Annotated in this window: 212 protein-coding genes, 1 tRNA gene and 4 pseudogenes (1 of these 217 running past the window's edge); 125 read left to right on the top strand and 92 right to left on the bottom strand. The window is 67.2% G+C overall.

The genetic code is table 11. From position 1 onward, the window contains the following. The 5 genes from N4S67_RS17430 to N4S67_RS17410 all read left to right on the top strand — a co-directional run. On the top strand, positions 1–198 hold the 3' portion of the coding sequence (locus N4S67_RS17430; RefSeq protein ID WP_260994262.1) for an SRPBCC family protein. The gene continues 192 nt to the left of window position 1, outside the view; 198 of the gene's 390 nt are visible here — the last part of the coding sequence; its start codon lies off the left edge, out of view; the stop codon is at positions 196–198. A gap of 41 nt (positions 199–239) precedes the next feature. Next, positions 240–680, top strand: coding sequence for an SRPBCC family protein (locus N4S67_RS17425; RefSeq protein ID WP_260994261.1), 441 nt, complete (start codon positions 240–242; stop codon positions 678–680). Further along, positions 673–1,926, top strand: coding sequence for an ArsA family ATPase (locus tag N4S67_RS17420; protein ID WP_260994707.1), 1,254 nt, complete (start codon positions 673–675; stop codon positions 1,924–1,926). The genes N4S67_RS17425 and N4S67_RS17420 overlap by 8 nt, the downstream gene beginning before the upstream one ends. Then, positions 1,923–2,303: a hypothetical protein gene (locus tag N4S67_RS17415; RefSeq protein ID WP_260994260.1), complete on the top strand. Its 381-nt coding sequence runs from the start codon at positions 1,923–1,925 to the stop codon at positions 2,301–2,303. The genes N4S67_RS17420 and N4S67_RS17415 overlap by 4 nt, the downstream gene beginning before the upstream one ends. Before the next feature lie 83 nt (positions 2,304–2,386). Next, positions 2,387–3,112, top strand: a complete 726-nt coding sequence (locus N4S67_RS17410; protein ID WP_260994259.1) for a lysophospholipid acyltransferase family protein — start codon at positions 2,387–2,389, stop codon at positions 3,110–3,112. On the opposite strand, the gene N4S67_RS17405 is transcribed toward N4S67_RS17410, so the two are convergent. Next, positions 3,109–4,401 carry a glycosyltransferase 87 family protein gene (locus tag N4S67_RS17405; RefSeq protein ID WP_260994258.1) on the bottom strand — a complete coding sequence of 431 codons (1,293 nt, stop codon included), beginning with the start codon at positions 4,399–4,401 and terminating at the stop codon, positions 3,109–3,111. The genes N4S67_RS17410 and N4S67_RS17405 overlap by 4 nt on opposite strands. Before the next feature lie 84 nt (positions 4,402–4,485). On the opposite strand from N4S67_RS17405, the gene N4S67_RS17400 reads away from it, so the two are divergent. From N4S67_RS17400 to N4S67_RS17390, 3 genes are read left to right on the top strand one after another with little or no spacing between them, the layout of a single operon-like run. After that, positions 4,486–5,370, top strand: a complete 885-nt coding sequence (locus N4S67_RS17400) for a hypothetical protein (protein WP_260994257.1) — start codon at positions 4,486–4,488, stop codon at positions 5,368–5,370. Next, on the top strand, positions 5,370–5,849 hold the full coding sequence (locus N4S67_RS17395; protein ID WP_260994256.1) for a polyadenylate-specific 3'-exoribonuclease AS: 480 nt from the start codon (positions 5,370–5,372) through the stop codon (positions 5,847–5,849). The genes N4S67_RS17400 and N4S67_RS17395 overlap by 1 nt, the downstream gene beginning before the upstream one ends. 51 nt (positions 5,850–5,900) lie before the next feature. After that, positions 5,901–7,286, top strand: coding sequence for a class II 3-deoxy-7-phosphoheptulonate synthase (locus N4S67_RS17390; RefSeq protein WP_260994255.1), 1,386 nt, complete (start codon positions 5,901–5,903; stop codon positions 7,284–7,286). Positions 7,287–7,306: 20 nt separating this feature from the next. On the opposite strand, the gene N4S67_RS17385 is transcribed toward N4S67_RS17390, so the two are convergent. Beyond that, the gene (locus N4S67_RS17385; protein ID WP_260994254.1) at positions 7,307–8,518 is read right to left on the bottom strand and encodes a protein kinase domain-containing protein; all 1,212 of its coding nucleotides are present in this window, start codon (positions 8,516–8,518) and stop codon (positions 7,307–7,309) included. A 64-nt stretch (positions 8,519–8,582) separates the two neighbouring features. Between N4S67_RS17385 and N4S67_RS17380 the strand changes: the two genes are divergently transcribed. Further along, positions 8,583–8,987, top strand: coding sequence for an Rv2175c family DNA-binding protein (locus N4S67_RS17380; protein ID WP_260994253.1), 405 nt, complete (start codon positions 8,583–8,585; stop codon positions 8,985–8,987). On the opposite strand, the gene N4S67_RS17375 is transcribed toward N4S67_RS17380, so the two are convergent. From N4S67_RS17375 to N4S67_RS17360, 4 genes are all read right to left on the bottom strand, one after another. Beyond that, entirely contained in the window at positions 8,908–10,479 is a 1,572-nt protein-coding gene (locus N4S67_RS17375; RefSeq protein ID WP_260994252.1) for an alpha-(1->6)-mannopyranosyltransferase A, read from the bottom strand. The two genes, N4S67_RS17380 and N4S67_RS17375, sit on opposite strands and share 80 nt — an antisense overlap. 4 nt (positions 10,480–10,483) lie before the next feature. Further along, positions 10,484–11,563, bottom strand: coding sequence for a bifunctional (2E,6E)-farnesyl/geranyl diphosphate synthase (gene idsA2 / locus N4S67_RS17370; protein WP_260994706.1), 1,080 nt, complete (start codon positions 11,561–11,563; stop codon positions 10,484–10,486). A gap of 60 nt (positions 11,564–11,623) precedes the next feature. Further along, on the bottom strand, positions 11,624–12,235 hold the full coding sequence (locus N4S67_RS17365; protein WP_260994705.1) for an LppM family (lipo)protein: 612 nt from the start codon (positions 12,233–12,235) through the stop codon (positions 11,624–11,626). A gap of 101 nt (positions 12,236–12,336) precedes the next feature. Then, positions 12,337–12,930: a GNAT family N-acetyltransferase gene (locus tag N4S67_RS17360; protein ID WP_260994251.1), complete on the bottom strand. Its 594-nt coding sequence runs from the start codon at positions 12,928–12,930 to the stop codon at positions 12,337–12,339. A 239-nt stretch (positions 12,931–13,169) separates the two neighbouring features. On the opposite strand from N4S67_RS17360, the gene N4S67_RS17355 reads away from it, so the two are divergent. The 20 genes and pseudogenes from N4S67_RS17355 to N4S67_RS17260 all read left to right on the top strand — a co-directional run bounded on the left by N4S67_RS17355 (position 13,170) and on the right by N4S67_RS17260 (position 34,380). Continuing rightward, positions 13,170–13,574: a DUF3040 domain-containing protein gene (locus tag N4S67_RS17355; protein ID WP_260994250.1), complete on the top strand. Its 405-nt coding sequence runs from the start codon at positions 13,170–13,172 to the stop codon at positions 13,572–13,574. 411 nt (positions 13,575–13,985) lie between these two features. Then, positions 13,986–14,414, top strand: a complete 429-nt coding sequence (gene mraZ / locus N4S67_RS17350; protein WP_260994249.1) for a division/cell wall cluster transcriptional repressor MraZ — start codon at positions 13,986–13,988, stop codon at positions 14,412–14,414. Beyond that, complete coding sequence (gene rsmH / locus N4S67_RS17345; RefSeq protein ID WP_260994248.1) at positions 14,392–15,513, top strand: 16S rRNA (cytosine(1402)-N(4))-methyltransferase RsmH; 1,122 nt, start codon at positions 14,392–14,394, stop codon at positions 15,511–15,513. Before mraZ ends, rsmH begins: the two co-directional genes overlap by 23 nt. Further along, positions 15,510–16,475 carry a hypothetical protein gene (locus tag N4S67_RS17340; protein WP_260994247.1) on the top strand — a complete coding sequence of 322 codons (966 nt, stop codon included), beginning with the start codon at positions 15,510–15,512 and terminating at the stop codon, positions 16,473–16,475. Before rsmH ends, N4S67_RS17340 begins: the two co-directional genes overlap by 4 nt. Next, positions 16,472–18,400, top strand: coding sequence for a peptidoglycan D,D-transpeptidase FtsI family protein (locus tag N4S67_RS17335; RefSeq protein ID WP_260994246.1), 1,929 nt, complete (start codon positions 16,472–16,474; stop codon positions 18,398–18,400). Before N4S67_RS17340 ends, N4S67_RS17335 begins: the two co-directional genes overlap by 4 nt. Before the next feature lie 45 nt (positions 18,401–18,445). After that, positions 18,446–19,990, top strand: coding sequence for a UDP-N-acetylmuramoyl-L-alanyl-D-glutamate--2,6-diaminopimelate ligase (locus N4S67_RS17330; RefSeq protein ID WP_260994245.1), 1,545 nt, complete (start codon positions 18,446–18,448; stop codon positions 19,988–19,990). Next, entirely contained in the window at positions 19,987–21,489 is a 1,503-nt protein-coding gene (locus tag N4S67_RS17325; RefSeq protein WP_260994244.1) for a UDP-N-acetylmuramoyl-tripeptide--D-alanyl-D-alanine ligase, read from the top strand. Before N4S67_RS17330 ends, N4S67_RS17325 begins: the two co-directional genes overlap by 4 nt. Next, the gene (mraY, locus tag N4S67_RS17320) at positions 21,486–22,565 is read left to right on the top strand and encodes a phospho-N-acetylmuramoyl-pentapeptide-transferase (RefSeq protein ID WP_260994243.1); all 1,080 of its coding nucleotides are present in this window, start codon (positions 21,486–21,488) and stop codon (positions 22,563–22,565) included. The genes N4S67_RS17325 and mraY overlap by 4 nt, the downstream gene beginning before the upstream one ends. Continuing rightward, a complete protein-coding gene (gene murD / locus N4S67_RS17315; RefSeq protein ID WP_260994242.1) occupies positions 22,558–24,006 on the top strand; it encodes a UDP-N-acetylmuramoyl-L-alanine--D-glutamate ligase in 1,449 nt (482 codons plus the stop codon). The genes mraY and murD overlap by 8 nt, the downstream gene beginning before the upstream one ends. Positions 24,007–24,012: 6 nt before the next feature. After that, the gene (ftsW, locus tag N4S67_RS17310) at positions 24,013–25,506 is read left to right on the top strand and encodes a putative lipid II flippase FtsW (protein WP_260994241.1); all 1,494 of its coding nucleotides are present in this window, start codon (positions 24,013–24,015) and stop codon (positions 25,504–25,506) included. Next, positions 25,482–26,636 (top strand): undecaprenyldiphospho-muramoylpentapeptide beta-N-acetylglucosaminyltransferase, encoded by a 1,155-nt coding sequence (murG, locus tag N4S67_RS17305; protein ID WP_390893440.1) that lies wholly within the window; start codon positions 25,482–25,484, stop codon positions 26,634–26,636. The genes ftsW and murG overlap by 25 nt, the downstream gene beginning before the upstream one ends. Further along, positions 26,633–28,099: a UDP-N-acetylmuramate--L-alanine ligase gene (gene murC / locus N4S67_RS17300; RefSeq protein ID WP_260994239.1), complete on the top strand. Its 1,467-nt coding sequence runs from the start codon at positions 26,633–26,635 to the stop codon at positions 28,097–28,099. The genes murG and murC overlap by 4 nt, the downstream gene beginning before the upstream one ends. Further along, positions 28,096–29,007, top strand: coding sequence for a cell division protein FtsQ/DivIB (locus N4S67_RS17295; protein WP_260994238.1), 912 nt, complete (start codon positions 28,096–28,098; stop codon positions 29,005–29,007). Before murC ends, N4S67_RS17295 begins: the two co-directional genes overlap by 4 nt. Positions 29,008–29,206: 199 nt before the next feature. Continuing rightward, positions 29,207–30,346 (top strand): cell division protein FtsZ, encoded by a 1,140-nt coding sequence (gene ftsZ / locus N4S67_RS17290; protein WP_260994237.1) that lies wholly within the window; start codon positions 29,207–29,209, stop codon positions 30,344–30,346. Positions 30,347–30,400: 54 nt separating this feature from the next. Next, a complete protein-coding gene (pgeF, locus tag N4S67_RS17285) occupies positions 30,401–31,114 on the top strand; it encodes a peptidoglycan editing factor PgeF (RefSeq protein ID WP_260994236.1) in 714 nt (237 codons plus the stop codon). Beyond that, positions 31,111–31,860 (top strand): annotated as a pseudogene (locus N4S67_RS17280) (YggS family pyridoxal phosphate-dependent enzyme); the annotation flags it as partial. The gene pgeF and the pseudogene N4S67_RS17280, both read left to right, overlap by 4 nt. Positions 31,861–31,927: 67 nt before the next feature. Beyond that, entirely contained in the window at positions 31,928–32,560 is a 633-nt protein-coding gene (locus N4S67_RS17275; protein WP_260994235.1) for a cell division protein SepF, read from the top strand. A 140-nt stretch (positions 32,561–32,700) separates the two neighbouring features. Further along, entirely contained in the window at positions 32,701–32,991 is a 291-nt protein-coding gene (locus N4S67_RS17270) for a YggT family protein (RefSeq protein ID WP_260994234.1), read from the top strand. Positions 32,992–33,197: 206 nt separating this feature from the next. Continuing rightward, on the top strand, positions 33,198–34,019 hold the full coding sequence (wag31, locus tag N4S67_RS17265) for a DivIVA-like cell division protein Wag31 (RefSeq protein ID WP_260994233.1): 822 nt from the start codon (positions 33,198–33,200) through the stop codon (positions 34,017–34,019). Between the two features lie 43 nt (positions 34,020–34,062). Further along, the gene (locus N4S67_RS17260) at positions 34,063–34,380 is read left to right on the top strand and encodes a DUF308 domain-containing protein (protein ID WP_260994232.1); all 318 of its coding nucleotides are present in this window, start codon (positions 34,063–34,065) and stop codon (positions 34,378–34,380) included. Here the strand turns inward: N4S67_RS17260 and N4S67_RS17255 are convergent. Further along, positions 34,377–35,048 (bottom strand): annotated as a pseudogene (locus N4S67_RS17255) (phosphoribosyltransferase); the annotation flags it as partial. The gene N4S67_RS17260 and the pseudogene N4S67_RS17255 overlap by 4 nt on opposite strands. Positions 35,049–35,155: 107 nt before the next feature. On the opposite strand from N4S67_RS17255, the gene N4S67_RS17250 reads away from it, so the two are divergent. Beyond that, positions 35,156–36,505, top strand: a complete 1,350-nt coding sequence (locus N4S67_RS17250) for a TIGR01777 family oxidoreductase (protein WP_260994231.1) — start codon at positions 35,156–35,158, stop codon at positions 36,503–36,505. Here the strand turns inward: N4S67_RS17250 and N4S67_RS17245 are convergent. The 3 genes from N4S67_RS17245 to N4S67_RS17235 are packed head-to-tail and all read right to left on the bottom strand — an operon-like array spanning position 36,484 to position 38,843. Then, a complete protein-coding gene (locus N4S67_RS17245) occupies positions 36,484–37,209 on the bottom strand; it encodes a type 1 glutamine amidotransferase (RefSeq protein WP_260994230.1) in 726 nt (241 codons plus the stop codon). The genes N4S67_RS17250 and N4S67_RS17245 overlap by 22 nt on opposite strands. An 8-nt stretch (positions 37,210–37,217) precedes the next feature. After that, a complete protein-coding gene (locus N4S67_RS17240) occupies positions 37,218–38,441 on the bottom strand; it encodes a serine hydrolase domain-containing protein (RefSeq protein ID WP_260994229.1) in 1,224 nt (407 codons plus the stop codon). 9 nt (positions 38,442–38,450) lie between these two features. Further along, entirely contained in the window at positions 38,451–38,843 is a 393-nt protein-coding gene (locus N4S67_RS17235; protein ID WP_260994228.1) for a hypothetical protein, read from the bottom strand. Positions 38,844–39,254: 411 nt separating this feature from the next. Between N4S67_RS17235 and N4S67_RS17230 the strand changes: the two genes are divergently transcribed. Together N4S67_RS17230 and N4S67_RS17225 are read left to right on the top strand one after the other, a co-directional pair. Then, positions 39,255–40,691, top strand: coding sequence for a polysaccharide biosynthesis tyrosine autokinase (locus tag N4S67_RS17230; protein WP_260994227.1), 1,437 nt, complete (start codon positions 39,255–39,257; stop codon positions 40,689–40,691). Then, entirely contained in the window at positions 40,688–42,136 is a 1,449-nt protein-coding gene (locus N4S67_RS17225; RefSeq protein WP_260994226.1) for an O-antigen ligase family protein, read from the top strand. The genes N4S67_RS17230 and N4S67_RS17225 overlap by 4 nt, the downstream gene beginning before the upstream one ends. On the opposite strand, the gene N4S67_RS17220 is transcribed toward N4S67_RS17225, so the two are convergent. Genes N4S67_RS17220 through N4S67_RS17175 form a run of 10 tightly spaced genes read right to left on the bottom strand, consistent with a single transcriptional unit; the run spans position 42,021 to position 52,907 of the window. Further along, positions 42,021–43,163, bottom strand: coding sequence for a glycosyltransferase family 4 protein (locus N4S67_RS17220; protein WP_260994225.1), 1,143 nt, complete (start codon positions 43,161–43,163; stop codon positions 42,021–42,023). The two genes, N4S67_RS17225 and N4S67_RS17220, sit on opposite strands and share 116 nt — an antisense overlap. Beyond that, positions 43,160–44,203: a glycosyltransferase family 4 protein gene (locus N4S67_RS17215; RefSeq protein ID WP_260994704.1), complete on the bottom strand. Its 1,044-nt coding sequence runs from the start codon at positions 44,201–44,203 to the stop codon at positions 43,160–43,162. The genes N4S67_RS17220 and N4S67_RS17215 overlap by 4 nt, the downstream gene beginning before the upstream one ends. Before the next feature lie 11 nt (positions 44,204–44,214). Continuing rightward, positions 44,215–46,206 (bottom strand): glycosyltransferase, encoded by a 1,992-nt coding sequence (locus N4S67_RS17210; RefSeq protein ID WP_260994224.1) that lies wholly within the window; start codon positions 46,204–46,206, stop codon positions 44,215–44,217. Then, positions 46,193–47,653: an oligosaccharide flippase family protein gene (locus N4S67_RS17205; RefSeq protein ID WP_260994223.1), complete on the bottom strand. Its 1,461-nt coding sequence runs from the start codon at positions 47,651–47,653 to the stop codon at positions 46,193–46,195. The genes N4S67_RS17210 and N4S67_RS17205 overlap by 14 nt, the downstream gene beginning before the upstream one ends. Beyond that, positions 47,650–48,537 (bottom strand): WecB/TagA/CpsF family glycosyltransferase, encoded by an 888-nt coding sequence (locus N4S67_RS17200; RefSeq protein WP_260994222.1) that lies wholly within the window; start codon positions 48,535–48,537, stop codon positions 47,650–47,652. The genes N4S67_RS17205 and N4S67_RS17200 overlap by 4 nt, the downstream gene beginning before the upstream one ends. A 7-nt stretch (positions 48,538–48,544) precedes the next feature. Continuing rightward, positions 48,545–49,864, bottom strand: coding sequence for an NAD(P)H-dependent oxidoreductase (locus tag N4S67_RS17195; RefSeq protein ID WP_260994221.1), 1,320 nt, complete (start codon positions 49,862–49,864; stop codon positions 48,545–48,547). Beyond that, positions 49,861–50,409, bottom strand: a complete 549-nt coding sequence (gene rfbC, locus N4S67_RS17190) for a dTDP-4-dehydrorhamnose 3,5-epimerase (RefSeq protein ID WP_260994220.1) — start codon at positions 50,407–50,409, stop codon at positions 49,861–49,863. The genes N4S67_RS17195 and rfbC overlap by 4 nt, the downstream gene beginning before the upstream one ends. Positions 50,410–50,411: 2 nt before the next feature. Beyond that, on the bottom strand, positions 50,412–51,434 hold the full coding sequence (locus N4S67_RS17185) for an NAD-dependent epimerase/dehydratase family protein (RefSeq protein ID WP_260994219.1): 1,023 nt from the start codon (positions 51,432–51,434) through the stop codon (positions 50,412–50,414). Between the two features lies 1 nt (position 51,435). After that, the gene (locus tag N4S67_RS17180) at positions 51,436–52,104 is read right to left on the bottom strand and encodes a PIG-L deacetylase family protein (RefSeq protein WP_260994218.1); all 669 of its coding nucleotides are present in this window, start codon (positions 52,102–52,104) and stop codon (positions 51,436–51,438) included. Continuing rightward, the gene (locus N4S67_RS17175) at positions 52,101–52,907 is read right to left on the bottom strand and encodes a glucose-1-phosphate cytidylyltransferase (protein ID WP_260994217.1); all 807 of its coding nucleotides are present in this window, start codon (positions 52,905–52,907) and stop codon (positions 52,101–52,103) included. Before N4S67_RS17175 ends, N4S67_RS17180 begins: the two co-directional genes overlap by 4 nt. Positions 52,908–53,404: 497 nt before the next feature. Between N4S67_RS17175 and N4S67_RS17170 the strand changes: the two genes are divergently transcribed. Beyond that, on the top strand, positions 53,405–54,058 hold the full coding sequence (locus tag N4S67_RS17170) for a ScbR family autoregulator-binding transcription factor (RefSeq protein WP_260994216.1): 654 nt from the start codon (positions 53,405–53,407) through the stop codon (positions 54,056–54,058). Here N4S67_RS17170 and N4S67_RS17165 read toward each other — a convergent pair. Next, positions 54,055–54,402, bottom strand: coding sequence for a PAS domain-containing protein (locus N4S67_RS17165; protein ID WP_260994703.1), 348 nt, complete (start codon positions 54,400–54,402; stop codon positions 54,055–54,057). The genes N4S67_RS17170 and N4S67_RS17165 overlap by 4 nt on opposite strands. Before the next feature lie 382 nt (positions 54,403–54,784). Here N4S67_RS17165 and N4S67_RS17160 point away from each other — a divergent pair, with 382 nt between their 5' ends. Together N4S67_RS17160 and N4S67_RS17155 are read left to right on the top strand one after the other, a co-directional pair. Then, on the top strand, positions 54,785–56,329 hold the full coding sequence (locus tag N4S67_RS17160) for a phospholipase D family protein (RefSeq protein ID WP_260994215.1): 1,545 nt from the start codon (positions 54,785–54,787) through the stop codon (positions 56,327–56,329). Positions 56,330–56,386: 57 nt separating this feature from the next. After that, positions 56,387–57,613, top strand: a complete 1,227-nt coding sequence (locus N4S67_RS17155) for an MFS transporter (RefSeq protein ID WP_260994214.1) — start codon at positions 56,387–56,389, stop codon at positions 57,611–57,613. Here the strand turns inward: N4S67_RS17155 and N4S67_RS17150 are convergent. After that, a complete protein-coding gene (locus tag N4S67_RS17150) occupies positions 57,549–58,379 on the bottom strand; it encodes an alpha/beta fold hydrolase (RefSeq protein WP_260994213.1) in 831 nt (276 codons plus the stop codon). The two genes, N4S67_RS17155 and N4S67_RS17150, sit on opposite strands and share 65 nt — an antisense overlap. Before the next feature lie 75 nt (positions 58,380–58,454). Between N4S67_RS17150 and N4S67_RS17145 the strand changes: the two genes are divergently transcribed. Then, complete coding sequence (locus N4S67_RS17145) at positions 58,455–59,045, top strand: TetR/AcrR family transcriptional regulator (RefSeq protein WP_260994212.1); 591 nt, start codon at positions 58,455–58,457, stop codon at positions 59,043–59,045. A 68-nt stretch (positions 59,046–59,113) separates the two neighbouring features. On the opposite strand, the gene N4S67_RS17140 is transcribed toward N4S67_RS17145, so the two are convergent. Together N4S67_RS17140 and N4S67_RS17135 are read right to left on the bottom strand one after the other, a co-directional pair. Next, a complete protein-coding gene (locus N4S67_RS17140; protein ID WP_260994211.1) occupies positions 59,114–59,782 on the bottom strand; it encodes a response regulator in 669 nt (222 codons plus the stop codon). Further along, positions 59,775–61,436, bottom strand: a complete 1,662-nt coding sequence (locus tag N4S67_RS17135) for a sensor histidine kinase (protein WP_260994210.1) — start codon at positions 61,434–61,436, stop codon at positions 59,775–59,777. Before N4S67_RS17135 ends, N4S67_RS17140 begins: the two co-directional genes overlap by 8 nt. A gap of 77 nt (positions 61,437–61,513) precedes the next feature. On the opposite strand from N4S67_RS17135, the gene N4S67_RS17130 reads away from it, so the two are divergent. Genes N4S67_RS17130 through N4S67_RS17115 form a run of 4 tightly spaced genes read left to right on the top strand, consistent with a single transcriptional unit; the run spans position 61,514 to position 64,931 of the window. After that, a complete protein-coding gene (locus N4S67_RS17130; protein WP_260994702.1) occupies positions 61,514–62,470 on the top strand; it encodes a Bug family tripartite tricarboxylate transporter substrate binding protein in 957 nt (318 codons plus the stop codon). After that, entirely contained in the window at positions 62,467–62,991 is a 525-nt protein-coding gene (locus N4S67_RS17125; protein WP_260994209.1) for a tripartite tricarboxylate transporter TctB family protein, read from the top strand. Before N4S67_RS17130 ends, N4S67_RS17125 begins: the two co-directional genes overlap by 4 nt. Further along, positions 62,992–64,542 carry a tripartite tricarboxylate transporter permease gene (locus N4S67_RS17120; RefSeq protein WP_260994208.1) on the top strand — a complete coding sequence of 517 codons (1,551 nt, stop codon included), beginning with the start codon at positions 62,992–62,994 and terminating at the stop codon, positions 64,540–64,542. It abuts the gene before it with no gap. Beyond that, on the top strand, positions 64,539–64,931 hold the full coding sequence (locus N4S67_RS17115; RefSeq protein ID WP_260994207.1) for a universal stress protein: 393 nt from the start codon (positions 64,539–64,541) through the stop codon (positions 64,929–64,931). The genes N4S67_RS17120 and N4S67_RS17115 overlap by 4 nt, the downstream gene beginning before the upstream one ends. On the opposite strand, the gene nirD is transcribed toward N4S67_RS17115, so the two are convergent. The 3 genes from nirD to N4S67_RS17100 are packed head-to-tail and all read right to left on the bottom strand — an operon-like array spanning position 64,928 to position 68,053. Then, positions 64,928–65,233, bottom strand: a complete 306-nt coding sequence (gene nirD / locus N4S67_RS17110; RefSeq protein ID WP_260994206.1) for a nitrite reductase small subunit NirD — start codon at positions 65,231–65,233, stop codon at positions 64,928–64,930. The genes N4S67_RS17115 and nirD overlap by 4 nt on opposite strands. After that, positions 65,230–67,698: a nitrite reductase large subunit NirB gene (gene nirB / locus N4S67_RS17105; protein ID WP_260994205.1), complete on the bottom strand. Its 2,469-nt coding sequence runs from the start codon at positions 67,696–67,698 to the stop codon at positions 65,230–65,232. The genes nirD and nirB overlap by 4 nt, the downstream gene beginning before the upstream one ends. A gap of 1 nt (position 67,699) precedes the next feature. Then, the gene (locus N4S67_RS17100) at positions 67,700–68,053 is read right to left on the bottom strand and encodes a molybdopterin oxidoreductase (protein WP_260994204.1); all 354 of its coding nucleotides are present in this window, start codon (positions 68,051–68,053) and stop codon (positions 67,700–67,702) included. Positions 68,054–68,215: 162 nt separating this feature from the next. Here N4S67_RS17100 and N4S67_RS17095 point away from each other — a divergent pair, with 162 nt between their 5' ends. Next, the gene (locus N4S67_RS17095; protein ID WP_390893407.1) at positions 68,216–69,646 is read left to right on the top strand and encodes a nitrate/nitrite transporter; all 1,431 of its coding nucleotides are present in this window, start codon (positions 68,216–68,218) and stop codon (positions 69,644–69,646) included. Positions 69,647–69,755: 109 nt separating this feature from the next. Then, a complete protein-coding gene (locus N4S67_RS17090; protein ID WP_260994202.1) occupies positions 69,756–73,775 on the top strand; it encodes a bifunctional nitrate reductase/sulfite reductase flavoprotein subunit alpha in 4,020 nt (1,339 codons plus the stop codon). A 2-nt stretch (positions 73,776–73,777) separates the two neighbouring features. On the opposite strand, the gene N4S67_RS17085 is transcribed toward N4S67_RS17090, so the two are convergent. Together N4S67_RS17085 and N4S67_RS17080 are read right to left on the bottom strand one after the other, a co-directional pair. Then, positions 73,778–74,584, bottom strand: coding sequence for a DUF899 domain-containing protein (locus N4S67_RS17085; RefSeq protein ID WP_260994201.1), 807 nt, complete (start codon positions 74,582–74,584; stop codon positions 73,778–73,780). A gap of 23 nt (positions 74,585–74,607) precedes the next feature. Further along, positions 74,608–74,696 (bottom strand) — tRNA-Leu (locus tag N4S67_RS17080). Between the two features lie 80 nt (positions 74,697–74,776). On the opposite strand from N4S67_RS17080, the gene N4S67_RS17075 reads away from it, so the two are divergent. Together N4S67_RS17075 and N4S67_RS17070 are read left to right on the top strand one after the other, a co-directional pair. Continuing rightward, entirely contained in the window at positions 74,777–76,111 is a 1,335-nt protein-coding gene (locus N4S67_RS17075) for a M20/M25/M40 family metallo-hydrolase (RefSeq protein WP_260994200.1), read from the top strand. A gap of 22 nt (positions 76,112–76,133) precedes the next feature. After that, complete coding sequence (locus tag N4S67_RS17070; protein ID WP_260994199.1) at positions 76,134–76,664, top strand: YbhB/YbcL family Raf kinase inhibitor-like protein; 531 nt, start codon at positions 76,134–76,136, stop codon at positions 76,662–76,664. Here N4S67_RS17070 and N4S67_RS17065 read toward each other — a convergent pair. Genes N4S67_RS17065 through N4S67_RS17055 form a run of 3 tightly spaced genes read right to left on the bottom strand, consistent with a single transcriptional unit; the run spans position 76,661 to position 79,058 of the window. Then, positions 76,661–77,725: a quinone-dependent dihydroorotate dehydrogenase gene (locus N4S67_RS17065; RefSeq protein ID WP_260994198.1), complete on the bottom strand. Its 1,065-nt coding sequence runs from the start codon at positions 77,723–77,725 to the stop codon at positions 76,661–76,663. The two genes, N4S67_RS17070 and N4S67_RS17065, sit on opposite strands and share 4 nt — an antisense overlap. Continuing rightward, complete coding sequence (locus tag N4S67_RS17060) at positions 77,725–78,021, bottom strand: DUF5703 family protein (RefSeq protein ID WP_260994197.1); 297 nt, start codon at positions 78,019–78,021, stop codon at positions 77,725–77,727. Before N4S67_RS17060 ends, N4S67_RS17065 begins: the two co-directional genes overlap by 1 nt. Further along, positions 78,021–79,058 (bottom strand): YncE family protein, encoded by a 1,038-nt coding sequence (locus N4S67_RS17055; RefSeq protein ID WP_260994196.1) that lies wholly within the window; start codon positions 79,056–79,058, stop codon positions 78,021–78,023. Before N4S67_RS17055 ends, N4S67_RS17060 begins: the two co-directional genes overlap by 1 nt. Before the next feature lie 130 nt (positions 79,059–79,188). Here N4S67_RS17055 and N4S67_RS17050 point away from each other — a divergent pair, with 130 nt between their 5' ends. From N4S67_RS17050 to N4S67_RS17030, 5 genes are read left to right on the top strand one after another with little or no spacing between them, the layout of a single operon-like run. Beyond that, positions 79,189–79,500 carry a hypothetical protein gene (locus tag N4S67_RS17050; RefSeq protein ID WP_260994195.1) on the top strand — a complete coding sequence of 104 codons (312 nt, stop codon included), beginning with the start codon at positions 79,189–79,191 and terminating at the stop codon, positions 79,498–79,500. Positions 79,501–79,545: 45 nt separating this feature from the next. After that, on the top strand, positions 79,546–80,376 hold the full coding sequence (locus tag N4S67_RS17045) for an undecaprenyl-diphosphate phosphatase (protein WP_260994701.1): 831 nt from the start codon (positions 79,546–79,548) through the stop codon (positions 80,374–80,376). Then, positions 80,373–81,077, top strand: coding sequence for a histidine phosphatase family protein (locus tag N4S67_RS17040; RefSeq protein ID WP_260994194.1), 705 nt, complete (start codon positions 80,373–80,375; stop codon positions 81,075–81,077). Before N4S67_RS17045 ends, N4S67_RS17040 begins: the two co-directional genes overlap by 4 nt. Positions 81,078–81,123: 46 nt before the next feature. Continuing rightward, positions 81,124–81,708: a DUF3090 domain-containing protein gene (locus N4S67_RS17035; RefSeq protein WP_260994193.1), complete on the top strand. Its 585-nt coding sequence runs from the start codon at positions 81,124–81,126 to the stop codon at positions 81,706–81,708. Next, positions 81,695–82,504: an SCO1664 family protein gene (locus N4S67_RS17030; protein ID WP_260994192.1), complete on the top strand. Its 810-nt coding sequence runs from the start codon at positions 81,695–81,697 to the stop codon at positions 82,502–82,504. Before N4S67_RS17035 ends, N4S67_RS17030 begins: the two co-directional genes overlap by 14 nt. Here the strand turns inward: N4S67_RS17030 and N4S67_RS17025 are convergent. Continuing rightward, positions 82,501–83,187, bottom strand: coding sequence for a Crp/Fnr family transcriptional regulator (locus N4S67_RS17025; protein ID WP_260994191.1), 687 nt, complete (start codon positions 83,185–83,187; stop codon positions 82,501–82,503). The genes N4S67_RS17030 and N4S67_RS17025 overlap by 4 nt on opposite strands. A 77-nt stretch (positions 83,188–83,264) precedes the next feature. Between N4S67_RS17025 and N4S67_RS17020 the strand changes: the two genes are divergently transcribed. Genes N4S67_RS17020 through N4S67_RS17005 form a run of 4 tightly spaced genes read left to right on the top strand, consistent with a single transcriptional unit; the run spans position 83,265 to position 87,661 of the window. After that, entirely contained in the window at positions 83,265–84,035 is a 771-nt protein-coding gene (locus tag N4S67_RS17020; RefSeq protein ID WP_260994190.1) for a 3'(2'),5'-bisphosphate nucleotidase CysQ, read from the top strand. A gap of 38 nt (positions 84,036–84,073) precedes the next feature. After that, on the top strand, positions 84,074–85,312 hold the full coding sequence (gene mshC / locus N4S67_RS17015; protein ID WP_260994189.1) for a cysteine--1-D-myo-inosityl 2-amino-2-deoxy-alpha-D-glucopyranoside ligase: 1,239 nt from the start codon (positions 84,074–84,076) through the stop codon (positions 85,310–85,312). 40 nt (positions 85,313–85,352) lie between these two features. Next, on the top strand, positions 85,353–86,231 hold the full coding sequence (locus tag N4S67_RS17010) for an SDR family oxidoreductase (RefSeq protein ID WP_260994188.1): 879 nt from the start codon (positions 85,353–85,355) through the stop codon (positions 86,229–86,231). Continuing rightward, on the top strand, positions 86,231–87,661 hold the full coding sequence (locus N4S67_RS17005) for a DUF1254 domain-containing protein (RefSeq protein WP_390893405.1): 1,431 nt from the start codon (positions 86,231–86,233) through the stop codon (positions 87,659–87,661). Before N4S67_RS17010 ends, N4S67_RS17005 begins: the two co-directional genes overlap by 1 nt. On the opposite strand, the gene N4S67_RS17000 is transcribed toward N4S67_RS17005, so the two are convergent. Beyond that, positions 87,658–88,551, bottom strand: a complete 894-nt coding sequence (locus N4S67_RS17000; protein WP_390893404.1) for a PAC2 family protein — start codon at positions 88,549–88,551, stop codon at positions 87,658–87,660. The two genes, N4S67_RS17005 and N4S67_RS17000, sit on opposite strands and share 4 nt — an antisense overlap. Before the next feature lie 160 nt (positions 88,552–88,711). Between N4S67_RS17000 and N4S67_RS28055 the strand changes: the two are divergent. Further along, a pseudogene (locus tag N4S67_RS28055) lies at positions 88,712–88,915 on the top strand (hypothetical protein); the annotation flags it as partial. Positions 88,916–89,170: 255 nt separating this feature from the next. After that, positions 89,171–92,833: a methionine synthase gene (metH, locus tag N4S67_RS16990; RefSeq protein ID WP_260994699.1), complete on the top strand. Its 3,663-nt coding sequence runs from the start codon at positions 89,171–89,173 to the stop codon at positions 92,831–92,833. 21 nt (positions 92,834–92,854) lie between these two features. On the opposite strand, the gene N4S67_RS16985 is transcribed toward metH, so the two are convergent. Continuing rightward, positions 92,855–92,998 (bottom strand): hypothetical protein, encoded by a 144-nt coding sequence (locus tag N4S67_RS16985; RefSeq protein WP_260994185.1) that lies wholly within the window; start codon positions 92,996–92,998, stop codon positions 92,855–92,857. Between the two features lie 37 nt (positions 92,999–93,035). On the opposite strand from N4S67_RS16985, the gene N4S67_RS16980 reads away from it, so the two are divergent. The 5 genes from N4S67_RS16980 (at position 93,036) to N4S67_RS16960 (ending at position 96,792) form a co-directional block, all read left to right on the top strand. Further along, entirely contained in the window at positions 93,036–93,728 is a 693-nt protein-coding gene (locus tag N4S67_RS16980; protein WP_260994184.1) for an HAD family hydrolase, read from the top strand. Beyond that, on the top strand, positions 93,725–94,006 hold the full coding sequence (locus N4S67_RS16975; RefSeq protein ID WP_260994183.1) for a phosphoribosyl-ATP diphosphatase: 282 nt from the start codon (positions 93,725–93,727) through the stop codon (positions 94,004–94,006). Before N4S67_RS16980 ends, N4S67_RS16975 begins: the two co-directional genes overlap by 4 nt. A 2-nt stretch (positions 94,007–94,008) precedes the next feature. Further along, on the top strand, positions 94,009–94,860 hold the full coding sequence (gene hisG, locus N4S67_RS16970) for an ATP phosphoribosyltransferase (protein ID WP_260994698.1): 852 nt from the start codon (positions 94,009–94,011) through the stop codon (positions 94,858–94,860). 68 nt (positions 94,861–94,928) lie between these two features. After that, positions 94,929–95,411, top strand: a complete 483-nt coding sequence (locus N4S67_RS16965) for a DUF4126 family protein (protein ID WP_260994182.1) — start codon at positions 94,929–94,931, stop codon at positions 95,409–95,411. A gap of 10 nt (positions 95,412–95,421) precedes the next feature. After that, on the top strand, positions 95,422–96,792 hold the full coding sequence (locus N4S67_RS16960; RefSeq protein ID WP_260994181.1) for an FAD-containing oxidoreductase: 1,371 nt from the start codon (positions 95,422–95,424) through the stop codon (positions 96,790–96,792). Here N4S67_RS16960 and N4S67_RS16955 read toward each other — a convergent pair. The 5 genes from N4S67_RS16955 to N4S67_RS16935 are packed head-to-tail and all read right to left on the bottom strand — an operon-like array spanning position 96,768 to position 99,776. Then, positions 96,768–97,280, bottom strand: coding sequence for an SRPBCC family protein (locus N4S67_RS16955; protein WP_260994180.1), 513 nt, complete (start codon positions 97,278–97,280; stop codon positions 96,768–96,770). The two genes, N4S67_RS16960 and N4S67_RS16955, sit on opposite strands and share 25 nt — an antisense overlap. Continuing rightward, complete coding sequence (locus tag N4S67_RS16950; protein WP_260994179.1) at positions 97,277–97,594, bottom strand: ArsR/SmtB family transcription factor; 318 nt, start codon at positions 97,592–97,594, stop codon at positions 97,277–97,279. The genes N4S67_RS16955 and N4S67_RS16950 overlap by 4 nt, the downstream gene beginning before the upstream one ends. Before the next feature lie 45 nt (positions 97,595–97,639). Beyond that, positions 97,640–98,101, bottom strand: a complete 462-nt coding sequence (locus tag N4S67_RS16945; RefSeq protein WP_260994178.1) for a DinB family protein — start codon at positions 98,099–98,101, stop codon at positions 97,640–97,642. Continuing rightward, positions 98,098–98,895 (bottom strand): thioesterase family protein, encoded by a 798-nt coding sequence (locus N4S67_RS16940; RefSeq protein ID WP_260994177.1) that lies wholly within the window; start codon positions 98,893–98,895, stop codon positions 98,098–98,100. Before N4S67_RS16940 ends, N4S67_RS16945 begins: the two co-directional genes overlap by 4 nt. Further along, complete coding sequence (locus tag N4S67_RS16935) at positions 98,892–99,776, bottom strand: RecB family exonuclease (protein WP_260994176.1); 885 nt, start codon at positions 99,774–99,776, stop codon at positions 98,892–98,894. The genes N4S67_RS16940 and N4S67_RS16935 overlap by 4 nt, the downstream gene beginning before the upstream one ends. A gap of 74 nt (positions 99,777–99,850) precedes the next feature. Here N4S67_RS16935 and N4S67_RS16930 point away from each other — a divergent pair, with 74 nt between their 5' ends. Then, positions 99,851–100,699, top strand: a complete 849-nt coding sequence (locus N4S67_RS16930; RefSeq protein ID WP_260994175.1) for a tRNA (adenine-N1)-methyltransferase — start codon at positions 99,851–99,853, stop codon at positions 100,697–100,699. On the opposite strand, the gene N4S67_RS16925 is transcribed toward N4S67_RS16930, so the two are convergent. From N4S67_RS16925 to N4S67_RS16915, 3 genes are read right to left on the bottom strand one after another with little or no spacing between them, the layout of a single operon-like run. After that, positions 100,696–100,992: a DUF503 domain-containing protein gene (locus tag N4S67_RS16925; RefSeq protein WP_260994174.1), complete on the bottom strand. Its 297-nt coding sequence runs from the start codon at positions 100,990–100,992 to the stop codon at positions 100,696–100,698. The genes N4S67_RS16930 and N4S67_RS16925 overlap by 4 nt on opposite strands. Before the next feature lie 10 nt (positions 100,993–101,002). Then, positions 101,003–101,572 (bottom strand): hypothetical protein, encoded by a 570-nt coding sequence (locus tag N4S67_RS16920; protein WP_260994173.1) that lies wholly within the window; start codon positions 101,570–101,572, stop codon positions 101,003–101,005. Between the two features lie 10 nt (positions 101,573–101,582). Further along, positions 101,583–102,068 carry a hypothetical protein gene (locus N4S67_RS16915; protein WP_260994172.1) on the bottom strand — a complete coding sequence of 162 codons (486 nt, stop codon included), beginning with the start codon at positions 102,066–102,068 and terminating at the stop codon, positions 101,583–101,585. Between the two features lie 145 nt (positions 102,069–102,213). Between N4S67_RS16915 and arc the strand changes: the two genes are divergently transcribed. Continuing rightward, on the top strand, positions 102,214–104,058 hold the full coding sequence (gene arc, locus N4S67_RS16910) for a proteasome ATPase (RefSeq protein WP_260994171.1): 1,845 nt from the start codon (positions 102,214–102,216) through the stop codon (positions 104,056–104,058). Positions 104,059–104,118: 60 nt separating this feature from the next. Here arc and N4S67_RS16905 read toward each other — a convergent pair whose 3' ends face one another. After that, positions 104,119–105,363 carry a threonine/serine exporter family protein gene (locus N4S67_RS16905; protein ID WP_260994170.1) on the bottom strand — a complete coding sequence of 415 codons (1,245 nt, stop codon included), beginning with the start codon at positions 105,361–105,363 and terminating at the stop codon, positions 104,119–104,121. A 40-nt stretch (positions 105,364–105,403) separates the two neighbouring features. Here N4S67_RS16905 and dop point away from each other — a divergent pair, with 40 nt between their 5' ends. The 12 genes from dop (at position 105,404) to N4S67_RS16845 (ending at position 120,895) form a co-directional block, all read left to right on the top strand. Continuing rightward, a complete protein-coding gene (dop, locus tag N4S67_RS16900) occupies positions 105,404–106,900 on the top strand; it encodes a pup deamidase/depupylase (protein ID WP_260994169.1) in 1,497 nt (498 codons plus the stop codon). 116 nt (positions 106,901–107,016) lie between these two features. Further along, positions 107,017–107,211 carry a ubiquitin-like protein Pup gene (locus tag N4S67_RS16895; RefSeq protein WP_011893953.1) on the top strand — a complete coding sequence of 65 codons (195 nt, stop codon included), beginning with the start codon at positions 107,017–107,019 and terminating at the stop codon, positions 107,209–107,211. A 20-nt stretch (positions 107,212–107,231) separates the two neighbouring features. Further along, positions 107,232–108,104, top strand: a complete 873-nt coding sequence (gene prcB, locus N4S67_RS16890) for a proteasome subunit beta (RefSeq protein WP_390893439.1) — start codon at positions 107,232–107,234, stop codon at positions 108,102–108,104. Next, the gene (prcA, locus tag N4S67_RS16885) at positions 108,101–108,841 is read left to right on the top strand and encodes a proteasome subunit alpha (protein ID WP_260994167.1); all 741 of its coding nucleotides are present in this window, start codon (positions 108,101–108,103) and stop codon (positions 108,839–108,841) included. The genes prcB and prcA overlap by 4 nt, the downstream gene beginning before the upstream one ends. Positions 108,842–109,041: 200 nt before the next feature. Next, on the top strand, positions 109,042–111,483 hold the full coding sequence (locus tag N4S67_RS16880; protein ID WP_260994166.1) for a GcvT family protein: 2,442 nt from the start codon (positions 109,042–109,044) through the stop codon (positions 111,481–111,483). A gap of 38 nt (positions 111,484–111,521) precedes the next feature. Beyond that, entirely contained in the window at positions 111,522–112,619 is a 1,098-nt protein-coding gene (gene solA, locus N4S67_RS16875) for an N-methyl-L-tryptophan oxidase (RefSeq protein ID WP_260994697.1), read from the top strand. Beyond that, the gene (locus N4S67_RS16870) at positions 112,616–113,734 is read left to right on the top strand and encodes an aromatic ring-hydroxylating oxygenase subunit alpha (RefSeq protein ID WP_260994165.1); all 1,119 of its coding nucleotides are present in this window, start codon (positions 112,616–112,618) and stop codon (positions 113,732–113,734) included. The genes solA and N4S67_RS16870 overlap by 4 nt, the downstream gene beginning before the upstream one ends. Then, the gene (locus N4S67_RS16865) at positions 113,724–115,202 is read left to right on the top strand and encodes an aldehyde dehydrogenase family protein (protein WP_260994164.1); all 1,479 of its coding nucleotides are present in this window, start codon (positions 113,724–113,726) and stop codon (positions 115,200–115,202) included. The genes N4S67_RS16870 and N4S67_RS16865 overlap by 11 nt, the downstream gene beginning before the upstream one ends. 5 nt (positions 115,203–115,207) lie before the next feature. Then, a complete protein-coding gene (locus tag N4S67_RS16860; protein WP_260994163.1) occupies positions 115,208–116,743 on the top strand; it encodes an APC family permease in 1,536 nt (511 codons plus the stop codon). Next, positions 116,743–118,284: a GMC family oxidoreductase gene (locus N4S67_RS16855; protein ID WP_260994162.1), complete on the top strand. Its 1,542-nt coding sequence runs from the start codon at positions 116,743–116,745 to the stop codon at positions 118,282–118,284. Before N4S67_RS16860 ends, N4S67_RS16855 begins: the two co-directional genes overlap by 1 nt. After that, positions 118,259–120,097, top strand: coding sequence for a putative nucleotidyltransferase substrate binding domain-containing protein (locus tag N4S67_RS16850; protein ID WP_260994161.1), 1,839 nt, complete (start codon positions 118,259–118,261; stop codon positions 120,095–120,097). Before N4S67_RS16855 ends, N4S67_RS16850 begins: the two co-directional genes overlap by 26 nt. Positions 120,098–120,109: 12 nt before the next feature. Then, positions 120,110–120,895 (top strand): IclR family transcriptional regulator, encoded by a 786-nt coding sequence (locus N4S67_RS16845; RefSeq protein WP_260994160.1) that lies wholly within the window; start codon positions 120,110–120,112, stop codon positions 120,893–120,895. Between the two features lie 9 nt (positions 120,896–120,904). Here the strand turns inward: N4S67_RS16845 and N4S67_RS16840 are convergent, their stop codons facing one another. After that, complete coding sequence (locus N4S67_RS16840; RefSeq protein ID WP_260994159.1) at positions 120,905–122,485, bottom strand: alpha/beta hydrolase family protein; 1,581 nt, start codon at positions 122,483–122,485, stop codon at positions 120,905–120,907. Positions 122,486–122,598: 113 nt separating this feature from the next. Between N4S67_RS16840 and pafA the strand changes: the two genes are divergently transcribed. Beyond that, positions 122,599–123,957 (top strand): Pup--protein ligase, encoded by a 1,359-nt coding sequence (gene pafA / locus N4S67_RS16835; RefSeq protein WP_260994158.1) that lies wholly within the window; start codon positions 122,599–122,601, stop codon positions 123,955–123,957. A 15-nt stretch (positions 123,958–123,972) separates the two neighbouring features. Here the strand turns inward: pafA and N4S67_RS16830 are convergent, their stop codons facing one another. Next, entirely contained in the window at positions 123,973–124,563 is a 591-nt protein-coding gene (locus N4S67_RS16830) for a class I SAM-dependent DNA methyltransferase (protein WP_260994157.1), read from the bottom strand. A gap of 22 nt (positions 124,564–124,585) precedes the next feature. On the opposite strand from N4S67_RS16830, the gene N4S67_RS16825 reads away from it, so the two are divergent. The 6 genes from N4S67_RS16825 to N4S67_RS16800 are packed head-to-tail and all read left to right on the top strand — an operon-like array spanning position 124,586 to position 131,394. Continuing rightward, positions 124,586–125,590, top strand: coding sequence for a helix-turn-helix transcriptional regulator (locus N4S67_RS16825; protein ID WP_260994156.1), 1,005 nt, complete (start codon positions 124,586–124,588; stop codon positions 125,588–125,590). Continuing rightward, on the top strand, positions 125,587–126,546 hold the full coding sequence (locus N4S67_RS16820; RefSeq protein ID WP_260994155.1) for a helix-turn-helix transcriptional regulator: 960 nt from the start codon (positions 125,587–125,589) through the stop codon (positions 126,544–126,546). The genes N4S67_RS16825 and N4S67_RS16820 overlap by 4 nt, the downstream gene beginning before the upstream one ends. Before the next feature lie 29 nt (positions 126,547–126,575). After that, positions 126,576–126,824 (top strand): Sec-independent protein translocase subunit TatA, encoded by a 249-nt coding sequence (gene tatA, locus N4S67_RS16815; RefSeq protein ID WP_260994696.1) that lies wholly within the window; start codon positions 126,576–126,578, stop codon positions 126,822–126,824. A 46-nt stretch (positions 126,825–126,870) separates the two neighbouring features. Then, positions 126,871–127,821 (top strand): twin-arginine translocase subunit TatC, encoded by a 951-nt coding sequence (tatC, locus tag N4S67_RS16810; protein WP_260994154.1) that lies wholly within the window; start codon positions 126,871–126,873, stop codon positions 127,819–127,821. Continuing rightward, on the top strand, positions 127,805–130,591 hold the full coding sequence (locus N4S67_RS16805) for a DEAD/DEAH box helicase (protein ID WP_260994153.1): 2,787 nt from the start codon (positions 127,805–127,807) through the stop codon (positions 130,589–130,591). The genes tatC and N4S67_RS16805 overlap by 17 nt, the downstream gene beginning before the upstream one ends. A gap of 32 nt (positions 130,592–130,623) precedes the next feature. Further along, entirely contained in the window at positions 130,624–131,394 is a 771-nt protein-coding gene (locus N4S67_RS16800) for a DUF4333 domain-containing protein (protein ID WP_260994152.1), read from the top strand. A 7-nt stretch (positions 131,395–131,401) separates the two neighbouring features. Here the strand turns inward: N4S67_RS16800 and N4S67_RS16795 are convergent, their stop codons facing one another. After that, positions 131,402–132,352: a 5'-3' exonuclease gene (locus N4S67_RS16795; RefSeq protein ID WP_260994151.1), complete on the bottom strand. Its 951-nt coding sequence runs from the start codon at positions 132,350–132,352 to the stop codon at positions 131,402–131,404. A 126-nt stretch (positions 132,353–132,478) separates the two neighbouring features. Here N4S67_RS16795 and N4S67_RS16790 point away from each other — a divergent pair, with 126 nt between their 5' ends. Further along, positions 132,479–133,630, top strand: a complete 1,152-nt coding sequence (locus N4S67_RS16790) for a M24 family metallopeptidase (RefSeq protein WP_260994150.1) — start codon at positions 132,479–132,481, stop codon at positions 133,628–133,630. 6 nt (positions 133,631–133,636) lie between these two features. Here N4S67_RS16790 and N4S67_RS16785 read toward each other — a convergent pair whose 3' ends face one another. Then, positions 133,637–134,050, bottom strand: coding sequence for a F420-dependent biliverdin reductase (locus N4S67_RS16785; RefSeq protein WP_260994149.1), 414 nt, complete (start codon positions 134,048–134,050; stop codon positions 133,637–133,639). A 35-nt stretch (positions 134,051–134,085) separates the two neighbouring features. Here N4S67_RS16785 and N4S67_RS16780 point away from each other — a divergent pair, with 35 nt between their 5' ends. Genes N4S67_RS16780 through N4S67_RS16765 form a run of 4 tightly spaced genes read left to right on the top strand, consistent with a single transcriptional unit; the run spans position 134,086 to position 137,499 of the window. Next, positions 134,086–134,829: an SDR family NAD(P)-dependent oxidoreductase gene (locus N4S67_RS16780; protein WP_260994148.1), complete on the top strand. Its 744-nt coding sequence runs from the start codon at positions 134,086–134,088 to the stop codon at positions 134,827–134,829. Continuing rightward, complete coding sequence (gene cbiE / locus N4S67_RS16775) at positions 134,826–136,004, top strand: precorrin-6y C5,15-methyltransferase (decarboxylating) subunit CbiE (protein ID WP_260994147.1); 1,179 nt, start codon at positions 134,826–134,828, stop codon at positions 136,002–136,004. Before N4S67_RS16780 ends, cbiE begins: the two co-directional genes overlap by 4 nt. After that, a complete protein-coding gene (gene cobM / locus N4S67_RS16770; protein ID WP_260994146.1) occupies positions 136,001–136,756 on the top strand; it encodes a precorrin-4 C(11)-methyltransferase in 756 nt (251 codons plus the stop codon). Before cbiE ends, cobM begins: the two co-directional genes overlap by 4 nt. Beyond that, positions 136,756–137,499, top strand: a complete 744-nt coding sequence (locus tag N4S67_RS16765; RefSeq protein WP_260994145.1) for a cobalt-precorrin-6A reductase — start codon at positions 136,756–136,758, stop codon at positions 137,497–137,499. The genes cobM and N4S67_RS16765 overlap by 1 nt, the downstream gene beginning before the upstream one ends. On the opposite strand, the gene N4S67_RS16760 is transcribed toward N4S67_RS16765, so the two are convergent. From N4S67_RS16760 to cobG, 5 genes are read right to left on the bottom strand one after another with little or no spacing between them, the layout of a single operon-like run. Further along, entirely contained in the window at positions 137,465–138,532 is a 1,068-nt protein-coding gene (locus tag N4S67_RS16760; RefSeq protein WP_260994144.1) for an FAD-dependent monooxygenase, read from the bottom strand. The two genes, N4S67_RS16765 and N4S67_RS16760, sit on opposite strands and share 35 nt — an antisense overlap. Positions 138,533–138,541: 9 nt before the next feature. After that, positions 138,542–139,603 (bottom strand): phosphotransferase family protein, encoded by a 1,062-nt coding sequence (locus N4S67_RS16755; RefSeq protein ID WP_260994695.1) that lies wholly within the window; start codon positions 139,601–139,603, stop codon positions 138,542–138,544. Between the two features lie 28 nt (positions 139,604–139,631). Then, the gene (locus N4S67_RS16750) at positions 139,632–141,095 is read right to left on the bottom strand and encodes a precorrin-2 C(20)-methyltransferase (protein WP_260994143.1); all 1,464 of its coding nucleotides are present in this window, start codon (positions 141,093–141,095) and stop codon (positions 139,632–139,634) included. Further along, positions 141,092–141,718, bottom strand: coding sequence for a precorrin-8X methylmutase (locus tag N4S67_RS16745; protein WP_260994142.1), 627 nt, complete (start codon positions 141,716–141,718; stop codon positions 141,092–141,094). The genes N4S67_RS16750 and N4S67_RS16745 overlap by 4 nt, the downstream gene beginning before the upstream one ends. Positions 141,719–141,722: 4 nt before the next feature. Next, positions 141,723–142,847, bottom strand: a complete 1,125-nt coding sequence (gene cobG, locus N4S67_RS16740; RefSeq protein WP_260994141.1) for a precorrin-3B synthase — start codon at positions 142,845–142,847, stop codon at positions 141,723–141,725. A 160-nt stretch (positions 142,848–143,007) separates the two neighbouring features. Here cobG and N4S67_RS16735 point away from each other — a divergent pair, with 160 nt between their 5' ends. Continuing rightward, entirely contained in the window at positions 143,008–143,241 is a 234-nt protein-coding gene (locus tag N4S67_RS16735) for a hypothetical protein (RefSeq protein WP_260994140.1), read from the top strand. Positions 143,242–143,250: 9 nt separating this feature from the next. On the opposite strand, the gene N4S67_RS16730 is transcribed toward N4S67_RS16735, so the two are convergent. Beyond that, entirely contained in the window at positions 143,251–144,162 is a 912-nt protein-coding gene (locus N4S67_RS16730) for a TauD/TfdA dioxygenase family protein (RefSeq protein ID WP_313959956.1), read from the bottom strand. 105 nt (positions 144,163–144,267) lie between these two features. On the opposite strand from N4S67_RS16730, the gene N4S67_RS16725 reads away from it, so the two are divergent. The 4 genes from N4S67_RS16725 to N4S67_RS16710 are packed head-to-tail and all read left to right on the top strand — an operon-like array spanning position 144,268 to position 147,831. After that, positions 144,268–144,915, top strand: coding sequence for an ABC transporter permease (locus N4S67_RS16725; RefSeq protein ID WP_260994139.1), 648 nt, complete (start codon positions 144,268–144,270; stop codon positions 144,913–144,915). After that, positions 144,912–146,102: an ABC transporter ATP-binding protein gene (locus N4S67_RS16720; RefSeq protein ID WP_260994138.1), complete on the top strand. Its 1,191-nt coding sequence runs from the start codon at positions 144,912–144,914 to the stop codon at positions 146,100–146,102. Before N4S67_RS16725 ends, N4S67_RS16720 begins: the two co-directional genes overlap by 4 nt. After that, positions 146,099–146,860: an ABC transporter permease gene (locus N4S67_RS16715; protein WP_260994137.1), complete on the top strand. Its 762-nt coding sequence runs from the start codon at positions 146,099–146,101 to the stop codon at positions 146,858–146,860. Before N4S67_RS16720 ends, N4S67_RS16715 begins: the two co-directional genes overlap by 4 nt. After that, positions 146,857–147,831 carry a glycine betaine ABC transporter substrate-binding protein gene (locus tag N4S67_RS16710; protein ID WP_260994136.1) on the top strand — a complete coding sequence of 325 codons (975 nt, stop codon included), beginning with the start codon at positions 146,857–146,859 and terminating at the stop codon, positions 147,829–147,831. The genes N4S67_RS16715 and N4S67_RS16710 overlap by 4 nt, the downstream gene beginning before the upstream one ends. Positions 147,832–148,064: 233 nt before the next feature. On the opposite strand, the gene N4S67_RS16705 is transcribed toward N4S67_RS16710, so the two are convergent. After that, positions 148,065–148,466 (bottom strand): VOC family protein, encoded by a 402-nt coding sequence (locus N4S67_RS16705; protein ID WP_260994135.1) that lies wholly within the window; start codon positions 148,464–148,466, stop codon positions 148,065–148,067. 10 nt (positions 148,467–148,476) lie between these two features. After that, positions 148,477–149,298 carry a helix-turn-helix domain-containing protein gene (locus N4S67_RS16700; protein WP_260994134.1) on the bottom strand — a complete coding sequence of 274 codons (822 nt, stop codon included), beginning with the start codon at positions 149,296–149,298 and terminating at the stop codon, positions 148,477–148,479. Between the two features lie 51 nt (positions 149,299–149,349). Between N4S67_RS16700 and cobN the strand changes: the two genes are divergently transcribed. The 3 genes from cobN to N4S67_RS16685 are packed head-to-tail and all read left to right on the top strand — an operon-like array spanning position 149,350 to position 153,727. Continuing rightward, on the top strand, positions 149,350–152,949 hold the full coding sequence (gene cobN / locus N4S67_RS16695; RefSeq protein WP_260994133.1) for a cobaltochelatase subunit CobN: 3,600 nt from the start codon (positions 149,350–149,352) through the stop codon (positions 152,947–152,949). Between the two features lie 9 nt (positions 152,950–152,958). Further along, positions 152,959–153,339, top strand: coding sequence for a PPOX class F420-dependent oxidoreductase (locus N4S67_RS16690; protein ID WP_260994132.1), 381 nt, complete (start codon positions 152,959–152,961; stop codon positions 153,337–153,339). 1 nt (position 153,340) lies between these two features. Then, on the top strand, positions 153,341–153,727 hold the full coding sequence (locus tag N4S67_RS16685) for a PPOX class F420-dependent oxidoreductase (RefSeq protein WP_260994131.1): 387 nt from the start codon (positions 153,341–153,343) through the stop codon (positions 153,725–153,727). Here N4S67_RS16685 and N4S67_RS16680 read toward each other — a convergent pair. Next, positions 153,724–154,419, bottom strand: a complete 696-nt coding sequence (locus N4S67_RS16680; RefSeq protein ID WP_260994130.1) for a dienelactone hydrolase family protein — start codon at positions 154,417–154,419, stop codon at positions 153,724–153,726. The two genes, N4S67_RS16685 and N4S67_RS16680, sit on opposite strands and share 4 nt — an antisense overlap. A 49-nt stretch (positions 154,420–154,468) precedes the next feature. Here N4S67_RS16680 and N4S67_RS16675 point away from each other — a divergent pair, with 49 nt between their 5' ends. The 4 genes from N4S67_RS16675 to N4S67_RS16660 are packed head-to-tail and all read left to right on the top strand — an operon-like array spanning position 154,469 to position 158,997. After that, positions 154,469–154,963, top strand: coding sequence for an FxsA family protein (locus N4S67_RS16675; protein WP_260994129.1), 495 nt, complete (start codon positions 154,469–154,471; stop codon positions 154,961–154,963). Then, positions 154,960–156,546 carry an amidohydrolase gene (locus N4S67_RS16670; RefSeq protein WP_260994128.1) on the top strand — a complete coding sequence of 529 codons (1,587 nt, stop codon included), beginning with the start codon at positions 154,960–154,962 and terminating at the stop codon, positions 156,544–156,546. Before N4S67_RS16675 ends, N4S67_RS16670 begins: the two co-directional genes overlap by 4 nt. Beyond that, the gene (lnt, locus tag N4S67_RS16665) at positions 156,539–158,230 is read left to right on the top strand and encodes an apolipoprotein N-acyltransferase (protein ID WP_390893400.1); all 1,692 of its coding nucleotides are present in this window, start codon (positions 156,539–156,541) and stop codon (positions 158,228–158,230) included. The genes N4S67_RS16670 and lnt overlap by 8 nt, the downstream gene beginning before the upstream one ends. Next, complete coding sequence (locus tag N4S67_RS16660) at positions 158,227–158,997, top strand: polyprenol monophosphomannose synthase (protein WP_260994127.1); 771 nt, start codon at positions 158,227–158,229, stop codon at positions 158,995–158,997. The genes lnt and N4S67_RS16660 overlap by 4 nt, the downstream gene beginning before the upstream one ends. 27 nt (positions 158,998–159,024) lie before the next feature. Here N4S67_RS16660 and N4S67_RS16655 read toward each other — a convergent pair whose 3' ends face one another. Further along, positions 159,025–159,360 carry an RNA polymerase-binding protein RbpA gene (locus tag N4S67_RS16655; protein ID WP_260994126.1) on the bottom strand — a complete coding sequence of 112 codons (336 nt, stop codon included), beginning with the start codon at positions 159,358–159,360 and terminating at the stop codon, positions 159,025–159,027. Between the two features lie 123 nt (positions 159,361–159,483). Between N4S67_RS16655 and N4S67_RS16650 the strand changes: the two genes are divergently transcribed. Together N4S67_RS16650 and N4S67_RS16645 are read left to right on the top strand one after the other, a co-directional pair. Next, positions 159,484–159,825, top strand: coding sequence for a hypothetical protein (locus N4S67_RS16650; protein ID WP_390893399.1), 342 nt, complete (start codon positions 159,484–159,486; stop codon positions 159,823–159,825). A 67-nt stretch (positions 159,826–159,892) separates the two neighbouring features. After that, positions 159,893–161,131 carry an alpha/beta fold hydrolase gene (locus N4S67_RS16645; RefSeq protein ID WP_260994124.1) on the top strand — a complete coding sequence of 413 codons (1,239 nt, stop codon included), beginning with the start codon at positions 159,893–159,895 and terminating at the stop codon, positions 161,129–161,131. 9 nt (positions 161,132–161,140) lie between these two features. On the opposite strand, the gene N4S67_RS16640 is transcribed toward N4S67_RS16645, so the two are convergent. Further along, entirely contained in the window at positions 161,141–162,244 is a 1,104-nt protein-coding gene (locus N4S67_RS16640) for a methyltransferase (RefSeq protein WP_449288836.1), read from the bottom strand. An 88-nt stretch (positions 162,245–162,332) separates the two neighbouring features. Here N4S67_RS16640 and N4S67_RS16635 point away from each other — a divergent pair, with 88 nt between their 5' ends. Continuing rightward, positions 162,333–163,037, top strand: a complete 705-nt coding sequence (locus tag N4S67_RS16635; RefSeq protein WP_260994123.1) for a hypothetical protein — start codon at positions 162,333–162,335, stop codon at positions 163,035–163,037. A gap of 217 nt (positions 163,038–163,254) precedes the next feature. On the opposite strand, the gene N4S67_RS16630 is transcribed toward N4S67_RS16635, so the two are convergent. Then, complete coding sequence (locus N4S67_RS16630) at positions 163,255–163,935, bottom strand: hypothetical protein (protein ID WP_260994122.1); 681 nt, start codon at positions 163,933–163,935, stop codon at positions 163,255–163,257. A gap of 76 nt (positions 163,936–164,011) precedes the next feature. Between N4S67_RS16630 and N4S67_RS16625 the strand changes: the two genes are divergently transcribed. From N4S67_RS16625 to N4S67_RS16615, 3 genes and pseudogenes are all read left to right on the top strand, one after another. Next, positions 164,012–165,520, top strand: coding sequence for a carboxylesterase/lipase family protein (locus N4S67_RS16625; protein WP_260994121.1), 1,509 nt, complete (start codon positions 164,012–164,014; stop codon positions 165,518–165,520). Between the two features lie 91 nt (positions 165,521–165,611). Beyond that, positions 165,612–165,764, top strand: a pseudogene (locus N4S67_RS16620) (copper amine oxidase); the annotation flags it as partial. Further along, on the top strand, positions 165,751–167,706 hold the full coding sequence (locus N4S67_RS16615) for an ecdysteroid 22-kinase family protein (RefSeq protein ID WP_260994120.1): 1,956 nt from the start codon (positions 165,751–165,753) through the stop codon (positions 167,704–167,706). The pseudogene N4S67_RS16620 and the gene N4S67_RS16615, both read left to right, overlap by 14 nt. On the opposite strand, the gene N4S67_RS16610 is transcribed toward N4S67_RS16615, so the two are convergent. Together N4S67_RS16610 and N4S67_RS16605 are read right to left on the bottom strand one after the other, a co-directional pair. Next, positions 167,707–168,033 (bottom strand): YnfA family protein, encoded by a 327-nt coding sequence (locus tag N4S67_RS16610; RefSeq protein WP_260994691.1) that lies wholly within the window; start codon positions 168,031–168,033, stop codon positions 167,707–167,709. Positions 168,034–168,053: 20 nt separating this feature from the next. Beyond that, the gene (locus N4S67_RS16605; RefSeq protein WP_260994119.1) at positions 168,054–168,941 is read right to left on the bottom strand and encodes an SCO6745 family protein; all 888 of its coding nucleotides are present in this window, start codon (positions 168,939–168,941) and stop codon (positions 168,054–168,056) included. Between the two features lie 93 nt (positions 168,942–169,034). Between N4S67_RS16605 and N4S67_RS16600 the strand changes: the two genes are divergently transcribed. Beyond that, complete coding sequence (locus N4S67_RS16600) at positions 169,035–169,556, top strand: DUF4333 domain-containing protein (RefSeq protein WP_260994118.1); 522 nt, start codon at positions 169,035–169,037, stop codon at positions 169,554–169,556. Here the strand turns inward: N4S67_RS16600 and N4S67_RS16595 are convergent. Beyond that, positions 169,545–170,270 carry a FadR/GntR family transcriptional regulator gene (locus N4S67_RS16595; RefSeq protein ID WP_260994117.1) on the bottom strand — a complete coding sequence of 242 codons (726 nt, stop codon included), beginning with the start codon at positions 170,268–170,270 and terminating at the stop codon, positions 169,545–169,547. The genes N4S67_RS16600 and N4S67_RS16595 overlap by 12 nt on opposite strands. 123 nt (positions 170,271–170,393) lie before the next feature. On the opposite strand from N4S67_RS16595, the gene N4S67_RS16590 reads away from it, so the two are divergent. Both N4S67_RS16590 and N4S67_RS16585 read left to right on the top strand, forming a co-directional pair. After that, positions 170,394–170,909 (top strand): gluconokinase, encoded by a 516-nt coding sequence (locus tag N4S67_RS16590; protein WP_260994116.1) that lies wholly within the window; start codon positions 170,394–170,396, stop codon positions 170,907–170,909. A gap of 12 nt (positions 170,910–170,921) precedes the next feature. After that, positions 170,922–172,373 (top strand): GntP family permease, encoded by a 1,452-nt coding sequence (locus N4S67_RS16585; protein ID WP_260994115.1) that lies wholly within the window; start codon positions 170,922–170,924, stop codon positions 172,371–172,373. A 15-nt stretch (positions 172,374–172,388) separates the two neighbouring features. On the opposite strand, the gene N4S67_RS16580 is transcribed toward N4S67_RS16585, so the two are convergent. The 3 genes from N4S67_RS16580 to N4S67_RS16570 form a co-directional block, all read right to left on the bottom strand. Beyond that, entirely contained in the window at positions 172,389–172,895 is a 507-nt protein-coding gene (locus tag N4S67_RS16580; RefSeq protein ID WP_260994114.1) for an RDD family protein, read from the bottom strand. A 90-nt stretch (positions 172,896–172,985) separates the two neighbouring features. Continuing rightward, positions 172,986–173,936: a DoxX family protein gene (locus N4S67_RS16575; protein WP_260994113.1), complete on the bottom strand. Its 951-nt coding sequence runs from the start codon at positions 173,934–173,936 to the stop codon at positions 172,986–172,988. A gap of 36 nt (positions 173,937–173,972) precedes the next feature. Next, positions 173,973–174,479, bottom strand: a complete 507-nt coding sequence (locus N4S67_RS16570; protein ID WP_260994112.1) for a DUF6328 family protein — start codon at positions 174,477–174,479, stop codon at positions 173,973–173,975. A gap of 202 nt (positions 174,480–174,681) precedes the next feature. On the opposite strand from N4S67_RS16570, the gene N4S67_RS16565 reads away from it, so the two are divergent. Further along, positions 174,682–176,079: a xylulokinase gene (locus N4S67_RS16565; RefSeq protein WP_260994111.1), complete on the top strand. Its 1,398-nt coding sequence runs from the start codon at positions 174,682–174,684 to the stop codon at positions 176,077–176,079. A gap of 4 nt (positions 176,080–176,083) precedes the next feature. Here the strand turns inward: N4S67_RS16565 and N4S67_RS16560 are convergent, their stop codons facing one another. Further along, positions 176,084–177,001, bottom strand: coding sequence for a LysR family transcriptional regulator (locus tag N4S67_RS16560; RefSeq protein WP_260994110.1), 918 nt, complete (start codon positions 176,999–177,001; stop codon positions 176,084–176,086). 84 nt (positions 177,002–177,085) lie between these two features. Between N4S67_RS16560 and N4S67_RS16555 the strand changes: the two genes are divergently transcribed. Further along, entirely contained in the window at positions 177,086–177,958 is an 873-nt protein-coding gene (locus tag N4S67_RS16555) for an EamA family transporter (RefSeq protein ID WP_260994109.1), read from the top strand. Between the two features lie 43 nt (positions 177,959–178,001). Then, positions 178,002–178,355, top strand: a complete 354-nt coding sequence (locus N4S67_RS16550; protein ID WP_260994108.1) for a hypothetical protein — start codon at positions 178,002–178,004, stop codon at positions 178,353–178,355. Here the strand turns inward: N4S67_RS16550 and N4S67_RS16545 are convergent. The 4 genes from N4S67_RS16545 to N4S67_RS16530 form a co-directional block, all read right to left on the bottom strand. Next, positions 178,348–179,193 (bottom strand): ABC transporter permease, encoded by an 846-nt coding sequence (locus tag N4S67_RS16545; RefSeq protein ID WP_260994107.1) that lies wholly within the window; start codon positions 179,191–179,193, stop codon positions 178,348–178,350. The genes N4S67_RS16550 and N4S67_RS16545 overlap by 8 nt on opposite strands. Continuing rightward, entirely contained in the window at positions 179,190–180,065 is an 876-nt protein-coding gene (locus N4S67_RS16540) for an ABC transporter permease (protein WP_260994106.1), read from the bottom strand. The genes N4S67_RS16545 and N4S67_RS16540 overlap by 4 nt, the downstream gene beginning before the upstream one ends. A gap of 29 nt (positions 180,066–180,094) precedes the next feature. Beyond that, positions 180,095–181,282, bottom strand: coding sequence for a polyamine ABC transporter substrate-binding protein (locus N4S67_RS16535; protein ID WP_260994105.1), 1,188 nt, complete (start codon positions 181,280–181,282; stop codon positions 180,095–180,097). Between the two features lie 72 nt (positions 181,283–181,354). Beyond that, entirely contained in the window at positions 181,355–182,551 is a 1,197-nt protein-coding gene (locus N4S67_RS16530) for an ABC transporter ATP-binding protein (RefSeq protein WP_260994690.1), read from the bottom strand. A 290-nt stretch (positions 182,552–182,841) separates the two neighbouring features. On the opposite strand from N4S67_RS16530, the gene N4S67_RS16525 reads away from it, so the two are divergent. Beyond that, complete coding sequence (locus N4S67_RS16525; RefSeq protein ID WP_260994104.1) at positions 182,842–183,270, top strand: type II toxin-antitoxin system Rv0910 family toxin; 429 nt, start codon at positions 182,842–182,844, stop codon at positions 183,268–183,270. On the opposite strand, the gene N4S67_RS16520 is transcribed toward N4S67_RS16525, so the two are convergent. From N4S67_RS16520 to N4S67_RS16500, 5 genes are all read right to left on the bottom strand, one after another. Then, complete coding sequence (locus N4S67_RS16520) at positions 183,267–184,745, bottom strand: MFS transporter (protein WP_260994103.1); 1,479 nt, start codon at positions 184,743–184,745, stop codon at positions 183,267–183,269. The genes N4S67_RS16525 and N4S67_RS16520 overlap by 4 nt on opposite strands. Positions 184,746–184,857: 112 nt before the next feature. Further along, positions 184,858–185,730, bottom strand: a complete 873-nt coding sequence (locus N4S67_RS16515; protein WP_260994102.1) for an alpha/beta fold hydrolase — start codon at positions 185,728–185,730, stop codon at positions 184,858–184,860. Between the two features lie 28 nt (positions 185,731–185,758). After that, positions 185,759–186,271 (bottom strand): GNAT family N-acetyltransferase, encoded by a 513-nt coding sequence (locus N4S67_RS16510; RefSeq protein ID WP_260994101.1) that lies wholly within the window; start codon positions 186,269–186,271, stop codon positions 185,759–185,761. Between the two features lie 35 nt (positions 186,272–186,306). Further along, on the bottom strand, positions 186,307–187,200 hold the full coding sequence (locus tag N4S67_RS16505; protein WP_260994100.1) for an RNA polymerase sigma-70 factor: 894 nt from the start codon (positions 187,198–187,200) through the stop codon (positions 186,307–186,309). Continuing rightward, on the bottom strand, positions 187,197–188,357 hold the full coding sequence (locus tag N4S67_RS16500) for an NAD(P)/FAD-dependent oxidoreductase (protein ID WP_260994099.1): 1,161 nt from the start codon (positions 188,355–188,357) through the stop codon (positions 187,197–187,199). Before N4S67_RS16500 ends, N4S67_RS16505 begins: the two co-directional genes overlap by 4 nt. A 66-nt stretch (positions 188,358–188,423) precedes the next feature. Between N4S67_RS16500 and N4S67_RS16495 the strand changes: the two genes are divergently transcribed. Beyond that, positions 188,424–189,161, top strand: coding sequence for a YwaF family protein (locus N4S67_RS16495; protein ID WP_260994689.1), 738 nt, complete (start codon positions 188,424–188,426; stop codon positions 189,159–189,161). Here N4S67_RS16495 and N4S67_RS16490 read toward each other — a convergent pair. Continuing rightward, positions 189,104–189,559 (bottom strand): MerR family transcriptional regulator, encoded by a 456-nt coding sequence (locus N4S67_RS16490; RefSeq protein WP_260994098.1) that lies wholly within the window; start codon positions 189,557–189,559, stop codon positions 189,104–189,106. The genes N4S67_RS16495 and N4S67_RS16490 overlap by 58 nt on opposite strands. 45 nt (positions 189,560–189,604) lie before the next feature. Here N4S67_RS16490 and N4S67_RS16485 point away from each other — a divergent pair, with 45 nt between their 5' ends. Genes N4S67_RS16485 through N4S67_RS16475 form a run of 3 tightly spaced genes read left to right on the top strand, consistent with a single transcriptional unit; the run spans position 189,605 to position 191,692 of the window. Then, positions 189,605–190,222: a class I SAM-dependent methyltransferase gene (locus N4S67_RS16485; RefSeq protein WP_260994097.1), complete on the top strand. Its 618-nt coding sequence runs from the start codon at positions 189,605–189,607 to the stop codon at positions 190,220–190,222. 55 nt (positions 190,223–190,277) lie between these two features. Then, on the top strand, positions 190,278–190,811 hold the full coding sequence (locus tag N4S67_RS16480; RefSeq protein WP_260994096.1) for a phosphate-starvation-inducible PsiE family protein: 534 nt from the start codon (positions 190,278–190,280) through the stop codon (positions 190,809–190,811). A gap of 59 nt (positions 190,812–190,870) precedes the next feature. Then, positions 190,871–191,692, top strand: coding sequence for a thioesterase family protein (locus N4S67_RS16475; RefSeq protein WP_260994095.1), 822 nt, complete (start codon positions 190,871–190,873; stop codon positions 191,690–191,692). Positions 191,693–191,702: 10 nt separating this feature from the next. On the opposite strand, the gene N4S67_RS16470 is transcribed toward N4S67_RS16475, so the two are convergent. The 3 genes from N4S67_RS16470 to N4S67_RS16460 all read right to left on the bottom strand — a co-directional run bounded on the left by N4S67_RS16470 (position 191,703) and on the right by N4S67_RS16460 (position 194,640). Beyond that, a complete protein-coding gene (locus N4S67_RS16470) occupies positions 191,703–192,923 on the bottom strand; it encodes a hypothetical protein (protein WP_260994094.1) in 1,221 nt (406 codons plus the stop codon). Positions 192,924–192,995: 72 nt separating this feature from the next. Further along, on the bottom strand, positions 192,996–193,538 hold the full coding sequence (locus tag N4S67_RS16465) for a DUF5872 domain-containing protein (protein ID WP_260994093.1): 543 nt from the start codon (positions 193,536–193,538) through the stop codon (positions 192,996–192,998). A 319-nt stretch (positions 193,539–193,857) separates the two neighbouring features. Continuing rightward, positions 193,858–194,640 carry a DUF899 domain-containing protein gene (locus N4S67_RS16460; RefSeq protein ID WP_260994092.1) on the bottom strand — a complete coding sequence of 261 codons (783 nt, stop codon included), beginning with the start codon at positions 194,638–194,640 and terminating at the stop codon, positions 193,858–193,860. Positions 194,641–196,094: 1,454 nt separating this feature from the next. Between N4S67_RS16460 and N4S67_RS16455 the strand changes: the two genes are divergently transcribed. Further along, a complete protein-coding gene (locus tag N4S67_RS16455; protein ID WP_260994091.1) occupies positions 196,095–196,988 on the top strand; it encodes an alpha/beta fold hydrolase in 894 nt (297 codons plus the stop codon). Here the strand turns inward: N4S67_RS16455 and N4S67_RS16450 are convergent. Next, positions 196,985–197,515, bottom strand: a complete 531-nt coding sequence (locus N4S67_RS16450; RefSeq protein ID WP_260994688.1) for a DinB family protein — start codon at positions 197,513–197,515, stop codon at positions 196,985–196,987. The two genes, N4S67_RS16455 and N4S67_RS16450, sit on opposite strands and share 4 nt — an antisense overlap. A gap of 1,187 nt (positions 197,516–198,702) precedes the next feature. Between N4S67_RS16450 and N4S67_RS16445 the strand changes: the two genes are divergently transcribed. From N4S67_RS16445 to N4S67_RS16435, 3 genes are all read left to right on the top strand, one after another. Next, the gene (locus N4S67_RS16445) at positions 198,703–199,095 is read left to right on the top strand and encodes a hypothetical protein (protein ID WP_260994090.1); all 393 of its coding nucleotides are present in this window, start codon (positions 198,703–198,705) and stop codon (positions 199,093–199,095) included. A 31-nt stretch (positions 199,096–199,126) separates the two neighbouring features. Next, positions 199,127–199,957 carry an SHOCT domain-containing protein gene (locus N4S67_RS16440; RefSeq protein ID WP_260994089.1) on the top strand — a complete coding sequence of 277 codons (831 nt, stop codon included), beginning with the start codon at positions 199,127–199,129 and terminating at the stop codon, positions 199,955–199,957. 161 nt (positions 199,958–200,118) lie between these two features. After that, complete coding sequence (locus N4S67_RS16435) at positions 200,119–201,033, top strand: MBL fold metallo-hydrolase (RefSeq protein ID WP_260994088.1); 915 nt, start codon at positions 200,119–200,121, stop codon at positions 201,031–201,033. A 453-nt stretch (positions 201,034–201,486) separates the two neighbouring features. Here N4S67_RS16435 and N4S67_RS16430 read toward each other — a convergent pair whose 3' ends face one another. Then, entirely contained in the window at positions 201,487–202,977 is a 1,491-nt protein-coding gene (locus tag N4S67_RS16430; RefSeq protein WP_260994087.1) for an FAD-dependent monooxygenase, read from the bottom strand. Positions 202,978–203,140: 163 nt separating this feature from the next. Then, positions 203,141–203,830, bottom strand: coding sequence for a DUF899 domain-containing protein (locus N4S67_RS16425; protein WP_260994086.1), 690 nt, complete (start codon positions 203,828–203,830; stop codon positions 203,141–203,143). Between the two features lie 128 nt (positions 203,831–203,958). On the opposite strand from N4S67_RS16425, the gene N4S67_RS16420 reads away from it, so the two are divergent. Both N4S67_RS16420 and N4S67_RS16415 read left to right on the top strand, forming a co-directional pair. Further along, positions 203,959–204,291 carry an ArsR/SmtB family transcription factor gene (locus tag N4S67_RS16420; RefSeq protein ID WP_260994085.1) on the top strand — a complete coding sequence of 111 codons (333 nt, stop codon included), beginning with the start codon at positions 203,959–203,961 and terminating at the stop codon, positions 204,289–204,291. Continuing rightward, a complete protein-coding gene (locus N4S67_RS16415; protein WP_260994084.1) occupies positions 204,288–204,734 on the top strand; it encodes an SRPBCC family protein in 447 nt (148 codons plus the stop codon). Before N4S67_RS16420 ends, N4S67_RS16415 begins: the two co-directional genes overlap by 4 nt. 23 nt (positions 204,735–204,757) lie before the next feature. Here N4S67_RS16415 and N4S67_RS16410 read toward each other — a convergent pair whose 3' ends face one another. Beyond that, positions 204,758–205,273: a putative immunity protein gene (locus tag N4S67_RS16410; protein ID WP_260994083.1), complete on the bottom strand. Its 516-nt coding sequence runs from the start codon at positions 205,271–205,273 to the stop codon at positions 204,758–204,760. Positions 205,274–205,314: 41 nt separating this feature from the next. After that, a complete protein-coding gene (locus N4S67_RS16405) occupies positions 205,315–205,596 on the bottom strand; it encodes a hypothetical protein (protein WP_260994082.1) in 282 nt (93 codons plus the stop codon). 130 nt (positions 205,597–205,726) lie between these two features. Between N4S67_RS16405 and N4S67_RS16400 the strand changes: the two genes are divergently transcribed. After that, the gene (locus N4S67_RS16400) at positions 205,727–207,343 is read left to right on the top strand and encodes a PGRS repeat-containing protein (RefSeq protein WP_449288835.1); all 1,617 of its coding nucleotides are present in this window, start codon (positions 205,727–205,729) and stop codon (positions 207,341–207,343) included. A gap of 15 nt (positions 207,344–207,358) precedes the next feature. On the opposite strand, the gene N4S67_RS16395 is transcribed toward N4S67_RS16400, so the two are convergent. Further along, the gene (locus N4S67_RS16395; protein WP_260994080.1) at positions 207,359–207,892 is read right to left on the bottom strand and encodes a DoxX family protein; all 534 of its coding nucleotides are present in this window, start codon (positions 207,890–207,892) and stop codon (positions 207,359–207,361) included. Between the two features lie 147 nt (positions 207,893–208,039). On the opposite strand from N4S67_RS16395, the gene N4S67_RS16390 reads away from it, so the two are divergent. Next, positions 208,040–208,993 (top strand): alpha/beta fold hydrolase, encoded by a 954-nt coding sequence (locus N4S67_RS16390; protein ID WP_260994687.1) that lies wholly within the window; start codon positions 208,040–208,042, stop codon positions 208,991–208,993. 22 nt (positions 208,994–209,015) lie between these two features. Here N4S67_RS16390 and N4S67_RS16385 read toward each other — a convergent pair whose 3' ends face one another. Then, positions 209,016–209,339, bottom strand: coding sequence for a DUF1330 domain-containing protein (locus tag N4S67_RS16385; protein ID WP_390893436.1), 324 nt, complete (start codon positions 209,337–209,339; stop codon positions 209,016–209,018). A 68-nt stretch (positions 209,340–209,407) separates the two neighbouring features. Between N4S67_RS16385 and N4S67_RS16380 the strand changes: the two genes are divergently transcribed. Next, positions 209,408–211,366, top strand: coding sequence for a serine/threonine-protein kinase (locus tag N4S67_RS16380; RefSeq protein ID WP_260994078.1), 1,959 nt, complete (start codon positions 209,408–209,410; stop codon positions 211,364–211,366). 9 nt (positions 211,367–211,375) lie between these two features. Here the strand turns inward: N4S67_RS16380 and N4S67_RS16375 are convergent, their stop codons facing one another. After that, positions 211,376–211,684: a hypothetical protein gene (locus tag N4S67_RS16375; protein WP_260994077.1), complete on the bottom strand. Its 309-nt coding sequence runs from the start codon at positions 211,682–211,684 to the stop codon at positions 211,376–211,378. A gap of 16 nt (positions 211,685–211,700) precedes the next feature. Further along, the gene (locus tag N4S67_RS16370; RefSeq protein WP_260994076.1) at positions 211,701–212,693 is read right to left on the bottom strand and encodes an alpha/beta hydrolase; all 993 of its coding nucleotides are present in this window, start codon (positions 212,691–212,693) and stop codon (positions 211,701–211,703) included. 456 nt (positions 212,694–213,149) lie between these two features. Between N4S67_RS16370 and N4S67_RS27990 the strand changes: the two genes are divergently transcribed. Next, a complete protein-coding gene (locus tag N4S67_RS27990) occupies positions 213,150–215,774 on the top strand; it encodes an ATP-binding protein (protein WP_313959955.1) in 2,625 nt (874 codons plus the stop codon). Positions 215,775–215,777: 3 nt separating this feature from the next. Here the strand turns inward: N4S67_RS27990 and N4S67_RS16355 are convergent, their stop codons facing one another. The 3 genes from N4S67_RS16355 to N4S67_RS16345 form a co-directional block, all read right to left on the bottom strand. Beyond that, positions 215,778–218,000, bottom strand: a complete 2,223-nt coding sequence (locus N4S67_RS16355; protein ID WP_260994075.1) for an MMPL family transporter — start codon at positions 217,998–218,000, stop codon at positions 215,778–215,780. A 19-nt stretch (positions 218,001–218,019) separates the two neighbouring features. Continuing rightward, a complete protein-coding gene (locus N4S67_RS16350) occupies positions 218,020–219,699 on the bottom strand; it encodes an ABC transporter ATP-binding protein (RefSeq protein ID WP_260994074.1) in 1,680 nt (559 codons plus the stop codon). Between the two features lie 41 nt (positions 219,700–219,740). Then, the coding region (locus N4S67_RS16345) for a non-ribosomal peptide synthetase (RefSeq protein ID WP_260994073.1) at positions 219,741–228,899 on the bottom strand (9,159 nt) is incomplete at its 5' end.

Below are 228,899 nucleotides of genomic sequence, written 5' to 3'. Positions count from 1 at the left end.
CTGGAGCCGGTTCTCGACGGGGTGGTGCTGCACTACTTCCTGCACGCCGAACCGGCGGGCGCGGCGGCGTGGCAGTTGGCGAAGATGAACCTGCCGAAGATGAACCACCGACGGCGGGTGGCGGGTAAGAACATGGCCTTCGAGGTGAAACGCGCGCTCGAAGCGTCGCGCCCGGTCGGGGTTTCCCCGCGCGCGTGAACCATCGGCTTAAGCGGTGCAAAGAAGGGTAGATTTCTGACGTGGCGGACAAGACGGCGCAGACGATCTATATCGATGCCGATCCTTCGACGGTGATGGACGTCATCGCCGACATCGAGTCTTATCCGGAATGGGTCAACGAGTACAAGGACTGCGAGGTGCTTGAAGCGGACCCGTCCGGTTTTCCGAAAAAGGCCCGGTTGGTGCTCGACGCGGCCGTACTCAAGGACACCATGGTATTGGCATACGACTGGAACAAGGTCGACAGCGGCTCGGTGACGTGGTCGCTGGTGTCCAGTTCGCTGTTGAAGGCGCTGGACGGGGCATACCGGCTGTCTCCCAAGGGATCCGGCACCGACGTCACCTATGAGCTGGCGGTCGACCTGGTCATCCCGATGATCGGTCTGCTCAAGCGAAAGGCCGAACGCAGACTGACCGACACCGCATTGAAGGACCTCAAGAAACGAGTCGAGGCTGACTGAGTCCCCGGGCGGCGCCCGGATCAGTCTGTTCGTCGGCAAGGGCGGCGTAGGTAAGTCGACGTTGGCAACCGCCACCGCGGTGCGCGATGCGCGTGCGGGTCTGCGGGTGCTCATCGTCTCCACCGACCAGGCGCACTCGATCGGTGACGTGCTGGGTGCCGACGTCGCGCCGACAGGACACCGCGAGCCGACCCGAGTGCTCGCCGATGACGCGGATGCCGGCGGCGGATCCTTGGACGCGCTGGCACTCGACACGCTGGCGCTGTTGGCGCAGCGGTGGCGCGACACCGCCGGGGTGTTGTCGGATAGGTTCCCAGAATCTGATGTGGGAAGCGTTGCACCCGAGGAACTCTCGGCATTTCCCGGTATTCAAGAGGTGCTCGGGCTGCACGAGGTCGGCGAGTTGGCGGCTTCGGGCCGGTGGGATCGCGTGGTGGTCGACTGCGCATCGACAGCTGATGCGCTGCGCATGCTCACGTTGCCCGCGACATTCGGGCTGTACCTGGAGCGGGCCTGGCCGCGGCACCGGCGGCTGTCGGCCACTGACGACGCCCGCACGGCAGCGGTCGTCGAGCTCGTCGAACGCATCGGCGGGGGAGTCGAGCAGCTCAGTTCGCTGCTGACGGACGGGTCGCGGGTCGGCGCGCACCTGGTGATGACCGCCGAGCGCGTGGTGGCCGCCGAGGCGGTGCGCACGCTGGGCTCACTGGCGTTGATGGGCGTGGCTGTGCAGGAGCTCATCGTCAATCAAATTCTGGTGCAGGATGATTCGTTCGAGTATCGCAACTTGCCCGAACACCCGGCGTTTGACTGGTACTCCGAGCGGATCGCCGAGCAGGCCGCGGTGCTGGCCGATCTCGACGAGAGGATCGGCGATGTACGGCTGGTGCTGGTGCCGCATCTGGCGGGCGAGCCGATCGGCCCCAAAGCGCTGGGCGAACTACTCGACAGCGCCCGTCGACGCGACGGTTCACCGCCGCCCGGGCCGCTGCGTCCGGTCGTGGATCGGGAATCGGGCACGGGCCTCGAAGCCGTCTACCGGCTGCGGCTAGAGTTGCCGCAGGTCGACTCCGGCGCACTGACGTTGGGCCGAGTCGACGATGACTTGATCATCGGCGCAGGCGGCATGCGGCGCCGCGTGCGGCTGGCGTCGGTCCTGCGTCGGTGCATCGTGGTGGACGCCGCGCTGCGGGGCAGTGAGCTGACAGTGCGGTTTCGACCGAATCCGGAGGTGTGGCCAGCGTGAGCAGTGCGCATCCCGATCTGGGTCCCGAACTGCGGAGGCTGGCGCAGATGATCCTCGACAGGCTCGATCCCGCCGTGCGGTCGGCCGCGGCGCTGGCGGGCAGTGGTGACGGGCCGGGCAAATGCCAGCAGGTGTGGTGCCCGGTGTGCGCGATAGCCGCACTGGCGTCCGGGGAACAACATCCGTTGTTGACCGTCGTCGCCGAGCACAGCGTCGCGCTGCTGGCGGTGGTTCGGGCGATCCTGGACGCGGACACACAGCAGCCCGACGGCACGCCGCCGCAAGGTCCGCCGCCTCCGCCGGAGGGTCCACCGCAGGGCCCGGCCCCGTCGGGAGCGAGTCGGTACCAGCACATCCCGGTAACCGTGGAGGAGTAGGCGCGTCTGTGGTCGCATTCACAGCGCGTGGGTACAGTTGTCGCAGAACACCGTCTTGTCGTGTTCGATCATCGGGAGGGTCCATGTGGTATTGGCTGTTCAAATACATCTTCATGGGGCCTCTGCTGTCGTTGCTGGGCCGGCCGAAAGTCGAAGGGCTGGATTATGTTCCACGGTCTGGTCCTGCCATTCTGGCGAGTAATCACCTCGCGGTTGCGGACAGCTTTTATTTGCCGCTGGTGGAGAGCCGCAGGATCACCTTCCTGGCCAAGGCCGAATACTTCACCGGGACCGGGATCAAAGGCTGGTTCCAGCGCTGGTTCTTCACCTCGGCCGGACAGGTGCCGATCGACCGCGCCGATGCCGACAGTGCGCAGAGCGCCTTGAACACCGCCGCGCGCATCCTCAGTCAGGGCAAGCTGCTCGGTATGTATCCGGAGGGCACCCGGTCGCCCGACGGGCGACTCTACAAGGGCAAGACCGGGCTGGCCCGGCTGGCGCTGGAGACCGGTGTGCCGGTCATTCCGGTCGCGATGATCGGAACTGACAGCGTCAACCCGCCAGGCAGCAAGATGTGGCGGTTCGGCCGGGTGAAGGTGAAGTTCGGCAAGCCGATGGACTTCACCCGCTTCGAGGGCCTTGCGGGAAACCGGTTCATCGAGCGCGCGGTCATCGACGAGGTGATGTACGAGCTCATGCAGCTGTCCGGGCAGGAGTACGTCGACCTCTACGCCGCCGACATCAAGGACGGCAAGGCCGACGACACGGCGAAGCCGTCCGCGCGCATGCCCGCTGTGGCCGCCGGCTAGTTCACCGCGGGCACCGGCGCGGCGTTCACGCCCGCGGTGGTGCGCCGGCCGACGTGCGCCCGAACCGTGCCCGACACCAGAATCACCGCGAGGGCCCACCAGATGTAAGACGCCCCGATCAGCTGGCGCCACAGCGAGGCCGCGGTCTCCTCGTGCTCGGGCATGAGCGGTATCGGCGTCCACACCATCAGCACGACACCTGCCAGCGCCACCAAGGCCAGCGCGACATGGCGTTGCCGGTAACCCATGATCGCGGTGACCACGACGGCGGGCAGCGCCCAGACCCAGTGGTGCGACCACGACACCGGCGAGACCACGAGACCGAACATCGCCACACAGATCAACGCCAGCACGTGTTCCTCCGCGTTGAGCACCCGTCGCACCGCCCAGACCGTGAGGCCCAGCACCGCGAAGCACGCCACGAGCCAGAGTCCGTACCGCACGCCTTCGTCGAGGCCGAGGCGCGCCAGCGCACCTGCGATGTTCTGGTTGGTGTTCAACGTCGCGGCGCCGATGCGATCGGTGTTGCGCACCGTCTCGGTCCAGTACTCGAGCGAGTCGCGCCACGCGAACGCCGCCCCTGTCAGCGTGGCCAGCCCCGCGGAGAAGGCGGTGACGAGCAGCGCGCGGGTGTCCCGGCGCAGCAGGAAGTACAACAGGAACACTGCCGGGGTGAGTTTGAGCGCGATCGCCAGACCCAGCAGCATGCCCCGCGGCCAGGGGGTTCTGCGCGGCACGCAGTCGGCGATGACGAGCGTCATCAACACGACGTTGATCTGCCCGAAGTCGAAGTTCGACCGGATCGGTTCGAGGAAGAGCACTGCGGGCGCGACGATTGCCGCGGCCAGCCATGCCCGTCGAAGCCAGGCGGGTTCCCCGGTCACCGTGCTCTTGCCGCCGGACGGGTCCGGCCACACGTCGAGGCGGGTCAGCACGATGGTCGTCGCGACGACCAGCAGTACCAGGGTGGTCAGCGTGATCGCGATGCTGGCCACGTCGAGCGACAGCAGCGCGAACGGGGAGAACACGACTGCGGCCAGCGGTGGGTAGGTGAACGGCAGGTCCAGCCCGCCGCGGGTCTGGAACATGACCCCGTCGGCGTACAGCGGGCGGCCGTCGAGCCAGGCCCGTCCGCCCATCCGGTAGACGTCGATGTCGATGCGGTACGGAAGGTGCCCCAGCAGGCGCCAACCCGCCCACGCGACCGCGGCGGCGGTGAGCAATTGGAAGAGTCGCCAGCCGAGCGTCGGCCCCCAACCACGCCCGTCGGGCGACCGCCAAATCCTCATGTCGCCGACCACACTATCGGGGCGTCTCGGCGCGTCGGAGGGTATCCCGGCCACGACACGCGCAGGTCGGCGTAAGTTCTTCGCGTGCGCGCGGACCTCGATTTCGACTTCGCCATTCCACCGGGACGCCTGCCGCTCGCCTTCTGCCTGGTGGCCTTCATCGCGACGTTCTTCGTGACCCGCACGATCGTGCGGTACATCCGTGCCCACGCCGACAGCGATGCGCCGCGCAAATGGTGGCAGCCCCGCAACATCTCGGTTTCGGGGACACCGGGGGCTGGGCTGCACCTCCACCACGTCGTGATCGGTGTGATTCTGGTCATGGTCTCCGGCGTGACGATGGTCACGCTGGCGGTCGACGGCGGAGTACCCGAATTCACCGTCGCCGCAATCTTTTTCGGCGTCGGCTCAGCGCTGGTACTCGACGAGTTCGCACTGATCCTGCATCTTCAGGACGTGTATTGGGCCGAGGACGGCCGCACGTCGGTCGACGCGGTGTTCGCGGCGGTGGCCGTCGCGGGCCTGCTGATACTCGGCTTCAACCCGCTGTCCTTTTTCGACATCAACATCTGGCGCAGCGACCACACCCTGCTGGCCCGCGCCGGCGTCGTCGTCATCGCAGTGCTGACCCTGCTGCTGGCCGTCGTCGTGCTGCTCAAGGGCAAGGTGTGGACCGGACTCGTCGGCATGTTCATCACCCCGCTGCTGCTGGTCGGGGCCATCCGGTTGTCGCGTCCGCATGCCCCGTGGGCGCGCTGGCGGTACACGAAACGCCCCCGCAAGATGCATCGTGCGCTGGAACGGGAGCGCTGGCTGCGCAGGCCGGTGGTCCAGGCCAAACTGTGGCTGCAGGACGCGATTGCCGGCATGCCCAGGTTCCCCGACGACGCCAAGGTCGACGCACAGCTCGACCGCGAGATCCACGCCGCACCTGCACCGTCGGAACGGGCGCCGGAGCAGGTGGCCTAGTGCGCTACTTCTACGACACCGAGTTCATCGACAACGGCCGCACGATCGAGTTGATCTCCATCGGTGTCGCCGCTGAGGACGGACGCGAATATTACGCCGTATCAACCGAATTCGATCCCGAACGGGCGGGCAGCTGGGTTCGAAAGCACGTCCTGCCAAAGCTGCCGTCGCCCGCGTCGCCGTTGTGGCGCTCGCGCAGGCAGATCCGCTCGGACCTGGAGGACTTCCTGGGCATCGACGGCGACGAGCCGATCGAGATGTGGGCGTGGGTCGGGGCGTACGACCACGTCGTGCTGTGCCAGCTGTGGGGGCCGATGGCCGACCTGCCGCCTGCGATACCGCGGTTCACCAGAGAACTGCGGCAATTCTGGGAAGACCGCGGATCGCCGCGGATGCCACCGCGGCCGCGCGACGCGCACGACGCCCTGGTCGACGCGCGGCACAATCTGCTGCGGTTCCAGGTGATGACGACGGGCTGACCAGCCGCCCGGCGGTGAAAACCACACCTCGGCGGCCGTTACCATGGATGGGTGAACTGGACCGTCGATGTGCCTATCGACCAGCTGCCGCCTTTGCCGCCGTTGCCCGATGAGTTGCGGTTGCGCCTTGATGCTGCCTTGGCCCGGCCTGCGGTGCAGCAGCCCAGCTGGGATGCCGATGCGGCCAAGAACATGCGCACGGTGTTGGAGAGTGTGCCGCCGGTGACGGTGCCCGCCGAGATCGAGCGGCTCAAGGGTCAGCTGGCTGATGTGGCCCGGGGCAAGGCGTTCTTGTTGCAGGGCGGCGATTGCGCGGAGACCTTCGTCGACAACACCGAACCGCACATCCGGGCCAACATCCGCACGCTGTTGCAGATGGCGGTGGTGCTCACCTACGGGGCCAGTGTGCCGGTGGTCAAGGTCGCGCGCATTGCCGGGCAGTACGCCAAGCCGCGCTCGGCCGACATCGACGCACTGGGTTTGCGGTCCTACCGCGGCGACATGATCAACGGGTTCGCCCCCGATGCTGCCGCGCGCGAACACGACGCGTCGCGGTTGGTCCGTGCCTATGCCAACGCCAGCGCGGCGATGAACCTGGTGCGCGCGTTGACCGCATCGGGACTTGCCTCGCTGCATCTGGTGCACGACTGGAACCGCGAGTTCGTGCGGACCTCGCCCGCGGGCGCCCGCTATGAGGCGCTGGCCGGTGAGATCGACCGGGCGCTGACGTTCATGAGTGCCTGCGGTGTCGATGACCGTAATCTGCAGACCGCCGAAATCTATGCCAGCCACGAGGCATTGGTGCTCGACTACGAGCGCGCGATGCTGCGGCTTTCCGAAACCGAGTCCGGGCCCAAGCTCTATGACTTGTCGGCCCATTACGTCTGGATCGGTGAGCGGACCCGTCAGCTCGACGGGGCCCATGTCGGGTTCGCCGAGGTGATCGCCAACCCGATCGGGGTCAAGCTCGGCCCGACCATGACCCCGGAACTGGCTGTGGAGTACGTCGAGCGCCTGGATCCGAACAATGAGGCGGGCCGGCTGACGTTGGTGACCCGGATGGGCAACAACAAGGTGCGCGACCTGTTGCCGCCGATCATCGAGAAGGTCCAAGCCACCGGGCATCAGGTGATCTGGCAGTGCGATCCGATGCACGGCAACACCCACGAGTCGTCGACCGGGTACAAGACCCGCCACTTCGACCGCATCGTCGACGAGGTGCAGGGCTACTTCGAGGTGCACCGCGCGTTGGGCACCCATCCGGGCGGCATCCATGTCGAGATCACCGGCGAGAACGTCACCGAATGCCTCGGCGGCGCCCAGGACATCTCCGACACCGACCTGGCCGGCCGTTACGAAACCGCGTGCGACCCACGCCTGAACACCCAACAAAGCCTCGAGCTGGCCTTCCTCGTCGCCGAGATGCTGCGGGACTAGGTCCGTCTTCGGGGCGCGCGTCAGATCAACGCGCCGATGTTGGTGCCGAGTGTCCACGCCCCGGCTGCGATGAGTCCGGTCAGCGTAAGCACGGCGACGACCCAGAAGAGCAGCACCCGCTTCGCGCGCTGGCGTGCCCAGTGAAATTCGTCGACGTCGATGCCGGCGAATTGTCCTGCCACGCCTGAGTATTCGGGCTCGACCGGTTGCCGGTCGTCGCGCGGGAGCTCGCGCGTCGGTTGACGCGGAACCTGCCCGACCGGCGGAGGCGCCAGGTGCTCGGTCGTCGCCTGCTGACGACCTTGGCTGTCGTACAGCGCGGCTGAGGCGTGGGTAGCCGAATTGCGCGGCGCGGGAACGCGGAACGCGGGCAGGCGGAGTTCCTCGACGATGGCCTCGAGCTCGTCGCCCATGTCCTGGGCGTCGGCGTAGCGATCGGCCGGGTCGCGCGCGGTGGCGGTGAGCACGAGTTCGTCGAACTGTGCGGGCACGCCGCCGATCAGGGTGCTCGGTGCTGGCACGTCGTTGTCCATCCGTTGGTACGCCACCGCAAGAGTGGTGTCACCGGTGAACGGCGTTGCACCGGTGAGCAATTCGAAGGCGAGCACACCCACCGCGTAGACGTCGCTGCGTGGTCCCGCGTCGCCCGTGCTGACTTGCTCGGGCGACAGGTAGGCCGCCGTTCCCAGGATCACGCTGGTCGAGGTGATCTTGGCGTCGGCCACCGCGCGGACCAGTCCGAAGTCGGCGATCTTGACGTCGCCGTCGTCGGAGATCAGCACGTTTTCCGGTTTGACGTCGCGATGCACCAAACCGGCGCGGTGCGCCACCGCGAGGCCGCCCAGCAGCGGCGACAGCACTGCGGCGACTGCGTGCGGGGGCATCGGGCCGCGCTCGCGCAGCAGTTCGCGTAGCGTGCCGCCCTCCACTAGTTCCATCACCAGGAACGGATGCTGGCCGTCGATGCCCTGGTCGTACACCGCGACGACGCCGGGGTTTTTGAGCCGGGCGACGGCGCGCGCCTCGCGCTGGAACCGAGTGAGGAACTGTGTGTCGCCGGCGTACCGCGACTCCATCACCTTCAACGCGACCGGCCGGTCGAGGCGGAGGTCCAGTCCGCGGTACACCGCGGACATGCCGCCGGTGGCGATCAACGTGTCGACGCGGTACCGCCCATCCAGTACCGACCCGGCCAACGGGTCGAATTGCCGGTAGGCGTCCACCGAAGACATGTTACGGAGTTCGAGTCGACGGCCATGCGCGTCGGGACGCCGCGTGAGTCCTAGACTCGATGCGGTGAGCAGCATTCCGGCCGCCGACGACATCCTCGACCCCGAGGAAGCCGTCTACGATCTGCCGACCGTCGCCGAGCTGATCGGTGTACCGGTGACCAAAGTGCACCAGCAATTGCGCGACGGCCATCTCCTCGCCGTCCGACGCGGCGGCACGCCTGTGGTGCCGACAGCCTTCTTCGACAACACCGGCAATGTGGTGAAGAGCCTGCCGGGATTGCTCGTCGTGTTGCACGACGGGGGATACGACGACACCGAGATCGTGCGCTGGCTGTTCACCCCTGACCCGTCACTGACCATCAGCCGGGACGGGGCGTCCGATCAGCAGGCTAATGCCCGGCCGGTTGATGCGTTGCACTCTCATCAGGCCCGTGAGGTGGTACGTCGGGCCCAGGCGATGGCTTACTAGTCTTGGCCACGCGGTAGAGCGAGTACCAGGCGACCGCGGCGCACGCCGTCGCCAACAGCACGTGGCCCCACGAGTACATGCCGTGTGCGCCGTCGGGCTTCCAGATCACAGTGATCCAGGTCGACAGCCCGGCGATCACCGCGATGGCCGCCGGGCTCTGCGCCAGCGCCGCCACCACCGCCAGCGGCCAGGTGTAGTACCAGGGCAGTGCGGCGGGCACGAACAACACCACGACACCCATCACCAGCGCGATGCCCATCAGTGCGTCCCGGTCCGTGTGGCGAAACCGCCACCACAACAACGGGAGTGCGACCGCAATGACCGCGATGCCGACGATGCGCGTGATGTCCAGCACGGCGTAGAAGCTGACCGGTAGGAAGAGCCCGCCGACGACGTTGACCAGATTGGCCACCGCCGTCGGCAGGGTCAGCCAGTTGATGATCTTCACCGAACCGGCCAGCGCCGTGAGCCAGCCGAGACCGACACCGGCCAGCAGCGACAACACCGCGAAGACCACGACGAAGATCAGCGCCGATGCCGCCGTGGCAACCGCGAACGCCTTGACCGGAGCATATCCGCGGCGATGTCGCAGATCACGCGTCCACACCCAGACCATGAACGGAAGGGCCAGTCCGGCAGTGGCTTTCACCGCAACAGCGGCTGCGACAAGTCCGACTCCGGCGACATGGCGGCCGCCGAACGTCAGCGCGATCGCGGCCATCATCAGGCCGACCATCAGCATCTCGTTGTGCACGCCGCCCATCAGATGGATGATCACCAGCGGATTCAGCGCACAGATCCACAGGGCTGCGACCCCGCTGGCGCCGACGTGGCGGGCGACCCGCGGCGCGGCCCAGATCAGCAGCACGAGACCAGGCAGCATGCACAGCCGCAGCAGCATCGTGCCGGCGATGACGTTGTCGCCGACCACCATCGTGACGAACTTCGCGATCAGGATGAACGCCGGCCCGTAGGGTGCGGTGGTGGTGGTCCAGATCGGGCTCACGTTGTCCAGCAACGAGTTCGGGTTCTCGATCGGTCCGACGGCGTAAGGGTCGAAGCCGTCGCGCAGCAGTGCGCCCTGGGCGAGGTAGGAATAGGTGTCGCGGCTGAACACCGGAACGCTGAGCAGCAGCGGCGCCAGCCAGAACCCCGTCGTCGCGACCATGGTGTATTCCGTGGCGCTGCGGTCGATCACCCGCCTGCCCAGCCGCAGCCAGGCGACCAGCATCAGTGCGACGCCGCCCCACAGCAGCACCGACGACAGCACCAGCCCGTGGCCGAAGCGCAGCCAGGACAGGTGCATCGATTCCAGCACCGGGTCGTGCAGCCTCGTGCTGCCCGCGCCCAATCCGCCCGCGGTGACCAGCACCGCGCCGAGGAAGCCCAGCCAGGCCGGTTGCGCTTGGGGCGACATCGCGAAGGATGCCAGTCGTGAAAGATGTTGCGACAAAACAGATTTCGACCTACTGGTCGGCGTCGATGTCGTCATGCTCCTAGGCGGACCGGTTGGCGGCCAGCCGGGCGAGTTCGCCAAGGCCGGCTTTGGCCTGCGCGTCGATCGCCGCGGAGTTCAGGATGAGCAGCGCCCGGCGGGTGAGCGTGTCGATGCGGTCTTCCACGGCGGCAAGGGCGCCTACCGATTCGATCACCAGACGCAGCTCCTTGACCTGGGCGTCGGTCAACTCGGAGCCGATCGAGGTGCGCAGCAGCTTGGCGCCGACGGGGTCGTGCCTCTCGGCAAGTCGGACCGCCTCGGCGAGCAGCACGGTGCGTTTGCCCGAGCGCAGGTCGTCCCCGGACGGCTTACCGGTGACCGCCGGGTCGCCGAACACACCGAGCACGTCGTCGCGCAGTTGGAACGCCACACCCAGGTTGGTACCCAGCTCGTGAAAGGCGGCCAGCACGTCGGGGCGATCGGCGGCGGCCGCGACGCCCAGCTGCAGCGGCCGCGAGATCGTGTAGGACGCCGTCTTGTAGATGTTCACCGTCATCGCCGACGCCACCGACTCCGCGCCGCTGGATTCGGCGACGATGTCGAGATACTGACCGCCCAGCACCTCGGTGCGGATCGCGCCCCACACCCGCTGCACCCGCCGGTGCGCGTCGAGCGGCAGGTCGGCCGTCGCGACGATGTCGTCGGCCCACACCAGGGCCAGGTCGCCGAGCAGGATCGCCGCCGAGATGCCGAACTGCTCGGCCGAACCGTGCCAGTTCTGGTGGCGATGCTTGTCGGTGAAGATTCGATGCACGGTCGGCAGGCCGCGGCGCGTCGCCGACTCGTCGATGACGTCGTCGTGCACCAGCGCGCAGGCCTGCAGGAGCTCGAGCGCCGCGAACAGCCGCAGCGCGTCGGGGCCGGGTTCGGCTGGACCGACCGCGCGCCAGCCCCAGTATGCGAACGCCGGGCGGAGCCGCTTGCCGCCCCGCAGCACGAACTCCTCGAGTGCTGCGGTCAGCTCGCCGTAGTCGGGACCCATGTACGCGCAGTCGCGGCGGCGCTCACTCAAGTAGCCGCGCAACTGCTCGGTGACGGCGCTGGCCAACTCGATCGCTGACGGTGCCGCTGCATACAGGCTCAGCGGGCGCCCCTTTCTCTGTGCGTCACTCGCCCCCGAGTGCATCGACAGTAGAGCCTATTCCGCGGGCTCGCCGACCCGCGGCGTTCGGTCGCGGTTGTGATAGGCCAGCCCGCCGATGATCCCGGCGACCACGAAGGCCGCGACGCCCAGCCAGATCGCGGCGCCGATGAACGAGCGGGCGCTGGGATCGGTGTACTTCGCCTGGGCGTTCATCGATGACACGACGCCCGGCCGCAGCTTCCACTCCACGATCTCGGCCGACACCTGATCACCGTTGGTCGAGGTCACCTCCCCGGGGAAGGACACCGAGAGCGTCACGTCGGCCTCCGGGTCCGACAGCGAGGTCAGGTCCGCGCGTCCCTCGAGGATCACGAGGTCACCGGCCCTGCGCAGCGAGATGTCGACACCGGCGGCGTCGCGGTTCATGTTGGCCAGTTGGGGGAGTTCGGCGAAGGTCAGGTCGGAGAACACCGCCTGCGAGCCGACGTAGTCGTCGCGGTTGTACTCGGACACGGCGATCTTGTTGGCGAACGGCAGGCTGTTGAGCAGCTGCGGTCCCTTGTCGTTGACGTCGCGGGGTTTGGCCGCCGCGACGATCTGACCCGACACCCGGTCGTCGGGCGAGACGGTGATCGACGTCCTGATCCGTACGCACCCGGCGGCCATCGGTACGACGACCAACAGCAGGACGACGAGAGCGAGCAGCCGCGTTGCGCTGCGTCGGGAGTTGCCGGCGGGCACGAGGTCATCGTGCCAGAGGCGCCGCGTCACAGTGGCAGCGCCCGGCCCAGGATCGCGAACGCCCGTGGATCACCGGCGAAGTGGTAGCCGCGGATCACGTCGGTGAAGCCGAGACGGCGGTACAGCTTCCATGCCCGGTTAGCCTCGCCGTTGATCTCCGGCGTCGACAGCAGCACGTGTGCTTCGGCCCGGTCGGCGAGCAGGCGGCGGGTCAGCGCCTCACCGAGGCCGCGGCCCTGCGCGTGCGGCGCGATGTGAAGTTCGGTGAGCTCGAAGTAGCTCGTCATCAACTCCGCGATACGGGTGCGGTCGGCCCCCACCCGGTGCAGACCGGCGACGACCTGCTGCTGCCACCACTGGTCGGGCGCCCCGCAATAGCCGTAGGCGATGCCCAGCAACGGCGCCCCGATCAGATCGCAGTCGCCTGATTCGCCGTGCTCCGCGGGCTCCACGACAGCCACCGCCTTCCAGCCCTGCCTGCGGGTGTGTTCCATCCACATCGCCGCGCGCTGGTCCTCGGTGCCGCGCGGATAGCGCATCGCATCGACGTACACGGCGAGCGCGTCTGCAAGTCGGCGTTGCATATCGCTCGGCGACAGATCAACGAGAAAGGCCGCCAATGTGTCTCTGCCCCTCCGCGATCGTGGTGCGGTGTCGTGCGGTTGTTGCTCCCACCATTATCGGGTGAGTGTCCTACTGCCAACCAGAGGCGGCCCACGTCATACAATCGACCGTCGAACTAGGTGGTACGGCTCAGATTGACCTCGTATCATGACTGTTAGGTGCCTCTCGATGCGGGCATACAAGACTTCGAAGTTTGAGACGGCCGTGGCGGCCCCCGGTAGTGAGGGAGGGACGAATGCCACTCTCCGACCATGAGCAGCGCATGCTCGACCAGATCGAGAGCGCGCTCTATGCCGAGGACCCCAAGTTCGCGTCGAGCGTTCGCGGCGGGACTCTGCGCGCGCCCTCGACCAGGCGTCGCCTGCAGGGCGTCGCGCTGTTTGTTCTCGGTCTCGCGCTGCTCGTGTCCGGAGTCGCCATTCCCGCCACCCAGATCGGTGGCTTCCCGATCCTGTCCGTCCTGGGATTCTTGGTGATGTTCGGCGGCGTCGTCTTCGCCATCACGGGTCCGCGGGTCGCAGGCGCGCGCGAGAAGGGCGTCCCGGAGGCGGGTGCGCCTCGCCAGAAGCGGGTCAAGGGATCCGGCGGTTCGTTCACCAGTCGCATGGAGGACCGGTTCCGCAGGCGGTTCGACGAATAAGGCCGGTCTGACCGAAGAAGGGGTAGCCGTACGGGCTGCCCCTTTCTTTGTGCTTTGAGGCCGGCCCCCACTTCGCCCCACACACCCGCCCCACCGCGCTTTCGTCGGCGTCCACTTGCCTGATTTCGACGAAAGTCGCTTGTCCGTTCGGCGGCGAATCGCCGCGGAGTCCCTCCCGGGATACGTGCTCGGCTCCGTAGCCGCCTTCGGTGTCCATCGGGCCCCCACTTCGCCCCACGCCTGCGACCTGCGGGTTTGTCGGGGCGACCGCGGGGGCGCCGCGCGAGGGGTGGCGCGACGTGCGGACATACCGCGAATGTTTGCCGCCAAATGGAGAGAAGTGGGGCGTTGTGGGGTAAAGTGGCGGACAACGGAGCGGCCGGGGCTCCGGAGTGAAGCGGAGGTGGCGAGATGTTTCTCGGCACTTACACGCCGAAGCTCGACGACAAAGGGCGGCTGACACTGCCCGCCAAGTTCCGCGACGCGCTGGCAGGAGGGTTGATGGTCACCAAGAGCCAAGATCACAGCCTTGCCGTCTACCCGCGCGCGGAGTTCGAGAAGGTGGCCGAAGAAGCCGCAGAGGAGGCGCGGGTCAACCCGGCGAAGCGCGCCTATCTGCGGAACCTGGCCGCGGCCACCGACGAACAGCATCCCGACGGACAAGGCCGAATCACGCTGTCGGCCGATCACCGCCGGTACGCGAACCTGTCCAAGGAGTGCGTCGTCATCGGATCCGTCCGATTCCTGGAGATCTGGGACGCGCAAGCCTGGAACGACTATCAGCAAGCGCACGAAGAAGACTTCTCGACGGCCAGCGATGAAACTCTGCGCGGCAACTGACCGGCACACCGCCCGTGCCTCGTGGCCTCTGTCCGAACCGGCCCTGGCGTACTTCCCCGACGCCAGGCCCGCGCTCTCGGGCAGGGACCTCGATGCAAGGGCCCTCACCGGAGGGGCTGCGATGGCGCAAGACTCACACGGACACGTTCCCGTTCTGCTCGACCGCTGCGTCGACCTGCTGACCCCCGCGTTGACGCGGCACAGCCCCGACGGCAGCGGCGCCGTTCTTCTCGACGCCACCCTCGGGGCGGGCGGCCACGCCGAGCGTTTCCTCACCGAGTTCGGTGGCCTGAGCCTCATCGGGCTCGACCGCGACCCCACCGCGCTGGGGATCGCCGGCGAGCGACTGTCCGGTTTCGGTGACCGCGTGCGGCTCGTCCGGGCCCGGTATGACGGCATCGAGGGGGTGCTCGCCGACGGGACACAGGACACACCCGCGGTCGACGGCATCCTGTTCGACCTCGGCGTGTCGTCGATGCAACTGGACCGCACCGACCGCGGGTTCTCTTACGCGGCCGACGCGCCGCTGGACATGCGCATGGACCCAGACGCACCGCTGACGGCGGCCGAGATCGTCAACACCTGGGACGAGCGCGCGCTGGCCCGGGTACTGCGCGAGTACGGCGACGAGCGGTTCGCGAGCCGCATCGCCGCGCAGATCGCCCGCCGCCGCGCCCGCCAACCGTTCGCCACCACCGGTGAACTCGTCGAGTTGCTGTACCAGGCGATTCCCGCACCCGCGCGTCGCACCGGCGGCCATCCCGCCAAGCGGACATTCCAGGCGCTGCGCATCGCCGTCAACGGCGAGCTCGACTCGCTTCGCGAGGCGCTGCCTGCCGCACTTCACGCGCTGGCCCCCCGCGGCCGCATCGTCGTGATGGCCTACCAGTCGCTGGAGGACCGCATCGTCAAGGGCGAGTTCGCCACTGCGACCGCTTCCCGCACACCGCCCGGACTACCCGTCGAATTGCCCGGACACGGACCGGAATTCGTCGCCTTGACGCGTGGCGCCGAGCGCGCAAGCGCCGAGGAGATCGCGTCGAACCCGCGTAGCGCACCCGTGCGGCTACGAGCACTGGAGAAGGTGGGGGAGCAATGAAGGCAAAGGCGAAGCGGACAGCACCCGCGCGCGGCAGCGACGAGCGGCGCCGCGCCGCACGTAACGGCCAGCGCCGCCCCGCCGAGTCGCCGCCGCGCCGGCGACCGACGCGCGAGCAGCGGCCGCAGCGATCGGCGCCGCAGACCGGCCCCATCCCGCGGCCGAAGGACGCACCGGCGCGCGCCAAGAACGCCAGCCAGGCAAAGGCTCGAGCGAAGGCACGCAAAGCCAAGGCGCCAAAGGTCGTTCGGCCGCCTCTGCGCGAGCGCATCATCGTCAGACTGGCGTCGATCGACCTCAATCCGCGCACGCTCGTCGCCCGTGTCCCGTTCGTGGTGCTGGTGATCGGATCGCTCGGGGTGGGCCTCGGCACAACGCTCTGGCTGTCCACCGACGCCGCAGAGCGCTCCTACGAACTGGGCGCCGCCAGGGAGACCAACGAGGCGCTGCTGCAGCAGAAGGAAGCGCTCGAACGCGATGTCCTCGAAGCCCAGGCCGCGCCCGCGCTGGCCGAGGCCGCACGCGACCTCGGCATGATCCCGTCGCGCGACACCGCGCACCTGGTGCAGGATCCGGCGGGCAACTGGATCGTCGTGGGCACCCCGAAACCAGCCGAAGGCGTTCCGCCGCCGCCGCTGAACACCCCGCTACCCGAGGAGGCGCCACCGCCGCCTCCCGCGCCCCCCGCGCCGCGCGTCGTAGAACCGCGTGAGTTGACCGTCCGGATGCCGACCAGGGTGGCCCCGGCGCCACTGCCGGGCGCCGAACGTCCAGTGCCCGCAGGACCCGTCGCACCCGTTGCGCCCATCGCACCGCCACCGGCGCCCGGCGCGGAGGTGCCGCACGCACTGCCAGCGCCGCTGCCCGCGGGGGTCACCGGGCCCGCGATTCCGCTCGCCGAGGTACCGCACGCGGCCGTTCCGGCGCCGCTGCCCGGTCCGGTCGCCGGCGCGCCGGCATGAGCCGCCGCGGCAAGGACACCCGCCGCGCGCCGAAGCAGCGTCCCGCCAAGCGCACGACCAAGACGCAGGAGCGGTCAGCCAAGGCGCGTCGCACTCGTACGGTGGCGACCGAAAACGGTTTGCGCAGCGCATCATTCGTGTTCCGCCATCGCGTCGGCAACGCAGTGATCTTCCTGGTGCTCATCGTCGCGGCCGGGCAGCTGTTCAACCTGCAGGTGCCGCGTGCCGAGGGGCTGCGGGCCGAGGCGGCGGGCCAGCTCAAGGTCACCGACGTCGACAAGGCGGTGCGCGGCGCGATCGTGGACCGCAACAACGACAAGCTGGCGTTCACCATCGAGGCCCGCGCGCTGACCTTCCAGCCGGTCAAGGTCCGCAAGCAACTGGCCGAGGCGAAGGCGAAGTCTCCCGAGGCCCCCGACCCCGACCGCAGGCTGCGCGACATCGCCGCCGAGGTCGCGACTCGGCTGAACAACAAGCCCGATGCCGCCGCGGTACTCAAGAAGCTCAAGAGCGACGAGACATTCGTCTACCTCGCGCGCGCGGTCGACCCGGCGGTCTCGGACGCGATCACCTCGAAGTTTCCCGAAGTGGGTTCGGAGCGCCAGGATCTGCGCCAGTACCCCGGCGGGGTGCTGGCCGCCAACGTCGTCGGCGGGATCGACTGGGACGGGCACGGCCTGCTCGGTCTCGAAGATTCACTGGACGCAGTATTGGCGGGCACCGACGGGTCGGTCACCTACGACCGGGGCTCCGACGGGGTGGTGATTCCCGGCAGCTACCGCAACCGCCACGATGCGGTCGACGGTTCGACGGTCGTGCTGACGCTCGACGACGACATCCAGTTCTACGTCCAGCAGCAGGTTCAGCAGGCCAAGAACCTGTCGGGCGCGCAGAACGTGTCGGCCGTGGTGCTCGACGCGAAGACCGGTGAGGTCATGGCCATGGCCAACGACAACACCTTCGACCCGTCGCAGGACCTCGGCCGCCAGGATGACCGCGAACTCGGCAACCCGTCGGTGTCGTCGCCGTTCGAGCCCGGTTCGGTGAACAAGATCGTCACCGCGGCCTCGGTCATCGAGTACGGACTGACCAATCCCGATGAGGTGCTTGCGGTTCCCGGCTCGATCGACATGGGCGGCGTCACCGTCTCCGATGCGTGGGAGCACGGCACAATGCCGTACACCACCACGGGTATTTTCGGGAAGTCGTCGAACGTGGGCACGTTGATGCTGGCGCAGCGTCTCGGTCCCGAGCGCTACTACGACATGCTGCGAAAGTTCGGCCTCGGCCAACGCACCGGCGTCGGGCTACCCGGCGAGAGCGCGGGAATCGTCCCGCCCATCGACCAGTGGTCGGGCAGTTCGTTTGCGAACCTGCCTATCGGACAGGGTCTTTCGATGACGCTGCTGCAGATGACAGGTATGTACCAGGCCATCGCCAACGACGGCGTCCGGATTCCGCCGCGCATCATCAAGTCCACGATCGCCGCGGACGGCAGCCGCACCGACGAGGCCCGTCCCGAGGGGGTGCGGGTGGTGTCGCCGCAGACGGCGCAGACTGTGCGCCAGATGCTGCGGGCGACGGTGCAACGCGATCCGACCGGTGACCAGCAGGGCACCGGATCGCAGGCCGCTGTGGAGGGCTACCAGATCTCGGGTAAGACGGGCACCGCGCAGAAGATCAACCCGGCCTGCGGCTGCTATTACGACGAGGTCTACTGGATCACCTTCGCCGGCATGGCGACCGCCGACGACCCGCGCTATGTGGTCGGCGTGATGATGGACCACCCACAACGCACCGCCGACGGGCAACCCGGAACGACGGCGGCGCCGCTGTTCCACAACATCACGGCGTGGTTGCTGCAACGCGAGAACGTACCGCTGTCGCCCGACACCGGGCCGCCGCTGACGTTGCAAGCCACCTGAGCGTAAGGAAATCGGCGGACGCGAGGCCGGTACTGTGTCAACGCCATGAACCTGCGACCCTCGCACCCCGTCGGCCATGCCCTGCGGCCGCTGGCCGAGTTGGTACGGGCCGTGCCCGCCGTCGGCGCCGTAGTCCCCGACGTCACTATCACCGGCGTGACGCTGCGCGGTCAGGACGCCCAGCCGGGTGACCTGTTCGCGGCGCTGCCCGGCGCGTCGTCGCACGGCGGGCAGTACGTCGCCGACGCGGTGTCGCGCGGTGCGTCGGCGGTGCTGACCGACGCGGACGGCGCGGCCCACATCGGCCACGACGTCGGGGTGCCCGTGCTGATCCACCCGACGCCACGCGCGGTGCTGGGCGAAGTGGCCGGGGCCGTCTACGGGCGGCCGTCGGACAAGCTGCGCGTCATCGGCGTCACCGGCACCTCCGGCAAGACCACCACCACCTACCTCGTCGAGGCCGGCCTGCGGTCCGCCGACCGAGTGGCCGGGCTGATCGGGACGGTCGGCATCCGGATCGACGGCCGTGACCAGGCCAGCGCGCTCACCACACCGGAAGCCCCCGACCTGCAGGCGCTACTTGCGGTGATGGTCGAACAGGGCGTTGACACCGTGGTGATGGAAGTGTCCAGCCATGCGTTGTCACTTGGCCGCGTCGACGGCGTGACGTTCGCGGTCGGCGGGTTCACCAACCTGTCGCGTGACCACCTGGACTTCCACCCGACGATGCAGGACTACTTCGACGCCAAGGCCCGGCTCTTCGCGCCTCAATTCGCGACGCACGCAAGCGCTTCGGTCATCTGCGTCGATGACGAGGCGGGCCGTGCCATGGCCGGGCTGGCTACCGACCCCGTCACCGTGAGCGTCACCGGACACGCCCACTGGCGGGCCGAGGACATCCGCGCGGTCGACCGCGGGGCCCAGGAGTTCGTGGCCGTAGACCCGGCCGGGGTCCATCACGGGCTGCGCATCGGGCTGCCAGGGCGCTACAACGTTGCCAACTGCCTCCTCGCGGCCGCGCTGCTCGACGTCGTCGGGGTGTCACCCGAGCAGGCGGCGCCTGGATTGCGCACCGCGACCGTCCCCGGGCGCCTGGAGTCGGTCGACCGCGGCCAGGACTTTCTGGCGCTGGTCGACTACGCGCACAAGCCGGGCGCGTTGCAGGCGGTGCTGGAGACGATGCGTCACGAGCGCAGCGGGCGGCTGGCCGTCGTGTTCGGTGCTGGCGGCAACCGCGACCCGGGCAAGCGCGAACCGATGGGCCGGGTGGCCGCGCAACTCGCCGATCTCGTCGTGATCACCGACGACAACCCGCGCGACGAGGACCCCGCGGCCATCCGGGCGGCGATCATGGCGGGCGCTACCGGCGTCACACCGGAGGCAGCCGCGGCGACCTGCGCAGAGATCGTCGAGATCGCCGACCGCCGCGAGGCCATCGACTATGCGGTGGCCTGGGCGCGCAGCGGAGACGCGGTCGTCGTCGCCGGAAAGGGCCACGAGGCGGGCCAGACCAGCTGCGGCGCGACCCGGCCGTTCGACGACCGCGACGAGCTGGCCGCTTCGCTGGACGCGCTGGGACGCCGCGCGTGATCGACCTGACGGTTGCGCAGGTCGCCGAGATCGTCGGCGGCCGGCTGGCCGACATCACCCCCGAGGAGGCCGCCGCCACCCGCATCACCGGCACCGTCGAGTTCGATTCTCGGGCCGTGTCCTCCGGCGGGCTCTTTCTCGCCCTTCCCGGCGCGCGCTCCGACGGACACGACTTCGCCGCGGCTGCCGCGGCGGCCGGTGCCGCCGCGGTGCTGGCGGCACGGCCGGTCGGGGTACCGGCGGTGATCGCGCCGGCAGCGGCGGGCGCAGACCGGGCCGCCGGCGTGCTCGAACACGACACCGACGGTTCGGGTGCCGCGGTGCTCGCGGCGCTGGCCCGGTTGGCCTCAGCGGTGGCCGCCGAACTGGTCGAGAGCGGGCTGACGATCATCGGAGTCACCGGGTCGTCGGGAAAGACGTCGACCAAGGATCTGCTGGCCGCGGTGCTCACCCCGCTGGGTGAGGTCGTCGCACCGCCGGGCTCGTTCAACAATGAACTGGGCCATCCCTGGACAGTGCTGCGCTCGCGGGAGTCCACCGACTACCTGGTGCTGGAGATGTCGGCCCGGCACCCGGGCAACATCGCCGCGCTGGCCGAGATCGCACCGCCGTCCATCGGCGTCGTGCTGAACGTCGGCACCGCCCACCTCGGGGAGTTCGGCTCGCGAGAAGCCATCGCGGCAACGAAATCTGAACTACCGCAGGCAGTTCCGCCGACCGGCTCGGTGGTGTTGAACGTCGACGACGCCGCGGTGGCCGCGATGGCCGAGGTGACGCCGGCTCGTGTGATCCGGGTCTCCCGGGAGCCCGGCGCCAGGGACGTCGACGTCTGGGCCGGGCCGGTGACTCTCGACGGGCTCGCCCGGCCGAGGTTCACGTTGCACGCGGGCGACGACCAGGTCGACGTCGCGCTGGCCGTGCACGGTGACCATCAGGTGTCCAACGCCCTGTGCGCCGCGGCCGTCGCCCTGGAATGCGGCGCCACGCTCGAGCAGGTGGCCGCGGCGCTGGCCGCGGCGGGACCGGTGTCGGCCAACCGCATGCAGGTGAGCACCCGGGCCGACGGCGTCACCGTGATCAACGACGCCTACAACGCCAACCCCGACTCCATGCGGGCCGGGCTGAAAGCACTGGCATGGATGTCCCGTGAGGCAGGCGAGCGGCGCCGCAGCTGGGCCGTGCTCGGAGAGATGGCCGAGCTCGGCGACGACGCGATATCCGAGCACGACGCCATCGGCCGGTTGGCGGTGCGATTAGATGTGTCACGACTCGTCGTCGTCGGAACCGGGAGGACCATGAGCGCCATGCACCACGGCGCGGTGATGGAGGGATCGTGGGGGCCTGAGGCCACCATGGTCGCCGACGCCGACGCTGCGCTGGCACTGTTGCGGGCCGAACTGCGGGCCGGCGACGTGGTGTTGGTGAAAGCCTCCAACGCCGCGCGACTGTCCGGCCTGGCAGACGCGCTGCTCGCCGACGGCGGGGATGCGCGCGGATGAGGCAGATCCTCATAGCCGTCGGCATCGCGCTGACGGTCTCCATCCTGCTCACGCCCGCGCTGGTGCGGCTGTTCACCCGGCAGGGCTTCGGCCACGAGATCCGCGAGGACGGGCCGCCGAGCCACCACAAGAAGCGCGGCACCCCTTCGATGGGCGGCGTCGCGATCATTGCCGGCATCTGGGCCAGCTACCTCGTCACCCATCTGGTCGGCGTCGTGATCGACGGCAAGGGCCCGTCGGCGTCCGGGCTTCTCGTACTCGGGTTGGCAACCGCGCTCGGCGCCGTCGGCTTCGTCGACGACCTGATCAAGATCCGTCGCTCGCGCAACCTCGGCCTGAACAAGACCGCCAAGACCGTCGGCCAGATCGGCGCGGCCGTGCTGTTCGGCGTTCTGGTGCTGCAGTTCCGTAACGCCGACGGGGTCACCCCGGCCAGCCCCGAACTGTCGTATGTCCGCGAGATCGCCACGGTCACACTGCCTCCGGCGCTGTTCGTCCTGTTCTGCGTGACGGTCGTCTACGCCTGGTCCAACGCCGTGAACTTCACCGACGGACTCGACGGTTTGGCGGCGGGCGCGATGGCGATGGTGTGCGCGGCGTATGTGCTCATCACGTTCTGGCAGTTCCGCAACGCCTGCGCGACGAGCCCGGGGGTGGGCTGCTACAACGTGCGCGACCCGCTGGATCTGGCGATCATCGCTGCGGCGACCGCCGGCGCCTGTATCGGCTTCCTGTGGTGGAACGCCGCGCCCGCCAAAATCTTCATGGGCGACACCGGATCGCTGGCCCTCGGCGGCATCATCGCGGGCCTGTCGGTGACCAGTCGCACCGAGATGCTCGCGGTCGTGCTCGGCGCGCTGTTCGTCGCCGAGGTGACTTCGGTCGTCGTGCAGATCCTGGCGTTCCGCACCACGGGCCGCAGGGTGTTCCGCATGGCGCCCTTCCACCACCACTTCGAACTGGTGGGCTGGGCGGAAACGACGGTGATCATCCGGTTCTGGCTGCTGACCGCGATCGCGTGCGGTCTCGGCGTGGCGCTCTTCTACAGCGAGTGGCTGACGACCGTCGGTGCGTGACGACGTGATCGAACTCGACGCGTTGGTCCCCGGGGCGCGGGTCCTGGTGACCGGTGCGGGCATCACCGGCCGCTCGGTGAGCGCCGTCCTGGAGCCCACCGGTGTGCGGCTGACGATCTGCGACGACGACCCGCTGGCGCTGCAACGACTCATCACCCCGGCGAAGGTGGTCACCACCGCAGAGGCCCAGGCACACATCGGCGACTACGCGCTGGTGATCACGAGTCCGGGGTTCCCGCCGACCGCGCCGGTGCTCGCCGCAGCGGCGGCGGCCGGTGTGCCGATCTGGGGCGATGTCGAGTTGGCGTGGCGCCTGGATCGCGCGGGCCGGTTCGGGCCGCCGCGGCGTTGGCTGGTCGTCACCGGCACCAACGGCAAGACGACGACCACGTCGATGCTGCACGCGATGCTGACCGCGGCGGGACGGCGCGCGGTGCTGTGCGGCAATATCGGCAACCCAGTGCTCGACGTGCTGGCCGAACCGGCGGAGCTGCTCGCCGTCGAATTGTCGAGCTTCCAGCTGCACTGGGCGCCGTCGCTGCGGCCGGCGGCCGGTGTGGTGCTCAACGTCGCCGAGGACCACCTGGACTGGCACGGGACGCTCGAGGCGTACGCGCGGGACAAGGCGCGCGTGCTCGACGGACACGTGGCCGTCGCCGGCCTCGACGATCCGATGGCGGCCGGGCTGCTGGCGACGTCGGCCGCTCCGGTGCGGGTGGGCTTCCGGCTCGGCGAGCCCACTGCCGGTGAACTGGGTGTGCGCGACGGCGTTCTGATCGACAACGCGTTCGGCGAGCAGGTCCCCCTGGCCGAGGCGTCGAGCATCGGAATCGCAGGTCCGGTCGGTGTGCTCAACGCGCTCGCCGCCGCCGCGCTCGCCCGCGCTGTCGACGTGCCACAGGAGGCCATTGCCAACGCACTCGCCGGATTTGCTGTCGGCCGTCACCGCGCCGAGGTCGTCGCCACGGTCGACGGCGTCACCTACGTCGACGACTCCAAGGCCACCAACCCGCACGCCGCGGGCGCATCGATTGCCGCATATCCGCGCGTGGTGTGGATCGCCGGCGGCCTGCTCAAAGGCGCGTCGGTGGAAGAACTGGTCGCGTCGGTGGCGAACCGCCTGGTCGGAGCGGTATTGATCGGCCATGACCGGGAACTGATCGCCAATGCGATATCGCGACACGCCCCGGATGTCCCCGTCGTTCAGCTTGTGACAGGGGAGGATTTTGGGGTGCCTGAGGTAAATGAGTCAAATGAGACTTCTGTGACTGCGGTGACCGGTGAGGCCGTGATGTCGGCCGTGGTCGCCGCCGCCCGCAACCTCGCGAAACCGGACGACACTGTGCTGCTGGCGCCGGCGGGCGCATCCTTCGACCAGTTCACCGGCTACGCGCACCGCGGCGACGCATTCGCCTCCGCCGTGCGCGCGCTGTCCCGGTAGCACCCGATGAGCAACATCCTGGGCCGGCTGCGGCACCGCAGAACCGGCCCGGCGGACCAGGCACCCGCGGGCGAGACGGCGCGCGGCCCGCGCACCCGCTTCGGCGCCTGGCTCGGCCGGCCCATGACGTCGTTCCACCTGATCATCGCGGTGTCCGCCCTGCTGGTGATGTTGGGCCTGACGATGGTGTTGTCGGCATCGGGCGTGTACTCCTACGACACCGACGGTTCACCGTGGGTGGTCTTCGGCAAGCAGGTGCTCTGGACCCTCATCGGGCTGATCGCGTTCTATACCGCGCTGCGGATGCCGGTGCAGATGATGCGCAACCTGGCCTTCTCCGGATTCGCCGTCACGATCATCCTGCTCGTCCTGGTGCTGATACCGGGAATCGGCAAGGTGGCCAACGGATCTCGTGGCTGGTTCGTGGTCGCGGGATTCTCGATGCAGCCCTCGGAACTGGCCAAGATCGCATTCGCGATCTGGGGTGCGCATCTGCTGGCTTCCCGTCGACTGGAACGGGCGTCGCTGCGCGAGATGCTCATCCCGCTGGTGCCCGCGGCCGTCATCGCCCTCGCGCTGATCGTCGCCCAGCCCGACCTGGGACAGACGGTGTCGCTGGGCATCATCCTGCTCGGCCTGCTCTGGTATGCGGGCCTGCCGCTGCGGGTGTTCGTGTCGTCGCTGTTGGCGGTCGTCGTCTCGGCGGGGGTGCTGGCCATGGCGGAGGGTTACCGCTCCGCCCGCGTGCAGTCCTGGCTGAACCCAGCGGCCGATGCGCAGGGGTCGGGATATCAGGCGCGCCAGGCCCGGTTCGCACTGGCCAACGGCGGGGTGTTCGGCGACGGTCTTGGGCAGGGCAGCGCCAAATGGAACTATCTACCGAACGCCCACAACGATTTCATCTTCGCGATCATCGGCGAGGAACTCGGCTTCGTCGGCGCCGCGGGCCTGCTTGCTCTGTTCGGGTTGTTCGCCTACACCGGGATGCGCATCGCCCGCCGCTCGGCCGATCCGTTCCTGCGGTTGCTGACCGCGACCGCGACGCTGTGGGTGATGGGTCAGGTGTTCATCAACGTCGGCTACGTCGTCGGACTGTTGCCGGTCACAGGCCTGCAGCTGCCGCTGATCTCGGCCGGTGGAACGTCCACGGCCACAACACTGTTGATGATCGGCATCATGGCCAACGCCGCGCGACACGAGCCCGAGGCGGTGGCGGCGCTGCGAGCGGGCCGCGACGACCGGGTGAATCGTCTGCTGCGCCTGCCGCTGCCCGCGCCGTACGTGCCGACGCGCACCGAGGCGCTGCGGGACCGGCTCCGGACCAACAGCGAGCGCGGCAAGCCGGCGAAATCTGCGTCCAAGGCATCGCCGCGCAAGGCGCCGAGCCGACGCAAACCGCATACGGCTGATCGACCGGATCGCAGTGCAAGGCATCATGGAGGCGCTCGGGGATCGACGGGCCGACGGGCTCGCACATTGGAAGGTCAGCGTTACGGGTGAACGACCGTGCCCCATCACGTCAGCGGGCGATCTCGGTGGTGCTCGCAGGTGGCGGCACCGCGGGGCACGTCGAACCGGCGATGGCAGTGGCCGATGCGCTGACCGCGCTCGATCCTGACGTACGCATCACCGCCCTTGGCACCGAGCGCGGGCTCGAGACCCGACTGGTCCCCGAACGTGGCTACCACCTCGAGCTCATCACCCCGGTTCCGCTGCCGCGCAAATTGTCGGGAGACCTGCTGCGCCTACCCATGCGGGTACGCCGGGCAGTTCGGCAGACCAGAGCCGTGCTCGACGACGTCGGCGCCGACGTGGTGATCGGGTTCGGCGGTTACGTCGCTCTACCCGCCTACCTCGCGGCCAGGCGTCGCGTGCCGGTAGTCGTGCACGAGGCCAACGCCAGCGCGGGCCTGGCCAACCGGGTGGGCGCGCGTTCGGCGCGCCGCGTCCTGTCCGCCGTCGACGACCCGGGCCTCGGCGACGTGGAGGTCGTGGGCGTGCCGGTGCGCTCGGCGATCACATCGCTGGACCGGGCCGCGCTGCGCGCCGAGGCACGCGCGTACTTCGGCTTCGACGCCGACGCCCGTGTACTGCTGGTGTTCGGCGGGTCCCAAGGCGCCCAGTCGCTCAACCGGGCGGTCTCGGCGGCAGCCAAAGACCTTGCTGCGGCCGGTGTTTCGGTGCTGCACGCATACGGTGCGAAGAACACACTCGACATCGGCGACTCCGCGACCGATGGGGTTCCTTACGTAGCGGTGCCCTATCTGACCCGGATGGATCTGGCGTATTCCGCCGCGGATCTGGCCATCTGCCGCTCCGGTGCGATGACCGTCGCGGAAGTCACCGCCGTCGGGCTGCCCGCCGTCTACGTCCCGCTGCCCATCGGCAACGGCGAACAGCGACTCAACGCTCTGCCCGTGGTCAACGCGGGCGGCGGGCTGATCGTCGACGACGCCGACCTCTCCCCGGGATTCGTGGCCGAGACCGTCGTCGGGCTGCTCACCGATACCGGCCGGATGCAGACCATGACGGCTGCCGCGGCCCTTGCCGGACATCGGGACGCCGCGCGGCGCGTTGCAGAGGTCGCCCTTGATGTTGCACGCTCACCGAACCGAAAAAGCAAGCGATGACCGATAATTCACTGCCGGAGGAACTGGCCCGAGTGCATATGGTGGGCATCGGGGGAGCGGGCATGTCGGGCATCGCGCGCATCCTGCTCGACCGGGGCGGCCTGGTCTCGGGCTCCGACGCCAAGGAGTCTCGCGGTGTGGTGGCGTTGCGCGCCCGCGGTGCGGCGATCCGTATCGGCCACGACGAGTCGTCGCTCGACCTCCTGCCGGGTGGGCCGACGACCGTCGTCACCACGCACGCCGCCATCCCGAAGACCAACCCCGAACTGGTCGAGGCGCGCAGGCGCGGCATCCCGGTGATCCTGCGGCCCGTCGTGCTGGCCAAGCTGATGGCAGGCCACACCACGCTGATGGTGACCGGCACCCACGGCAAGACCACCACCACGTCGATGCTCATCGTGGCCTTGCAGCACAGTGGATTCGACCCGTCCTTCGCCGTCGGTGGCGACCTCGGCGAAGCGGGCACCAACGCCCACCATGGAAGCGGCGACTGCTTTGTCGCCGAAGCCGACGAGAGCGACGGGTCACTGCTGGAATACCACCCTGACGTCGCGGTGGTGACCAACATCGAAGCCGACCATCTCGACTTCTTCGGCAGCGCCGAGGCCTACACCGCGGTGTTCGACGCCTTCGTCGAGCGGCTCAGACCCGGTGGCGCGCTGGTGGTCTGCATCGATGACCCGGGTGCTGCGGCGCTGGCCGAGCGCACCGAGGCGCTGGGCCTGCGGGTGCTGCGCTACGGCAGTGACCCCGACCAACCGCTGGCGGGCACGCTGATGAGCTGGGAACAGCAGGGCACCGCGGCGGTCGCGCACATCCACCTGGCCGGGGAGACGCATCCCCGGGTGATGCGTCTTTCGGTGCCGGGCAGGCACATGGCGCTCAACGCGTTGGGTGCTCTGCTGGCGGCGCTGCAGGTCGACGCACCCGTGGACGCGATTCTCGACGGTCTCGCCGGTTTCGAGGGTGTGCGCAGGCGGTTCGAGTTGGTGGGCACAGCCGACGGGGTGCGCGTGTTCGACGACTATGCGCATCATCCGACCGAGGTCGCCGCGACGCTCAGTGCGGTGCGTGCGGTCACCGATCAAGGTGACGGCGGCCGGTCGATCGTGGTGTTCCAACCCCACTTGTATTCGCGCACAGAGGTATTCGCGGCTGAGTTCGGACGGTCGTTGAGCGGCGCTGACGAGGTGTTCGTCCTCGACGTCTACGCGGCCCGCGAGCAACCGATCGCCGGCGTCAGCGGAGCGATCGTCGCCGAGCACGTCAGCGTGCCGGTCACCTACGTGCCCGAGTTATCGGCTGTCGCCGAGAAGGTGGCCGAGGCGGCGCGGCCCGGCGACGTCGTCGTGACGATGGGCGCCGGTGACGTCACCATGCTGGGCGCCGAAATCCTTCTGGCGCTGCAGGTGAAGGCCAACCGCAGTTCGCCGGGCCGGCCGCCGGGGACGGCGCCGCGATGACCGAGCCGCGCGACACCGAGGCCGGCGAATTGGCGGAGGAACAGGCCGAGCCACGGGAGCCTGCGAAGGACACGCCCGCTACGCCAACCGACTTCGAGGGGCCGAGGCGACAGGCGCGCCGCGAACGGGAGGAACGGCGCGCCGCGCAGGCCCGTGCCACCGCGATCGAGCAGGCCAGGCGAGAGGCCAAGCGGCGCACGATGGGCAAGCAGGGCGACGAGACGAAAAGGCTTGGCCGCGGCGCGGTTCGAGGCCTCAAGGCGCTGATGTGGTCAGCCCTTGTTAGCGTGCTCGTCGTCGGAGTCGGCCTGTTGCTGTACTTCACGCCGATCATGTCCGCGCGCGACGTCGTCGTGACCGGGCTCTCGGTGGTGACCCAGGAAGAGGTGGTCGCATCGGCGGCGGTCAGGCCGGGCACGCCGCTGCTGCAGATCGACACCGACTCGGTGGCCGAACGGGTGGCCGAGATCCGGCGCGTCGCGAGTGCGCGGGTTCAGCGCCAGTACCCGTCGACGCTGCGCATCACCGTCGTGGAGCGGGTCCCGGTGGTGGTCAAGGACTATCCGGACGGGCCGCACCTGTTCGACCGCGACGGCGTGGACTTCGCGATCGCGCCGCCGCCGCCGGGGGTGCCGTACCTCGACGCGGACAATCCCGGCCCGGACGACCCGCCGACCAGGGCCGCGCTCGCGGTGATGACGTCGCTGCGTCCGGAGGTGGCCGTACAGGTGGCCCGTGTCGGGGCGCCGTCGGTCGCGGCGATCACCTTGCAACTCATCGACGGCAGGCAGGTGGTGTGGGGGACCACCGACCGCACCGAAGAGAAAGCGCTCAAGCTCGCAGCGCTGCTGACTCAGCCGGGGCGCACCTACGATGTGTCGAGCCCGGATTTGCCGACGGTCAAGTAGATCGGCCCGGGTGCGAGGTCATGAAAATCCCCGAAATTCCTGACGCGCGCGTCGGCGCGCCTGCATGGCTGCGCTGCGGGCTCGCCCTACCGTTTGGTTTACGCGGAACAACCTGACATAACTATAACCCTCTGGTTGAGGTTTAGAGTTTGCCAGTCTCCGCGTGTCGCACAGTCAACCAGGAGGAAGGGCGATCGCGATGACCCCCCCGCACAACTACCTCGCCGTCATCAAGGTGGTCGGCATCGGTGGCGGCGGCGTCAATGCCGTCAACCGGATGATCGAGCAGGGCCTCAAGGGCGTGGAGTTCATCGCCATCAACACCGACGCCCAGGCGTTGTTGATGAGCGACGCCGACGTCAAGCTCGACGTCGGACGCGACTCGACCCGCGGTCTGGGCGCAGGCGCCGACCCGGAAGTCGGCCGAAAGGCCGCCGAGGACGCCAAGGACGACATCGAGGAGCTGCTGCGCGGCGCCGACATGGTGTTCGTCACGGCCGGCGAGGGCGGCGGCACCGGCACCGGTGGCGCACCGGTGGTCGCGACCATCGCCCGCAAGCTCGGTGCGCTCACCGTCGGTGTGGTGACCCGGCCGTTCTCCTTCGAGGGCAAGCGGCGCTCGAATCAGGCCGAGGAGGGCATCACCTCGCTCCGCGAGAGCTGCGACACCCTGATCGTGATCCCCAACGACCGCCTGCTGCAGATGGGCGATGCCGCGGTGTCGCTGATGGACGCATTCCGCAGCGCCGACGAGGTCCTCCTCAACGGTGTGCAGGGCATCACCGACCTGATCACCACGCCCGGTCTGATCAACGTCGACTTCGCCGACGTCAAGGGCGTGATGAGCGGCGCGGGTACCGCGCTGATGGGCATCGGCTCGGCACGCGGCGACGGCCGGGCGCTCAAAGCAGCTGAGATCGCGATCAACTCGCCACTGCTCGAGGCGTCGATGGAAGGCGCCCAGGGCGTCCTTCTGTCGGTCGCCGGGGGCAGTGACCTCGGATTGTTCGAGATCAACGAGGCGGCATCGCTGGTTCAGGACGCGGCACACCAGGACGCGAACATCATCTTCGGCACCGTCATCGACGATTCTCTGGGCGATGAGGTCCGGGTCACCGTGATCGCCGCGGGATTCGACGCGAGCGGCCCCGGCCGCAAGCCTGTCGTCGGATCGGGCGGTCAGACCATCGAAGCGGCGCGCGCGGGCAAGGTGACCTCGCCGCTGTTCGAACCGGCCGACCCGGCCAGCGTGCCCGTGCACACCAACGGCGCGACGGTCAGCATCGGCGGCGGGGACGACGATGACGACGTCGATGTGCCACCCTTCATGCGTCACTGATCCTGTACCGATGCTCTTCGCGCACGCGGCTCGTCGGCGGCAATACTGGCGACCGTGACGGTTCGCATTCGGCGCGTGACGACCACCCGAGCCGGCGGCGTCTCCGCGCCGCCGTTCGACACATTCAACCTCGGCGACCACGTCGGCGACGATCCGGCGGCGGTTGCGACCAACCGCAGACGCCTGGCCGCCGTGACGGGCCTCGGCGACGACGGTGTGGTTTGGATGAATCAGGTGCACAGTGACAAAGTCGCCGTCGTCGACGGTCCGCCCCATGGCGGCGTGCCGGTCGACCATACCGACGGATTGGTCACCCGCAGGCCGAGATTGGGCTTGGCGGTGGTCACCGCCGATTGTGTCCCCGTGTTATTGGGTGACGCGCGCGCCGGGGTGGTCGGCGCGGTGCACGCGGGCCGCGTTGGCGCGCAGCGGGGCATCGTGATCCGTGCGGTGGAGGCGATGCTGGACCTCGGGGCGCACGCCGAGGACATCTCGGTGCTGCTGGGGCCCGCTGTCAGTGGGCGCAACTATGAGGTGCCCGCCGAGATGGCCGCCGAAGTCGAGGCCCACCTCCCTGGCAGCCGCACGACCACTGCGCGCAATACGCCCGGTGTGGATCTGCGGGCCGGAATCGCCAGACAGTTAACGGATCTGGGCGTCACCGCCATCGACATCGACCCGCGCTGCACAGTGGCCGACCGTAACTTGTTCAGCCACCGGCGCGGTGCTCCGACTGGACGACTGGCGTCGGTGGTGTGGATGGAATGACCGACACCGCGGCGAGGACTCGCGAACGCGAGCTGACAGAGGCACTGACCGCTGTGCGTGCCCGGCTCGCCGCGGCCGCCGAGGCCGCCGGTCGCGATGTCAACGAAATTGAATTGCTGCCGATCACTAAATTCTTTCCGGCCACCGACGTCACCATTCTCGCGCAATTAGGGTGCACGGAATTCGGCGAATCCCGCGAACAGGAAGCGACGAATAAAGCCGCCGAAGTCAGCAAAATCCTCGGCCCCGAGGCGGTTCGCTGGCACATGGTCGGGCGGATTCAGCGCAACAAGGCCCGTTCGATCGCCGAGTGGGCGTACGCGGCGCATTCGGTCGACAGCGCGCGGGTGATCGACGCGCTGGACCGCGCGGCCAGCCGGGCGCTGGCCGAGGGTCAGCGCACAGGACCGCTGCGGGTGTACCTACAGATCAGTCTCGACGGAGATGACAAGCGTGGCGGCATCGATATCGCCAGAACCGACGTGATCGACGAACTGAGCTCTGCGGTGCAGTCCGCCGACGGGCTTGCCTTCGTCGGGCTGATGGCCATTCCACCGCTGGGCGCCGACCCGGACGCGGCCTTTGCGCGTTTGCGCAGCGAGTTCGCCCGGGTACAGCGGCTTTACGACCAGCGCCTCGAACTGTCCGCGGGAATGTCCAGCGACCTCGAGGTGGCGGTCAAACACGGCTCCACGTGTGTGCGTGTCGGTACCGCGCTAATGGGGCAACGTCCTCTAACGTCACCATGAGTAGTCACTCCAGTCACATCTTCATCACAGACACCAAAGCCAGAGTCATCAGAAGGGTCGCGCGATGAGCACACTGCACAAGGTCAAGGCCTACTTCGGGATGGCGCCGATGGAGGACTACGACGACGAGTACTACGAGGACGACGATCGCAGCCCCGCCCGCGGCGGGTACGCGCGCCGGCCCCGGGAGGACCGGTTCGACGAAGACGGCTACGGCCGTGGCTACGACGATCGTGACTACAACGAGCCGGCCGCCTACCGCGCCGGCTATGACGAACCTCGGTTCGAGCCCAGGCTGCGCGCGCCGCGCGAGTTCGAGCGACCCGCCCCGCGATTCGGCGCGATGCGGGGTGCCACCCGCGGCGCGCTGGCAATGGACCCGCGGCGGATGGCCGAGCTCTTCGAGGCGGGTAGTCCGCTGTCGAAGATCACCACGTTGCGCCCGAAGGATTACAGCGAGGCGCGCACCATCGGCGAGCGGTTCCGCGACGGCACCCCGGTCATCATGGACCTGGTGTCGATGGACAACGCCGACGCCAAGCGGCTGGTCGACTTCGCCGCCGGCCTGGCGTTCGCGCTGCGAGGCTCGTTCGACAAGGTGGCGACCAAGGTGTTCCTGCTCTCGCCCGCCGACATCGACGTCTCCGCCGAGGAGCGCAAGCGCATCGCCGAGGCCGGGTACTACGCCTACCAGTAGGCGTTCTCGCCAAGCCGATCTCCTCACACGGACAGCCGCGCCGCGACAGGTAGGCTGGCGTCGCGCCTCGGCGGTTCGTCGAGTGCGCTGACTTGCGTGTATCGAATGTCACAAACTGCCTGTAGTGAGGACGACCGGCGTTGGCGCTCTTCTTCGAAATCCTGGGTTTCGCCCTGTTCGTGTTCTGGCTGCTGTTGATCGCCCGGGTCGTCGTCGAGTTCATCCGGTCCTTCAGCCGCGACTGGAATCCCAAGGGCGCGACAGTGGTGATCCTGGAGATCATCATGACGGTGACCGATCCGCCGGTGAAGCTGCTGCGTCGGCTTATTCCGCAGCTCACCATCGGTGCGGTGCGCTTTGACCTGTCCATCATGGTGCTGCTGCTCGTCGCGTTCATCGGCATGCAGCTGGCGTTCGGCGCGGCTGCCTGACGGCCCTTCGCTCATGGTTTGCCCGGGCGGAATTCGGCCTGGCAAATCTCACAGGGCCGCCGCAGGAAACATTGAAATTCGCTCTTAATTATCGGCCTCGCACGCGACCGCCGGGTCTGGTGTGACAGGATGGACGCCAGTTACCTTCCACTAAGGCTCTACACTTTGAGATCGGTTGACGGTCCAGACTTCCAAGGGGGCAGACAATGCCGCTCACACCAGCCGACGTTCACAACGTCGCGTTCAGCAAGCCACCCATCGGCAAGCGCGGCTATAACGAGGATGAGGTCGACGCCTTCCTCGATCTGGTTGAGAACGAGCTGACCCGCCTCATCGAAGAGAACGCCGATCTCCGTCAGCGCGTCTCGGAGTTGGACCAGGAGCTGTCGGCGGCCCGCGCCGGCGGCGGAGCGCAGTCGACCCAAGCCATTCCGCTCTACGAGCAGCCCGCGCCGGAGCCCACTCCGCCGCCGCAACCGGCCTACGAGCCGCCGCCCCCGCCGCAGCAGTCCGCTCCGGCCAGCGAGGAATCGCACATGAAGGCGGCGCGCGTGCTGAGCCTGGCGCAGGACACCGCGGACCGGTTGACCAGCACCGCCAAGGCGGAGTCCGAGAAGCTGCTCGCCGACGCTCGCGCCCAGGCCGATGCGATGGTCAGCGAGGCCCGGCAGACCGCGGAGACCACGGTCGCCGAGGCCCGTCAGCGCGCCGACGCCATGCTGGCCGACGCCCAGACACGGTCCGAAACCCAGCTGCGTCAGGCGCAGGAGAAGGCCGACGCGCTGCAGGCCGACGCGGAACGCAAGCACTCCGAGATCATGGGCACCATCAACCAGCAGCGCACGGTGCTCGAAGGCCGGCTCGAGCAGTTGCGTACCTTCGAGCGCGAATACCGCACCCGCCTCAAGACCTACCTGGAGTCGCAGCTCGAGGAGCTCGGCCAGCGGGGCTCGGCCGCACCGGTGGACTCCAGTGCCAACAATGACGGTGGCAGCGGCTTCAACCAGTTCAACCGGGGTAACAACTAGCGTCGGCTCCCGCACGGGACCTTCCGACCGTAGGGTTTGATCCATGCTGATCGTCGCGCTCGTCCTCGCTGTCATCGGCCTCGCCGCACTGGTGACCGCGGTGGCCACCAGCAATGAGCTGATCGCCTGGGTGTGCATCGGGGCCAGCGTCCTCGGTGTGGTGCTGCTCATCGTCGACGCGGTGCGGGACCGTAGCCGGGGCCAGAGCGGCGCCGGTCGGGCCGACGATCAAGCCGAAGACACCTCACAGTTCGACGAGGAGTATCCAGAAGAAGTACCCGCCGACGAGAGCGCTGAGGCTGAGACCACCGTCGTCGAGCAAGCCGACGATGAGGTCCCTCAAGAGGATCGCAACCGCTAAACCGTTGGGCTCGAAAGCAATTCGCGCACCTCGTCGTCGGTGACCTGGTGGAAGTCGTCAAACACCTGGCCCACCGCCTCGAATCCCGGTGGCATGGTCGCGCACACCACGTCGTCGGCTTCGGCAGCGAGTTCTCGGCACACCGACGGCGGTCCGACCGGCACCGCGACGACCACACTCGCTGGGCCGTCGGCCACCGCCCGTACCGCCCGCACCGCAGCCAACATGCTTGCCCCGGTAGCGATTCCGTCGTCGACCAGCACCACGGTCCTGCCTGCCATGTCGAGCGGCGGACGGCCGCCTCGATAGGCCTGCTCCCGCCGGCGAAGCTCCTCGGTCTCGCGCGCGATCGCGGCCTGCAACTGCTCGTCGCTGATGCCGAGGCTGCGCACCAGGCTTTCGTTGATCACCACACCCCCGCCGGTCGCGATAGCCCCCATCGCGAGTTCCTGCCACTGCGGCACACCGAGCTTGCGGACGAGGAAGACGTCCAGAGGGGCCTTCAGCGCGGCGGCGACGTGCCAGCCGACCGGCACGCCCCCGCGGGCCAGCCCGAGCACGAGTAGATCATTCCTACCGCGATATGACGCCAACTCCTGCGCCAGGACCTCACCGGCCTGCCGGCGGTCCCGGAACACGCGCCTCGCATGTCGTCGGGCGAGTCCGCTCCATCCGCTCATCACTGAATTTCGGTTCGGGAAACGATTGAGCCTCTTGACCGTGAGTACCCGACCCGGGCGCAATCCATCGGTGCGACGGCGACGAATATCTTCCTATGGGAATCGAGTACGAGAGCGTCGTCGATCATCCGCTGACCGAGGTTTTCGCCTGGCATGAGCGCCCGGGTGCGATGAGGCGGCTGGTGCCGCCATGGCAACCGATGAAGGTGGTGGCCGAGGCGGAATCGCTGGCCGACGGACGGGCAGTGCTCGGTCTCCCGGCGGGGCTGCGCTGGGTCGCACAACACGACCCGACCCGGTACGACCCGCCGCACCGCTTCGTCGACGTGCTGTCCTCGCAGGGACCGACGTCGTGGCCTGCACGAGTGGTGGCCCGCTGGACCCACACTCACGAATTCAGCGAGGTGCCCGGAGGCACCCGCGTCTACGACCACGTCGACACCCCGGTGCCCCGCGCCGCGCTGCGGTCGACGTTCGTCTACCGCAGCCGCCAGCTGGCCGATGATCTTGCCGCGCACCGCGATGCACGCGCGGCCGGCGCGCGGCCGCTCGTCGTCGCGGTCACCGGTGCTTCCGGGCTCGTCGGCTCGGCGCTGACAGCGTTCCTGAGCACCGGTGGACACCGGGTCATCCGACTGGTCCGGGGGCCGGCGCAGAGGAGTGACGAACGCCAGTGGGAACCTGACCGGCCGTCGCCTGAGCTGCTGTCGGGGGTTGACGCGGTGGTGCACCTGGCGGGTGCGTCGATCGCGGGCCGTTTCACCGACGCCCGCAAGCGCGCGATCCGAGACAGCCGGATCGGCCCGACCCACCGCCTGGCCCAGGTCGCCGCCGACGCCGAGGACGGGCCGAAAGTCTTCGTGAGCGCGTCGGCGATCGGCGTCTACGGGTTCGACCGCGGCGACGCGCTGCTGTGCGAGGCCAGCGTTCGCGGTGACGGCTTCCTGGCCGACGTCGTCGCCGAGTGGGAGGCCGCCACCACCCCGGCCATCGAAGCGGGACTGCGGACCGTCGCCGTGCGCACCGGCATCGTGCAGTCCGCGCGCGGCGGAACACTGCGGCTGATGCGCCCGTTGTTCGCCGCGGGGCTGGGCGGACGCCTGGGCGGCGGGCAGCAGTGGCTGTCCTGGATCGGTCTGGACGACCTGCTCGACGTGTACCACCGCGCGCTGTACGACAACCGGCTCACCGGCCCCGTCAACGCCGTGGCGCCGAACCCGGTCCGCAACGTCGACTACACGAAGGTGCTGGCCCGGGTCATGCACCGGCCCGCGATGCTGCCGGTGCCCTCACTCGGCCCGCGGCTGCTGCTGGGGGCCCGCGGCGCCCGTGAGCTCGCCGAGGCCAACCAACGGGTGGTGCCCACCAAGCTCGAGACACTGGGGCACCGCTTTCGACGCCCCTTGGTCGACGACGCGCTCGCTCACGAACTCGGGCACGGCTGACGCGCGACGTGTGACACGAAGCCGCGGACCAGCCTCTGGACCCGCGCCGCCGCGTCGTCGCGCAATTCGGTTGTGCGAGAGAGTAACTCGTGGTGGACGAGGCCGAATTCGACGACCTCCCCGTCACGGTCGTCGGCGAGCCAAGAGGCCAGCAGCGCCGGTGTGATCTCCGGGTGAAACTGCAGGGCCAGTGTGCGGCCGAGGACGAACGCCGCAGAGGTGCTGCCGCAGCTGGCGATCTCGATGGCCCTGGGCGGCAGCGTCCAGCGATCGAAGTGCCATTGGAACCACGGCCCGCCGGGCACCAGGGCGCAATCGCGAGTGTCGATGTCGTACCAGCCGATCTCGGGTGCCGGCGAGCGCTGAACCGACCCGCCGAACGCCTCGGCGAGCAGCTGGCCACCGAAGCACACCCCGAGCAGCGCCACACCCGCGTCCGCTGCTGCGCGCAACATCTGCAGTTCGGCGCCCACCCAGGTGCGTCGCAGCGCGTCGTCGTATACCGGCCAGCGCGCGCCGAGCGGCACGACTACGTCGTAGTGGCGCGGATCGGGGAAGACCACGTCGCACGCGGGATCGTCGACGCGCTCGGCGGGCACCACCGTGAAGGTGTCGACGTCGAAGCCTCCCGCCACGAAGGCCTCACCCAATAGGCCCTCGGTGGCCAGGTGCTCGTTGTAGACGAACAGCACCTTGGGGGTCACGGGAGCCATTATTGCGGCGGCATCGGCGGCGCGTCGTCGGGCGCCAACTCCGCGCCGATCCGGCGGAACAGGGTTTCGGCTTCGTTGTGGTAATCGCCATGATCATCGAAGGCTCGGGGGGCGAACGTGGTCACCACCGCGATGGCAATCTTCTGCGAGGGCAAGTACGCCTCGACAGCGGCATATCCGGACATCCGTGGATTCTGCAGGAGCCAGTTGCCCGAGATGACGACGCCGAGGCCGTACGTGTAGCCCTCACCCATCGCGGCGCAGGTGGGGCAGCCCGGCAGTGCGCGCGTCTTGCCCCGCAGGGCGGTCGACACCATCAACTCGTACGAGTCTTTGGACAGGAGTCGGCCCGAACCGATGCCGACCGCGGTGGCCTCGAGATCGTAGATGTTGGTGGTCTGTATTGCGCCGTGCGTGATGGCCCATGACGGGTCCCAGAACGTGGACTCCTCGTAAAACGGTGTGCCTGAGGGGATCTTGAGATATTCGCGGCGCTCCGAGGTGAACGCGTGTAGTGCGGGCGCAGGGATCTCCGCGCTGAGAGAGTCGACGGTGTTGGTGAGTCCGAGCGGGCGAAGCACCTTGTCGGACAGCAATTTCGCCATCGTCTGGCCGGTCGCCCTCTCCAGCGCCAGGCCCAGCAGCAGGTAGTTGGTGTGCGCGTAGTTCCAGTTGGTCCCCGGCGCGTACAGCAGGGGGCGGGAGGTGGCGTAGCCCAACAGTTCGGAGGTACTCCACCGCCGGAACGGGTTGGCATACGATGCGTCGTTCATCTGCTGATTGCCGATCACGTAATCGGCGTATCCCGAGGTCATCTGAGCCAGCTGGCCGAGGGTGACCCGGTCGGCATGAGGAACCTCGGGTAACCACGTCGAGAGTTTGTCCTCAAGGCGCAGTTTGTTCTCGTCGACGAGCTTGAGCAGTAGTGCCGCGACGTAGGAGATCGCCACCGCTCCGTTGCGGAAGTGCATGTTTGTCGTCGCGGGCACGCCGGTCATCGATTCGCCGGCCGCCTCGGTGAGGACTTCCTCGCCGTCGATCGTCACGCGGACGATGACGGCCTTGAGGTGCTTTTCCGTCATCGTGTCGCGAACGATGCGCCTCACCGCGTCGGCCTTGGCGGTGTCGGCAGAAGTAGTGGGTGTCGCGGATGGCAGCACGCCGGACGTGCAGCCGGTCAGCAGCGCGAGGGTCGCGACCGCGGCGGCGAGGCGCTTGAGCACGTCCGCATGCTAACGGGCGGAGGTCACCAGCTTCTCGATCGCGCGAAACACGTTGCGCGCCTCCCCGCCGCTGGCGGGATAGCCGACGAAGACGTCGTTGCTTTCGGTGTGCACCGAGATGGTGTAGAACTTGTCGCCCTTGGTTCGCGGCGCAGCGGCGGGACAGTGCACGGTCGCGCCCTCGGGGGCTTCGACGGGTCGGCGGGATCCGACCTCGATGTCGAGGAAGACGCGGGCATTCTGAAGCGGTACCGCGACGGGATCGAGGAACGCGCGCCGTTCATCGTCGGTGGCGAGAGTCCGGAATGCGGGCTCGGTGACATCTCGCTGCGCGTACAGAACGCCTTTGTCGACGAACAGACCCCGACAACTCGGCTGGAACGCTCGACGCCAGATCCCCATCATCCTCCTGACCTGCGTCGGTGAACGTGCCGGTCGCGAAGCATCCTAACTTCTGGCAAATGCGACGGCGCACGACTCGCGGAGTCACCGCAACAACACGGTCGCAAGGGTGCGAAGCGGGCACGCCGATGGGCCAGGAGCTTGCCAGCAACCGCTGGAACGGTCGCTCCGACGGTGTCGAGGCGATTGCGGCACCAGTTCCCCAGCGCCATACCGGAAGGTTTCGAACCGCCCGATCAAACCGGGAATCGACGGCATTCACGCAGTACACGCGTGAATTACAGCTGGGACAAGCCACTCCCGGGAGCGCCGCAGCGAACTCGGATACCGTACTACTGGCATGTTTCCGTCGACTAGTGCATACTTATCGTCGGATTTGCCCCCGAGACATCTAGTGAAGTAGAGGCCGCCATGGACTTGCGCACTTTCGCCAGCATCATCAAGACGCGTTGGAGAATTGTCATCGCAGCAATCGTGGCCTGCCTGGTGGGCGCGGTCGCGGTCACGGTGCTGCAGACGAAGACCTATGAGGCCTCAGCGAAGGTTCTGGTCTCGTTCCCCGGCGTGACGTCCATCAACGACGCGTACGCGGCGACGCAGGCCGCCCAACAGCGGCTGTCGTCGTACGCGGAGATCGCGGGCGGGCGCACGGTCGCTGCGCGGGCGCTCGACGAACTCAAGGCCCCGCTGACGGCCGACGATCTCGTGAAGTCCACTGAGGTCAGCTACACCCCCGAGTCGATGCTGTTCCGGCTCTCGGTCACCGACTCGGACCCGCAGCGTGCCGCCGCATTGGCCACCGCCATGGCTGACCAGTTCGCGCTTCTCGTGCCGCAGGTCGACGCCGGGGTGGCAGACGCGCAGCCCTCCGGTCCCGCGGCGGGCGCCGAGGACGACGGCGGACAACTGGCGGCGGCGCAGGCAACGGTGGTCGAGCCGCCGACCGTGCCCGAGAAGCCCGTCAGCCCGGTCCCCGCGCGCAACGTCGTGCTCGGCCTGCTGGCCGGGATACTGCTCGGCATCGCACTTGCGTTGGCGCGCAACGCCACCGACCGCACCGTTCGCAGCGGTGACGCGGTCACAGCGAGTTCGGGTCTGCCCGTCCTCGCGCAGCTGCCCGGCCCCGGCGCTTCCGCGGCGGGGGCGAAGCGAGCGGCCACTCCGGCCGAGCTGGTGGTCGACGAAGGCCTTCGCGGGCTCCGCACCCGCCTACTCGGCGGATCGTCCACGCCCCCGCGGTCGTTTTTGATCAGCGCTCCCGGTGTCGGGCAAGGCGCGACCACGACCGCCCTCAACCTCGCGCAGTCGTTCGCCGCGGTCGACGAGGCGGTGCTGTTGATCGAGGGTGACCCTCGCCGACCAACCATCGCCAAGCTGCTCGGACTCCAGTCGCCGCTGGGGTTGGCCGACGTACTGGCAGATCCTCAGTTGCTTGACGACGCCGTTCAGCCGACGCGGCACGCCGGCCTGTGGATGCTCGCGGCCACCGAGTCGTCACAGATCAAGCGCCAAGCCAACGCGACGCTGCTGTCGGCGGCTCTGGAGAAACTCTTCGCCAACTTCGATCGCGTCGTGATCGACGGGCCGCCCTCGTTCATCAGCGCGGACACCGGAGTTCTGTCGGCCGCCGTCGATGCGACGGTGCTGGTGGTCAGGTCGGGGGTGACCACGGTCGACGAGATCGACGGTGCGCTGCAGAATCTGCGCGCGGCCGGTGGCGACGTCGTCGGCGCCGTGCTCACCGACGCGCCGGTGCCGCGGCGCACCAAGGACGCGATCGTGGCCTATCGCGAGATGGCCGGCGACACCGCGTCGAAGGTGTCACGCGGCAGCCACGCGAAGCAATGATCCTTGCTCCGGAGGGGCGCCTCGCCTCGGCTTCGGTTGTCGCGGCGGGTCTGCTGGCGTGCTTCACGGTCGGGGTCTTCGCGGTCCGGTCGACGACCGAGGGGCTGATTCTCATCGGCGCCTTGGGCTGCCTGGTGGTGTATCTGACCGGACCGCATCGGATGGTGTGGATCGCGCTGTTCCTGGCGTTCGCGTCACTGCCTGCCGCCCTGTACGTCGGCAAGGTGATCGGGCCCGTGTCGATCTATCTGCACCAGGCCGCGGTGGTGTTGGCCATCGTGTTCCTGATGTCGCGTGCGGGACTGCACTTTTCGCGGTTCGTCCTGCCGCTCGTCTTCGCGTTGGCGGTGACGTTCTTCGCCGCAGCCGGAACGATGGCCGGGCACGATCCGGTCGACGTCGCCCGTGAGGCCTCCTTCCTCTACGAAACGGTCGCCGGCTGTGTGCTGGCGGTCGTGATCATACGTACCGGCATTGTCTCGCAGGCTGTTCGAGTGATGGCCCTGGTCCTGTGGTTCTCGGCGGGCATGATTCTGGCGAGTTCGGTCACCGGGCTGAAGCTGGCGGGCCGGGCGGAAAGCCTGCGGAGCGAGACGGGCTCGGAGGCGATCCGGATCCTCACCGCGACACAGGCTCCGGCGCTCGTTGTGTTGACCGCACTGGTCGCCGCATCGATCGTCGGGCGCGCACGGCTCTCAACATGGCTGATGCTTGGCCCTCCCGCACTTGCCATTTCGTTGTTGTCGTTCTCGCGGCACATGTTGATAGCGGTCGCGGTCGGCGCAGGCGTCGCATTTCTCACGAGTATCGGCTGGGCGGCGATGCGGCGGTCGGCGACGCTCGTCGCGGCCGGTGTCGTGACCCTGGCCGTAGGTGTTCCACTGTCACTGTTCCTCCTCCATGGGGCCGGGCCGGGGGAGTGGCTGGCCGAACAGGTGCAGGCCTTCAGCCACCGGGTGCTCGGCGGCGTGTCGGCATCAGCGCTCAGTGTCGACTCCTCAACGATCGCGCGACTGCACGAGACTGTCAGCCTGCGGACGGCGATCGAGGATTCACCTCTACTAGGGCACGGCCTCGGCTTCGCCTACCAACTGCCCTTCGGCGAGGCGGGATCGTTCACCGCGACGCTCGGCACGACCTACGCGCACAATTTCTACCTGTGGTGGCTGGCCAAGGCCGGAGTGGTCGGCATGATCGCGTTCGCGCTATTTGCACTGCCGCCGGTGCTTTCTGCGCTGCGGACCGCGACGGTGCCGGCAAAGATCAGCGCCTCGGTGCTGTTGGCGCTGCTGACGATCTGCGTCGTGAACCCGCTGCCACTGGAGCCGGCTAGCTCACTGGTTCTCGGGATGGCAGTGGGCGCTGCGATGGCGTTCGGTCGACCCGGCCGAACGTCGCCGCCAGCGACGTCCACACCGTCGCCAGTTGCTCATACCAGCGGTTGAGCGAGAAGTCGGTCGCGTGCTCGCGGGCAGCCGAACCGAGGCGTGCCCGCATCGGCGCATCGGTCACGAGGGTGCGCAACGCCGCGGCGATCTGGTGCCGGCGGCCTGCGTCGACCAGTAGACCGTTGACGCCATCGGTAATCACCTCGCCGATGCTGCCCGCCGTCGACGTGATCGGCGCCAGCCCCCACGCCATCGCTTCGAGCAGCGCCATCGGTAATCCCTCGTCGCGGCTGGGCAACAGGAAGATCTGTGCGCTCGCCAGCAGGTCGTCACGCGACCGCTCGTCGAGCCAGCCGGCGATGTGGATGGTGTCGCTCAACCCGGCAGCGGCCACCGCCGCCGCGACGCCGTCGATCTCGCCGTCACCTGCCAGCGTCACCCGCAACCGCCGACGGATGTCGGGGTCGAGTGCGGCCACGGCCGCCACCACGTCATAACTGCCTTTTCGTTCGCCCAGCCGGCCCACCATCACCGCGTGAACCCGCTCGCTGGCGGTCTGCGGCACGGCGTGCTCGGGAAGAGGGATGGCGTTGTGCAGCACCTGAATACGGTCGGCAGGTATCCCGAGCCGAGTCTGATACTCCACGACGTGGCTGCTGCCGAGGACCAACCAGCGGTCGGCGGGCAGCACCGCGGGAACGACGCGTTGTGCCAGTTGTGGCAGGCCGTCGAACCATCCGCCGAAGTCGAAGCTGTGGCCGTGGATCACGGCAGGGACACCAGCATGCCGGGCGGCGAGCAGCGGGAGAGCCTTTCGGACGACGCTGCCACCGTGCGAGAGGTGCACGTGGACGAGGTCGACACGTCCCCGTAGCACGGCCCATGTGCCGCGCAGCATTCCGCACACGCCTACCGACAGCCGTTGCCATGCGGCGGCGTCGACGAAGGTGGGAACCACAGCGACCTCGAAGCGGCTGTCCGGGTGCTGGGCCATCAGGGCGGCGACGGTGGCCATTCCGCCTCGGCTCTTCGGGCCCGCAGGGGCCGGGCCGATCATCATGACCCGCAACGGAAGTATCGTCACGATGCTGCCACCACCACGTCGAGGAGCACGTCGAGCAGGCGCCCGGCGGCGTGATCGGCGGTGAACCCGTCCGCATAGTGTTGCGCGGCGTCGGCGCCGTCGCGCGCCGCGACTTCGGGATCGGCCAATCGGTCGAACGACGCGATCAGGCCGTCGACGTCGTCGATTCCGATGGGGTCGCATCCGGGTGGCTGGAATTCCGGCAGCGCGCCGACGGGGGAGACGATAGGGGTGACGCCCAACTGCATCGACAGCACCTGCACACCGCTCTGCGACGCTCGCCGGTAGAGCGCGACACTGCCCTTCGCGGCGGCGATGGTGCTCACCACGTCGCGGTACCGATACCCACCGGCCCGGTGTACGACGTGCTTGGGCAACATCGCCGGAAGGGCGTCCCCATCGCCAAGCAGGACGAGTTCGTCGCCACGCCAATACCGTCCGGCGGTGTGGGCGCGCCACGCTTCGAGGACGACGTCGATGTTCTTGTAAGGGTTGAGGCGCCCTACCAGGACGAAGTCGCGACGGGCGGCGGCAGGCTCTGGTGCGGGCACCAGAGCCTGGTCGAGGTCACTGGTCAGCGGCACGGTGTGCACCGGTGTACGGCGAACGTCGGGCCGGCCTCGTAGCGCTGCCGCCACATGATCGCTGAACGCAACGGTGGCCTTGGCGCGCGCACCCCACCGGTCGAACACGGCCTGCTCGAAGCGGGGTCGGCGCTCGTCCGGGTCGTGCTCACGGTCGTCGTGCACCAACTCGACACGCGGCGCCAGGCCCGCGAGCGCGATCCAGCGTGGGTCGCGGACGATTTCGGTCACCACGACACTCGGCCGCCACTGGCGGATGCGCCACCATGCGGCGGCCGTCGGTGCCCAGGTGGAGGCGGTGCGGACGCGTGGATCCAGCACGATCTCGTAGTCGCGGGCGCTGTCGGACTCCGGGTGCTGGTCGGACGTCACCAGCAGCACCTCGACATTTCGACGGCGCAACGCCTCGACGTGGACCCGAGCCAGCGGCCGCATCCATGGCGAAAGCCACAGCACCCGAAGTGGATTCACAGCACTGCGCCGATCGCTTCGAGGTACGCGTCGGTCATCGCCTCGACGGTGTACCGGCTGCTCATCCGCTCGAATCCGCGGTAGCCGACCTCGGGCAACATGCCGGGGTCGGCGAGGATCTCGGCGAGTTTGTGCCGCCAACCCTTCACTGTGACGTCGTCGACGACGAATCCGGCCCGGCCGTGGTCCAGCATCTCCGGCACCGCACAGACCGCGGACGCCGCCACCGGGACGGCGCGGGCCATCGCTTCGACGATCACCAGGGGAAAACCCTCGGACCTGCTGGGTACACAGAGCAGATCGGCATCGCCCAGCGCCGGATCCGGTCCGCGGGACCAGCCTCGCCAGGCCACCCGGTCGCGAAGGTACGAGGGAGTGCGTGCCTCCAGCTCGGCCCGGTCGGGGCCCTCGCCGTATATCGAGAGTCGCCAGGGCAATTCGGGCAGATGCGCCAGCGCGTCTATCAACACGTGCGGGTTCTTGTGCTCGACGATGCGCGAGAGCATGACGAGATGGACCGGCGCGCCCGGATCGCGACGGCGAGGCGGTGGGGCGACGGGGGTGACGCCGTTGGGAGCCACGAAGCAGGTGTCACCCATCCGGTGATTCTCGGTGAGCATCTGCCAGTGCCGCTGCGCGAGGGCGACGAACCCGTCGGCCCTGCGCATCGCGGCGGCCAGCCCACGGGAGTAAATCGGTCGATCGTCTTCGGGAGGTTCGTGTGCACCGACCAGCCAGCGGCGGTTGGCACCTGCGGCCCGCCACAGCGTGCCGAACCCCGCCTCGGTGTTGGTGTCACCGGTGATGATCACGGCGGGGCCCTCGGGCCCGTCGACCAGTGGCGCCCACCACGGCTGGCGCACAACCCGCACGCTCGGCGGCACCTCCTTGATCAAGGGCCCGAACCGCTGCATGCACACCAGCGTGACCGGATAGCCGCGCCGGTCCAATTCCGTTGCCAGCAGGACCTTCTGCCTCTCGGCGCCGCCGTAGACCAGGCGATTCGTCGTGATCACGATGTGTGGCCGCCCGGTGTCGTCGCCGGCCGTCGCACGGCGGCGAATGTCACGCTTGGACCGCTGCAGCCGGTCGAGCACCGTCGTTCCGGCCAGGTACGCGTCGGCGTGGTGGACCGAGTGCTCGTGTTCGAGCAGCAGTGCGGTGTTGGCGCGCAGCAGTTCGTAGGAGCGGCCGCGCGCCGGTGCCCCGGATGCCGGGGCGTCCTCCGTGTCGCCACGGTGGTCGGCGCCTATTTCGTCGGCCAGCAAGATCTTCCATCCCGCCGCGCGGGCGCGGTTCTGCCAGTCGGTTTCCTCGCCGTAGAGGAAGAACTCCTCGTCGAAGCCGCCGATGGAGTCCCAGGTGTCGCGGTTGATGGCAAGGCAGGCGCCCCCGAGGTAACCCTCGATCTGTTGAGACTCAGCGGGTTTCGTGCGGTAGAGGTGCGACAGCGGGGTACCGCGGAACCTGTCGGAGTATCCGGCTGCCGCGACCAGTGCCCGCGTCACCGTACGCCGGCGCGTAGCGACGTCCCAGGGCTGCGAACCCGGACCGTGGTTGTCCCACAACAGGGGTGACACCGCCGCGACGCCTGGCGCCCGGATGAGAGACCGCGTGCGTGTCAAGGGGCCGAGGAGCTTGGCGTCGGGATTCAGCAGCAGGAGGTCGGCGTCCGGCGGCGTGTGTTCCACGAGCGCGTTGAAGGCCGCGGCGAAGCCGATGTTCGTCTTGCCGACCACCCAGTGCACGTGGGGATTGCGCGCCACCAGCTCATCGCGGCCTGGGTAGTCGTCTCCGCTGTTCTCGTAGACGTAGACCGGCAATTCGGGCATGTGCTCGGCGACCTGAGCCAGGCACTTCTCCAGCAGCTCATGGCTGCGATACGTGACGATGGCCACCGCCAGCTGATGTTCCGCGGTGTACAGCCGTGTGGCCACCGGGGTCGCGGGCGTCTTCAAGTACGCCCGATCCATTTCAGGCGTCTTCATTTTCGTTCCCCCGTCGTAGAGCTGACAACGTCGACATGCGGACCGGGCCGAGCGCGAGGTTGCCCGCCAGGTAGGTGGCGATGGCCACGGTGCCCGCGACCAGGACATGGTGATGGCGCAGCACGATGACCACCATCACCGTCATCGCGACGGGCCCGAGCGTCCTGAGCAGGAACCCGAATGGGGTCCGGTAGCCGCATTCCCTCAACCGCACACTGGCGAAGACCATGCCGAAAACCTCGGTGAAGACCAGCGCTGCCGCCGCACCGACAGCGCCGAAGCTGATCGCCAGCACCACGTTCAGCGCGACGTTGATCGCCAGCGTCCAGATGGACAGCTGGAACAGGAACCTCTGTTGGTGACTTGCGAGCAGTCCCTGCCCGAGCGTTCCGGTGACGAACCGCAGCGCGACGGCGATGAACAGCAGGGCCAGCGTGGGCGCGCCGCGCTCGACGAACTGGTCGTCGCCGAGCAATCCGATCAGAGGTCCGGCCAGGAGCACGCCCACCGCGGCCACCGGAATCCCGAGGAAGTACATCGTCTCGACGCTGCGCTGCATGAAGGCCGTGAAGGCCGGGACGTCGCGAGCGAACAGATCGGTTGCGGTCGACAGCGTCGACTTGAGGAAGAAGGTCGAGAAGATGACCATGTTGAACGCGATGGTGTAGGCGAGTCCGTACACGCCGACCTCGGAATGCGAACTGAGCAGTGACAGAATCACGCCGTCGGCGCGCCAGTACAGGATCGCGATGACGATCACGCCCATCGGGGCAAGGCTCTCGCGCAGCAGATCCGCGGCCTCGGTAGGGGAGAACACCGGCCGCAACGAGATGTGCCGTGACGCCGCGACGCCCTGGACCAGCAGTTGCAGGGCGGGCGGAATCAGCTGGGCGGCGGCGAACCAGAGAATGTTCTGCTCGGTATGAACCAGCGAGACGATGCATCCCAGCATTGCCAGGCGGCTGACGACGTCGGACAGCGCCACCGCGGTGAAGCGGACGCTGGTCAAGAAAACCGGTTCGAAGCGTGCCGTCATCGTCATCATCAGCAGCTGCGCCGACATGACGACCAACATCGCCTTGACGTCCGCGTCGGGATAGATGAGCAGGCCCGTGCCCGCGGCAAGAGCCGCGAGCGGGACGCAGTACACCACCGACAGGCCGCTGTTGACCTTGACCAGACGCTCGAGCTGACCTCGTCCTGATGTCACCCGCCGCACGATGACGGTATTGATCCCGAGATCGGCCAGCGAGGTCCACATTCCGATGAACACCACGGCGATTGTCAACTGGCCGTACAGGTTCGGGCCGAGGTACCGGGCCGTCATCGCGACCGACACCACCGAGGCCACCATCCCGACGATCCGGCAGACGAGCTGGACCGAGAATGCGTGCGCGATCCGTGACGTCGATACCGGCCCGGGGGCGGTCATGGTCGAATCGGTCATCGGCGCGAGTCGGCACCGACGGCGCGTCGCTCGCCGGCAGTGACTCGTTGGGGGAGAGGGGCACTGCGGGACGGGTCATGCGTTGTGGGAGCGGCGGCGTAGTAGACGCCGGGCGCGTGGATCAGTTTGGCGCGCACCGCCTGGACCAACGCGGCGGGGCCCTGAATCAGGTATCGGCGGGCGAGCCGGCGCGGTTCGCGGCTGAGCCGGTAGAACCACTCGAGCCCGACGCGTTGCATCCATCCTGGCGCGCGGCGCTTAGTGCCTGCGAAGAAGTCGACCGCGGCGCCGAAGGGAAGGAAAACGTCGGCGCCCGTTGCGGTTCCGTACTTGACGATCCAGCGTTCCTGTCGCGGCTTGCCGAGACTCACCACGAGGATCTCGGTGCGGGCCGCTCGGATCTCGGCGGCGATGTCCGCCGAACGTGCCTCCAGCTCGTCCGGATCGGGGGACCAGGTGCCTGCGATCTTGATACGCGGGTATTGCTCGGCCAGCCGCTCGGACAGCAGCCCGAGCGTTTCGGTTGTCCCGCCGAGGAACCCGATCCGGTGCCCACGCTGCTCGGCGAGTTGCAGGATGCGCGGCAGCAGGTCGGCGCCGGTCACCCGCGGCCACGGTGCCGATGTCAGCAGCTGGCCGCGCCACGCGATCGGCATGCCGTCTGCCAGCAAGAGCCATTCCGGGCCCGGCTGTACACCCAATGCACTGTCGTCGCCGAAGTGATGCAGATGGTCGAGGTTGACCGATCCGACCGCGAGACCGCGGGGGATTCCCCCCTTCAACCGGGTGGTGACGACGTCGATGACGTCGTCGACATCAAGGCGCTCGATGATGTTGCCGCGGATGGCCATTCGTACGGCCACAGTGGCGCGTGCGTCGGTCACGGCGACCTCACGCTCCCGTCAGAAGACCGGGCGGCCTGCCGATGGGCAGCCTGGACTGCGCGTCGAGAAGCTGATCAACCAGGCGTCCTTGCGGGAGGACGACGTCGTCGTAGGTGATCGCCGAGTCCTTCGGCAGATCCCGGACGAGTCGGCAACCCTCGGCCGCTCCGATCGGAAGCAACCGCTCCTCACGGGCGATGTGCGCCTTCTCGGCTTCCCCGTAGTAGTGGTATCCGCCGAGCCGGTCCAGCACCGTGCCCGCTTTGAGATCGATCTTGGCGGTGGCCACCGCCTCGACGTACCGCGTCGACTGCGCACGCACAGTGGCCTCACCCCACAGCACCGCGCGCGCCGCCGTGATGGGCACCTCGAAGTGGCACAGGTGGTACGGGGTGTAGAAGCTGTACAGCGGGCCCTTTCCGAGCTTGTAGAGCTCGAGATAGTGCCGCTGCTTCGGATCATCATGTGTGCCAAGGCAGTACACCCCGGGGTTGGGCTTGGCGCCGACGACGTAGTCGACCGCTCCGCCGAGGGAGCGCAGTTCCTCGATGTCGTACCAATCGGTCAGCTCGTCGACATGTCCTTCGTGGTCGCGCCCGAGCATGCCGCGCTTGTGCACCGACATCCCGACCGCGTTGGCGACGATCGACTGTTCAACGCTCATCTTTGTGCCGTCGGCGAAACTCGTGACCATCCAGGGGTCCTGGCCCCAGCGGCGGGCGAACCCCTCCTGGGTGGTCGGATTGCGATACGGATCCTGCAGACCCTTGATGTTTCCGCTGACAAGCGGCGTCACACCGATGCTGCGGACGAACCGGATGAGATTCATCTGCACGCCGGGCTGATCGCCGTCGCACCCGGTGAATACCACGCCGGCGGCGTCGGCTCGGCGTCCCAGTTCGGCGCCGACGGTCGCATCGACCTCGGCATTCATCAGCACCAGGTGCTTGCCGTTGGAGAAGCAGTTGAGCGCCAGGTGGCAGCCGAACTCCACCGCGCCGGTGACGTCGATGACCACATCGATGCCGTCAGCCTTGGTGATCAGCTCGAAATCATTTGTCACAACCGGGATTTCGCAACGCATTGCGTATTCCAGCTTGTGCAGGCTGTCGGCGACCACGACTTCGTCGATGCCGGCCTCGCCGCACGCCTTGATCGCCTGTTCGACGTTGCGCACGGCGATCGCCGCGAGCCGCATCCCCGGAACGCTGTTGACGATCTGGTTCACCAGACCGCGGCCCATGAACCCACAGCCGGCGATCGCCACCTGGATTGGCTTGCCCTGCCGCGCCCGCTCCGCGAGCAGCGCGTCGATACCCATCATCATCGTGCTGCACTCCTTAGCTCCGCGACCAGCGGCCAGTTGGCGTCCTTATCGGAGATGACTGCCACGGGTAGTGGCCAGGTGATCCCGAAATCCTCGTCGTCGTAACGGAAGCCCTGCTCACCTGCGGGTGCGTAGGGACCGCTGACCTGGTAGACGACCTCGGTGTCGTCGACCAGTGTCTGGAAGCCGTGCGCAACGTACGGCGGCAAAAACAGGGCACGATGGTTCTCCGCGGTCAGTTCGACCTTCACGTGTCGTCCGTGGGTCGGCGACTCGGGCCGGACGTCGACGGCCACGTCGACGATGGCGCCGCGGGTGCAGCGCACCAGCTTGGCTTCCCGGTACGGCGGGATCTGCCGGTGCAGGCCGCGCAGCGTGCCCCGCACGCGGTTGTAGGAGATGTTGGTCTGCGCCACAGCCTCGTCGAGTCCGTGGCTCTCGAAGTCGTCCGCGCAGAACGACCGGGCGAAGAAACCGCGGGCGTCGTGGTGTGGTTCGATGTCGACGATCATCACGCCGTCGACTTCGGTGGGGGTATACCTCACGGTTATGCCTTCCAGAACAATTGGTCGTCGACCTGACCGGTCTTGAGCAGATACTCGATTTGTTTGAGCCGCGTGTGACCGCGGCCGTAGAACGTCTCCGGCTCCATCGCGATGTTGTCGAAGATCCGGTGCAGCTGCTGCGCGCCCGCTGCGACATCCCATGCGGCCGCGAAGTCGCCGAAAACCTCGCGGATCTTTCCGAATGCGACGCGGTAGCTGCGTTCATCTGCACTCGGTTCCCCGAATGTCAGGTCACAGCCGGGGAATTCGCGCGCCACAGTCTCGGCGATTTCGCGGACCGTGTAGTTGGCCTGGTCGGATCCGACGTTGACCACCAACGCGTGCACCCGCTCGCGGTCGGCGCGCAGCGCACACCGGATGGCCTGCGCAATGTCGAGTGCGTGAACCAGTGGCCGCACCGGTGTTCCGTCGCTCGTCATCGCGATGCGGTGTTCGGTCCAGGCCAACCCGCACAGGTTGTTGAGCACAATGTCGAAACGCATTCGGGGTGACGCGCCGAACGCGGTGGCATTGCGCAGGAAGGTCGGCGAGAAGTCGTCGTCGGCCATGGCCGTGAGGTCCCGCTCGACGAGTGCCTTGCACTTGGCGTAGGCGGTCAATGGATTGATCGGGCTGTCCTCGTCGACGGTCCCCTCCGCGATGCCGTACACGCTGCAGGAAGACATGTACACGAACCGCTTGACTCCAGCGCTTTTCGCGCACCGGGCCAGGTGCACGCTGCCCAGATGGTTGACGTCGTAGGTGACGTCGCCGATCAGCGAGCCGATCGGGTCGTTCGACAATTCGGCCATGTGCACGACGGCGTCGTAGCCGCGCAGATCGTCAGGCGTGACCTCGCGCAGATCACACGCCAGGGTGTGTGGTGTCGAGGAATTGGTGTTGTACAGCCAGCCGGCCTTGTAGTAGCCGGTGTCCAGACCGACGACCTCGTGTCCGTCGGCCATCAGTTCGGGTGCGAGCAGAGCGCCGAGATAGCCCTCTGTGCCCGTGACGAGTATGCGCATGTCAGCTCCTGGCTGTCGGGTCACCGGCGCGCAAGGCCAACGTGGCCTTCTCGCAGATGAATGCTTCGGCGTAGCGACTGCGGCACTGCGCGCCCCGCACTCGCATGATGGCGAGAAACGACTCCTCGTCGAACCAGTCGTGGCCGGCCTGCGAGGGGTAGTACAGGTCGAGCAGTGCAGCCTTGCGCCGCGCGGTGGTCTCGGAGATCGGTTGATAGATATGGGGATTCGGCAAGTCGGATTCCCACTTGAGAATCTCGTAGCCCAGCGTCAGGTGATCGCGAAACTCGGTCGGGACAATTTCGGCGATCAGCCGGTGATCCTGATGCCGGTCGTGCCGGTGCGGCGCGAAGACGACGTCGGGATCGCAGCCACGGCGAAACTCGGCCAATATCCGTTTGACGCGTGACCAGTTCTCGGGCAGCCGCCCGTCGGGCAGGTCGGCGACCGTCAGCCGGACGCCCGCCTCGCCGCAGAATGCGGTCAGCGCAGCCTTCTCTTCGATTTCCCGCTCGGTCCCGGCGCCGGTCAGCACCAGGGCGTGCACCTCGATGTCGGGATGACGTTCGGTGATCTGCAGCAGCGTGGCGCCTGCACCGATCACGATGTCGTCGCAGTGCGCGCCGATCACCGCCACGCTGGACAGCGAGCCGGTCGACAGCTCGATCATGCCGGTGTACCGGCCAGCGCTGCGCGATCCTCGGTCTCCCACACCATCCAGGGCCGATCGCCACTGTTGTAGCCGGCGTCGAGTTCGGCACGCTCCTTGAAAGTGTCTGCGGGCTTCCAGAACCCGTCATGGCGGTACCCGATGAGCCTGCCCGTGCCGGTCAGCGCGCCGCAGGCGTCCGCGACCAGGTCGCCGCCGGGTGGGATGAGGTCGATGACCTCCTGGCTCAGCACGAAGTAGCCACCGTTCTCCCAGACCGGGAACTGGCTGACCGGCAGAATCTCTTTGACCTCACCGGATTCGGTGACATCGACGCAGTGGAAGGACTGCTGCGGCGGGACGATCAGCATGGAGGCGGCAGCCTTCGCGCTGACGACTCGATCGACGATCTTGTCCAGCGGCGCATCGGTCAGTACGTCGGCATAGTTCGCCAGGAAATACTCGTCGTCGCCGAGATAGGGCCGCACACGCCGGAGCCGTTCACCAATCGGGGATTCCAGGCCGGTGTCGACGAAAGTGACTGTCCAGTCTGCGATGTCGGAGGACAAGAGTTCGACATCGCCGCCCCGCATGACGAAGTCGTTCGACTCGGTCTCGCGGTAGTTGAGGAAGAAGTCCTTGATCTTCTCGGCGCCGTAGCCGAGGCAGAGGATGAACTCCTTGTGGCCGAAGTGTGCGTAGTAGCGCATCACGTGCCACAGCAACGGGCGTGGACCCACCATTTGCAGAGGCTTGGGGATCACGTCGCTCTCGGCGGTTCGCATTCGCATGCCGTAGCCGCCACAGAACAGGACTACCTTCATCATCTACTCCTTCGGGCCGTTCGGCGTGGTCGACGACCGGGTTGCGAGGCCTTCGCCAGAAATGCGTGTCGGCGCATTCATAGCCATGGCTTTGATTTGCGGAACCACGTGCTCACCGTTCCGGCGACGGCGACAGGCCCCAACGGTGCGAGGTTCGCCGCCCACAGTCGCTGGGGCTGTCATTCTGGGTAGCTGCACTGAGCCGCCGAATAACCGACCGATGGAACGCATAGAGGGGATAGTACATACCTTTAGAATGATTTGGGAAGTGTGGCCTGCCTAACAGTCGCCCGTCCGGAGGAAGTTCGCTGATCTTGGTGAGTCGAACTCGCGGGGCGAGCGCCAGAAAGTTGCTGAAACCGCCGATATTGACGATGTCGTCGGCGCGCATCGCCCGCGTCAAGGTCTGCACACTGCTACGCTGGCCTGGCCGGACGTCGGCGTTGTGCCGAGGTCACGCTTGATGGATCGCGATGTTCCGGGGGAGGCCGACGACGGTGGCTCGCCAGCCCAGATCTGAGATCACGCGGCGCAACATCATCAACGCCGCCGTCGATCTGTTCGACGAAGTCGGCTACGCGAGCACGAATCTAGGCGACATCATCACCCGGGTCGACGTGACCAAGGGCGCGCTGTACCACCATTTCGACTCGAAAGAGTCATTGGCGGTCGCGATCATCGAAGAGGCCGTCCGCAAGATGTTTGCGGCCTACAAGCTCTCGTCGGCGTCGTCGCCGGCACTTGAGACCTTGATCCAAGGCACGCTCGTGGCCGCGGAACTCGCCAGCACTGACAAGCTGGCGCGGACCGGCGGACACCTACTGGTACTTTTCGCCAAGTTCAACGAGCTCGCCGCGGGTCACTACCGCAGCTGGATCGCCGAAACGGTCGATCAGATCCAGAAGGCGCAGGTCGAAGGCGATGTGCGTGCCGATCTCGATCCCGACTCCGTGGGCCATTTCGTTGTCGGCGCCCTTTTGGGCGTGCATGTGTTCTCGACGTGCCTGGAAGACGGCTCCGACATCGTGACCCGGGTGCTAAAGGCATGGGAGCTTCTTCTTCCGACACTCGTGCCCGAGGCGTCGGTCCCGTTCTTCGGTCAGTTCATCGCGCGGCAGGCGAGCCGGCACCTGAACGCGTCGGCGACCTAGCGTCGGCCCTGCGTCCAGAGCTGCTCGGTGAGATCATCGAACGTAGCCAAGGCCATCAGTTCGTTCTCCCGAAGCAGCGCCGACTTGCTCATCTTGGCTCGCACCACGGAGCCGTCGGCGTGCATCAACGCAACGATTTCGCCGGCGTAGGCGTGCACCAATGACACGGGCGGCTCGTCGCGTGTGGCGGCCTGGAAGATCTCGTGGAATTTCAGCGCTGCGAGGGTCTCGGCACTGTGGCCGAGCATCTCGGCGAATGCGGCGTTGGCGAACATCAGAGACCCGTCTTCGCCGATGGCCAGCACCGGAACCGGCATCCGTTCTAGCACGACGCGCGCGGGCATCTCGTCCAACACGGTCGCGGGTGACTGGGTGTGCTGCGCACTGCGTCGTCGGTTCACAGGGAGATTATGGTCAACTTCTGGCATTGTTTGCTAGCTGTCGGTAGGCGTGTCGGCGGAGTAACCGCCGAATTTCATTGTCTGGCAGGCGGTTATCGCTAAGTGTGAACAGTTGATGAACAGGTGTCAACCGAGCGAGGGATGGTGGTTCGCAGATCGACCCCCGAATGCGGCGACCGCGGGCCGGAGAGGCTCCACGGCAGTGTTTGCTGAAACTGCATGATCTTGTAGAGTAGGCATTTGCTCAGTTCGGCCGTGAGGCTTCCGGGTACCCACCACCGCTCCGTTGGGTTTTCGCCGACGTCGATGCGGGGATTACCTAGGCATGCCGGACTTGACCGAGTGGTTCCTCACCAAGGCAGAGCGTGGCAACCCGGCATCCGACATTCCGACCTGGTGTGAGGGCAACCGGACGGAGCCGTTGATTCACGGGTCGACGTACTTCGATCGGTTGGCGACCGAGGTCGACGCACTGTCGTCAGGCGACTACGTGTTCTTCACCGACTGGCGGGGGGACCCGGACCAGAAGGTCCGTGACGCCGGACCGACCATTGCCGAACTCTTCTGCAAGGCGGCCGAACGAGGCGTCGTCGTCAAGGGACTTGTGTGGCGCTCGCATCTGGACAAGTTCGCGTACAGCGAGGAAGAGAACCAGCATCTAGGGGAGGCGATCGAGGAGGCTGGCGGCGAGGTACTGCTCGACCAGCGAGTCCGGATCGGCGGATCGCACCACCAGAAGTTGGTCGTCATCCGGCACCCGGCAGCGCCCGAGCGCGACGTGGCGTTCGTCGGCGGCATCGACCTGTGTCACTCGCGCCGTGACGACGCCTCACATCGCGGCGACCCGCAAGCGGTGCAGATGTCGCCGCGTTACGGAGACCGTCCGCCGTGGCATGACGTGCAACTGCGCGTGCAGGGTCCGGCGGTCGGCGCGCTCGACGCCACCTTTCGCGAACGCTGGAACGACTCTTCGTCGCTGGACATGATGTCGCCGATCGCGTGGGTCATGGACAAACTGCGCAACGCTGACCTGACGGCGGGACGGCTACCGGACCAGCCGCCCGACCCACCGCCGTGCGGTCCACACTCCGTGCAGGTGCTGCGCACCTATCCGGACGCGCACTTCTCGTACGACTTCGCACCGCGTGGTGAGCGCAGCATCGCCCGCGGCTACACCAAAGCGGTTCACCGTGCGCGCAGGCTGATCTACCTCGAAGACCAGTACCTGTGGTCCAAGCGGGTCGCGCGGCTTTTCGCTGCGGCGTTGCAGAAGAACCCCGATCTGCACGTGGTCGCGGTCGTTCCGCGGTATCCAGATGTGGACGGCCGACTGGCGTTGCCGCCGAACATGATCGGTCGAAGCCATGCGATCGATGTGTGCCGGGCGGCCGGGCCCGACCGGGTTCACGTGTTCGACGTCGAGAACCACGAGGGGACGCCGGTGTACGTGCACGCCAAAGTGTGCGTCATCGACGACATCTGGGCGTCGGTGGGCAGTGACAATTTCAACCGCCGATCGTGGACCCACGACAGCGAGTTGTCCTGTGCCGTACTCGACTCCGAGGGCGTCTTCGCTCGGGACCTGCGGTTGCGATTGATGCGAGAGCATCTGGACCGGGCCGACGACGGCAGCGAAGACGGCGGACTCGCCGACCCGCAGACCGCAGTCGCCGAAATCATATCTGCGGCAGAGGATTTGGACGCATGGTACGAGTCCGGGTGTAAAGGAGCCAGGCCGCCGGGGCGGTTGCGGCCACACCGACCCGAGGAATTGGGGCCGCTCACCCGGCTGTGGGCAGAACCCGCATACCGGTTTCTCTACGATCCGGACGGGCGTTCGTATCGCGATCGGCTCAAGCGCAGGTTGTAGACATTGGCGTCGGATTCCCGCCAGCGGTGACGATCGGACGTCTCTAGCGTCGATTGGATGACGACGAAATGTTCTGGGGCAACGGGTCTCAGCGGCCTGCTGGTGTTGTTCATGTCGGTTGCTGCGGGGCTCGGGACCTCGACAATCTACGTATTGCAGCCGGCGGTTGCCGATGTCGCGGACTCGCTGGCCTCGCGGACCTCCGCCGTCGGCGTTGCGCTTGCTCTCGGGCCCATCGGCTACATGGTGGGCCTTGCGGTCCTGGTTCCGTTGGTGGATCGATTCGCCCCCAGTCGCGTGCTCGCGGCGCAGTTCGGCACGCTTGCAACTGCATTGGCGATCACCGCTGCGGCAGGCAACGTGGGGCTGCTTGGAGCGGTCATGGCGGTGACAGGTGCCTTCTCGGCAGTCGGCGCAGCGATGAGTTCGATCGGTGGCCGGTTCGCCTCCGTTCATCGACGAGCGACCACCCTGGGAATCGTCACCGCTGGTATCTCGGCAGGCATCCTGGCGGGCCGCCTCGTGGGCGGTTGGCTAGCCGATCAATGGGGCTGGCGCGCCATGTTGCTGCTGTTCGCGGCGGCCTGTGCGGCCTTGGCGCTATGCTGCCTTGCCTTGTTGCCGGCCACCCGCGGCGGCGCCGACGGCGGCTACTTCGCCGATCTCCGTTCCCTTCCGATGCTGGTGGTGCGGTCCGCCGCGCTCCGACAGGCGGCCGTGCGCGGGGCGTTGTGGTTCTTCGCGTTCTGCGCGCTGTGGGCGGCACTTGCGGTGGCGCTGTCCGAGCCTCCGTACTCGTACTCGGCTGAGCGGATCGGTCTCTACGCCCTTGCGGGTCTATCGGGCCTTGCGGCAACACAGATTGCGGGGCTCTGGACCGACCGGGTCGGTGCGCAGAAGGTCATCCTGCTGGGCCTTTCGACCTCCGTGTGCGCCGCGGCGCTCGCCGCGGTCGTCCTCGACAGCACTGGGGCCACGCTGCTGTGTCTGGCGATTTTCGATGCCGGACTGTTCGCCGCCCAGGTCGCGAACCAGAGCACCGTCCTGGCAATCGATCCGGCCGCGCCCGCGCGGTTCAACAGCGCTTATATGGTGGTGTACTTCGTCGGTGGAAGCCTCGGCACCGCCTTCGGAGCGGCCGCCGTCGAATGGTTCGGATGGTTCGCCACGGCCATGAGCGCCGCCGCGGCGATCGGCGCCGCCGCAGTGCTGACAGCGACTACTTCTGCGAGGCGAACACTCGCAACGCATCAGCCATCGCTTGCGGCTGATCCTCGGGAATGAGCGTCCAGGAGTCGTCGATGACGACCTTCGTCGCGTCGGGGTACAGGTCGACCAGCCGGTCCGCATGCGCAAGCGGCATCATCCGGTCTTCCCGTGCCCACACGACGAGTACCGGTCGCGTGAACGTTCGCATCTTCTCGCTCATCTCGAGCAGTCGGCGGCGCGACGGAGCGCCCGTCGCGAACTTGACGAGGTCGCGCCGTATCGCGGCGTCCTCGACAGCGGGTCGGAACCACTCGTCGAACAATGCGTCCGGAATGCCCGACTTACTCAGGACACCATAGGCTTTGGGGTTGTGGCGGAAGAATTTGGTGCCGAGCATTCTGGTCAGGATCCAACCGCCGCCCGGCATTCGGCACAGTAGGGCGGCGGGACGGGCGGGCTTGGGCGGGTAATTGTCGAACGCTGTGCAGGAAGCGAGCACCAGTTTTCCGATGCGTTTGTCGCGGCCTTCGGAGATCATGAACTGACCGCCGCCCCAGTCGTTGAGAACCAGGGTCACGTCGTCGAGACCCAGGGCGTCGAGGAAGTCGGCGAGAATGCAGGCGACGCCGGTCTCGGTCAGATCCGCGTCGTGGTTCATCGGATCCGTATGGGCGCCAAGGGGGAGAGTTGGCGTGATGCAACGGTATTCGGGCAGAAGTGGGAGCACCTTGCGCCACTGCCTGCCGTCCATGAGCAGACCATGACCGAACACCATGACCGGTCCGTCGCCGCCGGTGTCCTGATAGGCGATGGGACCCGCGGGCAACTCTACTGACGGCATTGACGCTCCTAGATAGATCGTTCTACTTGGCGAAACGATATGCTGTCCGAGCACGTCGCGCAAGAAGGAGACGCCATGGCAGATTCCGGTACCCGCGCCCGGATCCTGGACGCAACTGCGGAGCTCTACCGGCGCCAAGGCATGTCGGCTACCGGCCTGAAGCAGATCTCCAGTGCTGCGAAGGCGCCGTTCGGCTCGATCTACCACCACTTTCCTGGCGGTAAAGAGGCCATCAGCGCCGAGGTCATCCGTGGCGAGGGGATCCGCTATGGAGAGTTCGTCGGCGCGCAGCTGGCGGACATCGACCCCATCGACGGCATCCCGACGTTGTTCGAGGACGCGGGCAAGTTGTTGGAAGCGCAGGACTACACCGAGGCCTGCTCGATCGAGACAATCGCCCTCGAGGTGGCGAGCACCAACGAGCGGCTGCGGCGGGAGGCCGCCGAGGTCTTCGAGGCCTGGCTGACCCGACTCGCGGAGTGGTTCGGGCAACTCGACATCACCGAGGATCAGAGTCGCCGCCTGGCGACGATCACGCTGACGGCCCTTGAGGGGGCGTTCGTGCTGTGTCGCACGCTGCGCACGGTCGAGCCGATGACGATCGCCGGATACGGAGTGCAAACGGCCGTCCACGCCGCGGTCGCGCAGGAATTGTCAGACCCCTGATCTACAGTCGAATATATGTTCGATAGCATCCTTCGGCTCGACCTCGGGCCGGCGTCGCGCTCACCGACCTACACGCCGCGTAGGTGGTACCGGCGTTCCGGTCGGCCGACGCCGTATTGCAGCCGGAGATCCAGGGCGCCACTACTCAAATAGTGCTCGAGATAGCGGCGTGCGCTGACTCTCGAGATACCCACCAGGTCAGCGCATTCGGCGGCCGACACCTCACCGGCCTCGCGCACGGCCGCCAGCACCAACCGTCCGGTTTCGACGCCGAGTCCCTTCGGCAACACCTCCTGCGAAGCCGTGCGGCCGCGTCCGAACAGCGAGTCGATCAACGACTGGTCGACGCCACCGGCAAACTCCAGCGCATCGGCGCGAGTCGCGAATGCCTCCAATTTGGCCTTCAATTGGGCGAATTCGAACGGCTTGATCAGAAAGTCGGCCGCACCGCCGTCAAGTGCGCCCTGCACGGTATCCAACTCGCGGGCCGCGGTGATCATGATGACGCCGACGCGGTCGCCGTCCGAGCGCAACTGCTGCAGCACGTCGAGGCCGGTCATGTCCGGCAGGTAGACGTCCAGCAGAATCAGGTGCGGCCGCAGGTCGCGTGCCGACGCCAGTGCCTCAGCGCCGTTACGCGCCACCCCGACCGCGCGGAAGCCGTCGACCTGTTCGACGAACCGCCGGTGGATCTCGGCCACCATGAAGTCGTCATCGACGATGAGCACCTCACGCATTGGCGGCCTTCCTCGCCGTCACCGCGGTCGGCAGCCATACCTGAAAGAGCGCTCCGCCGGTCGGTCCGTCGGTCACCTCCACGGTCCCGCCGTGCTGCGCGGTGACCAGTCGCACCAACGCCAGGCCGATACCTCGTCCGCCGGGCACCTCGGGCTTCGACGTGACACCGCGCGAGAAGATCGCCTCCCGAAGATGTTCGGGGACACCGGGTCCGGAGTCTGTAACGGAGATTCCGAGGCCATCGCCGTCGTCCAAGCCAACCGTCACCGTGGCAGGTCTCGAGCCGATCGAGACATCGACCGCGTTGTCGATGAGATTGCCGAGCAGCGTGATCACATCGGTCGCCAGTGCGGGCGACAACGCCGACAGATGGGAGTCGTCGGCAATCTCGAGCGATACGCCGCTCTCGGCCGCCAGCGTCGTCTTGGCGATCAGCAACGCAGCCACGGCAGGGTCGGAAATCCGCTGTGTCACCGCATCGTTGATCTCCGCGCGGCGTCTTGTCAGCGTGCCCACCAGGTCGCGCACCGAGTCGTACTCGCCCAGTTGGACGAGTCCAGAGATGGTGTGCAACTGGTTGGCGAATTCGTGGGTCTGCGCCCGCAACGTGTCCGTCACGCTCTTGTGCGACGACAGCTGTCCCTGCAATGCGGCCAGTTCTGTGCTGTCACGCATCGTTGTCACCGTGCCGATCCGCTGCCCCTGGCTCGTTGCGGCCCTGCGATTGAGCGCCAGCACCCGGGTGCGCGTGACGATGACGACGTCGCGGCCGTCCTCACCGGAGAGCAGGAAGTCGGCCACCGCGGGGTCCAGGCCGACGCTGGTCACGTGGGAGCCGACGGCGTCATCCGTCAGACCCAGCAATTCCTGCGCGCTGTCATTGAGCAACGTGATGTCACCCTCGTTGTTCACCGCGACAACACCTTCGCGGATGCTGTGCAACAACGCTTCTCGATGGTCAGCCAGACTCGCTATCTCAGCAATCTCCAGTCCGCGCGTATGCCTCTTGATGCGCCGTGACAGCAGCCAGGATGCGAGCATTCCGAGCGCCGCCCCGAGGCCGAGGTAGAACAGCAGGCGCTCGCCGGATGCACCCATCAGCTCCCACAACGATGGGTAGCGCTCGCTGACCGACGCGATGGCCACCACGTCACCGCTGTCGGCGAGGATCGGCACCTCACCGACGAGGCTGTGCACTCCGTCGATCGACAGGTCACCGAACCAGGCTCGGCCTTCGTCGGCGCGGCTGGGGCCCAGGTCCACCTGGCTGCCGGTTCGGGACGGATCCGACGAAACGAGAACCGTTCCGCCGGGATCGATGATCTCGGCCAGCCCGGCCCCGGACAGAGCGACCGCGCGGTCGACCTCCGGCGCGAGCACCTTGGCGACACCGACGTCGCCATACCGGTCGCGCACGATCGGTGTCGACGCCATGTTCTCGGCCACCGCGATCATGCGCGCGCCGCGCACGTCGCGGAACTCGCGCGTCGACTGGGCCACCGACACCGCCGCCACCGCGACCAACACCACCGCGACCACCACCAGCTGGAAGACCAGGAACTGGCCCGCCAGGCTGCGAAAGCCCCGCGTCGGCGACTTGAGAAGTTTCACAACGATCAAAACGTCCTTTGCGTACTCATGCGTGACCTGCATCACTGCGCTGGTCCAGTATTGCTGAGCATCACAGTCGAAGTGATTGGGGAGACGTGTTGAGAACGCACACCCGGCCGATGCTCGTCATCGCGGCCGTCGTGATGCTGCTCGTGACCGCCTGCGGCGTGACCCGCGGTGGCGACGAGGGGCTGCACCGGCTGCGCATGATGGTGCCCAACAGTCCCGGCGGCGGATACGACCTGACCGCCCGCACCGCCGTGAAGATCATGGAAGACGACGACATCACCGGACGCGTCGAGGTCTTCAACGTGATCGGGGCCGGCGGCACCGTCGCGATGGCGCGGCTGATGAACGAGAAGGGCAACGACGACCTCATGATGACGATGGGGCTCGGCGTCGTCGGCGCGACCTACACCAACGGCTCGAAGATCAAGGCCTCCGACGCGACCGCGCTGGCGAAGCTGATCGAAGACCCCGGCGCGATCTTCGTGCCCGCCGACTCACCGTTGAAGACCGTGCAGGACTTCGTCGCCGCGTGGAAGGCCGATCCGTCCAAGGTGACGATCGGCGGCGGCTCCTCACCCGGCGGGCCGGACCACCTCTTCCCGATGGAGGTAGCTCGCGCCGTCGGCGTCGACCCGCGGGCTGTCAACTTCGTCACCTACGACGGCGGCGGCGACCTGCTGACCGCTCTGCTCGGCAAGAAGATCACCGTCGGCACATCGAGTCCGGGGGAGCTGATAGATCAGATCGAAGCGGGTCAGCTTCGCGTCCTCGCGGTGTCCAGCGATGACCGCGTCGAAGGCGTGGACGCGCCGACGCTGAAAGAGTCGGGCATCGACCTGACGTTCGCGAACTGGCGCGGAGTCCTTGCGCCACCGGGCATCTCCGAAGAAGCCAAAAGGTCGATGATCAAGGTCCTCCAAGACCTGCACGACACTCCGCAGTGGAAGGAAGCCCTCGCCAAGAACGGCTGGACCGACGCGTTCGTGACCGGCGAAGCCTTCGAGCAATTCCTCATCGAGCAGGACAACCGGGTCTCGTCGACCCTGACCGAGTTGGGGCTGCTATGACCAAGACCGATGTCACCACACCGACGGACGCCGAACGGCCCACCGACAAGGCGCAGTACCTCGTCTGCGCCGTGCTCGTCGCGGTCGGCGCCTTCCTCATCTACGGCGCTGTGTCGCTGGAGCCGGGGTTCGCGAAAGTCGACCCGGTGGGGCCCAAGGCCTTTCCGATGGTCATCGGCATCGTCCTGATCCTGCTGGCCATCGTGCTGGCGGTGGCCATCCCGCGCGGATCGATGGGCGAGGCCGACGCCGGGGAGGACATCGATCCGGACGCACCGAGCGACTGGCGCACCGTCGGACTGCTCGTCGGCGTGTTCATCGTCGTCATCGTGCTGGTCGAACCGCTCGGCTGGGTGATCATGTCGACGTTCCTGTTTGCGGCCGCGGCAACGATTCTCGGTAACCGCCACTACGTCCGCAACATCGCCATCGGCGTGGTGCTCGCGCTGGTGAGCTTCTACGCGTTCTATTCCGGGCTCGGTATCCCGCTGCCCGCAGGCATTTTGGACGGGATCCTGTAAATGAACAACTTCGACTGGCTGCTCCAGGGGTTCGCGGAAGCGGCGACCCCGATGAACCTGCTCTACGCGGTCATCGGGGTGCTGCTCGGCACCGCGGTAGGCGTGCTGCCCGGAATCGGGCCCGCGATGACGGTCGCGCTGCTGCTCCCCATCACCTACAACGTCAGCCCGAGCGCAGCCTTCATCATGTTCGCCGGCATCTTCTACGGCGGCATGTACGGCGGTTCGACCACCTCGATCCTGTTGAACACCCCGGGTGAATCGTCGTCGGTGATCACCGCGATCGAGGGCAACAAGATGGCCAAGGCCGGCCGCGCCGCACAGGCACTGGCCACCGCGGCGATCGGCTCGTTCGTCGCGGGTGCGATCGGCACCGCCCTGCTGGCGGCGTTCGCGCCGCCGATCTCGCGATTCGCCGTTTCGCTCGGCGCACCGTCCTATCTGGCGATCATGATCTTCGCGCTCGTCGCGGTCACCGCGGTGCTCGGCGCCTCCAAGCTGCGCGGCGCCATCTCACTGTTCCTCGGGTTGGCGATCGGCGTTGTCGGCATCGACTTCCTCACCGGCCAACCCCGCGCGACGCTGGGCCTGCCGCAGCTGTCCGACGGCATTGACATCGTGGTCATCGCCGTGGCCATCTTCGCCGTCGGCGAGGCGCTGTGGGTCGCCGCGCACCTGCGCCGCCGCCCGGCCGAAGTGATTCCCGTTGGCCGACCGTGGATGGGCCGCAACGACTTCCGGCGGTCCTGGAAGCCGTGGCTGCGCGGTACCGCGTTCGGCTTCCCGTTCGGCGCGCTGCCCGCAGGAGGTGCGGAGCTGCCGACGTTCCTGTCCTACATCACCGAGAAGAAGCTCGCGAAACGCACGGGGCACGACGCCGAGTTCGGCAAGGGCGCCATCGAGGGCGTGGCCGGGCCCGAGGCCGCCAACAACGCCTCGGCGGCAGGCACGCTGGTGCCGATGCTGTCACTGGGCCTGCCCACCAACGCCACTGCGGCCGTCATCCTCACTGCGTTCGTGTCATACGGAATTCAGCCCGGCCCCACGCTCTTCGAGAAGGAGCCGCTGTTGATCTGGACATTGATCGCCAGCTTGTTCATCGGCAACCTGCTGCTTCTGCTGATCAACCTGCCGCTGGCACCGCTGTGGGCCAAGCTGCTGCGCACGCCGCGGCCGTACCTCTACGCCGGGATCTTGTTCTTCGCCACGCTCGGCGCGCTCGCGGTCAACGTCCAACCGCTGGACCTGGCGCTGCTCCTGGTCTTCGGGCTGCTCGGCCTGATGATGCGGCGGTTCGGACTGCCGGTGCTGCCGCTGATCATCGGGGTGATCCTCGGCCCGCGCGTCGAACGTCAGCTGCGCCAGAGCCTCCAGCTCGGAGGTGGCGACTGGACCAGCCTGTTCACCGAGCCGGTCGCCATCGTGACCTACATTCTCATGGCCGTGCTGTTGATCATGCCGCTGATCCTCAAGTTGATGCACCGCAGCGAGGAGTCCCTGCTGATTGTCGAGGACGATGAGGACCAGAAAGCGAAGGCGGCACAGTCATGATCGTCATCGGTTACTCGGCGGACGAGTTCGGCCGCGCCGCACTGGAACACGGCATCACCGAGGCTAAGCGGAGGGACACCGGCGTGCTGGTCATCAACGCCACGTCCGGTGAGTCCTACGTCGACAAGCGGTTCGCCCAGGAGCGGGAAGTGCACGACGTCGAGGACAAGCTGACGGGGTGTGGTGTGCCCTTCGAGCTGACCCAGCCGGTCGGCGTCGACGCCGCTGGTGAACTCCTGCGTGCCATGGAGCGACCAGACGCCGAGCTGCTGGTGATCGGCGTCCGGCATCGCAACCCGGTGGGCAAGCTGCTGATGGGCAGTGTGGCTCAGCAGCTGCTGTTGGAATGCCCCAAACCGATCCTGGCGGTCAAGCCCGCCGCGGGCTAAGCCTTTACCCGCAGCGTGCCGTCCACCACCGACACCGGGTAGCTCCGCACCGACATCGGGTCGGCGCCGGTCTCGTTGCCGGTGCACAGGTCGAATGTGTGGCCGTGCAACGGGCACACGACGACCCGGTCGTCGGCCAGCCCGTCCGCGAGCGGCCCACCCTTGTGTGGACAGAGCGCGTCGATGGCGCGAAGCGAACCGTCGCGCAACCGGAACACCGCGATCTGGCCGTCACCGACTGCGAACGTCCGTCCTTCGCCGACGGGGATCTGGTCGACCGACCCGAGGTCGACGTCGTTCATCGGACCGGCACCTGCGGAAGCGGCAACAGGGGCAGAGATGAGCGGAACTGCCCGGGCGTCACGGGTTGCCGACCATCCCGCCAGGGATCGCGATAGGCGTCGACGGACTTCTGCATGTTCGCGTCGAGCGCATCGGCGATGCCGTCGGCGTCATCGACAACGACGGCGCGAATCCTGTCGATTCCGATGCGCGGGACGAACGCGTACGTGCGTTCCAGCCAGTTCGCGTTCTCCCGGTAGTACTGAAGGAAGCGTCCGGTCAGCGTCATCACCATCTCGGGCGAGTCGACCGTCGCGAGCAGGTCCCCCTTGCGGACGTGCGCACCGGCCGCGCCACCCACGTAGATTTCCCACTGGCCACCGTCGACAGCCACGACGCCGAGGTCCTTACACAACGCCTCCGCGCAGTTGCGCGGGCATCCGGTGACAGCCAATTTCATCTTGGCGGGACTGGCCAGGCCTTGATAGCGCTCCTCGATCGCAATGCCCAACGCCGTCGAGTCACCGAGGCCGTAGCGGCAGAAGTCGCTGCCCACACAGGTTTTCACGGTGCGAAAGCTCTTGCCGTAGGCATAGCCCGACGGCATGTCGAGATCGGCCCACACCGCGGGCAAATCCTCCTTACGCACGCCTAGCAGGTCGATGCGCTGGCCACCGGTCAACTTGATCATCGGGATGTCGTACTTCTCCGCCACGTCGGCGATCTTGCGCAGTTGCCTGACGTCGGTCACCCCGCCCTTCATCTGCGGCACCACCGAGAACGTGCCGTCGCGCTGGATGTTGGCGTGCACCCGGTCGTTGATGAACCTCGCATCCCGCTCGTCGACGAACTCGTCGGCCCACATCATGTCCAGCAGGGAGGCCAGCGCCATCTTCGACGTCGCATCCTCCTTACCGTCTGGGGCCAGCGCTGCGAACACCGAAGAGACAGAGTGCAATTTCAGCTCACGGATGTGGTTCATCAACGTCGGCTTGTCGTAGGGAATCGCCGGCACGTACCACGATGCGGATGCGTCCTCGGTGACCGCACCGCCTGCGGCCCATTCGACGACCTGGCCCACCAGCTCTTTGCAGGAACCACAGCCTTTGCCCGCCTTGGTCTTGGCCATCACCCCGCTGATCGACGTCTCACCGTCCTGCACACAACCGACCAGCGTCGCCTTGTTGACGCCGTTGCAGTTGCAGATCTGCGCGTCGTCGGAGAGTTCGGCCACCCCGACCGCGACCTCCGGCGTTCCGATGTCGAACATGAGTGAGACGCGTTCCTCGGGGAGGGGCAGCCCGCTGTCGAACGCCTGGGTGAGGAAGGACACCTTGCTCACATCGCCGAGCAGAGTGGCTCCGACGAGCTTGCCGTCACGAATGACGATGGTCTTGTAGACACCGTGCCGCGGCTCGGAGTACTGCACGAACTCATCGTCGGGTAGCTCGGGGGCCTTCAAACCCATTGCTGCAACGTCTACTCCGGCGACCTTGAGCTTGGTGGCGGTGCGCGACCCGTGATAGGCGGCAGAGGTGTCGGAGCCCGTCAGATGGTCGGCGAGCACACCCGCCTGCTCCCAGAGCGGCGCGACGAGTCCGTAGACGTGCCCGCGGTGTTGAGCACATTCGCCGACAACATAGATGTGGTCGTCGTCGACCGAGCGCATGTGGTCGTCGACGACGATCGCGCGTTCGACCGTCAGGCCGGCCCGCTGTGCCAAACCGACGTTCGGCCGGATCCCCGCGGCGATCACCAACATGTCGCAGTCGACCGACGTGCCGTCGGAGAACACGATTCCCGACAGCCGGCCCGCGTCGTCGGTGCATACCTCGGTCGTGCGCTTCTCGGTGTGCACCGTGATGCCGAGCGCCTCGACGGAGCGGCGCAGGATGGCTCCGGCGGTGTTGTCAAGCTGAGCATTCATGAGCACCGGCGCGGCGTGCACAACGTCGACTGTCAGGCCCCGGTTCTGCAGCCCGCGCGCGGCCTCCAGTCCGAGCAGCCCGCCACCGATGACGACCGCCTTCTTGCGGTGCTCGGCCTGGGTGATCATGCCGAGGCAGTCGTCGAGGCTTCGGAACCCGAAGACGCCGTCGGTCAGCGTCTTGTCGTCCGCCCACAGGCCGGCCATCGGCGGGAAGAAGGACCGGCTGCCGGTCGCCAGAAGCAGTTCGTCGTAGCGGGTGAGCGTGCCGTCGTCGGCGTGGACCAGTTTCGCGAAGCGGTCGATTCGCACGACCCGCACGCCCGCACGCAGGTCGATCGCGTTCTCGGCGTACCAGTCCATTGCGTTCAGATAGATCTCGGCGGGGTCGTCGCTACCCGCAAGAACGTTGCTCAGCAAAATCCGGTTGTAGTTTCCGTACGGTTCGTCGCCGAAGACGGTGATGTCGAACAGGTCGCCGCCGCCACGGGCGAGCACCTCCTCGATCGCCCGCACCCCGGCCATGCCGTTGCCGACCACCACCAATCTGCGCGCCACCTCAGACCTCCACGAGTCCGAGGTCGACGACGACCGTGCCCGCACAGCCCGCCGGCGCGGCCACGAACAACTCGAGCACCGTGTCGCCAAGCAGGTCCTCGACCACACGCAATGCCACGTGAGTCGCCCCACGGGCCGCAATGGGGAAGTAGCGCATCGGCTTTCCGTCGCAGAACAGCACCACGGTCACCATGTCGTCGCTTGAGTTACCGCCGCGGAAGTACACCGGCTGGGTCACCGAGCCGGCGGGCACCACATAGCGCAACGACTCGTCGATCAGCAACGGTTTGTCCAGACCGTTGCCCTCGAATTCGAAGGGACCCTGCAGGAATCGGGGAATGCTGCCGTCGCTCACCCTCTCGGAAGGTAGGGCGCAGATGTTTCCGGGTGGTTTCCGGCACGCTTCGGACGGAATTCGCCTCGCGCAGAGCACCCGTGCAGAGGCTGTGAGCCGCTGTTGACACGAAGGACACGCGGGTGCAATCCGCACAGAATGCGGTGCCGGTACACAGAATCCATGAGTCGCGACCGCTATCTCGCACACTGGGACGCCGAAGACGTCGACGCCTGGGAAGGTCGAACAGGCGGGACGCCCGGCAAGGACATCGCCAAGCGCAATCTCGTCTGGTCGATATTCGCCGAGCACATCGGCTTTTCGATCTGGTCGATTTGGTCAGTGATGGTCCTGTTCATGCCGCAGGACATTTACGGCATCGATGCCGCGGGCAAGTTCTATCTGGTGGCCATCCCGACTCTTGTCGGCGCCTTCATGCGGATTCCCTACACCGTCGCACCTGCCAAGTTCGGCGGCCGAAACTGGACCATCGTCAGCGCATTGCTGCTGCTTATCCCAACGGTGCTGACGTGGTGGGTGATGAACAGTCCCGGTTCGTCATACACCACCTTCATGATCGTGGCGGCCTTCGCCGGCTTCGGCGGGGGAAACTTCGCCTCGTCGATGACGAACATCAACGCGTTCTACCCCCAACGGCTCAAGGGCTGGGCGCTGGGGCTCAACGCCGGCGGGGGCAACATCGGAGTGCCGGTCATCCAACTCGCCGGCCTGTTGGTGATCGCGGCCGTCTCCAACACCGCCCCGGAGATCGTGTGCGCGATCTATCTGGTGCTCATCGCGTGCGCCGCGCTCGGAGCCGCGTTATTCATGGACAACCTCGGCAACCAGCGATCCAACCTCGGGGCGCTCGCAGAGGCCCTGCGCTACAAGCACTCCTGGGTGATGAGCTTCTTGTACATCGGCACGTTCGGGTCGTTCATCGGGTTCTCGTTCGCCTTCGGGCAGGTCCTTCAGATCAATTTCCTGGCCGGTGGCGACACCGCAGCCCAGGCTTCGCTGCACGCGGCGCAGATATCGTTCGTCGGACCGCTGCTCGGGTCCATCTCGAGGCCGTTCGGCGGCAAGCTCGCCGACCGCATCGGTGGTGGACGAATCACCCTGTACACCTTCGTCGCGATGACGTTCGCGGCCGGAATCCTCGTGACCACCGGCATCCTCGACGACAGCACGGCCAGCGCACCCACCGGCGCCCAGATGGTCTGCTACGTCATCGGATTCATCTTGCTGTTCATTCTGTCGGGCATAGGTAACGGCTCCACGTACAAAATGATCCCGTCGATCTTCGAGGCGAAGGCCCAGGGTCACGACGAGTGGGATTCCGCCGAGAAGGCGGCATGGTCACGCAGCATGTCGGGAGCGTTGATCGGTTTCGCCGGTGCGGTCGGGGCGCTGGGCGGTGTCTTCATCAACATCGTGTTACGCGCCTCCTATGTCGGAGACGCCAAGTCGGCCACCAATGCGTTCTGGGTGTTCATGGCGTTCTATGTGATCTGCGCCATCGTCACCTGGCTGGTTTTCCTGCGCATCCAGAGTGCCCGAGTCGGGACCGGCGAACTGATCGGCCGGTCACCCGAGCCGGCACCTACCAGCTGAGCTGGGCAAACGGTGCTCACCGCGGCGGCACCGGCGGGGTGAGCATCAGTTTTCCTGGCCATAACGCGGGTGGAAACAGTCCGGAACACGACGTGCCCACGATGGACCCATGGCCGTGACCCGAACAGCGTGTTCGTACTGCGGTGTCGGCTGCGGCATCACCGTCGAAACCACGTCCGACAACGGCCGCCAGGTGATCGCGCGCGTGTCGGGGGACAAGCTGCATCCGACTAATTTCGGGCGGTTGTGCACCAAGGGCGCCACCCACGCCGAGATGATGCGCGCCGACGACGGCAGGCTCACCTCAGCGCTGCTGCGACCCGGCCGCGACGACGAACCCGTGCCCACACCGGTCGACGATGCGATCGCCGAGGCCGGCCGGCGCCTACGGACAATCATTGACAAGTACGGTCCTGACGCGGTGGCGTTCTACGTGTCAGGCCAGATGTCGCTCGAATCACAGTATCTCGCAACAAAATTGGCGAAGGGGTTCCTGCGCACCAAGTACATGGAATCCAACTCGCGGCTGTGTATGGCCAGCGCGGGCACCGGATACAAGCAGTCGCTCGGTTCCGACGGCCCGCCCGGTTCGTACACCGACTTCGACACGGCGAACCTGTTCTTCGTCATCGGCTCGAACATGGCCGACTGTCATCCGATCCTGTTCCTGCGGATGGCGGACCGCCTCAAGGCCGGCGCCAAGCTCATCGTCGTCGACCCCCGCAGGACGGCCACCGCTGAGGCGGCCGACCTCTACCTGCAGATCAAACCGGGCACCGACCTGGCCCTGCTGAACGGTCTGCTGCACCTGCTCGTCGAAGACGGTCACATCGACGAGCGGTTCATCGCCGAACACACGGAGGGCTGGGACGCCATGCCGGCGTTCCTGGCCGACTACCCGCCCGCCGACGTCTCGAAGATCACCGGCGTCAGTGAATCCGACCTGCGTCTGGCGGCCGCGATGATCGCCGACGCCGGGGAGTGGATGACGTGCTGGGCGGTCGGGATGAACCAGAGCACGCACGGCACCTGGAACACCAACGCCATCTGCAACCTGCACCTGGCCACCGGTGCGATCTGCCGACCGGGCAGCGGGCCGATGTCGTTGACGGGTCAGCCCAACGCGATGGGCGGTCGTGAAATGGGTTACATGGGACCGGGGCTGCCGGGCCAACGATCGGTGCTGTCCGTCGAAGACCGAGCCTTCGTCGAGCACAAGTGGAATTTGGCGCCGGGAACCATCCGCACCGACTTCGGCCCGGGGGCGGTCGACATGTTCGAACGCCTGGCCGCCGGCGAGATCAAGGCCTGCTGGATCATCTGCACCAACCCGGTGGCCACCATGCCCAATCGCAGAACCACCATCGCGGGCCTCGAAGCCGCCGAACTCGTCATCACCCAGGACACCTACCGCGACACCGCCACCAACCGCTACGCCGACATCGTGCTGCCGGCCACACTATGGGCCGAATCCGACGCGACGATGGTCAACTCGGATCGCACCATCACCTTGCTGCAGCAGTCGATCCGGCCGCCCGGCCAGGCCCTACCGGACTGGCAGCTGATCTGCCGGATCGCCGACGAACTGGGTTTCGGCGAGCACTTCGCCTACCGCGACAGCAGCGAGATCTTCGACGAGATACGCGAATTCACCAATCTGCGTACCGGATGGGACGTCCGCGGCGCCAGCTATGAGCGGCTGCGTGAGACGCCGCTGCAGTGGCCTGTGCCGCCGCGCAGCGCCGCCGGGGGGGACGAGGACCGGCATCCGATCCGGTACCTCAACGACGGTGTCAGTCAGCATCTCTTCGCGGACGAGGACGGCCACCGGCCGCGACTCGCATTCGCCACCCCGTCTCGGCGTGCGGTGTTCCTTGCCCGCCCGCACGTCGACGCCGACGAACTGCCCGACACCGATTATCCGATTGTGCTCAATACCGGCCGGCTGCAACACCAGTGGCACACCATGACCAAGACCGGCAGGGTCGACAAGCTCAACAAGCTCGACCGCGGGCCGTTCGTCGAAGTGCATCCCGTGGACGCGGTGGCCCTCGACATCACCGAGGGCAAGCCGGTGGAACTCACGTCGCGGCGGGGCAGGGCGGTGATGCCCGCCGTCGTCACCGATCGGGTCCGGCCCGGCAGTTGTTTCGTGCCGTTCCACTGGAACGACGAACACGGCGAATATCTGACGATCAACGCGTTGACCAACGACGCCGTCGATCCTGAGTCTCTGCAACCAGAGTTCAAGGTCTGCGCGGTGAGTCTGCGACCGGTCAAGGCGGTGGACTCCGCTGCCGCGAACCACCCCGTCGCCGCCGAACTCGGATTGGGCGCAGCCCAACGCCCTGTGCTTACCGAAGACGAGAAGCTCTATTTGGCAGGCTTTCTCACCGGCATCGGTAACGAACCTGCCAGGGTTCCGGTGCTGCCTGCCAATGCGCCGGTGCGTGTCGATGTGCGGCTGTGGGTGAACGGGCTGCTGGCGGGCCGCTTCGCCGGGGCCGACGAAGATGCGGTGCCACCAGCGCCCGGCGCCGACTCCGGTGGCCCGCTAGTGGTGTGGGCGTCCCAAACTGGCAACGCAGAAGAGTTTGCCAGCTCGGTGGCCGAACGAATCGCAGGCGCCAAGTTGATCAACATGGACGCCGTGACGTTGTCGGACCTCGCCGCGGCGCGAGACGTCCTGGTGGTCACCAGCACATTCGGTGACGGTGGTCCGCCCGACAACGGCGCCGACTTCTGGGAGCGGCTGCGCGACGGCGACGCGCCCGCGCTCGACGGAGTGCGCTACGCAGTGCTCGGGATCGGTGACCGTTCCTACAACGACTTCTGCGGCCACGCCAAGTCGTTGGACTCGCGGTTGTCCGATCTCGGCGCGACGAAACTGCTCGACCGTGCCGAATGTGAGGTCTACGACGACGAGCCGATGCACCAGTGGGCCGATGAGGTCGCCAGGCTGCTGTCCGACGCACCGGCGCCGGGTTCGCCGAGTGGCGGCCGCACCGCCGCCGTCACGCGCCCGGTCGCCCTCGCCGAACCGTTCACCCGCGCCAAGCCCGTACTCGCTCCGCTGGCCCGCAACACCGTCCTGAGCGGGCCCGCTTCGGCGAAAGAAGTGCGCCAGTTCGGATTCGACATCTCCGAGCACGACGTCACCTACGCAGTGGGCGACTCCCTCGGCGTGTTCGCGCGCAACGATGTGGGTGTCGTCGACGCGTGGCTGACCGCGACCGGCCTGCGCGGTGACCACGTCATCGAGGTCGACGGCGCCGAGCAACACCTCCGCGACGCACTGACCAACTCATACGACATTCGCAAGGTGACACCCGACCTCGTGCGCTTCATCGCCGAGCACAGTCGCGACGCGCGCCCCCTGCGGGCTTCGTCAGACAAATTGAAGCGCTGGCTCGAGCATCGCGACGGCATCGACTTGGTGTCCGAGTTCGCCGTGCACGCCGACCCCGTCGAATGGCAGGACGTCCTGGTGCGGCTCACGCCGCGCAGCTACTCGATCTCGTCGAGTCCGCTGGTCAGTCCCCGGGAGGTGCAGCTGACGGTGTCGGTGGTGCGCTACCGCGGTCGCGGCGGCGTGTGTTCGACCTACCTGGCCGACCGTGCGTCGGCTCCGGTGCCGGTGTTCCTGCAGCGGTCGCCGCACTTTCGTCCGCCTGCCGACGGCGACACCGCGATGATCATGGTCGGTCCGGGTACGGGGGTCGCCCCGTTCCGGGGCTTCCTGCAAGAGCGCCGCGCTCTCGGTCATAGGGGGCGCAACTGGTTGTTCTTCGGCGAGCAGCACCGCGCCGAAAACTACTACTACCGAGACGATTTCGAGGATATGGTTCGCGACGGCCTGCTCGACCGGCTGGACCTCGCGTTCTCCCGCGACCACGCCGAGCGGGTGTATGTCCAGCACAAGATGCTCGAGAACGGCGCCGAGTTGTGGGGCTGGCTCGAGGACGGCGCTCACTTCTACGTCTGCGGGGACGCGAACCGGATGGCCCGCGACGTCGAGGCCGCGCTGACGACCATCATCGAACGCCACGGCGGCATGTCACACGAGAAGGCCCACGCCTACAAGCGCGAGCTGGTGGCCGACAAGCGCTACGTGCGCGACGTCTACTGACGTCAGGGTTCAACGGCGAGATTGTCGGAGTGTCCGGCGTCGAGTCGCGGCCACTGGGCGACGGGGCGTCCGCCCCACTCCTGGAGTACCGGCGGCCAAGTGGGCGAGCCACCGTCACTCCTCATGGAGCAGTGTTGTGGCCAGCCGGTGGGTGAGTCCTCCCACCGTTCCTGGCGTCCGTAGACGGTGCGGTCCATGAGCGAATAGCTGTAGTCCATGGCCTCGACGCCCCGGCGCTTCGTCCAGTAGGTCTCGAAGACGCGGTCGCCGTCGCGCAGGTAGCACACGAGGTGGAACAGGCCGAGCTCCCGACCGACGAGGAGCGCGTCGAGAGAGGGCTGCGCCGAATACCAGGGCATGTCCCAACCCATGAACTCGCGGTAGCGCAGGCTCTCGTCGTAGGACAGCTGTGCGTCGGCGGGGCCGAACGCGGTGTTGCGGCCCTCGGACAAGACCGCGAAGGTGATGTCACGGGAGTGCAGGTAGGACAGCTCGCCGACCTGGCTGAGGAACAGCGTGCAGCCTTCGCATTGCTCGGGTGCGGGCCGGCCGGGCCACCACATGAAGTAATAGGCGATGAGCTGCCGTCGCCCTTCGAACGCGTCGAGCAGGGTGAGCGGACCGTTGGGTCCGATCAGCTCGACGGCGGGATCGACCTCGACCATGGGCAGGCGCCGACGGGCCGCGGCGATCGCGTCGCCTTCTCGGGTGTGGGCTTTCTCCCGCGCGCGCAGTCTGTCGAGTTCGGTCTGAAAAGCGGCCCGGTCGACGATCGCGGGCTTGCCGAAGGTTGTTGATTCATCCGTCATGGCCGCTGTCTTTCTGCCGCCACTGGTGTCCGAGGGGGGACTTGAACCCCCACGCCCGTTAATAGGGCACTAGCACCTCAAGCTAGCGCGTCTGCCATTCCGCCACTCGGACCAGTTCTGGGCAGCTTAGGCTATCGGATTCGGCAGCCCGGACCCAAACCCGGCCGCGGTCTCAATGGTACGAATAGGGCTGTGACACCTCCCGCCAAAGCCGAAGACGAGGTGGTCGACCTCGTCAGCTCGCTCATCCGCTTCGACACGTCGAACACCGGTGAGCCCTCGACCACAAAGGGCGAGGCCGAGTGCGCCCGCTGGGTGGCGCAGCAGCTGGAAGAAGTCGGCTATCAGACCGAATACGTCGAATCCGGCGCGCCCGGCAGGGGCAATGTGTTCGCCCGCCTGCGCGGTGCCGATCCGAACCGCGGCGCGCTGCTGTTGCACGGCCATCTCGACGTCGTGCCCGCCGAGGCGTCGGACTGGAGCGTGCACCCCTTCTCCGGCGCGGTCACCGACGGCTACGTCTGGGGCCGCGGCGCGGTCGACATGAAAGACATGTGCGGGATGTTGATCGCGATCGCCCGGCACTTCAAACGCGCCGGCATCGTGCCGCCGCGGGATCTGATCTTCGCGTTCCTCGCCGACGAGGAAGCCGGCGGCAAGTACGGGTCGCAGTGGCTGGTCGACAACCGGCCCGACCTGTTCGAGGGCGTGACCGAGGCGGTCGGGGAGGTCGGCGGATTCTCGCTGACCGTCCCTCGCAAAGACGGCGGCGAGCGGCGCTTGTACCTCGTCGAGACCGCCGAGAAGTCGATGATGTGGATGAAGCTGTCCGTGCGCAGCCACGCCGGCCACGGGTCGATGATCCACGACAGCAACGCGGTTACCGCGGTCGCCGAGGCGGTGGCCAAACTGGGCCGCCACGAGTTTCCACTGGTCATGACCGACGCCGTCGGGCAGTTCCTCGAGGCGGTCACCGAGGAGACCGGATACTCGTTCGATCTGAACTCGCCGGATCTGCCCGGGACCATTGCTAAGCTGGGACCCATTGCCCGCGTGGTCGGCGCGACCCTGCGCGACACGGCCAACCCGACCATGCTCAAGGCCGGATACAAGGCCAACGTGATTCCGGCCTCGGCTGAAGCCGTGGTGGACTGCCGTATTCTGCCCGGTCGCCAGGCGGCGTTCGAGCGCGAGATCGACGAGCTGATCGGCCCCGACGTGACCAGGGAATGGGTTACCGAATTACCCTCTTACGAAACCACTTTCGACGGCGACCTGGTCGACGCGATGAACGGTGCCATTCTGTCGGTCGACCCCGACGCCCGGCTCGTGCCGTACATGCTCTCCGGCGGCACCGACGCAAAGGCGTTCATGCGCCTGGGCATTCGGTGTTTCGGCTTCGCTCCGCTGCAGCTGCCGCCGGAGTTGGACTTCACCGCGTTGTTCCATGGCGTCGACGAACGGGTACCCGTTGATGCGCTGATATTCGGCACCCAGGTTCTCGAACACTTCCTGCTGCACTGCTGACACTCCCGTCGAAAGGACAATCATGGCGTTTGACTACAACCCCTACGAGTTCCTGCCCGAGCTGCCGTCGTTCACGCTGACCTCCGAGTCGTTCACCGACGGTCAGGCGTTCTCCAACGATCAGGTCAGCGGCATCATGGGTGCGGGCGGATCCGACACCTCACCGCAACTGTCCTGGTCCGGCTTCCCCGAGGAGACACAGAGTTTCGCGGTGACCATGTATGACCCCGACGCGCCGACCGGGTCGGGCTTCTGGCACTGGGCGGTGGCCAACCTGCCCGCCACCGTTACCGACCTGCCCGCGGGTGCGGGCGACGGCAGCGGATTGCCCGGCGACGCACTGACTCTGCGCAGCGATGCCGGTCCGAAACGCTTCATCGGCGCGGCCCCGCCCGCAGGCCACGGAGTGCACCGGTACTTCGTCGCGGTACACGCCGTGAAGGTTCCCAAGCTCGAGCTCGACGGCGACGCCAGCCCGGCCTACCTGGGCTTCAATCTGTTCATGAATGCGATCGGACGGGCCGTCATCCACGGCACCTACGAGCAGAACTAGTCGCGCGCGGCTGATCCGACCGCGTCGGCCAGCGACGCGAAGCCACCTTCGTGCAGGCGGCGGGCGATGCCGTCGTGGATGTGTTTGGCCCACAGCCCGCCGCCGTACACGAAACCCGTATAGCCCTGCAGCAGCGACGCACCGGCGGTGATGCGTTCCCACGCATCGTCAGCGGTCTCGATGCCGCCGACGCTGATCAGCACCAGCCGATCGCCGACGCGCCTGCGCACCCGCTTCAACACCTCGACAGCCCGCTTCGCCACCGGCGGTCCCGAGATCCCGCCGGGCCCCAGCGCGTCGACGCCGGCGGTGGCCAGCCCCCGGCGGGACACCGTCGTATTGGTCGCGACGATGCCGGTCAGCCCCAATTCGATTGCCAGATCCGCGATCTCGTCGACGTCCTCGTCGGACAAGTCCGGCGCGATCTTCACCAGCACCGGCGCCGAGGTGGCCTCGCGGACCGCAGCGAGGATGGGTCGCAGCGACTCGACGGCCTGGAGGTCACGTAGTCCCGGCGTGTTCGGCGAGCTGACGTTGACGACGAGGAACGATGCCAACGACCCGAGCAGCCGGGCGCTTTCGGCGTAGTCGGCCGCGGCCTGTTCGGGCGGTGTGACCTTGGTCTTCCCGATGTTGACGCCGACCGGCATGTCCGCAATGCCTGAGGCCAGCCGGCGCGCGAGTTCGGCCGATCCCCGGTTGTTGAACCCCATCCGGTTCAGCAGCGCCCGATCGTCGGCCAGTCGGTACATGCGCGGCGGCGGGTTGCCCGGCTGAGCCTGCGCGGTGACGGTGCCGACCTCGGCGTAGCCGAACCCCAGCGCCGCCCAAGTGTGCAGCCCGCGGCCGTCCTTGTCGAAACCGGCGGCTAACCCGAGTGGACCGGGAAAGCGCACCCCGAACACCGTGCTGGCCAGGACGGGATCACGCGGGGCCAGCCAGCGCGCCAGCATCCGGCGCGTCACCGGCACCGCGGTGACGGCGCGCAGCATCGCGAACACCCAAGTGTGAATACGTTCGGGTGCAACGAGAAACAGCGCCCGCCGCAGCGCGCGGTACATCACAAGCCGGGCTGGTCCGCGATGCTGCGCCTGTCCGCGGGAGACTTCTTGCGGCGCAACAACACCCGCCTGCTACCGTCGGTGTAGAGCCGGACCCGGGTGAGTTCCCATCCGCGGTACTCGGCTTCGATGGACAGCCGCGTCGACGCGCTGACCCGGGTCACATCCGGAGGCAACCGCAGCGGTATCCACTCGTAATCGTCGGAGGGATCGGCCGAGATGGCGTCCTCCCACCCCGGCGGCATCCGGCCTCGGTGCCAATCCGGCTGGCCCTCACGCCCGCGGACGGCCGACATCAGCCACTCACCGCCGCATCGCCGATCACCTGCACACCTGCTCCCGAACCGGACACCACATACAGCGTGCCAGACGCTTCGTCGAAGGCCAGGGAATTCGGCTGTTGCACGGTTCGATAACGCACCTTCTCGACGGGGATGCCGGTTGCCAGATCGTAGCCAACAACGGTATTGCTTGCCGTCTGCGACACCCACGACAGCTGCGCCGACCCCGCCAGCCCGTAGGGTGCGTCGCGCACCGGCGCACGTTGACGCAGGATCAGCGGTTCGATCCCGAACACCAGAAGCCCCTCGCCACGCGTATCAGCCACCAGGATCCGGCCCGCCGCGTCGGCCGCCATCGTCGTGGCGCCCTCCCCGGCGCGCAGCGCCTGCTCCGAATCGGTTCCGCTCTCGGACAGCGCGGTCACCGACGTCTGTCCGCGGTCCAGTACGACCACCGTGTTCCCCTGCGCCACAAGGTCGTCCACCCGCGCGAAGATCTTCAGCTCGGCGGCGGCGGTGGATTCGGAGTCCAACGTGTAGACCGCGCCGTCCGCACTGCCCAGCACCAGCTTGCCGTCGGCGCGACGCGCGATCGCGGTGAAGTCGGTCGTCTGCCGGCCTTCGACGTCGACCTTGCGGGCGGTGCTCGCCGCAAGGTCGACGACGAAGTAGCCGCCTCTGGTCGCGACGTAAGCGTGACCATCGCCGTCGCCGGTCATCGCGGTCGCCGCGGCCGGCAGTGTCACCGGCCTCGGCGCGCCGGTCCCGGCCAGCGTGGTGACCGCCGACTGACCTGCGGGGCCGGCAGTCAACACCGCCAGAGTGGCGGTGGCGGCGTCGAAGACGGCCTCCTGCGCGGGCCCGGTCAACGGGCGCACCACCCCCGGCGGCGTCATCGACTGTGACGGCGAAACCGCTGCTTGCGCAGGGGCTATCGTCGGCGGGGGAGCCTCGGCGGGGTTCGACGAGCAGCCCGTCACGCCGAGCAGGAACGCTGCTACGCCTGCGCCGAGGCGAACCAGCTGATCTTGAATGTTTAGCAAAAGCGGCAAAGGGTAGCTCTCGGATCGTGCGAATCGAATGGCTGACGAACGGCCAGTCTAGGCAGGCCGCTCACCGCGAATTCCCCGCCGCTCGTCGCGCCCGCGCAGAGGGTGCCGAATGCGGCGGTATGGTTCGGTCATGAGCCTAGCCACACACCGGGATCTGGGCGTTCAGGGGTTTGCTGTCGAGGACATTTGGACTGGTCTACACGCCAGCGGGTTTGGCCAGACCGGCGATGGGCGGAGCTTTTCCTTCCACATCGAGCGGCCCAACCTGGTCGTCGAGATCTACCGTCCGAGGCTGAGCGGTCCCGTCCCTCAGGACGAGGACATCGTCGCGATCGCGACTCGCAAGCTCGTCGATCTCGACCTCAACGACGAACGCAGCATCTCGGCGGCCGTGCGGGACGCCATCGCCGCCGCGCAGCCGGTACCTCGCCCGGGGCGCTGACACCGACCCCACGGTACGGTCGTCGTCGTGATGGACGTGGCGGCGATGTCGTGGTTGCAGGTCATCGTCCTTTCGGTGCTGCAGGGTCTCACCGAATTCCTCCCGGTTTCGTCATCCGGTCACCTGGCCATCGCCTCGCGAGTCTTCTTCGACGAGGACGCAGGTGCCTCGTTCACCGCGGTCACCCAACTCGGCACCGAAGCCGCGGTTCTGCTGTACTTCGCCCGCGACATCGCCCGCATCGTCAAGGCGTGGTTCGGCGGGTTGTTCGACGCGGCGCGGCGCACCGCGGACTACCGGCTGGGTTGGTGGGTCATCATCGGGACCATCCCGATCGGCGTGTTCGGCCTGCTGTTCAAAGACGAAATCCGCACGGGGGCACGTAATCTGTGGGCGATCGCGATCGCGCTGATCGTCTTCTCCGCAGTGATCGCCGCCGCGGAGTACTACGGCAAGCAGACCCGCAGCGTCGAGCAGCTGACGTGGAAGGACGGCGTGATCGTCGGTTTGGCGCAGTGCCTCGCGCTGCTGCCCGGCGTGTCGCGCTCCGGGGCCACCATCAGCGCCGGCCTGTTCCTCGGCCAGAACCGCGAGCTGGCCGCGCGTTTCGGCTTCTTGCTCGCGATTCCCGCGGTGTTCGCCTCGGGGTTGTTCTCCCTGCCGGACGCGTTTCATCCGGTCGGTGAAGGTATGAGCGCAACGGGTGCACAGCTGTTGGTCGCGACCGTGATCGCGTTCATCGTCGGGTTCGCCGCGGTTTCTTGGTTCCTGCGGTTCCTGACGCGGCACAGCATGTACTGGTTCGTCGGCTACCGCGTTGTGCTGGGCGTCGTCGTCCTTGCTCTGCTGGGCACCGGGGTGGTGGCGGCCACGTGACCGTGATCCTGTTGCGCCACGGGCGCTCCACGTCGAACACCGCGCACACCCTGGCCGGCCGCTCCGATGGCGTCGACCTGGACGACAAGGGGCGGGAACAGGCCGAAGGGTTGGTCGACAGGCTGGCCTCGCTGCCGATCCGCGCGATCGTGCGCTCACCGCTGCTGCGCTGCGAGCGCACGGTCGAACCGCTGGCCGCCGCGCTGGGGCTGCAGCCCATCGTCGACGAACGCATCTCAGAGGTCGATTACGGCGCGTGGACGGGACGCAAGATCGGCGATCTGGTGAAGGAGCCGTTGTGGGCCGTGGTGCAGCAGCAGCCCAGTGCCGCGGTGTTCCCCGAGGGCGAGGGGCTGGCGTCAGTTCAGGCCCGTGCGGTGGCCGCGATCCGCGAACACGACCGGCGCATCGCCGAACAGAACGAGGGCGACGCGCTCTGGGTGGCGTGCACGCACGGCGATGTGATCAAGGCCGTGCTGGCCGACGCGCTGGGCACCCACCTCGACAGCTTCCAGCGGATCACCGCCGACCCGGCGTCCATGAGTGTGATCCGGTACACAGCCGTTCGGCCCTTCGTCATCCACGTCAACCACACCGGAGACCAATTGACAGCGGGCCTGCTCCCCAAGCCAGCCAAGACCGACGGGCAGGCAGACGATGTGCCGCCCGAGGACGCCGTCGTCGGCGGGTCGACCGGCTAGTCACGATTACGGCTGACAAGCCCTAACCGGTATTTTGGAAATTGCCATGGCCCGCGCAATTCACGTCTTCCGCACCCCCGACCGCTTCGTGGCCGGGACTGTCGGGACGCCCGGCAACCGGACCTTCTATTTGCAGGCGGTCCACGACAAGCGCGTGGTGTCGGTCGTGCTGGAGAAGCAGCAGGTTGCCGTGCTGGCCGAACGCATCGCGGCCCTGCTGCTGGAGATCAACCGACGCTTCGGCACCCCGGTCCCGCCGGACACCGGCGAGATCGAGGATCTCAGCCCACTGATCACGCCGGTGGACGCTGAATTCCGGGTCGGCACCATGGGCCTCGGCTGGGATTCCGAAGCGCAGACCGTCGTGGTCGAACTGCTCGCGGTGTCCGAGACCGAATTCGACGCTTCGGTGGTACTCGACGACGCCGAGGAGGGCCCCGACGCGGTGCGGGTCTTCCTCACCCCGGAGTCGGCCCGCGAATTCGCGACGCGGTCCAACAGGGTGATCTCGGCCGGCCGTCCGCCCTGCCCGCTGTGTGACGAGCCATTGGACCCGGAGGGCCACATCTGCGTGCGCACCAATGGCTACCGGCGCGGCGCCCTCGCCGAGTCCGACGATGACACCGACTGATAATGAGGTGCTGCAGCGCGGTGAGCTGACGGTAATCGGACGGATCCGCTCCGCGAGCAACGCCACCTTCCTCTGCGAAGTCAATCTCGGTGAGCGGCAAGCACATTGCGTCTACAAGCCGATAGCGGGAGAGGCCCCGCTGTGGGACTTCCCGGACGGGACCCTTGCGGGCCGGGAGCTGGGTGCTTATCTGGTGTCGGCCGCACTGGGCTGGAACATCGTGCCGTACACCATCATTCGTGACGGACCCGCGGGCGAAGGAATGCTGCAGCTGTGGGTGGACCAGCCGGGCGACGAGGTCGACGAAGAGCCGTCGTCCGGACCCGACCTCGTGGACCTGTTGCCCGCCGATCACATTCCGTCCGGGTTCTTGCCGATCCTGCAGGCATACGACTACGCGGGCGACGAAGTCACCCTGGTGCACGCCGACGACGCGCGGCTGCGCCGGATGGCCGTCTTCGACGTCCTGATCAACAACGCCGACCGCAAGGGCGGCCACATCCTGTGCGGCGTGGACGGACATGTCTACGGCGTCGACCACGGGGTGAGCCTGCACGTCGACGACAAGCTGCGCACCGTGCTGTGGGGATGGGCGGGTAAGCCCGTCGACGACGAGACCCTGGGGGATGTGGTCCGGTTGCGCGATCAGCTTCGGAACGGGCTGGCCGAGGAATTGAGCGACCACATCACGGCCCGCGAGGTCTCGGCACTGCACGCGAGAACCGTTGACCTGCTGAAGAACCCTGTGATGCCGACGCCGGACCGGCGCAGGCCCATTCCCTGGCCGGCGTTCTAGCCGGCGCGCCGCGCGAGCAGATGCGGCTGATTGATCATCGTGATCTTGCCGTCCGTGGTGATCCACCCGCGGTTGACGAAGTCGCACAGCGCCTTGTTGACGCTTTCCCTGGTAGCGCCGACGAGTTGGGCCAGCTCGGTCTGCGTCAGGTCGTGGCGCACCCGCAGGAACTCGCCATGCTGACTGCCGAACCGTCGCGCCAGATGCAGTAACTCCTTGGCGACCCGGCAGGGCACGTCGTCGAAAACCATGGCGAGCAGGTGGTTGTTGGCCGACCGCAGCCGCTTGGCCATGTACTTGAGCAATTGAGCGGCGATCTCCGGCCGTTCGGACATCCAGCGGTGAAGCGTCTCGTCGTCGACGACCGCGGTGCACACATCGGTGACAGCGGTCGCGGTGGCCGTGCGCGGCCCGCGGTCGAGCGCGGAGACGGTGCCGAGGACATCCGACGGGCCTCTGATCTCCATCAGCTTCTCCCGCCCGTCGACAGCCCGGCTGCAAACCTTCACCTTGCCGCGAAGGATGATGTGCAGACCGTCGGCGAACTCGTCCTGGCGATAGACATCCTTGCCGCGCCGCCACTCTTCCAGCCGTAGCTGCGGAGCCAAGGTCGAGTAGATGGCGGGGTCGAGACCCCGCAGGAATCCCACGTGTGCCAGCACGTCGGCGGCTGTCGAGTTCACCGGGCCGTGGATTCCACCGTTGGTCGATGCTAAACCTCCGGACTGGTTCGAGCTCGCGCGCGTGATGTACTTGCCCGGTGAGCCTGACCGATGCGGCGCTGGCCGCCGAGGTGGCTGCAGACGCCGGTGAACTGTTGCTGGCGGTGCGCGAAGAGCTCGGCTTCTACGACCCGTACGACCTCGGCGACGCGGGGGACAAGCGCGCCAACGTCCTGATCCTCGACCGACTTGCGCGCGACCGGCCCGACGATGCCGTGCTGTCCGAGGAAGCCGTCGACGATGTGTCACGGGTGCACGCCGACCGGGTCTGGATCGTCGACCCGGTCGACGGGACCCACGAATTCTCGCTGCCGGGCCGTGCGGACTGGGCGGTGCACATCGCACTGTGGCAGCGCAGCGGCGGTCCCGCCGGCGGCATCACCGACGCCGCTGTCGCGCTTCCGGCCCGAGGCGAGATGTACCGGACTGACACGGTCACGCCACCACCGCCGCGTGCCGACGGCCCGATCCGCATCGCGGCCAGCGCCAGCCGTCCACCCGCGGTGCTGTGGTGGCTGCGCGAGAAGATGGACATCCAGCTTGTGCGCATCGGATCGGCCGGGGCGAAGGCGATGGCTGTCGTGCGCGGTGACGTCGACGCCTACATTCACGCCGGCGGCCAGTGGGAGTGGGACTCGGCGGCTCCGATGGCCGTGGTACGGGCGGCCGGTCTGCATGCGAGCCGCCTCGACGGCTCGCCCATGATCTACAACCGGCGCGACCCGTATCTGCCCGACTTCGTGATGTGTCGCTCGGAGCTGGCCGGTGCTCTGCTCGACGGTATCGCCTCGGCGTATCGCCACCGCTGAATGTGGGCGGTCGGTCAGCGCACTTTAAAGTCGAACGTATGGAATCGTGGCCGTCGCCGACTGTTCCGGAGTTGCAGGGCCGCGGCCCTGCGCTTCGGCTGTACGACAGCGCCGACCGGCAGGTGCGTCCGGTGACCGTGGGCCAGACGGCCTCGATGTATGTCTGCGGCATCACGCCGTATGACGCCACCCATCTGGGCCACGCCGCCACCTATCTCGCGTTCGACCTCGTGCACCGCCTGTGGCTGGACGCCGGCCACCGCGTGCACTACGTGCAGAACATCACCGACGTCGACGACCCGCTGTTCGAACGGGCGCAGCGTGACGGCCTCGACTGGCGCGAGCTGGGGAATCGCGAGACCAACCTCTTCCGAGAGGACATGGCCGCGCTGCGGGTGCTGCCGCCGCACGAGTACATCGCGGCGACCGAGGCCATCGCCGAGGTCATCGAGCTCGTCGAGAAGATGTTGGCCTCGGGCGCGGCATACGTCGTCGACGACCCCGACCATCCCGACGTGTACTTCCGGGCCGAGGCCACCGCGCAGTTCGGCTACGAGTCGGGATATGACCGCGAAACCATGCGCAGGCTGTTCGCCGAACGCGGCGGCGACCCGGATCGCGCGGGCAAGAGCGACGAACTCGACGCGCTGCTGTGGCGCGCCCAGCGTCCCGACGAGCCCAGCTGGCCCTCTCCGTTCGGCCCGGGCCGGCCCGGGTGGCACGTGGAGTGCGCGGCGATCGCGCTCAGCCGCATCGGCACCGGCCTCGACATCCAAGGCGGGGGCAGCGACCTGATTTTCCCGCACCACGAGTTCTCGGCGGCCCACGCCGAATCCGTCACCGGTGAGCGGCGGTTTGCGCGTCACTACGTGCACGCGGGGATGATCGGCTGGGACGGGCACAAGATGAGCAAGAGCCGCGGCAATCTGGTCCTGGTATCGCGACTGCGCGCCGACGGCACCGACCCCGCCGCGATCCGCCTGGGGCTGCTGGCCGGCCACTACCGCCAGGATCGGTCGTGGACCGACGCGGTGCTCGACGAGGCACACCACCGCCTGCACCGCTGGCGCAGCGCGACGGCGCTGCCGGCCGCTCCCGACGCGGCCGATGTGGTTGCCCGCGTGCGCCGCTACCTCGCCGATGATTTGGATACGCCGAAAGCCCTTGCCGCCATTGATGGTTGGGCGACGGACGCCCTCACCTACGGTGGTCATGACGCGCTCGCCGGGCAGACCGTCGCCACCGTGATCGACGCGCTGCTTGGTGTCAAGCTGTAGAACGGCCCACTCCTTTACCCGGCGCGGTACGTTGACGGCCATGAGATCCGTGAACGGTAAAGTCGCGCTGATCACCGGCGCCGGGAACGGCATCGGCGCCGAGGTGGCCCGCCGCCTACACGCCAAGGGTGCGAAGCTGCTGCTGATCGATCTGGACGACAGCGCACTCAAGGACGTGGTGGGCGCACTGGATGCCGATCGGGTGGAGTCCGCCGTTGCCGACGTGCGTGACCTGGCCGCCATGGAAAACGCTGTCGCCGCGGGCGTCGAACGGTTCGGCGGGATCGACATCGTGATGGCCAACGCCGGTGTCGCGTCCGCCGGGTCCGTCCTCGCCGTCGATCCGAACGCCTTCAAGACACTGATCGACGTCAATGTGTTGGGCGTCTTCCATACGGTGCGCGCGGCGCTGCCCTCGGTGCTCGATCGCCGGGGCTACGTACTGGTGGTGTCGTCGGCCGCGGCGTACGCACCGTCGGCCGGCATGGCGGCCTACGACGCGACGAAGGCCGGGGCCGAGCACTTCGCCAACGCGCTGCGCCTCGAGGTCGGTTACCGCGGCGTCGACGTCGGTTCGGCGCACATGCTGTGGATCGACACGCCGATGGTTCGCGAGGGGCTGGCCGACTCGCCGGCTTTCCAGGAGATGTTGCGAAAGCTCCCCGGCCCCTTGGGCAAGACCACCTCGGTGGAGAAGTGCGGGCAGATCTTCGTCAAGGGCATCGAGTCCCGGGCACGCAACGTCAATTGCCCACGGTGGGTGGGTGCGATGAGGTGGCTCAAGCCGGTTCTGACATCTCGGCTCGGAGACAAGACATCGTCGAAGTCCATTCCCGAATTGCTGCCCAGGATGGACGCGGAAGTGGCGGCACTGGGCCGGTCGATGAGCGCCCGCAACGAGGCGTTGGAGAACGGCTGATGCGGCGGATCGCTGCCGTCATCACGGCCCTCGTGCTGCTGGCGGGCTGCAGTACCGGCGGACCAGAGGACACCACCTCGGCGCCGCCACCACCGACCGCTGACGCTGTCGCCTCGGATCAGGCCCGTGCGATCGCGAAGGAGGCCTACATCTACGGCTTCCCCTTGGTGGACAACTACCGAGTCATGTACTCCTACTTCGTCAATAAGGACGACCAGGATTACAAGGGCGGTTGGAACGAAATCCACAGCGCGGCGCGAGTGTTCACTCCCGAGGACAGGACGGTTCAGACGCCGAACTCCGATACCCCGTACTCCGCCCTCGGAGCTGACCTGCGCACCGAGCCGCTGGTGTTGACGGTGCCGCCGGTCGAACAGAACCGCTACTACTCGCTGCAGTTCGTCGACCTCTACACCTACAACGTCGCCTACGTCGGCAGCCGCACTACCGGCAATGGCGGTGGGAAATACCTTCTTGCGGGCCCCAATTGGTCCGGCCCCAAACCCGCAGGCATCAAAGAGGTCATCAAGTCCGACACCGAACTGGCGCTGGTGCTGTACCGCACTCAACTGCTGGGCCCATCGGACATCGACCAGGTCAAGAAGATCCAGGCCGGCTACCAGGTCGAACCGCTGTCGGTATACCTCAAACAGCCGGCGCCCGCCCCCGCCCCGCCCATTGACTTCGTGCCACCGTTGACGCCGGAGCAGGAGCGGACGTCGCCGCAATTCTTCGAAATCCTCTCATTCGCATTGCGATTCGCAGCGGTGCGACCCGACGAGAAGGAGATCCGGGATCGCTTCGCCAGTATCGGGATCGGCCCCGACGGCACCTTCGAGGCGGACAAGCTTTCGCCCGAGATGCGCGCGGCGATCGAGGGCGGTATGGCCGATGCATGGGCCGAGCTCGACCAGCTGAGGAAGGACAAGATCGACACGGGCGAGGTCGGTTCGGCGCAGTTCTTCGGCACCGCCGCCGATTTGAAGGGCAACTATCTCTACCGGATGGCAGGCGCGGTGTTCGGCATCTACGGCAACACGGCGGCCGAGGCCCTCTATCCGGGTCTGTCGAACGACTCGACGGGCGCGCCGCTGACCGGTGCCAACAACTACATCGTCAAGTTCCCGTCGGGCCAGTTGCCGCCGGTCAACGCGTTCTGGTCGTTGACGATGTACGAGATGCCTGCCAGCCTGCTTGTTGCCAACCCCATCAGCCGCTACCTGATCAACTCGGCGATGCTGTCCAGCCTCGTGCCCGATCCCGACGGCGGCTACACGATCTATGTGCAGAACGCGTCGCCGGGAATCGAGAAGGAGTCCAACTGGCTGCCCGCGCCCAAGGGACCGTTCCAGATGGTGCTGCGGCTGTACTGGCCCAAACCCGACGCCCTGAACGGCACCTGGAAGCCCCCGCAAGCAGTGAAGGCCTAACCGCGGAATCCGGGGCCGCGGCGGCGCAGGTAGCGCTCGAACTCGGCGGCCAGCGCGTCGCCGTCGATCTTGCCCAGAGCCTCGGACATGTCGACCTCGGCATCGCCACGCTCCTCGAGCGACTGCACGTATTCGGCGATCTCGTCGTCCTCGGCCGTCATCTCCGTGACCGCCTGCTCCCACTCCTCGGCGGCCGTCGGCAGATCGGCCAGCGGCACCTCGATGTCGAGGACGTCCTCGACGCGGCGTAGCAACGCGACCGTTGCCTTCGGGTTCGGCGGCTGCGACACGTAGTGCGGAACCGCCGCCCAGAAGGTCACCGCCGGAATGCCGGCCTGCACACAGGCGTCCTGGAACACGCCGGCGATGCCGGTCGGCCCTTCGTAGCGGGTCTCCTCAAGGCCGAACGTCTTGGCCGAGTCGGGAGAGTAGGCCGCACCCGACACCGGCACCGGCCGAGTGTGCGGCGTGTCGGCCAGTAGCGCGCCCAGGATGACGACGGTCTGCACGTTGAGCTTGTCGGCGATCGCGAGCAGCTCCGCGCAGAAGGTCCGCCAGCGCATGTTCGGCTCCACGCCGTGCATCAGCACGATGTCGCGGTTCGAGCCGGGCGGACGGCAGTGCGAGATCCGCATCGACGGCCAGACCAGCTCGCGGGTGACGCCGTCGACCTGGCGGATCACCGGGCGGTTCACCTGGTAGTCGTAGTAGGCCTCGTCATCGATCTCGACGATCGTGTCGGCTTCCCAGATGGCGTCGAGGTGTTCCAGCGCGTCGCTGGCCGCATCGCCGGCGTCGTTCCAGCCCTCGAAGGCGGCCACGATGATCGTGTCGTTGAGTTTGGGCAGGTCGGACGGCTTACGGCCGCTCGCATCCGACGGGGTCACCATGCCAGCGTAAGCCCTTCGGGTGGGCTAGGAGCGCCATCGCCACACGGGTTGGTTTGCGTCGGGCGACTACCCTGTACGCGTGGCTGATGTGAACTATCGCGCGCGTGACACCGATTTGCGCGACACCTCGTCGACGCGGGTTGTGGTGGGCGACGGCGCCATGGGCACCGAGCTACGGGCCGCGGATCTGAGGCTCGACGACTTCGAGGATCTCGAGAGCTACAACGAGGTCCTCAACGACACGCGTCCTGACGTGATCGAGGCGAAATACGTTCGGCTGCAATCTGGTTAACCCTGGTGACAACGACATTGCCGACAGAACTCGCGAGGTTGCGCTCAGGGCACCGCGATCACCGAGCAGGTCGAGGTCGGTCGCGGTGATCAGCTTGGCGTCCAGACGTCGATCGGGTGTCGACGTAGACTTGTCCGGTCGAGAGGCGTTGCAACGGTTATTTGGGCGGGCCCAGTGCCCTTCCGGTATCCGCCACGCTCGGCAGAGTCAAGGACGCCTTCCGCTAAGGAAGGAGTGCACGTGAACGCCCCTGACCCGAACGTTCTGGCGCCGAAGATCCGCCCCGACTGCACCGACGAACTCACGGCTGCCCTGAGCCGGCGGATCATGGTGATCGACGGTGCAATGGGTACGGCGATCCAGCGGGACCGGCCCGACGAGGCCGGCTACCGCGGCGAGCGGTTCAAGGACTGGCCGAGTGATCTGCAGGGCAACAACGACCTGCTCAACCTGACGCAGCCGCAGATCATCGAAGGGATCCACCGCGAGTACCTCGAGGCGGGCGCCGACATCCTGGAGACCAACACGTTCAACGCGAACGCGATCTCGCTGTCGGACTACGACATGGCGGAGCTGAGCTACGAGCTGAACTACGCCGGCGCCGCCCTGGCGCGGGCGGCCGCCGATGAGTACAGCACTCCGGAGAAGCCCCGGTACGTCGCGGGCGCCCTCGGGCCCACCACGCGGACCGCGTCGATCTCGCCGGACGTCAACGACCCCGGAGCCCGCAACGTCTCCTACGACCAGCTGGTGGCCGCCTACCTCGAAGCCGCCAACGGCCTGGTCGACGGTGGCGCCGACCTCCTGATCATCGAGACGATCTTCGATTCGCTGAACTCCAAGGCGGCGGTGTTCGCCCTCGAGACGCTGTTCGAGGAACGCGGACGCCGCTGGCCGGTGATCATCTCGGGCACCATCACCGATGCTTCCGGGCGGACGCTGTCCGGTCAGGTCACCGAAGCATTCTGGAACGCGATCAGGCACGCGAAGCCGCTCGCGGTCGGCCTCAACTGCGCCCTTGGTGCGCCGGAGATGAGGCCCTATATCGCCGAGATGGCGCGCATCGCGGACACCTTCGTCTCCTGCTACCCGAACGCCGGTCTTCCCAACGCCTTCGGCGAGTACGACGAGTCCCCGGAGCGTCAGGCCGGCTACCTCGCCGAGTTCGCCGAGGCCGGCCTGGTCAATCTGGTCGGCGGCTGCTGCGGAACGGCGCCGCCGCACATTGCCGAGATCGCCAAGGTCGTCGAGGGCAAGCCGCCACGCGAGCTGCCGCAGATCCCGGTGGCCACCCGGCTCGCGGGCCTGGAGCCGCTGGACATCACCGACGGCTCCCTGTTCGTGAACATCGGTGAGCGCACCAACATCACCGGCTCCGCCCGGTTCCGCAACCTGATCAAGGCCGAGGACTACGACACCGCCCTGACGGTCGCCCTGCAGCAAGTCGAGGTCGGTGCGCAGATCATCGACATCAACATGGACGAGGGCATGATCGACGGCGTCGCCGCGATGGACCGGTTCACCAAGCTGATCGCTGCCGAGCCGGACATCAGTCGCGTCCCGGTGATGATCGACTCCTCCAAATGGGAGGTCATCGAGGCCGGCCTGAAGAACGTCCAGGGCAAGCCGATCGTCAACTCGATCTCCATGAAGGAGGGCGAGGAGAAGTTCATCCGCGAGGCACGGCTGTGCCGCAAGTACGGCGCGGCCGTCGTCGTGATGGCCTTCGACGAGCAGGGTCAGGCCGACAACCTGGAGCGCCGCATCCAGATCTGCGGGCGCGCCTACCGGATCCTGACCGAAGAGGTCGGCTTCCCGCCCGAGGACATCATCTTCGACCCGAACTGCTTTGCGCTGGCGACGGGTATCGAGGAGCACGCGACGTACGGAATCGATTTCATCGAGGCCTGCGCCTGGATCAAGGAGAACCTTCCCGGGGTGCACATCTCCGGCGGTATCTCGAACGTGTCGTTCTCATTCCGGGGCAACAACCCCGTCCGCGAGGCGATCCACGCCGTGTTCCTGTTCCACGCCATCAAGGCCGGCCTGGACATGGGCATCGTCAACGCGGGTGCGTTGGTGCCCTACGACTCGATCGACCCCGAGCTGCGAGAGCGGATCGAGGACGTCGTGCTGAACCGTCGCGAGGACGCGGCCGAACGGCTCCTGGAGATCGCCGAACGGTTCAACAGCTCGGAGAAAGCGGACGATCCGGTGGCAGCGGAGTGGCGCAGCCTCCCGGTCCGCGAGCGGATCACGCACGCTCTGGTCAAGGGCATCGACGCCAACGTCGATGAAGACACCGAGGAATTGCGGGCCGAGATCGCCGCCGCTGGTGGTCGCCCCATCGAGGTGATCGAGGGCCCGCTCATGGACGGCATGAACGTCGTCGGTGATCTCTTCGGCGCAGGCAAGATGTTCCTTCCCCAGGTCGTGAAGTCGGCCCGGGTGATGAAGAAGGCGGTGGCCTACCTGCTGCCGTACATCGAGGCGGAGAAAGTAGAGTCCGGCGCCGCTGCCGGTAAGGACACCAACGGCACGATCATCATGGCGACCGTCAAAGGCGACGTCCACGACATCGGCAAGAACATCGTCGGAGTCGTCCTGCAGTGCAACAACTTCGAAGTGATCGACCTCGGTGTGATGGTGCCCGCGAGCAAGATCCTCGACGCGGCGAAAGAGCACGACGCCGACATCATCGGGCTGTCCGGCCTCATCACTCCGTCCCTGGACGAGATGGTCAACTTCGCCGCGGAGATGGAGCGCCAGGGGCTGGAGATCCCGCTGCTGATCGGCGGTGCGACGACCTCGCGCGCCCACACCGCGGTGAAGGTGGCGCCGCGCCGCAAGGGCCCGGTGGTCTGGGTCAAGGACGCGTCGCGGTCGGTGCCGGTCGCTGCGGCGCTGCTCGACGACAAGCAGCGGGGTCCCCTGCTGGAGGCCACCGAGAAAGATTACGCGTCTCTTCGCGAACGGCACGCCCAGAAGAATGAGCGGCCGATGCTGACGCTGGAGAAGGCCCGGGCGAACCGGACGCCGATCGACTGGGACGGCTACACGCCGCCGGTGCCCGCCCAGGGCCTCGGCGTGCGCGAGTTCTCCGACTACGACTTCGCCGAGCTGCGCGAGTACATCGACTGGCAGCCGTTCTTCAACGCCTGGGAGATGAAGGGTAGGTTCCCCGACATCCTCAACAACCCGGTCTCGGGCGAAACCGCACGCAAGCTGTACGACGACGCCCAGGAGATGCTGGACACCCTGATCAAGGAGAAGTGGCTGACCGCCAACGGCGTGATCGGCTTCTTCCCGGCGAACGCGGTCGGCGACGACATCGAGGTCTACACCGACGACACCCGCACCGAGGTGTTGACCACGCTGCACAACCTGCGCCAGCAGGGCGAGCACCGGGCCGGCATTCCGAACCGGAGCCTGGGCGACTACATCGCGCCCAAGGACACCGGTCTGGCTGACTACGTCGGGGCCTTCGCCGTCACCACGGGGCTCGGCATTACAGACAAGATCGCCGAGTTCAAGGCGGCCAACGACGACTACAACGCGATCCTGCTGGAGTCGCTGGCCGACCGACTGGCAGAGGCGTTCGCCGAACGGATGCATCAACGGGTCCGCATGGAGTTCTGGGGATTCCAGCCCGACGAGCAGCTGGACAACGAGGCGCTCATCGGTGAGAAGTACGTGGGAATCCGCCCAGCCCCCGGCTACCCGGCCTGCCCGGAGCACACCGAGAAGGCAACGCTCTGGGAGTTGATGAACGTCAAGGAGCGGACCGGTATCGAGCTGACCGAGTCGATGGCGATGTGGCCCGGTGCCGCCGTCAGCGGCTGGTACTTCTCGCACCCGCAGTCGCAGTACTTCGTGGTCGGCCGGATCGCCCAGGACCAGGTCGCCGACTACGCGAGGCGCAAGGGCTGGACTCTGAAGGAGGCCGAGCGCTGGCTCGCCCCCAACCTCGGCTACAACCCAGAGGACTGACCCAGCGACGTACTTCGCCGTCTAGCCCTTGTCGGCCCGCCAGATCCGCGACGGCCAGCCCGCCGCGAGTTCTGCCATCCGGTGGACCTGCACCCGCCACGGGTCCAGCCGCAGCACCTGGAACTGGGGGTCGGTCAGGCCCACGGTGTGCGACCGGGTGCGCACCGACGCTCGACCCGTTAGCGCATGGCAGAATCGGCCGGTGCGTGCGGTGCTGTGGGACATGGATGGGACGCTGGTCGACTCCGAAAAGCTGTGGGACATCTCGCTGGAAGCGCTGTATCACGAACTCGGCGGCACGCTGAGCCCCCAGGTGCGGGCGTCGCTGGTGGGCAGTTCGGCGGAGAACACCATTCGGACCATCTACGCGGATCTGGGCCTGGATCCCGACCCGATGGCCATGGCCGAGTCCGACCGCTGGCTGCATTCCTACACCGCGGATCTGTTCGACGGTGGCCTGCCATGGTGCACGGGTGCAAAAGAGCTACTCGACAGCGTTGCGGCCGAAGGCATTCCGATGGCGTTGGTCACCAACACGCAGCGGGAACTGACCGAACGCGCACTCAACAGCATCGGCAGGCACTACTTCTCGGCAAGTGTGTGCGGCGACGAGGTGCCGCGCGGCAAGCCGGCGCCTGACCCGTACCAGCGGGCGGCGGCGTTACTGGGGCTGGCACCGTCGGCGTGCCTGGCCGTCGAGGATTCGGCGACCGGTTCCGCCGCGGCCGAGGAGGCCGGCTGCGCGGTGCTGGTGGTGCCCAACGACGTGGCGGTGCCACCGGGGCCGCGACGACGCCACCTGACCTCGCTGTCGGGCGTCGTCGCCGATGACCTTCGCCGGGTGTACTCCGAGCTCGACGGGCAAACCGGGATGACCGCGACGACGGGAGCGTGAAACAATCGCGTGCCGTGAAGACTTTCGACGCCCTGTTCGCTGAGCTCAGCGAACGCGCACGCACCAGGCCGGCCGATAGCGGCACTGTCGCCGCGTTGGACGGCGGGGTGCACGGGCTCGGCAAGAAGGTGCTCGAGGAGGCCGGCGAAGTGTGGATCGCCGCCGAACACGAGGGTGACGACGCACTGGCCGAGGAGATCAGCCAGTTGCTGTACTGGACGCAGGTGCTGATGATCTCGCGCGGCCTGACCCTCGACGACGTCTACGAGAAGCTGTGAGCATGTTGCGCGTCGCGGTTCCCAACAAAGGAACGCTGTCCGAACCAGCCGCCGAGATCCTCTCGGAGGCCGGCTACCGGCGTCGGACCGACCCCAAGGACCTCACTGTCGTCGATCCCGCCAACAACGTCGAGTTCTTCTTCCTCCGGCCCAAGGACATCGCTATCTACGTCGGGTCAGGGCAGTTGGACTTCGGCATCACCGGCCGCGATCTGGCCGCCGAATCCGACGCGCCGGTACGCGAGCGGCTTGCGCTCGGCTTCGGCTCGTCGACCTTCCGCTACGCCGCACCCGTTGGTCGGCAATGGCGGGTCGAGGATCTGGAAGGCAAGCGGATAGCGACCGCGTTTCCGAACCTGGTGCGAAAAGATCTGGCGGATAGAGGTATTAACGCAACGGTGATCCGGCTCGACGGCGCCGTCGAGATCTCGGTTCAGCTCGGCGTCGCCGACGCGATCGCCGACGTCGTGGGTTCGGGTCGCACCCTTGGCCTACACGACCTTGTCGCGTTCGGTGATCCGCTGTGCGATTCGGAAGCTGTGCTGATCGAGCGTGACGACGCTTCAGACGATAACGCCGCCGCGCGCGACCAACTGGCCGCCCGCGTGCAGGGCGTGGTGTTCGGCCAGCAGTACCTGATGCTCGACTACGACTGCCCGCGCAGCGTCCTCGAGGCGGCGACCGCCGTGACGCCGGGGTTGGAATCGCCGACGATCGCGCCGCTGGCCGACCCTGACTGGGCGGCAGTGCGTGCCCTGGTGCCGCGCCGTGACGTCAACCGGATCATGGATGAGATCGCCGCCATTGGGGCCAAGGCGATCCTGGCGTCTGACATCCGGTTCTGCCGCTTTTAGTTGTCCGGCCGGTTTGCGGGCTGCGTGTTAGCGTCCTGCAGGACGTTTACGCCGGTCGGGAGGTTCGCATGACGCAGGTCCTGGTTATCGTGCTCGCTTTGGGGATCGGCGTCATCGCCGGCCTCCGTGCGCTGACGGCGCCGGCCGTCGTGGCGTGGGGTGCGTTTCTCGGCTGGATCGACGTCGACGGCAAGTGGTCGGAGTGGATCGCCCATCCCATCACCGTCACGGTTCTGACCATCTTCCTCCTGCTGGAGCTGGTCACCGATCAGCTGCCGAAGACACCGAGCCGCAAGACGGCGCCGCAGTTCATCACCCGGTTGCTCATGGGTGGATTCGCGGGTGCGGTGATCGGCAGCGCGTTCTTCCACACATTCAGCGCGTTGGGCGCAGGCATCGTCGGCGCGGTGCTCGGCACCTTGGCAGGCGCGGAGGCCAGGCAGCGGCTGGCCTCGGCGCGCGGCGGACAAGACCGTCCCGGCGCGATCATCGAGGACATTGTCGCCGTCGGCGGTGGATTTTTGCTCGCCTTCCTCGTCAGCGTGATCTGAGCGTCGTTCGGTGGCAGAGAAATTCGACGCGATCATCGTCGGTGCAGGCCAGGCAGGCCCGCCGCTCGCGGGCAGGCTGACCGAGGCGGGCCACAAGGTAGCGGTAGTCGAGCGCAAACTCGTCGGCGGCACGTGTGTCAACTACGGATGCATTCCGACCAAGACCCTGGTCGCCAGTGCCCACGCCGCCCACCTCGCCCGCCGCGGTGCCGAATACGGCGTAGCCACAGGCGAAATCACCGTCGACATGGGCAAGGTGAAGGCGCGCAAGGACAGAATCATGCTCGACGACCGCCATGGCCTCGAATCGTGGCTCGACGGCATGGACGGATGCACCTTCCTGCGCGGCCATGCCCGCTTCGAAGACCCACACACACTGCGGGTCGACGATCGCGTGTTGGAGGCCGACCGCATCTTCCTCAATGTGGGCGGCCGCGCCGTCGTTCCCGACATGCCGGGACTGTCCGAGATCGACTACATGACCAACGTCGACATCCTCGACCTGGACGTCATCCCCGAGCATCTTGTCGTCATCGGCGGAAGCTACATCGCGCTGGAGTTCGCGCAGATGTACCGCCGCTTCGGCGCCCGGGTCACCGTCGTCGAGAAGGGGCCGCGGCTGACGTCACGCGAGGACGAGGACGTCTCGGCCGCCATCAGAGACATCCTCGAGAACGAGGGCATCGCGGTCGAACTCAATGCGTCGGCGATCTCGTTCCGCAAGCGTGAGAACGGTTTCGAGGTTATCCCGCGCGACGGCGCCGACCCCATCGCCGGGACCCATGTGTTGCTGGCGATCGGGCGACGGGCCAACACCGACGACCTCGGTCTGGAGAACGCGGGCGTCGAGACCGATTCCCGCGGCAACATCGTCGTCGACGACCAGTGCCGGACCAACGTCGAACACATCTGGGCGATGGGGGACTGCAACGGACGCGGCGCGTTCACCCACACGTCCTACAACGACTTCGAGATCGTGGCCGCCAACCTCCTCGACGACGATCCGCGGCGCATCAGTGACCGGGTGCCCACCTACGCGCTCTACATCGATCCGCCGCTCGGGCGGGCCGGCCTGACCGTCGCCGAGGTGCGTAAGTCAGGTCGAAAGGCGTTGGTGGGCAAGCGGCCCATGGCGCGGGTCGGTCGCGCCGTCGAGAAGGGCGAGACCCAGGGCTTCATGAAGGTGGTGGTCGACGCCGAGACCGAGCAGATTCTCGGCGCGGCGATTCTGGGTGTCGGCGGCGACGAGGTGGTTCAGGACATCCTCGACGTCATGACCGCCAAGCTGCCCTATACGGCGATTTCGCGCACCATGCACATCCACCCGACAGTCAGCGAACTGGTGCCGACGATGCTTCAGGAACTCAAGCCTGTTGACTGACGGCTCGCCGCCGCCACCTCTTGACTGCGAGTAATCCAGTCCGGCAACGGCTCTCCGGCGAGGTAACACTGCAGCCGATCCAGGAACGCGTGAGTGCCCGAGCGGAATCCGCCGGCGTTGCGGACGCTCAGCCCCCGGTGGCTGAATCGAAGCAACGTGCCGTCCCCGTCGCTGCGCAGTTCGTATCGCACCACACCGTCTTCGACGATCGGTTGCTTCCACTCGTGTTCGAACACGTGCGGTGGGTCCCAGACGAGAACGCGACCCGTCATCCGCTTGCGTTCCGGCGGCAGCGGTGGCCCGGTGGCCACCATCTCGATGGCGCCTCCCTCGCGGGCGTCGAGCGTCGTCTCTCCGAACCACTGCCCGCGCTCGCTTGCGTCGGTGATCGCCGACCACACGGCCTCGATCGGGAAGGGCAGGCGACGTTCGAAATTCAGTACCGCGCGGTCTCCTTCGACCGTCAGTCGGCCATCGCGATCGGTCATTGCGACTCCTTCGCCTTGCGGTGCAGGTGCTGTTCGAGGGCATCGAGATGGGCGGCCCAGTACTGCCGGTAGCGGTCGATCCACTCGTCGATGGCGACCAGACCGTCCGCCCGCAGCGCGTAGATGCGGCGCTGGGCATCGGGACGGACCTCGACGAGGCCGACTTCGCGCAGCACGCGCAGGTGCCGAGAGACCGTCGGCTGAGTCAGTCCCGGCAGGGTGGCCACGAGCTCGCCCGCCGTGCGCTCACCCTCGATCAATGCGTCGAGCAGGGCGCGCCGACTCGGTTCGGCGACCGCTTCGAAGACATCCATCCCAGCAGCATTGCAGATGATCTATATAGATGCAAGCGAATAAAGTTAGCGGCCGGCGGCATGCAGCAGGCGTAGCTGCCCGATCTCCGAGATGTTCTTCGTCAGTTCGACATTCAGCCACAGCGCGGTGCGTGTGTGTTCGGAGCCCAACGCCGCGAGGTGATCGCGCCACTGTGCGGCAAGGTCCCGAATCTGCTGCACCGCGGCTGCGCCGTCACCGGGCCATGCCACCTCGTCCGGCCCGCGCGGGATCGCGCCCGTCACCCGGTCGATCGTGGCCGACCACCACCAGATGATGTGCCAGGTCAGCCAGCCGACCGTCGGCACCGGAATCGGATCGGGTTCGGTGTCAGCGAAGTCCGGTCGCCACACCCCGTCCGTATCGGGTCGCACGGTCCAGCACAGCGCTGCGGGTTCTGCGAGGAAGTCATCCTCACTCAGTGCCGACAGGTGCAGGTCGGCCAGCGCCCACGCGAGGTCGAACTGGTACAGGAGGTCATCGGTCATGAGCGGCGCTGTATTAGCAAAGTCTGCGCGGATGTGCCGATGAAGCCATGCCGGTCGAACAGTTCGGCGGTGGTGACGCCGATACCGTCGGGGCCGATGGATCCCCGTGCCCGCAAACCGAAATCACCGCCCACCGGAAGCCGGTGCAGATGCACGACGGTGTCGGTGTTCATGAACATGAACTCCTCGGGATCCAGCGCGGCACCGGCCCCGTTGGCCGAATCGACCACCATCGCGAGGCGTTGCAGGTCAGTCGTCGGCTCCGAATCCACCAGCGGCACAAGCGGACTCAGCCATGCCTCGTTTCCGGTTCCGCCAGAGTCCGGTTGGCGGCGCCAGTCGACCGTATCCAGGTAGCCCGTGGCGCCGTGCCAGCTGTGTGGCACCGGGACCGCCTCGCCCTCGATCATCGGCGAATAGCGGTCGCTCGCAGCGTCGGCGGTGTCGCTGGTGCCAAGCAGCCAGGCCGTCACCCGCGCGACCGCTCGCTGCGTTCCGTCGGGACGGGCCGCCGACATCTCGGCGATCAGCATGGCGATGCGGGTGCCGGGACGCTGCACCCATGCGCGCACCCGGACACGGGCCACCGGTATGGCGCCGAGGATGTCGAGCGTGAGACGGCCGACGCGCAGGTTCGACTCGGCGGCGAGTTCCTCGATCAGCTTGGTCATCAACGCCAGCGGCGGCGAGCCGTGCTGGATGCCCGAATCCCAGTTGCTGCGTGTGCCGTCGGTGGGGTCGAACAGTTCACCCTCACCGTCGGTGCCGACCCGACGGTAATGACAATCGATCACGCAGCCGACTCCGAAGTCCTCAGCACGACATCGGCTTCCGCCGCGGATCCCTCGTCGGGATGATCCGGCCAGCCCGGGTACGGCGGCGGCGTGCCGCCGAAGACCGGGCACCGGGAATGGTGGGCACACCAGTCGCACAACCGCGACGGGCTGGGGCGGAAATCGCCTGTAGCGCCGGCCGATTGGATGGCACGCCAGATGGCGATCAACGTCTTCTCGAAGCGCAGCAGTTCGTCGAGATCGGGGGAGTAATCCAATACCTGCCCGTCGGCCAGGTAGAGCAGCCTCAGCCGGGCGGGCAGCACTCCGCGCGACCGGAACAGCGCCACCGCGTAGAACTTCATCTGGAACATGGCTTTGAATTCGGCCAGCGCCCGCGCCTCGGGGGGTGCCTTGCCGGTTTTGTAGTCGACCACCCGCAGCTCACCGGTCGGGGCGACGTCGATGCGGTCGACGAACCCGCGCAGCAGCGTGCCGTCCTCGAGTTCCACCTCGACCCGCTGCTCGCAACTCTGCGGATCGAACCGCGTCGGATCCTCTAGCCGGTAGTACCCCGACAGCAGCACCCGCGCCTGCTCGAGCATTTCGGCGCGCAGTTCGGGCTCGATGTCGGCGGCCACCTCCGGCCGCTCGGCGATCACCCGCTCCCACGCCGGATCGACGAGCGTGAGCGCGGTGTCGCGGTCGCGCTGTGCGGCGGGCAGCGAATAGAGCTGCTCCAGCGCCGCATGCACGACCGAACCGCGCACCTGCGCCGTCGACGACGGCTCCGGCAGCCGGTCGATGGCGCGGAACCGGTACAGCAGTGGGCACTGCTTGAAGTCGGCCGCCCGCGACGGGGACAGTGCCGGCCGTCGAACCGGAGGCGGTTCGTCAGTCATGAGGCCAGCGTATGGCGACACTCCGACAACCCCGCGCACCCACAGCGGCGCGCCGACTGGCAGGCTGGTGTGCCGTGCCAGCAAGGTTCCCGTCCGGACCGTTCGCCGTCGGCGATCGCGTGCAGCTCACCGATGCCAAGGGCCGCCACTACACGATGGTGTTGGCGCCGGGCGGGGAGTTCCACACCCACCGCGGCATCATCAGTCTCGACGCGGTGGTGGGCCTGCCGGAGGGCAGCGTGGTCAAGTCCACCAGCGGCGACCTGTTCCTCGTGCTGCGGCCGCTGCTGGTCGACTACGTGATGTCGATGCCGCGCGGCGCGCAGGTCGTCTATCCCAAGGACGCCGCCCAGATCGTGCACGAGGGCGACATCTTCCCCGGCGCTCGTGTGCTGGAGGCCGGCGCGGGATCGGGTGCGCTGACGTGCTCACTGCTGCGCGCCGTCGGGCCTGACGGCCGGGTGACGTCCTACGACATTCGCGAGGACCACGCCGAACATGCGGTGCGCAACGTCACGACGTTCTTCGGCGAGCGCCCGGCGAACTGGGATCTGGTGACCGCGGATGTCGCGCAGTACGACGGCCCGGAAGTGGACCGCGTCGTGCTCGACATGCTCGCGCCGTGGGAAGTCCTGGAAGCGGTCGCGAACGCCATTGTGGCCGGCGGTGTGCTGATGATCTACGTCGCGACCGTGACCCAGCTGTCGCGGGCGGTGGAGGCGCTGCGCGAACAACAGTGCTGGACCGAGCCCAGGGCCTGGGAGAGCATGCAGCGCGGCTGGCACGTCGTCGGGCTCGCGGTGCGCCCGCAACACACGATGCGTGGCCATACCGCGTTTCTGATCAGCGTGCGCAAATTGGCACCGGGCACCGTGGCCCCCATGCCGCTGCGGCGCAAGCGTCAGCTCGGCGGGGGCGTCTAATCGTCGGTGCTGCGCCGTAGGCCCCGGCGTACGGACAGCAGCTCCATCTCGGGCCGGGCGGCCACCAGTCGTTCCGCCGCGTCGAGCAGATCGACGACATGCCCACGGTCGGCGGCCACCGCCGCCATACCGATGTTGGCGCGTCGGTGCAGATCCTGGGAACCGGTTTCGGCCGCCGACACGGCGAAACGGCGCTGAAGTTCGGCGATCACGGGCCGCACGGCCGATCGCTTCTGCTTGAGCGATCGCACGTCACCGAGCAGCAGGTCGAATTCGAGCCAGCCGATCCACATCGCGGCGTGCTCAGCCGGGAGGTGTCGGCGCCGGCTGGCCCAATTGCAGCAGCATGTCGGCGGTCTCCCGGGTCAGCTGCCACGACCCGGTGTCGGTGGGGCTGAACTCCATGGGAAAGGCGAACTCGCCGGTCTGCGGATTCGCGGTCTTGACGACGATGTTGGCCAGCACGTTGCCGCGGTTCTCGGCGGACCAGACCAACTCGTGCGCTTCGAACGTCAGCGGCGTGTAACCACCGTCGGCCAGCGCACGTCCGAAGCGGTCCAGCGCCTCGGCGTCGGCAGGCGTGGCGTGCTGGACAAGGTTGAGCTTGTCCCCACCGGGGACCGCGGGGTCGGCGATCCGCACCATCACGTCGGTGAGCGCCTCAGGGGCAGGCAGCGGGGCGATGTCGGCCGGCGGAACCGTCGAGGGCTCGGGTCCGAAGGGGGCTGTCGGCGTCGGCGGCTTCTCGAGCGGCGCCGGTGTCGTCGCTGATGCCGCGGGACGGGCCTGTTCGGGCTCGTCGCTGCACGCACCAAGCCCGAGCGCCGCCGCAATCGCGACGGCGCTCAGGACCTTGGTGCTAAAAGAAGGCAACCGCAGAAAGTCAGCCGAAGAGGCTCAGTGCCTGCGTGGCCGAAGCCCGTGAGAGTGACCATCCGAAGCGGCCGCCCGGGACGAACGCGGCGTTCATGGTCTGCCCCTTGGCCGACAGCGTCGCACTGACGGTGGGACCGTTGCAGACCGGCGCCGACACGTCGTACGCGACGGGCAGTGACCCGTTGGCGTAGGCCTTCTTGATCGCTCTATCGGCGAGTGCGCCGTCGCTGAAACCGACACCGCCTTCCACGAGGTCGCTCTTGCCGGTGCGGGCCGGCACGCCGGGAGCAAGCAGCCCGTCGATCACCGAACGCAGCTGGTCGGGCGTCACGTTGCACGGCATCGGCTGCAGCGGCATGGGGGTGTCCCACACCACCGACTGCACAGCGGGCGCGGCCGACACAGCAGGCGACACAAGAGACGTCACACCTGCTGCCGCAGCGCCGACGACTCCGATGGCCGCTACGCCGGTAACGAGGGTTTTCAGGGTCACGATTGTCCTTTCGATCGGCCCAGCACTCCAGAGAGGTTAACAGTGTTGCTGGTGTGTCGAATTCCTACACCGCACACAAAGGCTGAATCGCCGGTAGCGTTGAAGTTGTTACTGCACCAACATCCGGTGCGGGAAGGGGCGCAACATGAGTGAGTCCGAGCGTTCTGAAGCTTTTTCAGACGGCTTCCACACTAACGAATCAGGCATGTCCAGCGAGGACGCCGCCGAGCTTGAGGAGCTGAGGCGGGAAGCGGCGCTCTTGCGCGAGCAGTTGGAGAACGCGGTAGGACCGCAGAGCGGACTACGCAGCGCTCGCGATGTGCATCAACTCGAGGCCCGAATCGACTCGCTCGCTTCCCGTAACGCAAAGTTGATGGAGACTCTCAAAGAGGCCCGTCAGCAATTGCTCGCCCTTCGCGAGGAGGTCGATCGTCTGGGGCAGCCGCCGAGCGGTTACGGCGTGCTGCTGTCGGTCCAGGAGGACGACACCGTCGACGTGTTCACCTCCGGCCGCAAGATGCGGCTGACGTGCTCGCCGAACATCGACACCAGCGTGCTCAAGCAGGGCCAGACCGTGCGCCTCAATGAGGCGCTGACCGTCGTGGAGGCGGGCAACTTCGAGGCCGTCGGTGAGATCAGCACACTGCGCGAGATCCTGTCCGACGGGCACCGCGCACTGGTCGTCGGGCACGCCGACGAGGAGCGCATCGTGTGGCTGGCCGAGCCGTTGGTGGCCGCCGAGCACATCGTGGCAGAACCCGACGCCGAAGAAGACGAAGACGATCTGCGGCCGCGCAAGCTGCGTCCCGGGGACTCGCTGCTGGTGGACACCAAGGCCGGCTACGCGTTCGAGCGCATCCCCAAGGCCGAGGTCGAGGACCTGGTCCTGGAGGAGGTGCCCGACGTCAGCTACAACGACATCGGTGGCCTGGGCCGGCAGATCGAGCAGATCCGCGACGCGGTGGAACTGCCGTTCCTGCACAAGGAGCTCTACCGCGAGTACTCGCTGCGTCCGCCCAAGGGCGTGCTGCTCTACGGCCCGCCCGGGTGCGGTAAGACGCTGATCGCCAAGGCGGTGGCCAATTCGCTGGCCAAGAAGATGGCAGAGGTCCGTGGTGACGACGCCCGCGAGGCGAAGAGCTACTTCCTCAACATCAAGGGTCCGGAGCTGCTGAACAAGTTCGTCGGCGAAACCGAGCGCCACATCCGGCTGATCTTCCAGCGGGCGCGCGAGAAGGCGTCTGAGGGGACGCCGGTGATCGTGTTCTTCGACGAGATGGACTCGATCTTCCGCACCCGCGGCACCGGTGTGAGCTCGGACGTGGAGACCACGGTGGTCCCGCAGCTGCTGAGCGAGATCGACGGCGTCGAAGGCTTGGAGAACGTCATCGTGATCGGCGCGTCCAACCGTGAGGACATGATCGACCCCGCGATCCTGCGGCCCGGTCGCCTGGACGTCAAGATCAAGATCGAGCGGCCGGATGCCGAAGCGGCGCAGGACATCTTCAGCAAGTACCTCACCGAGGAACTGCCGGTGCACGTCGACGACCTCGCCGAGTTCAACGGGGACAAGTCGCTGTGCCTCAAGGCGATGATCGAGAAGGTCGTCGACCGGATGTACGCCGAGATCGACGACAACCGGTTCCTGGAGGTCACCTACGCCAACGGTGACAAGGAAGTCATGTACTTCAAGGACTTCAACTCCGGCGCGATGATCCAGAACGTCGTCGACCGAGCGAAGAAGAACGCGATCAAGGCGGTGCTCGAGACCGGTCAACCCGGTCTGCGCATCCAGCATCTGCTCGACTCGATCGTCGACGAGTTCGCCGAGAACGAGGACCTGCCCAACACCACCAATCCCGATGACTGGGCGCGGATCTCGGGCAAGAAGGGCGAGCGGATCGTCTACATCCGCACGCTGGTCACCGGCAAGAGCAGCAGCGCGTCGCGCGCGATCGACACCGAATCGAACCTGGGCCAGTACCTCTAGCCTCTCCGCCGCGCGAGCGTGCGTGTCCCCTCGGGCGACACGCCGCCGCGCGGCGTCGCGTCAGTCGTGGAACGCGCGCCGGTGAGGTGCATCGGTCAGCTGAATAGCGGCCCGCCACAACAGAAGTCCCGTCTGCACCCCCACGGCGATCGACATCATCGAGATCAGCGTCGCCGTGAAGATGGCCGTGTCGTGCGTGCCGAGAAGTTGCGTCACGCCCATGAAGCCCAAGGAGCCGGGCACGAGCAACCAGAAGCCGGGCAGCACCAGCGACACCGTCGGCGGAGTGTTCGGGCGATGCGATATCGCCAAGGCGAACAGGATCAGGGTGAGTCCGCCGCCGAACCCGCTGGCATAGCTGCCCAGTAGCGCGTTGCCGACCCATTGTCCGGCGTAGGCGGAGTAGAGCATCAGCACCATCCACGGCAGAAAGCGGGTGGGCGGCCCGAAGTACAGCATCGCGCCCAGCCCGTAGACCAGCACACCGAGAAACGGCGCCCACGGGCCGAGCCGGTTGATCTCTGTCGTGACGAGGTCCGTATCGGCGATACCGGCCACCTGCGCGGCGATCAGGATGCCGAACGCCAGTTGGACGATCTGCATGAAACCCGCGACCAGCCGACTGGCCCCCGACACCACGTGGCGGGTGGACAACTCGATGACCGCCAATGTGATCGCCGCGCCTGGCAGGAAGGTCGCCAGCGGCGCCGCCAGCGCGCGCAGGCTGTCGACGCCGACGTGCCAGTGGTTTTCAAAAGTGAACACGGCCAATGCGACGAGGAACGCGCACAGAGTCGGCAGCATGTAGCCGACCGCGTCGATGCGACGGCCCACCACGGCCAGGACGCCGACCAGCAGCCCCAGCACCGCGGCCCCCGCAAGGCTCCACTGGGTCGGCTGCAGGATCAGCGCGAGTCCGGTGCTCTGCACCGCATACCCGAGCACGGTGAGCCATACCGGAAACCGCCTGTCCAGACTGCGGATTCGCGCGAGTTCGGCCAGGCCCTCCGCGGGCTGGACCGTACCCGTCGGCGCCCGCGCCACCAACTGGGCCAGCGGAAAGGACTGGTCGTAACGCAGGTCGAAGTCGGGGTTCGCGATGTAGAGACCGTTTCCCTCGGCGCCGCCGACCTGGACATAGTTCGGCAGTGCGAGGAACTGGTGATCGAGGCCGTAGGCCTTCGATGTCGCGCCCATCACGTCGCGCACCATGGTGACCGGGTAGTTCGCCGCCGACATCGTCGCGCCCAGCTCGGTCACGAACCGGCTCGCGGACGCGGCCGGCCCTCGGTCTGGAGATGGCACGGTCGCAGGCTACTGCGGTGCGTCGCCTAGGCTGAGCGACATGCAGCGGATTATCGGAACCGAGGTCGAGTACGGCATCTCCTCGCCGACCGATCCGACCGCGAATCCGATCTTGACGTCCACCCAGGCGGTGCTCGCCTACGCAGCGGCCGCAGGGATCCAGCGCGCCAAGCGCACTCGGTGGGACTACGAGGTGGAGTCGCCGTTGCGCGACGCGCGGGGGTTCGACTTGAGCCGGTCGGCGGGACCGCCACCAGTGGTGGACGCCGACGAAGTCGGCGCGGCCAACATGATTTTGACCAACGGTGCGCGGCTCTACGTCGATCACGCGCATCCGGAGTACTCGGCGCCCGAGTGCACCGACCCGCTGGACGCGGTGATCTGGGACAAGGCTGGCGAGCGGGTCATGGAGGCCGCCGCCAGGCACGTCGCCAGCGTGCCCGGCGCCGCCAAGCTGCAGCTGTACAAGAACAACGTGGACGGCAAAGGCGCCTCCTACGGCTCGCACGAGAACTACCTCATGTCGCGCCAGACGCCGTTCTCTGCGGTGATCGCCGGGTTGACGCCGTTTCTGGTTTCGCGTCAGGTGGTCACCGGCTCGGGCCGAGTGGGTATCGGGCCCTCGGGCGACGAGCCGGGTTTCCAGCTGTCGCAGCGCTCGGACTACATCGAGGTCGAGGTCGGCCTGGAGACGACGCTCAAACGCGGCATCATCAACACTCGCGACGAACCGCATGCCGACGCCGACAAATACCGGCGGCTGCACGTCATCATCGGCGACGCCAACCTGTCGGAGACGTCGACCTATCTCAAGGTGGGCACCACATCGCTGGTTCTCGACCTCATCGAAGAGGGCGTGGACCTGACCGACCTGGCGCTGGCGCGGCCGGTGCACGCCGTCCACGTGATCAGCCGTGATCCCTCGCTGCGCGCCACCGTTGCGATGGCCGACGGACGTGAGCTGACCGCGCTTGCGTTGCAACGGATCTACCTGGACCGGGTGGCCAAGCTGGTGGACAGCCGCGACCCCGATCCGCGCGCCGCCGACGTCGTCGAGACCTGGGCCAACATCCTCGACCTCCTCGAGCGCGATCCGATGGAGTGCGCGGAGATCCTGGACTGGCCGGCCAAGCTGCGGCTGCTCGAGGGCTTCCGCAGCCGGGAGAACCTCGGCTGGTCGGCTCCGCGACTGCACCTGGTCGACCTGCAGTACTCCGACGTGCGCCTGGACAAGGGGCTCTACAACCGCTTGGTCGCGCGCGGATCGATGAAGCGACTGGTCACCGAACAGCAGGTGCTCGACGCGGTCGACAACCCGCCGACCGACACGCGGGCGTACTTCCGCGGCGAATGCCTGCGCCGGTTCGGCGCTGACATCGCCGCCGCGAGTTGGGACTCGGTGATCTTCGATCTCGGCGGCGATTCGCTCGTGAGAATTCCGACCCTCGAGCCGTTGCGCGGCAGCAAGGCCCACGTCGGCGCTCTGCTCGACTCGGTGGACAGCGCAGCCGAACTGGTTGAACAGCTCACCACCTGAGCAAGGCCGACCACCTCGTCAGGGCGTGCTATCCCCGGCAATCTGCGCCCTGACCGGTAGTGTGGAGTAACGGCGGGCAGCAGTGAGCCCGCCGATGACATTCGCAGGAGGCAGCGATGGCTCAGGAGCAGACCAAGCGTGGTGGTGGCGGCGGCGAGGACGACGATCCCACCGGCAGCACGGCGGCCGGCCAGGAGCGTCGCGAGAAGCTGACCGAGGAGACCGACGATCTGCTCGACGAGATCGACGACGTACTCGAGGAGAACGCCGAGGACTTCGTCCGGGCGTATGTCCAGAAGGGTGGCCAGTGACCTGGTCGCACCGCGAACCTCTGGCCTTCCCCTCACCCCTTCCTGGAGCTCCCTCCGTACCTGTGGACTTGTCGTCATTCTCTGAACTCCTGGCCCGCCAGGCGCCCGAACTCCTGCCGGTGAACCGACAGGCCGTCGGCCCGACGGATGCAGTGCCGCACGGCACCACGATCGTGGCGCTGAAATATCCCGGCGGCGTCGTGATGGCTGGTGACCGCCGTTCGACCCAGGGCAACATGATCGCCGGCCGCGACGTGCAGAAGGTGTACATCACCGACGACTACACGGCGACCGGCATCGCGGGCACCGCCGCCATCGCCGTCGAATTCGCGCGCCTGTACGCCGTGGAACTCGAGCACTACGAGAAGCTCGAAGGGGTGGCGCTGACCTTCGCAGGCAAGGTCAACCGGCTCGCGACGATGGTGCGCGGCAACCTCGGCGCCGCCCTGCAGGGGTTCATCGCCCTGCCACTGCTCGCGGGCTTCGACCTCAACGACCCCAACCCGCTGGCCGCGGGCCGCATCGTGTCCTTCGACGCCGCGGGCGGCTGGAACATCGAGGAGGAGGGGTACCAGTCCGTCGGCTCGGGCTCGATCTTCGCCAAATCCTCGATCAAGAAGCTGTACACGCAAGTTTCCGATGCGGATTCGGCGCTACGGGTGGCGGTCGAGGCGCTCTACGACGCAGCCGACGACGACTCCGCCACGGGCGGGCCGGATCTGGTCCGCGGTATCTACCCGACCGCGGTGGTGATCAGCGCCGACGGCGCAGAAGAGGTCCCTGAACAACGCATCGCGGACTTCGCCCGGCAGGTGATCGAAAGCCGTTCGCGCTCAGACACCTTCGGCCCGGATTCGGCACATCAGTCCCATGACGCGCGGGGAGACTCGTGAGCTTTCCATACTTCATCTCGCCCGAGCAGGCGATGCGCGAGCGCTCGGAGCTCGCGCGTAAGGGCATCTCCCGCGGCCGCAGCGTCGTCGCGCTGGCATATGCCGACGGTGTGCTTTTCGTGGCCGAGAACCCGTCGCGCTCGCTGCAGAAGGTCAGTGAACTCTACGACCGTGTCGGCTTCGCCGCCGTCGGCCGCTTCAACGAGTTCGACAACCTGCGTCGCGGAGGGATCCAGTACGCCGACACCCGCGGCTACGCCTACGCCAGGCGTGACGTCACCGGCCGCCAGCTGGCCAATGTGTACGCCCAGACTCTCGGCACCATCTTCACCGAGCAGGCCAAGCCCTACGAGGTCGAGTTGTGCGTCGCAGAGGTGGCGCACCACGGTGAGACCAAACCCCCTGAGCTGTACCGGATCACCTACGACGGATCGATCGCCGACGAGCCGCACTTCGTGGTGATGGGCGGCACCACCGAACCGATCATCGAGAAGCTCAACGAGTCGTTCACCGAGAATGCCGGGCTGTCCGACGCCGCGACGATCGCAATCGACGCGCTGAAGGCCGGTGCTCAGAACGGCGGCGGTGGGGAGCCGCGCACACTCGGCCCCTCGACGCTGGAGGTGGCGGTTCTCGACGTCAACCGCCCGCGTCGCGCGTTCCGGCGCATCACCGGACCGGCGCTGGAAGCCCTGCTTCCCGTAACCGAAGAGTCGCAACAGGACTCCGACGGCTAGGGCACGCCGACCGTAACGTCAGGCCGCGAAGTCAGGCCGAAGGTCACCGTGGCGCTACATTCGGCACCGCGGCCAGCCCCGCACATTTCTGCACCGTGAATTCTGCGTGTTCGTGTTGACGGCGCATGTCCAGCGGAGGAGCATGAGTTGCGTAATACAGAACGCGTTGCGTTCTGCGCAACAATCCAGGAGTCCGGCGCATGCCGAAAGTCGTGGTGATCGGTGCCGGCATCGTCGGCACCTCGCTGGCAGATGAGTTGACCGCGCGCGGGTACACCGACGTCACCGTCCTGGACCGCGGACCGCTGTTCGCCACGGGCGGGTCGACCTCGCACGCGCCCGGCCTGGTGTTCCAGACCAACCCGTCCAAGACGATGAGCGCATTCGCTCGCTACACCGTGGCGAAGTTCAACGCACTGACCCACCCCGGCGGCTGGGCGTTCAACCCCGTCGGCGGTCTCGAGATCGCGACCACCGAGGAGCGGTTGGCGGACCTGCACCGCAAGGCCGGCTGGGCCGCGGCGTGGGGCATCGAGGGCCGGCTGCTGACCCCGGTCGAGTGTGTGGCGTTGCATCCGCTGCTCGACCGCGAGCGTGTCCTCGGCGGGTTCCACACCCCCGCCGACGGTTTGGCCAAGGCTGTGCGGGCCGCCGAAGCCCAAGCGTGGCAGGCGATGTCACGCGGCGCCACCTTCCGGCCGCATACCGAAGTGCTCGGTGTCGTCGACAGGGGCGGACGGGTCACCGGGGTCCGCACCGGTGACGGGATCGTCGACGCCGACATCGTGGTCTGTGCCGCCGGGTTCTGGGGTGCCCAGTTCGCCAAAGGCGTCGGCCTCGTCCTACCGCTGGTGCCGATGGCCCACCAGTACGCGCGGACCGGCCAGATCGCGCCGCTCGTCGGACGCAACAGCGAACTGGCCGAGGCCGGCCTGCCGATCCTGCGGCACCAAGACCGCGACCTGTATTTCCGCGAGCACGGCGACCGCATCGGAATCGGCAACTACGGCCACAAACCGATGCCCGTGGACATGTCGGCCCTGCTGGCCGAGTCCGCGGGGGAACCCATGCCGTCGATGCTGCCGTTCACCGAGGACGACTTCGCGCCCGCGTGGCGCGAAGCCTGCCAACTGCTTCCCGCGCTGGGCGACTCGAAGGTCGAGGAGGCGTTCAACGGGATCTTCTCGTTCACCCCGGACGGCTTCTCGATCATGGGTGAACACCGTGACCTGTCGGGGTTCTGGGTCGCCGAAGCAGTGTGGGTGACGCATTCGGCCGGCGTCGCGAAGGCCACCGCCGAATGGATCGTCGACGGCACCCCGTCGACCGATGTCCACGAATGCGACCTGTATCGCTTCGAGGATGTCGCCCGCAGCCCGCAGTTCATCATGACGACCAGCTCACAGGCCTTCGTCGAGGTCTACGACATCGTCCACCCTGCGCAGTTCCGCACCGCGCTGCGCGGCCTGCGCACAAGTCCGTTCCATCATCGACAGCAGGAACTCGGCGCGTACTTCTACGAGGGCGCGGGTTGGGAGCGGCCGGCCTGGTACGAGGCGAACCACGCACTCGCACAACAGCTCTTCAGCCACGGTCTCGCATGCCCGCAGCGCGATGAGTGGGCCTCGAGGTTCTGGTCACCGATCTCGATCGCCGAGGCGCACGTCACGCGCGAACGCGTCGCCATGTACGACATGACGCCGCTGACCCGCTACGAAATCGCCGGTTCCGGTGCTGTGTCGTTCCTGCAGCAGATGACCACCAACAACATCGACAAGAGCGTCGGTTCGGTGACTTACACCCTGCTGCTCGACGAGACCGGCGGTATCCGAAGCGATATCACCGTCGCCCGACTGGCCGAGACCACCTTCCAGGTCGCGGTGAATTCGCCCATGGACTACGACTGGTTGCATCGCCACCTGCCCCGGGACGTGACGCTGCGCGACATCACCGGCGCCACCTGCTGCATCGGCGTGTGGGGGCCGCTCGCTCGCGGCATGGTGCAGCCGCTGTGTTCAGATGATCTGTCCCACGGCGCGTTCAAGTACTTCCGCGCCCTGCAGACCTACTTGGGCGCGATCCCGGTCACCATGCTGCGGGTGTCCTACGTCGGCGAGCTGGGGTGGGAGATCTACGCCAGTGCCGAATACGGCGCCGCGCTGTGGGACCTGTTGTTCGACGCCGGCCGAGAGCACGGGGTGATCGCCGCCGGCCGCATCGCGTTCAACAGCCTGCGCATCGAGAAGGGCTACCGGTCGTGGGGCACGGACATGACTGCCGAACATCGGCCCGCCGCAGCCGGGCTCGCGTTCGCCGTGCGGATGGACAAGGACGACTTCATCGGGAAGGCCGCTTTGACGGGCGCATCCGAGCCTCGTAACCGGTTGTGCAGCATCGTCTTCGACGAGCCGACGGCCGTGGCCATGGGCAAGGAGCCGGTCTACCGCGGCGATGAGTGCGTCGGTTATGTCACCAGTGCCGGCTACTCGCCGACCATCGGGCGGACCATCGCCTACGCGTGGCTGCCGGCCGGGGCCGCACCAGGCGACGTCCTGCGCGTCGACTACCGGGGCGCCAGGCACAACGCCAGGGTTCACGGCGAACCCGTCGTGGATCCCGAGATGACCAAGATCAAGAGGTGACAGTGAACTACGACGTCATCGTCATCGGCCTCGGCGGCATGGGGTCGGCAGCCGCCTACCACCTCGCCGCCCGCGGGCAGCGAGTTCTCGGGCTCGAGAAGTTCGGTCCGGCGCACACCAGGGGATCAAGCCACGGCGGCTCGCGCATCATCCGGCAGTCCTACTTCGAGGACCCGGTGTATGTGCCGCTGCTGCTGCGCGCCTACGAACTCTGGGACAAGCTGGCGGCCGACACGTCCAAAGAGGTGTACCGGCTCACCGGAGGGCTGTTCATCGGTGCGCCCGACTCCCTCACCGTCGCCGGCAGTCTCCGCGCCAGCAGGCAATGGGATCTACCGCACGAGATCCTGGACGCCACCGAGATCCGCTCCCGCTACCCGAATTTCAGGCCACGCCCCGACGACATCGCACTCTACGAGGCCAAGGCTGGTTTCGCCCGACCCGAGATGACGGTTCAGGCGCACATCGACCTCGCCGAACACGCAGGCGCAGAACTGCATTTCGGTGAGCCCGTGGTCGAGTGGGGCGAGTCCTCGGCAGGCGTGACTGTCAGCACCGAACGCGGCGCCTACACCGCAGGCCAACTCGTCATCTGCCCCGGCGCATGGGCACCACAAGTGCTGGCGGAATTCGGCATCCCGATCACCGTCGAACGACAGGTGCTCTACTGGCTCAACCCGATCGACGGCATCGGGCCGTTCGTCGACCACCCGATCTTCATCGACGAGAACGCCGCCGGCGAGCAGATCTACGGCTTCCCCGCCATCGACGGTCCCGACGGTGGAGTGAAGGTGGCGTTCTTCCGCAAGGGCATCGTCTGCACGCCGGAGACCATCGACCGCGAAGTCCACGACCGGGAGATCGCCGAGATGCGGTCGCGGGTCAGCGAACTGTTGCCCGCCCTGGACGGCCCCTGCGTGCACTCGGCGACGTGCATGTATTCCAACACCCCCGATGAGCACTTCGTGATCGCTCGCCACCCCGATTCGCAGAACATCACCGTGGCGTGCGGATTCTCCGGCCACGGCTTCAAATTCGTCCCCGTCGTCGGGGAGATCCTGGCCGACCTCGCCATCGACGGCCAGACCGGCCATCCCATCGCTCTGTTCGACCCACGACGGCTGGTGACCACATGACAGGCCTTCGGACGACACTCGGCGGTGACTACTACGTCAGCGACGCGGTGTTCACCGCCGAGCAGGATGCCATCTTCGAGAACTTGTGGGTCTGCGCCGTGCGGTCATCGGACCTCGCGTCGCCCGGCGCGTTCCGCAAGCTGCAGATCGGCCGCGAGAGCGTGCTGTTGGTCCGCGGCCGCGACGGGCTGCTGCGCGCCTTCCTCAATATCTGCCGCCACCGCGGGGCGCAATTGTGCACCGAGTCCGAAGGGCAGGTGAAGCGCAGCTTCCGCTGTCCCTACCACTCGTGGACCTACGGCCTCGACGGCAAGCTGATGGCCGCACCCAACATCGGCTCGCTCACAGACGACTCCGGCGGGGCCATCGATCGCTATCGCTACGGGCTCGTTCCTGTCGCGCTGACCGAGTGGCTCGGCTACGCGTGGGTGTGCCTGTCGGACACCCCGCCGCCGTTCGACGACGTGGTCGCGGAGGCGACCAGGACGCTCGGGGATCCCGACGCGATCGATCGCTACGGCATCGGCGGCCTCGACGTGGGCAAGCGGATCGTCTACGACGTGGCGGCCAACTGGAAGCTGATCATCGAGAACTTCATGGAGTGCTACCACTGCAGCTCGATCCATCCCGAACTCGTCGGCGTACTACCGGAATTCGCGCGCGGCGTGGCGGCGCAGGCCAACGTCGGACTGGGCGCGGAGTTCGGTTCGGACACAGCGGGCTTCACGGTCGACGGGACGGCCGGCTTCGACCGGCTACCGGGCATCACCGAGGAACAGGACCGCCGCTACTACGCGATCACCGTCAAGCCGACAGTGTTCATCAACCTCGTTCCCGACCACATCATCTTCCATCGCATGTTCCCGATGTCACCGACGCGAACCATCGTCGAATGTGACTGGCTCTACAGCGCCGACGTCGTGGCGTCGGGCCGGGACGTCTCGCGCTCGGTCGAGCTGTTCCACCGGGTCAACGAGCAGGACTTCGAGGCATGCGAACGCACCCAACCCGCCATGGCGTCGCGCGCCTACCGCAACGGCGGGATACTCGTCCCCGCCGAACACCACATCGCGGAGTTCCATGAGTGGGTAGTGTCCCATCTCGATGAACGGTGAACCGGATCTCCTCATCGGAGGGACCTGGCGTCACGCCGCGGACCGCGGGACGCGCGACGTCATCAATCCCGCGAACGGTACAGTCGCCGCCGTTGTCGACGAGGCGACCGCCGACGACGCCCGAGACGCCGTCGCCGCGGCGCGGGCTGCCTTCGACGACGGTGCCTGGCGTGCCACTGCCGTCACCGAGCGCGCGGAGCTGCTCGACCGGGTAGCCGACCTGCTGCAACGCGACAAGGACGACCTCGCGCGTCTGGAGACCGTCGACACCGGAAAGACGCTGGCCGAGAGCCACATCGACATCGACGACGTGACATCGGTCTTCCGGTACTACTCCCGGCTGGTCGGGGCGGAAGCCGACCGCATCGTCGACGTCGGAGACCCGGCGGTCATCAGCCGGGTGGTTCGCGAACCGATCGGCGTGTGCGTCCTGATCGCTCCGTGGAACTATCCGCTGCTGCAGATGTCGTGGAAGATCGCCCCCGCGCTGGCGGCCGGGTGCACCATGGTCGCCAAGCCCAGCGAGGTGACGCCGTTGTCCACCATCGCGTTCACCCACCTGCTCGAGGAGGCGGGTGTTCCACCCTCGGTGGTGAACTTGGTGCAGGGCAGCGGCGCGGCACTCGGGACCGCGTTGACCGACACCGACGACGTCGACTTCATTTCGTTCACCGGCGGACTGGGCACCGGGCGGACCATCAGCAAGGTGGCCGCCGAGCATGTCACCAAGGTGGCCGTCGAACTGGGCGGCAAGAATCCGCACATCGTCTTCGCCGACGCTGACGCCGACAGCGCGATCGACCATGTGCTGACGGGTGTCTTCCTGCATTCGGGCCAAGTCTGCTCGGCGGGCACCCGGTTGATCATCGAGGAGTCCATCGCCGACGACTTCGTCGCCGAACTCGCAGGCCGTGCCGAGCGGATTCGGATCGGCGACGGAATGGACCCCGCCAGTGAGACCGGGCCTCTGGTCTCCGAACAACACCGCGCGAAGATCGAAGAATATGTGGCGCAGGGGGTTTCCGAGGGCGCCAAACTCGTGACCGGCGGCGCGCGACCCAGCGACCCGGCGCTTGCGGCCGGCAGCTTCTACCTGCCGACGATCTTCGACCGATGCCAGCGTTCCATGCGGATCGTTCAGGAAGAGACCTTCGGGCCGATCCTCACCGTCGAGCGCTTCACCACCGAGGCCGAAGCCATCGCGCTGGGCAACGACACGCAGTACGGCCTCGCGGCGGGTGTGCGTACATCCGATTCGGCGCGAGGCGAACGTGTGGTGCGTGCGTTGCGGCACGGCACGGTCTGGCTCAACGACTTCGGCTACTACACCGCCGCGGCCGAGTGGGGAGGCTTCGGGAAGTCCGGCAACGGTCGCGAACTCGGCCCGACCGGGCTCACGGAATATCAAGAGATCAAACACATCTGGCACAACACGGCGCCCACACCCGCGGGCTGGTTCAAAGGATAGGCAACATGGTGATCAAAGAGTCACACGCCGACAGCGGTCTGGAGGACTTCGGGTACCGGGAGTCACTCGACCGCAGTATCGGCAAGTTCGCGAGCTTCGCCGCCGGGGTGAGCTACATCTCGATCCTGACGGGCACGTTCCAACTGTTCTATTTCGGCTTCGGCACCGCGGGCCCGGCCTACCTGTGGTCCTGGCCGATCGTATTCGTCGGGCAGATGGCGGTCGCGCTGTGCTTCATGGAACTCGCCGCCAAGTATCCGGTGGCGGGGTCGGTGTACAACTGGTCGAAGAAACTGGCCAGCCGGCTGGTCGGGTGGACGTCGGGATGGCTGATGCTCACCGCGTCGATCGTCACGATCTCCGCGGTGGCGCTGGCCTACCAGCTCAATCTGCCGCGACTGTGGAGCGGGTTCCAGATCGTCGGCGACGGCACCGGTGAATACGACTATGCCGCCAACGCCGTGCTGCTCGGCACGGTGCTGATCGCGTTCACCACGCTGATCAACGCGCTCGGCGTCAAGTTGATGTCGCGCATCAACAGCACCGGCGTGTTCATCGAGTTGATCGCCGCGGTGCTGATCGCGTTCCTACTGGCGATCAACATCGATCGCGGGCCCGATATCTTCTTCTCCACCAACGGGTACGGCACCGACGAATCCATGGGCTTCCTCGGTGCCTTCCTGATCGCGTCACTGGCCTCGGGCTACGTGATGTACGGCTTCGACACCGCCAGCTCGCTGGGGGAGGAGACCGTCGAGCCGCGCCGGACAGCGCCGAAGGCCATCGCCCGCGCGATCCTGGCGTCGTTCGTGATCGGTGGCGCCATCCTCGTTTTCGCCGTGATGGCGGCGCCCAATCTCGAGGACCCCGCGCTCGGCGAGAGCTCCGGCGGCCTGCAGTACATCGTCGAGCAGGTGATGTGGGGACCACTCGGCAAGGTGTTCCTGGTCTGCATCGTCATCGCGGTGACCGTCTGCTGCCTTGCGGTGCACACCGCGGCCATCCGGCTCACCTTCGCGATGGCGCGGGACAACGCACTGCCCTTCGGTGAGAAGCTGGCCACGGTCAATCCCAAGACGCAGACGCCCATCGTGCCTGCGGTGACCATCGGCGTCATCGCGGTGGTCATCCTGGTGATCAACATCGGTCAACCGAAGATCTTCACGGTGCTGACCTCGATCGCCATCATCATGATCTACCTGGCGTACCTCATGGTGACCGGACCGATGCTCAAGAAGCGCCTGCAAGGCCAGTGGCCGCCGAAGGATCTCAAAAAGGGTGGTTATTTCACGATGGGCAGATGGGGGCTGCTGGTCAACATCGTGGCGGTGGTGTGGGGGATCGGGATGTCGCTGAACCTGGCCTGGCCGCGCTCGGCGGTGTACGGCGACCCCTGGTACAACACCTGGGGCGCGTTCGTCTACATCGGCGTCATTGTCGGCGCCGGGTTGCTGTGGTACTTCGTCAAGGGCCGTCATCACATCGGCTGCCTCGAATCACACGCCGCCACAACCACATCCGAGGCGGTGGAACAGCCCTGATGGCTGGTGCCGACTCTCCCCACGGGCCAGACGCATTCGACTACGTCATCGTTGGCGGCGGCACCGCCGGTTGTGTGCTGGCAGCGCGGCTGTCCGAAGACGCCGGCGTCACCGTATGCCTGATCGAGGCCGGCCCCTCCGACGTCGGTGACGACAACATCCTGGTGCTGTCGGAGTGGATGCATCTGCTCGACTCCGGTTACGACTGGGACTATCCGGTGGAACCGCAGGAGCGGGGCAACTCGTTCATGCGGCACGCGCGCGCCAAGGTGCTCGGCGGATGTTCGTCGCACAACTCGTGCATCGCATTCCACCCGCCCGCCGAGGCGCTCGACGAGTGGGTGCAGATGGGCGCGGCGGGCTGGAGTGCCGCGGAGGTGCTTCCGCTGACCGAGCGCCTCACGCAGACGGTGCGGCTGCGCGACGTGCCGCCCGAAGATCCCTGCGGCGCCGCCGTTCTCGAGGCGGCAGCCATGGTGGGGATGCCGACGGTGGCGTTCAACCGCGGCGAGACGGTTCGCCACGGCGCCGGGTGGTTCCAGATCAACGCCGCTAGCGACGGCAACCGTCTCTCCTCGTCACACGCCTTCCTGCACCCCATCCTCGACACCAGGACGAACCTCGAGGTCCGCACGAAATGCTGGGTCGCCGAGATCGTCTTCGACGATGCGAACGCAGCCACCGGCGTGCGCTATCAACGGCCCGACCTGTCCGGCTACGACACGGTGTCCGCACGCCGTGAAGTCGTCGTCACCGCGGGTGCGATCGACACGCCGAAGTTGTTGATGCTGTCCGGGATCGGGCCCGCCGAGCACCTTCGCGAGTTCGGCATCGACGTGCGCGTCGACTCGCCCGGCGTCGGCGCCAACCTCGACGACCACGTCGAGGGATTGGTGTTCTGGGAAGCGTCGCGACCCATGGTGACGACGTCGACGCAGTGGTGGGAAATCGGCCTGTTCACGTGTGTCGACGAGGGTGGTGCGCAGCCGGATCTGATGATGCACTACGGCAGCGTGCCGTTCGACATGAACACCTTGCGGCACGGCTACCCGACCACCGACAACGGTTTCTGCCTGACCCCCAACGTGACTCAGGGCCGATCCCGCGGCACGGTGCGGCTGCGCACGCGCGACTTCCGGGACCGGGCGCGGGTGGATCCGAAATACTTCACCGATCCCGAAGGATACGACGAGCGCATCATGCTCGCCGGTGTTCGGTTGGCGCGCACGATCGCCGAACAGCCGCCGCTGGCGGCCTGGGTGGGCCGCGAACTGGCACCGGGACCCGACGCGACGACCGATGACGAGTTGCTCGACTACATCCACAAGTGCCACAACACCGTCTACCACCCGGCGGCGACGGCACGGATGGGCGCCGTCGGTGATCCGATGGCAGTGCTCGACCCGCAACTGCGCGTGAAGGGGGTGTCGAAGTTGCGGGTGGTTGACGCGTCGGCGATGCCGAAACTACCGTCGGTCAACCCGAACATCACCGTGATGACGATGGCGGAGAAGTGTGCCGACCTCATCCGATCAGCATGAACTGACGTCGTTCCTCCGCCGGCACACGCCTTTCCAGGCGATGGCGGACGAGGAACTCGCGTCGCTCGCGACCAAGGCCGTGGTCGAGGAGTTCGCGCCCGGAACGGTGATCGCCGACTACTCGGCCCGTGTCCCCGACGACGTATGGATGGTCTACACCGGACACGTGGTACTGCGGTCGACGACCGACGGCACGGTCATCGACACCGTCGGCCCTGGCGGCATTTTCGGCTACATGCCGTTGCTCACCGGGGCGGGCCTGGATTTCGACGCGCGCACCATGGGCCCCAGCACGCTGATTCGCCTGCCCGGCGCTCCAATGCGGACCCAGTTCGCCAAGCCGGCGGGGCTGGCATTCCTGGCATCCTCGGCGTGGAACGTGGGAACCGCCGACCGGCCGACGATCGCGGCGGCCACGGACAGCAGGCCTGTCGGCGAACTCGTGCACGGGGCGGTTCTGCTCCTCGGACCCGATACCTCGGTGCGCGACGCGGTGCGCGACATGACCGAGCAGAGCGCCAGTTGTGCGTTGGTCAGACTGCCGGACGGCACGCTGGGCATCTTCACCGACCGCGACCTGCGCACCAGGGTGGTTGCGGCCGGACAGCCGCTGGACACCCGCATCGACCGGGTCATGACCGCGCCCGCACACACGGTCACCGCGGATCTGACCGCTGACATCGTGCTGATGGAGATGCTCGAACGCGGGCTGCGGCACATGCCCGTGCTGACTCCGCGGGGCGACGTGATCGGTGTGCTCGAGGACGCCGACCTGCTCGCCGCGTCGACGCGGCAGAGCTTCGTGCTGCGTCGTTCGATCGGTCAGGCGGGCACGGTGGCCGATCTGCAGCGCGTGGGCCGGCGCGTCGCCGGGGTCGCGGGTCAACTGTTTCAGAACGGGACGAAGGCGTCGGCGACCAGCGCCATCCTCTCGGTCGTCATCGACAGCCTGGTGCGCAAGGCACTTGAACTCGCCCTCGCCGAAACCGACGCGCCGAGCGACGGTTTCGCGTGGCTCACCCTCGGTAGTGTGGCGCGCCGCGAGGCGATGCCGTCGTCCGACGTGGACAGTGCCTTGTCGTGGCGCGACGACCTCGCAGCGGCAATCCCGCAACTTCGATCGGTCGCGGTGCGTGTGCATGACATCCTCGACGGCTGCGGACTGCCGTCGGATCGTAACGGTGCGGTGGCCTCTGCGGCGAGTTTCGCTCGCTCGCAATCGGATTGGCTGGCCGCGGCGGAAGGCTGGCTGGAGCATCCGCTACGTGACCGCGGCCTGATCCTGTCGTCACTGCTGATCGACGGCCGCGTGGTCTGGGGGGACCCCACGTTGCACACTGTGCCCACGGCCTACCGCCGCATGCGAGAAGAACATCCGAACACGCTGCGGCTGCAACGCCTTGACGCGCTCTCGTCGAAGGTGCGCACCCGGTCTCTGCGCGATGTGCTGTCCCGGCGCGGCGGTACCTTCGACCTGAAGAATCACGCCGTCGTGCCAATCGTCAACCTCGCCCGCTGGGGAGGGCTGACCGCCGACGTCACGTCGGCCACCACACCGGTACGGCTGTCCGCGGCCGCGCAGTCCGGCGCGATCAGCGACCGGGACGCGCAGACCCTCGGCGATGTCTTCGTCATGCTGCAGCGGCTGCGGATGGCTCACCAGGTGGAGCAGTTGGCGGCCGGTCACACCCCCGGTGACGTCGTGACCATGTCGGAGCTCTCGCCGCTCAACCGCAGTCTGCTCGGTGACGGGCTCCGCGAGATCGCCGCGGTGCGACGGCGGGTCGGCGATTTTGGAATGCCCCGCGTATAGGGTTGTCGCACGATGGCCAAACAGGACGACGACCGGCCCGCCGCCGCAGTGCAGTCCGTGGATCGCGCTTTGCAGGTGCTGGAAATCCTGGCGGCGCTGGGGCAGGCGGGGGTGACCGAGATCGCCGCCGAACTCGGCGTGCACAAGTCCACCGTGTCGCGACTGGTCGCGGTGCTGGAGTCCCGCAACTACGTCGAGCAGGTGGCCGAGCGCGGCAAGTACCGACTCGGCTTCGCCGTCGCCCGGCTGGCCCGTGCGGGCAGCGCGCAACTCGATCTGGTCAAACTCAGCCAGGACATCTGCGACGGTCTGGCCGGTGAGGTCGGGGAGACGGCCAACGTCGCGATTCTGGACGACGACCGCATCGTCAACATCGTCGAAGCCAGCGGACCCGGTGAGATCGCCCTGCAGACGTGGGTCGGCCAGAGCTGCCCCGCGCACGCCACATCCAGCGGCAAGGTGTTGCTGGCCTGCCATGACGAGGCGCAGCTGCGGGCCCGTCTGGCCGAAAAGCTCGAGTCGTTCACCGACAACACCGTCGTCGACATCGAGAACCTGCAACGTGAGCTGGCCGACGTCATCGACCGCGGCTGGTCCTTCGTCACCGAGGAGCTGGAGGTCGGTCTCAACGCCGTGGCCGCTCCGATTCGTGACGCAGGATCGCAAGTTGTTGCGGCGCTCAGCGTTTCGGGTCCGTCGTATCGCCTCAGTGAAGACCGGTTCACCGAGATCGCGAAGCTGGTCGTCGCTGCGGCCGACGCCGTCAGCCGGCGCCTCGGCTGGGTCGAGCGCGAATGAGGCTCCCCGTCACCCGGCCCGGTGCAGGCTCTCCGGATCCCCGGTGATCACCGCCAGGATAGTGCGCCACGAATCGGACGGCTGATTGATCATGTCGGAGTGGGATTGCCAGCCACCCATCAACCGGCCGTCATCGTAATAGCCTGTCGGCAAACGGATTACGCCAGGCATGTGGTCAGGATCGGCCCCGTGCGGGCCACCGGGTATGCCTTGTACCGCCTGGATGAAGTCGCCGGGCGCGGTCATGGAGTACCGCTCCACATCGGGATTGCGGTTGTGCCAATCGCCGGGATCGTCGACGCCGACTCCGGCGCCCGCCGCCGCGAGGTAGAGCGTGCGGTCGGCGGTGAGCCCGAACACCTCCGCGGTGCCGAGAATCGAACCGCCATAGGAGTGGCCGATATAGGTCACCGGGACCGAACCCCGGCCCAGCGCGTCGACAGTGCGATCGACATCCTCGCTGAAGGCGACCAGCCGGGGCGCCATCTCCAGCGCGAAACGCGGGTTCGCCGCGTCGATCAGCGCCGCCGCCGGGTTGTCGCCGTGCGGGAACGGCCCGCCCAGGTAGGTGATCGCGGCGACCTCCCCGCGGGTGGCCGATACGAACCGGCGCATGGTCTGCGTGTTGGCCGCCGAGCCCTCGATCGTGGTGTTCAGCCCGGGGATCAACACCGCGAGGCTGCTCGCGGTCGACAGATTGCCGTTGAGCTCGATCAAGCTCGACCGGCCGGGGTCGAAAGCCAGGATTTGGCGGTCGACGCGGTGGCCGCCGGGGTCGTCGACCTCGCCGAGCAGGCCCCGGTAAAAGGCGGCGCGCTCGCCCTGCGGCGCGTCGAGTACCGCCTGCGCGATGTTGACCCGATTTGCTGCGATCCGCATGTCCCACGGCACGCCGTCGGTGTTGCCGACCTGGTGGGGAAAATCGGCGATCAGCTGCCTGCGCTGCCCGGGGCTCAGCGCTGCGATCTGCTCCGCGATGCGGGCCTGGCCCATGGTGGGCCAGCCCGATACCGCGCCGCCATTCGAAGGTGCTGAAACGGTCATCGCCGGGTGGGCCGGTCCGGGGAACGCCTCGGCGATGTCGGCGGCGGCATCGGCATCGGCCGCGCCGAGCAGGTCAAGCGACTCGGTGATGCGGCGGGTCAGCTCAGCCGCCCGCACGACCAGGTATTCATGGGCCACGCGGGCGTCGCCGCCGGACAGCGCGACGAGAAGGTCGGAGGGTGCGGCGCGGACCGCGACCGACCCGTCGTCGGAGACGTCGAAGCCCTCGGCGCGGGCTTCCTCGACGTCGGCCAGCACGTCCGAGCGGGCAACCGCGATCTGTTGGGCTCCTTCGCGGGCCGCGACCGCCGTAATCACCACCGCTCGACCGACGTCGTCCGAGGCCGCGGCCGCCGCGCGCACCTCGCGCCGTGCCGCATCGGCGGCCGCACCTAGCCATTCGGCGGAGGCGCGCTCGACGTCGTCGAGAACCGAGTCGACGGCCGCGTACATCTGCGTCGCGGCCGCGTCCCACTGCTCCGCCGCGTCGCGCAGCGCGTCGGGGTTCCAGGCCTGCGCTTCGGAAACGGTCGGCCTCGTCGCCATGCCTCATCGTGGCATCGAAGCGGGCGTGAGCGCCGAGGTTATCCACAGGCTTTGGCGACGCTTCGGCGCGGCTTGCGCGCCGCGCCCGGTGAGCAACCAGTAGTCTCGATGAGGTGCAGCGACGAATCATGGGCATCGAGACCGAATTCGGTGTCACCTGCACGTTTCACGGTCACCGCCGGCTGAGCCCAGACGAGGTCGCCCGGTATCTGTTCCGGCGGGTGGTGTCGTGGGGCCGCAGTTCGAACGTGTTCCTGCGCAACGGCGCACGCCTGTATCTCGACGTCGGTAGCCACCCCGAGTACGCCACCGCCGAATGCGACAGCCTCATCCAGCTGGTCACCCACGACCGGGCAGGGGAGCGGGTGCTCGAGGACCTGTTGATCGACGCCGAGCAACGGCTGGCCGACGAAGGCATCGGCGGGGACATCTACTTGTTCAAGAACAACACCGACTCGGCGGGCAACTCCTACGGCTGCCACGAGAACTACCTGATCGTGCGCGCCGGCGAGTTCTCCCGAATCTCCGACGTGCTGCTCCCGTTCCTGGTCACCCGCCAGCTGATCTGCGGCGCGGGCAAGGTGCTGCAGACCCCCAAGGCGGCCACGTTCTGCCTGAGCCAGCGCGCCGAGCACATCTGGGAAGGCGTCTCGAGCGCGACGACGCGCAGCCGTCCGATCATCAACACCCGCGACGAGCCGCACGCCGATGCCGAGAAGTACCGCAGGCTGCACGTCATCGTCGGTGACTCGAACATGGCCGAGACCACCACGATGCTCAAGGTCGGCACCGCGTCACTGGTGCTCGAGATGATCGAGGCCGGCGTGCCGTTCCGCGACTTCTCCCTGGACAATCCGATACGCGCCATTCGCGAGGTCAGCCACGACCTCACCGGCCGGCGCCCGGTCCGCCTCGCCGGTGGACGACAGGCAAGCGCACTCGACATCCAGCGCGAGTACTACTCGCGCGCCGTCGAATACCTGCAGAGCCGCGAGCCGAATTCGCAGATCGAGCAGGTTGTCGACTTGTGGGGCCGTCAGCTCGACGCAGTAGAGAGCCAGGATTTCGCCAAGGTCGACACCGAGATCGACTGGGTGATCAAGCGCAAGCTGTTCCAGCGCTACCAGGACCGTTACAACATGGAACTGTCCGACCCCAAGATCAGCCAGCTCGACCTGGCCTACCACGACATCAAGCGCGGCCGCGGCGTCTTCGACCTGCTGCAGCGCAAGGGTCTGGCCACCCGCGTCACCACCGACGAGGACATCGAGGCGGCGGTCGACACGCCGCCGCAGACCACGCGGGCCAAGTTGCGCGGCGAGTTCATCAGCGCTGCCCAGGAGGCCGGCCGGGACTTCACCGTCGACTGGGTGCACCTCAAGCTCAACGACCAGGCTCAGCGGACCGTGCTGTGCAAGGACCCGTTCCGGTCGGTCGACGAGCGGGTCAAACGCCTCATCGCCTCGATGTAGCTCGATACGCCGGGACTACCCGCGCTTCGCGTGCGCCGATACCGCGTAGTCGCCGCCGCGGAAGGGTTCCCGCTCCCACGTCGCCCAGCGGTCCACCAGCTCTAGTCCGGCCGCGGTCGCGTGGTCGTCGTACCGGTCGAGCGTCAGCCGTCCGGTGCTGAGCTGGAATCCCGCGACCAGCAGGCCGCCGGGGACGAGCCGGCCGGCGAGTTGCTCGACGACCCGGCCTTCGGAACCGCGCTCGACGAAGATCATCACGTTGCCCGCCATTACCACTGCGTCGAAGTCGGTGTCCAGATGCGCGCTCGCCTCACTCAGATCGGCCTCGATCCACGTGAGCTGCGGGGCCTTGGCTCGGGCGGCACTGAGCATCTGCGCGTCGAGGTCCATACCGATCACCGAGAATCCGCGGGCGGCGAGTTCGATGGCTACCCTGCCGGTGCCACACCCCGCGTCCAGGACACGGGTCCCGCCCGACGCCCCGAGCAGCGAAGCGACCAGGTCGGCCTCGCCGTGGATGCTCCTGCCCTCGGCGGCCAGCTTTCGCCAGCGCGCGTCGTAGTCGTCGCCGCGGGGCGCCGAGGTGTCCTGCCAACGAGAGCCCACGACTCACCCTAAGCTCTTACGAGTGGCGATCTCCAAAGTCGAACGGCTGATGAACCTCGTCATCGCGCTGCTGTCCACGCGCAGCTTCATCACGGCCGACCGGATCCGCGAGACCGTCTCCGGGTACTCCGACAGCGCCTCCGACGAGGCGTTCTCGCGCATGTTCGAACGCGACAAGAACGAGTTGCGCGACCTCGGCATCCCGTTGGAGACGGGTCGGGTGTCGCAGTTCGACCCGACCGAGGGATACCGCATCAACCGCGACGCGTACGCGCTGCCTGCCGTGGAGTTGACTGCTGATGAAGCCGCTGCCGTGGCGGTCGCCACCCAGCTGTGGGAGTCGCCGGAACTCATCACCGTCACCCAGGGTGCGCTGCTCAAGCTGCGGGCTGCGGGCGTTGACGTCGACGCACCGCACAGCGACGTCGCCATCACCTCGACCGCCGCATTGCCGGGCCTGCGTGGTTCCGAGGAAGTATTGGGAATCCTGTTGTCCGCCATCGATTCGGGGCAAGCCGTGCAGTTCCCGCACCGGCCATCGCGCAGCGAGCCCTACACCGTGCGCACGGTCGAGCCGTGGGGCGTGGTGACCGACAAGGGTCGCTGGTATCTGGTCGGGCACGACCGGGACCGCGACGCGATGCGGACGTTCCGGCTGTCGCGTATCGGTGCGGAGGTGACACCGATCGGCCCGCCCGGTGTGGTGAAGCCGCCCGCCGAGGTCGACCTGCGCGAGATCGTCGGCCGTGTGGTCGCTGACCCGCCCACCGGAACGCAGGCGCGGGTGTGGGTCGCCGACGGGCGCGCGACCGCGCTGCGCCGCCGGGCCAATGTGGTCGGCCCACTGACACTGAACGGGCGCGCCGGTGAGGAAATCACCGTCGACATCGGCATGACCGACCGGTTGGCCCGCGAAGTCGCCAGCTACGGCCCCGACGCCGTGGCGCTGGAACCGCAGTCGCTGCGAGACGATGTGATGTCGAGGCTGCGGGCGCAGGCCGGGCTGACTGATGGGGTGCGGGCATGAGTGCCGTATCGACACGGCTGGTGCGGCTGCTCAACATGGTTCCGTACTTCCAGGCCAATCCGAGGATCACCTACGCCGAGGCGGCGTCGGACCTCGGGGTGACCGTGAAGCAATTGCGCGAGGATCTCAACCAGCTGTGGATGTGCGGGCTGCCGGGCTACGGGCCGGGCGACCTCATCGACTTCGAATTCTCTGGCGACACAATCGAAGTCACGTTCTCGGCGGGAATCGACCATCCGCTGCGGCTCACATCGCCGGAGGCGACCGGCGTGCTTGTGGCACTGCGGGCGCTCGTCGACGTCCCGGGAATCCTCGATCCGGAAGCCGCGCGCAGCGCGATCGCCAAGATCGAGTCGGCCGCAGGCACCGTCAGCCACGGCGCGGAGGCCGCGGTCGACGAGCCCGCTCCGGCGGAGAGCGAGGCCGCCGCCGCGGTGCGCAGGGCGGTGCGCGAGAACCGCGCGCTGACCATCGAGTACTACTCGGCGTCGCACGACATGCTGACCAGCCGCGTCGTCGACCCTATTCGGGTGGTCCTGGTCGCCGACCACAGTTACCTGGAGGCGTGGTGCCGCACCGCAGAGGGGGTGCGGCTGTTCCGCTTCGACAGAATCGTCGACGCCCGCGTGCTCGACGAACCGTCCTCGCCGCCACCGCCGGCTGTGGCCGCCGAACCGGACACGTCCCTGTTCGACGCCGACCCGTCGCTGCCGTCGGCGACGCTGCTGATCGACCGGTCCGCGTCCTGGATGTTCGACTACTACCCGCTGCGGGTCATCCGCGAACTCCCCGACGGCGCCTGCCACGCCGCGATGACATACGCCTCCGAAGACTGGATGACCCGCTTCGTCCTCGGGTTCGGCTCGGCGGTGCGGGTGCTCGAACCGGAGTCGCTGGCACGCCGGGTGCGCGAAACGGCCACCGCCGCACTGAGCGCTTACGGTGGCACCGAGTAGACTGGCCGCGTCGTCTGGAGGTGACCAAATTGGGTGGTCTACAACCCTGGCACTGGGTAATCGTCATTGCCGTGTTCGTGCTGCTGTTCGGTGCCAAGAAGCTCCCGGACGCCGCGCGTTCGCTGGGCAAGTCGATGCGGATCTTCAAGTCCGAGATCAAGGAGATGCAGGCGGAGTCCAAAGAAGAGGCTCATCCCGCTACCCCCATCGCATCCGAGCGCGCCGACACGCCGCCGGCTCCGACAGCCGAGCCGCGGTCGGACCAACGCCCGGCCTGACGTCCGACTGCTGACTGGCCGCTGCTCGATGCGGCGTCGATAGCCCGTGCGCACCCCAGAAATACTCAAGAAGCTCGATCCCCGGCGACGCCGCTCGCGGGCCAACCCCGACGGCACGATGTCGCTGGTCGAACATCTGGCCGAACTGCGCAACCGGATGCTGCTGGCGCTCGCCGCGATCGTGCTGACGACCATCCTCGGGTTCCTCTGGTACACCCACGGCGTGTTCGGGCTGCCCAGCCTCGGCGACTGGCTGCGCGGACCGTATTGCGCGCTGCCCGAGTCGGCACGGGCCACCATCGCCCCGGACGGTCAGTGCCGGCTGCTCGCCACCGCCCCGTTCGACCAGTTCATGCTGCGCCTCAAGGTCGCCCTGACGGCAGGCATCGTGATGGCCTGCCCGGTCTGGCTGTATCACGTGTGGGCCTTCATCACCCCGGGGCTGTACCAGAAGGAGCGCCGGTTCGCGGTGGCCTTCGTCGTCGTGGGCGCCGGGCTGTTCATCGGCGGCACGGTGCTGGCGTACGTGGTGCTGTCCCAAGCTCTGGGTTTCCTGCTGACCGTCGGCAGCGATGTGCAGGTGACGGCGCTCTCAGGCGACCAGTACTTCGGCTTCCTGATCAACCTGCTGCTGGTGTTCGGGTTCAGCTTCGAGTTTCCGCTGCTGATCGTGATGCTGAACCTGGTCGGGGTGCTGACCTACGAACGGCTCAAGGCGTGGCGCCGCGGACTGATCTTCGCGCTGTTCGTCTTCGCCGCGTTGTTCACCCCGGGGTCCGATCCGTTCTCCATGCTCGCCCTGGCGTTCGCCCTGACGGTGCTGCTCGAGATGGCCATCCAGATCGCCAGATTCCACGACAAACGCAAGGCGCGGCGCGCCGCACTCACCGACGTTCCGGACGAGGAGGCGGCACCGATCGGCGACGTGGAGCCCGTCGAAGCGCCCGCCGCCGTGCCGACGCCGTCACGGCTCGTGGTCGATGACGACGCCACCTAGCGCCCGGCTGGCGGACTTCGCCGAGCAGCTGCCCTTCCAGCTCGACGACTTCCAGCGCCGAGCCTGCGAAGCGCTGGACAACGGGCACGGAGTGCTGGTCTGCGCTCCGACAGGGGCGGGCAAGACCGTGGTAGGAGAATTCGCCGTGCACCTGGCGCTGGCCTCGGGCGGCAAATGCTTCTACACCACACCCATCAAGGCGTTGAGCAACCAGAAGCACAACGACCTGGTCCGCCGATACGGCGCGGACAAGATCGGGCTGCTCACCGGTGACCAGTCGATCAACGGCGACGCCGACGTCGTCGTGATGACCACCGAAGTGCTGCGCAACATGCTCTATGCGAACAGTGCTTCGCTGCAGGGTCTTTCGTACGTGGTCATGGACGAGGTGCACTTCCTCGCCGACCGGATGCGCGGCGCGGTATGGGAAGAGGTCATTCTGCACCTGCCCGACGACGTGCTGCTGGTGAGCCTGTCGGCGACGGTGAGCAACGCCGAGGAGTTCGGCGGCTGGATCCAGACCGTGCGTGGGGACACCGCGGTGGTCGTCGACGAACACCGCCCGGTTCCGTTGTGGCAGCACGTCTTGGTGGGCAAGCGACTTTTCGACCTGTTCGACTACCGGGCCTCGCGCGCCGCCGGCGTCTCAAGGGCGGAGCGCCGCGAGCTGCTTGTGGATCCGGAGTTGTTGCGCCACATCGCGCATCGACGCGAAGCCGAACGGCTGACCGACTGGCAGCCGCGCGGCCGGAATCGCGGCCCGAATCGCGGTCGGTCGGGTTTCTACCGTCCACCGCCGCGGCCCGAGGTCATCGGCACGCTGGACCGCGAAGGACTGCTACCCGCCATCACGTTCATCTTCTCGCGGGCCGGGTGCGACGCCGCGGTCAAGCAGTGCCTGCGCTCGCCGCTGCGGCTGACCACCAACGAGGAGCGGTCGCGTATCGCCGAAATCGTCGACCGCCGCTGCGCCGACCTGCCCGAAGCCGACCTGCTGGTGCTGGACTATCACGAATGGCGCGAGGGGCTGCTGCGTGGCTTGGCGGCGCACCACGCGGGGATGCTGCCGGTGTTCCGCCACACCGTGGAGGAGCTGTTCACCGCAGGTCTGGTCAAAGCCGTATTCGCCACGGAGACATTGGCGTTGGGCATCAACATGCCCGCCCGCACGGTGGTGCTCGAGAAGCTGGTGAAATTCAACGGCGAGCAGCACATGCCGTTGACGCCGGGGGAGTACACCCAGTTGACCGGACGGGCCGGTCGTCGCGGCATCGACGTCGAAGGCCACGCCGTGGTGCTCTGGACTCCCGATGTCGAGCCCGCGGAGGTGGCCGGCCTTGCGTCGACCCGAACCTTCCCCCTGCGCAGCTCGTTCGCCCCCTCGTACAACATGACCATCAATCTGGTGCACCAGATGGGCCCGGCGCAGGCGCACAACCTCCTGGAGAGTTCGTTCGCGCAGTATCAGGCGGACCGATCGGTGGTGGGGTTGGTCCGCGGCATCGAGCGCGGCAATCGGATGCTCGAAGAGATCGCCGCCGAGTTCGGCGGCACAGATGCACCGATCCTGGCCTATGTCCGTCTGCGGCAACAGATTTCGTCGCGTGAACGCGCGCAGTCACGTGCGTCGCGACTGCAGCGTCGCAAGGCGGCCAACGACGCGCTGGCCGCGCTGCGCCGCGGCGACATCATCAACATCACCAACGGCAGGCGCGGCGGTCTGGCCGTCGTGCTCGAACCGGCCCGCGACGAGGACGACCCGCGGCCGCTGGTGCTCACCGAACACCGCTGGGCCGGACGGATCTCCACGGCCGACTACTCGGGAGCCGCAGAGCCGCTCGGGTCGATGACGCTGCCCAAGCGGGTCGAGCATCGCAACCCGCGGGCGCGGCGCGATCTCACCTCGGCACTGCTGTCGGCGGCGGAACGGCTCGCCGTCCCCTCGAGCAAGAACAAGCGCAGCGGGCGGGGCAGTGCCGGCTCGACCGCCGCGGAACCCGATATCGACCCAGAGTTGGCGTCTCTGCGCGAACAGGTGCGCCGCCACCCGGCCCACCAGCTGCCCGATCGCGAGGAGAAGGCGCGGCTAGGCGAGCGGTACTTGAAAATCGAACGCGACAACGCGCAGGTTCAGCAGAAGGTGGCGGCCGCGACCAACTCGCTGGCCCGCACGTTCGACCGGATCGTCGTGCTGCTCACCGAACGTGGGTTCATCGACTCCAGTTCGGGCGAGCCTGAGGTCACTGACGACGGTCGGCTGCTCGCCCGCATCTACAGCGAGAGCGATCTGCTGGTCGCCGAGGCGTTGCGCAGCGGCGTGTGGGAGGGACTCGACGCGCCGGAGTTGGCGGCGGTGGTGTCGTCGGTGCTCTACGAGTCCCGCGGCGACACGCCAGGCGCGCCGCAGGGTGTCGACGCGCCCACCGGCAAGCTGCGCCGCGCCCTCAACCAGACGCGCAGGTTGTGGACGGAATTGCGCTCCGACGAGCAGCGCCACCGCATCACGGCCAGCCGCGAGCCCGACGACGGATTCGTGCCCGCGGTCTACCGGTGGGCCACCACCGGCGATCTGACCAGCGCGCTGGCCGCCTCCGACGCCACGGGCTCCGGTTCGCCGCTGTCCGCGGGCGATTTCGTGCGCTGGTGCCGCCAGGTGCTCGACCTACTCGACCAGGTGCGCAACGCCGCACCGACACCGGCGCTGCGGGCCTGCGCGAAACGCGCGATCAGCGACATTCGACGCGGCGTCGTGGCCGTTGATGCGGGGTAGGGTGTCTGAGGCACTTCAGATCAAGGAGAGAGATGAGCGGACCGCAGGGACCTGACCCGACGCAGCCGTACCCCGGCCAGCAGCCGGACCCGTCGACCGGCCAGCCGTCCAGCGACCCGTCGGCCAACCAGCCCTGGCAGCAACCGACCAGCGAACCGACGCAGGCCGCGCCGCAGCAGTGGCAGCCGCCGGCGTACGACCCGCAGCAGGCGCAGCAGTACCCGCAGTATCAGCAGCCGGCCTATCAGCCGCCGCAGCAGTACCCGCAGGGCGAGCAGCAGTTCGGCCAGCCGCCCGCCACCGAGTACAACCCGCAGGCCTACCCGCCCCCCGGCCAGTTCGGGCAGCCGGGCCAGTACCCCCAGCAGTACGGACAGCAGCCGGGCCAGTACGGGCAGCAGCCGGGCCAATACACGCAATACCCGCCATACGGTCAGCAAGGGCCCGAAGGCGAAAAGGGCTCGAAGCGGTCGCTTGCGCTGATCGGCGGCATCGTCGGCCTGCTGCTCGCGATCGTCGTCGTGGCGGTCATCGTGCTTGGCTTCGTGACGCCCGGCTTCTTCGTCACCAAGAAGCTCGACATCAACGCCGCGCAGAGCGGTGTCGAGCAGATCCTGACCGACGAGGCCAACGGCTACGGCGCCAAGAACGTCGGTGACATCAAGTGCAACGACGGCGCCAACCCCACGGTCGAGAAGGGCGGGACCTTCGAGTGCGAGGTCAGCATCGACGGGACCAAGCGACAGGTGACCGTGACGTTCCAGGACGACGACGGCACGTACGAGGTCGGCAGGCCCAAGTAGCCTTCAGCTAGTCCGGCAGGCCGTCGAGGGCCTTCTGCAGCCTGCCGACGGATGACGTCACGCCGAACGCCTCGGCGAGTCCCACGACCTTGCGCGGATGCTCGGCGATCAGCGGGAGGGCATCGGACTTCTTCGACCAGTCGATGTCGCAGTCGGTCTTCACCCGAACGACCGGACCCGCCGCCTCGATGTAGTCGCCGGCGGCCAGCAGCTTTTTGCGATAGGCCTTGGACATCTTCGATTTCGGGTCGTGCGCGGCCGCGAGGATGGCCTCCAGTGAGCCGTGCTGTGCCAGCAGCGTCGCCGCGGTCTTGTCGCCCACCCCGGGCACACCGGGCAGGCCGTCGGACGGGTCGCCGCGCAGCAGTGCCAGCTCGGCATAGGCGGGGCCCGCGCGGTCGACCGGCACGCCGTACTTCTCGGCGACCTCCTCCGGGCCCCACTTGGTGGCTTTCGCCAGTCCGCTGCCGAGGTAGAGCACCCGCACGGGCACCGGCTCGTCCCGGACGAGCTGCAACAGGTCGCGGTCGCCGCTGACCACGACGACCGGGTCGCGCTTCTCGCGGGCGGCCAGCGTGCCGAGCACGTCATCGGCCTCGGCCTCGGGCGCGCCGGCGGTCGCGATGCCGAACGCGTCGAGCATCTCGAAGATCATGTCGACCTGCGGAGTGAGCTCGTCGGGCACCTCCTCGACGTCGGGCTCGCCACCGGCGTTCTCCTCGAGCACCCGGTGCGCCTTGTACGACGGGATCGCGTCGACCCGCCACTGCGGCCGCCAGTCGTCGTCGCGGCAGACCACCAGCCGGGTCGGCTGCTCGCGGGTGATCACCGTCGCCACCGCGTCGAGGAATCCGCGAAGCGCGTTGACCGGCCGGCCGTCGGGCGCCGTGATCGACGACGGCACACCGAAGTACGACCGGAACCACATGCTGGCGCCATCGAGCAGCACTAATGACATTTAGGTGCTCCTCACGTCCGCAGAAGTCATTTCGTGCTCCTCACGTCCGCAGAAGTCATTTGGTGCTCCTCACGTCCGCAGAAGTCATCTCGTCATCCTGCCAGGGCGCCGACTAACCTCGGTGCAATGACCTCCCGCCGATTCAGCGCCGACGTCTACGCCCAGCGGCTGCGCGCCGCCGCGTCCGCCACCGCCGACGCCGGTCTGGCCGGGCTCGTCGTTACGCCCGGCTACGACCTGCGCTACCTCGTCGGCTCGCGCGCCCAAACCTTCGAACGGCTGACCGCGCTGGTGCTGCCCGCCCACGGCGAGCCGACGGTCGTGGTCCCGCGGCTGGAGCTGGCGTCGCTCAAGGAATCCGCGGTCACCGAACTGGGCCTCGCAGTGCGCGATTGGACCGACGGTGAGGACCCGTACGCGTTGGTGAGCCAGGCGCTCGGTGGCGGCACCGCGGAGTCGTCTGGACCGCAGGCCGTCCAGGTCGCCGTCACCGATTCCATGCCCGCGCTGCATCTGCTGCCGCTCGCCGGCGTCCTCGGCGCGGTGCCGGTGCTGGCCACCGACGTGCTGCGGCGCCTGCGGATGATCAAGGACGCCGCCGAGATCGACGCGCTGCGCAAGGCGGGCGCGGCGATCGACCGTGTCCACGCGCGCGTTCCGGACTTTCTTGTGCCCGGCCGTACCGAAGCCGACGTCGCGGCTGATATCGCCGAAGCCATTGTCGCCGAGGGTCATTCGGAGGTCGCATTCATCATCGTCGGGTCCGGACCCCACGGCGCCGACCCGCACCACGAATGCTCGGACCGCGAACTGCGGTCGGGTGACATCGTCGTCGTCGATATCGGCGGCCCGTATGAACCCGGCTACAACTCCGACTCGACCCGCACCTACAGCATCGGTGAACCGGATCCGGAAGTGGCGCGGCGCTATGCGGTTCTGCAACGCGCGCAGCGTGCGGCGGTCGACGCGGTGCGTCCCGGCGCGACCGCCGAGCAGATCGACGCGGCCGCCCGCGATGTGCTTGCCGCCGACGGCCTCGCCGAGGCGTTCGTACACCGCACCGGCCACGGGATCGGGCTGTCGGTGCACGAGGAGCCCTACATCGTCGCGGGCAACGCCCTGCCGCTCGAGGAGGGTATGGCGTTCTCCGTCGAGCCGGGTATCTACTTTCCCGGCCAGTGGGGAGCCCGCATTGAGGACATCGTGATCGTCACCGCCGACGGCGCGCTGGCCGTCAACAATCGCCCGCACGACCTCGTGGTCGTGTCCGCGGAGTAGTCCTGCCTAGTCCGAGCCGCGGTCCAGCAGGTCTGAGGAGCCGAGGACGCGCTCGACGCGGACCTCGATCGCGACGCGTTTGGGGTTCGGCCTGGGCGTGCGATAGCGCTGCGCATACCGCAGTTCGGCGTCGCGGACGGCGTCGGGATCGGTGTTGACAGTGGCCGTGCCCTCCAACGACAGCCACCGCGCGCCGTCGACCTGGCTGAGGACGGCGACCCCCTGGTGCTGCGCGTTGACGGCCTTCTGCGACCCGCCGCTGGTGATGACGCGCGCGATGTGCGTCGCCGGATCGAAGGTGAAGCCGACCGCGACCACGTGCGGTGACCCGTCCGAGCGCAGCGTCGTCAGCATCGCCAGATGCCGCTCGGTGAGGAACGCCAACGCGTCGTTGGTGAGACGGGTGGTTGCCTTTGCCATCGGGCCCCACGCTAGCGCAGGCCATAATCACTCCCGTGGAGGACACGGATCCGATCGTCGTATTCGGCGGCCGCAGTGAGATCGGGCTCGAGCTGGCCGCGCGGCTGGCGCCGGGTGCCACGGTGATTCTCGCGGCCCGCCGTCCCGACCAATTGCGGGCGGAGGTCGACGCGATGCACGCGGCCGGTGCCGCCGCCGTGCATGTCCGCGACTTCGATGCCGACGACCTGTCCTCGCACGCCGCATTGGTCTCCGCGATCGTCACCGAGCACGGGCCGATCGGCACCGCGGTGCTCGCGTTCGGCATCCTCGGCGACCAGGCTCTGGCCGAGAAGGATCCGGCCCACGCCGCGGCCATCGTCCACACCGACTTCGTCGCGCAGGTGAGCTTGCTGACCGTGCTCGCGGCGGCCATGCGCGCCGAAGATAGCGGACGGATCGTGGCGTTCTCGTCGGTCGCCGGCGTGCGCGTGCGTCGCGCCAACTACGTGTACGGCTCGGCCAAGGCCGGGCTCGACGGATTCTGCAGCGGCCTCGGCGACGCCCTGCACGGATCCGGGGTACGGCTGCTGGTAGTGCGGCCCGGCTTCGTCATCGGGCGAATGACCGAGGGCGTGAAACCCGCGCCGTTCTCCAGCACACCTGCACAGGTCGCGGACGCCGCCGTGCGCGCGTTGAGTAGAGGACGCCGCACGGTCTGGGTGCCGCCGATCCTGCGCCCGGTGTTCGTCGCGATGCGGTTGCTGCCCGCGCCGATCTGGCGGAGGTTGCCCAGGTGATCGTCGTGGTCGGCATCGGCGCCGACGGCATGGACGGCCTCGCCCCCGCGTCTCGACGCGAGTTAGCAGGGGCCACAGTCATTTGCGGCTCGCAACGACAGCTAGATCTGCTCGACGAGAGCGTCACCGCGGTCCGTCGCCCGTGGCCGACGCCGATGCTTCCGGCTCTGCGCACACTGCTCGACGGCGTCGAAGGTGACGTCCACGTCGTGGCCAGCGGCGACCCGCTGCTGCACGGGGTCGGCGGCTCGCTGATCCGGATTTACGGAGCCGATCAGGTCGCGGTGCTGCCGCACGTGTCGTCGGTGACTTTGGCGTGTTCCCGCGTGGGCTGGGCCGTGCAGGACACCGAGATCATCAGCCTCGTCACCGACCAGGTGTACGCCGCGGTCCGCAAGGGTGGGCAGGCCGTGGTGATGTCGCGCGACGGGTCGACCCCCGCGACGCTCGCGCGGCTGCTGACCGACACCGGCCGCGCAGACTCACAGATCACGGTGCTCGAGCAACTCGGCGGTCCGGCGGAGCGGCGTCGATCCGCGACGGCGAAAGAATGGGCTGCGCGACCGCCTGCGGACGTCGACGATCTGAATGTCATTGCGGTGCGGTACTTACCCGACGAGCGCCGCTTCGGGGTGCTGCCCGATGACCAGTTCGCCCACGACGGGCAGATCACCAAACAGTCGATGCGCGCCGTCACCTTGGCTGCGCTCGCCCCTCGACCCGGCGAGCTGCTGTGGGATGTCGGCGCCGGCTCCGGCAGCATCGCTATCGAGTGGTGCCGCAGCGGATCCGGTTGCCGCGCCATCGCTTTCGAGCGCAATGAACAACGGCGCAAACGAATCGAGACGAACGCGCAGAGCTTCGGCGTGAACGTCCTGGTGAGGTCCGGCGCGCCGGACGTGTTCGACGTCGAGCCGCCGCCCGACGTGGTGTTCCTCGGTGGGGGGATCAGTCAGCAGGGCCTGATGGCGGCGTGCTGGGACCGGCTCCGGCCAGGTGGCCGACTCGTCGCCAATGCGGTGACGGTTGAATCGGAAGCTGTTCTCACACAGTGGTATTCGCGAGAGGGCGGCGAGCTGAGAAGGTTCCAGCACTACAGGGCCGAGCCGGTGGGCGGGTTCACCGGATGGCGGCCCGCGATGCCTGTCACGCAGTGGTCGGTGACCAAGGCATGACGGTCTATTTCATCGGGGCCGGACCGGGCGCGGCGGACCTGATCACAGTGCGTGGCCAGCGGCTGCTCGAAAAATGCCCGGTGTGCCTCTACGCGGGCTCGATCATGCCCGAGGACCTGCTCGCGCTGTGCCCGCCCGATGCTCGCGTGGTGGACACCGGGTCGCTGACGCTGGAGCAGATCATCACCGAACTCGCCGACGCACACGCCGCGAACCTCGACGTGGCGAGGCTGCATTCTGGCGACCCGTCGCTCTACAGCGCGCTCGCCGAACAGTGCAGGCGTCTCGACGAGATTGGTGTCGACTACCAGATCGTGCCCGGCGTACCGGCGTTCGCGGCCGCGGCGGCGGTGCTGGGCCGCGAGCTCACCGTCCCCGGCGTCGCGCAGACGGTGACCCTCACGCGGGTCGCGACGTTGTCGACCGCGATGCCGCCGGGTGAAGACCTGACGGCGTTGTCATCACCGGGCGCGACCCTCGTGCTGCACTTGGCGGCCGCGCAGATCGACGCCATCGTGCCGCAGCTGCTCGAGGGTGGCTACCGTCCCGAAACGCCATGCGCCGTGGTCGCCTTCGCGTCGTGGCCGCAGCAACAGGTGCTGCGCTGCACGCTGGCCGACCTCGCTGCCGAGACGCACGCCGCGAAGGTGACACGGACGGCCGTGATCGTCGTCGGCGACGTCCTAGCCGCGGAGGGCTTCTCGGACAGCTACCTTTACTCGTCAGGACGGGTCCGTCGAGGCAGGCATTGATGCGGATCCTGTTGCTGGGCGGTACTTCTGAGGCGCGCGCGCTCGCCGCCGAGCTCAGCCCAAGCGTTGATGTGATCAGTTCGCTGGCCGGCCGGGTCCCCGATCCGGCACTGCCGGTGGGGCAGGTGAGGATCGGCGGATTCGGTGGCGTGGAGGGGATGCGGCGCTGGCTGCAGGACACGGAGGTGGACGGCCTGGTGGACGCGACGCACCCGTACGCCGCGACGATCACCGCCCATGCGGCGACGGTAAGTCGCCAACTCGGGCTTTCACACCTGATACTCGCGCGACCCGCATGGGATCCTGGCGACGCGATCGTGGTCGGGTCCGACAGAGAAGCTGCAAAAACGGTTGCTGATATGCGTTTTTCGCGGGTGTTTCTGACCACAGGGCGGTCGGGGACGGCGGCGTTCGCGGACGTCGACGCGTGGTTTTTGATCCGCGCGGTGACGGCGCCCGACGAGCCGACGCTGCCGCGTCGTCATCAGCTGGTGCTCTCCAGGGGTCCCTACCGTTACTCCGGTGAGTTGGCGCTGCTTCGCGAGCACCGCATCGACGCGCTGGTGACCAAGAACAGCGGCGGGCAGATGACCCGGCCCAAGCTCGATGCGGCTGCGGCGCTGCAGGTGCCGGTGGTCATGGTGGACCGGCCCCCGCTGCCACCCGGCATCGAGGCGGTCGCCTCGGTTGACGCTGCCGTCGCCTGGGTCAGGACGATTGCGTCGGGACGGACCATCGGCTGACCGAGCCGACGGACGACGAGAACAGCCCGTCGGGAACGAGTCTGAGTCCCGCATCCCGCACAGCGGCTAGGACTCGGTACCGCGGCATCGAAACCAGTGAGGCGCTCCTGGACATCCAGAACAGGGTGTTCATGCGGAGCCGTCGACGAGACAGCTGCCGAATGCCCCCGCGCGCGAGGGTGATCGCATCCTCCATGGCCAGAGCCGCGCCCTGCCCGAAAATCGGACGCATCGCATGAGCGGCATCCCCGATGAGTACCACGCGCCCGGTGGACAGCCGACGTGGCGGTGGTACTTCGCTGAGCTCCACGGTGGTCATTCGGGTCGGTTCCGCTGCTTCTATCAACTGCGGCAGCGGATCCGGCCAATGGCGGTAGGCGCCGAGTTCGGCATGGCCCGGACGTGCGCCGCCCCAGACGTAGGTGCGCCCGTCGGCCAGCGGCAGTATTCCGAATTCGGCGAATCGACCCCAGATCGCGCCGTACCCGTCGCTGCACCGGCGATCGACGATCCACGTCCACGTGGTGATACCGGTGCGTCGCGGTGCTGGCGCGTCGGGCCACAGATCTCGGCGACTGACGCTCCGCACGCCGTCCGCGGCGACGATCAAATCGAAGCGGTGACGCATGTCGTTCACCTCGACCTCGCCGGTGGGCAGCACACGAGTGACCGGGCTGGAACACCGCACACTCTGCTCGGGCAGCTGTGCCATAAGTGATCTCAGCAGGTGCGACCTCGGGGCCAACGTGTACTCGCCGCCTCCGGCGAACTGCGCCAGAGTGCGGCGCGTCAGCACTCGTCCGGACGCGTTGCGTATCGTCGCTATCTGCCCGGACACCGGGCTCGGAGGATACTCGTCGCGCACGCCGAGAATCGCCAAGCATCGCAGTGCGTTCGGGGCCAGCGAGATGGCTGCGCTTGTCTCTGGAACGTGGGTGGATCGCTCGAAAAGCGTGACGTCATGCCCGTCCTGGCGGAAGGCGATCGCGGCCGCGAGCCCAGCGAACCCGCAGCCGATCACCCCCACCTTCACCGGCGACTCCTAGGTATAGGACGCGATCAGTTCGAGCGTCTCGAGCTCCCGGATGGCCTGGCAGCCGCGGCTGAGCATGGCCAGCATCATCTCGTCGCCGCGCTCGGTCGTCGCCGCGAAGGCCGTACCGAGGGCGACGAGTAGCGGCGCCTGTACAACGCCGAGCCGGTAGTCGCGCCAACAGGTCTCGAGGTCGTAGTCGCCGACGTCGTAACCCAGCAGCGCCTCGTGGTACCGCGCGACGAGATCCCTCTCGATCTCGGCTCGTACCTCTGGCAGCAGGCTTGTCGCGGTGAAGTATGCGAGGTCGCGGCCGGGTAGGCCGATGCCCACGGTCTGCCAGTCGACCACGGTGATGCGGGTCCGGTCCGGGTCGAACAACATGTTGTCGAGCCGGTAGTCGCCGTGCATCAACGCGTAGCGCTTCGGCTCGGCCCGCAGCCAAGGGGTCACCGAACCCATTGCGGCGACCAGAGTTTCCTGGTCGTCCGCGCTGATCTTCGCACCGAGCCGGTCGATCACGATGTCGGCGGCCATCTTCGACACGTCGCCGAGCCCTTTGGCCGCATCATCGTCGCCGGGTTTCGGCATCACGATCGCCGACAGGTCCATCCACTGGGAGTCACACCAGCTCGGGCCGTGTAAGCCGGCGAGCGCTTCCACCGCGAGCCGCGCCTCGGCCGGCGCACATCCTGCGATCTGGTCACCCTGAACCGCGGGTGCCATATCGCCGAGCAGCAGGACGACGTCGGCTCCGTCGGCGGAGATCTCGCAGTAGAAGTTCTGCGGCACCGGAATTCGCATCTTGTCCGCGATGCGCGAGTAGAACTCGACTTCCGACCGGTATCCGAGGGCGACCCGTTCGCGCACCTCGTCGTCTTGCGCAGACAGCTTGACCGCGAACGACTTCGGCAGATCCGGCCGGTCGGCCGCGTACGTCGCGACGACCCGGTAGGTCGCGCCGGTCTGCCCGGTGCCGATCGCAACGACCTCGACGTCGCGCACGTCGGTGCCCAACACCGAACCGAGCCAGGCCGCCGTTACATCCTCGGGTCCGCGCGGAATGCCCATGGTCACGCGCCGGACGTTAGCACTGCCCTCACGAGGTGGGGTAGCGCCGCGGCGTGAACACCCGATCGTCGTACCACTGCGTCTGAGAGGAGCCGACGATCAGCAGGCACCGCATGTCGACGTCGGCCGGATCCAGATCCGCGAGCCGCACGATCTTGATGTCTTCGTCCGGACCCGACACGTCGCGGCCGACCACCACCGGGGTGCCGGGATCGCGGTGCTCGAGCAGCAGGTCGCGCATCGCGCCGACCTGCCAGGTGCGGCTCTTCGACGCGGGGTTGTAGATCGCCAGCACGAGGTCTGCCTCGGCGGCGGCGGTCAGCCGCGCGACGATCACGTCCCAGGGTTTGAGCCGGTCGGACAGCGAGATCACGGCGTAGTCGTGGCCGAGCGGCGCCCCGACCCGGCTCGCGACCGCTTGCGCTGCGGTCATCGCCGGGATGACGCGCACCTGGACCCCGGGCCACTGCTTGGCCTCCTCGAGCACCGCGGTCGCCATCGCGAAGACACCGGGGTCACCGGAGGACACCACGGCAACCGCGCCGCCCTGTTCGGCCAGCGTGCAGGCCAGCCGGGCGCGGGCCGGTTCGTCGGTGTTGTCGCTGGGATGCCTGCGTTGCCCGCCGCGTGCGCCGACTCGGTCGAGGTAGGGGCCGTAGCCGATCAGATCGGTGGCCGCGGCGAGCTCGCGGCGGCTCTGCGGTGTCATCCACTCGGTGTGGCCTGGACCGAGGCCCACCACCGCCACGCTGCCGTTGGCAGTCTCGCGGCGCGGTGTGCCGGGAAGCATCGCCAGCGAGAAGTAGGGCACCGACGACTCGTCGACCTCACCTGCGGGCAGGACCCGCTCACGCGGGGTGCTGGCGCGTTCGACGTAAAACGCGTCGTCCAGCCGCCCCGCTGACGAAAGCGCCTTGCGGACAACCGGATACGAGCGACCCAACTTCATCACCACGGCCGCGTCGGTGTCGGCGAGGCGGCGCTCGAGTTCTTCGACCGGCAGCGTGCCGGGAAGTATGGTCAGCACCTGGTCGCCCTCGACGAGGGGCGTCCCGGTCGCCGCGGACGCCGCGCTCACCGACGTCACGCCCGGAACGATCACCGCGTTGAAGCGCTGCGTCAGCCGCGTGTGCATGTGCATGTAGGAGCTGTAGAACAGCGGATCGCCCTCGGCCAGCAGCGCGACGTCGCGGCCGGCCTCGAGATGCGCGGCGATGCGTTCGGCGGCCTCGCGGTAGAAGTCCTCGATAGCGCCCGCGTAGCCGCCCGGATGATCGGTGGTCTCGGTGGTGACCGGATAAACCAGGTGTTCCTCCACCTGCCCGTCGCGCAGATACGGCTCGGCGATGCTGCGCGCGATGCTCTTGCCGTGGCGTGCGCTGTGGTAGGCGACGACGTCGGCCTCGCCGATCACCCGCGCCGCCTTGACCGTCACCAGTTCGGGGTCACCGGGTCCCAGCCCGACGCCCCACAGGGTTCCCTGCTTGCTCATTCGCGCTCGTTGGCAATCGCGTTCACGGCCGCGGCGGCCATTGCGCTTCCGCCGCGACGACCCGTCACGACGAGATAGGCCATTCCGCGCGGCCGTTCGATCAGTTCCTGCTTGGACTGGGCCGAGCCGACGAAGCCGACCGGACCGCCCAGCACCGCGGCGGGGGTCGGGGCACCGTTGTCGACAAGTTCGAGCAGCCGGAACAGCGCGGTCGGCGCGTTGCCGATCGCCAGCACCGCTCCGCCCAGGCGGTCGGCCCATACGTCCACAGCCGCGGCCGAGCGGGTCGAGCCGAGGCGGCCTGCCAGGTCGGCGGCCCGTTCGTCGGCGACCAGGGACACCACCTCGTTGTCCGCCGGCAGCCGGGACCGGGTGATGCCCGAGGCGACCATCGACGAGTCGCACAGCACCGGGGCGCCTGCGGCCAGCGCCGCGTGCGTCCTGGCGACGACGTCGTCGGTGTAGGCGATGTGCTCGGTGACGTCGACCTGCCCGCACGTGTGGATCAACCGCACCACGACGCGAGCCACGTCATCGGGGAACCGGGCCAGATCCGCCTCCGCGCGGATCGTCGCGAACGACTGCCGGTAGATCTCCGCGGCGTCGCGGATGTAGTCGAGCACGTGCTCACCCTACGGGTGCGCGACGCACGTATCCGTTCCCGGTTGCCACCCACACCTCGGCGGACGGCGGGCTACCGCACGCGCGGTCGCAACCCACGAAGTGCCGGTGGCCGTCGGCCGGATCCTCAAGCGCCGCGGCGGCGTCCGCCCGCACGTCAGCGGCGGAGTGCGCGCAGCCGGGCCGCCCGGTGCACGCGCTGACCGACAGCCACGGCGAATTCGCGTCGAACACCAACCCGAGCGGGGCGAGGACGCGCAGCGCCACGTCGGCGACCCCCTCCTCGAGGTCGAAGACCAGCACCGAACGCCACGGCGTGACGGCCATGGGTGCCTCGATCGCGGCGAGGAATTCGGCGGTGCGCGCCTGCAGCACGCCCAGCGGCACGGCGGCGGCCAGAGTCACCCTGCCATCGTTCTGCTCGATCCAGCCGACCGGTGGGCGGGTGATCGGTTCCCACGTTCTTCCGGGCTGCGCAGTGGCCACCAGATCGCCCAAGACCGATGCTGCGTCATCGAGTTCGCTTATGCGCCAGGCTGTTCCGCGACATTCGGCAAATCGGTTCGCGACGCCGACAAGCGTCGCAACCGCGTCAGTCATGGCCACGCGCACGCCGGTGTCCCGGCCGGCGAGCAGCAGGGCCGCGGATTCGTCGACGACGTGGAGACCCACATCTGCGGCCAGGCCGGAGATGTCGCCGCGGCCGTCGTCGATTCCGAACAGAAACCTGCCCGGCAGGGTCGCCAGCGAGGGCTCGGAGCGGATCGCGACGTCGAGATCGGTCACGAGGGCGTGGACGTCGGGATACGGGCCGACGCGCCCGGACAGCGGCGAGGCGACGATGTTGCGGACCCGCTCGTGCGTCGTCGAGGGCAGCAGGCCGGCTCCGGCGATCGCGTCGGCGAGCGCCTGGGTGGCCTCGGCCCCGTCGATGCCGCGGATCTGGATGTTGCCGCGGGAGGTGAGCTCCATTGCGGGCGAACCCCATGTGGTGGCCGCCTGCGCGAGCGCCGCGAGGTGGGCGGCGGTGAGCATGCCGCCGGGCAGCCGGACTCGGGCCAGGCCGCCGTCTGCGGCCTGGTGCACCTGCAGCGCGCCGGGGCAGGCGTCCTGGTCACGGGTACGGGCCACCAATTCACCGTACGCCCGCGTTGCTGGCGCCACCCAACGCGGTGACAGGCGACCGGTTTCGCCTGCACGCGCCTCTCACCTGCGTATTTCGTGAGTGTTAACCACAAACACAGGTAGCGCGGTACGCACGTGCGAATGCCCGGCGCCTGCGCTGACCCCGGTGATCAACGCGCCGACGCTGATCACCGAACAGCAGGTGCGTGTCTTTACCGCGGCTGCGGTGGCGCTGCCGTCGGCGAGGAGTCCTCACTGGACCGGCGCGATCGTGTCTGCGTTGTGCGGGATCGGCGTCTGGATGGTCGCCGCCGCGAAGCCCCCCGCGCCGCGGCCTCATCCGAAACGGCGGGTGTACCTCGAGAACGCGTTGATGTCGCGCGAGAAGGACCGGCTGTGACTCAAGGACTCAACTGGCCAGCGGAACGGGGCTGACCACATCGGAATAACGCGACGCGTCACCGACGACGGCGCGGCTGCGCTGACCGTAGACGTCCACCGGGATGTCACCTGCGAGGGTGATGCGATTGAGCCTTCGGTACTGGTCGTCGTAATCGGCCACCGCATAATGTTGAGTGGCACGATTGTCCCATATTGCCAAGTCGCCCAGCTGCCAATTCCACCGAACGGTGTTCTCCAGCTTGGTGACTCGTGTTTGCAGGAGGTTGAACAGCGTGGCCGACTCGCTAGGGTCCAGCCCGACGAACTTCTTGACGAAGTGGCCGAGCAACAGCACGCGCCTGCCGGTCTCGGGATGCACGCGAACGACGGGATGCTCGGTCTCGTAGCGGTCGGAGACGAATTCCTGACGGTAGGCCCGTTGTTCGTCGGTCGGCGCCCGGTTGGGTTCGTCGTGCAGGCCGACGTAGTCGTACTGATTCGTGTGCACCGCCCACAGATTTTCAGTCAAAGCCTTGAGCGGAGCGGGAAGCCGGTCGTAGGCGGCTTCTGTCGACGCCCAGGTGGTGGTGCCGCCGTACGGCGGCAGGGTAACCGCGCGCAGTAGCGAGGCTTTGGGGATCCGGTCGACGAATGTGACGTCGGTGTGCCAACTGTTGGCTTTGTCGAAGCGAGAGTCGATGGGCAACAGGCGCTCACCGCGCGATGTCACCGTCGGGTGGGCCGTCGTGGGAGTGCCCAGGAGGCGGGCCACCGCCAACTGTCCGGCATCGTCGAGGTCGTGCTGCTCGCGGAAGAAGATCACCTTGTGTTCGAGCAGGGCCGCATTGATGGCCCGCGCGGTTGCCGACTCGATGCCTGCGGCGAGGTCCACACCCTCGATGCGGGCGCCGATGTGGGCGCCGAGCTTGATCACCTGCATTCTCGACACGATGGCCATTCGCGCCCGCCCGGACAAGTTTTTCACTCAGCACGAATCGAAGTCGAAAAGGGTTTCGATGCGATCATGATCGGGTAGAAAGGCGCAGTGCGCGCGCTGTGGGAGTACATCACCGCCCACCATTCGCAGTTGCTTTTCGACTCCTACCAACACGTCAGCGCGGTTGTGCAAAGCGTGCTCATAGCCACGCTCGTCGGAGTCGCCATCGGGGTCGCGACCTACCGTAATCCGCTGGCTTCGAACCTCGCGACGGCGACGTCAAGCGTGATCCTCACCGTGCCGGCGTTCGCGCTTCTGGGCCTGCTCATTCCGATGTTCGGACTGGGCGTGCTGCCCAGCGTCGCGGCCCTGGTGCTCTATTCTCTGCTGCCGATCATCCGCAACACCATCGTCGGGCTCAACGCGCTTGACCCCGCGCTCACCGATGCGGCACGAGGAATCGGGATGAGCCGGCTGGACACCCTGGCCAGGGTCGAGCTGCGCCTGGTATGGCCGTCGATCCTGTCGGCGATGCGCATCAGTACACAGATGTCGATGGGCGTGCTCGCGATCGCCGCCTACGTCAAGGGTCCCGGCCTGGGCAACCTCATCTTCGCGGGTCTGGCGCGGGTCGGCAGTCCCACGGCGATCCCCATGGCGCTCACCGGAACGCTGCTGATCGTCGTCCTCGCTCTTGCGCTCGACGCCGCGCTGGTGCTCGTCGGCCGGCTTACCACATCGAAAGGCATTCGATGACAACGCAATCGGCAACATCGGAGACGGACGCGCAGGGCAACACCGGCGTGCGCATCGTCCTCGACGGAGTGTCCAAGGTGTACCCCGGGTCGGACCGTCCCGCGGTCGACAACGTGTCGCTCGATATTCCGGCCGGTGAGATCGTGGTGTTCGTCGGGCCGTCGGGCTGCGGCAAGACCACGATGATGCGCATGATCAACCGGCTTTCGGAGCCGACGTCGGGCCGCATCCTGATCGGCGACGACGATGCGTTGTCGATAAAGCCCACAGAGTTGCGCCGGTCCATCGGATACTCCATCCAGCAAGCAGGCCTGTTCCCGCACATGACAATCCGGCAGAACATCGGCCTCGTTCCCGGACTGCTGCGGTGGGACCGCAAGCGCACCGCCGATCGGGTCGATGAATTGCTCGACCTCGTCGGCCTCGAGCCGACACAGTATGCCGACCGGTATCCGCGCCAGTTGTCCGGCGGGCAGCAGCAGCGCGTTGGCGTGGCCCGTGCTCTGGCCGCCGACCCGCCGGTGCTGTTGATGGACGAACCGTTCGGTGCGGTCGACCCGATCACCCGCAGCACCCTGCAGGACGAACTGTTGCGACTGCAGACCGAACTGCGCAAGACCATCGTGTTCGTCACCCACGACTTCGGTGAGGCGGTCAAGCTGGGCGACCGGATCACCGTCCTCGGTCAGCAATCCAAGGTGCTGCAGTACGACACTCCGCAGAACATCCTCGCCAACCCCGCCGACGACATCGTCGCGGGGTTCGTCGGTTCCGGCGCGTCGTTACAGCAACTCGGGCTGATGCGGATCAAAGACGTGACATTGCAGTCACATCCGTCGGTGCATCGTGACGACTCCGTCGAGCAGGTGCGAAACGTGTTGGCCGGCAGCGAGTTCGATTGGGCTGTCGTGCTCGACGACCGGGACCGCCCGGTGAGCTGGGTACGTGAGAGCAGGCTCGCGCACGCGACGGCTCTGGCTGACGCGACCGAGTCGCTCGGCGTGGTGAGCACGCAGTCCACCCTCGAGGACGCGCTCGAGGCGATTTTGGCCGAGCAGCACGCCTCGGCGGTGGTGACCGGCTCGGGCAGCCGGTACGAGGGTGTGGTCACCTTGGACACGTTGATTGAAACCATCACCAAGCTGCGGGCGGACGCGAGCGCGGCGGCGGCGCAAGGGCAACCGTGACGACAGCCGCCGATACCGTCCGCGCGACGCCGGGAGAGCGTAGCCGGCTGTTCGTGCAACCCGTGCTGGTGCTGATCGTCGCCGCCGCGGTGTTGTTCTGGGCGTTCAACCGTGACTTGACTGCGACCCAGAAGGAGAACATCAACGTCGCGAACGTCGCCACATTGATATGGCAGCATCTTCTGATCACCTTCGCCGTCACCGCCATCGTACTGGCGATCGGTGTGCCGCTCGGTGTTCTGGTCACCCGTCCGGGCGCAAAGGCGTTGCGGCCGTTGTTTGTTGGTATCGCCAACGTGGGGCAGGCGGCGCCCGCGATCGGTCTGCTGGTGCTGCTGTTCCTTCTGACGGCCAAGACGGGTTTCTGGATAGGCGTGCTGCCGATCGCGCTTTACTCCCTGCTACCCGTCCTGGCGAGCACGATCCTCGGCATCACACAGGTCGACCGGTCGCTGATCGACGCCGGTCTCGGCCAGGGCATGTCGCGGCAGGCACTGCTCGCGCGGGTCGAACTGCCGCTGGCGGTGCCGTACATCCTTGCCGGCCTGCGCACGTCACTGGTGCTCGCGGTCGGAACGGCGACGCTGTCGTTCTTGGTGAACGCCGGCGGACTCGGCATCCTCATCGACACCGGCTACAAGCTGCAGGACAACGTGACGCTGATTCTGGGCAGTGTGCTCGCCGTGTGCCTGGCTCTGCTGGTCGACTGGTTCGGCGGTCTCGCCGAACACTTCCTGAACCCCAAGGGGCTCCGATGATTCGGCGCAAGATCGCGGCGCTGTCCGCCGCGTGCACCCTGCTTCTCACCGGCTGCGGGCTCGGGGCCGGCGGCGCCATGCCGTTCATGGTCGGGCCCGGATCGATCACCCCCAACCGGGCGCTGGAAGGCGTGAAGATCACGGTGGGCTCCAAGGAGTACACCGAGCAGGTGATCATGGGCTACATCCTGGAATACACGCTGGCCGCGGCCGGCGCGGACGTCCGCGATCTCACCGGCATCGTCGGCTCCCGCAGCACCAGGGAAGCGCAGTTGCGGGGCCAGGTCGACGTCGCCTACGAATTCACCGGCAACGCGTGGATCAACTACCTCGGCCACGAGAAGCCGATACCCGACGCCAGGACGCAGTACGAGGCCGTTCGCGACGAAGACTTGAAACGCAACGACATGGTCTGGCTGAACCCCGGTCCGATGGACGACACCTACGCGCTCGCCGCCAGTCGGCAGACCATCGCGCGCACCCGAGTCGAGAACCTCTCGCAGTACGCCGATCTGGTCAAGCGCAATCCCGCTGCGGCCAAGACCTGTGTGGACACCGAGTTCCGCGCGCGCCAAGACGGTTACCCCGGGATGGCGGCCGCGTACGGATTCGACCCCGGGCGGGCGCAGACCCCCGTGCTGCAGGTCGGCATCATCTATCAGGCCACCGCCGACGGGTCGCAATGCGACTTCGGCGAGGTGTTCACCACCGACGGCAGAATCGCTGCGCTGGACCTCGTCGTGCTCACCGACGACAAGCAGTTCTTCGCCCACTACAACCCATCGGTCACCATGAAGCGCGAGTTCTTCGAAGCGCATCCGCAGATCGCCGACGTCACCGCGCCAGTAACTGCCGCACTGACCAACGACGCCATCATGCAGATGAACAAGCAGGTCGACGTCGAGGGTAAGGACCCCGCCGTCGTGGCCCGCGACTGGATGGTGGCCAGGGGTTTCGTCACGGCCCAATAGCTTGTTAGTGACGGTCGTCACACTGCGGTAGGTAGTGATCCGTGCCACACAAGTTGCGCTTTTCCGGTTGGTTCCGTCGTACGTTCGCCCTACTACACGCGTGTGTAGTAAGCGGAAATCACGAGAGGAACAACGATGTTCGAACTGGTTTTCTTCGGCGTCCTGCTGGCCGTGCTGATCGGCGCGCTCGGCCTGCCCTACGGCGAGACCACCCACGGTCGCTGGAACAGGCGCTAGCCGAGGCTCGGCCGATAGGTGCCGAAGCTCCAGACGTTGCCGTGCGGGTCGCGGGCCGCGAACTCCCGCGAGCCGTAGTCCTGGTCGGTCAGCCCCATGACGATTGCGGCGCCCGCCGCGACGGCCCGTTCATGTAGGGCGTCCGGATCGTCGACCGAGACATAGACCACCACCGGGCCGGGCAACGCGAAGGGGCTGTCGGTGCAGTCGGCGTCGTCGACCATTACGAGCCCATGGCCGATTCTCACCTCGGCGTGCTTCAGCGGCTGGTCCGGTTCCGGAGGAACGACCAAGGTGGCGACCGCCCCGAAAGCGCGCTCGAGCCATCCGATCGCGCCGCGTGGATCGCGGAAGGGGACGATCGGGACCGCCCCGTTGATTGTCAGTGTTTCGCTCATGGGCACGACGCTAGGTCGACGGTGCGCCCGCGTCTTGGACGGAATTTACTGTTTGCGCGCGCAACTCGGTCGGTGTGATGTCGGCGAGTCCACGTACTTCGCGGGCCAGATGAGCCTGGTCGAAGTAGCCGCACGCGGTTGCCGCTCCGGCCCAATCGGCCGCGGGATTCGCCGTGAGCAGATCCGTCAGTCGCTCGAAGCGCACGATGCGCGCAACCAGCTTCGGCGCCAGTCCCACCGCATCGCGGTAGCGCGCGATCAGGCGTCGATGGCTCCAGCCCAGTTCACCGGCGAGATGTCCGATCGTCGTCGCGCCGCCGCTGGCCGTGATGCGGCGCAGTGACCACGCCACGCCCGGATCGACCGGTGAAGCCTCGGCGAGCCGGGCCCGGAGCGCGCTGTCTACCAGGGCGAATCTGGTCGGCCAATCGGACGTCTCACCGACCCGCTGCACCAGGTCGCGGCCGAACCGGCCGAGCACGTCATCGATCGGCACTGACTGATTGGCCAGCTCGCTCATCGGTATCCCGATCAATTGTCGGGCGCCCAGCGGTGTCAGGTCGACCTGCAGGCAGCGCGCTGTTCCGCCATGACCCACCAGAACCGGTCCGTCGGTGACGCCGGCCACGAAGGACCCCAGGTTCAGGGGCGCTGCGTGCTGACGATGCGAAACCGACCAGCCGGTCTCGAGGTCGATGATGATCGGCACGACCGTGGTGGGCAGTTCACGGAACTGGATCGGTCCGGCGGCCCGTTCCTCGTATCCCTCATAGCGCACGGCCACGCCACGCAGCGACGCGTGGGGGCTGGCGCTGGCGAAGGTGGCGCTCACCCCTTCAACGCTAGTCCTCGGTCCACCAGCGGCGTGCGGTAGGAATGGTGAGTGCCAGAACCCACCGTCCTGCTGTTATCAACGTCCGACACGGACTTGATCACGGCCCGTTCGAGCGGCGCCGGCTATCGGTGGGCCAACCCGTCGCGGTTGGTCGACGGCGAGCTCGAGGAGCTGGTCGACGGCGCCGACGTGGCGGTCGTCCGGATTCTCGGCGGCTACCGCGCGTGGCAGGAGGGCATCGACGCGGTGACGGGCAGCGGTGTGCCGACCGTCGTCGTCAGCGGTGAGCAGGCGCCCGACGCGGAACTGATGGGCCAGTCGACGACGCCTGCGGGGGTGGCCCTGCAGGCGCACGTCTATTTGGCCCAGGGCGGGGTGGCGAACCTGCGGCAGCTGCACGCGTTCCTGTCCGACACGCTGCTGATGACCGGTTTCGGCTTCGCCGAGCCGGCAGCGACGCCGACCTGGGGTCACCTCGAGCGGACGTCGACGAACGACGAGGGCCCCACCGTTGCGGTGCTCTATTACCGCGCCCAGCACCTCGCAGGCAACACGGCCTACGTCGAGGCATTGTGCGACGCGATCGAGGCCGCGGGTGGCCGTGCGCTGCCGGTGTTCTGCGCGTCGCTGCGCACCGCGGACGCCGACCTGCTCGAGCTGCTCGGCACCGCCGACGCGATGGTGACCACCGTGCTGGCCGCGGGTGGGGCCGTACCGGCGACCGTGACCGCGGGCGGAGACGACGACAACTGGAACGTTGCACACCTTGCCGCGCTGGACATTCCGATCCTGCAGGGCCTCTGCCTGACCAGCTCGCGATCGCAGTGGCACGACAACGACGACGGCATGTCGCCGCTCGATGTCGCGACTCAGGTCGCCGTGCCGGAGTTCGACGGCCGGATCATCACCGTCCCGTTCTCGTTCAAGGAGATCGACGACGAGGGCCTGATCTCCTATGTGGCCGACCCGGAACGGTGCGCGCGCGTGGCCGGACTGGCGGTTCGGCACGCGCGACTGCGGGCCGTTGCGCCGGAGCACAAGCGAGTTGCCCTGATCTTCTCGGCGTATCCGACCAAGCATGCGCGCATCGGCAACGCCGTCGGTCTCGACACCCCGGCCAGCGCCGTCACCCTGCTACGGGCCATGCGCCGGGCCGGCTACGAGGTCGGCGACGTCGCGGGACTGGACTCCGGCGACTTGGACCGAATCATCGCCTCCGGCGATGGGGACGCGCTGATCCACGCGCTGATCGAGCGCGGCGGTCAGGATCCCGACTGGCTCACCGAGGGTCAGCTGCAAGGCAATCCGATCCGGGTCTCCGCCAAGGACTACCGCGACTGGTTCGCCACGCTGCCGACCGAGCTCACCGATGGGATCGTCGAGCACTGGGGCCCGCCGCCGGGCGAGGTGTTCGTCGACCGGAGTAACGACCCCGAGGGCGAGATCGTCATCGCCGCCATGCAGGCGGGCAACCTCGTGCTGATGGTGCAGCCGCCGCGGGGATTCGGCGAGAACCCGGTGGCCATCTATCACGACCCGGATTTGCCGCCCAGTCACCACTACCTGGCTGCCTACCGCTGGATCGACCACAGCTTTGGTGCGGACGCGATCGTGCACCTGGGCAAACACGGCAACCTGGAATGGCTGCCGGGCAAGACGCTCGGCATGTCGGCGGCATGCGGCACCGACGCCGCATTGGGTGATCTGCCATTGATCTATCCGTTCCTGGTCAATGATCCGGGCGAGGGCACGCAAGCCAAGAGGCGCGCGCACGCGGTGCTCGTCGACCACCTCATCCCGCCCATGGCGCGCGCCGAAAGTTACGGCGACATCGCGCGGTTGGAGCAACTTCTCGACGAGCACGCCAACATCGCGGCGCTCGACCCAGGCAAGCTGCCCGCCATCCGCCAGCAGATCTGGACGCTGATGCGGGCGGCGAAGATGGATCACGATCTCGGTCTGGAGGACCGGCCCGACGAGGATTCGTTCGACGACATGCTGCTGCACGTGGACGGCTGGCTGTGCGAGATCAAGGACGTCCAGATCCGCGACGGCTTGCATGTGCTCGGCGAGACGCCAAGCGGCGAAGCGGAACTGGACCTGGTGCTGGCGATCTTGCGCGCACGCCAGCTGTTCGGTGGCGAGGCAACGGTGCCCGGGCTGCGGCAGGCGCTCGGACTCGCCGAGGACGGGACCGACGACCGCTCGGCCGTCGACGCCGCCGAGGCGCAAGCCCGCGAACTCGTTGCCACACTGCAGAAGTCCGGGTGGGACGCCACGGTCGTCGAGACGTTGACCGACAACGCCGATGTCGCCGCGATCCTGAATTTCGCTGCGACCGAAGTGGTGCCGCGACTGGCAGGCACCGCTGACGAGGTGCCCGCGATCCTGCGTGCGTTGGACGGTCGGTTCATCCCCGCCGGGCCGTCGGGGTCGCCGCTGCGGGGCTTGGTCAACGTCTTGCCCACGGGCCGCAACTTCTACTCCGTCGACCCGAAGGCGGTCCCCTCACGGTTGGCGTGGGAAACCGGTGTCGCCATGGCGGACTCACTGCTGGAGCGCTACCGCACCGACTACGGTCGGTGGCCGCAATCGGTGGGTCTTTCGGTATGGGGGACCTCGGCCATGCGCACCGCGGGCGACGACATCGCCGAAGTGCTTGCGCTGCTGGGTGTCCGGCCGGTGTGGGACGACGCGTCGCGACGCGTCGTGAACCTGGAGCCGATTTCTCTGGCCGAACTCGGCCGCCCGCGCATCGACGTCACGGTGCGCATCTCCGGCTTTTTCCGCGACGCCTTCCCGCACGTGGTCACCATGCTCGACGATGCGGTGCAACTTGTCGCGGCGCTCGACGAGCCGGCCGAGGACAACTATGTGCGCGCGCACGCGCAGGCCGACGTCGCCGAGCATGGAGACCAACGTCGTTCCACCACAAGAATCTTCGGATCCAAGCCGGGAACCTACGGTGCCGGCCTGCTTCAGCTGATCGACAGCCGCAAATGGCGAGACGATGCCGATCTCGCGCAGGTATATACCGCATGGGGCGGGTTTGCCTACGGCCGCGGCCTCGACGGGACGCCCGCAGCCGACGACATGAACCGCCAGTACCGCCGGATTGCGGTTGCAGCCAAGAACACCGACACCCGCGAGCACGACATCGCCGACTCCGACGACTACTTCCAGTACCACGGCGGCATGGTGGCCACGGTGCGTGCGCTCACCGGACAGTCACCGGCCGCCTATATCGGGGACAACACCCGTCCCGACGCCGTGCGAACCCGCACGCTGTCGGAGGAGACCACCCGGGTGTTCCGCGCCCGCGTGGTCAACCCGCGGTGGATGACGGCGATGCGGCGGCACGGCTACAAGGGCGCGTTCGAGATGGCCGCCACGGTCGATTATCTGTTCGGCTACGACGCGACCGCCGGTGTGATGGCCGATTGGATGTACGAGCGGCTGAGCCAGGAGTACGTGCTCGACGACGAGAATCGCAAGTTCATGGCCGAATCGAATCCGTGGGCGCTGCACGGCATGGCCGAACGCCTGCTGGAGGCCGCAGGTCGCGGCATGTGGGCGCAGCCCGAGCAGGCCACGCTCGACGGGCTTCGCCAGGTTCTGCTGGAGACGGAGGGCGACCTCGAAGGCTAAGTTGGTGTCGTGCCTGCCACCTTTGCCGACGTCGCGAAGTCCGAGTACATCCTGTTGACCACGTTCACGAAGGACGGCCGAGCCAAGCCGACCGCGATCTGGGCGGCGGCCGACGGTGACGGCCTGGTGGCCATCACGCAGGAGAAGTCCTGGAAGGTCAAGCGCATCCGCAACACCGCGCGGGTCACCATCGCCCCGTGTGACCGCAGGGGCAACCCGAAGGGCGAGGCCGTCGACGCGGTCGCCACGATCCTCGACAAGTCGGCCAACGGCGCCACCTACGACGCGATCGGCAAGCGCTATGGACTACTGGGCAAGACGTTCAACTTCTTCTCCAAACTGCGCGGCGGTATGGACAACAACGTGACCATCGAACTCAAGGCGGTGTGACATGGCCGCCACCTTCAAAGACGTCTACGGCGAGAAGTACCTACTGCTCACGACCTTCACCAAAGACGGACGGCCGAAGCCGACGCCGGTGTGGGGCGTCCCCGACGGTGACAAGCTGGTCATCATCACCGACGACGGATCGTGGAAGACCAAGCGCATCAACAACACACCGCGGGTGACGATCCAGAAGTGCGGCGTGCTGGGCAAGCCGAAGGGCGAACCGGTGGAGGCCATGGCCCGCAATCTGCCGAAGTCCGAAACCCGCCGCGTCTTCGACATGGTGACCAAACGCTACTGGTGGCATGCGTGGTGGTGGGTTCCGCAGTCGATCATCCGCGGTGGCATCGACAAGGTGCACAGTGCGATCGAGGTGACCGCCCCGTCTTAACTCGCCAGATGCTCGGCGAAGAAGGCGAACACCCGCCGGTAGGCGTCGTCGGTCGCGGCGTCGTTGTAGCCGAACCCGGTGATCCTCAGCAGTGGCTGAGCGGGCAGCTTGTTCGCGAAGCTGTGGCCCGCGTCGGGATAGGTCTTGATGTCGGCCGGAATGCCCTTCTCGTCGACGACTGACTGCAGACGCGGAGGTGCGCCCCTGCCGATCGGGTCTTTACGGCCGAAGCTCGCCACGATTGGGCAGGCGCCGTCCAGGGTGGCGGCGAGGTCGCGGGGCAGCGGTGTGCCGTAGAACGGAGCCGACGCGCCGAAACCTTTGGACGCCATGACCAAGGCGAACTGGCCGCCCATGCAGAACCCGACGATCCCGACCGACCCGGTGCACTCGGCCATGTTCTGCACGTGGTCGCGGGCGGCAAGGATGTCGTCCAGAGCCTGCCCACGCTGGGCGAGCAGATCGCGGAAGATCCCACGAATGCAGCGCACCCGGCCACCGCGTGAATAGAGGTTCGGGCTGATGGCGACGAAACCCGCCGCGGCGATGCGCGCCGAGGTCGCCTCCCTGTCGGGGGCGTAACCGATCGCATCGTGGATCACCACCACACCCGGCCAGGGTCCGTCGCCGTCAGGCACGCTGAGCAGTGCGTCAATCTGACCGCCGGGCGCATCGATCTTGACTGTCGTCACGGGTGTCAATCTACGGAACCATGACGGCCTCTTCAGACGTTGCACCCACATGGCAATGCGGCTGTTTGTCCTCTATGTGATCGTCGAACTGGCGGTCATCCTGGCGCTGGTCTCGACCATCGGGCTCGGATGGACCCTTCTCCTGGTCGCCGGCGTCTTCGCGGTCGGCATCGCCTTGGCCGGATCGCAGATCAAACGCCACATTCGCCGGCTGCGGGCCGGGTTGAACGCGGCGACCGTGCAGGGCGCGGCGACCGACAGCGTGCTGGTCGCGCTCGGGACGGTCCTGGTGTTCATCCCCGGCTTGGCCAGCTCCGTGCTGGGTGCGCTGCTGCTGCTGCCGCCCACCCGCGCGGTCGCCCGGCCCGTGGTCACGGCGATGGCGGCGCGCCGAGCCCCGCTGATCACCGTCGCCGGGGTAGCGGCCCAGCGTGCCAGACGCGGTGACTACATTGACGGCGAAGTCGTCGACGTCTCCGGCGCCGAGTCGCAGGCCTTGGAGCGACCCGACCGCCCACGCGAGGAGCACAACAGGGAGCAGTGACCACCCTTCTGCTCAACGGGCGTGTGCACAGCCCGGCCATGCCCGACGCCACTGCGATGGCGGTGCGCGACGGTGTGGTGGCCTGGCTCGGTAGCGACTCCGTCGGACGGCAACAGTTTCCGGACGCCGAGGTCGTCGACCTCGGCAACGCCTTCGTCGCGCCCGCCTTCATCGACAGCCATGTGCATCTCACCGCGACGGGATTGACGACCGATGGCCTCGACCTGCGGACGGCCACCTCGCTGCGGCACTGCCTGCAACTCATCGACGACTACGCCCGCGCGCACCCCGCCGGTCCGATCTGGGGCCACGGCTGGGACGAGTCGAACTGGCCGGAGCGCGTCGCGCCGAGCACCGACGACGTCGACGGCGTCGTCGGAGCCCGGCCGGTATACCTGAGCCGCGTGGACGTCCACTCGGCGGCAGCGTCGACGGGGTTACGTCATATGGTTGCAGATCTTGCTGCCGCACAAGGGTTTTCCCTGCAAGAGCCGTTGACCAGCGATGCGCACCACCTCGTTCGCGCGGCGGCTCGTGAGCGCTTGACTCCCGCGCAGCGCCGGTCGGCCAGGCTGGCCGCGCTCGACGCGGCGGCGGCGCACGGCATCGTGGCCGTGTGTGAATGCGGGGGCCCGGCCATCGGGGGTCTCGACGACTGGGACGAGATCCGCCGCATCGAACACGGCGTCGAGATCATCGGCTACTGGGGTGAGCAGGTCGCAAGTGCGCAGCAGGCGCGCGCGCTGATCGAGCGCACCGGCGCGCGCGGGCTGGCTGGCGACTTGTTCGTCGACGGAGCGATCGGATCACGCACGGCGTCGCTGCACGAGCCCTACCTCGACGCACCCGACTGCCGCGGCAACACCTATCTCGACGATGAGGCGATCTCCGCTCACCTGCACGCCTGTACCGAGGCGGGGATTCCGGCCGGATTTCATGTGATCGGGGACGCGGCCGTCGGGGCGGTGGTCGACGCGCTCGAGGCCGTGGTGCAGCGGTTCGGTGCGCCTGCGGTGGCCCGTTGCGGACACCGCCTCGAGCACCTCGAGATGATCACCGAGGAGCAGGCGGGCCGACTCGGACAGTGGGGCGTGTTCGCCAGCATGCAACCGAACTTCGACGCGCTCTGGGGCGGTGCGTCCGGCATGTACGCCCGGCGTCTCGGCGCCGAACGGGCCGCGGCGATGAATCCGTTCGCGCTGTTAGCATCCCATGGCGTGCCCATCGCCTTCGGCTCCGACAGCCCCGTCACCAGCATGAATCCCTGGTCGACCGTGCGCGCGGCCACCCGTCACCAGACCCCGGGCAGTGCGCTGTCGGCCCGGGCGGCGTTCGCGGCCGCCACCCGCGGGGCCTGGCGCGCCGCCGGTGTGAACGACGGCGTGACCGGCACCCTGGTGCCCGGCGCCGCCGCCTCGTACGCCGTATGGGAGGCCGACGATCTGGAAGTGAGCGCACCCGCCGACGCGGTGCAGCGCTGGTCGACGGATCGGCGCTCGCGGGTGCCCGCGCTGCCCCGGCTCGACGGCCCGCTGCCGCGCTGCAGGCAGACCGTCCACCGAGGCGCCGTCGTCTATGGCTGAGCCCGCTGGGCCGAGCAGACGCAAAACGTCTCCGACACGCCGATTTTCGGGACAGTTTCTGTCTGCTCGCGCGAAAAAAGTCGGCGCCGGAACGATCGACCGGCTGCCCAAGCTCGGGGCGGCCGTCGCCGCGGGCATGCTGCTGTGCGTCAGCTTCCCGCCGTTCGGCTGGTGGAATCTGGCGTTCCCCGCCTTCGGAGTGTTCGCGTGGGTGTTGACCCGGGAAACCACAACGGTGGCAGGGGGTTTCGGCTACGGCTTCCTCTTCGGCGCCGCGTTCTATCTTCCGTTGCTACCGTGGGTCGGCGGCTTCGTCGGCGCGGTGCCGTGGATCGGTCTGTCGCTCGTCGAAGCGCTGTATCCCGGCCTGTTCGGCGCGCTGGCGGTGGTCGTGCGTCGGCTGCCGGGCTGGCCGCTGTGGTTCGCGGGGCTGTGGGCCGCCCTGGAATGGCTGAAATCGACCGTTCCGTTCGGCGGATTCCCCTGGGGCGTGGTGGCATACAGCCAGACCGACGGGCCCCTGCTGTCGATCGCCCACCTCGGCGGAGCGCCTCTGCTGTCCTTCGCGGTGGTGTTGACGGGGTTCAGCGCGGCCGCGCTCACCTTCGAAGTCGCGCGGCGGTGGCGTCGCGAGGCCGCCGGCGTCGGACCGTCCGCGGTGGTCGTGCCCGGATTGTGCATCAGCGCCGTGCTGCTGGCGACCGCGCTGACGTGGCCTCACATCCGCCAGTCGGGGGTCGGGGCGGGCGAAGACCGGACGATCACCGTGGCGGTCGTGCAGGGCAACGTGCCGCGCCTCGGCCTGGACTTCAACGCCCAGCGCCGCGCCGTGCTCGACAACCACGTGCGCGAGACGCTGCGCCTTGCCGAAGACGTGCGGGCCGGCAGGGCGCCGCAGCCGCTTCTGGTGATCTGGCCGGAGAATTCATCGGATATCGACCCGTTGGCGAACCCGGACGCCAATGCGCAGATCTCGAGCACCGCCGCGGCCATCAATGCGCCGATCCTGGTCGGTGGCGTGGTCGCGGCGCCGGGCTACAGCAGGGACAACCCGGTGTCGACGAACTCGGTGATCGTGTGGAACCCCAGGACCGGCCCGGCCGACCGCCACGACAAGCAGATCGTGCAGCCGTTCGGCGAGTATTTACCGTGGCGGAGCTTCTTTCGGCACTTCTCGCCGTACGCCGACCGCGCCGGCTACTTCCTGCCCGGCGACGGTAGCGGGGTGGTGCGGGCCGCCGACGTGCCCGTCGGCATCACTACCTGCTGGGAGGTGATCTTCGACCGCGCCTCACGCGAATCGGTGCGCAACGGCGCCCAGCTGCTGGCCGTACCCAGCAACAACGCCACGTTCACCGAGGCCATGAGCGAGCAGCAGCTCGCCTTCGCCAAGCTGCGCGCCGTCGAACACGACCGCTACACCATCGTCGCGGGGACAACCGGAATCAGCGCGGTCATCGCCCCAGACGGCCGTGAGCGGGTCCGCACCGGGTTCTTCGAAGCCGCCTACCTCGACACCCAGGTGCGGCTGAAGACGCAGCTCACGCCGGCCACACGGTGGGGGCCACTGATCGAGGCCCTGCTCCTCGCCGTCGGTCTGGGGTCCTTGGGGGCGGCGGTATTGCACAATGGACACTTCGCGCGTCGCCGGCGGGCGGCCACGAAAGACAGAGGAGCCACATGACGACGGGCCGGGGCCCGGGGGAGCGCCCAAGCCAGCGAACGCTGGTCATCATCCCCACCTACAACGAGCGGGAGAATCTGCCGTTGATCGTCGGGCGCGTGCACGAAGCCCAGCCCGACGTGCACATCCTGGTCGTCGACGACGGCAGCCCCGACGGCACCGGCGTGCTTGCCGACGAGCTCGCCCTGGCCGACCCGGACCGGTTGCACGTCATGCACCGCACCTCCAAGGGCGGCCTCGGTGCCGCCTACCTCGCGGGGTTCGCGTGGGGACTCGGTCGTGAGTACTCAGTGCTGGTGGAGATGGACGCCGATGGCAGCCATCCGCCCGAGCAGCTGCACCGCCTGCTCGACGGCATCGACGGCGGCGCGGATCTGGTGATCGGTTCGCGGTATGTGCCGGGGGGACAGGTCCGCAACTGGCCGCGCAGGCGCATGGTGCTGTCCCGCACCGCCAACGGATACTCCCGGATCCTGCTCGGCGTCGACATCCACGACATCACCGCCGGATACCGGGCATACCGACGCGAGGTGCTCGAGAAGATCGACCTGTCGGCCGTCGATTCGAAGGGGTACTGCTTCCAGATCGACCTGACCTGGCGGTCGATCAACAACGGGTTCGTTGTCATCGAGGTGCCGATCACGTTCACCGAACGCGAGTTCGGTCAGTCCAAGATGAGCGGGTCCAACATCCGCGAAGCCCTGTTCAAGGTCGCGGAGTGGGGCATCCGCGGGCGCCTGGACCGGGCCCGCGGCGTGGTGGGCTAACCCGGCGGTAGACGCCGAGCCGCCGAGTCAGCCCCGGCGGCGGGTCTTGATGATGTCGAGGCGCTCCTTGAGCAACTCCTCGAGCTCCTCCACCGAACGACGCTCCAGCAGCATGTCCCAGTGGGTACGCGGCGGCTTGGTCTTCTTCGGCTCGGGAGCATCACCCTCGATCAGGGTGCCCTCCATACCGTTGCGGCACAGCCAGGTGTGGGGGATCTCGGCGTCGTCGGCGAACGGAACGTCGAATTCCTCGCCGTTGTCGGTGCGGTAGCGGGCGACCTGACGCGGCGCCAAGTCGTGGTTGCGGTCGGTCTCGTAGCTCACGGCTCCGAGTCGACTGCCCCTCAAGACACGATCAGCCATCGTCAACACTCCTCAATTAGCGCAATTTCGTCCGGATGGTCAACGCAGCGAACCCGCGCGGAGTTCCCGACTCGACCTTCGATGATACCGGGATTCGCAGGCACGCCGGATTACAGTCTGTCCGTGACCCGTTCCAGCGCTCTGAAGACCCGTCCGCAACCCTGCCGCTGGTGTGGCCGCGAGGTTGCCGACGCAGGGCTGGGCAGGCGCAGGCAGTACTGCAGGCAGTCCTGCAGGCAGCGGGCCTACGAGCAGCGGGCCGTGGTCAAGGGCACGTCGCTCGCTCCCGATTCGGTGGTGCTCAGCGCGGACGAGGCCGCCGAGCTCTCCGACCGCATCTACCAGGTCCGTTGCGCCGCCGAAGACGTGGCGATCGCGGTCGAGGAGGGGGCCGGGGGCGCCGAGCTGCGGGATCTGTGCCAGGCCCTGTTGCGCGCGGCCAAGGCCGCCGACGGCTGGCGATAAATCGGAACGTCACTGAACCCTCGCGGGGGCAGCCTCGTCGTTACGATGACCAGCAACGAACCGCCTGATGGGAACCCCCGTGACGCTGTCCACCCCTGAGATGACCCCCACCAGTGTGTGGCGGTTCGACGGCTTCGTCCTCGACGCGCAGCGCTACGAATTGCGCTGTGATGATGCAGTGATCCGCGTCGAGCCCCAGGTGTTCGACGTGTTGACCCAATTGGTGAGCAACCACCACCGGTTCGTGTCCAAAGAGGAGTTGTTCGATTCGGTCTGGGGTGGGCGTTTCGTCGGCGAAGCCGCGCTGACCAGTCGCATCAAAGCCGCCCGCCGCGCGCTCGGTGACAACGGCGAGTCCCAGCGCTACATCCGCACGGTCCGCGGTCGCGGATATCAGTTCGTCGGCACGCTCATCGCAGACGCGCCCGCCGTCGTGCAGCCGGAGCCGGTGGTCGAGCCTGCGGCACCGCGTCAGCACATCGCGTTCTGCCGCGCGGCCGACGGAGTACGGCTGGCCTACGCGGTGGCCGGCGACGGCCCGCCGTTGGTCCGTGCGGCCAACTGGATGACCCACCTCGGCTACGACATCGAAAGCCCGGTGTGGAAGCACTGGGTACGCGACCTGTCCCTGTCGCACAAGTTCATCCGATACGACGAGCGCGGCTGCGGCCTCTCCGACTGGGACGCAACGGACTTCACTTTCGACGATTGGGTCGCAGATCTGGAATCGGTCGTCGAAGCGCTGGGACTGGAACGCTTTCCGTTGCTCGGAGTGTCGCAGGGCGGCGCCGTCGCGGTGGCGTACGCGGCCCGCCACCCCGAGCGGGTCAGCAAGTTGGTGCTGTGCGGCGCCTACGCGCGCGGCCGCGCGGTGCGAGCGGCGAACGAAGACGAAAAGCGCGCCGCCGCATTGGATCTCGAGTTGGCCAGGGTGGGCTGGGGCCGTGACGATCCGGCATTCAGGCAGGTGTTCGCCGCTCAGTTTCTGCCAGATGGCACTCGCTCGGACTGGGCGGCGTTCGACCAACTGCAACGGCGCACCACGTCACCGGAGAACGCCGTGCGGTTCCTCGAGGAGTTCGGCCGGATCGACGTGCGCGACTTGGCTCGTTCGGTCGCCTGCCCGACGTTGATCATGCATTCCAGCGACGACCACCGGGTTCCGATGCGGTTCGGTGAGGAACTGGCGGCGCTCATTCCGGATTCGCGGCTGGTCGCGTTGGCGAGCAACAACCACTTGTTGACAGCAGCGGAACCGGCCTGGCAGGTGTTCCGGAACGAACTCGGCGCATTCCTCGCAGTGTGAGCGAGTCCGCTATTTGATCCCGACCACCATTGCGTCGGGGCCCACCAGGGGTTCGACGTAACTGCTCGTGAAACCGGCGTCGGCCATCCAGCCGCGACAGTCGGCGCCGGTGAAATCGAAACCGAGGCCTTCGATCAGCATGTTGAGACTCATCAGCAGTCCGAATGCGTTCTCGCGCCGCTCGTCGTCGATGAGCGCCTCATGCACGATGAGTGCCCCGCCTCGCGGCAGCGCCGCGTAAGCCTTGTCCAGCAAGAGGCGCTTCCCGTCCATATCCCAGTCGTGCAGGATGTGGCCCATGATGAGGACGTCGGCGCCCGGCAGAGGATCGGTGAAGAAGTCGCCGGCAGTGAAGCGCAGGCGGTCGGCGAGGCCGGCCTCGCGGACGTAGGCCTCGAAGATGGGTTGCACCGGCGGCAGGTCGAATCCGCCACCCGTGAGGTGAGGGTGGGCAGCGGCGACAGCGACCGCCACGCCTCCCTGCGCGCAACCGATATCGATCACGCTGCCGTGTTGCGCCCAGGGGAATTTGGTGGCGATGGCATCACCCGAGGCGCGGCTGAGCCCACTCATTGCCCGCGTGAACTCCGCGAGCCTGCCCGGGTCGGCGTAAAGCGTCTCGAAGAAATTGCCGCCTGTCTTTATCTCACTCTGCGGCTCCCCAGTCCGCAGGGCTTCGGTCAGCGACCCCCAGAACCCGTACAGGCGTGCGTTCAACATCTCCAGGAGCCCGCCCATGTACGAGGGCTTCGCCGGGTCGAGGAACAGCCCTGTCTCGGCCGTGTTGGAGTACAGGCCGTCGTGACGCTCGAGCATGCCCAGCGCGACGAGGGCATCGAAGAAATCCCGTGCGCCACGTGCGTGCAGTCCAAGGCGTTCGCGGAGGTCCTCGGCAGCCAGCGGCCCGGCTTCGACGAGGACTCCGAACAACCGCAATTCGATTGCACTCAGGAGGGTCTTCGAGCCCCAGAACGCCGTACCCAGCCTCATGATCGCGTCCGGCGTCGGAATGTTTGATTGCTCAACAGCCGGTGCGGTGACTGAACTGTCCACGATCACCCCCAGGAAGACGCGGCTTACCAGCAGAGCGTATCCGCGCAGAAGTCGGCCCATCGGGCTTCGAATCATTTGCTGACGGATCTCCACGTAATCTCCAGAGAATCTTCATGTGCGGCGCCGCGCAGCCATCCATGCTGATCACATGAAGAAGCTCACCCGCACACTCCTCGTGGGAGTCAGCGCGCTGGTCGCGTTGGGCACCCTGTCCGCGTGCTCCGGCGGATCCTCTCCCGAGGCCACGTCCTCATCCGAGCCAGGCACCACAACTGCCACCGCGTCGGCGTTCCCGCAGTCGGCACGATTCGTCGCCGACATGAAGGCGGCCGACGGCAAGACAATGACCATCGGAATCTCGGTCGACGGAACCAAAGTCGCGGCATACGCGTGCAACGGCACGAACGACGAGGCCTGGTTCTTCGGAGACCAGGCCGACGGCAAGATCGATCTGAAGTCGAGGTTCCGCGACACTCTGAGCGCCGAATTCAACGGCACAGACGTCGCCGGCGACCTCACCATGGACGGCGTCGCCTACGAGTTCACCGCGGCACCGGCTACCGGCCAAGCCGGCATGTACACCGCCGAATCGGACGGTGTGCGTGCGTCGTGGGTGGTCCGCCAGGACGGCTCGGCGATCGGCGTCCAGTTCAGCGCCAGCAGTGTCGGTGACATCACACAAGCCGAAATTCAGCAGCTCGAAGATGCCGCGTTCCGCAGCCAGGTGCGCAACAGGCGTCTGATCCAGCAGGCCGACCAGATCACCCGCCTGTCCAACGGCGCCATGAGTTCGAAGATCAACGGCAGAGACGTCACGCCGACGTTGGTCACGGGAAGCTTCCGGCTCGGCTGACGCCGAATACCTTTGTCGCTCAACGGCCCCTGCGGGCGTGCTCGGTCACACCTGCAGGGGCTGATCCGACGCTGGCCGCGCAGCAGACCGCGACGCTGCAGCGGTGCTCGGAGGCCCGCGGGTCGCGCTACCTCGTCAGCGACACGTACCTCACCTGGGGTGAACTGCCGGGCGGCGGGTCGCCGAAGCCCGGAAAGGGGTCGCTGGACCGCGGCCGTCAGCAGCTGAACATCTCGCCGATCTGCGGCGGCGCCGCTACGGGCTGCAGGCAACCGAACGGTTCGATGCCCGCATCGCTGTACCGCACCGCCGTCTGGCGGGCGTAGTTGGCGCAGAACAGGCCGACCGTGTCGACGCGGCAGCGGTAGTCGCCGAAGGCCAGCACCTGACCGTAGGGCAGTTCGGGCCCGGTGCCCGCAGTGAACGGCCCGGGATCACCGTGCACGGAACCGACGGCCACGTTGGCCCCGTCGTAATCAACCCAACCGCCCTTCCACTCCCCGTACGCGTCCTCGGGGCGCGGCGGCGGGTCGACCAGGTCGACCAGGCAGGCCAGCACGCCAGGGCTGTTCGTGGCATCGGTCATGCAGTCCGTCTTGCCTGCCGGGGTGGTGAAGGCGACGTCCTCGCCGAGTTGTGTGGCCACACCGTCGCGGGTCGCGACGTGATACTGGGCGGCGTCGGCCGCATCACCCGCCTCGATCCAGGCGATGACGTCTCCGACGGCTGCCCCCGGCGCGGGCGGCGCAGTGGGCTCTGCCGAGGTCGTCGTGGTGGGGGGAGTGGTGGTCACCGAGGGTGCAGGCGGTATCGGTTCAATGCGTTCTGCCTGCTCGTCGCGCCCTGACGAACACCCCGCTACCAGCACCGACGCGATCAGCACCAAAGCCATTCGCATACGGGCCAGGCTAGCGGGCCGACACTCCGATACCGGCCAGGCGCGGCCGTGGGGCGACATTCGCTAACGTCGGGTGATGCACGAACACACCGTCCGCGCGACCATCGCCTCCGGCACGATCGAAGGCTTTACCCGCGACGGGGTCCACCGATGGCGGGCCGTTCCCTACGCGCGCCCGCCGGTGGGCAAGTTGCGACTGCGCGCTCCCGAGCCGGTGGAGCCGTGGCGGGGCGTGCGCTACTGCCACGGCATCGGGTACTGCTCGCCCCAGCAGCGGATGTACACGATGCTCGGACCCGGCAAGTACCAGCCGATGAGCGAGGACTGTCTGACGCTCAACGTCGTCGCTCCGAAGCGGCCGCGCGAGGAGAAGCTGCCCGTCATGGTTTTCATCCACGGCGGCGGCTACTTCATGGGCAGTTCGGCCACCCCGATCTACGACGGTGCGGCGCTGGCCCGTAAAGGGTGCGTGTACGTCTCGGTGAACTACCGGCTCGGCGCGCTGGGCTGCCTCGACCTGTCGTCGCTGTCGCGCGGCGACATCACCTTCGACGACAACCTCTACCTACGCGACCTGGTGATGGCGCTGCGCTGGGTCCGGGAAAACATCGAGGTCTTCGGCGGGGACCCGGCCAAGGTGACGATCTTCGGTGAGAGTGCCGGCGCGCATGCCGTCGCCACACTGCTCGCAGTGCCGGCGGCCGAGGGACTCTTCGCGCAGGCCATCTCGGAGAGTCCGGCCGCCGGAATGGTTCGCTCACCCGAGATCGCCTCCGAATACGCCACCAGGTTCGCCGCCCTCCTCGGTGCAGACGAGGACGACGGTGCGCGCGCCGTGATGGCGGCCCGGCCCGACGAACTCGTTCAGGCGTTCGGCCGGCTGCTCGTGGCGGGGCAGCGGGAGATGATCGGCGCGTTCGCGGCGGGACCCACCCACTCCACCGACTACCTGCCGCTGGATCCGGTCGTGGCGATGCGCGAGGGCACGGCGCACCGCGTGCCGCTGATCGTCGGCACCAACGCCGAGGAAGCCAGGCTCTTCGGACGGTTCCTGAAGCTGCTGCCGATGAGCGAGCCGATGATCGAGCGCTTGCTGTCGGCGGCGCAACCGGAGGAACGGGAACGGCTTACCGCCGCCTATCCCGGTTACCCCAACCCGGCGGCCTGCATCCAGTTCGGCGGAGACTTCGCGTTCGGGTCGGCGGCGTGGCAGATCGCCGAGGCGCACAGCAGGCACGCGCCGACGTACCTGTACCGCTACGACTACGCGCCGCGGACGTTGCGCTGGTCGGGTCTGGGCGCCACGCACGCGACCGAACTGTTCGCCGTCTTCGACACCTATCGCACGACATTCGGGCGTCTGCTCACCGCCGCCGCTGACCGCCGCTCGGCGCTGCGGGTGAGCGACGACGTGCAGTCGCGCTGGCGGGAGTTCTCCCGTACCGGCGTGCCCGGTGAGAACTGGCCGGCGTACACCAGCGCCGAAAGGGCGGTGCGGGTCTTCGACAGCAGGCCCCGCATCGAATACGACCCGCACGCCGACCGTCGCCAGGCCTGGGAGGGCTTCTCGCTCGCCGCGCCTTGAGCCGCTTTGGAATACGTGATCGGCTGCGCCTGCACTTGCGATGTGGTTTGTTGATCGCGTGGCGCATCCCCTGGACTCTCTCAGCGGTGACATCACGCGTTCGAAGGATTGGCCGGTGATGCCGGTCGACGGGGTGTCGTTCTGGCTCAAGCCGTTCAGCTTCTTCGACCGCAATCCGGGGCTGGACGCGGTGGCCACCCCACCCGACAAGTGTCATACGGAGACGACGAGTGCCCACCACTGAGATCATCGAGCGGCCTTCGGATCTGAGCGCGGACTGGCTCGGATCGGCGATCGGAGCGCCGGTCGCCGACTTCACGTTCGAGCGCATCGGCACCGGTCAGATGAGCGAGTGCTATCGGGTCGCGCTGTCGTACGCCGACGGGGGCGCCGGTCCCGCGTCGGTGGTCCTCAAGGTGGCGGCCACCGATGCAGCCAGCAGGCAGACCGGACTGGCGCTGGGGCTTTACGAACGCGAGGTGCGCTTCTACACCGACGTCGCGCCAGACCTCGGTGGCCCGGTGGCGCCGTGTTACCAGGCCGGCTTCGACGAGACAACCGGCGCATTCCACTTACTGCTGGGCGATGCGACTCCTGCCGTCGTCGGTGACGAAATCCGGGGCGCCACAACCGAACAGGCGCTGCTCGCGTTGGCTGAGCTGGGGCGGCTGCATGGCCCTCTGCTCGGCAACGCAGCGATGGCCAGTGCCGCGTGGCTGAACCGCGAATCCCCCATGAACCAGGCGCTGATCGGTCAACTCTGGGCAGGGTTCTCCGATCGGTACGGCGCCCGCATTCGCGCAGAGCATCGTGCGGTGTGCGAACAGTTGGTGGCCTCCTTCGACGCCTACCTCGCCGCCGAAGGTGGGCCAGACCGCGTGCACGGTCTGGTTCACGGCGACTACCGACTGGACAACATGTTGTTCGGCCAGGCGGGCGCCGACCGACCGCTGACCGTGGTCGACTGGCAGACAGTCACCTGGGGCCCCGCGGTGACCGACGTCGCCTACTTCCTCGGGTGCGCGTTGGCCGACGAGACGCGTCGCGAGCACTACGACGCGCTGCTCGGCGCCTACCACGACGCGCTCGGCCGAGACGCGACGCTGACCCTCGATGACGTCCGTGACGGCGTGCGCAGGCAGAGTTTCTTCGGCGTGATGATGGCGATCGTCTCGTCGATGCTCGTCGAGCGGACCGAACGCGGCGACGCCATGTTCATGGTGATGCTCGAGCGCCACTGCCAGCATGTGCTCGACACCGATGCCTTGCGCACGCTGCCGGAACCCGTTCTGCCCGAACCGCTCACGCCGAGCGTCGACGACGAGGGCGAGCACCAGGCCGGCGACGAGCCGTTGTGGAACGAGAGCTGGTACTTCGACTTCGTCGACCCGTCCCAGGACGTCGGCGGGTGGATACGGCTCGGCCGGTATCCCAATCAGGAGAACTCGTGGATCCACGGTCTGGTGTGCGGCCCGAACATGCCCACCTACGCGCTCGCCGACGTGCACGGCACCGGTGCGATCGAACTGACGATGGATGCCACCGACCCGTTGCGCACCTTCCGGGTGGTGATGCGCGGACAGGGCGAGGCGTACGACGACCCGGCGGCGCTGCTGGACAACGGATCCGGCCGGGCCGTCGACATCGCGATGGATCTGGTGTGGACGACCGCCGGAACGCCGTATCTGTACCGCATCACGCCGCGCTACGAGATCCCGTGCACGGTGTCGGGCACCGTCACCGTCGACGGCCGCGAGTTCGTCGTGCGCGCCGTCGCGGGCCAACGCGATCACTCGTGGGGTGTGCGCGACTGGTGGGCGATGGACTGGGTGTGGAGTGCGCTACATCTCGACGACGGCACCCACGTGCACGGAGTCGACATCCGCATCCCGGGCGCGCCGCCGTTCGGGATCGGCTACCTGCAGCATCCAGCCGCACCGCTGGTCGAACTGCAGACGGTGACGGACCGGGCGACGTTCGCGGACAACGGATTACCGGTGCAGACCACACTGACCCTGACGCCCGGTGACGTCACAGCGAACATCGAGGTGCGCGGCCACGCGCCGGTGTTGCTGACGTCGCCCGACGGGCGGATCAGTCACTTCCCGCGGGCCTGGGTCGTCGTCGACACCGCCGACGGACGCAGCGGCGTCGGCTGGGTGGAGTGGAACCGCAACCAGCCCTAGTCAGCGCGGGGCGTACATGATGATCCCGACGCCGACGAGACTGATCAGCGCGCCCACGACGTCCCAGCGGTCCGGCCGGAATCCGTCGGCTATCATTCCCCACACCAAGGACCCCGCGATGAACACGCCGCCGTATGCGGCCAGTACCCGGCCGAAGTGCGGGTCGGGCTGAAACGCCGCGACGAATCCGTAGGCGCCGAGCGCGATCACACCCGCCCCTATCCACAGCCAACCCCGATGTTCGCGCAATCCCTGCCACACCAGCCACGCGCCGCCGATCTCGAGGAGCGCCGCGAGGAAGAACAAGGCGATCGACTTCAGCATCATCACGACTCTCGCGAAGGGGGCTAGGGGAGGTGCGCGCTGGAGTCGTCGAGGTCGTCGCGGCTCAGGCCCATCGGCGTCGCGGCCGGGATGTCGCCGCCGGCAACCACCTTCCGGGTGATCGGCGTGAGGGCTTGGAACAGTGCCTCCACCTCACGATCGTCGAGGACGTCGAGTGTCGGAAGAGCCAGCCTGTCGGTGGTGTCCTCGACACGTTGCTTGAGGTCGCGGCCGGCCTCGGTGAGTTCGCCGTCGCGGTCGAGCAGGCCGCGGCTGGCCAGGCGGTCCTGGTAGCGAGACCATTGCTGCTCGTCGTAGTCGCGGCTGCGCATGATCATCTCCTTCGGCACGCGGCCGGCGGCCGCGTGCAGGACGTTGCACTCGCGACCGGAGATGCCGAGCGACGACAGCACCGCGACGTGGCCATCGCCGCGCTGCTCACGCAGCAGGGTGGCCGCATGCCACAGCTTGGCCAGCGGGTCGTCGGGCCAGTCCAGCGCCGCGTTGGCCGCGAACAGCGGTCGGCCATCCATCGACGCGGCACGTGCCGCCTTGGCCGCCAGGTCGGCCGCCGTGCGCACATCGTCTCCGTCGTCGACGCCGTAGCGGCGCAGCGCCGCGACGGCCGATTCCGCCCGCGCGCGCAGCGCATCGGCCGGTGAGGCGATGTCCCACACGGCGGGCAGGGCCTTCGCGACGCGTTCCGGGGAGAAGTTGTAGAACAGCGCCGTAACGACGTGCGGCGGGACCACACCCAGCGGCGCCGAACGAGCCGCGAAGTAGCCCATCCAGAATCCCTTGAAGCCAAGGCCGTCGAGCGCCGCGCGCGCCTCTGGTGCAAAGTAGGTGACGGCGTGCACCGGTTCGAGACGATCGAAGAAGCGACGCGCCAGCATGTGTTGTCTGCCCACTTTGGCAGTTAACCATTGCTCTGGTTGCCGACTTGCTATGGTCCCAGCCAACATTCGGTGCGCAATCAACAGCAAACGTCCCAGGGAGCGGTGATGCGAACGGAGACGACGGCCCTCGCGGCCATGGTCGCCGCGGTTGCGCTGGTCTGTGGGTGTGACTTCGACGCGAGAGTGAACCCTTCGCCGACGGTTTCAAAGAACGCTCTGCAAAGTGAAATCACCGACCGTCTCGCCGCAGCGGGTGAGAAGCCCCAATCGGTCACGTGCAAGGAAGACCTCATCGGCGAGGTCGGCAGCAGCGCGCGGTGCGAGGTCGTCATCAGCCCGACCAACAGCTTCGAGCCTGTCGTCACAATCACCGCTGTCGACGGCAACAAGATCGACTACGAGATGACACCCGCGGTGTCCAAGGAACAACTCGAGCAGACGGTCTCGCGTCTGGTCGCCGAGACGGGTGCGCGGGTCGACTCGGTGACATGCGAAACCGGTCTGGACGGCACTGTCGGTGCCACCGCCCACTGCGACGTGACGTCCGATGGGGCCGCGGTGCGACGCACGGTCGCGGTGAACAACGTCGACGGCTTGTTGATGAACTTCGATCTACTACCGATCTGAAGCCGGTTCCGACGCCTCCGAGGTAACCGCGGACGCTGCTTCGTCGATGATCCCCAGCATGGCGCGCTCGGCCGCCGACTCGTCACGCATCCGTATCGCGCGTGCGACCTCGTCATGCAACTCGATTGCGACCGGGTTGGGCGTCGCGGGCATCATGCCGTGCTGGGTACGTCCGGTGAGGACCTCGGCGACGACGCCGTTGAGTGCGCGAAACATCTCATTGCCGCTCGCTTCGAGCAGCGTCCGGTGAAAGATCTTGTCCGCCAACAAATAAGACTGGAGGTCGCCGTTTCGGCCGTGCACCACCATATCGGAGACCGCGGCCGCGAGGATGCGGCACTGATGGGGGTCGGCACGCCGCGCGGCCAGCGCCGCGGCGGCGGGTTCGAATCCACGCCGCAATTCCGACAACGAGACCAATTGCGCTGCGCGGTCACCGGAGTCCAGACGCCAGCGAATCAGCCTCGGGTCGAAGACATTCCACTCCTGAGACGGTTGAATAGTGATGCCGACCCGTCGGCGTGACGCGACCATGCCCATCGACTCGAGCACCCGAATCGCTTCGCGGGCGACACTGCGCGAGACGCCGTGCTGCGCGCTGACCTCGTCCAGGGTGAGGACTCGGCCCATCGGGTATCGACCAGACACGATTCCGGTGCCCAGTGCGGTGAGCAAACTGTCGTGCAATGCGCCGACGTGTGGTTGAGCAGCCACGGATACATCTTGTCATAGCTTTGCTGAGGCGTCTAAAAACATATGAATTGGATTCGACCTTGCAAACGTATGACGATTACGGCAAGCTATGTGACGCCAAACACAACCGGGTAGGTGGAGGGAATGGCGTCACCGATAGTCGTCATGGGCGTGTCCGGCTCCGGAAAGTCGACCGTCGGGGCTGCGCTCGCTCAGCGTCTGCGTGTGCCGTTCGCCGATGCCGACGACTTCCATCCACCGGCGAACATCGCGAAGATGACGGCCGGGCAAGCGCTGAACGACGACGATCGTCATCCCTGGCTCGAGGCGATCGGTGAGTGGCTGGGTGCCCACCGCGACGGCGGAGTCATGAGTTGCTCGGCGCTCAAGCGCAAGTACCGCGATCAGCTGCGCCGCCATTGCGCCGAGGTCGAATTCGTCCATCTGGCCGGTTCGCTCGAAGTCATCAGCAGGCGGCAGGCGAGCCGGCCGGGACACTTCATGCCGGCATCCCTTCTGGCATCTCAGTTTCAGACCCTCGAACCGCTCGAACCGGATGAGTTCGGAGTTGCCATCGACGTGGACCAGAACATCGACTCGATCGTCGAAAACTACGTCGACACAGCTGAAGCGCGCACGACCGAACAGGGACGCCAATGAACTGGAGGACTAGTGGAAGCTATTGAGCCGGCTTACGGTGCCACCACGCTGCTGTTGATCGCGGCCGTGGCCGTCGCCGTCCTGCTGTTTCTGATCATGAAGCTGAAGCTGCACGCGTTCCTGGCGCTCGTGTTGGTCAGCGTGCTGACGGCACTGGCCTCTGGTATCCCGGTGGTCGACATCCCGGATGCGCTGTCTTTCGGTTTCTCCAACACGCTCGGCTCGGTCGCCCTACTCGTCGGGTTCGGGGTCATGATCGGCCGACTTCTCGAAATCACCGGCGGGGCCCAAGTTCTGGCCGACACGCTTATCAACAGGTTCGGTGAGAAGCGCGCTCCACTAGCACTGGGTGTCGCCGCGCTGATCTTTGGCTTCCCGATCTTCTTCGACGCCGGTTTCGTCGTCTTCCTGCCGATCATCATGACGGTGGCGCGGCGATTCGGCGGCTCGCTCCTTCTGTATGCCTTCCCGGCCGCAGGCGCTTTCGCGGCCATGCATGCGTTGGTGCCCCCGCATCCGGGACCGGTGGCAGCCGCCGAAGCGCTGGAGGCCAACATCGGCCTCACCTTGCTGGTAGGGACGCCCATCGCCGTCGCTTCGTGGTACGTCGGCGCTTATCTCGTGTCCCAAATGATGGGTCGCCGGGTGTATGTCGACATTCCTGAGGCGTTGTTCGGACAGATGAACGGTGGACGCGACGAGGGAATCGACGACGGCGCACTCGGTACCGGCGCAGCCGAAAGCCGCAGCACCGCGCAGGCATCGAAGACCCGTACGGCGCCGCCGGCCTTCACGACGGTCCTCGCAGTTCTGCTGCTGCCGTTCGTCTTGATCTCCTTCAACACCGTGCTCGACACCCTCATGACTGCGGGAGTGATCGAGGAGGGTGCCTCGTGGGCCGAGTACCTCAAGCTGCTCGGTCAAACCTCGGTGGCACTGCTCATCACGGTCATCGTGGCCACACTCGTCTTGGGACTGCGGGGCCGGTCGATGGCCGATGTCAGCAGCATCTTCGACGATGCCCTCGGACCCATCTGTTCGATCATCCTGATCACCGGCGCCGGTGGCATGTTCGGCGGCGTGCTGCGCTTGAGCGGTATCGGGGATGCGCTGAGCAGTTCGCTGTCGAGTCTGGGGATTTCCCTCATTCTGCAGGCCTTCATCATCGCCACACTGCTTCGGGTGGCGCAGGGCTCTGCGACTGTGGCCTTGACGACCACAGCGGGATTGCTCGGCGCTGCGGCCGCGGACGCGAATCTGAGCAGCCTCCAACTGACCCTGCTCGTTGTCGCCATCGCTGCGGGAGCGACTGTGCTGTCACATGTGAACGACTCGGGCTTCTGGCTGGTCAGTCGCTTCCTCGGCATGGACGTGAAAACGACGCTGAAGACATGGACCGTCATGGAGACCACGCTCGGGCTCACGGCATTCCTGATCAGCCTGGCGTTGTGGGTGGTGGTCTGACGCCCGAGCGAGAGGTCAGTCCTTGACGACCTGAGTGCCACCCGCGATCTCGTCGTGCTTGCCCTGCTTGGTCGGACTGCCGTTGATGGTCACCGCGATCACGATGATCGCGATCACGCCGAGCAACCCGCCGATGAAAGGGACGATCGGCAGCACGGTCCACGAGTTGCGGATAGCCGACTGCGCGGGGGTCGGCTTCGGCGCTCCGCCCGGTCCGTGCACCCGTAGGCCCAGCAGCTTCTTGCCGGGCGTCCACCCTTGTGTCGTCTCGAAGACGAGGAAGTACACGAACGTCAGCAAGCCGGTGAACAACCCGGTTACCAAGTAGTTGGACAGCGAGTCGGTCGCAAAGATCAGGATCCAGCTGACGACGCCGACGAGGACGCCGTCGATCAGCCGGGCGGCGAACCGGATCGCCAATCCGCCCGCTTCGCCACCGGGTGGGGGATAACCACCGGATGGGGGGTAGGAGCCGGGCTCGCCGTACTGGCCGGGTTGGGACTGGAAATCGCCGGTGGTCATGGCATCGCTCTCCTACACAGGAAGGTGGGGTGTCAATGTACCGCCACCACCTGTGCAGGAGAACGATTTATCGCGCTGTGAGACGAAGGGTCAGCCCCAACGGCTGGCGTTCTTCTTCGTTTGTTTGGCCTGGCGCTTTGCCTGCTTGGCCTGATACTTCGCCTGAGCGCGCGCGGTATCAGCCAGGTCGCTGGCACGCTTGGACGCCACCTCGGCGAGTTCGGCGCCGCGGTCGCGGGCGGTATCGGTGAGCTCCGGCGCCCGGTCACGCGCCGCTTCGGCGAGTTCGAGGCTGCGCCTGCGCGCCGCTTCGGCCAACTCGGGGCCGCGGTCGCGCGCGACGTCGGCGATCTCGGCGCCCCGTTCGCGAGCCACTTCGGCGAGCTCGAGGCCGCGCCGCCGGGCGACTTCGGCCAGCTCCGGGCCGCGGTCGCGGGCAACATCGGCCAGTTCGGCACCGCGCTCGCGGGCCACATGCGCAATCTCGCGGCCGCGCTCGGCGCCGACCTGCAGGCCGTGGCCTACCTTCTCGGCGAACGCGCTGTCGGCGAGGCTGCCACCGGCCGCCGCTCCGACGGGCAGCGCGGCGCTGACCTTCCCGGCCGCCCGACGAGCGCGCCAACCCAGAGACGGTTTGCCTTCGGTGTCGACCGCCGCGATGATCAGGCCGCCGATCAAACTGATGTCGGTGAGGAACGCGCGTCGCTCATCGGCCTTGCGCTGCGGATCGCTTTCACTCCAGAACGCGTGTCCGCCAAGGCTACCCGGTACGACACTGAGCGCCAGCGCCGCCGACGCGACTCGCGGCAGTTTGCCGGTCGCCAAGAGCAGGCCCCCACCGATCTGCACGGCGGCGTTGACGCGGGCCACCGTCTCGGCGTTGTTCGGAACGTTCGGGCCGACGGGATCGGGCAGCTTGCTCAGGCCTTCCAGCGTGGGCCGTGCGGCATCCGCCGCCGGTTTGGGGCTACGCAGGGCGTCCACGCCCCGGGAGATGAAGACGGCTGACAGCATCGGGCGCGCTAAACGTCGGATCAACATGCGGCGTGAGTTCCCCTGCTCATGGCCATGCAAACCCTAATAACCGGTGTCCCGCGCACCGCGGTCCCGCAGCGGCTGGATGTACCAGAACAATGCGAGGGCAGCCACCGTGACACTCCCGGCGATCCACGCGCCGGTTCGGCCCACGACGCTGTCGAAGATGACGACGGCGACTCCGGTCAACGCCGTCCCGAGCAGCAGCGTCCCCACGATCGCGTACTTGTGTGTGGTGGCCACCAACGTCTTCATGCGGTGCCGGCGAAACAGCAGCCGGTGCATGCTGACAGGGGCCACCAGCAACACCGTCGCGCCGATCGAGCAGGACACCGTGACGAGGTACACCGTGCGCATGGCGGCGTCGAGCTGGGTGAACCGTGGCTGAAACGGCAGGATCAAGAGAAACCCGGTGAGGAGCTGCACGCCGGTCTGAGCGACCCGCAACTCCTGCAGGAGGCTGGACCAATTTCGATCCAGGCGTTGGGCTTCCGTCTCGTCGCGGCTGTCGTCCCACCGTCTATCGGCACCGGGGTGCTCGATGTCCACACCCCGATTCTCTCAGCATCGGCAGTCGGCCGTGCACAATCGCCGGCATTCACTGCGCCCACCCTGGGCGGCGACCTGGTTGAACTAGCCCGTCATCCCCGTTGCGTCGTCGGTCCGGTTCGGCCGGTAGCTGCGGAGGTCCTCGAGCAGATCGACATCGACATCGCTCGCACGCCGAGCTGACCGGAGTAACTTCGCAGTCGTGCCTCTCGTTGCGGGAATCGACTCGTCCACACAGTCGAGCAAGGTGGTGATCTGCGACGCCGACAGTGGCGAGGTGAAGAGATCGGCATCCTCACCCCACCCCGACGGCACCGAGGTCGACCCCGAACTGTGGTGGTCGGCACTGCAGGCCAGCATCACAGCCGCGGGCGGGTTCGACGACGTTGCCGCGGTGTCGGTCGGGGCGCAACAGCACGGAATGGTGTGCCTGGCCGCTGATGGGACCGTCGTGCGGAATGTTCTGTTGTGGAACGACACTCGGTCCAGTGAAGCGGCTGCCGAACTCGTTACCGACATGGGCGGAGCCGACGTGTGGGCCGACCGTGTCGGGGTCGTGCCGGTCGCGGCGATCACCGCGGCCAAGCTGCGCTGGCTCGTCGACCACGAACCAGCGCACGCCGACGCGACGGCGGCGGTCTGCCTGCCGCACGACTGGCTGACGTGGCGGCTGCGCGGGTCACACGACCTGGGGGACCTGCGTACCGATCGCAGCGACGCCAGCGGGACTGGGTACTTTTCGGCGGCATCCGACTGTTACCAGTTCGACGTGCTCGAGACGGCGATGCGTGGTAGGCGTCCGGCCGTGCCCGAGGTGCTGGGTCCACGTGATTCGGCAGGGCAGACCTCGACAGGCGCGGAGTTGGGCCCTGGCGCGGGTGACAACGCGGCGGCCGCACTGGGTTTGGGGGCACAGCCGGGCGATTGTGTGGTGTCACTCGGAACGTCAGGGGTGGTCAGCGCCGTTGGTGAGACTGCGCCGCGCGACCCCGAAGGCATCGTGGCCGGATTCGCCGACGCGACAGGTCGGCAACTGCCGCTCGTCTGCACGCTCAACGGCGCTCCCGTCCTGGCCGCCGCGGCCGCCATGCTCGGCGTGGATTTCGACGAGTTCGACCGACTGGCGCTTTCTTCGGCGCCGGGCGCGGACGGGTTGACGCTGGTGCCGTACTTCGACGGTGAACGGTCCCCGAATCTTCCCGGCGCTGCGGGAGCCATGCACGGCATCACCACGCGAAACCTGTTGTCCGCGAACATTGCCCGGGCTGCAGTTGAGGGTCTGCTCTGTTCGATGGCCTACTGCATCGACAAGATCGTCGCGCAGGGCGTCGAGGTGCGACGCATCATCCTGGTGGGTGGGGGAGCGCGGTCGGAGGCGGTCCGGCGCCTTGCTCCCGCGATCTGGGGTGCTCCCGTGCACGTTCCGACACCGGCGGAATATGTCGCGCTTGGGGCTGCGCGGCAGGCGGCTTGGACGCTGTCTCAACAGGATTCACCACCGACGTGGTCGGCGGGCGAGTCGTCGACCTACACCGCGGACCCTACGCCGCAGGTGTTCGACCGATACCTGGCCGCGCAGCGGTTGACGTTGGGCCAGTGAGCTGTCAGTCGGCTTCCGGGCGCGGCCACTGTGGCCGGGGAAGCTCCCGGCCAGGAGGGGGCCGCATCCGGTCGAGCACGACCCGCAGCGGGGGCCATACCGCGCGACCCCGCCGGGTCACCGCGTACGCGGTGAGCACAGCCTTCGGTTCGCGCAGTGGAAGCACCTTCACGCCGCTGCCGGTCGGGCGTCCGATCGGCAGCAGTCCTACGCCGTAGCCCGCGACGATCAATTCCTCGACCAGATCGAGGCTGTCGATCTGGTGGGCGATGCGCGGGCTGAAGCCGGCCATCGCCGCGAGGGTGCGCACGGCGTCCTCGTCGGCGGTATTGCGGGAGTTGACGATCCACGTCCGATCCGCATACGCCGCGATGTCAGCGGGTCCGTCGGTCGTGTCCGCGGGCACGCCGAGACCCCATGTCACAGACCACAGCGCAACACTTTCCAGCACCGGTCCAGGTGACGCGGGTGCCAGGTTGTAGTCGTAGGTCAGCGCGAGGTCGAGATCGTCATCGGTCAGCAGCGCGAAAGCCTCAATCGGTTCGTACTCGCTGATGACGAATTCCAGTTTCGGATACCGCTCGGCCAGTTCGGCGACGATGGGCAACAGCGAGACCCGGATCCCGGTGGCGAAGCCACCGATCCGCACTGTGCCGACGGGTTCGGCGTCGGGGTCGAGGTCCAGTCGCGCACTGTCGACTGCGGCCAGAATCGTCACCGCGTGGTCGGCGAGGCGCCGTCCGGCGGGCGTCAGCCGCACACGACGTCCTTCCGGTTCGATCAGTTGCGCACCGGCTTCCCTTGCCAGCGCGGCGAACTGCTGGGACACGGTCGACGTGGTGAGGTGGTGCGTCTGCGCAACCGCACGCATGGACCCGAGCCGTGACAACGCCAACAGCAACTGCAGGCGGCGAGTGTCCACGGCGGTGATTGTTCACGATAGGTGAACGGTATGTCCAGGTTATTCACGTGGACGTGAACGATCGCAGTGCCGTTCAATGCAGGAGTGACGACCGACCAGGCCCGAAGCGGCGCGCTCATGGCGATGGTGTCCATGCTGTGCGTCCAACTCGGTCTGGCGCTCGCGGTCACGTTGATCGAACGCATCGGGGTGGAGGGGGCCGCTTGGCTTCGCCTGGCCTGGGCGGGAATCATCCTGTTGCTCCTCGTACGGCCGAAGCGAAGTGCGTTCACCCGCAGCAGCTTTGCGATGTGCGCGTTGCTCGGCGTGGTCACTGCGGGCATCACGCTGCTGTTCATGGCGGCGCTCGACCGGATTCCGCTGGGAACCGCCAGCGCGTTGGAGTTCCTCGGGCCGCTCAGCGTCGCGGTAGCCCACGGCAAGGGCTGGCACCGCGTGGCGTGGCCGGGCTTGGCGGCCGCGGGCGTCGTGCTGCTCACCCAGCCATGGAGCGGCACGGTCGATCCGGTCGGTGTGCTCTACGCGCTGGCATCGGCGGTGTGCTGGGCCGCCTACATCCTGCTCACCCAGCGGGTCGGTGACGCGGTCGCCGGAATCAACGGCCTTGCGGTCTCGATGCCCGTGGCAGGCCTCGTGGCCACTCTCACCGTGGGCCCCGCGGTGTTCGAGCGCATGACCCTCGAAATCCTGCTGATCGGTATCGGCCTGGCGATCCTGCTCCCCGTGGTGCCGTTCGCACTGGAACTGCTCGCGTTGCGCAGGCTGACGACGGCGGCGTTCGGCACGCTCATGGCGCTCGAACCGGCGTTCGCGATGATCGTCGGATTCATCGTGCTGAACCAGGTGCCGGGTTCGGCGGGCGTGGTGGGCATCTGCTTCGTGGTGATCGCCGGGGTCGGTGCGGCGAGAACCGGCGCAAGGGCAGCGCCGGCGATACCGGCCGAAGTCGGCTCCTGAGAATGCCTCTGCTGCGACGAGTCTGTGAACCGAAGGAGTCCACATGCCATCGAGAATGTCCGACTCGGTCTTCGTCCGCACCGTCAACGCGGTGGCCGTCGCTCTTCTCGACGCGCCGGTGGTGGGTCGCGTACTCGGACGCGGCCTGGTCAAGATCCGCTACGTCGGCCGCCGATCGGGTCAGACGTTCGAATTGCCGGTCGGGTACCGGCGCTGCGCCGACGGCATCGTCATCGGCGTCGCCGCACCCGACGCCAAGACGTGGTGGCGCAACTTCCTCGGTGACGGCGGTCCGATCACAGTGCTCGGACTCGACCGACGAGACCGTATCGCGCACGCCGTGGCAGACCGAGACCCTCAGGGCCGGGTGTCGGTGCGAGTCTCGCTGACTAGGTAGCGATTCGCTTGCGCCGGTAGAGGGTTCCCAGCGCCAACAGGATCAGGCTCACCACCAGGATCGCGGTCGCGAGGACATTGATCTGCGGCGGGACGGCCGCTTTGACCGCGGCGTTGACGTACAGCGGATACGTGACCGACGACCCGCTGACGAAGTAGGTGATGATGAAGTCGTCGAGCGACAACGCGAACGACAACATGCCCGCGGCCACGATGCCGGGAATGATCAGCGGCAGCGTCACGCGGAAGAAGGTTCGCGTCGGGCTGGCGCCGAGGTCCATCGACGCGTCCTCGAGGGTCCAGTCGAACCCCCGTACCCGCGCTCGCACCGTCATCGCGATGAAGCTCACCTCGAAAGCGATGTGCGACAGCACAATTGTCACATAGCCGGTCGGCTGGCCCATGTCGAGGAACAGGACCAGCAGTGCGGCGCCCATCACCACCTCGGGTGCGGTGAGCGGCAGTATCAGAAACGTGTCGACGGCCCGCTGACCCCGCCAACGCTGGCGTACCAGCGCGATCGCCACCAGCGACCCGAGTACCAGCGCCACCAGCGTCGAGACCGCCGCGACGTTCAAACTCAGCTTCATCGCGTTGGTCAACGCGGGGTACTTGAACGGGTCCGCCCAGTTGTCGAGCGTGAAACCCTGCCAGGTGTAGTTGAATTTGCCTTTGGGGTCGTTGAACGAAAACAGCACGATGACGAAGATCGGCAGGAACAGGTACACGAGTGCCAGTCCCGCGACGATCCGGAGCAGTACATCACCCCACTTCGGGCTGCCCTTCACGGATTTTGCCGGAGTCCCGCGGGTGGCGGCCTCCACCGCCTGAGCGGTCATACGAGGTCCTCCGTGCCCAGTGCCCGCGTGTAGAGCAGCACACCGGCGAGAATGATCAGCATCAGCACCATGCTCAACGCCGCCGCCGCGGGATAGTCCTTGACCACCAGGAACTGCTGCTGAATGACGTTGCCGATCATGGTTGTCTGCGTGCTGCCCAGATACTCGGCGTTGATGAAGTCGCCCGCCGCCGGGATGAAGACCAGCAGGCTGCCGGCCAGCAGGCCCGGCATCGACAGCGGCAGAATCACTTTGGTGAAACTGCGGGTGTTCGACGAGTACAGGTCCTTCGAGGCCTCGATGAGCCGGGGGTCGATCTTCTCCAGACTCACGTACAACGGCAGGATCATGAAGATGATCCAGTTGTAGGTCAGTCCGCCGATCACCGCCCAGCTTGTCGACAGCAACCTGCCGTCGCTGCCCAGCGCCCCGATGGCGTCCAGGGCACTGACCACCCAACCGTCGTCGGCGAGAATGGTTTTCCACGCAATGGTGCGGATCAGGAACGTGACGAAGAACGGCAGGATCACCAACCCGAGGATGAGGTTCTTGAACCGACCGGCCTTGAATGCGATCACGTACGCCAGCGGAAAGGCGAGCAGCACGCACAGCAGCGTCGCGCTGATCGCATAGCCGAACGACCGCAGGATCTGGTCCTGATACCGCGTGAACGCGTCGGTGTAGTTGCCGAAGTTCCATGAGAACGTCAGGGTGGGCATGTACACCGAACCGGCCGTCGACGACAGCGACGTGCGTGCCAGCGAGAAGAACGGCACGACGAAGAAGACCGCGAGGTAGGCCAGCGCGGGCAGGATCATCAGATACGGCGCGATCCTGCTGCGCTGTCGACCGCTGGTGGCGACTCCCGCCATTATGCTCCTCGCGTCCGCAGCGCCATTCGTCAGGCGCCGGTGACCGCTGCGTAGGCGGTGTTGTATTCCATCGTCTGCTCGTCGGACAGCGGCGCCCAGCCCTTTGACCTGTCCAGGACGTCCTTCGGCGGGTTGATCAATGGGTTGCCTGCCACCCCGGGGTTGATCTTGTTGAGCTCGTCGGTCATGTCCGCGAGCACGGGGACGAACTGGGTGAAGGCGATCAGCTTCGCGTAGTTGGGCCGATCGTAGATGTAGTTGATCCACGCCTCGGCGGCCTTCTGGTTCTGCGTGGTGTAGGGAATCACCATGGTGTCGACGAAGGTGGTGCCACCGGATTCCGGAACGATGAACTGAAGATCGGGGTTGTCAGCCTGCAGCTGCACGACGTCACCCGAATAAGCCTGGGCGACAGCGATATTGCCCGCGGCAAGGTCGTCAGCGTAGTCGTTGCCGGTGAACCGGCGGATCTGGCCTCTGTCCTTCTGTTCGCGCACCAGGTCGATGGCCTTCTGCACCGACTCGGTGCTCGGGCTCTCAGGTGAGCCGCCCTGCGACATCATGATCATGCCGAGACCGTCCTGGGCATCGGAGAACAGGCTGACCCGTCCCTTGAACGCCGGATCCCACAGGTCGTCGAGGGTCTTGATGTCGCGGCCGGTCGCGGCCCGGTTGTACGCGAGGCCGACCAGGCCCGACATGTAGGGCGCGCTGAATTTGCGGTCCGGGTCGACGCTGGCCTCGAGAAGGTCGGGACGCAGGTTCTTCTTGTTCGACCATCCGGAGTCGCTGATGTCGTTGAGCCAGCCAAGGCCGTGCAGCCGGGTGGCCATGAACGTGGTCGGCACCGCGAGGTCGGCGCCGATGTCCTGCTTGCGCGACAAGGGTTCCTTGACCTTCGCGAACCACTCCTCGTTGTCGTTGAAGTCTTCCTTGTAATCCACCGTGATGCCCGACGCGGTCTGGAAGGCGGCGACGAATCCGTCGGCCATGTACAGCGGCCAGTTCGAGATCCGCAATGTGCCGCTGGCCGGCCCGCTGTCCTGGCTGGTCGACGTCTCTCCGGAGCTGCCGCTGTCCGAACCGCAGGCGGCCAGCACCGACGGGCCCAGCGCAAGCGCCGCTGCGGCGGCGGCGCCACCGCCGAGGAACCGGCGCCGCGAGGTGCGGTTCGTCGCGAGCCGCGAGAAGAGTCGGGGATCGAATTCATTGGGCATGGCGACTGAGCCTTTCGTCGATGGAGGGAGGGGGAGACGGCCGACCGGGATCGGATGCGCCGCCGGCGGCAGTCAGGAGTCGTCGAGCATCTCTTCGAGATCTTCGGTGGTGGGGATGTCGGCAGCGGGAAGTACCAGCGAGGCGTCGGGCGCCCAGCAGACATGCACCTCGTCGCCGGGACGCAGCAACGGCAGGTCCTGCTCGGGGCCGACGTGCGCGAGGATCGTCGAGTCATCGGGTGCGGCCAGCGACAACCGCACGACAGGACCCTGGAATGTCAGGTCGCGCACCGTCGCCCGCACCGTCGCGACGTCACCCGATGGCACGTCCATGGACACCCGCACCCGCTCGGGACGCACCATCAGCGTCGCCTGGCCACCGGGTTCGATCGCGGTTTCCCCGGGGCGGGCCTTCAACGTCGTGCCGAGCACCTCGACTTCCACGAAGTCGCTGTTCATGCGACCGGTCTGGCGGCCCGGCCACAGATTCGCCTGTCCGATGAAGCTCGCCACGAACACTGTGGACGGCCGGTCGTAGATCTCGGTCGGCGTCCCGATCTGGTCGACGTTGCCCGCGTTCATGACTGCGATCCGGTCGCTCATCGTCAGCGCTTCCTCTTGGTCGTGGGTCACGTAGATGAACGTGATCCCGACCTCGCGCTGGATGCGCTTGAGTTCGAACTGCATCACCTGGCGCAGCTTGAGGTCGAGCGCGCCGAGCGGTTCGTCGAGCAGCAGCGCGCTGGGGTAGTTGACCAGCGCCCGCGCCAGCGCCACCCGCTGCTGCTGGCCACCGGACAACTGGGCCGGCCTGCGCTCGGCGAAGTCGGTCAGGCGCACGATCTCCAGCAGCTCATCGACGCGCTTGCGGACCTGTGCCTTGTCGACCTTCTTGCTGCGGGGGCCGTACGCGACGTTGTCCCACACGCTCATGTGGGGGAACAGGGCGTAATGCTGGAACACCGTGTTGACGTTGCGTTTGTGCGGCGGCACCCGGGAGACGTCGGTGCCCTCGAGTCGGATGGCGCCGGAGCTGGGGCTCTCGAACCCGGCGATCATCCGCAGCGTCGTCGTCTTACCGCAGCCCGACGGCCCGAGCATCGAGAAGAACTCGCCTGACGCGATCGAGAAGTCCGCCTCAGCGACGGCGACATAGTCGCCGAAGCGTTTGGTGACGTTGTCGATTTCGATGACGGGGCCGCCAGGGGCGCGGCCGGTCGCGTCGTGTCCCGCCGATGTGTCGATAGCCGTGGTATGTGAGCCGGTCAGGGCAGATCCTTCCTCCAGACACCCCCCGATGCTGTGGGTAAACAATCGCCGATCACACGCCCCTTCGCAAGCGATTCCGCAACGAATTTACATTTCGACAATGGAATCCTTCGTCACAGGCGAGGGATACCGCAAGAATCCGCTGCTCGGGTAGTGGACCCCGCCGGTCTGGCAGCGGTCGGCTGACGGGGTGGGAGCGTGCCGGTTCAGTTTCGCAGCCTGAGCCCGCCGTATTGGTCGAACCCCGGGACCCGTTTATGCGGCCCTGCACACCGGGTAGTGGAGAAGACATGGCAACGGTGGATGTCTCGGTGTCGTCGGATCTGGTCCCGGAGAAGGCCTGGGCGCTGGCATCGGATCTGCGGCGCTTCGACGAATGGCTGACGATCTTCAATGGGTGGCGCAGCGAGGTGCCTCCGCAGATCGAGGTCGGCACCTGCGTGTCCTCGTGCATCAAGGTCAAAGGCTTTCGCAACACCGTGCATTGGCGGGTCACCCGCTACGACGAACCGAAGCAGATCGAGATGGTCGGCAGGGGCCGACCGGGCATCCGAATCGCGTTGACGCTGTGTGTGCGCGACGACAAGCCCGGCTCCACCTTCCAGGTTCTGGCCGACCTGTCCGGCGGTGTGCTCAGCACCCCGGTGGGCAAGCTGGTCGCGAGGGTTCTCGAGTCAGACGTGAAGAAGTCGGTCGCCAACCTGGCGGCACTGCGCTAACCCCACTCGTGGTTCATGGCGCGGGATTCGCACCGTGCCTCCACGGATTCCATCGTGCGTGGCCGCGGACGTGACAGGGCGATCAGCCCCATCGCGAGGGCCGCGGTCGTCGCGCCGCCGACGAAGATCGCGACGAAGCTGCTCTCCACCGGCACACCGGTTCCGGCGACCATCCGGCTGAGCAGCACGGCCACGACCGCGGCGGCCGTCGAACTCCCGATCGTGCGGGCGATCGCGTTCATGCCGGTCGCCACGCCCGTCTCGCCCGCGTCGACTTCGCTGACGATGAGCGCGGGCAGCGCGCCGTACCCCAGGCTGATGTAGATGTTCGCAAGGATCCCGGCGACGACGACCTGCCACGAGGCCGAGTGGGCGAGTGCGATGAACAGAAACCCTGCTATCCCCGCCAGCGCCGCAACCATGAGCACCGGTCGGGCGCCGAACCGGTCGACGAAGCGTCCGCTCAACACCGCGATCAGGAAGCCGGCGAGCGCGCCGGGCAGCAGGTAGACGACGCTGGCCTCGAGGACAGTGGCACCGAAGCCGTAACCTGCTGCGTCTCGGGGTATCTGAACGAACTGCGTGAGGCCGAGGAACGCGAAGTACAGGCCCATCCCGACGAATATGGTGGCCAGGTTGGTGAGCATGATCGGCCTGCGGGTCAGCATCTCGATGGATACCAGCGGATGACGGGTCCGACGTTCCCACACCCACCAGCCGACGAGCACGCCGAGGCCCGACGCGGCTGAGCCGATGGTGGCCGGGGACGCCCAGCCCCACGAGTTGCCCTGGGTGACGGCCAGCAGAACCGCCGACAGCCCGGCGGCCAGTCCGGCGGCGCCGAGCCAGTCGATAGTGCCCACGACACGTCGCGGACGGGCCGGGACGATGAGCACCACGATGGCCAGCACGAGCACGGTGAACGCGGTGGTCAACCAGAACACCCGGTGATAGCCCGCGTCGCCGGCCATCAGCAGCCCCACGACGACCAGTCCGACCCCGCCGCCGAACCCCAACGTCCCGGACATCACCGCCATGGCGGGCATCAGTCGTTCCCGCGCCAGTTCTTCCCGCAGCACCGCCACGCTGATCGGATACAGCGCGAACGACGCCGCCTGCAGGACGCGCGCCGCGATCAGCAGGGGAAGCGACGATGTGACCGCGGCGAGGACCGACCCGATCAAGACCACGATGAGCACGGCAACCAGCACGCGCTTCTTGCTGTGCAGGTCGGCCAACCTGCCCAGCAGCGGGGTGGCCGCCGCTGCCGCCAACAGGTTGGCGGTCACGGTCCAACTGACCGCGACGGTGGACACGTCGAGTTGGTCGGCGATGACGCCGATGACGGGGACGACGGCGGTCTGCAGGACCGCGACCGTCAAGACCACGATGCTGAGCCCGGCGACCAGCAGTCGTGGCCGTCGGATCGGCGAGTGCTCAGCAGCGGCCGACCGCGTCGCGTCGGTCTCGACCACTGCCTCTGGCCCTCCTCGTCGTCGCCGTTCGGTGATCTCGACTATGTCACCTCGGCGCGTCCGGGCTGCACGCCGGTTGTGCGATTCGACGAATGTGTTGTCTCAGAAAGGGTTACGGCTGCGTGTGCTGTGCGTCGCTGGGTTGGCTGCTGGTGTTGATGAAATCGTCGATCAGGTCGACCACGTCGCTTGGCCGCTCGACATGTGGGAAGTGGCCGACGCCTTCGAGCACCTCGAGGCGGCTGTCCGGCCGCGCGGCGAGCGCCGCATAGGCGTGATCGACGGGGATGATGCGGTCCTGGTCGCCCCAGATGGCCATGGTCGGAATCTCGGACGCGACGTGCAGACGATTGAGCGCACTCACCGCCTGCCCTCGGTAGTCGACGACGGAGCGCAGCGTGCGCAGGAACGCGTGGCGGGTCTTCGGGTCGGACAGCGACGAGTAGGCGCTCCACATCTCCGCGCCGCGCGGCGACTGCACCCCGGCCGCCGAGAGCCATGTGCGGATTTTGTTGCCTGCGGTCAGCACGGGTTGCGGAGCGATGATGGGCAGAATGAACTCGGCGCCCGGGGCGGACAGCAGCCGAAGTGTCCAGCCGACGTCGGGTCCGAGGCCACCGCTGCTGATGAGGATCAGCCGCTGACAGTAGTCCGGGTGCTGGTAGACGAATTGCATGGCCACACCGCCGCCGAGCGACTGGCCGATGATCGTCGCCCGGGTCACGCCCAGTTCGTCCAGCAAATCGCGCAGCCACACCGCGAAGGCACCGAGGGAGTAGTCGCCGCGGGGTTTGTCGGATTGGCCGTGGCCCAGCAGATCGGGAGCCACCACGCGATACCTGCGTGACAGCTGCGGAATCACCGCGCGCCACGTCTCGGAACTGCCGGCCATCCCGTGGAGCAGTAGCAACACCTCGTCACCGCTACCGACGTCGCGGTAGGCGACCCGGTCGCCGTGTATCTCCAGAAATTTCATTTCGCTCACGAAAGCGGTCCCCCTGTGGTTTGTGCGATCACTGTCTACCCCGAAAATGTGTCAAGTAAAGCCAGGTCGGCCGGTAGCCTCGGCGTTCGTACAGGCGAAGCGCTTCGCGATTGCCCGCCAGCGCTCCCAGCATCAAGTCTTGCACTCCCTGGGCTGCGAGGTGGTCCTCCAGTCGGCTCAGCAACTCGGATCCGAGGCCGCTGCCGCGGTATTCCGCTGTGACACTGAGTGATTCGATCTCACCGATGCGCGGACCCGTTCGCCACGTGTCGGGTATCCAGGTATCGTCTACCGCCGCGACATGCGCCAGCCCGTACCCAATGGCCATCTCGGCGACGGAGGCGATCAGCAGCAGCGTGTCCGGCTTGGCGAGCAAGGATTCGTACAGAGTCCGCCGTACCCGCCACGTCTGGTGATCGCTGACATACGGTGCGAGCTCGGGCATGGTCTGCGCGTGCCAGTGATGAACGGCGACCCACAGTGGCTCGATGAGGTCGAGATCGTCGACGCCGCCGGCGCGCACCTGCCAGTCCGTGGCCATCACGCCACGCTAGCGCGACGCCGTCCGTGTCGGGGTCACACGCGCTTTGCGCCCTCGGCGACGGCGCGAAGCTTGTCGGGATTGGCGACGTTGTGCACCGCCGCGATGCGGCCGTCGGCGCCGAGGTCGACGGTGATGGTGGCGATGACGCGTCCCGCACCGGTCATGACTATTCCCGGGCCGCCGTTGATGTCGACGAGTTCGGCAGCCATGTCGGATATTTCGACGCCTTCGTACGGCCGCTGGGCGTTGCCCGCCAGCCAGCGGGCGACGTTCGCCGCGCCGATGATCGGACGCATGGCCTGGCGCACCTTGCCACCGCCGTCGGTCCACAGTGTGACCTCGGGAGCCAGCAGTTCCATCAACTGGTTGATGTCGCCGCCCATCGTGGCCGCGAAGAACCGCTCGGTGGCCTCGCGCTTCTTGACGCGGTCCGCCTCGAACCGGGGCCGCCGGGCCTGGACGTGTTCGCGCGCACGGTGTCCCGCCTGGCGAACAGCTGGCTCAGACCGCTCGACGGCCTCGGCGATTTCGCCGTAGCTGAACGCGAAGACCTCCTTGAGGACGAACACCGCACGCTCCAGCGGACTCAGTGTTTCGAGCACGACGAGCATCGCCATCGAGATCGATTCGGCGGTCGCGATGTCCTCGGCGGCGTCGGCCTGAGTGAGGATCGGCTCTGGAAGCCACGGCCCCACATACGTTTCACGCTGGCGCCTGGTGGAGCGCAGGCGCTCCATCGACAGGTTGGTGACGATACGCGCGAGGTAGGCCTTCGGGTCCGCCACCTGCGAGCGATCGTCGGCCGACCATTTGAACCAGGCGTCCTGCACCACGTCTTCGGCGTCGGCGGCCGATCCGAGTAGGCGGTAGGCGACCGCGAACAACAAGTTCCGGTGATCGGCGAACGTCTGTTGATCGCTGCTCATTTCGTCGCTCGACCGCCGCGACGCCACATCGTCGAGCCGAATCCCGGCACCACCTTGAGCAGGCGGTAGGTCGGCCACGGGCTGGAGCTCACCGTCTCTTTGTACGTCACGGCCATCCGACCGGCCAAGTAGAACCGGCCAGGAGCGTCGTCGGGGCGGGTGAATTGGATGACGGCATCGCGGCGACCCAGGCTGACAGGCTGGTGGACATATCCGAATCGAAACGGCTTCGGCTGCTTGCCTTTTAACTCTCGGACGATCGAGGCGGCCGCGTGCATCGCGGTGGGGATTCCGCTCTGGCAGGTGCCGTGCAACGGGCCGTAGCGCTGGTGCGCCGCCGCCGCGTCACCGACGGCATACACGTTCGGGTGCGAGACGGACCGCAGGGCGGGGTCGGTCAAGATGCGCCCTTTGTCGTCGACGGCGAGACCGGCGGCCGCGGCGATCGGCGACACACGCACACCCGTCGTCCACAGCACGGCCTGTGCTGGCACCACTTCGCCGTCGTCGAGGGCCACCCCGTCCGGCGTCACCTTCACGATCTCGACGCCAGAGCGGACCTGGACTCCCAGACGCTCCAGCCCGGTGCACAGTCGGGCGCGCGCCTTTTCACCCATCATGTGCCCGGGCTCCTGCCGGCTCAGAAGGACCACGTCGAGATCGGGATGCTGCTCGGCGATCTCGGCTGCGGACTCGACTCCCGTCAGCCCGCCGCCCGCCACGACGACCGGCGCGTCGGACAGCCGGGCCAGCTGCTGAGCCAGCATTTCGGCGTCCTGCACGCTGTCGAGCGTGTAGGCGAATTCGTCGACGCCGGGCACCGTTGCGGTGTCGGCGACGGCGCCCAGCGCGCAAATCAGGGTGTCGTAGCGCAGCGTGCGGGCATCGTCTACCCGCACGACCTGCGCATCGGCGTCGATCGCGGTGACCCAGCCCTGAATGAAGTCGACACCGGTGCCGGCCAGGCGGTGGGGGATCTGAAAGTCGGTCAGCGTCTGACCCGATGCGGTCTGGTGCAGCCGTAGCCGTTCGGTGAAGCGGGTCTGCGGGTTGACCAGCGTGAGGTGAACGTCCTCGCGGCCCTTCAACCGGCCGCTGAGCGCCATCGTTGCAGCCATGCCGGCGTACCCGGCGCCGAGAATGAGGATCTCCTTCATCGTGCTGCCTTTCATGTCGGTGGGAGCAGATACACACCAGACGCGGACAGCGGTCAGAATTGTGACATCGCTATCGCACAGGAATTCACGACGTACGGACCGTCGCACTGGGCCGTGCTCGCCCTTTTCGCTGTGGTGGCGGCGGTGCTGGTGTGGCTCGGTCGCCGACAGACCGCCGCCGCGGCCGGACGGTTCGGTCGCATCGTCGGTGCGGTGACGGCGGTCATCTACCTGGCGGCGTTCGTCTACGCCCTGATTCCGTTCGACGTGCGCTGGTCGGTGCCGCTGCACCTCACTGACCTGGCCACTGTGGTGGCGGCGTACGCGTGGTGGTCACAGAAACACTGGGCGTACGTCCTGACGTACTACTGGGGTCTGGTGCTCAGCGTGCAGGCCCTGATCTCGCCTGCGCTGACGGGGCCCGACTTTCCCAGCCTGCCGTACCTGGGTTTCTGGTCGATCCATCTGCTCGTCGTCTGGGCCGCCGTGTATCTGACCTGGGGCCGCGGGATGCGGCCGCGCTGGCGCGACTACCGCTTCGTTGTCGCGGTCACCGTTGGGTGGGCGGCGATCACGATGTCGTTCAACAGCCTCGCCGGGTCGAACTATGGCTTCCTGAACGGCAAACCGTCGACTGCCTCGCTGTTGGATCTCTTCGGTTCGTGGCCCTGGTACCTGGTCGTCGGCGCGACGCTCGTATTCGCGGTGTGGGCGGCGATGACCTGGCCATGGATCCGTGCGCGCGGCTACGAGATCGACGACGGTCGCGCCGACGGCTCCTCGGCGTGCTCCCCGGCGAGTTGATCGACCGACATCCCCTCGACCAGCCGGTCCAGCGCGCCCATCATGGTGGCGCATTCACGGGCGGGGTGGTCGGTTGGGCAGTGCAGCGCATGGGTGAGGAAGCGTTGCGCCCCCTGCGCCTGGGCGATCACCTCGTCCAGGTGTGCGATCTGTTCGCGGACGACGTCTCGCCAATGCGGGCCGGGCGCATCGAGAACCGCTGCTGCCGTCTCGAGCGGCAGGCCCAGCTGATTGAAGATCTTGATGAACGCCATGCGGCGAAGTTCCTCGGATCCGTACATCCGCTTGCCCGCTCGGCGAACTCGGGGAGACACCAACCCCCGTTCGTCGTAGTACCTCAACGCCGATGTCGTCAAGCCCAGCCGCGCGGCCGCCTCGCCGATCGAGATCAGATCCATAACGTCATTTGACTTCAAGCCGACTTGAACCGGCAAGGTTCGGTCATGGACACCTCGAATCCGCTGCCGGTCAATCATCACGCCGACCATCCGGGCTTCTCTGGCGCCACCGGGATGCTCTTTGGTCTGTTCTTCCTCCTGGTCGGACGAGCCAACGCCCGGCTGGCTGTCGAGGTCGCGAAGGTGTCGGCGGACGACCGCGTCATCGACATCGGCTGCGGCCCGGGAGGTGCGGTACGAGAGGCGCTGCGCCGCGGGGCCGAGGCCACCGGTGTCGATCCCTCGCCTGCGATGCTGCGCGTCGCGCGCCTCGTCACACGAACATCGGCGCGCGTCACGTGGGTACGGGGCGCGGCCGAGCGCATACCGGCCGAGGACGGTTGGGCGACGGTTGTGTGGTCACTGGCCACGGTGCACCACTGGAAAGACGTCGCGGCGGGGCTTCGTGAGGCGCACCGCGTGCTGGCCCCGCGCGGACGGTTGCTTGCGGTCGAACGCCAGGTGGAACCGGGGGCGACCGGCGTCGCAAGCCACGGATGGACTCGCGACCAGGCGCAATCCTTTGCGGCGCAATGCCGCACGATGGGGTTTGAAAGTGTCGACGTCGGCGAGGGGGAAACCGGACGGGGAGGGGTCTGGACGGTCAGCGCAATTCGGTCCTGAGGGTTCGCGATGTCGGCCGTGGGGTACCTGGTTGCAAACTTCCAGGAGGTGGCGCGTGCCGAAGAAGACCGAGACGGAATCCCAAGAGGACGAGGGGGACCGTCAGCGCTTCGCCGACCGCGTTCTGCTTTTCCTCGAGGACGCGGTGTACTGGGCCATCGCGGTCGTGCTCGTCATCGGTTCAGCGGCCCTGCTCGTCGCCCAGTTCAACACGATGCTGCATCTGCGGGACGCGGCGGCCAAGACAGTCATGCTCGAGGTTCTCGACGGACTGCTGCTGATCTTCATCTTCGTTGAGTTGCTGTATGCGGTGCGGTCGTGCCTGAGGTCGCACGAGATCGTCGCCGAACCGTTCCTCATCGTCGGAATCCTGGCCGGTATCAAAGAGATCGTCGTGCTGTCCGTCGAGGCGGCCACCCTGCTCGAAAAGGGTCCGCAGTTCGCTCGCGCGGTGGTGGAGATCGGTGTGCTGGGCGGGGTGGTTCTGGTTCTGGCGTTGGCCGCCTTCGTCTTGCGTGAAAGACGCCGTGACACCCAGGACGCCGGAGAGAATGCTTCAGACGAAGAGGACGCGCCTCAGGCCAGTTGAGCCCGTCGCCGCCCACACCTGTCTGAGGATGCGGGCCACCGTTGTGCGAGGATGCGCGGATGGCAACGGAACCGGCGCATTTCACGCCAGCCGACGACGGCGGGTATCTGCCGACTCGATTTGCGCACAGCCACTGGGGCGACGATCACCTCAACGGACCGGCGGTGGTGGGACTGGCGTCACGCGCGCTCGAGGCCCAGTGCGGGGCAGAGGAATTCATGCCGACGAGGCTCACCGTCGACTTGTTCAGAGCCGCGCGCGGTGTCCTGACGGCGGTTGAAGTCCGGGTGGTGCGCGACGGCCGTCGAGTCCGCAACGCGGAATGCGATGTACTGCAAGACGGCCGAGCGGTGGCGCGTGCGACGCTGGTTCAGTACCGCCGTTCGTCGGCGCCGCCCGGTCGCCAATGGGTCGCGCCGATCGATCCTCCGACGCTGCCTACACCCGACGATTCGATGTTGCCCTACATCGGAAGTGACGGCGCCGACTGGACGCGCTCACCCGCTGGGCATCAGAACGCATCGCGCAAACGCTTCTTCAACAGTGGCATCAGTGTGGTTGCGGGGGAGAAAAACTCGCCGTTCGTACAGGCGGCCATGCTCGCCGAGGCGACAAGCCTGGTGACCAACCTCGGAACGCAGGGCATCGGCTACATCAACGGCGACCTGACAGTGGCTCTGTCTCGCCTGCCGGTCGACGACTGGATCGGCATTCAAGGCGATTCACATTGGGCGGCGGACGGAATCGCGGTCGGAACGGCGACTCTGTTCGACCGCGAGGGTCCGTTCGGCACCGGGATGACGACGGCCGTTGCGAATCCCGCCGCGCAGATCGACTTCACTAACAGGAACTTCCCTGTGCGCGAATTGAATTACGAGTAGGGCCTCGCCGCTAGCCCCAGCCCGTTCCGCCATCGTTGGCGCCGTGCTTGCCGACCTCGGGTCCTGAGGGTGTCGCCTTGTGGTCCGGCGCGACGCTGATCGGTGCACGGGTCACGCCGGTATCTGGCTTCCGCTCAGCTGGCGGATCGGAGCGTGGGGGCTGATACCGCGGTGTGTATGCCGGCGCATTGTCTTGTACCGGCGCGGGCGGCGGCGGTGCAGCAGGCGGTGGCGGCGGCGGCGGAGGTGGCGCGGGAGCGCTGGTCAGGGCGGGTTGGACCGCACTGGGAACCACTGGCGCGCTGCTTGTCGCCGGCGCGGGAGTAGTCGAGGGTGCCGGCGCAGGCCCCGTCGTCTCCTCAGTGCCGGTGTTGCCGATCACAAGCGAGACGATGACCACGAACAGAACGATGACGGCAGCCGCGATGAGGCCGACCAATGCCCTTCTGCCGCGATACCAAGGCGGCCGGGTGGATCTCTTGAAGTCCAGCGGATTGATCTCGGTCAGGCGCAGTTGGCCGTTGGTCGTCCACGCCGGATCGGTTCGAGGACTGGTTCGCTCAGTGGGGACAGGTACCGCATTGAGCTCAGGTTCGTCCGGTGCGGCGTCGTATGCGTCGAAGCGTTCGTGCTCGGGCTCGGGTTCGTGAGACGCCTCAGGCGGTTGGTATGCGGTGGGCGTGTGAGCGCCGCTGAGATTTGGTGCAACGAGCGCTGGGGCCGACTCGGCGAAATCGTCTGCGCTGTACTCGGACTCGGGCTCGATGTACTCGGGCTCGGGTTCGTACCCTGGCTCGTCGTAGCCCGTTGAAGCGTCATATTCGGTGTCGGCGAACGTGCCGTTGACGTGTGGTTCGGCCGGCGAAGCCACGGGCTCGTAGTAGTCGGCGGCGGGTGCGAAATCGGGATGAGTCACCGATCCGTTGAGGCCCGGCTCGGCCGGCGCCGCCGCTTCGTCGGAGCCGACCGGGTAGGGATCGTCGGCGGCCGCGTATTCCAAAGCGGGGTCTTCGATCAGATCCGGGTGCACGGAGATTTGCTCGGGCTCTCCGTAATAGTCCGACTGTCCGTTGTCGGGCTGGGTCGGCGAGTCCACCAGTTCGGCAGCAAGCGGAATCGGTTCGGTGTGGTGTTCCTGGACGAAAGGAGCATGACCGAACCAGCCGCCATCGTCGTCGAGGTCATCGGACGCGTAGTCGAAGTCCCTGGACGGAGCTTCGCGTTCGGTCACATATTCGATGCTAGCGTCTACGGGCTTTCACCTGCGTCCGGTCGCCGCTTTCGACGGCGCGGCGTGCTTGTGTCAGCGCTTGTTGAGTTCTGCCTCCAGACGTGAGATCAGCGACTTGCGACCTTTGCCGGCGCGCTCGCGTTTGAGCGCTGCGGCGAGCTGGCGTTTGTCGAGGTCACCGACGAGTTTCAGCGCTTTCGCCACGGGCATTTCGTCCAGCCGACCGATCGTTCTTGCGGCTTTGGCCGCCGCGGTGTTCGGAACGTGCTGCTCACCGGACTTTGAGCTCTTGCGTTTCTTGTCGTCGGTCGCCTTTTGCTGGGCCTCGGACAACTGCTCCCACGCCTTTTTCGGGAGGTAGCGCCGTGTTTCACCGCCCTCGCCACGCGCTCGAGCGTCGCCATCTCTTGTTTGCCATTCCTCGTGCTGCCATTTCTCGAGCGATTTCTGACGCTTGTCCTTGGGTCCCTTGTAACCGCCGCCTTGCCGTTCATACTCCTGTATCAGCAATTGGCTCTTGCGAGCTGACCACTGTCCTTTTTTGCCGCCCTTATCGGAGGCTTTGATCTGTTCTTTGATGCGCTCTCTGAGTTCGGGCTTGGTGTATTCCGCCATGCCGTGCGACTACCCGCTTTGGAGCGGGTGTACCGAGGTCGAGGGGACCCCTCGTCGGCGTGCGTTCACCCGATTGACGATCGGCGAACATGCACCCGGACCGGCTAGCTTGGCCAAAGAAAAACGCACACAACGGAATTGTCAGAGTGACGGTATGGGGCCGATTGGTCGGATGGGTGCGATAGCGGGGGCGCCTAACCTGTTGTTCTGTAACGGGTCTGGGGCTCTGCGACACGGATTTGTCACAGTGACGTATTGCCGAGCGGCAGCCCCCTGGGAAGGTGGGCGGGGAGTGCCTGGGGCGATCCAGATCATGGCTTCACGAAGGTGGCCCAAGCCGGCCGAGGCTCTTCACCGGGGTTGCGCCGGGGCGGGTCCACTGCGGCACGGGGCGGCTTGTCGGACCCCACGTGGCGTTCCCGTCCGCGTCCGAGCACCAGAACCAGCACGAGTGGCGCCCCGCGGGCCAGCCCTCGGGGTTGTCCTCCCACGCCTCGCCGCGGCCGTACGGCGTCATGTCGAGTAGGCCCAAGGACCCGTTGATCGGCTCGTTGCCGCGGCCCGTCGTGGAGTAGGTGAGGAACGCGCGGTCGCCGTCGCGCAAGAAGGACGTGATGGAGCCCATGCTGTCGCCGACCGGTGCGGCCGTGTCGCGCACCGAGTACCAGGGCTGGGTGTAACCCATGAACTCGACGTAGGATGCCACCTCGTCCCAACGGCCCGTGGTCAGGATGGCCATCGAGACGCCGCGGGCGTTGAGGTAGACGGCGTCCTTCAGGTGCCAGGCCGTCGTGGTGCAGCCCCCGCACTGCCCCTGGTGCGGCGCTCCGTCGTACCACATGTGTTTGTAGACCACGAGCTCGTCACGACCCTGAAACAGGTCGAGGAACGGTACCGGGCCGTCAGGTCCGACGACCTGGACGGTGCCGTCGAACTCCACCATCGGCAGCCGGCGGCGGGCCGCGGCGATGGCGTCGCCCTCGCGTGTGTGGACCTTCTCGCGGACCATCAGCTCGTCACGGGCGACCTGCCAGGTTGCCAGGTCGACCACGGGCGGTCGACCCGGCAGCGCGGCGGTCGGGTCACTCGGCGCGGTTGTCATGCTGGCCTCCGTGGTGTCTCGCGCAGTGTCATACGACGACGCGCATCGGTCACCGGAACAGACTCGCAATCTGGCTGGAACTCATCGCGGGCGCATCGGGCGAGCGAATACGTTGAGGACAGCGCCGGGCGATCGAAATGTCACGTGATGAATTACGTTGTGCCGTCGGCGTACTCAGTGGATACACCGGCACCGCCATCGGACCACAAAACGTCACTGTGACGTAATGGGTGCCCGGGGGTGGTGTCAGGGCGGGAGACCGAAGAAACTTCGGGCGGGCAACGACGAGCGAGACCGAGCGCGGCGGCCATGAGCGGCCTCACTCATATTGGAATCGCTGACTACTGGATCGATGAAACGGGCAACGCTCCAGAGAGCCAAGCCAGCGGAGACACCCGCATGAAGAGGTTTTCCACCTGCCGACGTGATCAACCCGGCAAGAAGCGACTTCGTGCATCACCGGCCACCCGCGATAAGTTGTGCCGATAAGCCACATTATGTCAAGTTATGCTTGCCGTGGTCGTCAGATGAATCAGCTCTCATCGCATGTAACGCGCTGCCCGCTCTCGCTGAGCCATCGCTTCTGCCCCGGCCACAATGAATTGTGGCCGGGGCGAGGCCTATGGCAACGGGTGCGTCAACCCGGGCAGACAGTTAACGAGTGGTATGCACGGCGGCGGCGGAGGCGGCGGCGGGCCCGGCGGCCGGCCTTCGATCATGACCGGATCGGTCAACGGGGCGTTGGGGTCGAACCAAAAGGTATGGCAGGGACCGTTCATGTCCCAGTGCGGGAGACCCTCCATCCCCGACGCCGGACACCATATCTGGGCGCAATTGCCGAATGCGTCACACCCGAACGGGGGGCCCTCCGGCGGTGCACACCGCGGCTCTTTCACCTCAGACGGCGAGCACAGCGGTGCGGCCTGAGCAGGACTTGGGGCTAGTCCCATAATTGCGACGTTCATGACTCCGGAAAAGAATGCCGCAATTGCAAACCCCGCGACAACGGGTCGGTGCATGACGTTTCCTCTCGTCGGATGCCACCCCGATGGCATTGATGTGCGGTTTTCGCTGCACATAGCGTGCCAGCTGACCGGTCCTCGCGCATGAGGCTTTTACCTCATTTTTTTTCCCAGCCGGCAGCCGGCACCTCGAGCCAAGGCGTTGGCCGAGCGCTCGCGACGTCGCTGCCTGCGGTGATGCATCACTCCAATGTGCTGGATGGAGGCGTGCCCACCCTGAACCCTGCCGGGCGCCTACGCGCAGGCCACGACTCGGACCGCGTCCAACTGCTCGTCGAACAATTCATCCACCCGGGCACCGAGTAGTGCTTGCCCAGAGCGAGAGCTATATTTCCGTAATCCCAGCTGGGATAGGGTTGATCGACTGGCTGCCGGTCCCCTGCCTACCACGACCTCGGTAGTGCGCCGCCGCGTTGACCGGAGAGGTTCTTGATGGGCTTGGCTCATGGCGGATTCAAGAACTCGGAAGCACGTCGACGCTATCTGGCCGTGTACGACGAGTTACATGCGCTCAGCCCCCGGCCGGATGTCATGCACGACGTCCCAACGAAGTTCGGCACTGTGCGGGTGTATCAGTACGGGGCAGACCGTGGTGTGCCTGTCGTACTGATACACGGGTTCTTCTTGACCTCGGCCATGTGGTGGGGCCAAACCGCGGGCTTGACAACCGATTTCACTGTTTATGCCGTGGATATGTTGGGCCAGCCGGGAGCAAGTATGCAGTCGAAAGCGATGTTCACTCCCGCGGATTCCGCGCGTTGCATTGACGCGGTTCTGGAGAGCCTAGGGCTACGTGATGTGCATTTGGTTGGGCATTCCTACGGGGGTTGGCTTGCCACCCACACTGCAGCGCTCGCTCCCCGCCGGTTGGCGACGGTGACCCTGGTTGATCCGGCCAGCACGGTGGCTCGGACCTCCGCAAGGTTCTGGCGAAGTCTTGCGGTCCTGTTGTGGCGGCCGCGTTCCGCGCAAGCTGGACGCGCGGCGGCGTGGATTGCGGGACACCCCGCACCCGGCAGTTCCGTCGATATGCTTGCCCGGCTGTTTGTGGCCGGGTTCGCTGCCTTCGCGCCGCCCTTGCGCACGCCGCCGCTGCGTTTCCCCAGTGATCGTCTGCTGCGTTCAGTACACCTACCGGTCCAAGTTCTTCTGGCGGGCAACACAGTTCACGATTCACGGAAAGGGCTTGAGCGGATTCAATCGGTGGTGCCCGCGTGGCGATATCGCCTGTGGCCCAACGCCTCACACGCGCTGCCATCCGAGGTCCCCGATGAGGTGAACGCCTACATCCGCCAGTTCGTGATCGAACACCGTAGCGGCGCCTAGTTGGTGCTTGTGGAGGCGGCGCTTCGTGAGGTCGATTGTTGCGGTGCGAGCTTGTCGATCTGTTCGCGCAGGATGTCGCCGTGGCCTGCGTGCCTGGCAAACTCTTCGATCATGGCGAGCAGGGTCCATCGCATACTGACTCTTCCCTCGAGGGGATTGTCCTTGGTGTCGTCGAGGTCGAAGCGGGACACGATCGCTCGTGATCGTTGGCTTGCGCGCTCGAACTCGGCGAGCACGTCTGCCAACGATTCGTTATCGGCAACGGCGAAGGTGCCCTCGTCGCGACGCGAGTATCCGTCGCATTCGTCTTCCTCGAGTCCCGCCCAGAACCGTTGAAACCAAATCCGTTCCGCAGCAGCGGCATGCTTGATCAATGAGATCGGCGTCGTCAATGACGCGACGAGTTGTCGGCGGGCGTCGGCCTCAGACAGGCCCCACGCAGTCGCCATGAGCGCTTCGCGGTTGCGATCGAGCATGTCTTCGATGATCGCCCGCTCAGTGCCGTTGGTAATCCGGTTGTTGGTCATCAGCATTCATTCCATTCTGTTGTGCGGTTGAGGGCCGTGCCGTATCGATCGAACGATCTGCGAGACATAAACCCGGTGCGGCAGACGGTCTCGGATAACGGATGAAGGTCGGGCGCCAGGGACGGCCAGGAAGAAGAGGTTGAACATTCGATCCGCTCGCCGCGCGGATTGCACAGGCAGCGTGCCAGGAGGCTGCCTCGGCTTGACCATATCGCAGGGTTGCGATCCGGCTGCACCACGACGCGTTGCGGAATCCTTGTCGGTCCCCGCCTTCCACGCGTTGCGGTGTCGCCGGGGATTTCGCTACGCCGCGGCCGGCGGCAATACCTGGAACCCAGCCAGTATCGTCTCGGCATCGCGATGGTATGTCGCGTTGCCGTCCATGGTAATGACGGTGACCCCCGCGATGTAGGCCTGCCCAGCGGCTCTTGTCACGACATCCAAGCTGGTAGCTGAGCCGTATCTGGTGTTCCGTCGAGCCCGTCTTCTGCGCCTTCAGTCCGCAGACGGCGGTTCGCGTCGTCGTCATCGAGGCCCGCTCCTCTTCATCGATGAATTCGATTTGGCGGGCCAGTTCACGGTCCAGGAGCGTCTCGACACCGAGGTCAGGAACGGGCTCAAGGGAAATCACTGCGGCGTTTCTCGGATTGCCTGTCCGGTCAGTGACCCTCAACGCGAACCGAATGGCTGCGTTGGGCTCGAAGCGCTCGACGGCGCCCCGCCAGCGGAACCGCCGTCGGGACACGCAGCCAACGCACCGGTCAATATGAGGCCCGCCACGGCACGGCCACTTACGCCCGCCCAGGAATTGCCACGTGCCAGGCTGCGGCACCGGTGCCGCCTGAGCCGGATGCTGCGCATCGCACTCCCCTCGACATGTCGCGTGATGAGGAAAAGTGTGGCGAAGACCGTTGCCCGACGCATGAGGTGATCGCCGCATATTCACGTCGACGCGCGCGGCGATTGGCTAAGTGCGTGAGCGAGGGTCTCTCGGGAGCGGCAGCCGGCAGTCGGAATATGGGGTGTATACCTCATGCGCCCGAGAGGGCGGACCTCGCAAACTATCGACATCACGTGTGCGGCAGTGCGACACGCAGAACTAGAACTTGGGATCGGCGAGCACGCGCCCTTGTGAACCTTGCCTGAACGACGCAGACGACGCAGCCTACGACCAGAAAGAGCACAATATGTCCACTCACAACCGAAAGCGGATCATCGCCGGAGCACTGATGTCCGCCAGCCTCGCGATAGCCGGCCTGGGTTTGTCCACCGGTGTTGCCGAGGCACAAACCCCTCCGGGTGGCCCATACACCTGGTGCCCGGGGGATCCTCCGGTGCAAACCGGAAACAACAGGATCAACCCGGTGCGCTGGGACGAAAGCATCTGCCACGAGTACTGGAGGGTCTACCACGGGCAGGGCAACGTCGCGCAGAACATCTGGGATGGACCGAATCCGCCAGGGCCGCCGGCAAACCAGTACTGGCGTCCCGGGCCGCCGCCTCTTCCGCCGGGCATGTGCTGGGCGATGTTTCTTCCCGGGCCATGCCCTCCGGGTGTCCCGGGTCCGAGGCTCGGCTGACGACAGTTCGGCCAGGGAGTAGGAGCAGCGAATGTTGTGGCGTTATCTGAAGGTTCAGGCATACGTTCTGTTGTGCGGCGCGATCGGACCTTTCTTTCTGTTCTTGTACTTTGCGTCCGACCGTGACTCGTTCATGAGTTGGTTCTTCTGGTCGGGGCTCGTGGTCACCGTCGCTGACGTGGTGGCCGCGGTGGTGATCACGGCCAAACGCGAGAGGTTGTCCGGACGACTCGCCGCCCTCGAGCGGAGCGGCGTGCTGGCGTTAGCCCACGTCGTGAACATTCACGAGACAGGAACCCACATCAACGACCAACCGTTGGTGAAGCTCGATCTGCAGATCTCCGGGCCCGGCCTGCAACCGTTCACCAGTCAAGACCGGGTGCTCGCGTCGATCGCCCGCCTCCCCATGATCACCAGCCGCAAATTGGTGGCGCTGGTCGACCCCGCGACCAGCAAGTACGAAATCGACTGGGAGAGAAGCGCGTTACTCAGCGGAATAATCCCTGCGACGTTCACCCTTGCCGGCGACGATCGTACCTTCGACCTCAGCGGGCAGGTCGAGCCCCTGATGGAGGTCCTGCGGATCCTGATGGCCCACGGCATTGGGATGAACAACTTGATGGACTTGCAGAGTAACCCTGCCGCTCGCCAACAGGTCCGCGACGTCGTCCGCATGGCTGCGGCGCGGCAGCCATCCATTGTGCGGGCGACGGCCGGTTCTACCGCGGTGGCCGAGTCACCTGGGGCGCCGCAGACCTCGACCACGCAGCGGCTCGAGGAGCTCGAGGCGCTGCGCTCCACCGGGGGCATCACCGAAAACGAGTACGCGACGAAGCGGCAGGACATCATCGCGGGTTTGTGACGACCGCCCGCCGCCGGCCGGGCGGACCAGGGTGGGTTTCGCCGGGCGTACGCAATTCGGATTCGGTGCGCCGGATGAATCTTCGATGCCGGGTCCGTTCCACGAGAAAGACGGGTGATTCCCACACTGTCTTCGGTTACGGCGCTCAGGAGGATCAGAACATGAGCTTGGTCGACATCCCACATTCCGGCGGGCCGGGGCTCGACGAGTTGGTTCCGTCGCGCTACGCGTTGCAGGTCGGCGCGATCGACGTGATGGTGATCAGTGACGGGGTGCTGCCGATACCCGCGGTCACGATGGCCACCAACGCCGCCCCAGCCGATTTGGCGGCCTGGCTCAAGGACATGTTCCTGCCGCCGGACATGCTCGACTGGCCATTGAATGTCGCCGTGGTGCGCAGCGGAGGCCGGACGATCCTGATCGATTCCGGGCTGGGAACCGAGTTCCCGGACTTTCCCCGAGCCGGGCAGTTGGCCATGCGACTGGATGCCGCCGGGATCGATCCCGCCTCCGTGACCGACGTGGTGCTGACCCATCTGCACATGGACCACATCGGCGGCCTGCTCGTCGATGGGCTGAGGGGCCGGCTGCGCCCGGATCTGCGGGTCCACCTAGCGGCCGCCGAGGCCGAGTTCTGGGAAGCCCCAGATTTCTCCCGTACCAACATGCCGGCACCGGTGCCGGACGTGCTTCGATCGACCGCCTCCCTGTTCCTGGACGTGTACCGCAGCCAGTTGCAGCCGTTCGAGACCGAGTATGAGGTGGCGCCCGGAGTGATGGTTGTTCGCACCGGCGGTCACACACCGGGCCACAGCATCGTCCGCTTGGAGTCCGGCGGTGACCGACTCACCTTCGCCGGCGACGCAGTGTTCCAGCCCGGGTTCGACCAACCTCAGTGGCACAACGGCTTCGAACACGACCCCGAGGAATCAGCCCGCGTTCGCGTCCGTCTCTTGAAGGAGCTGGCGGCGAGCGGTGAGCAACTGGTGGCCACTCACCTGCCGTTCCCGTCGGTCTGCCACGTGGCGGTCGCCGGCGATGCCTTCCGTTTCGTCCCGGCTGTCTGGGATTTCTGACGACTCCCGGGCCGGGCTGGATCGAAGCGCCGACTCCCCCGAATCGGCGCGACGACAGTCTTATCCTCTGGAGATTCGACAACGGCAACCGGTGAAGCGTTGAAGGAGCGACACATGAGGGTGCGCGGCATGCTGTGCAGAACTGCGGTAGCGGCGTCCATGGCCGGCGTAGCCGTGATGGGCGCGACCGTCCCTGCGATTGCAGGCCCTGCGGGTGCGGGCATGTCCGTGTCTCTCGCCCTCCAAGATGATCCGGGATGCGAGATGTTCGGGTGGCGGCATCCGCTTTGCGCTGGAGGCGCTTTCGAGTCGCCGCCAGATGACGGGATACCCGGTGACAATGCCGCGGAGGGGGGAATACCGGCCCCGTCGATGGTGCCGAACACCGACGGCACACTCAGCCTTCCGGGAACGCCTGGGGCGATCTAGTCGCAGAACATCCGCTGCGCCGTGCTATCCGGAGGGACAGACTCGGCTTTCCTGAACCAGGCTTCGCCCGAACCACGTGGTGAGCGCTTCGGGGAGTTCCTCGTCGGTCAAGTCCCCCGCCCAGGCAACGTATCCGTCGGGTCGGATCAACACGGCAGCGGGCGCAGCGACCACGCCAAGAACCGGAAGCTCCCACACGCCAGCATATTTTGCGTCGATCAACCGAACCCGCTCCCGCCACGGAGCGATATCGAAGACGTCGGGCTCACCCAGGTTGAGCAGTACCGGCCGGGCATCATGGAGGAGCCTGAAGACTCGCAGCGGACCGTCGACCGTCGCTAGCTCGAGATCGGGCATGCGGCGTCCGAGCAGCGGGTGGCCCTCACCGAGGTCGTAGTGGATGTCCAAGCCGGTCATCATCCCCGCGAACCGGGTGCGTGGCTCGTCCTTGCTGAGGAGTTCGGAGATGATGTCGCTCACCGTCTTGAGGCGATCGTCTGAGCGGAGAAGCGTGGTCTGCGCCACCGCGTTGCGCAGTACGCGGGCAGCGACCGGATGGCGCTCGGCATGGTAGGTATCAAGCAGGCTGTCCGGTGAAGTCTGATTGGCAACCTGAGCCAGCTTCCATCCCAGATTCACGGCATCCTGGATACCCATGCCAAGGCCTTGACCACCCACCGGTGGATGCACATGTGCGGCGTCGCCGGCCAGCAGAACCCGTCTGTCGCGGTAGGCCGCGGCCTGGCGAGCCACATCGGTGAATCTGGATATGTAGGTGGGACTGTGAATCCCGAAGTCGGTTCCGTACACGGCGACGAGCGCCTCGCTGAGGTCGCGCAGAGTCGGCTCGGTCGTGGGTCCGAAAAACTTCTCGGTGACCATGACCCGGATAGGCCCGTCATCGTCGAGCCTGCCGATGCCGTGGACACCCAGAGCATCGTGATGGATGCCCCACTTCGGCTCCTCGGCCATCTCGATCTCGGCGATCAAGCTGCTCGTCGACGGATCCCATCCTGGGAACTCAATGCCGGCCTCCTTGCGGATCAGACTGCCTCCCCCGTCGCATCCGACGAGATATCCCGCCCGCAGCGACGGGCCGTCGGACAGTTGGACGTCGACACCAGTGTCGTCCTGCGCGATACCTGTCGCCTCGCGTCCGCGATAGATCGGTACACGCAACTCGCCGATCCAGTCGGCCAGGAGCCGCTCAATGTGCTTCTGGGGCAGCGCGAGTGTGTAGGGGTGCCGGGTCGGAAAGTCACTGATGTCAAGAGGAGTTCCGGCGAACGCAGCGACTTGGGCCGTGTACCCCTGCGACAGGAACCGGCCAGCGATTCCACGTTGGTCGAGAACCTCGATCGTGCGGGAGTGGAAGCCGAGTGCGCGTGCGCCGATGAGATCTTGGCTGGCGCGCCGCTCGACAATGGCGACGTCTACCCCCGCCAAAGCCAACTCACCCCCCAACATCAAACCCGTCGGGCCCCCTCCAACAATCACCACCGCATGATCGGTCACTTCGCCCCTCTCATTCCGCAGGTCCTGCCTTCGGCCTGGAGGCACCTCCCGGCGGAACGACAGGGGCACGATTCTGCGGCACTACCTGGGTCTTGCCGCAAGCCCCCCAGTGCGCTATATGTTGAAAGTGGAAGGGGTGCGACCCTTTCGCGCAATCACCGAACTACCGCGACCGCTCCTTTTCGCCGTACCGGTCGCTCCAGTTCCACCACTCATATGGCGGGCTTTGCGGATAGCCTTCCGGGGAATCTTCCCAATCCTCCTGTCGCCCTAGCGCGGTCATGTCGAGGAAGTTCCAGGTATTGACAAACACCTCGTCGCCGCGCCCGTCGATGAAATAGGTCCGGAACACACGGTCACCGTCGCGGATGAACGCGTTCGTGCCGTGGTACTCGTCGCACCCGAAATCCTCAGGAAAGTCGTCGGTGATGGTGAACCACGGGATGTGCTGCCAGCCCATCTTGGCCTTCATCCGCTCGAGGTCGCTCTGCGACGCGCGTGAGGCGTACACCAGCGTCGTGTCGCGCGCATTCAGGTGGGCCAGGTTGCCAACGTGGTCAGCCATCAATGAGCACCCGACGCACCCGTGCTCGGGCCAGTCGCCATCGCTGGTACCGGGTTCGATGAACGCGCGGTAGATGATGAGTTGACGGCGTCCGTCGAATAGGTCGAGCAGGGTCAGTCGGCCTCCCGGCCCGTCGAACGCGTAGTCCTTCTCCACCGCCATCCACGGCATCCGGCGGCGCTGCGCCGCCAGCGCGTCGCGGGCACGCTGATGCTCCTTCTCCTTCACCAACATTCTTTGGCGTTCAACGTTCCACTCGTCGGCCGACAGGATGGGAGGCGTCCTCATGCGTTTTTCCTTCCGCTTGTGATGCAACGGTTTTCGCCGAGCCGCGCGATCACGGACCGTAATCGTTCAACGTTTCGGTTGAATATCGCTTCACCAGCTCATCATGCGCGCCCGTTATAGTCAACAAGATGGTTGAAGATCAGGTGCTCGATCGGGCGTACGCCGCGCTAGCCGATTCGACACGCCGCCGGTTGCTGGAGACGCTGCGCGATGGTGACGCCCGCATCACCGACTTGGCCGCTCCGCTTCCGATGACGTTCGCCGGCGTATCGCGCCACATCGGTGTGCTGGAATCGGCCGGGCTTGTGCAGCGCGAGGTGCGCGGCCGCGAGCACTGGGTTTCCCTTCGACCAGCCGGCCTGACGATGGCGCAGCAGTGGATCGACGAGCAGACCGAATTCTGGTCAACACGTGCGGACGCGTTGTCGGAGCGGCTGCGCCGGAAGACGCGTGGCCGATGAACGAAACGCCGGTCGTCCGGGTACGGCGCGTCATGCCTGCTGCGCCGGAAGAGGTGTTCGACCAATGGCTGGATCCAGAATCGTTGGCGGACTGGATGTGTCCACGTCCTGTACGCGTGGTAGCCCTCACCATCGAGCCGCGCGTGGGCGGAAGCGTGCAGTTCGACATCGATGACGCGGGGACCCGGGTGCTGATCACTGGACGATTTCTGGAGATCGATCGCCCACATCGACTGCGCTTCACGTGGAGCGCCTCGGACTTTCCGGATCCCACAGCGGTCAGCGTCGTCGATGTCGCCTTCGAGCCGTTGATAGACGGGCAGACGCTCATGTCCATCGAGCATTCCCTCCTGCCCCCGAACACTTTCGACGAATATCACAGCGGTTGGGCAGGCGTCGCGGGCCAGCTCGCCGAGTTTCTGCAAGGGCGTGCCAACGGTTAGCGCGAGTAGTCATCGATCGCGCGTCAGCAGTCAAACACGAACCAGCAGATGTCGTTCCGTAATCGCTGGTCGTCGAGCACCAGCTCGCGAATCTCTTCTGGCAGCTGGTCGCGCTGCCACTGGCACTCGCGCCGCCCTGCGGCATCGCGCTGTCCCTCGGGCGAGGCAGCACGAGCGGCCTTGATCGCATAAGCGGCCGCACCGAGCTCGTGCGCGGCCACATGTGCAACGGCTCCGGCCTGGCCGGCAGCGTACGCGGCATGCCGTGGCGCGCCGCGCAAGTCTCTAGCCGCGCCCATTGCATGCCCGCCCGCCGCGCGAGCCTCGGTCATTTTGACCTCACCCCGCACCCAGGCGCGAGCGAGCCCGATCGCTTGACGCGGCCGCGGGTCGTCGGGCCGAACCGACTCGAAGTTGTGTAGGACGTGCTCCGCGCACGATGCCGCCCAAAGAGCGAGGAGATGGTGATCCGAATCAGTCAGCGTTCCGCCGCGGCGGATGGTCACGAACCGAGGGTCCCGGATCTTCGGCAGGATCATGGTGGCGCTTCCTTCTGCCCCGAGACGACTCCCCCAGCGTGCTACCCGCCGCCGGTGACCGGATTCGACGTCAATGGCATGAAGGCCCCGTTGATCCACACTCCCCAGCGCCCGCCCCAACCCGAGAACCAGACGACGGGCTTCCCGTTCCACACCTCGGCGGGCTTCGGCGGCGCCCAGGCCGGTACCGGCTCACCCTGTTCCGCTGGAAGCGGCGGCGGCGGCGGCTGGGCGCCCGCCACTGCTGCGCCAATGCCCAGCGCTGACGCGGTGAGCCCGCCAGCGACTGCGACGGCGGACAAGGTGGTCCTGATCGTGGGCATGTGCACGGCTCCAGCATTGATCGAACGGATACTTAGCAGGCATAACCACCCTACGCGATCGCCATAAGCGTCGCCGTGCCCGGGGACACCTCGGCCCCACGCGCGGAAGCGAATTTGAGGTAAACGCCTCATGTGTCGAGCCCCGCCTATCCAGCACACTTCCTCCAGCGATCGAGCGAACGACGAAGGGGTGGTTCACGTGTCCAAACGCAGCAGCCGTCGAGGAGTGATCGATCGGCAGTCGCGGAACAGGGTGCGCCCAATGGTGGCAACCGCCGCGGCCGTCGGCGGAGCCGGCGTCGTGCTCGCTGCTCCCGCCGCGGCGTTCCTCGCCCCCGCCGCAGCGCACGCCGCCCCAAACCTTCCAGCAGACCTGCCCGGATGCGTCTCCGACCCACTGGGCAACGGCTGCGTCGCGAGCGGCAACCTGCTCGCCGCTGACAGCCTCGGACTCGCCGGTGGCCTCGGAAATTCGTTGGCGCTCTTCGACCCCTTCCTCGATGTCGCCGGTGCCATACCGGTGCTCAACGCCTTCATCGGTAACGGCGCCGACGGCACCGCGGCGCATCCGAACGGGTTCAACGGCGGAATGTTCATCGGCAGTGGTGGCGACGGCTACAGCCCCACTGCCGCAGGGGCCAACGGCGGTAACGGCGGCAATGCCGGATTCTTCCTCGGCAACGGGGGCGCCGGAGGGAAGGGCGCCAACGGCAACGCCACACTTTCCGGCGGCAACGGTGGCAACGGCGGCGCCGGAGCGACGCTCATCGGCAACGGCGGTGCCGGCGGCACTGGCGGTAAGGGTGGCGCCGGCGCCAACGCCGCGAACCCTGCAACGTCGAACACCGCGGGCACCGGACAGAACGGCTCGGGTTTGCAGAACGGCGGCCCCGGCGCCAACGGCGTGCCGGGCAGTGTCGGTGGCAACAACGGTGGCACTGGCGGCAAGGGCGGCAATCTCGGCGGAGACGGCGGGAAAGGCGGCGACGGTGCCGCGGCCACCAACAGCGTCGGTGCCGGCGACGGCGGCAAAGGCGGGGATGCCACGGCGAACGGCGGCTACGGCGGTAAGGGCGGCAACGGCGGCAGCGACAACAGTCCTTCGCAAGGGCCTGGAGGCGACGGCGGTGCGGGTGGAAACGGCGCCACCGGTAAAACCGGCGGAAACGGCACGGCCGGGGGCAGCGGCGGAGCGGGCGGCAAGGGCGGCCTGTTGGGCGTCGGCGGCGACGGCGGCACCGGTGGCCAAGGCGGCCAGGGTGGCAAAGGCGCGGTAGGCGGCAACGGCGGCGGTGGCGGCAGTGGCGGTAGCCAGAACCCGCAGGGCTCCGTCGGCGGTAATGGCGACGGCGGCGTAGGGGGCAACGGAGGCACCGGCGGCACGGGCGGGACCGGTGGCGCAGGCGGCAATGGCGGGGCGGCCGGCTCGGGCGGCCTCGGCAGCGGCACCACCGGCGCCGGTGGCGACGGTGGCACGGGCGGCTCCGGTGGCATCGGCGGAACGGGGGGCACCGGTGGCAGCGGCGGGACGCTGCCCAACACGCCGCCGGGAGACAAGGGTGACGACGGCACGGGCGGGAAGGGCGGCACCGGCGGTGCCGGAGGTAAGGGTGGTGCTAGCGGCAGCGGCAACGCCGGTGACACCGGTTCTGGCGGCAAGGGTGGCGGCAGCTCCGTCGGAACAGGCGGCGGTGCCGGCGGCGCAGGCGGCAGCGGAGGCGGCGGCGCGCAAGCCGGTACTGACTGACCTCTGCTTCGGCGGCTACAACACCGCGTTGGCGAGTAGCACGGCCACAGCTGCGGCTATGCCCGTCGCAATGCTGGCCACGGCCCACGGCGCACCCTCCCGCTGCCAGGGGCGCCCGTGGTCCAAGGCCAGAACTCCTGCGCCTGTGCAGGCGATGACCGCGCCCGCAGTGGCGTAAAGCAGCGCCATCTGATAGCCGCTCGGGCCGAAAAGACCACCTGAGAATGTGGCGCTCGCGGCGTTGATCATCACGCCGACGACGATCGAGGCGGCCAACGGGGTGAACAACCCGAACAGGAGTAACAGCCCTCCGGCGGTTTCGAGTATGCCGGCGACCGCGGCGAAGAAAACCCCTGGGCTGTAACCGATCTGTTCGAAGACGGTCCCCGTCGCCGCCAATCCCTGGCCGCCGAACCAGCCGAATAGCTTCTGCAGGCCGGCAGCAGCCAGAAGCCCTCCGAAAACGACACGCAACAGCAGCAATCCCACATCCGCCGCTTGTACGCGCCCGGGGATGTGCGTGGTGACTCTCGAATCGGTGATGTTCATGACCGAACCGTAGAACCTCAACAATACTTGAGGTCAAGGTGGTATGGAACATCGCGTTGACTCTGTGCCGCAACGGTACTGGGCGAGCTGTCGAGCAGCAGCGCCGAAGCGGCGCGGCGGTCAGCAGCGCTGTGGTTGAGTTCCACCATGGTCGGCGGGTTCACCGAGCGGGTTGTCGAAAGCAATGGAATCCTGCTGCGCACTCTCGAGGCCGGCCGACCTGGCGATCCGCTGGTCGTTCTCGCCCACGGCTTTCCGGAGCTCGCATTTTCGTGGCGGCATCAACTGACGACGTTGTCCGAAGCGGGCTACCACGTGCTCGCGCCCGACCAACGCGGCTACGGTGGATCCTCACGCCCAGCTGCGGTCGACGCCTACACCATTATCGAGTTGACCGCCGACCTGATCGGGCTGCTCGAGTACGCAGGCGCTGACCGCGCAACCTTCGTCGGCCATGACTGGGGATCGATCGTCACCTGGGCTGTGCCGTTGCTGTATCCCGACCGGGTCGAGAGGGTGGCGGGCCTGAGTGGGCCTCCCGTCCCCCGGCCCCGCAGACCGCCGATTGAGTCCTGGCGCAGGAAGTTTGGCGATGCCTTCTTCTATATCCTCTACTTCCAGGAGCCTGGTGTCGCCGATGCGGATCTGGGCCGCGACCCAACTACGACCATCAGGCGCACGCTCGGCGCATCGTCACGACCCGCAGATCTGGCCACCCGGTTGATGCGGCCCGGCCCTGAAGGCTACGTCGAGCGGTTGCCGGATCCCGACGGTTTGCCGCACTGGCTGACGCGAGACGAACTCGAGTACTACATAGCCGAATTCACCCGCACCGGATTCACCGGTGCCCTGAACTGGTATCGCAACTTCGATCGCAATTGGGAGTTGACCGCGGATACCCCGGCCAGCACGATCGCGGTGCCGTCGTTGTTCATCGCTGGCACCGACGACCCGGTTCTGACCTTCACCGCAACCGACCGCTTCGCCGAAGTCGTCAGCGGCCCCTACCGCGAAGTTCTCTTGGACGGGGCCGGGCACTGGATACAGCAAGAGCGGCCCGATGAGGTCAACGAGGCACTGCTCGAGTGGATGTCGGAATAGACGCCGCTGGATACGCGGCGGTTCACCCCAGCTTCAGCAGCGGTCGTAGATCGTCGAGACGGTCGAACAGGTGCCAGACGTAGGAGGAAGCTCCGTTCTCGCGGTGCGCGTGCAGGTCGGCGAGATCCGGGTCGTCGCAGTAGCTGTCGAATGCGTCTTTAGAATCCCACTCGACGAGGATGAGCACCTTCCGCGGTTCGACGTCGCCCGTGATCGATTGCCGGAACTGTCCGAGGGCAACCACGCGCCCGCCGTGTCTGGCGACTTCCCGTGGGGAGCGCTTCGAGTACGCCAGATACTCGTCGCGGTCGGCGATGTCGAACAGGTTCAATGCGTACACCGTCACCGGCATGACGCTACCGAAGGACTCGCGCATTGGCTGACGCTCTCGCGGCGGGCCGTTATCGTTAGCCGGTGGATGGCACGCCATTCGGCCGCTACCGGCTGATCGATCTGCTGGGCCGCGGCGGTATGGGCGAGGTGTGGCGCGCCTACGATACGGCGATCGACCGTGTCGTAGCCCTGAAGATGCTGCTGCCTCACCTGTCGCAGGACCCCGACTACGACAAGCGTTTCCGGCGAGAGGCCCGCGCGGCCGCCCGTCTCGACAATCCCCACGTCGTGCCGATCTACGACGTCGGCGAGATCGACGGCCGGCTGTATGTGACGATGCGGCTGATCACCGGCACCGACCTGCATACGCTGATCGGAAGCGGTCCGCTCGAAACCCAGCGCGCCGTTTCGATCATCGACCAGATCGCATCGGCGCTGCACAACGCACACCGAACCGGGCTGGTGCACCGCGACGTCAAACCGTCGAACATCCTGCTCGATGAGAACGACTTCGCGTATCTGATCGACTTCGGCATCGCCCGCACTGCTGAGGAAACAGGAGTGACGGTCACCGGTGCCGCGATCGGCACGTGGGCTTACATGGCGCCCGAGCGCTTCAACACCGACGAAATCCATCCCAGCTCCGACATCTACGCGCTGGCGTGTGTGCTCTACGAATGCCTCACCGGCCAACAGCCATTCCCCGGCAATACGCTCGAGCAGATCGCCAGCGGCCACATCTTCACACCGCCCCCGAGGCCGTCGGAGAAGAGTCGCACTGTCCCGACCGCGCTAGACGAAGTGATCGCCACCGGCCTGGCCAAACAACCCGGGGATAGGTATCCCACCGCCGTCGACATGGCTACCGCCGCAAAGCAAGTCATCACCCAGTCCAGTCAGCCCGACGCCATCGGACCCACGCCGCAGATGTGTGTCGGTCCCCGCGATCCGAGCACGCCGGCGTGGCCGCATCAAGCCTGGACACAGCCCGGACCGTCGGGCAGTGGCGCATCGCCCTATGTGGCCACGCAGTTGAGCGTGCCGAGAGCCCATCTGCCCCCGGCGCCCCCGGCCCCGAAGTCGGCGGGACGACGCCACGGTGTGCTGATCGGCGCACTGGTCTTTCTGGTCACCGTTCTCGTCGCGGGCAGTCTCATCGCCATCGTGGGTCTCACGCGGGACGACGGGCCCGCCGCCACTTCCCCTTCGGCGCCGACGGCGGACAGCGAGTTCACGGGCACCTATCGTGCCGACTACGGCCCCGGAACGGATCTCGAAGGCAAGCCGGTGCCCAACGCTCCGGCGACGACGAGCAACTGGGCCGTCCGCTCAGCGTGTGGCGCGAGCGGGTGCGTGGCCACCGCGGCCAACGTCAGCGGCGCCGGGCTGGCCTTGTTGTCGAACCTGACATTCGATCAGTTGGGCGGCGCCTGGGTGGCTGTCGGCCTGGCGTCGGCACAGTGCGGTTCGGACACGCCCGAGGAACTGTGGGTGGTGTTCACGCTGCAACCGCGGCCGGACGGCACACTCTCCGGCGAAACGGTCAGGGCCTCGACAAACGGCGTCTGCGCCGCGAAACGAACCGTTAAGTTCACTCGTACTGGCGACCCGGACCTGAACAAGGTCGCAGACCCGGAGGTCCTGCCGCCGCGGTCGGTCACCCCCGCCGAAGGCCTCAGAGGCAGATACCGCCAGACCACGACCTTCGCCACCGGCAACGTCCTCTCGGGGGCGACTCTGGAAACCAAAACCTACTGCCTTCGGACCGGCGACCGGTGCATGAGCCTTTTCCACGGCCCCGACGGCATCGTCACGCTGATGTTCGCCAACGACAAGTGGACTCGCAACGAGACGGGCATCTCGCCGTGTGCAGCGGGCGGGACGGCGCAGATGACGATCACCGCCGAATATCCCATGCCGTCGCAACTCGACGACCCGATCGCGCTGCTGACCGGCCGGGGCAAACAGACCGTGGCCCCCGGCGGGGCGTGCCCCGGCGGCGGCGACTTCGAGGACACGTTCGAGCGCGTTGGCGACTAGCCTGCGCTGTTATTCCGTCACCCGATCGTCTGGCCCGGTGACCTCGGCGTCCCACCGTGCTTGCCGCTGAGCGACGGTCTGGTCCCACCACGGCGGTGTGCCCCGCTCCCCCAGGGCGACCTTGGCGGCATTGACGCCCGCTCGAGATGCCGCCTCCTGCGCGGTTCCCTTGGTACGGCGCACTTCTCGGCGCCACGCCATCAGGATGTGGACCAGTTCAGTCCGGCGCTGCTCGGGAATCAACGGATCCGTGGCCCGCCACCGACGGCCGTCGATGACGACATAATGGCCGTCGTCGGTGACGCCCGGATCGCTCACCACTCCATCGTAGGAGTCAGACCCCCAGGGCCGGACCGATGGTGGTGTTCCACGATTCCTGCATCTCCGATTCGAAGAGACCCCAGGTGTGCGATCCGTCCGGGCGGACGACGTAGTTCACCGGCACTCCGGCCGCCGCGGCGGCGTCGGCGAACACGCGTGTGCTGTCGGCGACGATGCGCTCGATGAGCCCCCCGGTGATATTCGGTCCGAAGTTTGCGGGCAACCGGTCGACCGCGCCCACGCCGCCACTGGCGGATGCGGCAACGTAAACCGCAACCCCGTTGAGCTTGGCGACGTTCTTCGTCGGATCGTGCGCCACCCATAACGGTCCGCCGAAGGGACCCCACATCGCCTCGGCGTTCGCGCCACCGCCCATGAGCGTCAACTGCACCTGTTGAGCATTGTCCGACGGGTTGAGCAGGCCGCTGTACGAGCCGACGGCCTGATACATGCCGGGAACCTGGATCGCGTAGTCGAGTGCGGTACCGCCGGTGCTCGACAAGCCGCCAACGGCGTTCTGGCCGTTAGCGTTGTACTCCTCGTTGATCAGCGGAGGCAGCTCGCGCGTCATATACGTCTGGTACTGCTTGCCCGGATCGGCGATCCAATCGGTGTACCAGCTGAACTGACCCCCGAGCGGCGAGACGACGTTGACGTTCTTGTCGGCGAAGAAACCCTGAATGTCGGTCATCCCGAACCAGCTTTTCGCGCCGGGCGCGATGCCGCCGCCCGCGATGTCGTCCCCGCCGTCGATGCCGGGAAGCAGATAAAACACGGGCGCACCGGATTCCGGGGCTTTGAACACATCGTTGACGATCACCTTATTCATCGACGGCGAGTAAACCGAGACCTTGTCCCACCGATCGGTGACGTGTTCGATGCCGGTGATGTGCGCGCCCTGCGGGGGTTGTGCGACTGCGGCCGGGGCGGACACGGTGGTCAACATCGACAGCAGCGCGACGGCGATCGCGCCGACTCGACGGTATCGAGCGGATGTGGTGCGCACGTAACTCCTCTTATGTTCAGGGGCGCAATATGACTGGACTTCTATAGCACGCGGGATCGGCGCGCGTCGGATAAGTGATCTTGTTGTGGCGCAGTTATCAAGCACACGCATCGGCAGGCGACTGTTATCCGTGGTTGCTCGGTTGCTCAGGGGCACATGAACGCAAGAGGCGGGCCAGGCTCGGCAGTGGTCGTCGCCGAACCGCGCCTGCAGTACTCATTGTCCGTCCTTTCCGACATCACTACTACGTGGTTGCGATTGCAAGCGTGGGCGGAGCTGCCGGGCTAAGCTTTTGACCGCATCTGGCCAGATGACGGTGTGCTCATGCCGAGGCAGCGGTCCGCGCACGCTCATGAACTGTGCAGCACCGCCCCGCCTCGGCGCATGAGGTGTTCACCCCATATTCGGGCCAAATGCGCGGCCGCGAACCGTGGCCGGTGACGAAGGGGGTGGCCCGTGGCCACGGAGGAAAGACTCCTCGAGCGCGAAACGGCGCTCGCAAAGCTTGACAAGTGGCAGCGCGAAACGGCGCGCGGGCGTGGGCGAGTGGTGTTGCTGCGCGGCGAGGCCGGCGTCGGGAAGACCACGGTGATGGCGCGCTTCGTCGCCGGCCTGGGGCCGCGTACCCGTGTCTTCCGCGGATGGTGCGATCCGTTGACGGCCCCGCGCCCACTGGGTCCGCTGGTTGACATGCTGGCCGAAACGCCCGGCGAGCATGCCGCGGACATGCGAGCCGCCGTCGACGCAGGCGATGTCGAGGCGATCTATACCCGGTTCGTCGGGATGTTCGGCCGCGGAACCGCATCGGTGTGCATCGTCGAGGATGTGCACTGGGCTGACGGCGCGACACTGGACCTGCTGCGGTTTCTGACCAGACGAATCGAATCTCTGCCGCTGCTGCTGGTGGCGTCGTACCGCGACGACGAGATCGGTGACCATCACCCAATGGCGGTGTTGTTGGGCGACTTGACGACGTCGTCGGCGGTGAGCCGGCTCAAACTTGATCCGCTCAGCGAGTCGGCGGTCGCGAGACTGGCGGCCGGTAGCGGGGTCAATGCCGAGGTGTTGCATCAACTCACGGGCGGAAACCCGTTCTACGTCACGGAGGTACTGGCAGACGGTTCCGCGGCCGTGCTCGACGGCGGCTTGCCGCACAGCGTGTCTGACGCGGTGCGGGGTCGGCTGGCCCGGCTGTCGACTGCCGGGCGCGAGACTGCCCATGCCACCGCGGTCTGCGGTCCGCGCGCGAGTCTGACACTGTTGTCCGAGGTTTGCCCCGACGCGGCGGATGGGCTCGTGGAGTGCCTTGACGCCGGTGTCCTTGTGGCCGACGCGGCCACGGTCGGGTTTCGGCATGAGTTGGCCCGACGTGCCGCACTGGACCAGATCCCCGCGTTCCAGCGGCGCACGTTCCACAAGCGTGCGCTGACGGCCTTGGCTGACGCGCCAGTGGACCCGAACACATTGGCAGCGTTGGCCTTTCATGCCGAACAGGCCGGTGACACCGACGCGGTCCTCGAGTATGCCCCCACCGCAGCCGCGCGCGCGTCGTCGTTGGGCGCCAACCGCGAGGCCGTTGAACTTTACGCGCTGGCGTTGCGCCACGCCGACGCCGTGCCCGCCGAACAAAGGGTGACATGGCTTGAGCAACACGCATTCTGCGGCTATCTGAGCGGACTCGCCGACGCGGCGGTGTCATCCTGGCAGGACGCGATCGCCCTGCGTCACGAACTGGGCGACCGCATGCGCGAAGCCGAGGATCTGCACTGGCTGTCACACCAGATGTATCTGCTGGGCCATACCAGGGCAGCCATCGACGCTGCCGCGGCGTCGCTGCGGCTACTCGAGGTCATGGAGCCCTCCCCCCAGCTCGCCATGTCGTTGGCCACGATGGCGGCACTGACGGCGTTTGATTTCGATCCGGCGTGCGATGAGTTCGCCTCGCGCGCCGTGGCACTCGGGACCGAGACCGGGTTCGGCATCGCGGTGGTGCGGGCCAGATTCTTCGCGTTGCTGGCCACCGTCCTGTGCACCGACGACGGATGGGATGAGCTCGAGGCCTGTTGGCGCGAATCGATGGCCGTCGAGGGCCTGTCCGAATTGGGCGGCCTGAACGGCGGACTCATCTGCTGGTTCGCCGCCGTGCATTACAAGCTAAACCGCGCCGCGGGCTACATCGACGAAACCTCGGATTTCTGCACGGCTCACGACCTCGGCATGTTCGATTCGATCACCAGCGGCGCCGCCGCCCTTGTCGCCCTGCATCGCGGTGACTTCACGGACGCGCTGGCCATCGCCGAAGAGGTGCTGAGCCGACCCGCCCTGCCTCCACCGCCGCGGATCCTGCCGTTGGTGACCGCCGCATTGGTTCACGCCCGTCGCGGCGAGCCGGTCCCCGCGCTGCTGGACGAGGCCCTGGCCGCTGCCGATCCCGGCGACATGGCGCGTCTCGGAGTGGTGTGGGCGGCTCGCGCCGAAGCGGCCTGGCTGGCCGGTGACGACGACGCCGCGCGCGCCGAAGCACAGATCGGAATTGCCGCTGCCAAACAACATTCCGACCCGTGGATGGTGGGTCATCTTCGGCGTTGGGCGCGTGTGGGCGGCGATCTGCCCGATGACGCACCGACCGCCGACAGCATCACCCCCTATCGCCTCGAAGTCAGCGGCGACTGGGAAGCGGCGGCGCAGGAGTGGACGCGTCTCGGCAGCCCCTACGACGCGGCCGTGGCCCAGCTGGGCGGCGACGCCGCGGCCGTGGCCGCCGCACTCGACACCTTCCGCCGCCTCGGCGCACGCGCGGCGACGCGCCGCGCTCAGCAGAGACTCGCCCAACTGCGCGGCCGGAATCCGGACGCCCGGCGCAAAGCCACCATCGCCGATCCGCACGGGCTCACCCAACGCGAACGCGACGTCCTCGAACTACTTGCCGCCGGCCACAGCGACGCCGAAATAGCCACTGCCCTCTTTATCAGCCCCAAGACCGCCAACCGCCACGTCGGTGCGATCCTGTCGAAACTCGGCGTCCGCAACCGCACCCAGGCCGCGGCATACGCGCACCGCCGAATGCCGTCGGCGAACTAGTCGTCAGCGACGGGCACTGTCGCTCAAACCGAACCGGTCATGGAGGCCGACCAGCCATCTGGGCGCCCACCAGTTGCGCCGGCCGAGCACCCGCATGAACGCGGGGACCAGAAGCATCCGGACCAGCGTGGCATCTGCCAACACGGCGACTGTCAGCCCGAAGCCGAACAGCCGCATGAATGACACTTTCGCGGCCATCAACGCTGCGAAGGAAATCGTCATGATGAGCGCGGCGGCCGTGATCACCCGCCCGGTGTGAGCGACGCCCAGAGCGACACTCGCCTCATTCGCGCCCCAGCCTTGATGCGATGTCAGCCAATACTCCCGGATTCGCGAGACCAGGAATATTTCGTAGTCCATGGAGAGACCAAAAGCGATGCAGAACAACAACACCGGTAGCTGAACACCCAGCGTGCCGGTGGCCGCGGTGCCCAGCCCGCCGAGGTTGCCTTCCTGGAACACCCACACCAGCGCACCGAATGCCGCAGTCAGTGACAGCGTGTTCATCACCACAGCCTTGACCGGCAGGACCGCGCTGCCGGTCAGCAGGAAGACCAGCAGCAGCGTGATGGCGACGATCAGCGTGAGCACCAGTGGCAGGCGCGTGGCGATGGCGTTCACACTGTCCCGATTACTCTGTGCCGCTCCGGTCAGCTGCACCGGCTTGCCCGCGGGGGCAGGCACGGCATGCAGACGGTCAAGCTGCTCATTAGACGCTGCCGAATACAGTGGCGCGGTGGTGCTGACGGTGAGGAAGGCGCTGCCGTCCTTGTGACCATTCGGCGCAGCGGGCGGCCCTGATCGTTTGCCCTCGACGAACGTCGCGCCGAGCGATGACACCGACGACACGTCGGGAACGCGCGAAAGCGCGGCGGCATAGACGTCCAGATCGCGGGATGTCAGACCGGTTGCATCGGGCAGGACGACCGTGACAGGAGCAATCCCGTTGTGCGGGAATTCATTACGTAGCTGCTCGCCGACTTGGCGCGCCGAAGTGGACGTCGGCAGCACCCGATCGTCGGCGAATCCCCACCGCACATCGAGGAACGGCGTTCCGAGCAGCAGAAGCAGCGCGACGACGCCGAAGCCGATCGGCAGGGCTCGGCGCATGACAGCCCTCGTCCAGCGATACCAGAACCGCTGCTCGACAGGCACGGGTCGCGGCTCGGGGCGCCGGAAAAGACGGCGTGTCAACCGGCGCACGTCCCACGCGTCGAGGCGGCCGCCCAGCAGTGCGATCGCTGCCGGCGTCACGACGATCGCCGCCGCTGCGGCGAAACCGACCACCGCCACCCCCGCGTAGGCGAAGGACTTCAGGAAGTACTGCGGAAACAGGACCATCGTAGCCATCGACAGCGCCACCGTCGTCGCCGAGAACAGCACGGTGCGGCCGGCAGTGGCCATGGTCCTGATCAATGCCGCGTCACGGGATCGTCCGTCGGCCAACTCGTCTCGGAATCGGCTGAGGATCAACAGCGTGTAGTCGATGGCCAGCGCCAAGCCCATCGCCACGCTCAGGTTCAGCGCGAAGACCGACACCTCGGTGAACAGGGCCACCGCGCGCAGCGACGCCATCGAACCGAAAATCGCGAAGACGCCGACCACCACGGGCAGCGTTGCGGCCACCAGTCCGCCGAACACCCAGACGAGGACGAGGAAACTCAACGGCAAGGCCAGCGACTCCATGAGCAACAGGTCTTCGCCAGTCTGTTCATTGACCTGCCAGTTGACGACGGCTTCGCCGCCGGCGCGCACAGTGACGCCATCGCGATCCCGCACGAGTTCCTCGGACAATCGTTTGGCGTGAAGCTGCGCATCGCTGTCGCCGCCCGACAGCGACGCTGTGATCAGCCCGGTCTTGCCATCCTCGCTGAGGTACGACCGCGCCGTGGCGCGTGGGAGCGTCCACGGGGACTGCACCTGCCGGACGTGCGGCGAGTCTCGCAGTCGCGCAACGAGATCGGATCCCACCCTGCTGGCTGCTGGCCGGAGGGCCCCGTCCTCAGCGGTGACGGTGATGACCATTCCCATGCCGCCATGGTCGAACTTCTCGGCGAGCAGCGCCGAGGCGGCTGACGATTCGGAGCCGGGATCGAGCCCCCCGCCTGCGGCCAGCGACTTGCTCACCGGGATGCCGAAGAGCGCGGTGCCGATCATCACCAGCACCGCTAAGGCGATGACCCGGCGGGGCGCGGCGATCGCCAGCCGGGCGATTGCGGTCAGCACGACACTTCCTCCGTTGATGTCAGCGATCGGCGAGTTCGTGCTCGATGAGTTCGCGGTAGATCGGCAGGCGCAACAGTTCTTTGTGTGTGCCGGCTGCCTGAATACGCCCGTGCGACAGCACGAGAATCTGGTCTGCGCTGGTGACGGTCGACAGCCGGTGGGCGACGACCAGCAGGCTGCGCTGCCCACGAGCCTCCAGGAGGTTGGCCATCACGTCGTACTCGTTGGCGCGATCGAGGTGCGCCGTCGGTTCGTCCATCAGGATCAGCTCGGACTTCGACAGATACGCCCGTGCCAACGCGAGCCGCTGGCGTTGGCCACCGGAGAGGCTGCGACCTCGTTCGAGCACGGGTGTGTCGAGTTGTGCGGGCATCATGGCGATCTCGTCAACAATGTTGGCTTGCGCCAGTACCCGCCACAGATCGCTGTCGGTCGCGCCCGGATCGGCGATGAGCAGATTGTCGCGGATGGTGCCGTTGAGCACCGGCGCATCCTGTTCGAGCAGGCCGAGTTTTCCCCGGAGGTCCTTGAGGGACATGGAGCGGATGTCCTGGCCATCCCAACGCACCGTGCCGGTTGCGGGGTCGTGAAACCGGCACAACAGTCCGAGAATTGTGCTCTTCCCGGCGCCGGACGGTCCGATTAGCGCGGTCACCTGATTTCGGTTCAGTCGCAACGAGACGTCCGACAGCACAGCATTGTCGCCGTAGGAGAACGAGACGTGCTCGAACTCGACCAACGGCGCAGGTCGACCCGCCGACCGCGACGCGACGGGGGCGGGCTCACTGTCGAGTCGCGACGCGTCGTCCTCCGGCAGTTCGCGCAGTACGGCGACCAGGTGGTGGTACGCGCCGGCCGAGGTGCGCAGCGTCGCAAGGGCGCTGAACCCGGCGGTGATGGGAAAGACGGCGTACATGGCGAAGGCGAACATGCTGACGAACTGCCCGACGGACAACTCGCCGCTGGTGACGCGCCGTCCGTCGATGATCATGATGGCCAGGAAGGCTCCCGTGACGCCCAGACGTACCAGGAGGCGATTGCCCGCGGTGGCCGACGCGATGCGGACGCCGGCCTCATAGGCCGCGTGCGCGCCGGTGCTGATGGACTTCACTTCGCGATCTTCGGCGCCGAAGAGTTTGACGGTGCGCGCCGCGCCCAGTGTTCGGTCCAACCCTGCCGTGTAGTCACCCAGCGCCGCTTGACGTTTCATCGACGCATGCTGGATTCGGGACAGCAGCGGGCTGCCCGCACCGAATGCGACGGCCATGACGACAACCACGACGCCGACGGTGATCGCGTCGATCGACAGCATGATGATCCCGGCCCCGAGCAGCGTCAGCGACCCGAACACCAGATCGCCGACGGCTCGCGGCATGTCGCGCAGCAGGCTCGCATCGCTGGTACCACGCGCAAGCAGGCCGCCGGTGCGGCTCGCGTCCAGCACGCCGATCGGGAGGTGCACGACATGCGTCGTAAAGACGGCGCGCGACTGCAGGACCACCCTCTCCCCCGTTCGGTCTAACCGAAATTGCGCGAGCGCTTCCAAGACCAGCTGCCCGACAAGCATGGCCAGCAACGACATCACCCATGCCGCACTCGGCGCGCCATCCGCTGCCCGGTCGACGAGACGACCGGCCAGGAGCGGCTGGAGCATGATGAGCACGGTCGCCACCGCGAGCAGCAGAAGGCTCACGGTCATCGACAATTTGTGAGCGCGCAGCAGGGTCAGCATTGAGCGGCCTACAACAGTCCGAGATGTCGTAGTTCGGCGGCGTACTTGGTGATGATCGGCGCAGTCACGTGCGGGATATCTGGACTGTTCTGGTCGGGGCCGATCTTCGCCTCCCGCACCGCGGCCCGGAATCGGTCCGTCGACGCATAGGCCCCGCGGGTCGGCGTGAGCGGCCGCAGCTCGGTGAGGTCACGCAGCAGCAGCATCTGCAGCACCGAATGACGTCGCTGCTTCTCCGGCAGGGCGCGCAGTCCGGACTCGAAGCGTTGCAGCCACTCCCCGAAGTCGTCGATTCGCTCGATGGGGTGTCCGGCCTCGATCAGCCAGTCGACAAACACATCCAGCCCGACGCCATCATCGTGGGGGTTCATCACGTGATACGTCTCGAACCCGTCGACCACCTGCACGCCCAGCGTGGTGATCGCTTCCGCGACGAAATCGACGGGTAGTCCGTCGAAGTGTGCGCGTTCCCGGTTGCCGTGCGCATCGAGCCGGTAGAAGGATTTCGGTGCCACGCCGGTTGCCAGCACACTCAACACCATTCGGGTGAACGTGTCGGACAGATTGAGCTGGCCGGCGTACGTGGGCTCAGCCAGGATCATGTCGCAGCGGAACACGGCGACCGGTAGCCCACACAGGTCGTTGGCCTCACGCAGCAGGACCTCGCCCGCCCACTTGCTGTTCCCGTAGCCGTTGGACAGTCCCGCATTCATTTGGCGGGTGGGGCTGATGACGCGGATATCCGCATCCTCGGTGAACACCGACGGGTCCACCTGGTCGCCCACATTCGCCGTGGAAACATAAGCGTACGGCTTGAGTTTCGCGGTGAGCGCCAGGCGAATCAGCTCAGCGGTGCCCACCACGTTCGGCTCGAACAGTTCGCGGTACGGCAGCACGCCGTTGACCAGCGCTGCGGAATCGGCGATCGCATCGACGGTTTCGGCGAGTCGCTGCCATGTCTGCTGCGCCACGCCCAGGTTATTCGCGCTCTTGTCGCCGGCGATGACCTCGAGACGGCCGGCGGCCAATTCACGGAAGTATCGCGACAGTCCAGGGTCACCGCTGAAAGTCTTCTCGAGGCGGCGGCGCGCATCCACATCGGAGTCGGCGCGTATCAAACAGATCAAGCTGCCGTCGACACGCTCCATCTGCTCGAGCATCGTCAAGGTCAGGTATCGCCCGAGGAATCCGGTGGCCCCGGTCAGCAGGACTGTTCGCACCTCGGCGCTGGGGCCCGGCAGTACCGAAGCTGTGGACAGGGTCGGCGCGTCGATGAAGTTGTCCAGGGTGAGATCGCCGGCGTGCAGCGTCGTGGTGGCGTGACCGTGGACGGAATCGAAGCGTGCGTCACTCGCGGCCGAAACAGCCTCGGCCGAGCCGTCTTCGGTGTGCAACCGCAGACACAGGTCTCTGACCGACGGTGCGTCGAACAGCGTGCGTACCGCGAGGTCGGCATCGAGCGAGGTGTTGAGCGCGGCGATTACGCGCATCGCCGACAGCGAATCGCCGCCGAGGTCGAAGAACGAGTCGTCGACGCCGACCTGGGGTCGGCCGAGCACCTCGGCGTAGATGCCGGCGACGACCGCTTCTGCGGCACTGGCGGGGGCGCGGTAGTGATCGGCCTCGGTGAATCCGGGGGTAGGCAGGGCGCGCACGTCGAGTTTGCCGTTGATCGTCAGCGGCAGGCTGTCCATCGCGACGACGGCGGCGGGCACCATGAAGGCCGGTAGCCGATCGGCCAGGCGTGCGCGCGCATGCTCGGTATCGACCGAGCCGGTGACGTAACCGACCAGTCGGGGGCCGCCTGGCAGGTCGTCTCGGACGACCGCCGCGGCCTGGTCCACGCCGTCCAATTCGCTCAGTGCTGAGCGCACTTCGCCGAGTTCGATCCGGAAGCCCCGGACCTTCACTTGTTCATCGGCGCGCGACACGAACCTCAGTTGCCCCTCGTCGTCCCACCGAACAAGGTCGCCGGTCCGATACATCCTCGACCCGGGCGCTCCGAATGGGCACGGTACGAACCGCGCCGCCGTCAGCCCCGACCGTCGCCAATAGCCGATTCCCACACCGTTTCCCGCGATGTAGAGCTCGCCAACGACACCGGGTGGAACGGGATGCAGCCGCTCGTCGAGCACGAACACCGCCGCGCCGGGCACCGGTGTCCCGATCGGGGGTGCGCCCGAACCACGTCGCAACGGCGCACTTCTGGTGGCGTCCACAGTCGTCTCGGTGGGGCCGTAGGCGTTGATCATCAGGCGTCCGTCGGCCCATTGGTCGACGACCGCCGCGGGACACGCCTCCGCGCCGACGACGAGAGTCAGCGCGTCCAACCCCTCCGGCGACAGCATCGCCGCCGCCGACGGGCTCAGGTCGAGCACGGTGACCTGTTCGCTGATCAGCAGATCGGTGAAATCGGTCGGCGATGCGGCCACTTCCTCGGGGACGATCACCAGTCGTCCGCCGCGGAGTAGCGCGCCCCAGATCTCCCACACCGAGACGTCGAACGCATAGGAGTGGCACTGTGCCCAGACGCCGGCCCGGGGCAGCGAAGCATCCAGTGATGCCACCATGTGCGTGACGTTGCGATGGTTGATGGCAACACCTTTCGGCATTCCCGTAGTGCCCGAGGTGTAGACGAGGTACGCGACGTCGTCGGGCGCGGGCAGGCTGAGCCCGGTACATGGATACCCCTGGATGCCGGGGTCGTTGACATCGATGGTCGGCAACCCGCACCCGTCCAATCGGTCGGCGACGTCCGCGCGGGTGATCGCGAATAGAGGGGTTGCGTCGGCGACGATGGAGTCGATCCGCGCAGCGGGAAGCGCGGGGTCCATCGGCACGTACGACGCACCTGTCTTGAGCACTGCTGCGATGGCCACGACCGCGTCGGCGCAGCGCGGGAACATCAATGCCACTCGGGTGCCGGGTCCGACGCCTCGGCCACGCAGCAGATGCGCCAACCGGTTGGACGCCTCGTCGAATGTTCGGTAGCTCATGGCCGCGTCGCCGCACACCAACGCCAGCGCCTCGGGCGTGCGTTGCACCTGTTGGGCCAGCGCCGCAGGGATGGACCCCGTGTCCCGGGTGGGTCCGGTGAGGGTGTCGCGGTTGGTCCACCCGTCGACTCGTTCGCGCTCGGAGTCGTCGAGCAGTCGGATCGACGAGAGCCGTCCGGTCGGGTCGGCGGTCATCGCCGCAAGCACTTTCTCCAACCGGTCGATCAGCGTGGCGACCGTGGCCTCTTCGAATACGTCGGTGCGGAACTCCATTGCCCCGCCGATGCCGGCGAGTTCACCGGCCTCGGTGAAGCGTTCGCCCAAAGACAATGCGAGGTCCATTCGGGCGGTGTGGGTCTCGAGGGGCATGTGAGTGATCGTCAGATCGCCCAGGGCCAGATGGGCGGCTGGGTCGGTGAGAGACCCGGCGAAGTTCTGCCAGGCCAGCAAAACCTGCACCAGCGGATGGTGGGTTCTGGAACGAGGTGGATTGAGCCGCTCCACGAGTGTTTCGAATGGCACGTCCTGGTGCTCGTATGCGGCCAGGCTGCGCTGGCGCACCTGTGCCAGCAGCTCGCCGACTGTCGGGTCGCCGCCGAGGTCCACGCGGAGCACCAGAGTGTTCACGAAGAAGCCCACGAGTTCGTTCAGCGCTGGATCGTCTCGTCCGGCGATCGCGAAGCCCAGCGCGACATCGTCATTGGCGGCGAGGCGTGAGAGCAGCACCGCGAGCGCGGCTTCGATCACCATGAAGCTGGTGGAGTTGTGTTCGCGGGCCACCTCGCGCACGCGCCGCTGCAGCTCCGCGGACCAGTTGACGCTCACGCTGGCACCGCGGTGATCGGCCACGAGCGGATAGGGCCGATCGGTGGGTAGCTCCAGGTACTCCGGTACGCCTGCCAACGCCGTTTCCCAGAACCGCAGCTTCGCGGCGAGACGGCTGTGGGGATCGGCTGCGGATCCGAGTCGTTCGCGCTGCCACAGTGTGTAATCGGCGTACTGCACCGGCAGCGGCGTCCAGTCGGGACCATGCCCCGCGCTCCGGCAGGCGTAGGCCGCACCCAGGTCGCGGGCCAGCGGAGTCACCGACCAGCCATCGGCGGCGATATGGTGGACCACCATCACCAAGACGTGTTCGTCGGTATCGATGCGGAAAAGCTGTGCGCGCAGCGGTATCTCGGTCGCAAGATCGAACTCGTGCCGGGCCGCGGCGGCGACGGCCTCCTCGAGACGGTCCGACGGCCACCCGGTGGCATCGGCGACCTGCCAGCCGACGCCGGTTCCAGGCGCCAACACCACCTGTTGCGGGACGCCTTCGTCAGCGATGAAGAGGGTTCGCAGGCTCTCATGGCGGTCCACCACGTCCGACACTGCGGCCCTCAGGGCGTCCTCGTCGAGCGCGCCGTGCAAGCGCAGCGCTACCGACATGTTGTATACCGCGGAGGGACCCTGGAATTGGTCGATGAACCACAGCCGACTCTGGGCGAACGACAGCGGGATGGTCGTCGGTCTGTCGTAGCGTGCCAACGGCTCGAGGCCGCCCTCGGAGGTCTCGACCCGGCTCGCGAGCGCGTCGACCGTCGGTGCGTCGAACAAGGTACGCACGGACAGACGGGTGCCCAGGCTGGCGTTGACGGCGGCGGTCACCCGCATGGCCGACAGCGAGTCACCGCCGAGTTCGAAGAACGAGTCGTCGACCCCGACGCGGTCGACTCCGAGCACCTCGGCGTAGATGCCGACCAGGATCTCCTCGACCGGTGTGGAAGGCGGTCGATACCGCTCGGCGTCGCTGTAGTCGGGCGCCGGTAGGGCACGGGTGTCGAGCTTGCCGTTGACCGTCAAGGGCAGCGTGTCGAGGACGACGATCGCGGCGGGCACCATATGCACCGGGAGTTGCTCGGCAAGCCTCGCACGCAACGGTGCCGGATCGGCCGGCCCCGTGACATAGCCGACCAGGCGCCGGTCGCCGGGACGGTCCTCGCGGACGATCACCACCGCGGCCTCGACACCGTCCGACTCGCTCAACACCGCGGCGACCTCGGCCGGTTCGACGCGGTATCCCCGGATCTTGACCTGCTCATCGGCGCGGCCCACGAACCGCAGCTGTCCATCATCACCCCAGCGCACCAAATCACCGGTGCGATACATCCGCGATCCGGATCCGGCGAACGGGCACGGTACAAAACGTGCCGCCGTCAACGTGCTTCTACGCCAATATCCGATGCCGAGGCCCCGACCTGCCACATACAGTTCGCCCACCATCCCGGCGGGCACCGGCCGCAGCCACCGGTCGAGAACGAAGAAGGCCGCGCCCGGCACCGGTGCGCCGATAGGTGCCACGTCCGACCCGGCTGTCAACGGCGCGCTCATCGACGCATACCACGTCTCGGTCGGCCCGTAGGCGTTCACCATTTTGCGTCCGGGTGCCCACCGGTCGACCAGCTCGGTCGGGCAGACCTCTCCTGCGACGATGAGCGTCACCGAATCCAGCCCGTCAGATGGCAGCATCGCTGCGGCAGAGGGGGTCTGGTTCACGACGTCGACGTCTTCGGCGATCAGCAGAGCGTGTAAGTCGGCCGGCGAACCCGCCGCCGCCTCGGGCACCACGACAAGTCGGCTCCCGCGCAGAAGCGCACCCCAGATCTCCCAGACGGAGACGTCGAAGGCATAGGAATGCCACTGCGACCACACCTGTCCAGAAGGGTCGTCGGTCAGCGAATCCAGCAGTCCGGTCACGGTGCGATGAGTCACCGCGACACCCTTGGGCACACCGGTGGTGCCGGAGGTGTAGATGATGTACGCGATGTCGTCGCCCGCAGGCGCGGCCGTCCAGGTGTGCGAACAGTCGGCGATGCGTGGGTCGTCGACCACGACGATCGGAATGTCGGAGTTCAGCCGATCGGTCAGGTGGGTGGTGGTGATCGCGGCGACGGGTTGCGCGTCGGCGAGCATGAAGTCGACGCGGGCGGCGGGCAGCGTCGGATCGATCGGTAGATAGGCGGCCCCGGTCTTCAGGACAGCCGCCATGGCGATGATCGCCGCGGCGGACCGCTCGAACAGCAGCGCCACGCAATCGCCTGGACCGACACCGTACCGAGATAGCATGTGCGCCAATTGATTCGACGCATCGTCGAACTGTCGGTACGTGAAGGACTCGGCCCCGAAGCTGAGCGCGGGCGCATCCGGGGTCCGCGCAACCTGGGCGGCGAGCGCCTCCGGTATCGACACCTCGGCCGCCGCGGGTCGCGCCGTGGACCTGCGGTCGCCCCACCGGACCAGCCGGGCCTGCTCGACTCCGTCGAGCAGAGCCATCGACGACAACGCCCGCGCCGAGTCGGCAGCGATCTCGGCCAGCCCCTTGCGCAACTGCGCGCACAGCGTTTCGACCATCGCGCTGTCGAACACATCGGCGCGGTAGTCGACCGTGATGCCCAGCTCCGCGCCGGGAGATGCCTGCACCACGAGCATGTAGTGCGTGGTTTCGTGAATGCGAACGGCGCCGATGGACAGCTCGTCGGCGCTGTTCAGCCGGTCCCTGTCGATCGGGTAATTCTCGTAGACGAATAGGGTGTCGAACAACGTCTCATGCCCGGCGATGCGGTGCACTTCGCTCAGCGGCAGATGCTGGTGTTCGAGGGTCTTGTGGGCGATGTCCGCGAGTTGGCGCAGCAGTTCAGCCCCGGTGGTCGCCGGGGTGGCACGCGCCCGCACCGGGACCGTGTTGATGAATAGGCCGACCATCGATTCGGCACCGGCCACCTCGGCGGGTCTGCCGGAAACCGTTGTGCCGAATACGACGTCGTCGTGACCCGTCACCGTCATCAACACCTGCGCCCATGCGGCCTGCAGCACGGTGTTGACGGTCGTGTGGTGTGTCCGCGCCAGCTCGGCAATTGCTTTGGTGGTCTCGGGCGGAAGGCGGAAGGAGAGCGCATCGCGTGAGCCCAGCCGTAGCCGGTCCGGCGGTCCGACCAGTGTCGGCTCGTCGAGCCCGGAGAGCACTGCGCTCCAGGCGGTGCGGGCGGCATCGCGATCGCGATCGGCCAACCAACGCAGGTACTTCCGGTAGGAACCCGCGGCGGGTAGCCGCTCCCCACGATATTCGGCGACGATTTCGCCGAGCAGAATCGGCATAGACCAGCCGTCGACGGTGAGGTGGTGAACGGTGAGCACGAACCGGTGGCGTTCGGGTGCGGTTCGGACGAGCGCTACTCGAAAGACCGGTTGCTCAGTGGGGTCGCACACCGCGGCGCGCTCGGTGGCGCACAGCTGTCCGATCTGATGTTCGTCGTCGAAATCCAGTGATTGCCAGGGGAAGTCCGGATCGCGTTCGATGATTTGGATCGGCTGGTCGAATTGGGTCGAGAAGCGGGCCACCAGGTTTGGATGGCGGCTTACCACGGTGCGGACCGCCTCCCGTAGACGGCCGCTGTCGAGCGGTCCGTTCAAGGCGATGTCGAGTTGCACCGTGTACAGATCGGCGGCGTCCGAGACGGCGTCGGCGTGAAAGAGCAAACCCTGCTGCAACGGGCTCAGCGGCAGGATGTCGGCGATCCGGTACCGCCGTTCCATTTCATCGATCTGACGCTGAGTCAGGACAGCAGGTGCGATGTCGGACGGTGTCAGTCCTCCCCCGCCGGCCCGGACGTGCACACAGATACCACGGAGGGCTTCGAACCACATTTGGCTGAGACGGGCTATCTGATCTCGATCGAGTGTCGATGGCGCCCATATCCAGTCGGCATGCAGATGCGGACCGGAGTCGGTGTCGACGGTCGCGGCGTTGAGCGTCAGGGTGTGCATCAGCGGCATCGGCAGTCCGTCACCCGCGGCGACCAACGAACCCCAGTGGCCGATCTGCCAGCCGTCCGCCGTGGTGTCCTGACCGAGCCCGCCAAGGCGGCCGAGGTAGTTGAATGCGATCTGCGGGTCCGTTTGTGGCAGGTCGACTCCGGGGTTGAGGTAGCGCAACGCGCCGTAGGTCAGCCCGTTTGGTACCGCACGGAGCTGCTCTTTGAGATCCTTGACGACGTCGCCGAGCGCCGCATCGCCCGCCACGACCTGCGACCACCGCAGTTCTCTCGCGGATAGGGAGACCGGGTACTTGGCCGTGAACCAGCCCACGGTCTGCGACAGGTCCAGTCCAGGAGCCAGGTCCTCGTCGCGTCCGTGACCTTCGACGTCGACGCCGACCGGCGCGTCACTCTTGCCGAGGAACTCCGCCAACGCGAGCCCGAAGGCGATCAGCAGAATGTCCTGCACGCCTGCATGAAACGCCGCAGGCGCCTCGGCCAGCAGGGTGCCGGTGGTCTCGCTGTCCAACAGCGTCGCCAGCTGCTCGGCGGCGGCGAACGTGTCCACCGCAGGCCGAACCGACGGCAGCGCGTCCGGCACGTCGACCACCCGCTTCCAGGCTTGCGCCTGCGACGTCACCTCCGGCGTCTGCGCGTAGCGGTTGAGCAGCGCGGCCCACTGCCGGAACGACGTACCGCTGACGGGGAGCGCCACCTCTTGCCCACTGCGACGCTGATTCCACGCTACGGACAGATCGCGCAACAAGATTCGCCACGACACTCCGTCAACGGCCAGGTGGTGGATGATCAGGACCAGGTGACCCGGCGAGGCGATCCACAGTGCGCTGAGCATCACTCCGGTTGCCGGGTTCAAGCGGGACCTGGCCGCCACCAGTGCTTCGTCGGACAAGTGGTCGACTGACTGTACGCACGCGTCGGCTGCCACTGCTTTCGCTTCGCGGGTGTGCAACGACCACCCACCCGAGACGTCCTCGTCAACCTGCAGTCGCAGCATCGCGTGCCGATCAAGCAGGGCTTGGAGGAGCGCCACCACGTCCGCCTCGGTGGCGTCCTTCGGCGCCTGCAGCAACACGGTCTGATTGAACTGTCCGACAGGTCCTTCGACGGCCTGTAGCCACCGCATGATCGGTGTGGTCGGCACCTCGCCGACACCGTCGTCGGCGACCGACTGGCCGTCGGCCAGACCGGCGACGCGGGCCAGGCCCGCGACGGTCTGCTCGACGAAGATGTCGCGCGGCCGACACGTCACACCCGCGGCACGTGCGCGCGCCACGACTTGCATCGCCAGGATGCTGTCGCCGCCGAGTTCGAAGAAGGAGTCTTCGGTGCCGACGTGGGTGAGGCCGAGGACGTTTGC

This window comes from Mycobacterium deserti (assembly GCF_025345615.1).
Classification (GTDB): domain Bacteria; phylum Actinomycetota; class Actinomycetes; order Mycobacteriales; family Mycobacteriaceae; genus Mycobacterium; species Mycobacterium deserti.
The sequence above is the reverse complement of the archived record's forward strand: the minus strand, read 5'-3'. Positions and strand labels throughout refer to the sequence as shown.

Bases quoted from the DNA above. Each gene is read 5' to 3' on its own strand.
- N4S67_RS17410 (WP_260994259.1), top strand. From the start codon at position 2,387: ATGTGGTATTGGCTGTTCAAATACATCTTCATGGGGCCTCTGCTGTCG.
- N4S67_RS17405 (WP_260994258.1), bottom strand. From the start codon at position 4,401: ATGAGGATTTGGCGGTCGCCCGACGGGCGTGGTTGGGGGCCGACGCTC.
- N4S67_RS17385 (WP_260994254.1), bottom strand. From the start codon at position 8,518: ATGTCTTCGGTGGACGCCTACCGGCAATTCGACCCGTTGGCCGGGTCG.
- N4S67_RS17375 (WP_260994252.1), bottom strand. From the start codon at position 10,479: ATGACGACATCGACGCCGACCAGTAGGTCGAAATCTGTTTTGTCGCAA.
- N4S67_RS17365 (WP_260994705.1), bottom strand. From the start codon at position 12,235: ATGGCCGCCGGGTGCGTACGGATCAGGACGTCGATCACCGTCTCGCCC.
- N4S67_RS17355 (WP_260994250.1), top strand. From the start codon at position 13,170: ATGCCACTCTCCGACCATGAGCAGCGCATGCTCGACCAGATCGAGAGC.
- mraZ (WP_260994249.1), top strand. From the start codon at position 13,986: ATGTTTCTCGGCACTTACACGCCGAAGCTCGACGACAAAGGGCGGCTG.
- rsmH (WP_260994248.1), top strand. From the start codon at position 14,392: ATGAAACTCTGCGCGGCAACTGACCGGCACACCGCCCGTGCCTCGTGG.
- N4S67_RS17340 (WP_260994247.1), top strand. From the start codon at position 15,510: ATGAAGGCAAAGGCGAAGCGGACAGCACCCGCGCGCGGCAGCGACGAG.
- N4S67_RS17335 (WP_260994246.1), top strand. From the start codon at position 16,472: ATGAGCCGCCGCGGCAAGGACACCCGCCGCGCGCCGAAGCAGCGTCCC.
- N4S67_RS17330 (WP_260994245.1), top strand. From the start codon at position 18,446: ATGAACCTGCGACCCTCGCACCCCGTCGGCCATGCCCTGCGGCCGCTG.
- mraY (WP_260994243.1), top strand. From the start codon at position 21,486: ATGAGGCAGATCCTCATAGCCGTCGGCATCGCGCTGACGGTCTCCATC.
- ftsW (WP_260994241.1), top strand. From the start codon at position 24,013: ATGAGCAACATCCTGGGCCGGCTGCGGCACCGCAGAACCGGCCCGGCG.
- murC (WP_260994239.1), top strand. From the start codon at position 26,633: ATGACCGATAATTCACTGCCGGAGGAACTGGCCCGAGTGCATATGGTG.
- N4S67_RS17295 (WP_260994238.1), top strand. From the start codon at position 28,096: ATGACCGAGCCGCGCGACACCGAGGCCGGCGAATTGGCGGAGGAACAG.
- ftsZ (WP_260994237.1), top strand. From the start codon at position 29,207: ATGACCCCCCCGCACAACTACCTCGCCGTCATCAAGGTGGTCGGCATC.
- N4S67_RS17275 (WP_260994235.1), top strand. From the start codon at position 31,928: ATGAGCACACTGCACAAGGTCAAGGCCTACTTCGGGATGGCGCCGATG.
- wag31 (WP_260994233.1), top strand. From the start codon at position 33,198: ATGCCGCTCACACCAGCCGACGTTCACAACGTCGCGTTCAGCAAGCCA.
- N4S67_RS17260 (WP_260994232.1), top strand. From the start codon at position 34,063: ATGCTGATCGTCGCGCTCGTCCTCGCTGTCATCGGCCTCGCCGCACTG.
- N4S67_RS17250 (WP_260994231.1), top strand. From the start codon at position 35,156: ATGGGAATCGAGTACGAGAGCGTCGTCGATCATCCGCTGACCGAGGTT.
- N4S67_RS17235 (WP_260994228.1), bottom strand. From the start codon at position 38,843: ATGGGGATCTGGCGTCGAGCGTTCCAGCCGAGTTGTCGGGGTCTGTTC.
- N4S67_RS17230 (WP_260994227.1), top strand. From the start codon at position 39,255: ATGGACTTGCGCACTTTCGCCAGCATCATCAAGACGCGTTGGAGAATT.
- N4S67_RS17225 (WP_260994226.1), top strand. From the start codon at position 40,688: ATGATCCTTGCTCCGGAGGGGCGCCTCGCCTCGGCTTCGGTTGTCGCG.
- N4S67_RS17210 (WP_260994224.1), bottom strand. From the start codon at position 46,206: ATGAAGACGCCTGAAATGGATCGGGCGTACTTGAAGACGCCCGCGACC.
- N4S67_RS17205 (WP_260994223.1), bottom strand. From the start codon at position 47,653: ATGACCGATTCGACCATGACCGCCCCCGGGCCGGTATCGACGTCACGG.
- N4S67_RS17195 (WP_260994221.1), bottom strand. From the start codon at position 49,864: ATGATGATGGGTATCGACGCGCTGCTCGCGGAGCGGGCGCGGCAGGGC.
- N4S67_RS17185 (WP_260994219.1), bottom strand. From the start codon at position 51,434: ATGCGCATACTCGTCACGGGCACAGAGGGCTATCTCGGCGCTCTGCTC.
- N4S67_RS17180 (WP_260994218.1), bottom strand. From the start codon at position 52,104: ATGATCGAGCTGTCGACCGGCTCGCTGTCCAGCGTGGCGGTGATCGGC.
- N4S67_RS17175 (WP_260994217.1), bottom strand. From the start codon at position 52,907: ATGAAGGTAGTCCTGTTCTGTGGCGGCTACGGCATGCGAATGCGAACC.
- N4S67_RS17165 (WP_260994703.1), bottom strand. From the start codon at position 54,402: ATGCCCGCGCGCGTCGTGCTAGAACGGATGCCGGTTCCGGTGCTGGCC.
- N4S67_RS17160 (WP_260994215.1), top strand. From the start codon at position 54,785: ATGCCGGACTTGACCGAGTGGTTCCTCACCAAGGCAGAGCGTGGCAAC.
- N4S67_RS17155 (WP_260994214.1), top strand. From the start codon at position 56,387: ATGACGACGAAATGTTCTGGGGCAACGGGTCTCAGCGGCCTGCTGGTG.
- N4S67_RS17150 (WP_260994213.1), bottom strand. From the start codon at position 58,379: ATGCCGTCAGTAGAGTTGCCCGCGGGTCCCATCGCCTATCAGGACACC.
- N4S67_RS17145 (WP_260994212.1), top strand. From the start codon at position 58,455: ATGGCAGATTCCGGTACCCGCGCCCGGATCCTGGACGCAACTGCGGAG.
- N4S67_RS17140 (WP_260994211.1), bottom strand. From the start codon at position 59,782: ATGCGTGAGGTGCTCATCGTCGATGACGACTTCATGGTGGCCGAGATC.
- N4S67_RS17135 (WP_260994210.1), bottom strand. From the start codon at position 61,436: ATGCAGGTCACGCATGAGTACGCAAAGGACGTTTTGATCGTTGTGAAA.
- N4S67_RS17130 (WP_260994702.1), top strand. From the start codon at position 61,514: ATGCTCGTCATCGCGGCCGTCGTGATGCTGCTCGTGACCGCCTGCGGC.
- N4S67_RS17125 (WP_260994209.1), top strand. From the start codon at position 62,467: ATGACCAAGACCGATGTCACCACACCGACGGACGCCGAACGGCCCACC.
- N4S67_RS17120 (WP_260994208.1), top strand. From the start codon at position 62,992: ATGAACAACTTCGACTGGCTGCTCCAGGGGTTCGCGGAAGCGGCGACC.
- N4S67_RS17115 (WP_260994207.1), top strand. From the start codon at position 64,539: ATGATCGTCATCGGTTACTCGGCGGACGAGTTCGGCCGCGCCGCACTG.
- nirD (WP_260994206.1), bottom strand. From the start codon at position 65,233: ATGAACGACGTCGACCTCGGGTCGGTCGACCAGATCCCCGTCGGCGAA.
- N4S67_RS17095 (WP_390893407.1), top strand. From the start codon at position 68,216: ATGAGTCGCGACCGCTATCTCGCACACTGGGACGCCGAAGACGTCGAC.
- N4S67_RS17090 (WP_260994202.1), top strand. From the start codon at position 69,756: ATGGCCGTGACCCGAACAGCGTGTTCGTACTGCGGTGTCGGCTGCGGC.
- N4S67_RS17085 (WP_260994201.1), bottom strand. From the start codon at position 74,584: ATGACGGATGAATCAACAACCTTCGGCAAGCCCGCGATCGTCGACCGG.
- N4S67_RS17070 (WP_260994199.1), top strand. From the start codon at position 76,134: ATGGCGTTTGACTACAACCCCTACGAGTTCCTGCCCGAGCTGCCGTCG.
- N4S67_RS17065 (WP_260994198.1), bottom strand. From the start codon at position 77,725: ATGTACCGCGCGCTGCGGCGGGCGCTGTTTCTCGTTGCACCCGAACGT.
- N4S67_RS17060 (WP_260994197.1), bottom strand. From the start codon at position 78,021: ATGTCGGCCGTCCGCGGGCGTGAGGGCCAGCCGGATTGGCACCGAGGC.
- N4S67_RS17050 (WP_260994195.1), top strand. From the start codon at position 79,189: ATGAGCCTAGCCACACACCGGGATCTGGGCGTTCAGGGGTTTGCTGTC.
- N4S67_RS17045 (WP_260994701.1), top strand. From the start codon at position 79,546: ATGTCGTGGTTGCAGGTCATCGTCCTTTCGGTGCTGCAGGGTCTCACC.
- N4S67_RS17035 (WP_260994193.1), top strand. From the start codon at position 81,124: ATGGCCCGCGCAATTCACGTCTTCCGCACCCCCGACCGCTTCGTGGCC.
- N4S67_RS17030 (WP_260994192.1), top strand. From the start codon at position 81,695: ATGACACCGACTGATAATGAGGTGCTGCAGCGCGGTGAGCTGACGGTA.
- mshC (WP_260994189.1), top strand. From the start codon at position 84,074: ATGGAATCGTGGCCGTCGCCGACTGTTCCGGAGTTGCAGGGCCGCGGC.
- N4S67_RS17010 (WP_260994188.1), top strand. From the start codon at position 85,353: ATGAGATCCGTGAACGGTAAAGTCGCGCTGATCACCGGCGCCGGGAAC.
- N4S67_RS17005 (WP_390893405.1), top strand. From the start codon at position 86,231: ATGCGGCGGATCGCTGCCGTCATCACGGCCCTCGTGCTGCTGGCGGGC.
- N4S67_RS17000 (WP_390893404.1), bottom strand. From the start codon at position 88,551: ATGGTGACCCCGTCGGATGCGAGCGGCCGTAAGCCGTCCGACCTGCCC.
- metH (WP_260994699.1), top strand. From the start codon at position 89,171: ATGGTGATCGACGGTGCAATGGGTACGGCGATCCAGCGGGACCGGCCC.
- hisG (WP_260994698.1), top strand. From the start codon at position 94,009: ATGTTGCGCGTCGCGGTTCCCAACAAAGGAACGCTGTCCGAACCAGCC.
- N4S67_RS16965 (WP_260994182.1), top strand. From the start codon at position 94,929: ATGACGCAGGTCCTGGTTATCGTGCTCGCTTTGGGGATCGGCGTCATC.
- N4S67_RS16955 (WP_260994180.1), bottom strand. From the start codon at position 97,280: ATGACCGATCGCGATGGCCGACTGACGGTCGAAGGAGACCGCGCGGTA.
- N4S67_RS16950 (WP_260994179.1), bottom strand. From the start codon at position 97,594: ATGGATGTCTTCGAAGCGGTCGCCGAACCGAGTCGGCGCGCCCTGCTC.
- N4S67_RS16945 (WP_260994178.1), bottom strand. From the start codon at position 98,101: ATGACCGATGACCTCCTGTACCAGTTCGACCTCGCGTGGGCGCTGGCC.
- N4S67_RS16935 (WP_260994176.1), bottom strand. From the start codon at position 99,776: ATGACTGACGAACCGCCTCCGGTTCGACGGCCGGCACTGTCCCCGTCG.
- N4S67_RS16925 (WP_260994174.1), bottom strand. From the start codon at position 100,992: ATGTGGATCGGCTGGCTCGAATTCGACCTGCTGCTCGGTGACGTGCGA.
- arc (WP_260994171.1), top strand. From the start codon at position 102,214: ATGAGTGAGTCCGAGCGTTCTGAAGCTTTTTCAGACGGCTTCCACACT.
- dop (WP_260994169.1), top strand. From the start codon at position 105,404: ATGCAGCGGATTATCGGAACCGAGGTCGAGTACGGCATCTCCTCGCCG.
- N4S67_RS16895 (WP_011893953.1), top strand. From the start codon at position 107,017: ATGGCTCAGGAGCAGACCAAGCGTGGTGGTGGCGGCGGCGAGGACGAC.
- N4S67_RS16880 (WP_260994166.1), top strand. From the start codon at position 109,042: ATGCCGAAAGTCGTGGTGATCGGTGCCGGCATCGTCGGCACCTCGCTG.
- solA (WP_260994697.1), top strand. From the start codon at position 111,522: ATGGGGTCGGCAGCCGCCTACCACCTCGCCGCCCGCGGGCAGCGAGTT.
- N4S67_RS16870 (WP_260994165.1), top strand. From the start codon at position 112,616: ATGACAGGCCTTCGGACGACACTCGGCGGTGACTACTACGTCAGCGAC.
- N4S67_RS16865 (WP_260994164.1), top strand. From the start codon at position 113,724: ATGAACGGTGAACCGGATCTCCTCATCGGAGGGACCTGGCGTCACGCC.
- N4S67_RS16860 (WP_260994163.1), top strand. From the start codon at position 115,208: ATGGTGATCAAAGAGTCACACGCCGACAGCGGTCTGGAGGACTTCGGG.
- N4S67_RS16855 (WP_260994162.1), top strand. From the start codon at position 116,743: ATGGCTGGTGCCGACTCTCCCCACGGGCCAGACGCATTCGACTACGTC.
- N4S67_RS16845 (WP_260994160.1), top strand. From the start codon at position 120,110: ATGGCCAAACAGGACGACGACCGGCCCGCCGCCGCAGTGCAGTCCGTG.
- N4S67_RS16840 (WP_260994159.1), bottom strand. From the start codon at position 122,485: ATGGCGACGAGGCCGACCGTTTCCGAAGCGCAGGCCTGGAACCCCGAC.
- N4S67_RS16820 (WP_260994155.1), top strand. From the start codon at position 125,587: ATGAGTGCCGTATCGACACGGCTGGTGCGGCTGCTCAACATGGTTCCG.
- N4S67_RS16805 (WP_260994153.1), top strand. From the start codon at position 127,805: ATGACGACGCCACCTAGCGCCCGGCTGGCGGACTTCGCCGAGCAGCTG.
- N4S67_RS16800 (WP_260994152.1), top strand. From the start codon at position 130,624: ATGAGCGGACCGCAGGGACCTGACCCGACGCAGCCGTACCCCGGCCAG.
- N4S67_RS16795 (WP_260994151.1), bottom strand. From the start codon at position 132,352: ATGTCATTAGTGCTGCTCGATGGCGCCAGCATGTGGTTCCGGTCGTAC.
- N4S67_RS16790 (WP_260994150.1), top strand. From the start codon at position 132,479: ATGACCTCCCGCCGATTCAGCGCCGACGTCTACGCCCAGCGGCTGCGC.
- N4S67_RS16785 (WP_260994149.1), bottom strand. From the start codon at position 134,050: ATGGCAAAGGCAACCACCCGTCTCACCAACGACGCGTTGGCGTTCCTC.
- cobM (WP_260994146.1), top strand. From the start codon at position 136,001: ATGACGGTCTATTTCATCGGGGCCGGACCGGGCGCGGCGGACCTGATC.
- N4S67_RS16765 (WP_260994145.1), top strand. From the start codon at position 136,756: ATGCGGATCCTGTTGCTGGGCGGTACTTCTGAGGCGCGCGCGCTCGCC.
- N4S67_RS16755 (WP_260994695.1), bottom strand. From the start codon at position 139,603: ATGGGCATTCCGCGCGGACCCGAGGATGTAACGGCGGCCTGGCTCGGT.
- N4S67_RS16750 (WP_260994143.1), bottom strand. From the start codon at position 141,095: ATGAGCAAGCAGGGAACCCTGTGGGGCGTCGGGCTGGGACCCGGTGAC.
- N4S67_RS16730 (WP_313959956.1), bottom strand. From the start codon at position 144,162: ATGCAGGTGATCAAGCTCGGCGCCCACATCGGCGCCCGCATCGAGGGT.
- N4S67_RS16720 (WP_260994138.1), top strand. From the start codon at position 144,912: ATGACAACGCAATCGGCAACATCGGAGACGGACGCGCAGGGCAACACC.
- N4S67_RS16710 (WP_260994136.1), top strand. From the start codon at position 146,857: ATGATTCGGCGCAAGATCGCGGCGCTGTCCGCCGCGTGCACCCTGCTT.
- N4S67_RS16705 (WP_260994135.1), bottom strand. From the start codon at position 148,466: ATGAGCGAAACACTGACAATCAACGGGGCGGTCCCGATCGTCCCCTTC.
- N4S67_RS16685 (WP_260994131.1), top strand. From the start codon at position 153,341: ATGGCCGCCACCTTCAAAGACGTCTACGGCGAGAAGTACCTACTGCTC.
- N4S67_RS16675 (WP_260994129.1), top strand. From the start codon at position 154,469: ATGGCAATGCGGCTGTTTGTCCTCTATGTGATCGTCGAACTGGCGGTC.
- lnt (WP_390893400.1), top strand. From the start codon at position 156,539: ATGGCTGAGCCCGCTGGGCCGAGCAGACGCAAAACGTCTCCGACACGC.
- N4S67_RS16660 (WP_260994127.1), top strand. From the start codon at position 158,227: ATGACGACGGGCCGGGGCCCGGGGGAGCGCCCAAGCCAGCGAACGCTG.
- N4S67_RS16655 (WP_260994126.1), bottom strand. From the start codon at position 159,360: ATGGCTGATCGTGTCTTGAGGGGCAGTCGACTCGGAGCCGTGAGCTAC.
- N4S67_RS16645 (WP_260994124.1), top strand. From the start codon at position 159,893: ATGGGAACCCCCGTGACGCTGTCCACCCCTGAGATGACCCCCACCAGT.
- N4S67_RS16640 (WP_449288836.1), bottom strand. From the start codon at position 162,244: ATGGGCCGACTTCTGCGCGGATACGCTCTGCTGGTAAGCCGCGTCTTC.
- N4S67_RS16635 (WP_260994123.1), top strand. From the start codon at position 162,333: ATGAAGAAGCTCACCCGCACACTCCTCGTGGGAGTCAGCGCGCTGGTC.
- N4S67_RS16630 (WP_260994122.1), bottom strand. From the start codon at position 163,935: ATGCGAATGGCTTTGGTGCTGATCGCGTCGGTGCTGGTAGCGGGGTGT.
- N4S67_RS16625 (WP_260994121.1), top strand. From the start codon at position 164,012: ATGCACGAACACACCGTCCGCGCGACCATCGCCTCCGGCACGATCGAA.
- N4S67_RS16610 (WP_260994691.1), bottom strand. From the start codon at position 168,033: ATGATGCTGAAGTCGATCGCCTTGTTCTTCCTCGCGGCGCTCCTCGAG.
- N4S67_RS16600 (WP_260994118.1), top strand. From the start codon at position 169,035: ATGCGAACGGAGACGACGGCCCTCGCGGCCATGGTCGCCGCGGTTGCG.
- N4S67_RS16590 (WP_260994116.1), top strand. From the start codon at position 170,394: ATGGCGTCACCGATAGTCGTCATGGGCGTGTCCGGCTCCGGAAAGTCG.
- N4S67_RS16580 (WP_260994114.1), bottom strand. From the start codon at position 172,895: ATGACCACCGGCGATTTCCAGTCCCAACCCGGCCAGTACGGCGAGCCC.
- N4S67_RS16575 (WP_260994113.1), bottom strand. From the start codon at position 173,936: ATGTTGATCCGACGTTTAGCGCGCCCGATGCTGTCAGCCGTCTTCATC.
- N4S67_RS16550 (WP_260994108.1), top strand. From the start codon at position 178,002: ATGCCATCGAGAATGTCCGACTCGGTCTTCGTCCGCACCGTCAACGCG.
- N4S67_RS16545 (WP_260994107.1), bottom strand. From the start codon at position 179,193: ATGACCGCTCAGGCGGTGGAGGCCGCCACCCGCGGGACTCCGGCAAAA.
- N4S67_RS16540 (WP_260994106.1), bottom strand. From the start codon at position 180,065: ATGGCGGGAGTCGCCACCAGCGGTCGACAGCGCAGCAGGATCGCGCCG.
- N4S67_RS16535 (WP_260994105.1), bottom strand. From the start codon at position 181,282: ATGCCCAATGAATTCGATCCCCGACTCTTCTCGCGGCTCGCGACGAAC.
- N4S67_RS16525 (WP_260994104.1), top strand. From the start codon at position 182,842: ATGGCAACGGTGGATGTCTCGGTGTCGTCGGATCTGGTCCCGGAGAAG.
- N4S67_RS16510 (WP_260994101.1), bottom strand. From the start codon at position 186,271: ATGGCCACGGACTGGCAGGTGCGCGCCGGCGGCGTCGACGATCTCGAC.
- N4S67_RS16505 (WP_260994100.1), bottom strand. From the start codon at position 187,200: ATGAGCAGCGATCAACAGACGTTCGCCGATCACCGGAACTTGTTGTTC.
- N4S67_RS16500 (WP_260994099.1), bottom strand. From the start codon at position 188,357: ATGAAGGAGATCCTCATTCTCGGCGCCGGGTACGCCGGCATGGCTGCA.
- N4S67_RS16490 (WP_260994098.1), bottom strand. From the start codon at position 189,559: ATGGATCTGATCTCGATCGGCGAGGCGGCCGCGCGGCTGGGCTTGACG.
- N4S67_RS16485 (WP_260994097.1), top strand. From the start codon at position 189,605: ATGGACACCTCGAATCCGCTGCCGGTCAATCATCACGCCGACCATCCG.
- N4S67_RS16475 (WP_260994095.1), top strand. From the start codon at position 190,871: ATGGCAACGGAACCGGCGCATTTCACGCCAGCCGACGACGGCGGGTAT.
- N4S67_RS16465 (WP_260994093.1), bottom strand. From the start codon at position 193,538: ATGGCGGAATACACCAAGCCCGAACTCAGAGAGCGCATCAAAGAACAG.
- N4S67_RS16460 (WP_260994092.1), bottom strand. From the start codon at position 194,640: ATGACAACCGCGCCGAGTGACCCGACCGCCGCGCTGCCGGGTCGACCG.
- N4S67_RS16455 (WP_260994091.1), top strand. From the start codon at position 196,095: ATGGGCTTGGCTCATGGCGGATTCAAGAACTCGGAAGCACGTCGACGC.
- N4S67_RS16450 (WP_260994688.1), bottom strand. From the start codon at position 197,515: ATGACCAACAACCGGATTACCAACGGCACTGAGCGGGCGATCATCGAA.
- N4S67_RS16445 (WP_260994090.1), top strand. From the start codon at position 198,703: ATGTCCACTCACAACCGAAAGCGGATCATCGCCGGAGCACTGATGTCC.
- N4S67_RS16440 (WP_260994089.1), top strand. From the start codon at position 199,127: ATGTTGTGGCGTTATCTGAAGGTTCAGGCATACGTTCTGTTGTGCGGC.
- N4S67_RS16435 (WP_260994088.1), top strand. From the start codon at position 200,119: ATGAGCTTGGTCGACATCCCACATTCCGGCGGGCCGGGGCTCGACGAG.
- N4S67_RS16425 (WP_260994086.1), bottom strand. From the start codon at position 203,830: ATGAGGACGCCTCCCATCCTGTCGGCCGACGAGTGGAACGTTGAACGC.
- N4S67_RS16420 (WP_260994085.1), top strand. From the start codon at position 203,959: ATGGTTGAAGATCAGGTGCTCGATCGGGCGTACGCCGCGCTAGCCGAT.
- N4S67_RS16415 (WP_260994084.1), top strand. From the start codon at position 204,288: ATGAACGAAACGCCGGTCGTCCGGGTACGGCGCGTCATGCCTGCTGCG.
- N4S67_RS16410 (WP_260994083.1), bottom strand. From the start codon at position 205,273: ATGATCCTGCCGAAGATCCGGGACCCTCGGTTCGTGACCATCCGCCGC.
- N4S67_RS16405 (WP_260994082.1), bottom strand. From the start codon at position 205,596: ATGCCCACGATCAGGACCACCTTGTCCGCCGTCGCAGTCGCTGGCGGG.
- N4S67_RS16400 (WP_449288835.1), top strand. From the start codon at position 205,727: ATGTGTCGAGCCCCGCCTATCCAGCACACTTCCTCCAGCGATCGAGCG.
- N4S67_RS16395 (WP_260994080.1), bottom strand. From the start codon at position 207,892: ATGAACATCACCGATTCGAGAGTCACCACGCACATCCCCGGGCGCGTA.
- N4S67_RS16390 (WP_260994687.1), top strand. From the start codon at position 208,040: ATGGTCGGCGGGTTCACCGAGCGGGTTGTCGAAAGCAATGGAATCCTG.
- N4S67_RS16350 (WP_260994074.1), bottom strand. From the start codon at position 219,699: ATGACCGTGAGCCTTCTGCTGCTCGCGGTGGCGACCGTGCTCATCATG.